Annotated in this window: 211 protein-coding genes, 7 tRNA genes, 2 pseudogenes and 1 riboswitch (1 of these 221 running past the window's edge); of the genes and pseudogenes, 151 read left to right on the forward strand and 69 right to left on the reverse strand. The window is 73.2% G+C overall.

What is annotated here, in order from left to right; genetic code table 11:
* The 3 genes from cobT to SLAV_RS29640 all read left to right on the forward strand — a co-directional run.
* Positions 1-2,707 carry the 3' portion of a nicotinate-nucleotide--dimethylbenzimidazole phosphoribosyltransferase gene (cobT, locus tag SLAV_RS29630; protein WP_100660990.1) on the forward strand. The gene continues 821 nt to the left of window position 1, outside the view, so the window shows 2,707 of its 3,528 coding nt (coding positions 822-3,528); its start codon lies off the left edge, out of view; it ends in the stop codon at positions 2,705-2,707.
* A gap of 321 nt (positions 2,708-3,028) precedes the next feature.
* Positions 3,029-4,273 carry a uroporphyrinogen-III C-methyltransferase gene (cobA, locus tag SLAV_RS29635; RefSeq protein WP_030233815.1) on the forward strand — a complete coding sequence of 415 codons (1,245 nt, stop codon included), beginning with the start codon at positions 3,029-3,031 and terminating at the stop codon, positions 4,271-4,273.
* Between the two features lie 42 nt (positions 4,274-4,315).
* Positions 4,316-5,131, forward strand: a complete 816-nt coding sequence (locus SLAV_RS29640; protein WP_030233817.1) for a TrmH family RNA methyltransferase — start codon at positions 4,316-4,318, stop codon at positions 5,129-5,131.
* Positions 5,132-5,186: 55 nt separating this feature from the next.
* Here the strand turns inward: SLAV_RS29640 and SLAV_RS29645 are convergent, their stop codons facing one another.
* Positions 5,187-6,368 carry a serine/threonine-protein kinase gene (locus SLAV_RS29645; RefSeq protein ID WP_078950468.1) on the reverse strand — a complete coding sequence of 394 codons (1,182 nt, stop codon included), beginning with the start codon at positions 6,366-6,368 and terminating at the stop codon, positions 5,187-5,189.
* 528 nt (positions 6,369-6,896) lie between these two features.
* On the opposite strand from SLAV_RS29645, the gene SLAV_RS29650 reads away from it, so the two are divergent.
* The 3 genes from SLAV_RS29650 to SLAV_RS29660 all read left to right on the forward strand — a co-directional run bounded on the left by SLAV_RS29650 (position 6,897) and on the right by SLAV_RS29660 (position 8,724).
* Positions 6,897-7,106, forward strand: coding sequence for a hypothetical protein (locus SLAV_RS29650; RefSeq protein WP_381341645.1), 210 nt, complete (start codon positions 6,897-6,899; stop codon positions 7,104-7,106).
* Between the two features lie 307 nt (positions 7,107-7,413).
* Entirely contained in the window at positions 7,414-8,334 is a 921-nt protein-coding gene (locus tag SLAV_RS29655) for a phosphotransferase family protein (RefSeq protein WP_030233825.1), read from the forward strand.
* A 75-nt stretch (positions 8,335-8,409) separates the two neighbouring features.
* On the forward strand, positions 8,410-8,724 hold the full coding sequence (locus SLAV_RS29660) for a TFIIB-type zinc ribbon-containing protein (RefSeq protein WP_030233827.1): 315 nt from the start codon (positions 8,410-8,412) through the stop codon (positions 8,722-8,724).
* A 63-nt stretch (positions 8,725-8,787) separates the two neighbouring features.
* Here SLAV_RS29660 and SLAV_RS29665 read toward each other — a convergent pair.
* The 5 genes from SLAV_RS29665 to SLAV_RS29685 form a co-directional block, all read right to left on the reverse strand.
* Positions 8,788-8,862: transfer RNA gene (locus SLAV_RS29665), tRNA-Val, on the reverse strand.
* A 40-nt stretch (positions 8,863-8,902) separates the two neighbouring features.
* Positions 8,903-8,974: transfer RNA gene (locus tag SLAV_RS29670), tRNA-Val, on the reverse strand.
* Positions 8,975-8,993: 19 nt separating this feature from the next.
* A tRNA-Val gene (locus tag SLAV_RS29675) sits at positions 8,994-9,065 on the reverse strand.
* Position 9,066: 1 nt separating this feature from the next.
* Positions 9,067-9,140: transfer RNA gene (locus SLAV_RS29680), tRNA-Cys, on the reverse strand.
* 41 nt (positions 9,141-9,181) lie between these two features.
* Positions 9,182-9,254: transfer RNA gene (locus SLAV_RS29685), tRNA-Gly, on the reverse strand.
* Positions 9,255-9,434: 180 nt separating this feature from the next.
* On the opposite strand from SLAV_RS29685, the gene SLAV_RS29690 reads away from it, so the two are divergent.
* From SLAV_RS29690 to SLAV_RS29700, 3 genes are read left to right on the forward strand one after another with little or no spacing between them, the layout of a single operon-like run.
* The gene (locus tag SLAV_RS29690) at positions 9,435-10,517 is read left to right on the forward strand and encodes a chorismate-binding protein (RefSeq protein WP_030233830.1); all 1,083 of its coding nucleotides are present in this window, start codon (positions 9,435-9,437) and stop codon (positions 10,515-10,517) included.
* On the forward strand, positions 10,514-11,335 hold the full coding sequence (locus SLAV_RS29695; protein WP_030233833.1) for an aminotransferase class IV: 822 nt from the start codon (positions 10,514-10,516) through the stop codon (positions 11,333-11,335). The genes SLAV_RS29690 and SLAV_RS29695 overlap by 4 nt, the downstream gene beginning before the upstream one ends.
* Before the next feature lie 59 nt (positions 11,336-11,394).
* Positions 11,395-12,219 carry a GNAT family N-acetyltransferase gene (locus SLAV_RS29700; RefSeq protein WP_030233835.1) on the forward strand — a complete coding sequence of 275 codons (825 nt, stop codon included), beginning with the start codon at positions 11,395-11,397 and terminating at the stop codon, positions 12,217-12,219.
* Here the strand turns inward: SLAV_RS29700 and SLAV_RS29705 are convergent.
* Entirely contained in the window at positions 12,216-12,713 is a 498-nt protein-coding gene (locus SLAV_RS29705; RefSeq protein WP_030233838.1) for a DsbA family protein, read from the reverse strand. The genes SLAV_RS29700 and SLAV_RS29705 overlap by 4 nt on opposite strands.
* A gap of 152 nt (positions 12,714-12,865) precedes the next feature.
* Between SLAV_RS29705 and SLAV_RS29710 the strand changes: the two genes are divergently transcribed.
* Both SLAV_RS29710 and SLAV_RS29715 read left to right on the forward strand, forming a co-directional pair.
* Entirely contained in the window at positions 12,866-13,312 is a 447-nt protein-coding gene (locus SLAV_RS29710) for a hypothetical protein (RefSeq protein ID WP_030233840.1), read from the forward strand.
* A gap of 155 nt (positions 13,313-13,467) precedes the next feature.
* Entirely contained in the window at positions 13,468-13,674 is a 207-nt protein-coding gene (locus tag SLAV_RS29715; RefSeq protein ID WP_030233843.1) for a hypothetical protein, read from the forward strand.
* Here SLAV_RS29715 and SLAV_RS29720 read toward each other — a convergent pair.
* Both SLAV_RS29720 and SLAV_RS29725 read right to left on the reverse strand, forming a co-directional pair.
* On the reverse strand, positions 13,615-14,241 hold the full coding sequence (locus tag SLAV_RS29720) for a CGNR zinc finger domain-containing protein (RefSeq protein WP_030233845.1): 627 nt from the start codon (positions 14,239-14,241) through the stop codon (positions 13,615-13,617). The genes SLAV_RS29715 and SLAV_RS29720 overlap by 60 nt on opposite strands.
* A gap of 213 nt (positions 14,242-14,454) precedes the next feature.
* Positions 14,455-14,868, reverse strand: a complete 414-nt coding sequence (locus SLAV_RS29725) for an SsgA family sporulation/cell division regulator (protein ID WP_030011909.1) — start codon at positions 14,866-14,868, stop codon at positions 14,455-14,457.
* A gap of 177 nt (positions 14,869-15,045) precedes the next feature.
* Here SLAV_RS29725 and SLAV_RS29730 point away from each other — a divergent pair, with 177 nt between their 5' ends.
* Together SLAV_RS29730 and SLAV_RS29735 are read left to right on the forward strand one after the other, a co-directional pair.
* On the forward strand, positions 15,046-15,483 hold the full coding sequence (locus tag SLAV_RS29730) for a TIGR02611 family protein (RefSeq protein WP_030233849.1): 438 nt from the start codon (positions 15,046-15,048) through the stop codon (positions 15,481-15,483).
* A 57-nt stretch (positions 15,484-15,540) separates the two neighbouring features.
* Positions 15,541-15,612: transfer RNA gene (locus SLAV_RS29735), tRNA-Val, on the forward strand.
* A 99-nt stretch (positions 15,613-15,711) separates the two neighbouring features.
* On the opposite strand, the gene SLAV_RS29740 is transcribed toward SLAV_RS29735, so the two are convergent.
* Positions 15,712-18,057, reverse strand: coding sequence for an SCO7613 C-terminal domain-containing membrane protein (locus SLAV_RS29740; RefSeq protein ID WP_030233851.1), 2,346 nt, complete (start codon positions 18,055-18,057; stop codon positions 15,712-15,714).
* A gap of 129 nt (positions 18,058-18,186) precedes the next feature.
* On the opposite strand from SLAV_RS29740, the gene SLAV_RS29745 reads away from it, so the two are divergent.
* Both SLAV_RS29745 and SLAV_RS29750 read left to right on the forward strand, forming a co-directional pair.
* The gene (locus SLAV_RS29745) at positions 18,187-18,657 is read left to right on the forward strand and encodes an SRPBCC family protein (RefSeq protein ID WP_030233853.1); all 471 of its coding nucleotides are present in this window, start codon (positions 18,187-18,189) and stop codon (positions 18,655-18,657) included.
* A 38-nt stretch (positions 18,658-18,695) separates the two neighbouring features.
* Positions 18,696-18,767, forward strand: a tRNA-Val gene (locus tag SLAV_RS29750).
* 61 nt (positions 18,768-18,828) lie between these two features.
* Here SLAV_RS29750 and SLAV_RS29755 read toward each other — a convergent pair.
* Complete coding sequence (locus SLAV_RS29755; protein WP_030233855.1) at positions 18,829-19,554, reverse strand: 3'-5' exonuclease; 726 nt, start codon at positions 19,552-19,554, stop codon at positions 18,829-18,831.
* A gap of 220 nt (positions 19,555-19,774) precedes the next feature.
* Here SLAV_RS29755 and SLAV_RS29760 point away from each other — a divergent pair, with 220 nt between their 5' ends.
* Complete coding sequence (locus SLAV_RS29760; RefSeq protein WP_030233857.1) at positions 19,775-20,341, forward strand: DUF4365 domain-containing protein; 567 nt, start codon at positions 19,775-19,777, stop codon at positions 20,339-20,341.
* Positions 20,341-21,564 (forward strand): hypothetical protein, encoded by a 1,224-nt coding sequence (locus SLAV_RS29765; RefSeq protein WP_051841146.1) that lies wholly within the window; start codon positions 20,341-20,343, stop codon positions 21,562-21,564. Before SLAV_RS29760 ends, SLAV_RS29765 begins: the two co-directional genes overlap by 1 nt.
* Here SLAV_RS29765 and SLAV_RS29770 read toward each other — a convergent pair.
* Entirely contained in the window at positions 21,561-22,043 is a 483-nt protein-coding gene (locus SLAV_RS29770) for a GNAT family N-acetyltransferase (RefSeq protein WP_030233863.1), read from the reverse strand. The genes SLAV_RS29765 and SLAV_RS29770 overlap by 4 nt on opposite strands.
* A 154-nt stretch (positions 22,044-22,197) precedes the next feature.
* Here SLAV_RS29770 and thrS point away from each other — a divergent pair, with 154 nt between their 5' ends.
* Both thrS and SLAV_RS29780 read left to right on the forward strand, forming a co-directional pair.
* Complete coding sequence (thrS, locus tag SLAV_RS29775) at positions 22,198-24,174, forward strand: threonine--tRNA ligase (protein ID WP_030233869.1); 1,977 nt, start codon at positions 22,198-22,200, stop codon at positions 24,172-24,174.
* Between the two features lie 82 nt (positions 24,175-24,256).
* A complete protein-coding gene (locus SLAV_RS29780; RefSeq protein WP_030233872.1) occupies positions 24,257-24,817 on the forward strand; it encodes an HIT family protein in 561 nt (186 codons plus the stop codon).
* Positions 24,818-24,845: 28 nt separating this feature from the next.
* Here the strand turns inward: SLAV_RS29780 and SLAV_RS29785 are convergent, their stop codons facing one another.
* The 3 genes from SLAV_RS29785 to SLAV_RS29795 form a co-directional block, all read right to left on the reverse strand.
* Positions 24,846-25,247 carry a DnaJ family domain-containing protein gene (locus tag SLAV_RS29785; RefSeq protein ID WP_030233874.1) on the reverse strand — a complete coding sequence of 134 codons (402 nt, stop codon included), beginning with the start codon at positions 25,245-25,247 and terminating at the stop codon, positions 24,846-24,848.
* 41 nt (positions 25,248-25,288) lie between these two features.
* Positions 25,289-26,980, reverse strand: a complete 1,692-nt coding sequence (locus SLAV_RS29790; RefSeq protein WP_037687759.1) for an AbeC-like domain-containing protein — start codon at positions 26,978-26,980, stop codon at positions 25,289-25,291.
* Between the two features lie 179 nt (positions 26,981-27,159).
* The gene (locus SLAV_RS29795) at positions 27,160-29,364 is read right to left on the reverse strand and encodes an elongation factor G-like protein EF-G2 (RefSeq protein WP_030233881.1); all 2,205 of its coding nucleotides are present in this window, start codon (positions 29,362-29,364) and stop codon (positions 27,160-27,162) included.
* Between the two features lie 242 nt (positions 29,365-29,606).
* On the opposite strand from SLAV_RS29795, the gene pgsA reads away from it, so the two are divergent.
* The 15 genes from pgsA (at position 29,607) to SLAV_RS29870 (ending at position 44,752) form a co-directional block, all read left to right on the forward strand.
* Positions 29,607-30,275 carry a phosphatidylinositol phosphate synthase gene (gene pgsA / locus SLAV_RS29800; RefSeq protein WP_030233883.1) on the forward strand — a complete coding sequence of 223 codons (669 nt, stop codon included), beginning with the start codon at positions 29,607-29,609 and terminating at the stop codon, positions 30,273-30,275.
* Positions 30,275-31,177, forward strand: coding sequence for a phosphatidylinositol mannoside acyltransferase (locus tag SLAV_RS29805; RefSeq protein WP_030233884.1), 903 nt, complete (start codon positions 30,275-30,277; stop codon positions 31,175-31,177). Before pgsA ends, SLAV_RS29805 begins: the two co-directional genes overlap by 1 nt.
* Entirely contained in the window at positions 31,177-32,340 is a 1,164-nt protein-coding gene (locus tag SLAV_RS29810; protein WP_030233886.1) for a glycosyltransferase family 4 protein, read from the forward strand. Before SLAV_RS29805 ends, SLAV_RS29810 begins: the two co-directional genes overlap by 1 nt.
* A gap of 24 nt (positions 32,341-32,364) precedes the next feature.
* Entirely contained in the window at positions 32,365-32,919 is a 555-nt protein-coding gene (locus SLAV_RS29815) for a membrane protein (protein WP_030233887.1), read from the forward strand.
* A gap of 136 nt (positions 32,920-33,055) precedes the next feature.
* Positions 33,056-33,973, forward strand: coding sequence for a pyridoxal 5'-phosphate synthase lyase subunit PdxS (gene pdxS / locus SLAV_RS29820; RefSeq protein WP_030233888.1), 918 nt, complete (start codon positions 33,056-33,058; stop codon positions 33,971-33,973).
* Between the two features lie 7 nt (positions 33,974-33,980).
* The gene (gene pdxT, locus SLAV_RS29825; RefSeq protein WP_030233892.1) at positions 33,981-34,574 is read left to right on the forward strand and encodes a pyridoxal 5'-phosphate synthase glutaminase subunit PdxT; all 594 of its coding nucleotides are present in this window, start codon (positions 33,981-33,983) and stop codon (positions 34,572-34,574) included.
* Positions 34,575-34,631: 57 nt separating this feature from the next.
* Positions 34,632-35,384, forward strand: coding sequence for a YebC/PmpR family DNA-binding transcriptional regulator (locus tag SLAV_RS29830; protein ID WP_030233895.1), 753 nt, complete (start codon positions 34,632-34,634; stop codon positions 35,382-35,384).
* A gap of 122 nt (positions 35,385-35,506) precedes the next feature.
* Positions 35,507-36,040, forward strand: a complete 534-nt coding sequence (gene ruvC, locus SLAV_RS29835) for a crossover junction endodeoxyribonuclease RuvC (protein ID WP_030233897.1) — start codon at positions 35,507-35,509, stop codon at positions 36,038-36,040.
* The gene (gene ruvA, locus SLAV_RS29840) at positions 36,037-36,669 is read left to right on the forward strand and encodes a Holliday junction branch migration protein RuvA (RefSeq protein WP_030233900.1); all 633 of its coding nucleotides are present in this window, start codon (positions 36,037-36,039) and stop codon (positions 36,667-36,669) included. Before ruvC ends, ruvA begins: the two co-directional genes overlap by 4 nt.
* A 97-nt stretch (positions 36,670-36,766) precedes the next feature.
* Entirely contained in the window at positions 36,767-37,840 is a 1,074-nt protein-coding gene (gene ruvB / locus SLAV_RS29845; RefSeq protein ID WP_030233903.1) for a Holliday junction branch migration DNA helicase RuvB, read from the forward strand.
* 164 nt (positions 37,841-38,004) lie between these two features.
* A complete protein-coding gene (yajC, locus tag SLAV_RS29850; protein WP_030233907.1) occupies positions 38,005-38,484 on the forward strand; it encodes a preprotein translocase subunit YajC in 480 nt (159 codons plus the stop codon).
* 149 nt (positions 38,485-38,633) lie between these two features.
* Positions 38,634-40,445: a protein translocase subunit SecD gene (gene secD, locus SLAV_RS29855; RefSeq protein ID WP_030233908.1), complete on the forward strand. Its 1,812-nt coding sequence runs from the start codon at positions 38,634-38,636 to the stop codon at positions 40,443-40,445.
* A gap of 3 nt (positions 40,446-40,448) precedes the next feature.
* Positions 40,449-41,513 (forward strand): protein translocase subunit SecF, encoded by a 1,065-nt coding sequence (gene secF / locus SLAV_RS29860; protein WP_030233911.1) that lies wholly within the window; start codon positions 40,449-40,451, stop codon positions 41,511-41,513.
* Positions 41,510-42,067, forward strand: a complete 558-nt coding sequence (locus tag SLAV_RS29865; RefSeq protein ID WP_030233913.1) for an adenine phosphoribosyltransferase — start codon at positions 41,510-41,512, stop codon at positions 42,065-42,067. Before secF ends, SLAV_RS29865 begins: the two co-directional genes overlap by 4 nt.
* A 246-nt stretch (positions 42,068-42,313) precedes the next feature.
* Entirely contained in the window at positions 42,314-44,752 is a 2,439-nt protein-coding gene (locus SLAV_RS29870; protein WP_030233916.1) for a RelA/SpoT family protein, read from the forward strand.
* Positions 44,753-44,843: 91 nt separating this feature from the next.
* On the opposite strand, the gene SLAV_RS29875 is transcribed toward SLAV_RS29870, so the two are convergent.
* The 3 genes from SLAV_RS29875 to SLAV_RS29885 all read right to left on the reverse strand — a co-directional run bounded on the left by SLAV_RS29875 (position 44,844) and on the right by SLAV_RS29885 (position 48,476).
* Complete coding sequence (locus SLAV_RS29875; protein ID WP_234333713.1) at positions 44,844-46,094, reverse strand: glycosyltransferase family protein; 1,251 nt, start codon at positions 46,092-46,094, stop codon at positions 44,844-44,846.
* A gap of 181 nt (positions 46,095-46,275) precedes the next feature.
* A complete protein-coding gene (locus SLAV_RS29880; RefSeq protein WP_030233921.1) occupies positions 46,276-47,505 on the reverse strand; it encodes a DUF349 domain-containing protein in 1,230 nt (409 codons plus the stop codon).
* Between the two features lie 188 nt (positions 47,506-47,693).
* The gene (locus tag SLAV_RS29885) at positions 47,694-48,476 is read right to left on the reverse strand and encodes a peptidylprolyl isomerase (RefSeq protein ID WP_030233923.1); all 783 of its coding nucleotides are present in this window, start codon (positions 48,474-48,476) and stop codon (positions 47,694-47,696) included.
* A 153-nt stretch (positions 48,477-48,629) separates the two neighbouring features.
* Here SLAV_RS29885 and SLAV_RS29890 point away from each other — a divergent pair, with 153 nt between their 5' ends.
* Positions 48,630-49,340, forward strand: coding sequence for an MBL fold metallo-hydrolase (locus tag SLAV_RS29890; protein ID WP_030233926.1), 711 nt, complete (start codon positions 48,630-48,632; stop codon positions 49,338-49,340).
* A 10-nt stretch (positions 49,341-49,350) separates the two neighbouring features.
* Positions 49,351-50,613, forward strand: a complete 1,263-nt coding sequence (gene hisS / locus SLAV_RS29895; RefSeq protein ID WP_030233928.1) for a histidine--tRNA ligase — start codon at positions 49,351-49,353, stop codon at positions 50,611-50,613.
* 72 nt (positions 50,614-50,685) lie between these two features.
* On the opposite strand, the gene SLAV_RS29900 is transcribed toward hisS, so the two are convergent.
* Complete coding sequence (locus SLAV_RS29900; protein ID WP_030233930.1) at positions 50,686-51,510, reverse strand: ABC transporter permease; 825 nt, start codon at positions 51,508-51,510, stop codon at positions 50,686-50,688.
* Positions 51,507-52,424: an ABC transporter ATP-binding protein gene (locus tag SLAV_RS29905; protein ID WP_078950457.1), complete on the reverse strand. Its 918-nt coding sequence runs from the start codon at positions 52,422-52,424 to the stop codon at positions 51,507-51,509. The genes SLAV_RS29900 and SLAV_RS29905 overlap by 4 nt, the downstream gene beginning before the upstream one ends.
* A gap of 138 nt (positions 52,425-52,562) precedes the next feature.
* Between SLAV_RS29905 and SLAV_RS29910 the strand changes: the two genes are divergently transcribed.
* The 3 genes from SLAV_RS29910 (at position 52,563) to SLAV_RS29920 (ending at position 55,355) form a co-directional block, all read left to right on the forward strand.
* Positions 52,563-53,180 carry a vitamin K epoxide reductase family protein gene (locus SLAV_RS29910; protein ID WP_030233933.1) on the forward strand — a complete coding sequence of 206 codons (618 nt, stop codon included), beginning with the start codon at positions 52,563-52,565 and terminating at the stop codon, positions 53,178-53,180.
* A 43-nt stretch (positions 53,181-53,223) separates the two neighbouring features.
* Positions 53,224-54,573 carry a replication-associated recombination protein A gene (locus SLAV_RS29915; protein ID WP_030233934.1) on the forward strand — a complete coding sequence of 450 codons (1,350 nt, stop codon included), beginning with the start codon at positions 53,224-53,226 and terminating at the stop codon, positions 54,571-54,573.
* Between the two features lie 68 nt (positions 54,574-54,641).
* A complete protein-coding gene (locus SLAV_RS29920; RefSeq protein ID WP_030233936.1) occupies positions 54,642-55,355 on the forward strand; it encodes an HNH endonuclease family protein in 714 nt (237 codons plus the stop codon).
* Here SLAV_RS29920 and SLAV_RS29925 read toward each other — a convergent pair.
* Entirely contained in the window at positions 55,349-56,278 is a 930-nt protein-coding gene (locus SLAV_RS29925) for a DUF2470 domain-containing protein (RefSeq protein WP_030233937.1), read from the reverse strand. The genes SLAV_RS29920 and SLAV_RS29925 overlap by 7 nt on opposite strands.
* Positions 56,279-56,333: 55 nt before the next feature.
* Between SLAV_RS29925 and rpsD the strand changes: the two genes are divergently transcribed.
* On the forward strand, positions 56,334-56,945 hold the full coding sequence (gene rpsD / locus SLAV_RS29930) for a 30S ribosomal protein S4 (RefSeq protein WP_030026606.1): 612 nt from the start codon (positions 56,334-56,336) through the stop codon (positions 56,943-56,945).
* A 27-nt stretch (positions 56,946-56,972) separates the two neighbouring features.
* On the opposite strand, the gene SLAV_RS29935 is transcribed toward rpsD, so the two are convergent.
* Positions 56,973-59,141 carry an ATP-binding protein gene (locus tag SLAV_RS29935; protein ID WP_030233939.1) on the reverse strand — a complete coding sequence of 723 codons (2,169 nt, stop codon included), beginning with the start codon at positions 59,139-59,141 and terminating at the stop codon, positions 56,973-56,975.
* Positions 59,142-59,289: 148 nt separating this feature from the next.
* Between SLAV_RS29935 and SLAV_RS29940 the strand changes: the two genes are divergently transcribed.
* The 15 genes from SLAV_RS29940 to nusB all read left to right on the forward strand — a co-directional run bounded on the left by SLAV_RS29940 (position 59,290) and on the right by nusB (position 72,600).
* Entirely contained in the window at positions 59,290-59,742 is a 453-nt protein-coding gene (locus SLAV_RS29940; protein WP_078950458.1) for a DUF948 domain-containing protein, read from the forward strand.
* 8 nt (positions 59,743-59,750) lie between these two features.
* Positions 59,751-60,104, forward strand: a complete 354-nt coding sequence (locus SLAV_RS29945) for a DUF6167 family protein (RefSeq protein ID WP_030233945.1) — start codon at positions 59,751-59,753, stop codon at positions 60,102-60,104.
* Positions 60,104-62,773 carry an alanine--tRNA ligase gene (gene alaS, locus SLAV_RS29950; protein ID WP_030233948.1) on the forward strand — a complete coding sequence of 890 codons (2,670 nt, stop codon included), beginning with the start codon at positions 60,104-60,106 and terminating at the stop codon, positions 62,771-62,773. The genes SLAV_RS29945 and alaS overlap by 1 nt, the downstream gene beginning before the upstream one ends.
* A 2-nt stretch (positions 62,774-62,775) precedes the next feature.
* Positions 62,776-63,246: a Holliday junction resolvase RuvX gene (ruvX, locus tag SLAV_RS29955; RefSeq protein WP_030233951.1), complete on the forward strand. Its 471-nt coding sequence runs from the start codon at positions 62,776-62,778 to the stop codon at positions 63,244-63,246.
* A 126-nt stretch (positions 63,247-63,372) separates the two neighbouring features.
* Entirely contained in the window at positions 63,373-65,118 is a 1,746-nt protein-coding gene (mltG, locus tag SLAV_RS29965) for an endolytic transglycosylase MltG (RefSeq protein ID WP_030233954.1), read from the forward strand.
* 6 nt (positions 65,119-65,124) lie between these two features.
* Complete coding sequence (locus SLAV_RS29970) at positions 65,125-65,949, forward strand: shikimate dehydrogenase (protein ID WP_030233956.1); 825 nt, start codon at positions 65,125-65,127, stop codon at positions 65,947-65,949.
* 40 nt (positions 65,950-65,989) lie between these two features.
* Positions 65,990-66,187, forward strand: a complete 198-nt coding sequence (locus tag SLAV_RS29975; protein WP_158740737.1) for a hypothetical protein — start codon at positions 65,990-65,992, stop codon at positions 66,185-66,187.
* Between the two features lie 155 nt (positions 66,188-66,342).
* The gene (aroC, locus tag SLAV_RS29980; protein ID WP_030233962.1) at positions 66,343-67,527 is read left to right on the forward strand and encodes a chorismate synthase; all 1,185 of its coding nucleotides are present in this window, start codon (positions 66,343-66,345) and stop codon (positions 67,525-67,527) included.
* Positions 67,528-67,562: 35 nt separating this feature from the next.
* Positions 67,563-68,045, forward strand: coding sequence for a shikimate kinase (locus SLAV_RS29985; protein ID WP_051841161.1), 483 nt, complete (start codon positions 67,563-67,565; stop codon positions 68,043-68,045).
* Positions 68,042-69,133, forward strand: coding sequence for a 3-dehydroquinate synthase (aroB, locus tag SLAV_RS29990; RefSeq protein WP_030233968.1), 1,092 nt, complete (start codon positions 68,042-68,044; stop codon positions 69,131-69,133). The genes SLAV_RS29985 and aroB overlap by 4 nt, the downstream gene beginning before the upstream one ends.
* Complete coding sequence (gene aroQ, locus SLAV_RS29995; protein WP_030233971.1) at positions 69,130-69,570, forward strand: type II 3-dehydroquinate dehydratase; 441 nt, start codon at positions 69,130-69,132, stop codon at positions 69,568-69,570. Before aroB ends, aroQ begins: the two co-directional genes overlap by 4 nt.
* Before the next feature lie 46 nt (positions 69,571-69,616).
* Positions 69,617-70,369: an AAA family ATPase gene (locus SLAV_RS30000; RefSeq protein WP_030233974.1), complete on the forward strand. Its 753-nt coding sequence runs from the start codon at positions 69,617-69,619 to the stop codon at positions 70,367-70,369.
* Between the two features lie 61 nt (positions 70,370-70,430).
* Positions 70,431-71,537, forward strand: a complete 1,107-nt coding sequence (locus SLAV_RS30005; protein ID WP_030233975.1) for an aminopeptidase P family protein — start codon at positions 70,431-70,433, stop codon at positions 71,535-71,537.
* Positions 71,538-71,596: 59 nt separating this feature from the next.
* Positions 71,597-72,163, forward strand: coding sequence for an elongation factor P (gene efp, locus SLAV_RS30010; protein WP_030233977.1), 567 nt, complete (start codon positions 71,597-71,599; stop codon positions 72,161-72,163).
* Positions 72,164-72,165: 2 nt separating this feature from the next.
* Complete coding sequence (gene nusB, locus SLAV_RS30015) at positions 72,166-72,600, forward strand: transcription antitermination factor NusB (protein WP_030233979.1); 435 nt, start codon at positions 72,166-72,168, stop codon at positions 72,598-72,600.
* A gap of 203 nt (positions 72,601-72,803) precedes the next feature.
* Here nusB and bldD read toward each other — a convergent pair whose 3' ends face one another.
* Positions 72,804-73,304: a transcriptional regulator BldD gene (gene bldD, locus SLAV_RS30020; protein WP_007263032.1), complete on the reverse strand. Its 501-nt coding sequence runs from the start codon at positions 73,302-73,304 to the stop codon at positions 72,804-72,806.
* Between the two features lie 265 nt (positions 73,305-73,569).
* Between bldD and pyrR the strand changes: the two genes are divergently transcribed.
* From pyrR to SLAV_RS30090, 14 genes are all read left to right on the forward strand, one after another.
* Positions 73,570-74,175, forward strand: coding sequence for a bifunctional pyr operon transcriptional regulator/uracil phosphoribosyltransferase PyrR (gene pyrR / locus SLAV_RS30025; protein WP_051841147.1), 606 nt, complete (start codon positions 73,570-73,572; stop codon positions 74,173-74,175).
* Between the two features lie 100 nt (positions 74,176-74,275).
* On the forward strand, positions 74,276-75,259 hold the full coding sequence (locus SLAV_RS30030; RefSeq protein WP_030233983.1) for an aspartate carbamoyltransferase catalytic subunit: 984 nt from the start codon (positions 74,276-74,278) through the stop codon (positions 75,257-75,259).
* A 2-nt stretch (positions 75,260-75,261) separates the two neighbouring features.
* A complete protein-coding gene (locus tag SLAV_RS30035; RefSeq protein WP_030233986.1) occupies positions 75,262-76,548 on the forward strand; it encodes a dihydroorotase in 1,287 nt (428 codons plus the stop codon).
* Positions 76,545-77,126, forward strand: coding sequence for a PH-like domain-containing protein (locus tag SLAV_RS30040; RefSeq protein ID WP_030233989.1), 582 nt, complete (start codon positions 76,545-76,547; stop codon positions 77,124-77,126). Before SLAV_RS30035 ends, SLAV_RS30040 begins: the two co-directional genes overlap by 4 nt.
* Positions 77,123-78,280, forward strand: a complete 1,158-nt coding sequence (gene carA, locus SLAV_RS30045) for a glutamine-hydrolyzing carbamoyl-phosphate synthase small subunit (RefSeq protein WP_030233993.1) — start codon at positions 77,123-77,125, stop codon at positions 78,278-78,280. The genes SLAV_RS30040 and carA overlap by 4 nt, the downstream gene beginning before the upstream one ends.
* Positions 78,273-81,581 (forward strand): carbamoyl-phosphate synthase large subunit, encoded by a 3,309-nt coding sequence (gene carB, locus SLAV_RS30050; RefSeq protein WP_030233994.1) that lies wholly within the window; start codon positions 78,273-78,275, stop codon positions 81,579-81,581. The genes carA and carB overlap by 8 nt, the downstream gene beginning before the upstream one ends.
* A gap of 92 nt (positions 81,582-81,673) precedes the next feature.
* Positions 81,674-82,783: a quinone-dependent dihydroorotate dehydrogenase gene (locus SLAV_RS30055; protein WP_030234004.1), complete on the forward strand. Its 1,110-nt coding sequence runs from the start codon at positions 81,674-81,676 to the stop codon at positions 82,781-82,783.
* Complete coding sequence (pyrF, locus tag SLAV_RS30060; RefSeq protein ID WP_030234007.1) at positions 82,780-83,622, forward strand: orotidine-5'-phosphate decarboxylase; 843 nt, start codon at positions 82,780-82,782, stop codon at positions 83,620-83,622. Before SLAV_RS30055 ends, pyrF begins: the two co-directional genes overlap by 4 nt.
* A gap of 301 nt (positions 83,623-83,923) precedes the next feature.
* Positions 83,924-84,247, forward strand: coding sequence for an integration host factor (locus SLAV_RS30065; protein WP_030234009.1), 324 nt, complete (start codon positions 83,924-83,926; stop codon positions 84,245-84,247).
* A 61-nt stretch (positions 84,248-84,308) separates the two neighbouring features.
* Positions 84,309-84,872, forward strand: a complete 564-nt coding sequence (gene gmk / locus SLAV_RS30070; RefSeq protein WP_030234013.1) for a guanylate kinase — start codon at positions 84,309-84,311, stop codon at positions 84,870-84,872.
* A gap of 61 nt (positions 84,873-84,933) precedes the next feature.
* On the forward strand, positions 84,934-85,206 hold the full coding sequence (gene rpoZ / locus SLAV_RS30075; RefSeq protein WP_004948662.1) for a DNA-directed RNA polymerase subunit omega: 273 nt from the start codon (positions 84,934-84,936) through the stop codon (positions 85,204-85,206).
* Between the two features lie 99 nt (positions 85,207-85,305).
* Positions 85,306-86,541, forward strand: a complete 1,236-nt coding sequence (coaBC, locus tag SLAV_RS30080; protein ID WP_030234017.1) for a bifunctional phosphopantothenoylcysteine decarboxylase/phosphopantothenate--cysteine ligase CoaBC — start codon at positions 85,306-85,308, stop codon at positions 86,539-86,541.
* Between the two features lie 195 nt (positions 86,542-86,736).
* Positions 86,737-87,945, forward strand: coding sequence for a methionine adenosyltransferase (metK, locus tag SLAV_RS30085; RefSeq protein ID WP_100660992.1), 1,209 nt, complete (start codon positions 86,737-86,739; stop codon positions 87,943-87,945).
* A gap of 82 nt (positions 87,946-88,027) precedes the next feature.
* Entirely contained in the window at positions 88,028-90,127 is a 2,100-nt protein-coding gene (locus tag SLAV_RS30090; protein ID WP_030234023.1) for a primosomal protein N', read from the forward strand.
* Between the two features lie 183 nt (positions 90,128-90,310).
* On the opposite strand, the gene SLAV_RS30095 is transcribed toward SLAV_RS30090, so the two are convergent.
* On the reverse strand, positions 90,311-90,835 hold the full coding sequence (locus tag SLAV_RS30095) for a hypothetical protein (RefSeq protein WP_030234026.1): 525 nt from the start codon (positions 90,833-90,835) through the stop codon (positions 90,311-90,313).
* 253 nt (positions 90,836-91,088) lie between these two features.
* Here SLAV_RS30095 and fmt point away from each other — a divergent pair, with 253 nt between their 5' ends.
* Complete coding sequence (gene fmt, locus SLAV_RS30100) at positions 91,089-92,033, forward strand: methionyl-tRNA formyltransferase (RefSeq protein ID WP_030234028.1); 945 nt, start codon at positions 91,089-91,091, stop codon at positions 92,031-92,033.
* A gap of 88 nt (positions 92,034-92,121) precedes the next feature.
* Positions 92,122-93,609, forward strand: a complete 1,488-nt coding sequence (locus SLAV_RS30105; protein ID WP_030234031.1) for an RsmB/NOP family class I SAM-dependent RNA methyltransferase — start codon at positions 92,122-92,124, stop codon at positions 93,607-93,609.
* Positions 93,610-93,663: 54 nt separating this feature from the next.
* On the opposite strand, the gene SLAV_RS30110 is transcribed toward SLAV_RS30105, so the two are convergent.
* Positions 93,664-96,474, reverse strand: a complete 2,811-nt coding sequence (locus tag SLAV_RS30110; protein WP_158740739.1) for a thioester reductase domain-containing protein — start codon at positions 96,472-96,474, stop codon at positions 93,664-93,666.
* A gap of 86 nt (positions 96,475-96,560) precedes the next feature.
* Between SLAV_RS30110 and rpe the strand changes: the two genes are divergently transcribed.
* The 5 genes from rpe to SLAV_RS30135 all read left to right on the forward strand — a co-directional run bounded on the left by rpe (position 96,561) and on the right by SLAV_RS30135 (position 99,643).
* The gene (gene rpe / locus SLAV_RS30115; RefSeq protein WP_030234037.1) at positions 96,561-97,247 is read left to right on the forward strand and encodes a ribulose-phosphate 3-epimerase; all 687 of its coding nucleotides are present in this window, start codon (positions 96,561-96,563) and stop codon (positions 97,245-97,247) included.
* Positions 97,248-97,384: 137 nt separating this feature from the next.
* A complete protein-coding gene (locus tag SLAV_RS30120) occupies positions 97,385-98,398 on the forward strand; it encodes a sugar-binding transcriptional regulator (RefSeq protein WP_030234040.1) in 1,014 nt (337 codons plus the stop codon).
* Between the two features lie 106 nt (positions 98,399-98,504).
* Positions 98,505-98,726 (forward strand): CarD family transcriptional regulator, encoded by a 222-nt coding sequence (locus SLAV_RS30125; RefSeq protein WP_030157491.1) that lies wholly within the window; start codon positions 98,505-98,507, stop codon positions 98,724-98,726.
* A gap of 66 nt (positions 98,727-98,792) precedes the next feature.
* A complete protein-coding gene (locus SLAV_RS30130) occupies positions 98,793-99,242 on the forward strand; it encodes a guanyl-specific ribonuclease (protein ID WP_030234045.1) in 450 nt (149 codons plus the stop codon).
* Complete coding sequence (locus tag SLAV_RS30135) at positions 99,239-99,643, forward strand: barstar family protein (protein WP_037687766.1); 405 nt, start codon at positions 99,239-99,241, stop codon at positions 99,641-99,643. The genes SLAV_RS30130 and SLAV_RS30135 overlap by 4 nt, the downstream gene beginning before the upstream one ends.
* Before the next feature lie 46 nt (positions 99,644-99,689).
* Here SLAV_RS30135 and SLAV_RS43390 read toward each other — a convergent pair whose 3' ends face one another.
* The 5 genes from SLAV_RS43390 to SLAV_RS30160 all read right to left on the reverse strand — a co-directional run bounded on the left by SLAV_RS43390 (position 99,690) and on the right by SLAV_RS30160 (position 103,165).
* Positions 99,690-100,169 (reverse strand): group II truncated hemoglobin, encoded by a 480-nt coding sequence (locus SLAV_RS43390; RefSeq protein WP_030234047.1) that lies wholly within the window; start codon positions 100,167-100,169, stop codon positions 99,690-99,692.
* Positions 100,166-100,495 carry a putative quinol monooxygenase gene (locus SLAV_RS43395; RefSeq protein ID WP_030234051.1) on the reverse strand — a complete coding sequence of 110 codons (330 nt, stop codon included), beginning with the start codon at positions 100,493-100,495 and terminating at the stop codon, positions 100,166-100,168. The genes SLAV_RS43390 and SLAV_RS43395 overlap by 4 nt, the downstream gene beginning before the upstream one ends.
* Before the next feature lie 78 nt (positions 100,496-100,573).
* Entirely contained in the window at positions 100,574-101,065 is a 492-nt protein-coding gene (locus SLAV_RS30150; protein ID WP_030234054.1) for an ATP-binding transcription factor AbmR, read from the reverse strand.
* A gap of 55 nt (positions 101,066-101,120) precedes the next feature.
* On the reverse strand, positions 101,121-102,758 hold the full coding sequence (locus SLAV_RS30155; RefSeq protein ID WP_234333721.1) for an FAD-dependent oxidoreductase: 1,638 nt from the start codon (positions 102,756-102,758) through the stop codon (positions 101,121-101,123).
* A gap of 140 nt (positions 102,759-102,898) precedes the next feature.
* Positions 102,899-103,165, reverse strand: coding sequence for a UBP-type zinc finger domain-containing protein (locus tag SLAV_RS30160; protein ID WP_030234058.1), 267 nt, complete (start codon positions 103,163-103,165; stop codon positions 102,899-102,901).
* A gap of 283 nt (positions 103,166-103,448) precedes the next feature.
* Between SLAV_RS30160 and SLAV_RS30165 the strand changes: the two genes are divergently transcribed.
* From SLAV_RS30165 to SLAV_RS30295, 28 genes are all read left to right on the forward strand, one after another.
* Positions 103,449-104,273 (forward strand): type 1 glutamine amidotransferase domain-containing protein, encoded by an 825-nt coding sequence (locus SLAV_RS30165; RefSeq protein WP_030234061.1) that lies wholly within the window; start codon positions 103,449-103,451, stop codon positions 104,271-104,273.
* 33 nt (positions 104,274-104,306) lie between these two features.
* Positions 104,307-105,950, forward strand: a complete 1,644-nt coding sequence (locus SLAV_RS30170; RefSeq protein WP_030234063.1) for a thiamine pyrophosphate-binding protein — start codon at positions 104,307-104,309, stop codon at positions 105,948-105,950.
* Positions 105,951-105,984: 34 nt separating this feature from the next.
* The gene (locus SLAV_RS40645) at positions 105,985-106,416 is read left to right on the forward strand and encodes a nuclear transport factor 2 family protein (protein WP_030234065.1); all 432 of its coding nucleotides are present in this window, start codon (positions 105,985-105,987) and stop codon (positions 106,414-106,416) included.
* A gap of 13 nt (positions 106,417-106,429) precedes the next feature.
* Positions 106,430-106,885, forward strand: coding sequence for a nuclear transport factor 2 family protein (locus SLAV_RS30175; protein WP_030234069.1), 456 nt, complete (start codon positions 106,430-106,432; stop codon positions 106,883-106,885).
* A 4-nt stretch (positions 106,886-106,889) separates the two neighbouring features.
* Positions 106,890-107,282: a nuclear transport factor 2 family protein gene (locus SLAV_RS30180; protein WP_030234071.1), complete on the forward strand. Its 393-nt coding sequence runs from the start codon at positions 106,890-106,892 to the stop codon at positions 107,280-107,282.
* A gap of 17 nt (positions 107,283-107,299) precedes the next feature.
* Positions 107,300-108,916: a GMC family oxidoreductase gene (locus tag SLAV_RS30185; RefSeq protein WP_030234073.1), complete on the forward strand. Its 1,617-nt coding sequence runs from the start codon at positions 107,300-107,302 to the stop codon at positions 108,914-108,916.
* Complete coding sequence (locus SLAV_RS30190) at positions 108,909-109,520, forward strand: DJ-1/PfpI family protein (RefSeq protein ID WP_030234076.1); 612 nt, start codon at positions 108,909-108,911, stop codon at positions 109,518-109,520. The genes SLAV_RS30185 and SLAV_RS30190 overlap by 8 nt, the downstream gene beginning before the upstream one ends.
* Positions 109,520-109,954, forward strand: a complete 435-nt coding sequence (locus tag SLAV_RS30195; protein WP_030234079.1) for a VOC family protein — start codon at positions 109,520-109,522, stop codon at positions 109,952-109,954. Before SLAV_RS30190 ends, SLAV_RS30195 begins: the two co-directional genes overlap by 1 nt.
* A 1-nt stretch (position 109,955) precedes the next feature.
* Complete coding sequence (locus SLAV_RS30200; protein ID WP_030234081.1) at positions 109,956-111,779, forward strand: AGE family epimerase/isomerase; 1,824 nt, start codon at positions 109,956-109,958, stop codon at positions 111,777-111,779.
* A 37-nt stretch (positions 111,780-111,816) separates the two neighbouring features.
* The gene (locus SLAV_RS30205; protein ID WP_030234084.1) at positions 111,817-112,161 is read left to right on the forward strand and encodes an STAS domain-containing protein; all 345 of its coding nucleotides are present in this window, start codon (positions 111,817-111,819) and stop codon (positions 112,159-112,161) included.
* Positions 112,158-114,302, forward strand: coding sequence for a glycogen debranching protein GlgX (glgX, locus tag SLAV_RS30210; RefSeq protein WP_234333714.1), 2,145 nt, complete (start codon positions 112,158-112,160; stop codon positions 114,300-114,302). Before SLAV_RS30205 ends, glgX begins: the two co-directional genes overlap by 4 nt.
* A gap of 26 nt (positions 114,303-114,328) precedes the next feature.
* Positions 114,329-114,640, forward strand: a complete 312-nt coding sequence (locus SLAV_RS30215; protein WP_030234089.1) for an STAS domain-containing protein — start codon at positions 114,329-114,331, stop codon at positions 114,638-114,640.
* 29 nt (positions 114,641-114,669) lie between these two features.
* The gene (locus SLAV_RS30220; RefSeq protein WP_030234092.1) at positions 114,670-115,125 is read left to right on the forward strand and encodes an ATP-binding protein; all 456 of its coding nucleotides are present in this window, start codon (positions 114,670-114,672) and stop codon (positions 115,123-115,125) included.
* Complete coding sequence (locus tag SLAV_RS30225) at positions 115,107-116,366, forward strand: PP2C family protein-serine/threonine phosphatase (RefSeq protein WP_051841149.1); 1,260 nt, start codon at positions 115,107-115,109, stop codon at positions 116,364-116,366. The genes SLAV_RS30220 and SLAV_RS30225 overlap by 19 nt, the downstream gene beginning before the upstream one ends.
* The gene (locus SLAV_RS30230; RefSeq protein WP_030234098.1) at positions 116,366-117,112 is read left to right on the forward strand and encodes a MinD/ParA family ATP-binding protein; all 747 of its coding nucleotides are present in this window, start codon (positions 116,366-116,368) and stop codon (positions 117,110-117,112) included. The genes SLAV_RS30225 and SLAV_RS30230 overlap by 1 nt, the downstream gene beginning before the upstream one ends.
* Before the next feature lie 69 nt (positions 117,113-117,181).
* Positions 117,182-117,922, forward strand: a complete 741-nt coding sequence (locus SLAV_RS30235) for a type 1 glutamine amidotransferase domain-containing protein (protein WP_051841150.1) — start codon at positions 117,182-117,184, stop codon at positions 117,920-117,922.
* Between the two features lie 26 nt (positions 117,923-117,948).
* Positions 117,949-119,433: an aldehyde dehydrogenase family protein gene (locus tag SLAV_RS30240; protein WP_030234103.1), complete on the forward strand. Its 1,485-nt coding sequence runs from the start codon at positions 117,949-117,951 to the stop codon at positions 119,431-119,433.
* Between the two features lie 36 nt (positions 119,434-119,469).
* Positions 119,470-120,090: an NADPH-dependent F420 reductase gene (locus tag SLAV_RS30245; RefSeq protein ID WP_030234106.1), complete on the forward strand. Its 621-nt coding sequence runs from the start codon at positions 119,470-119,472 to the stop codon at positions 120,088-120,090.
* Positions 120,081-120,593 (forward strand): (2Fe-2S)-binding protein, encoded by a 513-nt coding sequence (locus SLAV_RS30250; protein ID WP_037687769.1) that lies wholly within the window; start codon positions 120,081-120,083, stop codon positions 120,591-120,593. Before SLAV_RS30245 ends, SLAV_RS30250 begins: the two co-directional genes overlap by 10 nt.
* 5 nt (positions 120,594-120,598) lie before the next feature.
* Complete coding sequence (locus SLAV_RS30255; RefSeq protein ID WP_234333715.1) at positions 120,599-123,199, forward strand: xanthine dehydrogenase family protein molybdopterin-binding subunit; 2,601 nt, start codon at positions 120,599-120,601, stop codon at positions 123,197-123,199.
* Entirely contained in the window at positions 123,196-124,017 is an 822-nt protein-coding gene (locus tag SLAV_RS30260) for an FAD binding domain-containing protein (protein WP_051841151.1), read from the forward strand. The genes SLAV_RS30255 and SLAV_RS30260 overlap by 4 nt, the downstream gene beginning before the upstream one ends.
* Positions 124,018-124,054: 37 nt before the next feature.
* A complete protein-coding gene (locus SLAV_RS30265) occupies positions 124,055-125,308 on the forward strand; it encodes an MFS transporter (RefSeq protein WP_051841152.1) in 1,254 nt (417 codons plus the stop codon).
* Entirely contained in the window at positions 125,305-126,777 is a 1,473-nt protein-coding gene (locus tag SLAV_RS30270) for an ATP-binding protein (protein ID WP_158740741.1), read from the forward strand. Before SLAV_RS30265 ends, SLAV_RS30270 begins: the two co-directional genes overlap by 4 nt.
* Positions 126,778-126,871: 94 nt before the next feature.
* Positions 126,872-127,213, forward strand: a complete 342-nt coding sequence (locus tag SLAV_RS30275) for a nuclear transport factor 2 family protein (RefSeq protein ID WP_030234121.1) — start codon at positions 126,872-126,874, stop codon at positions 127,211-127,213.
* Positions 127,214-127,306: 93 nt separating this feature from the next.
* On the forward strand, positions 127,307-127,951 hold the full coding sequence (locus SLAV_RS30280) for a TMEM175 family protein (RefSeq protein WP_030234123.1): 645 nt from the start codon (positions 127,307-127,309) through the stop codon (positions 127,949-127,951).
* A gap of 73 nt (positions 127,952-128,024) precedes the next feature.
* Positions 128,025-129,317, forward strand: coding sequence for an IS701 family transposase (locus SLAV_RS30285; protein ID WP_078950462.1), 1,293 nt, complete (start codon positions 128,025-128,027; stop codon positions 129,315-129,317).
* Positions 129,317-130,474 (forward strand): XdhC family protein, encoded by a 1,158-nt coding sequence (locus SLAV_RS30290; protein WP_030234129.1) that lies wholly within the window; start codon positions 129,317-129,319, stop codon positions 130,472-130,474. Before SLAV_RS30285 ends, SLAV_RS30290 begins: the two co-directional genes overlap by 1 nt.
* Positions 130,475-130,589: 115 nt before the next feature.
* Entirely contained in the window at positions 130,590-132,053 is a 1,464-nt protein-coding gene (locus SLAV_RS30295) for a GuaB1 family IMP dehydrogenase-related protein (RefSeq protein WP_051841155.1), read from the forward strand.
* Between the two features lie 79 nt (positions 132,054-132,132).
* On the opposite strand, the gene SLAV_RS30300 is transcribed toward SLAV_RS30295, so the two are convergent.
* The 7 genes and pseudogenes from SLAV_RS30300 to SLAV_RS30330 form a co-directional block, all read right to left on the reverse strand.
* Entirely contained in the window at positions 132,133-133,401 is a 1,269-nt protein-coding gene (locus SLAV_RS30300; RefSeq protein WP_051841156.1) for a sensor histidine kinase, read from the reverse strand.
* Positions 133,398-135,125, reverse strand: coding sequence for a sodium/solute symporter (locus SLAV_RS30305; protein ID WP_030234137.1), 1,728 nt, complete (start codon positions 135,123-135,125; stop codon positions 133,398-133,400). The genes SLAV_RS30300 and SLAV_RS30305 overlap by 4 nt, the downstream gene beginning before the upstream one ends.
* 133 nt (positions 135,126-135,258) lie before the next feature.
* Positions 135,259-135,534: a hypothetical protein gene (locus SLAV_RS30310; protein ID WP_030234140.1), complete on the reverse strand. Its 276-nt coding sequence runs from the start codon at positions 135,532-135,534 to the stop codon at positions 135,259-135,261.
* Positions 135,535-135,692: 158 nt separating this feature from the next.
* A pseudogene (locus SLAV_RS30315) lies at positions 135,693-135,899 on the reverse strand (hypothetical protein); the annotation flags it as partial.
* An 11-nt stretch (positions 135,900-135,910) separates the two neighbouring features.
* Positions 135,911-136,750: a LytR/AlgR family response regulator transcription factor gene (locus SLAV_RS30320; protein ID WP_030234144.1), complete on the reverse strand. Its 840-nt coding sequence runs from the start codon at positions 136,748-136,750 to the stop codon at positions 135,911-135,913.
* Positions 136,751-136,876: 126 nt separating this feature from the next.
* Entirely contained in the window at positions 136,877-137,842 is a 966-nt protein-coding gene (locus SLAV_RS30325; protein ID WP_030234147.1) for an SCO0930 family lipoprotein, read from the reverse strand.
* A 117-nt stretch (positions 137,843-137,959) separates the two neighbouring features.
* The gene (locus SLAV_RS30330) at positions 137,960-138,979 is read right to left on the reverse strand and encodes a GDSL-type esterase/lipase family protein (protein WP_030234149.1); all 1,020 of its coding nucleotides are present in this window, start codon (positions 138,977-138,979) and stop codon (positions 137,960-137,962) included.
* 352 nt (positions 138,980-139,331) lie between these two features.
* Here SLAV_RS30330 and SLAV_RS30335 point away from each other — a divergent pair, with 352 nt between their 5' ends.
* The 3 genes from SLAV_RS30335 to SLAV_RS41165 all read left to right on the forward strand — a co-directional run bounded on the left by SLAV_RS30335 (position 139,332) and on the right by SLAV_RS41165 (position 146,110).
* Positions 139,332-140,801, forward strand: coding sequence for an amino acid permease (locus tag SLAV_RS30335; protein ID WP_030234151.1), 1,470 nt, complete (start codon positions 139,332-139,334; stop codon positions 140,799-140,801).
* A gap of 10 nt (positions 140,802-140,811) precedes the next feature.
* Positions 140,812-141,258, forward strand: a complete 447-nt coding sequence (locus tag SLAV_RS30340) for an Lrp/AsnC family transcriptional regulator (protein ID WP_030234152.1) — start codon at positions 140,812-140,814, stop codon at positions 141,256-141,258.
* A 223-nt stretch (positions 141,259-141,481) separates the two neighbouring features.
* Positions 141,482-146,110 carry a hypothetical protein gene (locus SLAV_RS41165; RefSeq protein WP_030234155.1) on the forward strand — a complete coding sequence of 1,543 codons (4,629 nt, stop codon included), beginning with the start codon at positions 141,482-141,484 and terminating at the stop codon, positions 146,108-146,110.
* A gap of 11 nt (positions 146,111-146,121) precedes the next feature.
* On the opposite strand, the gene SLAV_RS30350 is transcribed toward SLAV_RS41165, so the two are convergent.
* From SLAV_RS30350 to SLAV_RS30370, 6 genes are all read right to left on the reverse strand, one after another.
* The gene (locus SLAV_RS30350) at positions 146,122-146,418 is read right to left on the reverse strand and encodes a WhiB family transcriptional regulator (RefSeq protein WP_030234156.1); all 297 of its coding nucleotides are present in this window, start codon (positions 146,416-146,418) and stop codon (positions 146,122-146,124) included.
* Between the two features lie 97 nt (positions 146,419-146,515).
* Positions 146,516-147,640 carry an LLM class flavin-dependent oxidoreductase gene (locus SLAV_RS30355; protein WP_030234159.1) on the reverse strand — a complete coding sequence of 375 codons (1,125 nt, stop codon included), beginning with the start codon at positions 147,638-147,640 and terminating at the stop codon, positions 146,516-146,518.
* 11 nt (positions 147,641-147,651) lie between these two features.
* The gene (locus SLAV_RS30360) at positions 147,652-149,019 is read right to left on the reverse strand and encodes an NtaA/DmoA family FMN-dependent monooxygenase (protein ID WP_030234161.1); all 1,368 of its coding nucleotides are present in this window, start codon (positions 149,017-149,019) and stop codon (positions 147,652-147,654) included.
* Between the two features lie 53 nt (positions 149,020-149,072).
* A complete protein-coding gene (locus SLAV_RS30365; RefSeq protein WP_030234164.1) occupies positions 149,073-150,248 on the reverse strand; it encodes an LLM class flavin-dependent oxidoreductase in 1,176 nt (391 codons plus the stop codon).
* 72 nt (positions 150,249-150,320) lie between these two features.
* Positions 150,321-150,461, reverse strand: a complete 141-nt coding sequence (locus SLAV_RS41170; RefSeq protein WP_158740743.1) for a hypothetical protein — start codon at positions 150,459-150,461, stop codon at positions 150,321-150,323.
* Between the two features lie 86 nt (positions 150,462-150,547).
* On the reverse strand, positions 150,548-151,261 hold the full coding sequence (locus tag SLAV_RS30370) for a GNAT family N-acetyltransferase (protein ID WP_030234167.1): 714 nt from the start codon (positions 151,259-151,261) through the stop codon (positions 150,548-150,550).
* 148 nt (positions 151,262-151,409) lie between these two features.
* Here SLAV_RS30370 and SLAV_RS43400 point away from each other — a divergent pair, with 148 nt between their 5' ends.
* The 4 genes from SLAV_RS43400 (at position 151,410) to SLAV_RS30385 (ending at position 155,592) form a co-directional block, all read left to right on the forward strand.
* Positions 151,410-151,499, forward strand: a complete 90-nt coding sequence (locus SLAV_RS43400) for a putative leader peptide (protein WP_335341806.1) — start codon at positions 151,410-151,412, stop codon at positions 151,497-151,499.
* A gap of 763 nt (positions 151,500-152,262) precedes the next feature.
* Entirely contained in the window at positions 152,263-152,886 is a 624-nt protein-coding gene (locus tag SLAV_RS43245; protein WP_158740745.1) for a glutathione S-transferase C-terminal domain-containing protein, read from the forward strand.
* Between the two features lie 144 nt (positions 152,887-153,030).
* Positions 153,031-153,831, forward strand: coding sequence for a carbon-nitrogen hydrolase family protein (locus SLAV_RS30380; RefSeq protein WP_030234173.1), 801 nt, complete (start codon positions 153,031-153,033; stop codon positions 153,829-153,831).
* Positions 153,832-153,894: 63 nt separating this feature from the next.
* Positions 153,895-155,592 carry a flavin monoamine oxidase family protein gene (locus SLAV_RS30385; protein ID WP_030234174.1) on the forward strand — a complete coding sequence of 566 codons (1,698 nt, stop codon included), beginning with the start codon at positions 153,895-153,897 and terminating at the stop codon, positions 155,590-155,592.
* Between the two features lie 61 nt (positions 155,593-155,653).
* Here SLAV_RS30385 and SLAV_RS30390 read toward each other — a convergent pair whose 3' ends face one another.
* The 4 genes from SLAV_RS30390 to SLAV_RS30405 all read right to left on the reverse strand — a co-directional run bounded on the left by SLAV_RS30390 (position 155,654) and on the right by SLAV_RS30405 (position 159,752).
* Positions 155,654-156,289, reverse strand: coding sequence for a hypothetical protein (locus tag SLAV_RS30390; RefSeq protein ID WP_100660993.1), 636 nt, complete (start codon positions 156,287-156,289; stop codon positions 155,654-155,656).
* A 9-nt stretch (positions 156,290-156,298) separates the two neighbouring features.
* On the reverse strand, positions 156,299-156,976 hold the full coding sequence (locus SLAV_RS30395) for a DUF5995 family protein (RefSeq protein WP_051841158.1): 678 nt from the start codon (positions 156,974-156,976) through the stop codon (positions 156,299-156,301).
* Between the two features lie 76 nt (positions 156,977-157,052).
* Positions 157,053-158,447: a uracil-xanthine permease family protein gene (locus tag SLAV_RS30400; protein ID WP_030234182.1), complete on the reverse strand. Its 1,395-nt coding sequence runs from the start codon at positions 158,445-158,447 to the stop codon at positions 157,053-157,055.
* 78 nt (positions 158,448-158,525) lie between these two features.
* Positions 158,526-159,752: an MFS transporter gene (locus SLAV_RS30405; protein ID WP_051841159.1), complete on the reverse strand. Its 1,227-nt coding sequence runs from the start codon at positions 159,750-159,752 to the stop codon at positions 158,526-158,528.
* 55 nt (positions 159,753-159,807) lie between these two features.
* Between SLAV_RS30405 and SLAV_RS30410 the strand changes: the two genes are divergently transcribed.
* Positions 159,808-160,968, forward strand: a complete 1,161-nt coding sequence (locus SLAV_RS30410) for an ROK family transcriptional regulator (RefSeq protein WP_051841160.1) — start codon at positions 159,808-159,810, stop codon at positions 160,966-160,968.
* 379 nt (positions 160,969-161,347) lie between these two features.
* Here the strand turns inward: SLAV_RS30410 and SLAV_RS30420 are convergent, their stop codons facing one another.
* Entirely contained in the window at positions 161,348-163,729 is a 2,382-nt protein-coding gene (locus tag SLAV_RS30420; protein ID WP_030234188.1) for a chitinase C-terminal domain-containing protein, read from the reverse strand.
* 301 nt (positions 163,730-164,030) lie between these two features.
* Positions 164,031-164,160, forward strand: a riboswitch (FMN riboswitch).
* A 152-nt stretch (positions 164,161-164,312) separates the two neighbouring features.
* Between SLAV_RS30420 and ribD the strand changes: the two genes are divergently transcribed.
* The 11 genes and pseudogenes from ribD (at position 164,313) to SLAV_RS30475 (ending at position 174,017) form a co-directional block, all read left to right on the forward strand.
* A complete protein-coding gene (gene ribD / locus SLAV_RS30425) occupies positions 164,313-165,452 on the forward strand; it encodes a bifunctional diaminohydroxyphosphoribosylaminopyrimidine deaminase/5-amino-6-(5-phosphoribosylamino)uracil reductase RibD (RefSeq protein ID WP_078950465.1) in 1,140 nt (379 codons plus the stop codon).
* Entirely contained in the window at positions 165,453-166,091 is a 639-nt protein-coding gene (locus SLAV_RS30430; RefSeq protein ID WP_030234191.1) for a riboflavin synthase, read from the forward strand. It abuts the gene before it with no gap.
* Entirely contained in the window at positions 166,088-166,741 is a 654-nt protein-coding gene (locus SLAV_RS30435) for a nicotinamide mononucleotide transporter family protein (protein WP_030234193.1), read from the forward strand. Before SLAV_RS30430 ends, SLAV_RS30435 begins: the two co-directional genes overlap by 4 nt.
* The gene (locus tag SLAV_RS30440) at positions 166,738-168,039 is read left to right on the forward strand and encodes a bifunctional 3,4-dihydroxy-2-butanone-4-phosphate synthase/GTP cyclohydrolase II (RefSeq protein ID WP_030234195.1); all 1,302 of its coding nucleotides are present in this window, start codon (positions 166,738-166,740) and stop codon (positions 168,037-168,039) included. Before SLAV_RS30435 ends, SLAV_RS30440 begins: the two co-directional genes overlap by 4 nt.
* A gap of 66 nt (positions 168,040-168,105) precedes the next feature.
* The gene (ribH, locus tag SLAV_RS30445) at positions 168,106-168,591 is read left to right on the forward strand and encodes a 6,7-dimethyl-8-ribityllumazine synthase (RefSeq protein ID WP_007262951.1); all 486 of its coding nucleotides are present in this window, start codon (positions 168,106-168,108) and stop codon (positions 168,589-168,591) included.
* 35 nt (positions 168,592-168,626) lie between these two features.
* Positions 168,627-168,905 (forward strand): phosphoribosyl-ATP diphosphatase, encoded by a 279-nt coding sequence (locus SLAV_RS30450; RefSeq protein WP_030234197.1) that lies wholly within the window; start codon positions 168,627-168,629, stop codon positions 168,903-168,905.
* 82 nt (positions 168,906-168,987) lie between these two features.
* Positions 168,988-169,836 carry an ATP phosphoribosyltransferase gene (hisG, locus tag SLAV_RS30455; RefSeq protein WP_030234200.1) on the forward strand — a complete coding sequence of 283 codons (849 nt, stop codon included), beginning with the start codon at positions 168,988-168,990 and terminating at the stop codon, positions 169,834-169,836.
* Positions 169,837-169,888: 52 nt separating this feature from the next.
* Entirely contained in the window at positions 169,889-170,353 is a 465-nt protein-coding gene (locus SLAV_RS30460; RefSeq protein ID WP_030234203.1) for a PH domain-containing protein, read from the forward strand.
* Between the two features lie 200 nt (positions 170,354-170,553).
* Complete coding sequence (locus tag SLAV_RS30465) at positions 170,554-171,915, forward strand: hemolysin family protein (RefSeq protein WP_030234205.1); 1,362 nt, start codon at positions 170,554-170,556, stop codon at positions 171,913-171,915.
* Positions 171,912-172,954 (forward strand): annotated as a pseudogene (locus SLAV_RS30470) (hemolysin family protein). The gene SLAV_RS30465 and the pseudogene SLAV_RS30470 overlap by 4 nt, the downstream one beginning before the upstream one ends.
* A gap of 106 nt (positions 172,955-173,060) precedes the next feature.
* On the forward strand, positions 173,061-174,017 hold the full coding sequence (locus SLAV_RS30475) for an IS481 family transposase (protein ID WP_100660994.1): 957 nt from the start codon (positions 173,061-173,063) through the stop codon (positions 174,015-174,017).
* Positions 174,018-174,058: 41 nt separating this feature from the next.
* Here the strand turns inward: SLAV_RS30475 and SLAV_RS30480 are convergent, their stop codons facing one another.
* Together SLAV_RS30480 and SLAV_RS30485 are read right to left on the reverse strand one after the other, a co-directional pair.
* Positions 174,059-176,026, reverse strand: coding sequence for an AAA family ATPase (locus SLAV_RS30480; protein ID WP_030240727.1), 1,968 nt, complete (start codon positions 176,024-176,026; stop codon positions 174,059-174,061).
* Positions 176,027-176,403: 377 nt separating this feature from the next.
* Positions 176,404-177,048 carry a uridine kinase family protein gene (locus tag SLAV_RS30485; RefSeq protein ID WP_030240725.1) on the reverse strand — a complete coding sequence of 215 codons (645 nt, stop codon included), beginning with the start codon at positions 177,046-177,048 and terminating at the stop codon, positions 176,404-176,406.
* 125 nt (positions 177,049-177,173) lie between these two features.
* Here SLAV_RS30485 and SLAV_RS30490 point away from each other — a divergent pair, with 125 nt between their 5' ends.
* The 3 genes from SLAV_RS30490 to SLAV_RS40650 all read left to right on the forward strand — a co-directional run bounded on the left by SLAV_RS30490 (position 177,174) and on the right by SLAV_RS40650 (position 179,392).
* Positions 177,174-178,580 carry a C39 family peptidase gene (locus tag SLAV_RS30490; RefSeq protein WP_030240722.1) on the forward strand — a complete coding sequence of 469 codons (1,407 nt, stop codon included), beginning with the start codon at positions 177,174-177,176 and terminating at the stop codon, positions 178,578-178,580.
* Between the two features lie 82 nt (positions 178,581-178,662).
* On the forward strand, positions 178,663-179,094 hold the full coding sequence (locus tag SLAV_RS30495) for an SPW repeat protein (protein ID WP_030240719.1): 432 nt from the start codon (positions 178,663-178,665) through the stop codon (positions 179,092-179,094).
* A 139-nt stretch (positions 179,095-179,233) separates the two neighbouring features.
* Positions 179,234-179,392: an SCO1431 family membrane protein gene (locus SLAV_RS40650; protein WP_106979796.1), complete on the forward strand. Its 159-nt coding sequence runs from the start codon at positions 179,234-179,236 to the stop codon at positions 179,390-179,392.
* Between the two features lie 42 nt (positions 179,393-179,434).
* On the opposite strand, the gene SLAV_RS30500 is transcribed toward SLAV_RS40650, so the two are convergent.
* Both SLAV_RS30500 and SLAV_RS30505 read right to left on the reverse strand, forming a co-directional pair.
* Positions 179,435-180,370: a DUF6114 domain-containing protein gene (locus tag SLAV_RS30500; protein WP_030240717.1), complete on the reverse strand. Its 936-nt coding sequence runs from the start codon at positions 180,368-180,370 to the stop codon at positions 179,435-179,437.
* Entirely contained in the window at positions 180,361-181,152 is a 792-nt protein-coding gene (locus tag SLAV_RS30505) for a DUF6230 family protein (protein ID WP_272493865.1), read from the reverse strand. The genes SLAV_RS30500 and SLAV_RS30505 overlap by 10 nt, the downstream gene beginning before the upstream one ends.
* 40 nt (positions 181,153-181,192) lie before the next feature.
* On the opposite strand from SLAV_RS30505, the gene SLAV_RS30510 reads away from it, so the two are divergent.
* From SLAV_RS30510 to SLAV_RS30520, 3 genes are all read left to right on the forward strand, one after another.
* Positions 181,193-181,894 (forward strand): TetR/AcrR family transcriptional regulator, encoded by a 702-nt coding sequence (locus tag SLAV_RS30510; RefSeq protein WP_051841498.1) that lies wholly within the window; start codon positions 181,193-181,195, stop codon positions 181,892-181,894.
* A 145-nt stretch (positions 181,895-182,039) separates the two neighbouring features.
* Positions 182,040-183,212 carry an acyl-CoA dehydrogenase family protein gene (locus tag SLAV_RS30515; RefSeq protein ID WP_030240709.1) on the forward strand — a complete coding sequence of 391 codons (1,173 nt, stop codon included), beginning with the start codon at positions 182,040-182,042 and terminating at the stop codon, positions 183,210-183,212.
* Positions 183,213-183,223: 11 nt separating this feature from the next.
* Positions 183,224-183,604: a GNAT family N-acetyltransferase gene (locus SLAV_RS30520; RefSeq protein ID WP_037689064.1), complete on the forward strand. Its 381-nt coding sequence runs from the start codon at positions 183,224-183,226 to the stop codon at positions 183,602-183,604.
* A 6-nt stretch (positions 183,605-183,610) separates the two neighbouring features.
* Here SLAV_RS30520 and SLAV_RS30525 read toward each other — a convergent pair whose 3' ends face one another.
* Positions 183,611-183,928, reverse strand: coding sequence for a hypothetical protein (locus tag SLAV_RS30525; protein WP_030240703.1), 318 nt, complete (start codon positions 183,926-183,928; stop codon positions 183,611-183,613).
* Positions 183,929-184,156: 228 nt separating this feature from the next.
* Here SLAV_RS30525 and SLAV_RS30530 point away from each other — a divergent pair, with 228 nt between their 5' ends.
* Together SLAV_RS30530 and SLAV_RS30535 are read left to right on the forward strand one after the other, a co-directional pair.
* The gene (locus SLAV_RS30530; protein WP_030240700.1) at positions 184,157-185,293 is read left to right on the forward strand and encodes an Rv3169 family protein; all 1,137 of its coding nucleotides are present in this window, start codon (positions 184,157-184,159) and stop codon (positions 185,291-185,293) included.
* Positions 185,294-185,305: 12 nt separating this feature from the next.
* Positions 185,306-186,397 carry a phosphotransferase family protein gene (locus tag SLAV_RS30535; protein WP_030240698.1) on the forward strand — a complete coding sequence of 364 codons (1,092 nt, stop codon included), beginning with the start codon at positions 185,306-185,308 and terminating at the stop codon, positions 186,395-186,397.
* 8 nt (positions 186,398-186,405) lie between these two features.
* Here the strand turns inward: SLAV_RS30535 and SLAV_RS30540 are convergent, their stop codons facing one another.
* Complete coding sequence (locus tag SLAV_RS30540) at positions 186,406-186,846, reverse strand: hypothetical protein (RefSeq protein ID WP_030240695.1); 441 nt, start codon at positions 186,844-186,846, stop codon at positions 186,406-186,408.
* A gap of 229 nt (positions 186,847-187,075) precedes the next feature.
* Here SLAV_RS30540 and SLAV_RS30545 point away from each other — a divergent pair, with 229 nt between their 5' ends.
* The 4 genes from SLAV_RS30545 to fxsA all read left to right on the forward strand — a co-directional run bounded on the left by SLAV_RS30545 (position 187,076) and on the right by fxsA (position 191,070).
* Positions 187,076-187,516 (forward strand): Lrp/AsnC family transcriptional regulator, encoded by a 441-nt coding sequence (locus tag SLAV_RS30545; RefSeq protein WP_030240692.1) that lies wholly within the window; start codon positions 187,076-187,078, stop codon positions 187,514-187,516.
* A 93-nt stretch (positions 187,517-187,609) separates the two neighbouring features.
* Positions 187,610-189,250, forward strand: a complete 1,641-nt coding sequence (locus SLAV_RS30550; protein ID WP_051841497.1) for an amidohydrolase — start codon at positions 187,610-187,612, stop codon at positions 189,248-189,250.
* Positions 189,251-189,600: 350 nt separating this feature from the next.
* The gene (locus tag SLAV_RS30555) at positions 189,601-190,368 is read left to right on the forward strand and encodes a polyprenol monophosphomannose synthase (RefSeq protein ID WP_030240688.1); all 768 of its coding nucleotides are present in this window, start codon (positions 189,601-189,603) and stop codon (positions 190,366-190,368) included.
* A 99-nt stretch (positions 190,369-190,467) separates the two neighbouring features.
* Positions 190,468-191,070 (forward strand): FxsA family membrane protein, encoded by a 603-nt coding sequence (gene fxsA / locus SLAV_RS30560; protein WP_100660995.1) that lies wholly within the window; start codon positions 190,468-190,470, stop codon positions 191,068-191,070.
* Between the two features lie 71 nt (positions 191,071-191,141).
* Here the strand turns inward: fxsA and SLAV_RS30565 are convergent, their stop codons facing one another.
* The 3 genes from SLAV_RS30565 to SLAV_RS30575 all read right to left on the reverse strand — a co-directional run bounded on the left by SLAV_RS30565 (position 191,142) and on the right by SLAV_RS30575 (position 194,047).
* Positions 191,142-191,516: an RNA polymerase-binding protein RbpA gene (locus SLAV_RS30565; RefSeq protein ID WP_007262928.1), complete on the reverse strand. Its 375-nt coding sequence runs from the start codon at positions 191,514-191,516 to the stop codon at positions 191,142-191,144.
* A 323-nt stretch (positions 191,517-191,839) separates the two neighbouring features.
* Positions 191,840-193,210, reverse strand: a complete 1,371-nt coding sequence (locus SLAV_RS30570; protein WP_030240682.1) for an MFS transporter — start codon at positions 193,208-193,210, stop codon at positions 191,840-191,842.
* 66 nt (positions 193,211-193,276) lie between these two features.
* On the reverse strand, positions 193,277-194,047 hold the full coding sequence (locus SLAV_RS30575; RefSeq protein WP_030240678.1) for a glycerophosphodiester phosphodiesterase family protein: 771 nt from the start codon (positions 194,045-194,047) through the stop codon (positions 193,277-193,279).
* 205 nt (positions 194,048-194,252) lie between these two features.
* On the opposite strand from SLAV_RS30575, the gene SLAV_RS30580 reads away from it, so the two are divergent.
* Positions 194,253-195,755 (forward strand): SCO1417 family PLP biosynthesis transcription factor, encoded by a 1,503-nt coding sequence (locus tag SLAV_RS30580; RefSeq protein ID WP_030240676.1) that lies wholly within the window; start codon positions 194,253-194,255, stop codon positions 195,753-195,755.
* 33 nt (positions 195,756-195,788) lie between these two features.
* Here the strand turns inward: SLAV_RS30580 and SLAV_RS30585 are convergent, their stop codons facing one another.
* Positions 195,789-197,426: a membrane protein gene (locus SLAV_RS30585; protein WP_030240673.1), complete on the reverse strand. Its 1,638-nt coding sequence runs from the start codon at positions 197,424-197,426 to the stop codon at positions 195,789-195,791.
* Between the two features lie 51 nt (positions 197,427-197,477).
* Positions 197,478-197,672, reverse strand: a complete 195-nt coding sequence (locus tag SLAV_RS30590) for a hypothetical protein (RefSeq protein WP_007262923.1) — start codon at positions 197,670-197,672, stop codon at positions 197,478-197,480.
* Positions 197,673-198,000: 328 nt separating this feature from the next.
* Here SLAV_RS30590 and SLAV_RS30595 point away from each other — a divergent pair, with 328 nt between their 5' ends.
* The 3 genes from SLAV_RS30595 (at position 198,001) to SLAV_RS30605 (ending at position 200,956) form a co-directional block, all read left to right on the forward strand.
* Positions 198,001-198,450, forward strand: coding sequence for an ankyrin repeat domain-containing protein (locus SLAV_RS30595; RefSeq protein ID WP_234333938.1), 450 nt, complete (start codon positions 198,001-198,003; stop codon positions 198,448-198,450).
* A 342-nt stretch (positions 198,451-198,792) separates the two neighbouring features.
* Complete coding sequence (locus tag SLAV_RS30600) at positions 198,793-200,190, forward strand: hypothetical protein (protein WP_030240666.1); 1,398 nt, start codon at positions 198,793-198,795, stop codon at positions 200,188-200,190.
* Positions 200,191-200,485: 295 nt separating this feature from the next.
* Positions 200,486-200,956, forward strand: coding sequence for a DUF2867 domain-containing protein (locus SLAV_RS30605; RefSeq protein WP_051841496.1), 471 nt, complete (start codon positions 200,486-200,488; stop codon positions 200,954-200,956).
* Positions 200,957-201,480: 524 nt separating this feature from the next.
* On the opposite strand, the gene SLAV_RS30610 is transcribed toward SLAV_RS30605, so the two are convergent.
* The 3 genes from SLAV_RS30610 to SLAV_RS30620 are packed head-to-tail and all read right to left on the reverse strand — an operon-like array spanning position 201,481 to position 203,764.
* Positions 201,481-202,365, reverse strand: coding sequence for a 5-oxoprolinase subunit C family protein (locus tag SLAV_RS30610; RefSeq protein WP_030240660.1), 885 nt, complete (start codon positions 202,363-202,365; stop codon positions 201,481-201,483).
* Entirely contained in the window at positions 202,362-202,979 is a 618-nt protein-coding gene (locus SLAV_RS30615; protein ID WP_030240658.1) for a 5-oxoprolinase subunit B family protein, read from the reverse strand. Before SLAV_RS30615 ends, SLAV_RS30610 begins: the two co-directional genes overlap by 4 nt.
* Entirely contained in the window at positions 202,976-203,764 is a 789-nt protein-coding gene (locus tag SLAV_RS30620) for a LamB/YcsF family protein (RefSeq protein WP_100660996.1), read from the reverse strand. The genes SLAV_RS30615 and SLAV_RS30620 overlap by 4 nt, the downstream gene beginning before the upstream one ends.
* A gap of 63 nt (positions 203,765-203,827) precedes the next feature.
* On the opposite strand from SLAV_RS30620, the gene SLAV_RS30625 reads away from it, so the two are divergent.
* From SLAV_RS30625 to SLAV_RS30640, 4 genes are all read left to right on the forward strand, one after another.
* A complete protein-coding gene (locus SLAV_RS30625) occupies positions 203,828-205,378 on the forward strand; it encodes a hypothetical protein (protein WP_234333937.1) in 1,551 nt (516 codons plus the stop codon).
* Complete coding sequence (locus tag SLAV_RS30630) at positions 205,375-205,599, forward strand: hypothetical protein (RefSeq protein WP_030240648.1); 225 nt, start codon at positions 205,375-205,377, stop codon at positions 205,597-205,599. The genes SLAV_RS30625 and SLAV_RS30630 overlap by 4 nt, the downstream gene beginning before the upstream one ends.
* Complete coding sequence (locus SLAV_RS30635) at positions 205,596-206,516, forward strand: hypothetical protein (RefSeq protein WP_030240647.1); 921 nt, start codon at positions 205,596-205,598, stop codon at positions 206,514-206,516. Before SLAV_RS30630 ends, SLAV_RS30635 begins: the two co-directional genes overlap by 4 nt.
* 65 nt (positions 206,517-206,581) lie before the next feature.
* Complete coding sequence (locus SLAV_RS30640; RefSeq protein WP_030240646.1) at positions 206,582-211,318, forward strand: hypothetical protein; 4,737 nt, start codon at positions 206,582-206,584, stop codon at positions 211,316-211,318.
* Positions 211,319-211,381: 63 nt separating this feature from the next.
* On the opposite strand, the gene SLAV_RS30645 is transcribed toward SLAV_RS30640, so the two are convergent.
* A complete protein-coding gene (locus tag SLAV_RS30645) occupies positions 211,382-211,786 on the reverse strand; it encodes a hypothetical protein (RefSeq protein ID WP_335341819.1) in 405 nt (134 codons plus the stop codon).
* A gap of 387 nt (positions 211,787-212,173) precedes the next feature.
* On the opposite strand from SLAV_RS30645, the gene SLAV_RS30650 reads away from it, so the two are divergent.
* Genes SLAV_RS30650 through SLAV_RS30665 form a run of 4 tightly spaced genes read left to right on the forward strand, consistent with a single transcriptional unit; the run spans position 212,174 to position 216,608 of the window.
* Entirely contained in the window at positions 212,174-215,125 is a 2,952-nt protein-coding gene (locus SLAV_RS30650; protein ID WP_030240643.1) for a sensor histidine kinase, read from the forward strand.
* Positions 215,122-215,559: a roadblock/LC7 domain-containing protein gene (locus SLAV_RS30655; RefSeq protein WP_030240640.1), complete on the forward strand. Its 438-nt coding sequence runs from the start codon at positions 215,122-215,124 to the stop codon at positions 215,557-215,559. The genes SLAV_RS30650 and SLAV_RS30655 overlap by 4 nt, the downstream gene beginning before the upstream one ends.
* Positions 215,560-215,569: 10 nt before the next feature.
* Positions 215,570-216,004, forward strand: coding sequence for a DUF742 domain-containing protein (locus SLAV_RS30660; RefSeq protein WP_030240631.1), 435 nt, complete (start codon positions 215,570-215,572; stop codon positions 216,002-216,004).
* Positions 215,985-216,608 carry a GTP-binding protein gene (locus tag SLAV_RS30665; protein ID WP_030240623.1) on the forward strand — a complete coding sequence of 208 codons (624 nt, stop codon included), beginning with the start codon at positions 215,985-215,987 and terminating at the stop codon, positions 216,606-216,608. The genes SLAV_RS30660 and SLAV_RS30665 overlap by 20 nt, the downstream gene beginning before the upstream one ends.
* Before the next feature lie 235 nt (positions 216,609-216,843).
* On the opposite strand, the gene SLAV_RS30670 is transcribed toward SLAV_RS30665, so the two are convergent.
* From SLAV_RS30670 to SLAV_RS30685, 4 genes are all read right to left on the reverse strand, one after another.
* Positions 216,844-218,034, reverse strand: coding sequence for a lipid-transfer protein (locus SLAV_RS30670; protein ID WP_030240620.1), 1,191 nt, complete (start codon positions 218,032-218,034; stop codon positions 216,844-216,846).
* Positions 218,035-218,060: 26 nt separating this feature from the next.
* The gene (locus SLAV_RS30675; RefSeq protein ID WP_234333936.1) at positions 218,061-218,516 is read right to left on the reverse strand and encodes a Zn-ribbon domain-containing OB-fold protein; all 456 of its coding nucleotides are present in this window, start codon (positions 218,514-218,516) and stop codon (positions 218,061-218,063) included.
* Positions 218,517-218,579: 63 nt separating this feature from the next.
* Positions 218,580-218,918, reverse strand: coding sequence for an Mpo1-like protein (locus SLAV_RS30680; protein ID WP_030240617.1), 339 nt, complete (start codon positions 218,916-218,918; stop codon positions 218,580-218,582).
* A gap of 13 nt (positions 218,919-218,931) precedes the next feature.
* The gene (locus SLAV_RS30685; protein ID WP_234333935.1) at positions 218,932-219,615 is read right to left on the reverse strand and encodes a M15 family metallopeptidase; all 684 of its coding nucleotides are present in this window, start codon (positions 219,613-219,615) and stop codon (positions 218,932-218,934) included.
* 29 nt (positions 219,616-219,644) lie between these two features.
* Between SLAV_RS30685 and SLAV_RS30690 the strand changes: the two genes are divergently transcribed.
* Together SLAV_RS30690 and SLAV_RS30695 are read left to right on the forward strand one after the other, a co-directional pair.
* Positions 219,645-220,154 carry an NUDIX domain-containing protein gene (locus tag SLAV_RS30690; RefSeq protein WP_030240614.1) on the forward strand — a complete coding sequence of 170 codons (510 nt, stop codon included), beginning with the start codon at positions 219,645-219,647 and terminating at the stop codon, positions 220,152-220,154.
* Between the two features lie 117 nt (positions 220,155-220,271).
* Complete coding sequence (locus SLAV_RS30695; RefSeq protein WP_030240613.1) at positions 220,272-220,565, forward strand: DUF1330 domain-containing protein; 294 nt, start codon at positions 220,272-220,274, stop codon at positions 220,563-220,565.
* 158 nt (positions 220,566-220,723) lie between these two features.
* On the opposite strand, the gene SLAV_RS30700 is transcribed toward SLAV_RS30695, so the two are convergent.
* Positions 220,724-221,284, reverse strand: coding sequence for a hypothetical protein (locus SLAV_RS30700; RefSeq protein WP_030240612.1), 561 nt, complete (start codon positions 221,282-221,284; stop codon positions 220,724-220,726).
* A gap of 237 nt (positions 221,285-221,521) precedes the next feature.
* Positions 221,522-223,870, reverse strand: coding sequence for a glycoside hydrolase family 31 protein (locus tag SLAV_RS30705; protein WP_030240606.1), 2,349 nt, complete (start codon positions 223,868-223,870; stop codon positions 221,522-221,524).
* A 211-nt stretch (positions 223,871-224,081) separates the two neighbouring features.
* Between SLAV_RS30705 and SLAV_RS30710 the strand changes: the two genes are divergently transcribed.
* Both SLAV_RS30710 and SLAV_RS30715 read left to right on the forward strand, forming a co-directional pair.
* The gene (locus SLAV_RS30710; protein ID WP_030240602.1) at positions 224,082-226,058 is read left to right on the forward strand and encodes an acetoacetate--CoA ligase; all 1,977 of its coding nucleotides are present in this window, start codon (positions 224,082-224,084) and stop codon (positions 226,056-226,058) included.
* Between the two features lie 58 nt (positions 226,059-226,116).
* Positions 226,117-227,025 carry a DUF8829 domain-containing protein gene (locus SLAV_RS30715; RefSeq protein ID WP_030240599.1) on the forward strand — a complete coding sequence of 303 codons (909 nt, stop codon included), beginning with the start codon at positions 226,117-226,119 and terminating at the stop codon, positions 227,023-227,025.
* Positions 227,026-227,080: the final 55 nt, after the last annotated feature.

Raw genomic sequence — 227,080 nt, forward strand, 5'->3', positions numbered from 1 at the left:
GGCCGTGCCCGACGCCGCCGGTGTGCCGGTGGCGCAGGACCCGGCCGCCGTGGCCGCGCAGCAGCCCGGTGCGCCGGCCGCGGGCCCCGAGTACCTGGACGCCCCGCAGCAGGCCGAGCAGGCCGCCGAGATCCCGGCGCAGCCCGGGACTCCGTGGACGGCCGAGCCCGTACCGGCCGCCGCTCCCGCCGAGGCCGCCGCTGCCGCGACCGCTCCCGTCGAGCCTGCCGCGGAGCCCGTGGCGCAGCCTGAGGCCCAGCCCGCCGCCGAGGCCGCCGCCCAGGCCCCGGAGCCCGTCGCCCAGCCCGCCGCCGAGGCCGCCGCCCAGGCCCCGGAGCCCGTCGCCGTGCCCGTCGCCCAGGCCCCGGAGCCCGTCGCCGTGCCCGTCGCCCAGGCCCCGGAGCCCGTCGCCGTGCCCGTCGCCCAGGCCCCCGAGCCCGCCGCCGTGCCCGTCGCCCAGGCCCCCGAGGCCGCCGCCCAGGCCCCCGAGCCCACCGCCGTGCCCGTCGCCGCCGAGGCGGCCGCCGAAGCCGCCCCGGAGGCCCCGGAGGCCCCCGAGCCCGCCGCCGCCCCGCAGCAGCCGGCTCCCGAGGTTCCCGAGGCGCCGGCCGCCGTGGAGGTCCCCGCCGAGCCGGTGGCCGCCGAGCCCGCCCCCGAGGCGGCGCCGGCGCCCGCCGAGGCCGAGGCCGTGCTCCCGGAGGCCGCGCAGGTCCCGGCCGCCGAGCCGGTCGCGGAGACCCCCGCAGAAACGGTTCAGGCCCCCGTCGAGGCGGCCGCGCAGGCCGACCCGCAGGCCGACCCGCAGGCGGAGCCCGAGGCCGAGGCCGCCGCACCGGCCGAGGCGCAGCCCGCCCCGGCCGCAGCCGCCGAGCCGGTCGCCCAGGCCGCAGCCCCGGACGCCCCCGCCCCGGACGCCGCCGAGCCCGCCGACACCGCCGACGCCCCGCTGGCGGCCCCCGAAGCCGTCTCCGTGGGCGAGCCCGCCCCCGCGTACGACGACGCCGAGCGCGAGGCCGTCCTGCGCGTCATGCGCGAGCGCCGCGACATCCGCAACGGCTTCCGTACCGACCCCATCCCGCACGAGGTGCTGCTGCGCGTCCTGGAGGCGGCCCACCACGCGCCGAGCGTCGGCCACTCGCAGCCCTGGGACTTCGTCGTCATCCGCTCCGCCGAGACCCGGCGCACGATGCACGAGCTCGCCCAGCGCCAGCGCGAGGCCTACGCCAAGTCGCTGCCCAAGGGCCGGGCGAAGCAGTTCAAGGAACTCAAGATCGAGGCCATCCTCGACACCCCGGTGAACATCGTCGTCACCGCCGACCCCACCCGCGGCGGCCGCCACACCCTCGGCCGGCACACCCAGCCGCAGATGGCCCCGTACTCCTCCGCCCTCGCGGTCGAGAACCTCTGGCTCGCCGCGCGCGCCGAGGGCCTCGGCGTGGGCTGGGTCAGCTTCTTCGACGAGCGCGAGATGGTCCGCGAGCTCGGCCTGCCGGAGCACCTCGAAGTCGTCGCGTACCTGTGCGTCGGCTACGTCGACGAGTTCCCGGACGAGCCCGAGCTGGCGCAGGCCGGGTGGTCCCAGCGCCGTCCGCTCGCCTGGGTGGTCCACGAGGAGACGTACGGGCGCCGCGCGCTGCCCGGCGAGGAGCCGCACGACCTGCTCTCCGAGACCGTCGCCAGCATCCGCCCGCTCGACGCGAAGGCGCTCGGCGAGGCTTGGGAGCGGCAGAAGCGGATGACGAAGCCGGCCGGGGCGCTGGGCATGCTGGAGATCATCTCCGCCCAGCTGGCCGGCCTCTCCCGGGTCTGCCCGCCGCCCATCCCCGAACCGGCCGCCGTCGCGATCTTCGCGGGCGACCACGGCGTCCACGCCCAGGGCGTCACCCCCTGGCCGCAGGAGGTCACCACGCAGATGGTGGCGAACTTCCTCGGCGGCGGCGCGGTCTGCAACGCCTTCGCCAACCAGGTCGGCGCCGAGGTCTGCGTCATCGACGTCGGCGTGGCCGGGGACCTCCCCGCCACCCCCGGCCTGCTGCCGCGCAAGGTCCGTCCCGGCACGGCCGACCTCTCCACCGGCCCCGCCATGACCCGCGAGGAAGCGATCGCGGCCATCGAGGTCGGCATCGAGACGGCCCGCGACCTGGTCGCCGCGGGCAACAAGGCCCTGCTCACGGGCGAGATGGGCATCGCGAACACCACGGTCTCGGCGGCCCTCATCTCGGTCTTCACCGGTGTCGACCCCGCGGAGGTCACCGGCCGCGGCACCGGCATCAACGACGAGACCCACGCCCGCAAGGTCGAGGTCGTCCGCCGGGCCCTGGAACTCCACCAGCCCGACCCGGCCGACCCGATCGGCGTCCTGGCGGCCATCGGCGGCCTGGAGCACGCGGCGATCGTCGGCCTCCTGCTGGGCGGGGCCTCCCTGCGCACGCCGGTCATCCTGGACGGCGTGAGCGCCGGCGCGGCCGCCCTCGTGGCCCGCGCCATCGCACCGGAGTCCCTGTCGGCCTGCATCGCGGGCCACCGCAGCGCGGAGCCGGGCCATGTGGCGGCCCTGAACAAGCTGGGGCTGCGTCCGCTGGTCGACCTGGACCTCCGCCTCGGCGAGGGCACGGGTGCGCTCCTTGCGCTGCCGCTGGTCCAGAGTGCGGCCCGCGCCATGCACGAGGTCGCCACCTTCGACTCGGCGGGCGTCACCGAGAAGTAATCCCGCCCCGCCTTTCCTCCGTTCCCGCCTCAAACGCCGGCGGGGCTGAAATCCAGCCCCGTCGGCGTCTGAGGCGCGGGGGTCCGGGGGCGGAGCCCCCGAAGGGTCCGGGCGGAGCCCGGGGAACGGGCGAAGGGCGGGCAGGGGACCCAGCACCGCGCAGCGGCAGCACCCCCCAAGCCCGCGCAGCCCCCGCAGGGACCACCGCCCCGGATGGGTCGTATCGTGGTCCCGGACGGGCACCCGCATGCCGCCCGCCACGCCGCTCCAGCGCAGCAGCGGCCCCGCCGACCCCTCGCCGCATCAGGAGCCGCAACCGCCATGGCAAACCCGGCACACCCCGCCTACCCCGTAGGACTCCGCCTGGCCGGGCGCCGCGTCGTCGTCATCGGCGGCGGTCAGGTCGCCCAGCGCCGCCTGCCCGCCCTGATCGCGGCCGGCGCCGACGTCCTGCTGATCTCCCCCTCCGCGACCCCCTCCGTGGACGCGATGGCGGAGACCGGCGAGATCCGCTGGGAACGCCGCCGCTACCGCGAGGGCGACCTCGCCGACGCCTGGTACGCCCTGATCGCCACCCAGAACCGCGAGGACAACGAGCGGGCCTCCGCCGAGGCCGAGCGGGAGCGCGTCTGGTGCGTGCGCGCCGACGACGCCTCCGCCGCCACCGCCTGGACCCCCGCCACCGGCCGCATCGAGGGCGTCACCGTCGCCGTGCTGACCGGCAACGACCCCCGCCGTTCGGCCGCCGTCCGCGACGCCGTCGTCGAGGGGCTGCGCGACGGCACCCTCACCGCCCCCGCGCACCGCCACAAGGCCACCCCCGGCGTCGCCCTCGTCGGCGGAGGCCCCGGCGACCCGGACCTGATCACCGTGCGCGGCCGCCGCCTGCTCGCCGAGGCCGACGTGGTCATCGCCGACCGGCTCGGCCCCCGCGACCTCCTCGACGAACTCCCCCCGCACGTCGAGGTCATCGACGCGGCGAAGATCCCGTACGGCCGTTTCATGGCCCAGGAGGCCATCAACAACGCCCTGATCGAGCACGCCAAGGCGGGCAAGGCCGTCGTCCGCCTCAAGGGCGGGGACCCGTACGTCTTCGGCCGTGGCATGGAGGAGCTGCAGGCCCTCGCCGAGCACGGCATCCCCTGCACCGTCGTCCCCGGCATCTCCAGCTCCATCTCGGTGCCCGGCGCCGCCGGGATCCCGGTCACGCACCGCGGGGTGGCGCACGAGTTCACCGTGGTCAGCGGACACGTCGGCCCCGACGACCCGCGCTCCCTGGTGGACTGGGCCTCCCTCGCGAAGCTCACCGGCACCCTGGTGATCCTCATGGGCGTCGACAAGATCGGCCTGATCGCCGAGGCCCTGATCCGCCACGGCCGCTCCGCCGACACCCCGGTGGCGGTCGTCCAGGAGGGCACCACGGCCACCCAGCGCCGGGTGGACGCCACCCTCGCCACGGTCGGTGAGACCGTGCGCGCCGAGGAGGTCCGCCCGCCGGCCGTGATCGTCATCGGCGAGGTCGTCCGCGTGAACGCGCCCGACGCCCTCCCCGCCACCGACGCCTGACAGGCCGTTGGCACCACACCCACGACAAGGCAGTATCACCCTGTGGCTGATCTCATCACCGTCGAAGACCCCGACGACCCCCGCCTGCGCGACTACACGGGCCTGACCGACGTGGAGCTGCGGCGCCGCCGCGAGCCCGCCGAGGGCCTCTTCATCGCCGAGGGCGAGAAGGTCATCAGACGGGCCAAGGACGCCGGCTACGAGATGCGGTCCATGCTGCTCTCCGCCAAGTGGGTCGACGTCATGCGCGACGTCATCGACGAGCTCCCCGCCCCGGTCTACGCCGTCAGCCCGGAGCTCGCCGAACGCGTCACCGGCTACCACGTGCACCGCGGCGCCCTCGCCTCCATGCAGCGCAAGCCGCTGCCCACGGCGCGGGACCTGCTCGCGTCGGCCCGCCGGGTGGCCGTCATGGAGGCGGTCAACGACCACACCAACATCGGAGCCATCTTCCGCAGCGCCGCCGCCCTCGGCATGGACGCGGTGCTGCTGTCACCGGACTGCGCGGACCCGCTCTACCGCCGCTCGGTGAAGGTCTCCATGGGCGCGGTGTTCTCCGTCCCCTACGCCCGCCTCGACGCCTGGCCCAAGAGCCTGGACTCGGTGCGGGAGGCGGGCTTCAAGCTCCTCGCCCTCACCCCGCACGAGAAGGCCTCGCCGATCGACGAGGCCGCCCCGCAGTCCCTCGAACGGGTCGCGCTGATGCTCGGGGCGGAGGGCGACGGCCTGTCCACCCAGGCGCTGGTCGCCGCCGACGAATGGGTGCGCATCCCCATGGCGCACGGCGTGGACTCGCTCAACGTGGGCGCGGCCGCGGCCGTCGCCTTCTACGCGGTGGCCGGCGGCCACCGGGGCTGACCGTCCGGATCGCCGGGCCCCTCGGGGCCCGGCAACGGCGTCCGGGCCGGTGGTCCTAGAGCTTCTGCGCCAGGGCGATGCCCAGTGCCACCAGCAGCGTCACCACGACGAACACGATCAGCCGCTGCCGCATCAGCCTCGGGTCCGGCCGCGAGGGCCGGCGTCCCGTGCCGGTGGTCCGCGGAGCCGGCCGGCCGCCCGTACGCCCGGCGGTGGAACCGGGATTGCGCGGCGACGAGGGCCGTGAAGAAGGGCCGCCCTGCGGGGCCTGCGACCTGGGGGCGGGCGTGCCGCCGCCCGGGGTGCGCCGGTCCACGCTGCTCTGCTCGGTGTAGAGGGCGGTCTGGTCCGCGAGCCGTCCCGCCGGCCGGTCGGGCCGCGGCCGCTGCACCGGCGGCCGGCCGTCGCCCAGACCCTGCGCCTCGCGGGCCGCGATCTCCTTCAGCCGCATCGACAGCTGGAGGGTCGTCGGCCGCTCCTCGGGGTCCTTGGCCAGGCAGGCCCGCACCAGCGGCGCCAGCGCGTCGGGCACCCCCACCAGATGGGGCTCCTCGTGCACCACCCGGTACAGCATGACCTCGGAACTGCCGTGCCCGAAGGGCGAGTCGGCGGTCGCCGCGTACGCCAGGGTGGCGCCGAGCGCGAAGACATCCGTCGCCGGGGTGACGGCGGCGCCGCGCACCTGTTCGGGCGCGAGGAAGCCGGGGGAGCCGACGGCGGTCCCCACGTGGGTCAGGGTGCTCGCCCCGGTCGCCCAGGCGATGCCGAAGTCGATGATCCGCGGGCCCTTGGGGGACAGCAGGATGTTCGAGGGCTTGAGGTCGCGGTGGACCACCCCGGCCTCGTGCACGGCGACGAGGCCCTCGGAGAGCGCGGCGCCGATGGCGGCGATCTGCGCGGCCGTCAGGGGGCCTTCCTCGGCCACCTTGTCGTGCAGCGAGGGTCCGGGCACGTACTGCGTGGCGAACCAGGGGCGCTCGGCCTCCAGATCGGCGGCCACCAGCCGCGCCGTGCACCCGCCGCGGATCCGCCGCGCGGCGGACACCTCGCGCGCGAAGCGGGAGCGGAACTCCTGGTCCTCGGCCAGGTCGGGCCGGATCACCTTCAGGGCGACGCGCTGCCCCCGCCGGTCGGACCCCAGGTAGACCACGCCCATGCCGCCCGCACCGAGCCTGCGGTGCAGTCTGAACGAGCCGACGACACGCGGGTCCTCGCGCCGGAGCCGCATCATCGCCATGTCCACCCCGCTGACCGGTCGTCCTGTTGACCTGGCACAGCTTACGGACCATCCGGCACGAGCGCTCAGAGGCCGCGCCCTCGCCGAAGGATTCGATCGTCAGTACGGAGCAGGCCACTTGGGGGTGTGCCGCCCCCGGCCGCCGCCCCCGGACCCGCACCGGGCCGGCTCCCCAAACCGCCTTCGCGCCAAGGGGATTGGCGCAGACGGGGGCCCCGTACGAGGTGATCTCCGGGAGGGAGCGACGGGAGCGGCCGGGTGAAGCCGTCAACCGCCCGTACGCAGACACGCGTGTGCGGGGAGTGACGGAAGTGAGCGAAGTCACTACCCTCCGGTCATCCCCTCCGGGAAGTCCCCCATGCCGGGGGAGCGGTCTCCACCCAGGGGAGTACTCCGGGGAGGCTCTCGTCATCCTCCCGGAGGCCCGCCAAAGGGTACGAGGGCATGAGGCCAGGGGCCTTCCGCACACCTAGTGTTGAAGACAAGCGGCGGGTGGCGCACTCGTCCCCCGAGGTCACGAACCCGCCGCTGCCAGACGACAGGGAGAGGACCATGGCGGACATCGCCCGGCAGGGACGCAAGGCATTCGCGTTCAACAGCCATGAGTCCGGTACGCGCCACCCGCTGGTGGCCGCGGCGATGGTCCTCCCCCTGGCCGCCCTCCTGCTCTTCCTCTTCGGAGGTTTCGACCAGGTGGCGGCACAGGCGTCGTCCGTTGGCGTGATGCTGGGGCGCTGAGCGGCGCCCCGGGTCCGGGAGAGCGGCCCGGACCGGGACATCGGCCTGCCGAATCCCCGTGGGGACGGGGGATCGGCGACGGACGGCAGGTGAAGGGTGCTGCCCGTACGACTGGGGAGTCGGACGGGCAGCACCCTTTTTCTTTCGTCCCGCCCCCGCCCCCCGTAGCCTCGTCCCGAACGAAGGAGAGGCCCATGGCGGACGCGGACGACCTCACGAGCACGCAGGCCCACGACGGGGACCCGGCGCACCTCCCCGGCGGCGGAACGCCGCCCCGCGCCGCGGCCGCCGCGTGAACGCACTGGCGCTGCCGGCCCCGCTGCCCGCGGCCCTCGCCGCCTGGGCCCGCGGCGGCCCCGGACAGCCCTACGTCCTCCTCGCCGACCGGCCCGACGGGACCGTCGTGCGCTGCGGGGACGCCGTGGCCAAGGCGCACGCCCCCGGCAGCGACCCGGAGGCCCTCGCGGCCCGCATCCGCGTCGCCGGCTCCGGAGCCCTCGCCGGGGTGCTGCTGCCCCCGCTGCGCACCGGAGCCGTTCACGGCCGCCCCGTCTCGCTGTGGCCCTACGGAACCCCCGTGGATCCGGCGCGCCCCGAGGACGCCCCCTGGGAGGAGGCCGCCCGGCTGCTGGCGGCCCTGCACCGGACCGGGCCCCGCGACCTCCCCGGACCGGTCCCGCCGATGCGCGGCCCGGCCAAGGTGGCCCGCGCCCTGCGCCGCCTGGCCAGGGCCCCGCAGCCCGATCCGGACGGGGTCCGGGCGGTCCGCGCCGCCGCCGCGACCCTCCCGGACTGGGCCCGCGGCGAGGGCGTCCCCCCGGCCGGGGGAGCGGTGCTGTGCCACGGCGACCTCCACCTCGGGCAGCTCGTCCGCCACCCCGCCCCCGACGGCCCCTGGCGGCTGATCGACGTCGACGACCTCGGCCTCGGCGCCCCCGCCTGGGACCTGGCCCGCCCGGCCGCCTGGTACGCGGCCGGGATCCTCGCCCCGGAGGCCTGGCTGCGCTTCCTCGACGCCTACCGCGCCGCGGGCGGCCCGGCCGCGGGCCCGCCCGGCAGCGACCCCTGGCCGGAACTCGACCTGGCCGCGCGGGCGCTGACCGTACAGACCGCCGCCCTCGCCCTGGCCAAGGCGGCGCCCGCCCGGCGCCCGCTGGACGAGGGGGAGCGGCTGATGCTGGATTCCTGTGTCCGAATGGCTACATTCCGGGCCGAGTTGGAGCCCTGACTCCGTCGTAGGGTGTGCGGGAGGCGCCGGTCACGCATCCGGCGCCGACGCGAACGGCGAGGAGTTGATCCGGTCATGCAGTGTCCGAAGTGTCACGCGATGATGCACACCTACAACCGCAACGGCGTCCAGATCGAGCAGTGCAGCGGCTGCCGCGGCATCTTCCTCGACTACGGCGAGCTGGAGGCGCTGACCCGCCTGGAGTCCCAGTACACGGCACAGCAGTACGGCCAGGTCCCGCCGCCCGCCGCGCCGCCGGCCCCGTACCCGGCCCACGCGGCTCCGGCCCCCGCCTGGGGCGCCCCGCAGCACGGCGGCCACGGACACGGGCACGGCCACCACCACGGTCACCACAAGGGCGGATTCGGCCGGATGCTCTTCTCCTCCTGAGCGCGTCAGGCACCCGGGGAACGCGGAAGCCCCGGCCGTGGGAACGGCCGGGGCTTCCGGAGGTGGTGCGCGATACTGGGATTGAACCAGTGACCTCTTCCGTGTCAGGGAAGCGCTCTCCCGCTGAGCTAATCGCGCGGGACCGCGGTGCGAAACCGCAGGTGGTGCGTGTACTGCGTGCGCGATACTGGGATTGAACCAGTGACCTCTTCCGTGTCAGGGAAGCGCTCTCCCGCTGAGCTAATCGCGCGGGGATCCTTGCGGATCAGTGGACGATACTGGGATTGAACCAGTGACCTCTTCCGTGTCAGGGAAGCGCTCTCCCGCTGAGCTAATCGTCCTTGGAGGTGGAGACGGGATTTGAACCCGTGTAGACGGCTTTGCAGGCCGTTGCCTCGCCTCTCGGCCACTCCACCATGGAGCTGCAGGGGTTCTCGGGAAGAAATCCCCCACTTCGAGCGGACGACGAGACTCGAACTCGCGACATCCACCTTGGCAAGGTGGTGCTCTACCAACTGAGCTACGTCCGCAGGTCACCGTGTTCGCTCCGGGGTTTTTCCCCTTCGCTCCCTGGCGACGTGTTGAACTCTAGCGGATTCCCGGGCCAGCTCAAAAACGCGTTTCCGCAGCGTGCTGCGGCCCGATCACCGCCGGTCACCCGGCGGCCACCCCACCGGCGCCGAGGCGTCACCGGTCATAGACTCGCAGCCGTGCACGACCTGCCTCCCCTGGCCCGCTTCGGCGGCCTCCTCGCGACCGACCTCCGTGACGTCACCGGTGACCCCTCGGCCCTCGACTCCTCGGGCTTCTGGGCGGTGACCGCAGACTTCGAAGGCCGGCTGGTCTGCGCGCGCTTCGGGGACGTGCGTCCCGACCCCGTCCCGGCCCCCGTGCCCGGGGCCTGGTCCGGTCCGGCCGCCGACCGCTGGTCCTCCTCGCTCGACCGCGCCGCGTACGTCGCGGGCGTGCGCCGGATACGCGCGTACATCGAGGCGGGGGAGGTCTACCAGGCCAACCTCTGCCGCGTGATGTCCGCGCCGCTGCCGGACCCCGCGCGGGCCGACGTGGACGCCCTGACCGCCCTGCTCGCGCGCGGCAACCCCGCCCCCTACGCAGGAACGATTCGCCTCCCGGCCCACGGCGTGGAGATCGCCAGCGCCTCCCCCGAGCTCTACCTGAGCCGCCACGGCCGGCGCATCGAGTCCGGCCCGATCAAGGGCACCGGCCGCACCGCGGCCGACCTGCTGCCCAAGGACCACGCCGAGAACGTGATGATCGTGGACCTGGTCCGCAACGACCTCGGCCGGGTCTGCTCGACCGGCTCGGTCACCGTCCCGGAGCTGTGCGCCGTCGAGGAGCACCCCGGACTCGTCCACCTGGTCTCCACCGTCAGCGGGGAACTCGCCGAGGGCGCGGGCTGGCCGGAGCTGCTCGCCGCCACCTTCCCGCCCGGCTCCGTCACCGGCGCGCCCAAGTCCTCCGCCCTGCGGATCATCGACGAACTGGAGACCGCCCCACGCGGCCCCTACTGCGGCGGCATCGGCTGGGTGGACGCGGACCGGGGCACCGCCGCCCTCGCCGTCGGCATCCGCACCTTCTGGATCGACCGCACCGCCCCCGGCGGCCCCCGCCTGTGCTTCGGGACCGGAGCCGGCATCACCTGGGGCTCCGACCCCGAGCGGGAGTGGGCGGAGACCGAGCTCAAGGCGGCCCGGCTGGTCGCGCTAGCGTCGGGGGTGCGAGAGCCGGGCCCGCTCGGGGCCCGCGACCTGAGCGGAGGAACCGTACGGTGAGGATCTGGCTCGACGGAACACTGCGGGACGACCACGACGCGAAGGTGTCCGTACTCGACCACGGGCTCACCGTGGGCGACGGCGTCTTCGAGACGGTCAAGGCCCAGGACGGCACCCTCTTCGCGCTCACCCGCCACCTGGACCGGCTGACCCGCTCGGCCCGCGGACTCGGCCTGCCCGACCCCGACCTCGACGAGGTGCGCCGCGCCTGCGCCGCCGTGGTGGCGGAACACCCCGTGCCGCTCGGCCGGCTCCGGATCACCTACACCGGCGGCCCCTCCCCGCTCGGCTCCGAGCGGGGCGACGGCCGGCCCACCCTGACCGTCGCCCTCGGGGAGACCGCCCGCCGCCCGGACACCACCGCGGTGATCACCGTGCCCTGGGTGCGCAACGAGCGCTCCGCGGTCGCCGGCCTGAAGACCACCTCCTACGCCGAGAACGTGGTCGCCCTGGCCCGCGCGCACGGGGAGGGGGCCTCGGAGGCCCTCTTCGCCAACACCGTCGGCCGGCTCTGCGAGGGCACCGGCTCCAACGTCTTCGTCGTCCTCGACGGCGAACTGCACACCCCGCCCCTGAGCTCGGGCTGCCTCGCCGGCATCACCCGGGCGCTGGCCGTCGAATGGACCGGCGCCAAGGAGACCGACCTGCCCTTCGACGTACTGGAGCGCGCGGAGGAGGTCTTCCTGACCTCGACCCTGCGTGACGTGCAGGCCGTCCACCGCGTCGACGGCCGCACCCTGGCCGCGGCCCCGGGCCCGGTCACCGCCAAGGCGATGCGGATCTTCGAGGAGCGGGCCGCCTCCGACATCGACCCCTGAGCGCAGCCGGCGGGCACGGCCCGTAGCCACGGCGCCCCGGGGCGGGTAGAACTCGACGGATGACCACCACGCTGCGGCCCTCGGGGCCGCTCCGGCAGAGCGCGGACGGTGCCCGCTCGCGCCCCTACGAGGTCCGCGTCAACAGCAGGCGCGTGGGGGCGCTGCTGATCGCCGCCGACACCCCCTTCGGGCCGACCGTCGGGGAGATCCGCGACCTGGCCATCGACGAACGCGACCGCCTCCGGGGCCGCGCCACCGTCGCGGCGCTCGCCGCCGAGGAGGTGCTGCGCGGCTGGGGCTGCCGCCGGGTGCGGATCCGCGTACCGGCCGGCTCGCCGGGCGGGCTGCGGCTGGCCGCGGCCCTGGGCTACGTCGAACAGGGCCGCAACATGGCCAAGGACCTCCCGCCCGAGCCGCCCGCCCCCTCGGCCGGGGTGCGGGGCCGGCCGATGACGGCCGACGAGTACGCCGCCTGGGACGCGGTGGCCCGCGAGGCGTACGCGGCCAGCTGGACCGCGCGGGGCATGGACCCCGAGGCCGCCCGCAACAAGGCGCGGGCCGACCACGACGCGCAGCTCCCGCGGGGCCTGGACACCCCGGGGGCGACCTTCACCGTCCTGGAGGCGGACGGCGCCCCCGTGGGGCACGTCTGGGTCGCCGGGGACGGGGAGGGTGCGTACGTCTTCGACGTCGAGGTCGCCGCGGAACACCGGGGGCACGGCTACGGGCGCGACCTGATGCTCCTCGCGGAGCGCGCCGCCCTGGCCGCGGGGCACCACCGCCTCGCCCTGCACGTCTTCGCCGCCAACACCCCGGCACTGCGCCTGTACGAGTCCCTCGGCTACCGGACCACGCACGTCAACTACGCGAAGGAGCTGATCTAGGAGCCGGCGAGCAGCCGGTCCGCGATCTCCTCGATGCGGGCGCGCAGGCCCTCCTGGCTCTTGCCGCCGTCGAGACGCTCGCCGTCGATCACGTAGGTCGGGGTGCCGGTCACGCCGATGGCCTTGCCCTCGGCCTGGTCGGCGTCGACGATCAGGATGTGCCGGCCGTCGATCAGGGCGGTGTCGAACTCCTCGGCGTCCAGGCCGAGTTCGCGCGCCACGTCCAGCAGGACGGCCTCGCCGCGCTCACCGAGCTCCGCGGTGCGGGCCAGGACGGCCTCCGCGTACGGCCAGCCCTTGCCCTGCTCCGCGGCCTCCTCGGCGGCCTGCGCGGCGGCGAAGGCGTGCTTGTGCTTCTCCAGGGGGAAGTGGCGCAGCCGGATGTCCAGCCGGTCGCCGTAGCGGGCCCGCAGGGCGCGCACGTCGTCCAGAGCGCTGTTGCAGTCCGGGCACTGGAGTTCGCACCAGACGTCGAGGATCACGGAATCGGTCATGCGGACAGTCTCCCAGACCCCTCGGGGAGGAGACCGACCCCGAGATGTCCCGGAGATCCGCTCCGCGGGAGCCCGGGGCGTGGCCCCGACGGCACCCGCCGGTGCAGGATGGAAGGGACAGATCGCCCGTCCGCCCAGGGTCGGAGGACCGCATGCTCGCCGAAACCATCTGCTCCGCGGTGTCCGCCGCGGGACTGGGCATCGCCGCGGTGACCGCGTACCGCAGGCGCTTCCTGACCGCCACGCGCATCGCGGCCTACTCGCTGGTGCCGGTGGGCCTGGTGATGACCGGCGTGGTGCAGTGGCTGTCCGGGATCGTCTTCCAGCCGTCCGTCTGGATCGGCTTCGGGCTGCTGGGCCTGGCCTGGCTGCTCCTCGTGACCACCCGGGCCGTGGAGCGCCGCCGCTCCGGCGAGGAGCGCGGGTCCGCGAAGGCGGCCCGGGGCGGTGCGGCCCGGGAGGCCGTGGCCCCCGCCGCCTCCGCACCCTCCCTCGGCACCGGCCCCGGCACCCGTACCGGCTCCGCGCCGGCCGCCGCCGCACCCCCGGCCGAGGACTTCTCCGACATCGAGGCCATCCTCAAGAAGCACGGCATCTAGCAGCCGGAAGGGGGCGGGCCTTAGCGCACGCGCGGCCGGATGCGGGGGAGAAGCGGCGGGGAACCACCTGAACTGACGAGAGAGGGCGGGCTCCGGCCCCCCGAATGGCGTGTTGAGGGCCGATCGGGGACGCGCTGCGCGATCATCGCCCCGACATGCTCGACACATCGCAGGACGAGCCGCAGGCTCTCCCTTCCGTCGCCGAGGTCCCCCTCGCCCGGGCCGCCGTCCCGCCGGCCCCGCTCGCCCCCGAGGGGCGCGGCTGCCTCTTCGCCCTGTCCCAGCCCCCTTTGATGATCTTCCTAGGGGTGATCGGGGCCCTGCTGCTGTTCGCCGCCGTCCACGACCTGTACCTGCTCTGAGCCCTCCGGGTGGGAGTCGGCCTCCTTGCGGCGCGCCCGGTACGCGGCCACGTGCAGCCGGTTCCCGCAGGTCCGGCTGTCGCAGTAGCGGCGGGAGCGGTTGCGGGACAGGTCCACGAAGGCCCGTCGGCAGTCCGGCGCCTCGCACCGGCGCAGCCGCTCCTGCTCCCCGGAGACCACGATGAAGGCGAGCGCCATGCCGCCGTCCGCCGCCAGGTGGTCGCCCACCGAGGCACCCGGTGCGAAGTAGTGCACGTGCCAGTCGTAGCCGTCGTGGTCGGTGAGCTGCGGGGTGGTGCCCGCGGTGGCGACCAGTTCGTTGATCAGTGCCGCCGCCGCACGGGAGTTCGGTGCCGCGAAGACCTGGGCGAACTTGCCGCGCACGGTCCGCACGCCCGCGAGGTCGCGGGCGCCGAGCTCGCCGACGTCGCTGATCGCGTGCTCCTTGACGAAGCCGCGCAGCGCCGCGACGTCGGACAGTCCGTCCGGCTGGTCCGGTTCGGCCGCGGTGTTCACCAGCGCGACGACGACGTCGAGCGCGCGACGGGTGTCGTGGGGGATCTGCACGGGGTCGCTCCCTGGAGGCCGGCGTTGCGGCGACGGACCGCCGCCGCCGCTGGGGGGCCGACTCTAGCGGTTACCTTCCCGGGCGGGCCCAAGCACACCGGCGCCGTTCTCGCGGTCGGCTTCCGCGAGAACAGCGCCGGCACTGCCGTATGTGGTTGTCCGACCCGCACCGTCGCCCCGAGTCGGACGGTGTCGAGCGGCTGTAGGCCTGGCTCAGCTTTCGGCCAGGATGTGGGAGAGCTCCTTGTCGAGGTCGAAGTGCCGGTGTTCGGTCCCGGGTGGGACCGCGGCGTCCGTCCGCTTGAGGAACGATTCGAGGGCTCGGGCGGGTGCTTCGAGCAGCGCTTCTCCCTCCGGTGAGCTCAGGGCGATGCACACGACGCCCTGACCGTGGCTGCGGGACGGCCAGACGCGGACGTCGCCGGTTCCGGTGGGCCGGTGGAGGCCCTCTGCGAGGAGGTCGCGGGCGAATACCCATTCGACCGTCTCCTCGGCGCCGGTGTGGAAGGTGGCGTGCACGGCGTAGGGGTCGGCCGTGTCATACCGCAGGCCCGCGGGAACAGGCAGTGAGGACTCGCTCGACACAACGAGGCGCAGGTGCAGCTCGCAGCTGACCGTGGTGTTCATAAGCGCCAGGGCCTTTCGCTCAGTGTGCGCTCGGGGATTCGCACGTCGGCGAAATCGACATGCCACCTACGGTGCCGTTGTAAACCCCTCTGACCGTTTTGCGGACCTCTGGGTCCCTCGAACGGCGGATCCAAAGCGGCATTCACGTGTGCTTCCGGCTCCGGTAGATTCGGGGCCATGGATACGGGGAGTGACCGAGGGACCAATGAGTCCGCCACCACGGAACCGGCCGCCGAAGAGACGCCGCACGTCTCGAAGGCGCCCGCGTTCATCAAGGCCAACCGCAGCCTGCACCTGAGCTGGCAGGTCGGCGTCTTCATCGTCGGCCTGGCCGTCATCGGCGCGGGCATCGCCATGCTCGTCCTGCCCGGCCCGGGCTGGGTGGCGATCTTCGCCGGCCTGGCGATCTGGGCCACCGAGTTCGCCTGGGCCCACCTCGTCCTGCGCTGGACCAAGCGCAAGGTCAGCGAGGCCGCGCAGAAGGCGCTCGACCCGAAGGTGCGCCGCCGCAACATCATCCTCACCAGCGTCGGCCTGGCCGTCGCGGGCGCGCTGATCGGCTTCTACCTGTGGAAGTACGGCCTCACACTGCCGTGGGACCTGAAGGACCAGTGACCGTCCGGGGATGGTCACGGAGCACCGCTGACATGCGGTAATGTTTGCGGTGCGTCCGGGCGATTAGCTCAGTGGGAGAGCACTTCGTTCACACCGAAGGGGTCACTGGTTCGAACCCAGTATCGCCCACCCGGAGCACAGGCCCGGAGACTCGGAAGAGTCTCCGGGCCTCTGTCGTATCCGCCCGTATCCGCCCGTATCCGAACCGGCCCCGGCCCCGCCCCCCCGTCAGCGGAGCCGGCCGATGGCCTCCCGGAGCCTGCGGGCCTCGCGCAGCCGCTTCTCGTACGTGGCTCCCACCAGCAGCAGGAGCAGGCCCGCCAGCGCCGGGGGCAGCCAGCGCGGCAGCGCCCCGACCACCTGGACCACGTACGGGGCCAGCTCGTGCACCGCCACCGCCGCCAGCGTCGCGCCGCCCAGCAGCAGCGGCGCCCGCAGCCCGCGGTGCGCCCCGCCCAGGGTCAGGGCCAGCGCCGCCAGCCCCAGCAGGAGCGGGCGCGGCCAGTACGCGTCCCCCCAGACCGCCACCAGGCTCGGCAGCAGGGTCGCCGCCAGCCCCGGACCGTACGCCGCCCAGGACGAGGCCGCCGGGTCCCGGCGGCGCCGCACCAGTCCCACCGCCAGGGCCAGCGCCGACACCGGCAGCGTGTACGCCTCCGGCGCCGTCACCCCCGACGCGCCCAGCCGCACCCACGAGGCCGCCACGAACAGCGCCCCCGCGGCCCAGCCCAGCGCCCGCCGCTCCCGCCGCACCGCGGCGCCCGCGCACAGCACCCCGCCCAGCGCGAGGACCAAGGCCAGCACCGGCCGGTCGCCGGCCGCCAGGAGCACCGCGAGCCCCCCGGCCGTGGCCGCCGCCAGCTCGGCCGGAACCCGTACCGGACCCAGCCGCGGCGCGAGCCCCACGACCAGGGCCGGGACCAACAGCACGGCGACCGCCCGCCACGGGACGGCGAGCCCCGCCAGCGCGCCCAGCGCCACCGCCGTCGCCGTCGCGAACCCGACGGCGCACACCGCCCCGCCCGCCCGCACGGGCCGCAGGGCGGGCCCGTACGCCGCCCCCAGCGCGGCGCCCGCCCCCAGCAGCCCGAAGGCCGCGAAGGTGGCCAGGCGGCCGTCCAGGGCCGTCAGGGACACGTACAGGGCCCCGGCGGCCGCGCACCCCGCGGCCGTGAAGGCGGCGTCCCGGCCCGTGGCCCGCAGCGCCCCCGCCCCGGCCGCGGCCGTCACCGCCAGCTGCGCCGCGAGCACCGCCGCCACCGGCAGCCCCGCCACCACCGGCGCCACGAACAGGGCCGCCCCGGCGCACACCGCCGCCGCCGTCCGGGCCTCCCGGCGCGGCAGCACCCCGGCCGGCGACGCGAGCGCCCCGGCCGCCAGCAGCAGCGTCACCACGTACGGGATCCCCTGCCCGCCCCCGGCCGGCCGCGGGGTCGTCGCCGCCCACACCTCGCGCAGCGCCCCCAGCCCGGGGAGCAGCGCCCCCGCCACCACCGGGACCGCCACCAGCACACCGAGGGCGGACACCGCCGCCCCGGCGCACAGCAGCCCCCGGCGCACCGGCTGCGGCAGCCGGCCCGCCCGCGGGACCGCCACCAGCAGGGCCGGCGCCACCGCCACCCGCACCGCCACCGCCCACCCGGAGACCGGCCCGGCCGGGACCAGCGCCCCGACCGCCGCCACCCCCGCAAGGCCCCCCGCCACGGCCGCCGCCCAGGCCCGCGGCTCGCGCCAGGCCACCGCCACGCCCAGCAGCGCCCCCGCCGCCAGCAGCCCCGCCGGACCGGCCGCGCCGGGCGCGCCGAGGGAGAGCGCCAGCCCCGTCGACAGGGCCAGTGCGGCGAGCAGGGCCCCGGCCGCCCCCGCGGGCAGCCGTACCGCCCGTCGGGACACCGCCGTCGCCAGCGCCGCGTCCAGCGCGGCCGTCGCCAGCAGCGCCCAGCCGCCCGCCAGGGGCCCCGCCCCGGTGACGGCCGCCGCCAGCGGCAACGGCAGCTGCGCCGCCGCCACCGCGGCCGGCAGCGGCAGCCGCAGCCCGGGCAGCGCGAGCCCGTACCCGGCCCAGAGCCCCGCCAGTACGGCCGCCGCCCCTGCCGCGTACACACCGCCGTCGGTGCCGGGGAGCCCCACGGCGTGCAGGGCGTAGGCGTCCAGCACGGTCAGCAGCAGCGCCACCCCCGCCACCGACTCGGCCGTCGAGCGCAGCCCGCGCCGCAGCAGCGCGGCGGGCGCGGCGAGCGCCGCCGCCGTCAGCAGGGCCAGCACTGCGGAGCGCCCCCCGATGCCCAGCGAGCCCCAGCTGACCAGCGTGAAGGCGAGCGCGGCCACGGCGAGCAGCACCGCGCCCAGGGTCAGCAGCACGTTCTGCGCGCTCGGGCCGGTCGACGGCGGCCCCCCGGGGGTCACCGGAGGAAAGGCCGGCGCCACGGCCGGCGCCACGGCCGGTGCCTGCTGCCACAGCAGTCGCACCAGCCACTCCCGACGGGTCAACAAATACATGCGCCGGGCGTCGAGTCGGGCCAGCTCACGGTCGATCAGCGCCAGCTCCTCGGCGGGCGGCAGGGGCGTGTCCATAGCCGGAGTGTGGTGCCCGTCACTCCCTCAGGACATGGGCGTGCGTACTCAGATCGGCGCTGAGTACCCCCGGGCGCCAAAACCCGCGACGGCCGGACGCGGACCCCGCCGCCGGGCCAGACTGGGGCCATGCCGCGCTGGACGCACCACCGCTTCCGCGACGTGTGGGACCTCGACGCCCCGCCCGCCCTCGTGTTCGCGCGGCTGGAGGACCCCGCGCACTACCCCCGGTGGTGGCCCCAGGTCCGCCGGGTCCGGGCGGTCGACGAGCACACCGGCAGCGCCGTGATCCGCTCCGCCCTCCCGTACGGGATCCACATCACCCTCACCGGGCTGCTCCGCGACCCCGAGCGGGGCGTCCTGGAGGCGGCGGTGCGCGGGGACCTCGAAGGCTGGGCCCGGTGGACCGTGCGCCCGCGCGCCGCGGGCCCGCAGACCACGCGCGCCGTCTACGAGCAGGAGGTCGAGCTGCGTGCGGCCCCGCTGCGGCGGTTCGCGCTCCCCGGGCGTCCGGTCTTCCGGCTCAACCACGCCCTGATGATGCGGGCCGGGCGGCGCGGTCTCGCGGCCCTGCTGGAGGCCGAGCGGGAAGCGGTTTGAACAGACCCCGAGGCTCTTGTATTGTTCAGTCCGTTCCCGGGCGATTAGCTCAGCGGGAGAGCACTTCGTTCACACCGAAGGGGTCACTGGTTCGATCCCAGTATCGCCCACCGGGACAGGCCGGTCCGTCACTGACGGACCGGCCTTCCGCATGTACGGGACGTGCGGGCCCTACGCGGCCTGCGACACCTCCGGGCGCAGCGGCCAGTGCGGATCCACCGACTCCGGCGTGCCCTGCCGGGTGAACCACGCCTGGAGCCCGCGCGCCTGTGCCGCGTGCCACACGGCCTGCAGCGCGTGCAGTTCGGCCGGCGTCAGCCGCTCCAGCCGGCCCGCGAAGCGCCGCCCGACCGCCCGGACCAGCTCCAGCGAGGCCATCGCGTCCGCCGTCGCGTCGTGCGCGCCCTCCAGCTCTATCCCGTAGTGCGCGCACAGGTCCGTCAGCGTCCGGCGGCCCTTGCGGTAGCGGTCCAGGTGCTTGTCCAGCACCCGCGGGTCCAGCACCGTCAGCGGCCGGTCGTCCAGGTACCGGGCCAGCGTCGAGGCCCGGTGCCGGCGCAACTCCCGGTCCAGCAGCGTCAGGTCGAACGGCGCGTTCATCACCACCACCGGCCGCCCCGCCACCTGCTGCTCACCGAGCGCCCGGGCTATCTCCTCCACCACCGGCGCCGGCCAGCGGCCGTGGCGCTGCAGGTGCTCGTCGGTCAGCCCGTGCACTTCCGTGGCGCCCGGCGGCACCGGGATGCCGGGATTGACCAGCCAGCGGGTGGAGCGGACCCGGCCGCCCGCACACTCCTGCACGACGAGCGCGGCGGACACGATCCGGTCCTGCTCGACGTCCACCCCGGTGGTCTCCGTGTCGAATGCGGCCAGCGGGCCCTCGTACCAGCGTGTCATGGCGAACTCCTCGTCCCCGATCGACAGATGGGGCGCACCCGGGCACAACCGCCGCGGAACGTGCCACCTTGCCGAAGCGGTGATACCCGGGCCGTTTGCCCCGTACGCCGTTTGCGGGCAGCCGGGTGCGGAGACAACTTCCCTGGGGGGTCGTACGCATGACCGGTCGTCACCCCCGTTCCCGCTCACGGCAGAGCCCGGAAGGCATGGGGAGCCGGCCATGGCGCTCGCACAGCCCGAACCGGGCGGGCTGCCGCACGGACCGACCGGACCGCTGCGCGGCACGCTCGCCACCACCGCCTGCATGGAGACCCTCCAGGTGGGATACCTGCACGCCGTCGCGGCCGCGGCCGGCTGCTCGCTGTCCCAGCCCTTCCCGGACAACGGCATCGACTGGCACGTCAGCCACGGCGCCCCCGAGCACGTCGTCGACGACGAGGTGACCATCAAGGTGCAGCTCAAGGCGACCTACCAGATACCGCCCCGGCCGGCCGGGCCCACCTTCGGCTTCACCCTCGACAACGAGCACCTGGTGAAGCTGGCGCGGACGCCCGTCGCCGTCCACAAGATCCTCGTCGTGATGCTCGTACCGCGGGAGCGGGAGCAGTGGATCGGCGCCGGGCACGACCGGCTCGACCTGCGGCACTGCTGCTACTGGACCAACCTCGCCGGACACCCCGTGACCGGCCGGCGCCGGACCACCGTACGGATCCCGACCACGCGGATCTTCGACGACCGGGCGCTGTGCGAGATCATGACCCGGGTCGGGTCGGGAGGGACACCCTGATGCACTGGCACTCGCCCCACCTCGAACCGCTGCCGCCCCCGGAGCTCTCCCCTGGCACGCCCGATCCCGCCCAGGTCGACCCGCAGGTGCTCGGGGCACTGCTGCACCGGCACGGGTGGCTGCGGCGCGGCGGGGCGGCGGGCCGGTACGGGCGCTGGACGCCGCCCGGCCGCGCCGGGACCAGCCTGCTCGTCCCCGAGAGCCGCGGCTTCCCCGACTGCGCCGACCTGCTGGAGGAGGCGCTCACCGCGCTCTCGCGCAGCGGGCTGGCCTCGGCGCGGGAGGTGCTGTTCGGGCTGAGCGTGCCCAGCGACGAGATCCGCTGGGAGCGCGAGATACCCGTCGGGCCCTACGGGTACCAGGGCGAGGCCGCCTGGACCGTGCAGGAACAGCTGCGCTCGGCGGCCCGCCGGCTGCTGCTGGCCGGCGCCCTCGCCGACCGCGCCCGCGCCGGGTACTACGGCGCCCGCCACCGCGCCCAGGCCGAACGCGTCCTGGACGGGGTGCTGGTCGGGCCCTCGCCGGGCGGGCGCCGGCTCACCGCGTACGTGCCCGTCGACGGGGGCCGGGGCGTGGTGGCCCGGCTGCACCAGGCCCTGCACGCGGCCCGGGAGGCGGTGGACTACCAGCGGGCCACCGGCGGGATGGAGGCCTTCGACGCCGCCGTGGCCGCCGGGGTCAGCCGGGAACTCGCCGACGCGCTGATCGCCCTCGTACGGGGTTCCGAAGGGGCCCGGATCGTGCTGGCCTGGGCCCCGGCGGCCGGGGTCCCCGCCGGCTGCGCGGCGCGGCCCGAGCCGGTGGAGTTCTCGCCCGGTGACCTGCCGGTGCTGCGGGAGGCCGCCGCCCGCTACACCCGCGAGGAACCGGCGGTCCCGGTACGGCTCGCGGGGGCGGTGGTCCGGATGCGGAGGGCCGCGGCGGGCGGCGGGGGCACGGTCCGGCTGCGGGTGCTGGCGGGTGCGGAGGTCCCGTACGTACGGGCCGCGCTCGACGAGGAGGCGTACCGGACCGCGGGCCACGCCCACCTGGTGGGCCTGCCGGTCCGGATGAGCGGGCGGCTCCAGCGCCGGGGCGGCTTCCGCCGGCTGACGGATGCCACGGACGTGACGCCCGTCCCCCTGGACGAGGTCGAACGGGACCGCCTGATGAAGTCGCTGGACGACGGCTTCGAGCCCGCGGACGTCCTGCCCGCGGACGACGACCGCGACCGCGAGGACTAGGACGGGGCCGGGGCCGGGCGGGTGAAGGAGGCCATGGTCAGCCCCGGGACCGGGAAGAAGTCCGCGCCGCGGACGAAGCCCAGGCGTTCGTACAGGGTCACCGCGGGGGTGTTGGCCGCGCCCGTGGTGACCTCCACGGTCCGGTCCGCGAAGAGCTCCGTCAGGGCGTGCCCCAGCAGCAGCGAGGCGATGCCGCGGCGGAACCACGCCGGGTCCACGCACAGCCGGTCCAGCGAGACCGCCCCGCCGGGCGCCGCCTCCCAGGCCAGGAACCCGGCGAGCGCGCCGTCCCCGGACACGGCCCCCAGCCAGTGCAGCGGCCGCGCCCGCAGCTGCGCGAGGCTCTCGCCGAGCGCGGGGATGCCGTCGAAGCCGATCAGCCGCGCCTCCACGGCGTAGGCGGCGCGGCCGATCCGGTGCACGGCCCCGGCGGTGGCGTCGTCGGTCAGGTCCAGCGGGCGGACGAGCGGGTTCGGCACGGGGCGGATTCCTCCGGTCGGCGTTGGGCGGGCGCGGCCCAGGGTAGCCAGCGCGCGCGGGCGGGCCGTAACCGTTTAGCGGCGCGGCCTCTCGGCTCGGTACGATTCAGGCGCGCAGTGTTCGCTCGCGCATCCCTTGAGTCAGGAGTGACCGGTGTCAGACGTCCGTGTGATCATCCAACGCGATTCCGAGCGGGACGAGCGCGTGGTGGCCACGGGCACTACGGCGGCCGAGCTCTTCGCCGGCGAGCGCACCGTCGTCGCCGCGCGCATCGCGGGCGAACTGAAGGACCTCTCGTACGAGGTGGCGGACGGCGAGACCGTCGAGCCGGTGGAGATCTCCTCCGAGGACGGCCTGAACATCCTGCGCCACTCGACCGCGCACGTGATGGCGCAGGCCGTGCAGGAGCTGTTCCCCGAGGCCAAGCTGGGCATCGGCCCGCCGGTCCGCGACGGCTTCTACTACGACTTCGACGTGGCCAGGCCCTTCACCCCCGATGACCTCAAGGCCATCGAGAAGAAGATGCAGGAGATCCAGAAGCGCGGCCAGCGCTTCGCCCGCCGCGTGGTCACCGACGAGGCCGCCCGCGAGGAGCTCGCCGACGAGCCGTACAAGCTGGAGCTCATCGGGATCAAGGGTTCGGCGTCGACCGACGACGGCGCGAACGTCGAGGTGGGCGGCGGCGAGCTGACCATCTACGACAACCTCGACGCGAAGACCGGTGAGCTGTGCTGGAAGGACCTCTGCCGCGGTCCCCACCTGCCCACCACCCGCAACATCCCGGCCTTCAAGCTGATGCGCAACGCGGCCGCCTACTGGCGCGGCAGCGAGAAGAACCCGATGCTGCAGCGCATCTACGGCACCGCCTGGCCGTCGAAGGACGAGCTGAAGGCGCACCTCGACTTCCTCGCCGAGGCCGAGAAGCGCGACCACCGGCGCCTGGGCACCGAGCTCGACCTGTTCTCCGTACAGGACGAGATCGGCTCCGGCCTGGCCGTCTTCCACCCGCGCGGCGGCGTCATCCGCCGGACCATGGAGGACTACTCGCGCAAGCGCCACGAGGAAGAGGGCTACGAGTTCGTCTACACCCCGCACGCCACCAAGGGCGCCCTCTTCGAGAAGAGCGGCCACCTGGACTGGTACGCGGAGGGCATGTACCCCCCCATGCAGCTCGACGGTGGTACCGACTACTACCTCAAGCCCATGAACTGCCCGATGCACAACCTGATCTTCGACGCGCGCGGGCGCTCCTACCGCGAGCTGCCGCTGCGCCTCTTCGAGTTCGGCACCGTGTACCGGTACGAGAAGTCCGGCGTCGTGCACGGCCTGACCCGCTCGCGCGGCTTCACCCAGGACGACGCGCACATCTACTGCACCAAGGAGCAGATGGCGGAGGAGCTCGACCGCACGCTGACCTTCGTGCTGAACCTGCTCCGCGACTACGGTCTGACCGACTTCTACCTGGAGCTGTCGACCAAGGACCCGGAGAAGTTCGTCGGCTCCGACGAGGTCTGGGAGGAGGCCACCGCGGTCCTCCAGTCGGTCGCCGAGAAGCAGGGCCTTCCGCTGGTCCCGGACCCGGGCGGCGCCGCGTTCTACGGCCCGAAGATCTCGGTCCAGTGCCGTGACGCCATCGGCCGCACCTGGCAGATGTCGACCGTGCAGCTCGACTTCAACCTGCCGGAGCGCTTCAACCTGGAGTACACCGGCCCGGACGGATCGCGCCAGCGCCCGGTCATGATCCACCGCGCCCTGTTCGGCTCGATCGAGCGGTTCTTCGCGGTGCTGCTGGAGCACTACGCGGGCGCCATGCCGCCGTGGCTGGCCCCGGTCCAGGCCGTCGGCATCCCGATCGGCGACGGGCACGTGGAGTACCTCCAGGAGTTCGCCGCCGAGGCGAAGAAGCAGGGGCTGCGGGTCGAGGTGGACGCCTCCTCCGACCGCATGCAGAAGAAGATCCGCAACCACCAGAAGCTCAAGGTCCCCTTCATGATCATCGTCGGTGACGAGGACATGGCCGCGGGCACCGTCTCCTTCCGCTACCGCGACGGTTCGCAGGAGAACGGCATCGCGAAGGACGAGGCCCTGGCCAAGCTGGCGAAGGTGGTCGCCGACCGCGTGCAGGTCTGATTCACGGCGCTACGGCAGTCGGCGGGCCCCCGGGAAGCGATCACTTTCCGGGGGCCTTCCTTGTACGCCGGGACGAGGTCATATGCTGCGTCCTATGACGATTGAGCCGGAGCAGCAGATCGGTGTGGGTACGCAGGACGCGTTCCAGCGTCTGTGGACGCCCCACCGGATGGCCTACATCCAGGGGGAGAACAAGCCGACCGGCCCGGAGGCCGGGGACGGCTGTCCCTTCTGCGGGATTCCGGAGATGTCCGACCAGGACGGCCTGATCGTGGCCCGGGGCGAGCACGTCTACGCCGTGCTGAACCTCTACCCGTACAACGGCGGCCACCTGATGGTCGTGCCGTACCGGCACGTCGCCGACTACACCGAGCTCGACGGCCCCGAGACGGCCGAGCTCGCGGACCTCACCAAGCGGGCCATGGCCGCGCTGCGCAAGGCGTCCGGTGCGCACGGGTTCAACATCGGCATGAACCAGGGCGCGGCCGCCGGCGCCGGCATCGCCGCGCACCTGCACCAGCACATCGTGCCGCGCTGGGGCGGGGACACGAACTTCATGCCGGTGGTCGGCCACACCAAGGTCCTGCCGCAGCTCCTGGCCGACACCCGCCAGATGCTCGCGGACGCCTGGCCGGTCGACTAGCCGACCGGCCCCGGGCCCCCGGCGCGGCCTAGGCCCCGCGGGCCGCGCGCCAGTCGGCCACGGCGGCGTCCACGTCGAACTCGGTGAGGTTCAGGGGAGGTCCGGGCGGCGGCCTGAGCAGAGCCGCGCGGATCTTCTCGTTGACCTCCGTGAGGACGGCCCGTACCTGACGTTCGGTGCGGGCCTCCCGGACCTTCTCCAGGGCGTCCTCGGCCTCCTTGCGCAGCGCGAGCGACGGGGGCAGCGGGGAGAAGCCCTCGCGGTGCAGTTTCCCCTTGATCCACCAGAGCTCGTCGTAGGGCGCGTCCAGGGAAGCCATCGGCTTGCCCCAGCCCGGCAGCTTCTCGAACTCGCCGCGGTCGGCCGCTTCCCGAATCTGCCGGTCCACGAAGGACTCGAAGCTGACACCGGGCGGCTTGCGCTCGGTCATGGTGGCTCCTCCCCGGGTCGGATCCGTCTCCTCCAGCCTACCTAGGCGTCGTAGACGTCGGCCCTGCGCGGAGCGGGCTCCTGGATCAGGCCGCTCATGATCGAGGAGCGGTTCGTGAAGCGGTCCGTGTCGACGCCGTTCTCCTCCAGCACCTTGAACGCCGCCGCGTGCACGGCGCGCAGGACCGGGGCCACCGTGCGCAGCGCGTCGTCCGCCATGAAGCGGTGGCGCCACATGGTGCCGGCCCAGACGTGCCGCAGGCCGAAGGGCTCGGGCAGGACCAGCTTGCCGCCGAAGTACTCCAGGAGCGGCGGGTACCAGGTCAGCGGGGCCCGCACGGCCAGCCGTACGACCTCGCTCGCGTCCACCAGCGGCAGCGGGCGCTCCACCGTCTCCCAGAAGCGGACGGATTTGGGGACCTCTATGACCGGGGCCTTGGACTTGGTGGTGAACAGGCCGTGCACCGGGCCGAGGGCGTGGGCGGTGACGTCCACGCGCAGGGTCTTGTAGAGCACGGTCACGGTGACCAGCATCGTGATCACGAGCTGGCCGTCCCAGAGCGGGTACTGGATGCCGAGGTAGTGCCGGTTGCCCGCGCTGAACTGCTGCTCGTTGCAGATCCGGGTGATCTCGTGCGGCTTGACCAGGAAGGTGTCCACGTCCTCGCCGGTGGGCCGGGCGACCTCCCCCGCGCCCTCGCCGACGGGCGTGACGATCCAGTGCTGGATGGAGGCGGCCGGGAAGCCGCCGGTGTGCAGCGGGCCCCGCTCCAGCTTGCGCAGCTGGGCGTCCATCGCGCGTATGACGTCCCAGCTGCGGAAGGGGTGGATCTCCGCGCCCTCGTTCTTCGGGGTCAGCTCCTCGGCCATCTGCCAGCTGCCCCAGCGGGTGCCCATGCCGAGGATGCCCTTGGGGCCGGCGTAGAAGACGGAGTTGCTGCGGTCCTCGGCGGTCAGCTTCGCCAGCTGGTGGCGCAGGTCCTCGCGGGCCTTCTCGTCCGGGTTGCCGGGAACCGCGTCCGGGATCTTGGCGGCGACCCCGCCGCCCCCGAGCAGGCCGTCCCAGCGCGAGCGCAGGTCGGCGGCGGTGCTCTCGCAGATCCGGCGGGCCAGGAACCAGCCCAGCGCGGGGGCGACCAGCGAGCCGAACAGGTACAGCTCCAGCACGCCGCTGCCCGGCGCCCGGTAGACCACCCGGTAGAGCAGCACCGCGGCCACGAGGACGACGCCGACCAGCAGGGCGGTCCCGATCCAGGTGCTCTTCTTGCCCTCGCCCTTGGCCAGGGTCTTGCGCAGCTGGAAGAGGCCGAGCCACAGCAGCAGTCCGGGCAGGAACACCACGCCGCAGACCAGCATGATCAGGCGCAGCTTGCGGTCGCGTTCCTTGCGGATGCGGGAGGCCGCCAGGCAGTGCTCGACGACGGTCTGCGGGTCGGCGCCGAAGGACTGGATGAGCGGCTTGCGGCCGGGGGAGAGGGTGCGGGCCTCCACGGCCCGGCAGAAGGCCTCGCCGAGGTTGGGCTCGAACAGGGAGATCTTCGGGGGCTTCACCGAAGCCGGGTGGTTCTCGCTGTTGGCCCCGAGTATCGAGGACAGCGCGGTGTCCTTGCCGCCGTCGCGGTACGCGGCGGAGGCGAGCGCGTTGGTCGCGGCGGTCTGGCCGCCGCCCCCCTGGAGGGGAATCTGTGCCCCGGGCCTGAAGTCGAAACCGTCGTCCGCCACCGCTGCCCCCATCGCCGTGCCACTGTGCTCTTTGTCGTGCCGCTGTAGTCGTTGCCGTAGTCGTTGCAGTGGTCGTGCCCCGTCGTGCCGTCCGCCGCGCCGAAAAGCCTATCGGCGGACACCGCCCCATGGTCATGGGACAGGGAAATGCCGCCCACCGCAAGCGGGTCGGGTGGGCGGCGGAGGTGACGTTATGTCAACTGGTTTCCCTTCTCGGCCTGTTCGCGCACCTTGTCCGCGAGGTGGGGCGGCATCGGCTCGTGGCGGGCGTAGGCGCGGCTGAACCGGCCCGTGCCGTGCGACACGGAGCGCAGCTCGACGGCGTACCGGCCGATCTCGATCTCCGGGATCTCGGCCCGCACCCGGGTGCGGCCCGCCCCGGCCTGCTCGGTGCCCACCACGCGGCCCCGGCGGCCCGCGAGGTCGCTCATGACCGGGCCGACGTAGGCGTCGGGGACCTGTACGTCCAGTTCCGCGACGGGTTCCAGGAGGTGGATGGGGGTGTCGGCGGCGGCCTCCCGCAGGGCGAGGGCGCCGGCGGTCTGGAAGGCGGCGTCGGAGGAGTCCACCGAGTGCGCCTTGCCGTCGCGCAGGATGATCCGTACGTCGACCAGCGGATAGCCGGCCGCGATGCCCCGGGCGGCCTGGGCCCGTACGCCCTTCTCCACGGACGGGATGAACTGGCGGGGCACGGCGCCGCCGACCACCTTGTCGACGAACTCGATGCCGCTGCCCGGCGGGAGGGGCTCGACCTCGATCTCGCAGATGGCGAACTGGCCGTGGCCGCCGGACTGCTTGACGTGCCGGCCGCGGCCGGTGGCCTTCGCGCCGAAGGTCTCGCGCAGGCTGACCTTGTGCGGGACGGGGTCGACCTGGACCCCGTAGCGGGTCCGCAGCCGCTCCAGGGCGACGTCCTGGTGGGCCTCGCCCAGCGACCACAGGACCAGCTGGTGGGTGTGCGGGTTCTGCTCCAGCCGCATCGTGGGGTCCTCGGCGACGAGCCGGGCCAGGCCCTGGGAGAGCTTGTCGTCGTCGGCCTTGCTGTGGGCCTCGATGGCGAGGGGGAGCAGCGGGTCCGGCATCGCCCAGGGCTCCATCAGGAGGGGGGAGTCCTTGGCGGAGAGGGTGTCGCCGGTCTCGGCGCGGGTGAGTTTGGCCACGCAGGCGAGGTCGCCCGCGATGCAGGTGCCGAGGGTGCGCTGCTGTTTGCCGAAGGGGGAGGTGAGGGCGCCGACGCGTTCGTCGACGTCGTGGTCCTCGTGCCCCCGGTCGGCCAGCCCGTGACCGCTGACGTGCACGGTCTCCTCGGGGCGCAGGGTGCCGGAGAAGACGCGGACCAGGGAGACGCGGCCCACGTAGGGATCGGAGGAGGTCTTGACGACCTCGGCGAGGAGCGGGCCGGCCGGATCGCAGGTGACGGCGGGGCGCGGGGAGCCGTCCGGGGCGGTGACGGTGACGGGGGCGCGTTCCTCGGGGGTGGGGAAGCCGCCGGTGATCAGTTCGAGGAGTTCGACCGTGCCCAGGCCCTGACGGGCGCCGTCGGCGGCGGGGGCGGCCATCAGGACGGGGTGGAAGGTGCCCCGGGCGACGGCCCGCTCCAGGTCGTCGATCAGGGTCTTGACGTCGATGTCCTCGCCGCCGAGGTAGCGGTCCATGAGGCTCTCGTCCTCGCTCTCGGCGATGATCCCCTCGATCAGCCGGGAGCGGGCGCCGTCGATCAGCGCGAGCTCGGCGGGATCGGGGTCGCGCTCGGCGCGTTCGCCGGAGGAGTAGTCGTACACCCGCCGGGAGAGCAGGCCGATCAGGCCGGTGACCGGGGCGTGGCCGTCGGGTCCGCGGGCTCCGTACAGCGGCAGGTAGAGCGGGACGACGGCGTCTGGGTCCTCGGCTCCGAAGGCCTCGCCGCAGGCGGCGGCCGTCTCCGAGTAATCGGAGCGGGCTGCCTCCACATGGGTGACGACGATGGCGCGGGGCATGCCGACCGCCTCGCACTCCTCCCAGACCATGCGGGTGGCCCCGTCGATCCCGTCGGCGGCCGAGACGACGAAGAGGGCCGCGTCCGCCGCGCGCAGACCGGCCCTGAGTTCGCCGACGAAATCGGCGTATCCGGGGGTGTCCAGGATGTTGATCTTGATGCCGGCCCATTCGACGGGGACCAGGGAGAGCTGGACGGAGCGCTGGCGGCGGTGCTCGATCTCGTCGTAGTCCGAGACCGTGCCCCCGTCCTCGACCCGTCCGGCCCGGTTCACGGCCCCCGCGGTCAGGGCCAGGGCCTCGACGAGGGTGGTCTTCCCGGCGCCGCTGTGGCCGACCAGCACGACGTTGCGTACGGACGAGGGGCGGTCGGCCGTCAGTGCCCTGCCGGCGGCTCCGGCTTGGTGTGATGTGGCTCCCATGCTGCTCGTGCCTCCTGGTGTCGCGGTGAGGAGGGTGATCGGGGTCCTTCGAGCTTTGCACCGGTGTCACACTGCGTCCATACGTCGTACCGGCGGCCGTCCGGAGCGTGACGGTGGCACGGCGGCCGGATTGCGCGGCGCGAACCGGTGGGTGCGCGGCGTGACGGGCCCGGGGCGCTGGCTACGATGGGCCAGCCGGTGGCCGATGTGGCCGCGCGGCCCAGCGACCCTCCGGGAAGGCCATGCTGAACAAGTACGCGCGTGCATTCTTCACGCGTGTTCTCACGCCGTTCGCCGCGTTTCTCCTCCGTCGGGGGGTGAGCCCGGACGCGGTCACCCTCATCGGCACCGCCGGAGTGGTGGCCGGAGCGCTGGTCTTCTTCCCCCGGGGCGAGTTCTTCTGGGGCACGATCACCATCACCCTCTTCGTGTTCTCCGACCTGGTGGACGGGAACATGGCCCGCCAGGCCGGGGTCTCCAGCCGGTGGGGCGCCTTCCTCGACTCCACCCTCGACCGGGTGGCCGACGCGGCGATCTTCGGCGGCCTCGCGCTCTGGTACGCGGGCCACGGGAACGACAACGCGCTGTGCGCCGTGGCGATCTTCTGCCTGGCCAGCGGCCAGGTGGTCTCGTACACGAAGGCCCGGGGCGAGTCGATCGGGCTTCCGGTCGCCGTCAACGGGCTCATCGAACGCGCCGAGCGACTGGTGATCTCCCTGGTCGCGGCCGGCCTGTCCGGGCTCCAGACCTTCGGCGCCCCCTCCTGGATCGGCGTGCTGCTGCCGATCGCCCTGTGGGTCGTGGCGGCCGGCTCGCTCGTCACCCTGATCCAGCGGGTGGTCACCGTACGCCGAGAGGCCGCCGAGGCGGACGCCGCGGCGGCGGCCGGGTCCGAGGGCGGTACGGCCTGATGGGCAAGGCACAGGACAAGCTCGTCGACGGCCTCTACGGGCTCGGCTGGGCCGGCGTCAAGAAGCTCCCCGAACCGGCCGCGGTGGCCCTCGGCCGCAAGATCGCCGACGTGGCCTGGAAACGGCGCGGCAAGAGCGTGCTGCGCCTGGAGTCGAACCTGGCCCGGGTGGTGCCGGACGCGACCCCCGAGCGGCTGCGCGAGCTCTCGCACGCCGGCATGCGCTCGTACATGCGCTACTGGATGGAATCCTTCCGGCTGCCGACGATGGATCCGCGGCGGTTCAGCACGGACGTCCGCTTCCAGGACGAGAACCTCCTGCGCGAGGCCCTCGCCACCGGGCGCGGGGTGATCGTGGCCCTGCCGCACCTGGCCAACTGGGACCTCGCGGGGGCCTGGGCCATCGGCCACATCGGGACCCCGTTCACCACGGTCGCCGAGCGGCTCAAGCCCGAGTCGCTCTACGACCGCTTCGTGGCCTACCGCGAGAGCCTGGGCATGGAGGTCCTGCCGCACAGCGGCGGCGCCGCCTTCGGCACCCTGGCCCGGCGGCTGCGCTCCGGCGGCATGGTCTGCCTGGTCGCGGACCGGGACCTGTCGGCCTCGGGGGTCGAGGTGGACTTCTTCGGCGCCAAGGCCCGGATGCCTGCGGGGCCGGCCCTGCTGGCCCAGCAGACCGGCGCCGTCCTGCTCCCGGCGACCCTGCACTACGGCGACACCCCGGTGATGTACGGCCGGATCCACCCCGAGGTGGAGGTGCCCGGTACGGGTACGCGCACCGAGAAGACCGCGGCCATGACCCAGGCACTGGCGGACGCCTTCGCCTGGGGCATCGCCGCCCACCCGCAGGACTGGCACATGCTGCAGCGCTTGTGGCTCGACGACCTGGAGGAGCGCCCGTAGTGAAGATCGGCATCGTGTGCCCGTACTCGTGGGACGTGCCGGGCGGCGTCCAGTTCCACATCCGTGACCTGGCGGAGCACCTGATCCGCCTCGGCCACGAGGTGTCGGTCCTGGCGCCGGCCGACGACGAGACCCCGCTGCCCCCCTACGTGGTCTCGGCGGGACGGGCGGTGCCGGTGCCCTACAACGGGTCGGTCGCCCGGCTGAACTTCGGCTTTCTCTCGGCCGCCCGCGTGCGCCGCTGGCTGCACGACGGCGTCTTCGACGTGATCCACATCCACGAGCCCGCCTCGCCCTCCCTCGGGCTGCTGTCCTGCTGGGCCGCCCAGGGCCCGATCGTGGCCACCTTCCACACCTCCAACCCCCGCTCGCGGGCGATGATCGCCGCGTACCCGATCCTCCAGCCGGCGCTGGAGAAGATCAGCGCCCGGATCGCGGTGAGCGAGTACGCCCGGCGCACGCTGGTGGAACACCTCGGCGGGGACGCCGTGGTCATCCCCAACGGCGTCGACGTGGACTTCTTCGCCAAGGCCGACCCGAACCCCGACTGGTCCGGTCACACCCTCGGCTTCATCGGCCGCATCGACGAACCCCGCAAGGGCCTGCCGGTGCTGATGGCCGCCTTCCCGGCCATCGTCGAGCAGTGCCCGGACGTACGGCTGCTCGTCGCGGGCCGGGGCGACGAGGAGGAGGCCGTGGCCTCCCTCCCCGCGGAACTGCGCTCCCGGGTGGAGTTCCTCGGCATGGTCTCCGACGAGGACAAGGCGCGCCTGCTGCGCAGCGTGGACGTCTACGTGGCCCCCAACACCGGCGGCGAGAGCTTCGGGATCATCCTGGTCGAGGCCCTCTCCGCCGGGGCGGCCGTCCTGGCCTCGGACCTCGACGCCTTCGCCCAGGTACTGGACCAGGGCGCGGCGGGCGAGCTCTTCGCCAACGAGGACGCGGGCTCACTGGCGACGGCCGCCGTCGCCCTCCTGCGCGACCCGGCCCGGCGCGCGGAGCTGAGCGCCCGCGGCTCGGCCCACGTACGGCGTTTCGACTGGTCGACGGTGGGCGCGGACATCCTGGCCGTCTACGAGACGGTCACCGACGGCGCGGCCGCGGTCGCCGCCGACGAACGCATCCCCCTCCGCACCCGCCTCGGCTTCTCGCGGGACGGCTGAGCGCACGGCCCGCCGTAGCCGGTAATGTCGCGGCCCGTGATCGAAAACCTTGTCTGGATCGCGGTGGCGCTCGGCGTCGTCGGGGTCTACCTCAGCTGGACCGCCGGGCGGCTGGACCGGCTGCACACGCGTATGGACGCCGCCCGGGCCGCCCTCGACGCGCAGCTCGTGCGGCGCGCCTCCGTGGTGCTGGAGGTGGCCACCTCCGGGGCGCTGGACCCCGCCTCCTCGCTCGTGCTGTACGAGGCCGCCCACGCGGCCCGGCAGGCCGAGGAGGAGCAGCGGGAGGTCGCCGAGAGCGAGCTCAGCCAGGCGCTGCGCGCGGTGTTCGCCGACGCCGACCAGGTGGAGGTGCTCAAGGCGGCTCCCGGGGGAGAGGCGGCGGCCGAGGAGCTGGCGGCGGCCGTGCGCCGGGTGCCGATGGCGCGGCGGTTCCTCAACGACGCCGTACGGGCCGCCCGCGCGCTGCGCCGCCACCGCAAGGTGCGGTGGTTCAGACTGGCGGGACACGCCCCGTTCCCGCTCGCCTTCGAAATGGACGATGAGCCTCCGGTGGACCTGGCCGACCGCCCCGCATAGGCGCGGACGGGTCCGGCCAGTGCCGCGGGGGACAAGTCGAGGGGCCACCGGCTCCACATTGGCCCTTGCCGTGGACTGGTCCGTGGGGTTTTCTCAGCCCAGTAGTACCCGTCTTCCTTTCGAGTGAGGTCAACCCGTGAGCACGCTTCCCACCTCTTCCCAGTCCGCTGAGTCGGCCGTCGGCACCTCCCGCGTCAAGCGCGGCATGGCCGAGCAGCTCAAGGGCGGCGTGATCATGGACGTGGTCAACGCCGAGCAGGCGAAGATCGCCGAGGACGCCGGCGCCGTGGCCGTCATGGCCCTGGAGCGGGTCCCCGCCGACATCCGCAAGGACGGCGGCGTGGCCCGCATGTCCGACCCGAACATGATCGAAGAGATCATCGGGGCCGTCTCCATCCCGGTCATGGCCAAGTCCCGCATCGGCCACTTCGTCGAGGCCCAGGTGCTGCAGTCCCTCGGCGTCGACTACATCGACGAGTCCGAGGTCCTGACCCCGGCCGACGAGGTCAACCACTCCGACAAGTGGGCCTTCACCACCCCCTTCGTCTGTGGCGCCACCAACCTGGGCGAGGCCCTGCGCCGCATCGCCGAGGGCGCGGCCATGATCCGTTCCAAGGGTGAGGCCGGCACCGGCAACGTCGTCGAGGCCGTCCGCCACCTGCGCCAGATCAAGAACGAGATCGCCCGCCTGCGCGGCTACGACAACAACGAGCTGTTCGCCGCCGCCAAGGAGCTGCGCGCCCCGTACGAGCTCGTCAAGGAAGTTGCCGAGCTCGGCAAGCTCCCGGTCGTGCTGTTCTCCGCCGGTGGCGTCGCCACCCCGGCCGACGCCGCGCTGATGCGCCAGCTCGGTGCCGAGGGCGTCTTCGTCGGCTCCGGCATCTTCAAGTCGGGCGACCCGGCCAAGCGCGCCGCCGCCATCGTGAAGGCCACCACCTTCTACGACGACCCGAAGGTCATCGCGGACGCCTCCCGCAACCTGGGCGAGGCCATGGTCGGCATCAACTGCGACACCCTCCCCGAGGCCGAGCGCTACGCCAACCGCGGCTGGTAGTCCCGACATGACGAACACCCCCGTGATCGGTGTCCTGGCCCTCCAGGGCGACGTACGGGAGCACCTGATCGCCCTGGCCGCGGCGGACGCCGTGGCCAGGCCGGTCCGGCGTCCCGAGGAGCTCGCCGAGGTCGACGCCCTGGTGATCCCCGGCGGCGAGTCGACGACCATGTCGAAGCTCGCCGTGCTGTTCGGCATGCTGGAGCCGCTGCGCGAGCGCGTCCGGGCGGGCATGCCCGTCTACGGCACCTGCGCCGGCATGATCATGCTGGCCGACAAGCTGCTCGACGGCCGTGACGACCAGGAGACGCTCGGCGGCATCGACATGATCGTGCGCCGCAACGCCTTCGGCCGCCAGAACGAGTCCTTCGAAGCGAAGATCGACTTCGCCGGCATAGCCGGCGGCCCCGTCGAGGGCGTCTTCATCCGCGCCCCGTGGGTCGAGTCGGTAGGCGCCACCGCCGAGGTGCTCGCCACGTACGAGGGCCACACGGTCGCCGTGCGCCAGGGTAATGTCCTGGCGACCTCGTTCCACCCCGAACTGACCGGGGACGACCGGGTCCACGCGTACTTCGTCGACATGGTGCGCGCGGGGCTCTGACCGGCTCCCGGTAGGATCGGGGACGAACACTGTTGGTTACGCGAAGGAGACAGGCGGATGTCCGGCCACTCTAAATGGGCTACGACGAAGCACAAGAAGGCCGTGATCGATGCCAAGCGCGGCAAGCTCTTCGCGAAGCTGATCAAGAACATCGAGGTCGCGGCCCGTATGGGCGGTGCCGACATCGACGGCAACCCGACGCTCTACGACGCCGTCCAGAAGGCCAAGAAGAGCTCGGTCCCGAACAAGAACATCGACTCCGCGGTCAAGCGCGGCGGCGGCCTTGAGGCCGGCGGCGCCGACTACGAGACGATCATGTACGAAGGCTACGGCCCGAACGGTGTCGCGGTGCTCATCGAGTGCCTCACCGACAACCGCAACCGCGCCGCCTCCGACGTCCGCGTCGCCATGACCCGCAACGGCGGCTCCATGGCGGACCCGGGCTCGGTCTCGTACCTGTTCAACCGCAAGGGTGTCGTCCTGCTGCCCAAGGGCGAGCTCTCCGAGGACGACGTCCTGGAGACCGTCCTGGAGGCCGGCGCCGAGGAGGTCAACGACCTCGGCGACCAGTTCGAGATCATCAGCGAGGCCACCGACATGGTCGCGGTCCGCACGGCGCTCCAGGAGGCCGGCATCGACTACGACTCGGCCGACTCCAGCTTCGTCCCGACCATGCAGGTCGAACTCGACGAAGAGGGCGCCCGCAAGATCTTCAAGCTGATCGACGCGCTGGAGGACAGCGACGACGTGCAGAACGTCTTCGCCAACTTCGACGTCTCGGACGAGGTCATGGAGAAGGTCGACGCCTGAGTCGGTCGACGGTTGCTGTTTTCGGCGGGCCGGCAGGGACACACCCTGCCGGCCCGCCGCTCTGTCAGTACCACCCGATAGCCTGCGAGGACGGACGGGCCATCGAAGGACGGGGGGGCGCGGTGCGCGTACTGGGTGTGGACCCGGGCCTGACGCGGTGTGGTGTCGGGGTGGTCGAGGGTGTCGCCGGGCGGCCGCTGACCATGCTCGGCGTCGGCGTCGTGCGCACGCCCGCGGACGCCGAGCTGGGGGACCGGCTCGTCGCCGTCGAGCAGGGCATCGAGGAGTGGCTCGACACGTACCGGCCCGAGGTCGTCGCCGTGGAGCGGGTCTTCAGCCAGCACAACGTCAGCACCGTCATGGGCACCGCCCAGGCCAGCGCCGTCGCCATGCTCTGCGCGGCCCGCCGCGGGATACCGGTCGCCCTGCACACCCCCAGCGAGGTCAAGGCCGCCGTCACCGGTACCGGCCGGGCTGACAAGGCGCAGGTCGGGGCCATGGTGACCCGGCTGCTGCGGCTCGCCGCCCCGCCGAAACCGGCCGACGCCGCCGACGCCCTCGCCCTCGCCATCTGCCACATCTGGCGGGCCCCCGCCCAGAACCGACTCCAGCAGGCGGCCGCGCTGCACGCCGCCTCGAAAGGCCGTACCCGATGATCGCCTTCGTCAGCGGCCAGGTCGCCGCACTCGCCCCCACCCTCGCCGTGATCGAGGTCGGCGGGGTCGGCATGGCCGTGCAGTGCACGCCGAACACGATCGCGGGCCTGCGGATCGGTGATCCGGCGAGGCTCGCGACCTCGCTGGTCGTGCGCGAGGACTCGCTGACCCTCTACGGCTTCGCCGACGACGACGAACGCCAGGTCTTCGAGCTCCTCCAGACCGCCAGCGGCGTCGGCCCCCGGCTGGCCCAGGCCATGCTCGGCGTCCACAGCCCCGACGCGCTGCGCCTCGCCGTCTCCACGGGCGACGAGAAGGCCCTGACGGCGGTGCCCGGAATCGGCAAGAAGGGCGCCCAGAAGCTCCTCCTGGAGCTCAAGGACAAGCTCGGCGCCCCGCTCGGGACCAGCGGCCTCGTCGGCGCCCAGCGGGCCGTCGCCGCAGGTCCGGCGCCCTGGACCGAACAGCTCCAGGCCGCGCTGATCGGTCTCGGGTACGCCGCCCGGGACGCGGACGAGGCGGTCTCCGCCGTGACCCCGCAGGCCGAGGAGGCCATCGCCGCCGGCGGCTCCGCGCCCGTGCCGCAGCTGCTGCGCGCCGCCCTGCAGTCCCTCAACCGCGCCCGCTGACCGGACCCCGCCGCACCGCCCGCCGGCCGCCGCTCCGGGCCCCGTGGGGCCACGCACACCGCACCGACCGAGATGACCGAAAAGGCAGACTGACACCGTGAACGGGTACGACGAGACCGACATCCCCGAGCCGGACCGGCTCGTCGCGCCCGGCGCCGACGGCGAGGACACCGCCGTCGAGGCGGCCCTGCGCCCCAAGGACCTCGGTGAGTTCGTCGGCCAGGAGAAGGTCCGCCAGCAGCTCGACCTCGTCCTCAAGGCGGCCAAGCAGCGCGGCGCCACCGCCGACCACGTCCTGCTCTCCGGCGCGCCCGGCCTCGGCAAGACCACCCTCTCCATGATCATCGCCGCCGAGATGGGGGCGCCGATCCGGATCACCTCCGGCCCGGCCATCCAGCACGCCGGCGACCTCGCCGCCATCCTCTCCTCCCTCCAGGAGGGCGAGGTGCTCTTCCTCGACGAGATCCACCGCATGTCCCGGCCCGCCGAGGAGATGCTGTACATGGCCATGGAGGACTTCCGCGTCGACGTGATCGTCGGCAAGGGCCCCGGGGCGACCGCCATCCCGCTGGAGCTGCCGCCCTTCACCCTCGTCGGGGCGACGACCCGGGCCGGCCTGCTGCCCCCGCCGCTGCGGGACCGTTTCGGCTTCACCGGCCACATGGAGTTCTACGCCCCCGAGGAGCTGGAGCGGGTCGTCCACCGCTCCGCCCGCCTCCTCGACGTGGAGATCGACACCGCCGGCGCCGCCGAGATCGCCGGACGCTCCCGCGGCACGCCCCGCATCGCCAACCGCCTCCTGCGCCGCGTCCGCGACTACGCCCAGGTGAGGGCCGACGGGGTGATCACCCGCGAGGTGGCCGGAACCGCCCTCCAGGTCTACGAGGTGGACGCGCGCGGGCTCGACCGGCTGGACCGGGCGGTGCTGGAGGCCCTGCTCAAGCTGTTCGGCGGCGGCCCCGTCGGCCTCTCCACCCTCGCGGTGGCGGTCGGCGAGGAGCGGGAGACCGTCGAGGAAGTGGCCGAACCCTTCCTGGTCCGAGAAGGACTGCTGGCGCGTACCCCGCGCGGGCGGGTCGCCACCCCCGCCGCATGGGCTCACCTGGGGCTTGTCCCCCCGCAGCAGGCCGGCGGCGGACCAAGGGGACAACAGGGCTTGTTCGGGGCCTGACGGCGCGGGCGTTTCCCCGGTCAGGAACTGCGGTGCCATGCTGGGCGTTGTTCCATCGGTGCGGACTCGCCTAGACTCCGCCGATGCCGACCCTTCGGGTCGGCGTGCCCACCCCCGTAGAAAATGGCCGTCTCCCGTGCGGTCGTGCGAAGGATCTCCGTCCCGTGAATCTCGTGACACTCCTCCCGTTCATCGTGCTCATCGGGGCGATGTTCCTGATGACCCGCTCCGCGAAGAAGAAGCAGCAGGCGGCCGCGCAGATGCGCAACGAAATGTCGCCCGGCACCGGCGTCCGCACCATCGGCGGCATGTACGCCACGGTGAAGGAGATCGGTGAGGACACGGTCACCCTTGAGGTGGCCCCCGGCGTCCACGCCATCTACGCGAAGAACGCCATCGGCGCCGTGCTGGAGGACGAGGAGTACAACCGCATCGTCCACGGCACCACCGAGGACCTGACCCTCGACACGCCGGTCGTCCCGGACGACGCCTCCTCGCTGACCGAGGCCGACGCCCCGAAGACGGACCTGTCGAAGGACGGCGACGCGGACGAGGCGCCCAAGCTCGACCTGGGCAAGGGCGACGAGGCCAAGGGCGACGAGCCGAAGGACGGCAAGTCCGACGGCGAGGCCGGCACCAAGTAACGTCCGGCCGGTACCGCGGTGGCGTCCGACCGGCGACGCCGCGGTACCCGCAGTGAACTTCTGCGGGGGGCAGGGGTCCCCACCACACATTTCGTGGCCGTCCGCGCGCTGACCCGGCGCGGGACGGTTGGACAGGGAGAAACGACAAGGTGGCAGCACCGAAGAAGGGCCGGCGGCCCACGGGGGCTCAGGGGAGGCCGGGGCGCGCCCTGGCCATCATCCTGATCGCGATGGTGGCGCTCACCGCGGGGATGTTCCTCACGAAGCAGACGACCCCCCGCCTGGGCATCGACCTCGCGGGCGGTACGAGCATCACGCTCAAGGCCAAGAGCGAGCCCGGCAAGCCGGACGCGGTCAACGAGACCAACATGAACACGGCGGTCGGCATCATCGAGCGCCGCGTCAACGGTCTCGGCGTCTCGGAGGCCGAGGTCCAGACGCAGGGCCGCGACCACATCATCGTGAACATCCCCAAGGGGACCAACGAGCAGCAGGCGCGCGAGCAGGTCGGTACCACCGCCCAGCTCTACTTCCGCCCCGTGCTCGCTTTCGCCGACGGCGCCCCCGTCGCCCCGGAGACCAAGCCGAGCGGGTCCCCGACCCCCTCCGCGAGCGGATCCGGCGCCCCGAAGGCCGAAGGCAGCGGCAAGCCCTCCGCCCCGGCCACCCCGTCGTCCAGCGCCACTTCCCAGGGCCGTGTGCTCAGCGAGGCCCTCAAGGCCCCGGGCACCCCCACTCCCTCGCCCACGGCGAGCGAGTCGAAGAAGGCAGACGACAACAAGGCCGCGACCCCCTCGGCGACCCCGCCGGCGACCCCTGCCCCGAGCACCCCGGCCGTGGACCCCGCCGTCGCGGACCTGCAGGCGAAGTTCGCCGCGCTGGACTGCACCAAGGAGGACCAGCGCGCCGCCGCCGGCAAGGGCGCCAAGCCCGAGGACCCGATGCTCGCCTGTGGCAAGCGCGGCAACCTCTGGGGCAAGTGGGTCCTCGGTCCGGCCCAGGTCAACGGCCAGGACGTGAAGGACGCCAAGGGCGTCATCGACCAGCAGCGTGGCCAGTGGATCGTCACGATGCAGTTCACCGACAAGGGCGCCGACAAGTTCGCCAAGATCACCGGTGAGCTGGCCACCAAGCAGGCTCCGCAGAACCAGTTCGCGATCGTGCTCGACGGCGAGGTCATCTCCGACCCGTCCGTCAGCCAGGCCCTGACCGGCGGCAACGCCGAGATCTCGGGCGGCTTCACCCAGCAGTCCGCGCAGGACCTCGGCAACATGCTGTCGTACGGCGCCCTGCCGCTGTCCTTCCAGGAGGACAGCGTCACCACGGTCACCGCCGCGCTCGGCGGGGAGCAGCTGAAGGCCGGCCTGATCGCCGGTGCCATCGGCCTCGCCCTCGTGGTGATCTACCTGCTGATCTACTACCGCGGGCTGGCCTTCATCGCCATCGTCAGCCTCATGGTCTCCGCCGTCCTCACCTACACGATCATGGCGCTGCTGGGCAAGGGCATCGGCTTCGCCCTGAACCTGCCGGCCGTCTGCGGCGCGATCGTGGCCATCGGCATCACGGCGGACTCGTTCATCGTCTACTTCGAACGCATCCGGGACGAGATCCGCGAGGGCCGCACCCTGCGTCCGGCCGTCGAGCGTGCCTGGCCGCGTGCCCGGCGCACCATCCTGGTCTCCGACTTCGTGTCCTTCCTCGCCGCCGCGGTGCTCTTCATCGTCACCGTCGGCAAGGTCCAGGGCTTCGCCTTCACGCTGGGTCTGACCACCCTGCTCGACGTGGTCGTGGTGTTCCTCTTCACCAAGCCGATCATGACCCTGGTGGCGCGCACGAACTTCTTCTCCAGCGGCCACCCGTGGTCCGGGCTGGACCCCAAGCGCCTGGGCGCCAAGCCGCCGCTGCGCCGGTCCCGCCGCACGGGCCCCGTCCCCGCCCCCGTCGACGCAAAGGAGGCGTGAGAGATGTCGAAGCTGGGAGATCTCGGCGCCAAGCTGTACCGCGGTGAGGTCGGCTACGACTTCGTCGGCAAGCGCTTCGTCTGGTACGGCGTTTCCATCCTGATCACCATCACGGCGATCGTGGCCCTGGCCGTTCAGGGCCTCAACATGGGCATCGAGTTCAAGGGCGGTGCCGTCTTCACCACCCCGAAGACGGCCGTCTCGGTGGCCACGGCGACGGCGGACGCGGAGAAGGCCTCCGGCCACGACGCGATCGTCCAGCAGCTCGGCACCGGCGGTCTGCGCATCCAGATCTCCGGTCTGGACACCGATTCCGCCGCCTCGGTGAAGAAGCAGCTCGCCACCGACCTCAAGGTCACCGAGGCCCAGATCAACGCCGACCTCGTCGGCCCGAGCTGGGGCGAGCAGATCGCCAACAAGGCCTGGACCGGCCTGGCGATCTTCATGGTCCTCGTCGTGATCTACCTCGCCATCGCCTTCGAGTGGCGGATGGCGGTCGCGGCGCTGATCGCGCTGATCCACGACCTCACCATCACCGTCGGCGTCTACGCGCTGGTCGGCTTCGAGGTCACCCCGGGCACCGTGATCGGTCTGCTCACGATCCTCGGTTACTCCCTCTACGACACCGTCGTCGTCTTCGACGGTCTCAAGGAGGGCTCGAAGGACATCACCAAGCAGACCCGCTACACCTTCAGCGAGATCGCCAACCGCAGCATCAACGGCACGCTGGTCCGCTCGATCAACACCACCGTCGTGGCGCTGCTCCCGGTCGGCGCCCTGCTGTTCATCGGCGGCGGCTTCCTGGGCGCCGGCATGCTCAACGACATCTCCCTGTCGCTGTTCGTCGGCCTCGCGGCCGGTGCGTACTCCTCGATCTTCATCGCGACCCCGCTGGTCGTGGACCTGAAGGAGCGCGAGCCCGCGATGAAGGCCCTGAAGAAGCGGGTGCTCGCCAAGCGGGCGGCCGCCGCGGCGAAGGGCGAGAGCCCCGAGGGCGACGAGGGCTCCGGCTCCGAGGACGCCCCGCAGGTCGTCTCCCAGGGTGGCCAGGGGAGGCGTCGCCGGTGACCGCCGAGGCCTGTTCCCCCGAGGTCCGCGAGCTGCTGCTCAGCCGGATCAAGGACGTCCAGGACTACCCGAAGCCGGGCGTGGTGTTCAAGGACATCACCCCGCTGCTCGCCGACCCGAAGGCCTTCGCGGCGCTGACGGACGCGCTGGTGGAGCTGGCCGGCCGGTACGGCGCGACGAAGATCGTCGGGCTGGAGGCGCGGGGCTTCATCCTCGCCGCCCCGGTCGCCGTCCGGGCGGGCATCGGGTTCATCCCCGTACGCAAGGCCGGGAAGCTGCCGGGCGCCACGCTCGCGCAGTCCTACGAGCTGGAGTACGGCACGGCGGAGATCGAGGTCCACGCGGAGGACCTGTCGGCCGGTGACAAGGTCATGGTCATCGACGACGTCCTGGCCACCGGCGGCACCGCCGAGGCCTCGCTGGACCTGATCCGGCGGGCCGGGGCCGAGGTCGCCGGAGTGGCCGTCCTGATGGAGCTGTCGTTCCTGCCGGGGCGCGCCAAGCTCGTCCCCGCGCTCGACGGGGCTCCGCTGGACGCACTGATCCTGGTCTGAGTCCTTCCGTACGCCGAGCGGCGGGTGCCCGGGTCCTCCCGGGCACCCGCCGCTTTCGCGTGCGGCGCCGCGGCGGGGGACCGCGGACCCCGCCCGGGCTGGAAAACGCCTCGGGGCCGCGTCTCGCGGGACGACCACGGAGAACGGGGTGGCGGAACCCTCGCTACCATGGTTTATCCGGACCTGACCGGGGCCCCGGAACCTCCCCCAGACTCCGTCCGGGGGGACCCCCGTGAGGAGCGCTCTTTGCCAGACGAGGTCCAGCCACTCTCCGCCGCGCAGCCCGACCCGCAGTCCGACCCGGCCGCGGCGGCCGCGGCCACGCCCCCGCCGGCCCCGCCGGTGAAGCCCGCTCCGGCCAAGCCCGCTCCGGCCAGGCCGGCCGGGTCCTCCAACCGGGTGCGGGCCCGGCTGGCACGCCTGGGCGTGCAGCGTTCCAACCCGTACAACCCGGTGCTGGAACCCCTCCTGCGCATAGTCCGCAGCAACGACCCGAAGATCGAGACGGCGACGCTGCGCCAGATCGAGCAGGCCTACCAGGTGGCCGAGCGCTGGCACCGCGGTCAGAAGCGCAAGAGCGGCGACCCGTACATCACCCACCCGCTCGCGGTGACCACGATCCTCGCCGAGCTCGGGATGGACCCCGCCACCCTGATGGCGGGCCTGCTGCACGACACCGTCGAGGACACCGAGTACGGCCTCGAACAGCTTCGCCGGGACTTCGGCGACGCCGTGGCCCTGCTCGTCGACGGAGTCACCAAGCTCGACCGGGTCAAGTTCGGCGAGGCCGCGCAGGCCGAGACCGTGCGCAAGATGGTCGTCGCCATGGCCAAGGACCCCCGGGTCCTGGTGATCAAGCTCGCCGACCGCCTGCACAACATGCGCACCATGCGCTACCTCAAGCGGGAGAAGCAGGAGAAGAAGGCCCGCGAGACGCTGGAGATCTACGCTCCGCTGGCGCACCGCCTGGGCATGAACACCATCAAGTGGGAGCTGGAGGACCTCGCCTTCGCGATCCTCTACCCCAAGATGTACGACGAGATCGTGCGCCTGGTGGCCGAGCGCGCCCCCAAGCGCGACGAGTACCTGGCCGTCGTCACCGACGAGGTGATGGTCGACCTCAGAGCCGCCCGGATCAAGGCCACGGTCACCGGCCGCCCCAAGCACTACTACAGCGTCTACCAGAAGATGATCGTCCGCGGCCGTGACTTCGCGGAGATCTACGACCTGGTGGGCATCCGCGTCCTCGTGGACACCGTCCGGGACTGCTACGCGGCCCTCGGCACGGTGCACGCGCGCTGGAACCCGGTCCCCGGCCGGTTCAAGGACTACATCGCGATGCCCAAGTTCAACATGTACCAGTCGCTGCACACGACGGTCATCGGACCCAGCGGCAAGCCCGTCGAACTGCAGATCCGCACCTTCGACATGCACCGCCGCGCCGAGTACGGCATCGCCGCGCACTGGAAGTACAAGCAGCAGACCGTCGCCGGAGCCTCCAAGGTCCGCACCGACGTCCCGCAGGCCGCCAAGGGCAGCGCCGGCCAGGACACCGTCAACGACATGGCCTGGCTGCGGCAGTTGCTCGACTGGCAGAAGGAGACGGAGGACCCGGGCGAGTTCCTGGACTCGCTGCGCTTCGACCTCTCCCGCAACGAGGTCTTCGTCTTCACCCCCAAGGGCGACGTCATCGCGCTGCCCGCGGGCGCCACCTCCGTGGACTTCGCCTACGCGGTCCACACCGAGGTCGGCCACCGCACGATAGGGGCGCGGGTCAACGGGCGGCTGGTGCCGCTCGAATCGACCCTCGACAACGGGGACCTGGTGGAGGTCTTCACCTCCAAGGCCGAGGGCGCGGGTCCGTCCCGCGACTGGCTCGGCTTCGTCAAGTCCCCCCGTGCCCGCAACAAGATCCGCGGCTGGTTCTCCAAGGAGCGCCGCGACGAGGCCATCGAGCACGGCAAGGACGCCATCGCGCGGGCGATGCGCAAGCAGAACCTGCCGATCCAGCGGATCCTGACCGGCGACTCCCTCGTCACCCTCGCGCACGAGATGCGCTACCCCGACATCTCCTCGCTCTACGCGGCGATCGGCGAGGGCCACGTGGCCGCGCAGGGCGTCGTGCAGAAGCTGGTGCAGGCCCTCGGCGGCGAGGAGGCCGCCAACGAGGACATCGAGGAGAGCATCCCGCCGGCGCGCGGCCGGGCCAAGCGCCGCGGCAGCGCCGACCCGGGCGTGGTGGTCAAGGGCGTCGACGACGTCTGGGTCAAGCTGGCCCGCTGCTGCACCCCGGTGCCCGGCGACCCGATCATCGGCTTCGTGACGCGCGGCAGTGGCGTATCGGTTCACCGCGCCGACTGCGTGAACGTGGACTCCCTCTCCCAGCAGCCCGAGCGGATGCTGGAGGTCGAGTGGGCGCCCACCCAGTCCTCCGTCTTCCTCGTCGCCATCCAGGTGGAGGCGCTGGACCGGTCCCGGCTGCTGTCGGACGTCACCCGGGTCCTGTCGGACCAGCACGTGAACATCCTCTCGGCGGCCGTGCAGACCTCCCGGGACCGGGTGGCCACCTCGCGGTTCACCTTCGAGATGGGCGACCCGAAGCACCTGGGCCACGTCCTGAAGGCCGTACGGGGCGTCGAGGGCGTCTACGACGTCTACCGCGTCACCTCCGCCCGCAGGCCCTGAGCGGCGGCCGCAGGGCCGTACACATGACGGTGGGCGCCACCCCCTCGGGGTGGCGCCCACCGTCATGTGTACGGGCGGCAGCGGGGCCGGATCAGGGGCAGCCCCACCAGACGAAGTTGAGGTTGCCGCCGAAGAGCGCCGACACCACGGTCGCGGACCCGATGATCCACATCACCGTGCTCCGGCGGGCCCTGGCCAGGGCCAGCGCGAAGGGGAACAGCAGCGGGAAGGCCGGCATGATGAAGCGCATCTTCGAGAAGTAGAAGCCCGCCCCGCCCAGCGCCATCAGCATGATCATCGCGGCGAAGATCCAGACGACCATCGGGGGCCGGCGCCGACGGGTCATCAGCACGAACAGCACCACGGCCACCACCACGGTCAGGCTGACCACCACGTGGTTGAGGGTGGTGTGCACCTCGGTGAAGGTCTTCTTCAGCTCGTTGAGCGTGTCGAAGCCGCCGTCGTAGACCGAACCCCAGCGGCGCTGGAGCTCGAAGTAGCCGTCCCAGCGCCCGAAGTGCCAGCCGACGTAGCCCACGTACCCGAACCACCCCAGCGGGGCGATCAGCGAGGCCGTGACGATCCGGCCCACCGGAGGCCGCTGCGCACGCCGCTTGCGGCGCCACTGGACGTACTCCCACACGCCCGCCAGCACCACGGCCGCGACGATGGCCGAACCGGAGGGCCGGGTCGCGCCGGCGAAGAAGGCCAGCACTCCCGCGGTCAGCCAGGACTTGGTCATCACCGCGTACATCGCCCACACCGACAGGGCGAGGAACAGCGGCTCGGTGTACGCCATCGACTGGACCATCGCGGCCGGCACGATCGCGAACAGGGCACAGGTGAACAGCGCGACCCGACGGCCGTAGATCTTGTCCGTGACGGCGAAGATGCCCCACGCCGCGATCACCGAGGCGAAGAGCGCCAGGCCCATCGCCACCCAGTTCATGGGCAGACCCGTGACGTACGAGGTCCAGCGGATCATCATCGGGTAGACGGGGAAGAACGCCATCTGGCAGCTCGGCCCCGCGAACGCACAGGGGGACGGCGTCGCCAGCGGGGTCGTCAGCCCGTTCTCGGCGATGTGCAGGTAGTAGATGGCGTCCCAGCGCCCGCCCAGGATCTCCAGCGGCTGCACACCCTTGCGCTCCGCCCAGATCGCCATGACGGCGAGACCGGTGGCACGCAGTGCGATGTGGATCAGCAGCGCCTTCCGCGCACGCTGCAGGTTGGAGAGTACGCGCCGTCCGACGCCTCGGAGCCCGGAGTCCTTCTTGCTGGTGAGCGGCTCGGCAACGAGTAGTGAGTCTGGGACATCTGCGCGTATCTGGGTATGCGTCACATTCAATCCTGGTCGTCGCCCGGCAGAAGGCCGCCGAGGCGGCACCGTACAACGGTACACAGGTGTCAGGTGCTCCCCACGCGCACCCTGTGTTGAAACCGCGTAACGAATCGGACGCGCATATGCCGGACGGGCACCACCGGAGGAACCGGTGGTGCCCGTCCGAAGCGGTCGGAGGCCGTCAGCCGCCGAACTCCTCCAGGCCCTTCAGCGCCTGGTCCAGCAGGGCCTGCCGGCCCTCCAGTTCCCGCGCCAGCTTGTCGGCCTTGGCGTTGTTGCCCGCCGCGCGCGCGGCGTCGATCTGCTCACGCAGCTTGTCCACGGCCGCCTGGAGCTGCCCCGTCAGACCGGCCGCACGGGCCCGCGCCTCCGGGTTCGTACGGCGCCACTCGCCCTCCTCGGCCTCCTGGATGGCCCGCTCCACGGCGTGCATCCGGCCCTCGACCTTGGGACGGGCGTCCCGCGGTACGTGGCCGATGGCCTCCCAGCGCTCGTTGAGGGAACGGAACGCGGCACGCGCCGCCTTCAGGTCCGTCACCGGGACGAGCTTCTCCGCCTCGACGGCCAGCTCCTCCTTCAGCTTCAGGTTCTCGGTCTGCTCGGCGTCCCGCTCGGCGAAGACCTCGCCGCGCGCCGCGAAGAAGACGTCCTGCGCACCGCGGAAACGGTTCCACAGGTCGTCCTCGGCCTCGCGCTGCGCCCGGCCCGCGGCCTTCCAGCTGTCCATCAGCTCGCGGTAGCGGGCGGCGGTCGGACCCCAGTCGGTCGACTTCGACAGCGACTCGGCCTCCGCGACCAACTTCTCCTTGGCCTTGCGGGCGTCCTCGCGCTGCGCGTCCAACGCGGCGAAGTGCGCCTTGCGGCGCTTGGAGAACGCGGAACGGGCGTGCGAGAAGCGGTGCCACAGCTCGTCGTCCGACTTGCGGTCCAGCCGGGGCAGGCCCTTCCAGATGTCCACCAGGGCCCGCAGCCGCTCACCGGCACTGCGCCACTGGTCGCTCTGCGCCAGCTGCTCCGCCTCGGCCACCAGCGCGTCCTTGGCCGCACGGGCCTCGTCCGCCTGCTTGGCCTTCTGGACCTTGCGCTCCTCGCGCCGCGAGTCCACCGTCGCCACCAGCTTGTCGAGCCGGACGCGCAGTGCCGCGAGGTCCCCCACGGCATGGTGCTCGTCCACCTGGGTCCGCAGGTGCTCGATGGCCGTCTGGGCGTCCTTGGCGGACAGATCGGTGGTCCGCACCCGCCGTTCGAGGAGGCCGATCTCGACCACCAGGCCCTCGTACTTGCGCTCGAAGTAGGCCAGGGCCTCCTCAGGGGTGCCCGCCTGCCACGAGCCGACGACCTGCTCGCCCTCGGAAGTACGCACGTACACGGTGCCGGTCTCGTCGACTCGGCCCCACGGGTCGCTGCTCACAGCGCCTCCTCCACCTGATGCCCGCGAGGGGGTTCACCCCCGGGCATCGTCCACAGTTTCCTGGGGCGGGCAGCGCCCGCCCTGCACAACGCCAACATAGGCGACCGCCGGGCCGGCTGTCCGCATCCCGCACGACGCAATATCGCCGTACGGGCGACGGACCGGCCGGACCGGGCCGCTCCGCCCCGTCAGTTCTTGGTGACGGAGCCCTTCTGGATGACCACGGCGGTCTTCGGGGCGCCGTCCTGGCCGCCGTCGGCCGTCCCGGCCTTGGCCACGTCCTCCAGGACCTTCAGCCCGGCCGCGTCGATCTTGCCGAAGGGGGTGTAGCTCGGGGCCAGCGGGCTGTCCTTGTACACGAGGAAGAACTGGCTGCCGCCGCTGCCCGGCTGCCCGGTGTTGGCCATCGCCACCGTGCCGGCCGGGTAGATCACCTGGCCCTGCTCGTTCGGCTTGCCCAGGGAGTCCAGGTTCTCGTCCGGGATGGTGTAGCCGGGGCCGCCCATGCCGGTGCCCTCCGGGTCGCCGCACTGCAGGACGTAGATCCCGCCGGTGGTCAGCCGGTGGCACTTGGTCTTGTCGAAGAAGCCCTTGTCGGCGAGCGACTTGAACGAGTTCACGGTCTGCGGGGTCTTCGCCGCGTCCATCTCGAACTTGATCGGGCCCGCGCTGGTCTGCAGGTCGAAGGTGTACTTCGCCTTGTCGTCGATCGCCATCGCCGGGGACGGCGACTTCTTCGGCGTCGGCGCCGACGGGGACGCCGAGGGCTCGGCCGCCGCGTCCTTCGTGTCCTTGCCGTCGAAGACGCCCCCCACGACCAGCCCGACCAGCGTGGCGACCACCACGGCCGCGGCCGCGCCGATCACCGCCCAGCGCTGCCGGGACTTGCGGCGGGCCTCCTCCCGGCGCTTCTGCTGGCGCTCGTACTTCTCCCTGGCGAGCTGTCGCCGACGCTGATCGCTCGTGACCACCGGGTCGTCTCCTTGTACGTCTCTGGTACCGCTGTCCGGGCTCGGTTAGGCCGTACCGTATATGGGTTCGCTGTGTAATGAGGGGCGCCGGTAGGCTCTGAGCAGCAGATTCCGAACCACTGCCTCCCACCGGACGACGATTGAGGGACGAACGTGCTGATTGCCGGATTCCCCGCCGGGGCCTGGGGGACCAACTGCTACCTGGTCGCCCCCGCCGCAGGTGAGGAGTGCGTCATCATCGACCCGGGCCACCAGGCCACCCAGGGTGTCGAGGAGACGCTGAGGAAGCACCGGCTCAAGCCCGTCGCGGTCGTCCTCACCCACGGCCACATCGACCACGTGGCCTCCGTGGTCCCGGTGTGCGGAGCCCACGACGTACCGGCCTGGATCCACCCCGAGGACCGCTTCATGATGAGCGACCCGGAGAAGGCCCTCGGCCGTTCGATCGGGATGCCGCTCATGGGGGAGCTGACCGTCGGCGAGCCGGACGACGTCCGCGAGCTGAGCGACGGCAGCACCCTGAAGCTGGCCGGGATGGAGTTCTCGGTGGCGCACGCGCCCGGTCATACCAAGGGGTCGGTGACCTTCCGGATGCCCGAGGCGGCAGACGTCCCGTCGGTCTTCTTCTCGGGCGACCTGCTGTTCGCCGGCTCCATCGGACGCACCGACCTGCCCGGCGGCTCCCACGCCGAGATGCTCCAGTCGCTGGCCCGGGTGTGCCTGCCGCTGGACGACTCGACGGTGGTGCTGTCCGGCCACGGTTCCCAGACCACCATCGGCCGCGAGCGCGCGACCAACCCGTACCTGCGGGAAGTCGCCGCCGGCCTGGGGGACGGCACCGCCGCCCCACGACGAGGAATGTGACGAGAGTTTCGTGAGCACCTTCAAGGCCCCCAAGGGCACGTACGACCTGATCCCGCCGGTCTCCGTGAAGTACCTGGCGGTGCGCGAGGCCATCTCCGGGCCCCTGCGCAACTCCGGCTACGGCTACATCGAGACCCCCGGCTTCGAGGACGTCGGCCTCTTCGCCCGCGGCGTCGGCGAGTCCACCGACATCGTCTCCAAGGAGATGTACGCCTTCGAGACCAAGGGCGGCGACCAGCTGGCCCTGCGCCCCGAGGGCACCGCCTCCGTCCTGCGCGCCGCCCTGGAGGCCAGCCTCCACAAGCAGGGCAACCTGCCGGTCAAGCTCTGGTACTCCGGTTCGTACTACCGCTACGAGCGTCCGCAGAAGGGCCGCTACCGCCACTTCTCGCAGGTCGGCGCCGAGGCGATCGGTGCCGAGGACCCCGCGCTGGACGCCGAGCTGATCATCCTCGCCGACCAGGCGTACCGCTCGCTGGGCCTGCGCAACTTCCGGATCCTGCTGAACTCGCTCGGCGACAAGGAGTGCCGCCCGGTGTACCGGGAGGCGCTGCAGGGCTTCCTGCGCGGGCTGGACCTGGACGCCGAGACCATCCGCCGGGCCGAGATCAACCCGCTGCGCGTCCTCGACGACAAGCGGGCCGACGTACAGAAGCAGCTGGTCGGCGCCCCGATGCTGCGCGACTACCTGTGCGACGCCTGCAAGGCGTACCACGAGGAGGTCCGTGCGCTGATCACGGCCGCCGGGGTGGCCTTCGAGGACGACGAGAAGCTGGTGCGCGGCCTCGACTACTACACCCGCACCACCTTCGAGTTCGTCCACGACGGCCTCGGCTCCCAGTCCGCGGTCGGCGGCGGCGGCCGCTACGACGGCCTGTCCGAGATGATCGGCGGCCCGGCGCTGCCGTCGGTCGGCTGGGCGCTCGGCGTGGACCGCACCGTCCTGGCCCTGGAGGCCGAAGGCGTCGAGCTGGACATCCCCGCGGCCACCTCCGTCTTCGCGGTGGCCCTGGGCGAGGAGGCCCGGCGGGTGCTCTTCGGCAAGGTGACCGAGCTGCGCCGGGCCGGGATCGCGGCGGACTTCTCCTACGGTGGAAAGGGCCTCAAGGGCGCCATGAAGGACGCCAACCGCTCGGGCGCCCGCTTCGCCGTGGTCGCCGGTGAGCGCGACCTCGCCGAGGGCGTCGTCCAGCTGAAGGACATGGAGGCCGGCGAGCAGTCCCCGGTGGCCCTGGCCGACCTGGTCGACGAGGTCCGGGCCCGCCTGGCCTGATCCGGAGCCGTTGCGCGGAGGGCGGGGCGGGGGACACGGTCCCCCGCCCCGCCCTCCGCCGTTCCCGGCCGGTCAGCCGTCGCGCCGCCCCTTCCAGCGGAAGGTCAGCAGGCACAGCGCCAGCCCGCCCAGCACCCAGGCCCCCAGGACCAGGGCCACCTTCCCGTACTCCCAGTCGCCCGCCTGCTCCAGCACGGCCGCCGACTCCGGCAGGAAGACCCCGCGCAGCCCCTGGCACATCCACTTCAGCGGGAACAGCGCCCCCACGTCCAGCAGCCAGCCGGGGATCTGGCCGACCGGGATGAAGACCCCGGAGATGAACTGGAGGATCAGGAAGGGCAGCACCACCACCGAGCTCGCGCTCTTGCCGGAGCGGGGCAGGCTGCTGACGGCGATGCCCAGCAGGGCGCAGCCGGTCAGCCCGAGGGCGAAGATCCAGGCGAAGGCGAACCACTTCGCGGCGGACGCGGGCAGGTCCAGATCGAACACCACGGTGCCGACCAGCAGCAGGACCGCCGTCTCGGCCAGGCCGGTGACCAGCACCAGCCACACCTTGCCGAAGAAGTACGAGGCCGGGGGCATCGGGGTGCCGCGCAGCCGCCTCAGGACCTTCTCGTCGCGCTCGACGGCGATGGAGATGCCGAGCGACTGGAAGCTCGTGGACATGATCCCGGCGGCCACCATGCCCGCCGCGTAGAGCTGCGAGGCGGTCACCCCGCTGCCTTCGACCGTGTCGTGGAAGATCGAGGCGAAGAGGGCGAGGAAGACGACCGGGAAGGCGAAGGTGAACACCACCGCGTCCCGCTGGCGGACGAACTGCCTGATCTCCAGAGCGCCGCGGCGAAGGCCCAGGGACCAGGCCCCGGGCAGGGCCGCGGGGGTGGCGCCGCCGCTCATCGGGACTCCTCCGTCCGCGGGGCGCCCCCCGCGCCGCCGCCGTCGTCTCCGCCCCCGTCGTCGGCATCCGTGACCTGGCCCGTCAGGCGCAGGTAGACGTCCTCCAGGGTGGGCCGGGTCACCCTCAGCCCGGGGACCTCGCCGCCGGTGCGGGCCGCGAGCTCGGTGACCGTACGGGTGGGGGTCGCGGTGCGCACCCGGCGCGGGGCGCCGTCGGGGCCGGTCCACTCGACGGTGGCACCGGTACCGAAGCGGGCCCGCAGCTCGCCCGGCTCGCCCTCGGCGACGACCCGGCCGCGCTTGATCACGGCCAGCCGGTCCGCGAGGGCCTCGGCCTCCTCCAGGTAGTGGGTGGTGAGCACGATGGTGGTGCCCTCGGCGGCCAGCAGCCGGATCAGCTCCCAGAACTGCCGGCGCGCCGCCGGGTCGAAGCCGGTGGTCGGCTCGTCCAGGAGCAGCAGCTCGGGGCCGCCGATCACCCCGAGCGCCACGTCGAGGCGCCTACGCTGGCCGCCGGAGAGGGCCTTGACCCGTTGGTCCCGCTTCGCCTCCAGGCCGACCAGGGAGATCACCGCCTCCGGATCGCGCGGGGCCGGGTAGTAACGGGCGAAGTGCGCGACCGTCTCCCGTACCGTCAGTTCGGCCGGGGCCGACTCGTCCTGCCAGACGATTCCGACGCGCGAGCGCCAGGCCCGTCCGGCCGTGGCCGGATCCGCTCCCAGGACGGACACCTCGCCCCCGTCCCGTGCCCGGTGGCCCTGGAGTATCTCCACCGTGGTGCTCTTCCCGGCCCCGTTGGGCCCCAGCAGGCCGAAGACCTCCCCCCGGCGGATCGTCAGGTCCAGCCCGTCCACCGCGGTGACCTCGCCGTACCGCTTGCGAAGCCCCCGTACCTCCACCGCGTTGTGTGTCATGTCTCAGATCCTGCGGCGGAATCCGGCCCACCGGACCCCCTCGTACGGTCTTCTTATCTCCATCGAACGGTGGACCCACAGCCCCGTACGGCACAATGGCCGGTGCTTGTTGACCTTGCGGATGTGGAGCGGGCGGGTATGACGACGACTACGGCGGCCGGTGCGGATACCGCTCCGCGGACCTACGGCGGGAGCCGGGCGCTCGCCCTGCTGCTGGTGATCACCGGGGCCGCGGGGCTGCTCGCGGCGTGGGTGATCACGATCGACAAGTTCAAGCTGCTGGAGGACCCGAACTTCACACCGGGCTGCAGCCTGAACCCGATCGTCTCCTGCGGCAACATCATGAAGAGCGACCAGGCGTCGGCGTTCGGCTTCCCGAACCCCATGCTCGGGCTGGTCGCCTACGGGATCGTGATCTGCGTCGGCATGAGCATCCTGGCCGGGGCCCGGTTCCGCGGCTGGTACTGGCTCACCCTGAACGCCGGCACCCTCTTCGGCGTCGGGTTCTGCGCCTGGCTGATGTACCAGTCGCTGTACAACATCAACTCCCTGTGCCTGTGGTGCTGCCTGGCCTGGGTCGCCACCATCGTCATGTTCTGGTACGTGACCTCGCACAACGTGCGCGAGGGTCTGCTGCCCGCCCCCGCCTGGCTGCGGGGCTTCTTCGACGAGTTCACCTGGGTGCTGCCGGTCCTGCACGTCGGGATCATCGGGATGCTGATCCTGACCCGCTGGTGGGACTTCTGGACCTCCTGAGCGGCCGGACCGTCCTGTCGGTGGCCTCGCATAGGCTTCCGGTGTGGAACCAGACCTCTTCACCGCAGCCGCCGAGGACCGTCAGGAGAAGGACCCCTCGGCCTCGCCGCTCGCCGTCCGGATGCGCCCGCGCAACCTGGACGAGGTGGTCGGCCAGCAGCACCTGCTGAAGCCGGGCTCGCCGCTGCGGCGGCTGGTGGGGGAGGGCGCCGGGGGACCGGCCGGGGCCTCGTCGGTGATCCTCTGGGGACCCCCGGGCATCGGCAAGACCACCCTCGCCTACGTGGTCAGCCAGGCGACGCAGAAGCGGTTCGTCGAGCTCTCGGCGATCACGGCGGGCGTCAAGGAGGTCCGGGCCGTCATCGAGGGCGCCAAGCGGGCCGCCGGCGGGTACGGCAAGGAGACGGTCCTCTTCCTCGACGAGATCCACCGCTTCAGCAAGGCGCAGCAGGACTCGCTGCTCCCGGCCGTGGAGAACCGCTGGGTCACCCTGATCGCGGCCACCACGGAGAACCCGTACTTCTCGATCATCTCCCCGCTGCTGTCGCGCTCCCTGCTCCTGACGCTGGAACCGCTGACGGACGAGGACCTCACGGCCCTGCTGCGGCGCGCGCTCACCGAGGAGCGGGGCCTGGGCGGTGCGGTCACCCTGCCGGCCGACGCCGAGGCGCACCTGCTGCGGATCGCCGGGGGCGACGCCCGCCGGGCGCTGACCGCGCTGGAGGCCGGGGCCGGATCGGCGATCGCCAAGGGCGAGGAGGAGATCACCCTCCGGACGCTGGAGGAGACCGTCGACCGGGCGGCGCTCAAGTACGACCGGGACGGCGACCAGCACTACGACGTGGCGAGCGCGCTGATCAAGTCGATCCGGGGCTCGGACGTGGACGCCGCGCTGCACTACCTGGCCCGGATGATCGAGGCGGGGGAGGACCCCCGGTTCATCGCGCGGCGCCTGATGATCTCGGCGAGCGAGGACATCGGCCTCGCGGACCCGACGGCCCTGCCGCTGGCGGTGGCCGCCGCCCAGGCGGTGGCGATGATCGGCTTCCCCGAGGCCGCGCTGACCCTCTCCCACGCCACCATCGCCCTCGCCCTGGCCCCGAAGTCGAACACCGCGACGACCGCGATCGGCGCCGCGCTGGCCGACGTACGGGCGGGCCTCGCCGGGACCGTGCCGGCCCATCTGCGCGACGGGCACTACAAGGGCGCGGCGAAGCTGGGGCACGCCGTGGGGTACGTCTACCCGCACGACGTGCCGGGCGCGATCGCCGCGCAGCAGTACGCGCCGGACGAGATCCACGGCAAGCGGTACTACGAGCCCACGCGGTACGGGGCCGAGGCCCGCTACGCGGACGTGGTGGAGATGGTGCGCAAGCGCCTCCGCGGAGCCTGACGCGCCTCCGCGGAACCCGACCGGGTGTCGGCGGGGCCCGGGGGAGGGGGGCGGCCTAGGCTCCGGGCATGGGAAGCCGGGGTCCGCTCGTCGTCGCCGTGGCCGCGGTACTGCTGGCCGGCGCGTGCCACCGGGGGAACCCCGGGCCGGCCCCGGCCAGTGCCGCCCCGCGGGTGAAGAGGCTGCCGCTCGTGAGCCCCGGGTTCCCGCCGGACGCGGCGACGGCGCGGGCGGACCTGGCCGGGCTCAAGGTCGAGTGGGGCCGGAACTGGCAGACGTACCGGCGGGAGGAGTTCGGCCGGTACTGGTCGGACGCGACCGACGGGGTCGGCGGGCGCAACGGCTGCGACACCCGGGACGACGTGCTGCGCCGGGACCTGAGCGAGCTGCGCGTGGGCGACCGCAACCCCTGTGTGGTGGTGTCCGGGGTGCTGCACGATCCGTACACCGGCAAGGAGCTGCCCTACTCCTACCGGCGCGCCTCGCAGATCCAGACGGACCACGTCGTGGCGCTCGGCGCCGCCTGGCGGGGCGGCGCGTACGCGTGGACTGCGCAGCGCAGGCTGGAGTACGCCAACGACCTCGACGTCCTGCTCGCCGTGGACAAGCAGACGAACCAGGACAAGGGCAGCAGGACGGCCGACAAGTGGCGACCGCCGCGGCGGGCCTACTGGTGCGAGTACGGCCGCCGCTACACCGGCATCAAGGCCAAGTACGGGCTCTCGGTCACCCCACCGGAGAAGCGGGCCCTCCAGGAGCTGCTCGCGGCCTGCCCTCAGTGAGCGGCGGCCGCGAAGAGGTGGTGCACGGCCCGGCGCAGGCCGCAGACGTCCGCCACCGGCTCCGGGAAGTCGAAGCGGGCGTCGAAGGAGGAGCGGGCGGCCCCGTCGCCCGCGTCGGTGAAGCGCACGCGCAGGCCGAGACGGTCCAGGGCCAGCGGTACGGCCTTCAGGCCCGCCGTCGCCCGGGGGCCCAGCAGCCCGCAGAGGTCGGCCACCCGGTCGGCATGCGCGGCGTGCAGGTGCTGGAGCAGCTCCGCCTCGTGGGCGGTCATCGGGTCGGGCTCGGCGCCGGCGAGCTCCTCAGGGTCCACGCGCTCGGCGCCCCAGAGGTCGTCCACCGAGATCTCGCCGACCTCCAGGCGGAGCATCATCCAGGCGGGGCGGGTGGAGCGGGCGTCCCCGGGCGGGTCCGGGAAGTCGGACATGCCCAGCAGCTCGCCCACCGGCTGCCGCTCGGCGAGCAGCGCGGCGCAGGCCGCCCGGTCGTCCCCGCGGACCGGCGTCAGCCACCCGGCCAGCCAGGCGCGGCCGCGTATACGATGGGGCACGGACACCGGCGCCACATCCGTGATCTCGATCACGGCGGTGAGGTCGTCGTCCTGGGCGTGAGCGGCCGCCCTGGCAGCCGCGGATTCCCCGGAAACAAGGAGAATCACGTCCCCGTCCGGGGTGACGGTCCGTGCGACCGGCGCCCCTTTCCCGATCTCGTCGTGATCGTGCGTGTCACGAGCACCCGGCAGGGTGAGGGATACTGAGGCGTTGGACTCTACGAGGGTTCGTACGCGTTCGGCTCCGGTGAGCTGCCGAACGCCTTCCCTGGGACGCGGCTGACCTTGCTTATCGTCGGCGCAAGCGGATTCTGTTTCGTCTGAATCCGAACTGCGCTGCGCACTGGGCAGGGGGATCCCATGTGGTCGAGACATTACGTCCTCCTCGATAAGGTAAGCCTCACCTAACTTACATGGAGGTAGGTTCCCCGTGAACCAGAAGCGACCCAAGGTCAAGAAGTCGCGTGCCCTCGGCATCGCCCTGACGCCGAAGGCTGTCAAGTACTTCGAGGCCCGCCCCTACCCGCCGGGCGAGCACGGCCGTGGCCGCAAGCAGAACTCGGACTACAAGGTCCGTCTGCTGGAGAAGCAGCGTCTGCGCGCGCAGTACGACATCTCCGAGCGCCAGATGGCCCGCGCGTACGACCGCGCCAAGAAGGCCGAGGGCAAGACGGGCGAGGCGCTGGTCGTCGAGCTTGAGCGTCGTCTCGACGCCCTGGTGCTGCGTTCGGGCATCGCCCGCACGATCTACCAGGCCCGCCAGATGGTCGTTCACGGCCACATCGAGGTCAACGGCGCCAAGGTCGACAAGCCGTCGTTCCGTGTCCGCCCGGACGACGTCATCACCGTGCGCGAGCGCAGCCGCGAGAAGGTTCCGTTCCAGGTTGCCCGTGAGGGTGGCTACGCAGGCGAGGGCGAGACCCCGCGCTACCTGCAGGTCAACCTGAAGGCCCTGGCCTTCCGCCTGGACCGTGACCCGAACCGCAAGGAAATCCCGGTCATCTGCGACGAGCAGCTCGTCGTCGAGTACTACGCCCGCTGATCCGGCGGCCGTAGCCTCACAGGCTGGTCAGCCCGTCGGTTCCCTTTCGGGGGAGCCGACGGGCTTCCTGTTTTCCGGGCGGGGCCTCGGCAGTTCCGGTACGGACGGCAGCGGCTCCGGCGCCCGCAGCGCCCGCTCGACGAGCTCCTCCCGCGACAGGCTCCGGCCGTGCCGCGCGCACGCCGCGTACCGCTCCGCACCCAGCAGCTCGCCCGCCCGCTCCCGGCACGTCAGCCTCGGGGCGTTGAAGTACCCCGAGCCGAACAGCCGCAGGCCGACCCCCTCCCACAGCGGCTCCGCCGCGCCCTGGAGCAGCGCCGCCTCCGCCGCGTACCCCTCGACCGCCGTCACCAGGGCCAGCAGCTCCACCGCCAGCACCAGGCCGACCGGGTCGCGGAAGGCGTGGTTGATGGTCACGCACTCGGTCAGCCGCCGCCGCGCCTCGGCCGTGGCCCCCGCGTCCAGGGCCGCGTACGCGAGCACGTAGAGGGCGTACGCCTTCGTCCAGCGCTCCCCGCGCTCCTGGCAGATGTCCTGGACCTCCTCGCACAGCGCGACCGCCCCCGCCAGGTCCCCCCGGAAGGCCAGCGTCATCGCCAGCTCCACCTGGCACATCAGCACGTTGCTGTTGAGCTCGCCCGTCTCCCGGTACTGCTCCAGGGCCTCGCCCAGCAGCTCCCCCGCGCGGAGCATGTCGTCCGAGACCAGGGCCAGGCAGCCCATCCGGTGCACCGCGTAGGCCGCCGCCACCCGGTTGCCCGACCGCTCGGCGCCGTCCCGGCACGCGTGCAGCGCGGCCAGGGAGGGCACCGCGTCCCCCTGGAGCGCGGCGACGTAGCCCAGTACCCACAGCGCCTTGAGCCGCGAGCCCTCGTACTCCTCGTCCGCCGGGCCGCCCTCCAGGGACCGGTCCAGCCAGTGCCGGCCCTCGGTGAGCCGCCCGCAGCCCGCCCAGTAGAACCACAGGGTGCCCGCCAGGTACTGGCCCAGGTGCCGCTCCTGCGGCTCGTCCAGGCAGCACTCCAGCGCGAGCCGCAGGTTCGCCAGCTCGGTCTCCACCAGTGCGGCCACCTCCCGCTGGCGCGGGCCGAACCAGTCCAGCTCGCACCAGGTGGCCAGCCCCAGGTACCAGTCCCGGTGCCGGCGGCGCAGCCGTCCGCAGTCCCCGAGCGACTCCAGCCAGCCCGCCCCGTAGAGACGTACGGTCTCCAGCATCCGGTAGCGCACCCCGGCCGGCGTCTCCTCCCGGGCGAGCAGGGACTGGGCGAGCAGCTCCCCGATCAGGTCCAGCACCTCGTCCACCGGCAGATCGGGGCCCCCGCACACGTACTCGACGGCGTCCAGGTCGAACCGCCCGGCGAACACCGACAGCCGGGCCCACAGCAGCCGCTCCGCCGGGGTGCACAGTTCGTGGCTCCAGCCGATCGCCGTCCGCAGCGCCCGGTGCCGGGGCAGCGCCCCGCGCGTCCCGCCGGTCAGCAGGGCGAAGCGGTCCTCCAGCCGGGCCAGCACCTGCTCCGGGGACAGCGTCCGCAGCCGGCCGGCCGCCAGCTCCAGGGCCAGCGGGATCCCGTCGAGCCGCGCGCACAGCTCCGTCAGCACCGGCCGGACCTCCGCCGTCACCGCGAACCCCGGGTCCGCGGCCGTCGCCCGGGCGGTCAGCAGGGCCAGCGCCTGCGGGGGCTCCAGCGGAGCCAGCGGGAAGCCCGCCTCGCCGTCCAGGCCGAGCGGACGCCGGCCCGCCGCGAGCACCCGCAGACCGGGGGAGCCGCGCAGCAGCTCCCGCACCAGCCCGGCGGTCTCCTCCACCAGCTGCTCGAACCCGTCCACGACCAGCAGCAGCTCCCGGCCGGCCAGGTGCCCGGCCAGTACGGACCGCGGCGGGCGGGTGGTGTGGTCGGTCAGCCCGAGCGCCTCGGCCAGCGTGAACTCCAGCAGCGCGGGGTCGCGCACCGGGGACAGCTCGGCCAGCCACACCCCGTCGGGCCAGCGGTCCCCCGCGTCCTCGGCGGCGGCCCGGGCGGCGGCGAGGGCCAGCCGGGACTTCCCCACCCCGCCGACCCCGGTGACCGTCACCAGCCGCGAGGACTCCAGCAGGCGCCCCACCGCGGCGAGTTCCTCACCCCGCCCGACGAAGGTGCTCAGCTCCGAGGGAAGATTGCCGGGCGTCCCGCGCCCCGGAGGTCTCTGTCGCATGGGACACGGAGGGTACTGCTCCGGCTGCGCTGCGTACAAGACGGGCCCGGCGGGCCCCGAATTCCGGTACTGCGGCCGATCTCCGGCGCGATAGGGTCGGAGGACGACTTTTCTCCGTAGGTTTCGCAGATTCAGGGAGCGGTGCAACGTGTCCGGTGGAGAGGTGGCCGGGATCCTCGTGGCCGTCTTCTGGGCCATCCTGGTCTCCTTCCTCGCCGTGGTGCTGGTGAGGCTCGCCCAGGTGCTCAAGGCGACGACCAAACTGGTCGCCGACGTGACCGAGCAGGCGGTCCCGCTGCTGGCGGACGCCTCGACCACCGTCCGCTCCGCGCGCACCCAGCTCGACCGCGTCGACGCCATCGCGAGCGACGTCCAGGAGGTCACCTCCAACGCCTCCGCCCTGTCCTCCACCGTGGCCTCCACCTTCGGCGGGCCGCTCGTCAAGGTCGCGGCCTTCGGCTACGGGGTCCGCAAGGCCCTGGGCAGGACGGAGGACGCGCCGCAGAAGACATCCCGGCGCACCCGGAGTGACGGCGGCAGCCGTTCCGTGATCGTCGGCCGCACGGTGCCGTCGGCCCGGGGCCGGAAGCAGAAGGGCTGAGACCACCGATGTTCCGCCGAGCCTTCTGGTTCACCGCAGGCGCCGCCGCCGGCGTGTGGGCCACCACCAAGGTCAACCGCCGGCTCAAGCAGCTGACGCCGGAGAGCCTCGCCGCCCAGGCCGCCGACAAGGCGGTGGAGGCGGGTCACCGCCTCAAGGACTTCGCCCTCGACGTCAAGGCGGGAATGACGCAGCGCGAGGACGAGCTGAACGACGTACTGGGTCTGACCCAGGATCCCGATCGCCCCGACAACGTCACCGCCCTCCCCGGGCCGCGGCGGCTGAGGGCCATCGCGCACGACCCGCACGACCAGACCACCCACCGATCGAAATTCTCGTACAACCGGAATGAGGACCACTGATGGAGTCGGCTGAAATCCGCCGCCGCTGGCTGAGCTTCTTCGAGGAGCGCGGTCACACCGTTGTCCCTTCGGCGTCGCTCATCGCGGACGACCCGACTCTGCTGCTGGTCAACGCGGGCATGGTCCCCTTCAAGCCGTACTTCCTCGGCGAGACCAAGCCCCCGGCCCCCCGCGCCACCAGCGTGCAGAAGTGCGTCCGCACCCCGGACATCGAAGAGGTCGGCAAGACCACCCGCCACGGCACGTTCTTCCAGATGTGCGGCAACTTCTCCTTCGGGGACTACTTCAAGGAAGGCGCCATCAAGTACGCCTGGGAGCTGCTCACCAGCTCCGTGGCGGACGGCGGCTACGGCCTGGAGCCCGAGAAGCTCTGGATCACCGTCTACCTCGACGACGACGAGGCCGAGACGATCTGGCGCGAGGTCATCGGCGTCCCCGCCGAGCGCATCCAGCGCCTGGGCAAGAAGGACAACTTCTGGTCCATGGGCGTCCCCGGCCCCTGCGGCCCGTGCTCGGAGATCAACTACGACCGCGGCCCCGACTTCGGCGTCGAGGGCGGCCCGGCCGTCAACGACGAGCGCTACGTGGAGATCTGGAACCTGGTCTTCATGCAGTACGAGCGCGGCGCGGGCGACGGGAAGGAAGACTTCCCGATCCTCGGCGACCTGCCCTCGAAGAACATCGACACCGGTCTCGGCCTCGAACGCCTCGCGATGATCCTGCAGGGCGTGCAGAACATGTACGAGACCGACACCCTGCGCGTGGTCATGGACAAGGCCACCGAGCTGACCGGCGTGCGGTACGGCGCCGCCCAGAACACCGACGTCTCCATGCGCGTGGTCGCCGACCACATCCGCACCTCCGTCATGCTCATCGGCGACGGCGTCACCCCCGGCAACGAGGGCCGCGGCTACGTGCTGCGCCGCATCATGCGCCGTGCCATCCGCAACATGCGCCTCATGGGCGCCACCGGCCCGGTCGTCCAGGACCTCGTCGACGTCGTGATCGACACGATGGGGCAGCAGTACCCGGAGCTGGTCACCGACCGCAAGCGCATCGAGACCGTCGCGCTCGCCGAAGAGGCCGCCTTCCTCAAGGCCGTCAAGGGCGGCACGAACATCCTCGACACCGCTGTGAGCGAGACCAAGGCCGCCGGTGGCACGGTCCTCTCCGGCGACAAGGCGTTCCTGCTCCACGACACCTGGGGCTTCCCGATCGACCTGACCCTGGAGATGGCCGCCGAACAGGGCCTCTCCGTGGACGAGCCCGGCTTCCGCCGCCTCATGCAGGAGCAGCGCGACCGCGCCAAGGCCGACGCCAAGGCCAAGAAGACCGGCCACGCGGACATGTCCGCCTACCGGGAGATCGCCGACGGCTCCGGCGCCACCGAGTTCACCGGCTACGCCACCACCCAGGGCGAGTCCACCGTCGTCGGCCTGCTGGTCAACGGCGTCTCGGCGCCCGCCGCCTCCGAGGGCGACGAGGTCGAGGTCGTCCTCGACCGCACCCCCTTCTACGCCGAGGGCGGCGGCCAGCTCGCCGACCAGGGCCGCATCAAGCTCGACTCCGGCGCCGTCATCGTCGTACGCGACGTCCAGCAGCCGGTGCCCGGCGTCTCCGTGCACAAGGGCTCCGTCCAGGTCGGCGAGGTGACGGTGGGCGCCTCCGCGTACGCCGCCATCGACGTGAACCGCCGCCGGGCCATCGCCCGCGCCCACTCGGCCACCCACCTGACCCACCAGGCGCTGCGCGACGCCCTCGGCCCCACGGCCGCCCAGGCCGGTTCCGAGAACAGCCCCGGCCGCTTCCGCTTCGACTTCGGCTCCCCGAACGCCGTCCCGGGCTCGGTCCTCACCGACGTCGAGCAGAAGATCAACGACGTGCTCTCCCGCGAGCTCGACGTCACCGCCGAGATCATGAGCATCGACGAGGCGAAGAAGCAGGGCGCCATCGCCGAGTTCGGCGAGAAGTACGGCGAGCGCGTGCGCGTCGTCACCATCGGCGACTTCTCCAAGGAGCTGTGCGGCGGCACGCACGTCGGCAACACCGCCCAGCTGGGCCTGGTGAAGCTGCTCGGCGAGTCCTCCATCGGTTCCGGCGTGCGCCGCGTCGAGGCCCTGGTGGGCGTGGACGCGTACAACTTCCTCGCCAAGGAGCACACGGTCGTCGCCCAGCTCCAGGAGCTGGTCAAGGGCCGTCCGGAGGAGCTGCCGGAGAAGATCGCCTCCATGCTCGGCAAGCTGAAGGACGCCGAGAAGGAGATCGAGAAGTTCCGCGCGGAGAAGGTCCTCCAGGCCGCCGCCGGTCTCGCCGCGGGCGCCCAGGACATCCGCGGCGTGGCCCTCGTGGTCGGCCAGGTGCCGGACGGCACCGGCGCCGACGACCTGCGCAAGCTCGTTCTCGACGTGCGTGGCCGCATCCAGGGCGACCGCCCGGCCGTCGTCGCCCTCTTCACCACGGCGAACGACCGCCCGCTGACCGTCATCGCCACCAACGAGGCGGCCCGCGAGCGCGGCCTCAAGGCCGGTGACCTGGTCCGTACCGCCGCCAAGACCCTCGGCGGCGGCGGTGGCGGCAAGCCGGACGTGGCCCAGGGCGGCGGCCAGAACCCGGCCGCCATCCCCGAGGCCATCAGCGCCGTCGAGCGCCTCGTCGTCGAGACGGTCTGACGATGACGCTGCGCCGCGGCCGCAGGCTGGCCATCGACGTCGGAGACGCCCGGATCGGGGTCGCCTCGTGCGACCCCGACGGGGTGCTCGCCACGCCGGTGGAAACCGTCCCGGGCCGGGACATCCCGTTCGCCCACCGGCGGCTGCGGCAGCTCGTCGCGGAGTACGAGCCCCTCGAAGTCGTGGTCGGCCTCCCCCGCTCGCTCAGCGGGCGGGAGGGGCCCGCCGCGGCCAAGGTGCGTGCCTTCGCGAACGAACTTGCGAAGGGCATCAAGCCGGTGACGGTCCGTCTGGTGGACGAGCGGATGACCACGGTCACCGCCGCCCAGGGCCTGCGGGCCTCCGGGAGGAACGCGAAGAAAGGCCGTTCGGTCATCGACCAGGCAGCCGCAGTGGTCATCCTGCAGAACGCTCTTGAGACCGAACGGGTATCAGGTAATCCGCCCGGCGAGTGCGTCGAAGTGGTTGTCTGATCGCGATACGGTAACGTTCCGCGCGATGTGGCGGCATTCGAACAGCCGTCGCCCACCACTTCAGAGGCGGAACCGGGTGCCGCGGCAAAGACGCCGCTGCCTCCGTCTCGCGGCTCTAGGGGACCGATGACTGAGTATGGCCGGGGCCGCGCCCCCGAACCCTGGCACCCGGAGGACCCGCTCTACGGGGACCAGGGTTGGACCGGACAGGCGACCCAGCAGGGTCAGGTGCCCTACGCAGGCGGCCAGCAGCAGTATCCGCAGGAGCCGCAGTACCAGGAGCCGCAGTACCAGCAGTACCCGGAGCAGTACCAGGAACAGCAGTACCCGCAGCAGCAGTACGTGCCGCAGGACCAGCAGCTCCAGCACCAGCTCCACCCGCAGCACCAGCAGCTCCACCCGCAGCACCAGCAGCTCCACCCGCAGCCCCAGCCCCAGCCGGTCTACGACGGCCAGGGCTGGGACACCGGGCAGGGGCAGCAGCTCCAGGAGCAGGCGCAGTACCAGGCCGCGCCCGTGGACCCGTACGCGGGCGCGGAGCCCTACGCCCAGCAGGTCGCCGCGGGCTACCAGGGCGAGGCGCCGGACCTGTACACCACCCCCGAGGCCTTCCCGCCGCCCCAGCCCCCCGGCCGGCGGCGCGCGGAGCCGGAGACGGTCGACGAGCCGGAGACGGAGGAGGGGGAGGAGTCCCTCCTCGCCGCCGACGCCGACGAGGAGCCCCCGGGCCGCGGCGGCCGCCGCGCGGGCCGGGGCAAGGGCGGCAAGGGCAAGGGCGGCAAACCCAAGCGCAGCGGCGCGGCCTGCCTGGTCGCGGCCCTCGTCGTGGTCGCCGTCGTCGGCGGTGGCGGCTACTACGGCTACTCGTACATCAAGGAGCGCTTCGGCGCCACGGAGGACTTCGCGGGCTCCGGCTCGGAGGAGTCGGTCGACATCGAGATCCCCAAGGGCGCGGGCCTCGGCCAGATGGGCCGCATCCTCAAGGAGGCCGGTGTCGTCGCGAGCGCGCAGGCCTTCGTGGACGCCGCCAACGCCAACCCCAAGGGCAAGTCCATCCAGCCCGGCGTCTACACGCTGAAGAAGAAGATGTCCGGCGCGGCCGCCGTCGCCGTGATGATCGACCCCACCAAGCTCAACGTCATCACCGTCACCGAGGGCATGCGCAACTCCAAGGTGTACGACGCGATCGACAAGAAGCTGGGCAAGCCGGCCGGTACCACCAAGGACATCGCCCAGCGCGAGGCCAAGAACCTCGGCCTGCCGGCCTGGGCCGGCACCGACCCGAAGCTGATCGACCCGCTGGAGGGCTTCCTCTACCCGACGCGTTACGACCTCGGCAAGGACAGCACCCCCGAGTCCCTGCTCAAGCAAATGGTCAAGAACGCCACGGCCAAGTACAACGAGCTGGGCATCGAGGGCAAGGCCAAGGAACTGGGCCTGGAGAACCCGCTCCAGGCGGTCACCGTCGCCAGCCTCGTCAACGCCGAGGGCAAGAACCACGACGACTTCAAGAAGATGGCCGAGGTGGTCTACAACCGCCTCAAGAAGACCAACGACGTCACGAACCAGAAGCTCCAGTTCGACTCGACGTACAACTACGTCAAGAACCAGAGCGAGATCAACTTCAACCTGAAGGAAGCCCAGGCCTTCGACAACCCGTACAACACGCACTTCGTCAAGGGACTGCCCCCCGGTCCCATCGGGAACCCCGGCCTGGAGGCGCTGACCGCTACGCTCAGCCCGGACCACGGTGGCTGGATGTTCTTCGTGTCGGTCGACGGTCACACGACGACCTTCACCAAGACCTACGACGAGCACCTCAAGCTCGTCAACGAGTTCCAGGAACGGCAGAAGCAGAAGAACGGCGGGTAGCAGGACATGTCACGGATACGGGCCGCGGTGCTGGGTTCGCCCATCGAGCACTCCCTCTCACCGGTGCTGCACCGCGCCGCCTACCGGGAGCTCGGCCTCGACGACTGGTCCTACGACCGGTTCGAGATCGACGAGGCCGCGCTCCCCGGGTTCGTGGCGGGCCTCGGCCCCGAGTGGGCGGGGCTGTCGCTGACCATGCCGCTCAAGCGGGCCGTCATCCCGCTGCTGGACGGCATCAGCGACACCGCGGCCTCCGTCGAGGCGGTCAACACGGTGGTCCTCACCGAGGACGGCCGCAGGCTCGGCGACAACACCGACATCCCCGGGATCGTCGCGGCCCTGCACGAGCGCGGCGTCGAGAAGGTGCCCGCCGCCGCGATCCTCGGGGCGGGGGCCACCGCCTCCTCGGCGCTGGCCGCCCTCGCGCGGATCTGCACCGGCGAGGTCACCGCGTACGTACGCTCCACCGCGCGCGCCGCCGAGATGCGCGAGTGGGGCGAGCGGCTCGGCGTCGCCGTCCGCACGGCCGACTGGTCGCGCGCGGCCGAGGCCCTGACCGCCCCCCTGGTCATCGCCACCACCCCGGCCGGAGCCACCGACGCCCTCGCGGACGCCGTGCCGGACGCCCCGGGGACCCTCTTCGACGTGCTCTACGACCCCTGGCCGACGGCGCTGGCCGCCGCCTGGACGGGCCGCGGCGGCACCCTGCTCGGCGGCCTGGACCTGCTCGTCCACCAGGCGGTCCTGCAGGTGGAGCAGATGACCGGTCGCCCCGCGGCGCCGCTGGCCGCCATGCGTGCGGCCGGCGAGGTGGCGCTCCGCGCCCGATAGGCTCCCCGCCTGCGCGTTCGGATCGTGGGGGAGGGGCTTCGTGGAGACAGCGGACCCCGGCCAGTCGCTGGCCGGGAAGACGGATATCGCGCGCGGGGCGGTCCGCTTCGCCGCGGCCCTGCTCGGCGACGCCCTGCCCGGCTGGGCGAAGTGGACCCTCTGCGCACTGGTGGCCGCCGGAACGCTCTGGCAGGGCGGCAGGTGGCTGCTGCGGCGCCGGCGCGTAGGGATCCGATAGCTCCACCGGCCAGAGTGCGGCGCGTACCCGTCGTCCGACTGTTGGACCGGGACCGGCGCACCCGCCCGGACGTGGGAGGATCGGGGGTACGGCGGGTCAGGGCCGCGCACCCGACCGCGCCGTCGCAGTGCCAGGCGCGAGCATGAGGAGCATCGTTGAGCAGGTTGCGTTGGCTGACCGCGGGAGAGTCGCACGGACCGGCACTGGTCGCGACGCTGGAGGGCCTTCCCGCCGGCGTCCCGGTCACCACCGAGCTAGTGGCGGACCACCTGGCCCGGCGCCGGCTCGGCTATGGCCGCGGTGCCCGGATGAAGTTCGAGCAGGACGAGATCACCTTCCTCGGCGGCGTCCGCCACGGACTGTCGCAGGGCTCGCCGGTCGCGGTCATGATCGGCAACACCGAATGGCCCAAGTGGGAAACCGTCATGTCGGCCGACCCGGTCGACCCCTCCCTGCTCAAGGAGACCGGCCGCAACGCGGCGCTGACCCGTCCCCGCCCCGGCCACGCCGACCTTGCGGGCATGCAGAAGTACGGCTTCTCCGAGGCCCGTCCGATCCTGGAGCGCGCCAGCGCCCGTGAGACGGCCGCCCGCGTCGCCCTCGGCGCCGTCGCCCGGTCCTTCATCAAGGAGGCCGCCGGCATCGAGATCGTCTCCCACGTGGTGGAGCTGGCCTCGGCCAAGGCCCCCCGCGGCGTCTACCCGACCCCCGCCGACGTCGAGAAGCTCGACGCCGACCCGGTGCGCTGCCTCGACGCCGACGCGTCGAAGGCGATGGTCGCGGAGATCGACCAGGCCCACAAGGACGGCGACACCCTCGGCGGCGTCGTCGAGGTCCTCGCGTACGGCGTGCCCGTCGGCCTCGGTTCCCACGTCCACTGGGACCGCCGCCTCGACGCCCGCCTCGCGGCCGCGCTCATGGGCATCCAGGCCATCAAGGGCGTCGAGGTCGGCGACGGCTTCGAGCTCGCCCGGGTGCCCGGCTCCCAGGCCCACGACGAGATCGTCTCCACCCCCGAGGGCCTCAAGCGGACCTCCGGCCGCTCCGGCGGCACCGAGGGCGGCCTGACCACCGGCGAGCTGCTGCGCGTCCGGGCCGCGATGAAGCCCATCGCGACCGTCCCGCGCGCCCTGGCCACCGTCGACGTCGCCACCGGCGAGGCGACCGTGGCGCACCACCAGCGCTCCGACGTGTGCGCGGTGCCCGCCGCGGGCATCGTCGCCGAGGCGATGGTCGCGCTGGTCCTGGCCGACGCCGTCGTCGAGAAGTTCGGCGGCGACTCCGTCCCCGAGACCCGCCGCAACGTGCAGTCCTACCTCGACAACCTGCAGATCCGGTGACGGCCACCGGACCACTGGTCGTCCTCGTCGGCCCCATGGGGTCCGGCAAGTCCACGGTGGGGGGTCTGCTGGCCGAACGGCTCGGCGTCCCCTACCGGGACACCGACGCCGACATCGTCGCCGCCACGGGCCGGGAGATCTCCGACCTGTTCGTCGACGAGGGCGAGCCGTACTTCCGCGAGCTGGAACGGCGGGCCGTCGCGGACGCCGTCGCCGGGCACACCGGGGTCCTCGCCCTCGGCGGCGGCGCCGTCCTCGACGAAGGCACCCGCGCCCTGCTCGCGGGGCTGCCCGTCGCCTACCTGTCGATGGACGTCGAGGAGGCCGTGCGCCGCGTCGGCCTCGGCGCCGCGCGCCCGCTGCTCGCCGTCAACCCGCGCCGCCAGTGGCGCGAGCTGATGGATGCCCGGCGCCACCTGTACACCGAAGTCGCGCGCGTCGTGGTGGCCACCGACGACCGCACCCCCGAAGAGGTCGCCCAGGCGGTCCTCGACGCTCTGGAGTTGAAGGACGTATGACAGACCAGGTGACGCGGATCAACGTCGGCGCCAGCGCCGGACACGACGCGTACGACGTGCTGGTCGGCCGGCAGCTGCTCGGCGAGCTGGGCGGCCTGATCGGTACGAAGGCCCAGCGGGTCGCGGTGATCCACCCCGAGGCGCTCGCCTCGACCGGTGAGGCGCTGCGGGACGACCTGGCGGCGCAGGGCTTCGAGGCCGTCGCCATCCAGGTGCCCAACGCCGAGGAGGCCAAGACCGTCGAGGTGGCGGCGTACTGCTGGAAGGCCCTCGGCCAGTCCGGCTTCACCCGCACCGACGTGATCGTCGGCGTCGGCGGCGGCGCCACCACCGACCTCGCGGGCTTCGTCGCGGCCAGCTGGCTGCGCGGGGTGCGCTGGATCGCCGTCCCCACCACGGTCCTCGCCATGGTGGACGCGGCCGTCGGCGGCAAGACCGGCATCAACACCGCCGAGGGCAAGAACCTCGTCGGCGCCTTCCACCCGCCCGCCGGGGTGCTCTGCGACCTCGCGGCCCTGGACTCGCTGCCGGTCCACGACTACGTCAGCGGACTGGCCGAGGTCATCAAGGCCGGATTCATCTCCGACCCGGTGATCCTCGACCTGGTCGAGTCCGACCCGGAGGCCGCCCGCACGCCCGCAGGCCCGCACACGGCCGAGCTGATCACGCGCTCCATCCAGGTCAAGGCCGACGTGGTCTCCAGCGACCTCAAGGAAGCCGGACTGCGCGAGATCCTCAACTACGGCCACACCCTCGCGCACGCCATCGAGAAGAACGAGCGCTACAAGTGGCGCCACGGCGCGGCCGTGTCCGTCGGCATGGTCTTCGCGGCCGAACTCGGCCGGCTCGCGGGCCGCCTCGACGACGCGACGGCCGACCGGCACAAGGCCGTCCTCGCCTCCGTGGGCCTGCCCCTGACCTACCGCGGCGACCAGTGGCCCAAGCTGCTGGAGACCATGAAGCTCGACAAGAAGTCCCGCGGGGACCTGCTGCGCTTCATCGTCCTGGACGGACTGGGCAAGCCCACCGTCCTGGAGGGCCCCGACCCGGCCGTCCTGTTCGCCGCCTTCGGCGAGGTCGCGGCGTGACCCGGCGGGTGCTCGTGCTCAACGGCCCGAACCTGGGCCGCCTCGGCTCCCGCGAGCCCGACGTCTACGGGGCCACCTCGTACGCCGGCCTCGTCGAGAGCTGCCGCACCCTGGGCGCGGAGCTCGGCTTCGACGTGGAGGTCCGCGAGACCAACGACGAGGGCGAGCTCGTGCGCTGGCTGCACGAGGCCGCCGACGGCAGGATCCCGGTCGTGATCAACCCGGGTGCCTTCACGCACTACTCGTACGCCATGCGGGACGCGGCGGCGCAGCGCACCGCGCCGCTGATCGAGGTGCACATCTCCAACCCGTACGCCCGCGAGGAGTTCCGGCACACGTCCGTCATCGCGGCCGTGGCGACCGGTACCGTGGCGGGCTTCGGGCTGGGCTCCTACCGGCTGGCGCTGCGCGCGCTGGCGGAAGAGGTCACGGGCTGAGATAACGTTCTCGCATCAGTCGCCTGAACGAGACGGAGTGGCGCGGATGCAGCACGGAGTGGGGGACTGGGGTCCGCCGCAGGGTCAGCACCCGGCGGCGCCCCCGCCGCCGCCGATACCCCCCGCGCGGGGCTGGCCGGTGCCCCCCGTCGGCGGGGTGGCGCCGGTGCCCGACGCCACGGGGCACATCCCGCTGCCCCCCGCCGTCGCGGCCCCGCCCGTGCCCCCCGCGCCCGGCACCGGCGGTGCCACCCTCGCCGTGCTGCTCATCGGCCCGGCGGGGGCCGGCAAGACCACCGTGGCCCGGCACTGGGCGGCGACCCGCCCGGTGCCGACCGCGCACATCAGCCTGGACGACGTCCGCGAGTGGGTCTGCTCGGGCTTCGCGGACCCGCAGGCCGGCTGGAACGAACATTCCGAGGCCCAGTACCGCCTCGCCCGCCGCACCTGCGGCTTCGCCGCCCGCAACTTCCTGGCCAACGGGATCTCCTGCATCCTCGACGACGCCGTCTTCCCCGACCGGCCCGTGGTGGGCCTGGGCGGGTGGAAGCGGCACGTGGGACCCGCGCTGTTGCCGGTCGTGCTGCTGCCCGGCCTGGAGATCGTCCTGGACCGCAACGCCGCCCGTTCCGGGAACCGGCGCCTGTCCGACGAGGAAGTGGCCCGGATCCACGGCCGGATGGCCGGCTGGTACGGCTCCGGGCTGCCGATCATCGACAACTCCCACCTGGACGTGGAAGGCACGGCCCGGGCCCTGGACGAGGCCCTGGCGCGGGCTTCGGCGAGCCCGCAGGGCTGATGAGCCCCGTCCGGACGCGCTCGCCGGGCCGGATGCGCGGTGCGCTCGTACGCTCGAATACATGTCAGACGTGTACGCGGCCCGCAGGGCCCTGCTCCGCGACCGCTGTGGCGCCGCGGGCAACTCCGCCGCACTGATCACGCGTCCGGCGAACGTCCGCTACCTCACCGGGGCGTCCCCGCCGGGGGCCGTCCTGCTGGTCGGGCCCGCCGAAGACGTGCTGTTCTGCGCCGCCGCACCCACCGGTGAGGCGGACGAGGGGCGGCTCGACGAGGAGCTGCGGTTCTCGGTCCTGCCCAATCCCGGCGCGGACCCGGCGGTCGCCGCGGCGGACCTGGCGGCCGCCGCACGGGCCGAGTCCCTCGCCGTCGAGGAACACCACCTCACCGTCGGCCGCCACCGCGCCCTGCGCTCGGTCGCGCCCCGGCTGCGGCTGGCCGACCTGGGGGCCGCCGTGGAGCAGCAGCGGCTCGTCAAGGACGAGGAGGAGATCGCCTGCCTGCGGATCGCCGCCGAGATCGCCGACCAGGCCCTCGGAGAGCTGCTGGAGTCGATCCTCGTCGGCCGTACCGAACGCCACCTCGCCCTGGAGCTGGAACGCCGGCTCGTGGACCACGGCGCCGACGGTCCGGCCTTCCCCACCTCCGTCGGCACCGGCCCGCACTCCGGGCGTTCCCGGCACCGGCCCTCCGACCGGCGGGTGGAGGAGGCCGACTTCCTGACCGTCTGCCTCGGCGCGAACTACCGGGGCTACCGCTGCGAGATCGGCCGGACCTTCGTGATCGGCACCACTCCCGCCGACTGGCAGATCGAGCTGTACGACCTGGTCTTCGCCGCCCAGCGGGCCGGCCGGGAGGCGCTCGTCCCCGGCGCCGCGTACCGCGACGTCGACCACGCGGCACGGTCCGTACTGGACTCCGCGGGGCACGGCGAAGCCCTCGCGGCATCGATGGGACACGGGGTGGGCCTCGAAATCGACGAGGACCCGCAGCTTGCACCTACGGCAATGGGTAAACTGGACGCTTGCGTGCCGGTCACCGTCGAACCGGGGGTTCACCTCCCGGGCCGGGGAGGTGTCCGGATCGATGACACGCTCGTCGTACGCCCCGAGGCGGACGGCGGTCCAGAGCTACTCACCATTACGACCAAGGAGCTGCTCGCGCTCTAGCCCGCGTGGCCGGGCCGTGCGCGCACCCAAGGTCTTCCAGTGCAGGAGATTCCGCAACCGTGGCTTCCACGAACGACCTCAAGAACGGCATGGTGCTGAAGCTCGACGGGGGCCAGCTCTGGTCCGTCGTCGAGTTCCAGCACGTCAAGCCCGGCAAGGGCCCGGCCTTCGTGCGTACCAAGCTCAAGAACGTGCTCTCGGGCAAGGTCGTCGACAAGACCTTCAACGCCGGTGTGAAGGTCGAGACGGCCACCATCGACCGCCGTGACATGCAGTTCTCGTACATGGACGGCGAGTACTTCGTCTTCATGGACATGAGCACCTACGACCAGCTGATGGTCGACCGCAAGGCTGTCGGCGACGCCGCCAACTTCCTCATCGAGGGCTTCACCGCCTCCGTGGCCCAGCACGAGGGCGAGGTGCTCTACGTCGAGCTCCCCGCCGCCGTCGAGCTGACCATCGAGCACACCGACCCGGGCGTCCAGGGCGACCGCTCCACCGGCGGCACCAAGCCGGCGCGCCTGGAGACCGGCCACGAGATCCAGGTCCCGCTCTTCGTCACCACCGGCGAGAAGATCAAGGTCGACACCCGCACCAGCGACTACCTCGGCCGGGTGAACAGCTAACCGTGGCCGCCCGGAGCAACGCGCGCAAGCGCGCCTTCCAGATCCTGTTCGAGGCCGACCAGCGCGGGGTCCCCGTGCGCGAGGTCCTCGCGGACTGGATCCGCCACGCGAGGTCGGACGACCGGCAGCCGCCGGTCAACGCCTTCACGATGGACCTCGTCGAGGGCTACGCCGACAAGGTGAAGCGCATCGACGACCTGATCGTCACCTACGCCGTGGACTGGGAGCTCGACCGCATGCCGGTCGCCGACCGGAACATCCTGCGGCTGGGTGCCTACGAGCTGATCTGGGTCGACGAGACCCCGGACGCCGTGGCGATCGACGAGGCCGTCCAGCTGGCCAAGGAGTTCTCCACGGATGACTCGCCGGCGTTCGTGAACGGCCTCCTGGGCCGGTTCAAGGACCTGAAGCCGAACCTGCGTCGCAGCGAGAGCTGATACGAGGCACACGCCATACGGAAGGGCCCGCAGCGTACGCGTTGCGGGCCCTTCCGTATGCGCGGCGGGCGGCCGCGACCTCGGCCGGGACCGCACCGGACGCCGCCCGGGGAAACGAAAACCGGCGGGTGCCGGAACCCGTGGGGGTCCCGGCACCCGCCGGTAAACGTTTCTGCTGGAGGGCCCGATTCCGGGCCCCTGGACTAGATGTCCTCGTGGGCCACCGCGCGGCGCGCGTCGGCGTCGAGGACGCCCCAGCTGATCAGCTGCTCGGTCAGGACCGAGGGGGACTGGTCGTAGATGACGGCCAGGGTGCGCAGGTCGTCCTGGCGGATCGACAGCACCTTGCCGTTGTAGTCGCCGCGCTGGCTCTGGATGGTCGCCGCGTAGCGCTGGAGGGGGCCGGCCTTCTCGGCGGGGACGCCCGCCAGGCGCTCCAGGTCGAGGCGCAGCTTCGGCGGCGGCTCGGCCGCTCCGCCGGGAGTCGTGCCCGGCAGCAGTTCCTGCACCGGAACCCCGTAGAAGTCCGCCAGCTCGGCGAGGCGCTGGACGGTCACGGCGCGGTCCCCGCGCTCGTAGGAGCCCACCACCACGGCCTTCCACCGGCCCTGGGACTTCTCCTCGACACCGTGGAGGGAGAGGCCCTGCTGGGTGCGGATGGCGCGGAGCTTGGCCCCGAGCTGTTTGGCGTATTCGCTGGACATAACGCTCCCGGACGCTGTGACGCTGAGACGACATGGACGACGGTCCGCATGGATGACACGCGGGGCCGTCGCGCGGCTGGTAACTCACTGTGAGGTTACGCAGCGTTACGTGGATGCGTCAAGCCGAATGGTCATCGACGCCCACTTACGAGGGCCCCGGGCGACCCCCGGTGCGGAGCCGGGGGCCCGGTCCTGGTACCGTGGTCGGCGTACATCAGACGTCCTTTAAGGTCCGTCCCGTGAGGCGGAGAAGGAGGTCCTTTTCATGGACAGCCAGATTTCTCAGATTTCTGAAGACGGCGGTCGGAACGCCGGCGAAGCCGCGCGCCCCGTGCTGGAGGCGCAGGACATCGCCCGGGTCCTCACCCGCATCGCCCACGAGATCGTCGAACGCGCCAAGGGCGCCGACGACGTGGTGCTCCTCGGCATTCCCACCCGCGGCGTGTTCCTCGCCGACCGGCTGGCCGCCAAGCTCGAAGAGATCACCGGCTCGAAGATCCCGGTGGGCTCCCTCGACATCACCATGTACCGCGACGACCTGCGCCTGAAGCCCGCCCGGGCGATCGGCCGCACGGAGATCCCCGGCGACGGCATCGACGGCCGCCTCGTGATCCTCGTCGACGACGTGCTCTTCTCCGGCCGCACCATCCGCGCCGCCCTCGACGCCCTCGGCGACATCGGCCGGCCCCGCGCCGTACAGCTCGCGGTCCTCGTCGACCGCGGCCACCGGGAACTCCCGATCCGCGCCGACTACGTCGGCAAGAACCTCCCCACGTCGTTGCGGGAGACCGTCAAGGTCCAGCTCCAGGAGGAGGACGGCCGCGACGCCGTGCTGCTCGGCCAGCGGACCGACCAGGCCTCCGGGCAGTAGCCCCTCCGGGTGCCGGACCCCTTGGCGGGGTCCGGGCCGCAGCCTGCCCTGCCCGCATTCCAGTCCTCCTGCCTGCCCTCCCGACTTACGGAGTAACCGGATGAAGCGCCACCTCATCTCGGCCGCCGACCTCACGCGCGACGACGCCGTCCTCATCCTCGACACCGCCGAGGAGATGGCCCGCGTCGCGGACCGGCCGATAAAGAAGCTGCCCACCCTCCGCGGCCGCACCATCTGCAACCTCTTCTTCGAGGACTCCACCCGCACCCGGATCTCCTTCGAAGCCGCCGAGAAGCGCCTGTCCGCCGACGTGATCAACTTCGCGGCCAAGGGCTCCAGCGTCTCCAAGGGCGAGTCCCTCAAGGACACGGCCCAGACCCTGGAGGCCATGGGCGTCGACGCGGTCGTCATCCGCCACCACGCCTCCGGCGCGCCCTACCGGCTCGCCAACTCCGGCTGGATCGACGCCCCCGTCATCAACGCGGGCGACGGCACCCACCAGCACCCCACCCAGGCCCTGCTCGACGCCTTCACCATGCGCCGCCGCCTGGTCGGCCGGGACGCCGGACTCGGCAAGGGCCTCGACGGCCGCCGGATCACCCTCGTCGGCGACGTCCTGCACAGCCGCGTGGCCCGTTCCAACGTGGACCTGCTGCACACCCTCGGCGCCGAGGTCACCCTGGTGGCCCCGCCGACCCTGGTGCCCGTCGGCGTCGAGACCTGGCCCTGCGAGATCTCGTACAGCCTCGACGAGGTGCTGCCGAAGTCCGACGCGGTCATGATGCTGCGTGTGCAGCGCGAGCGGATGAACGCCGCCTTCTTCCCCACCGAGCGCGAGTACTCGCGCCGCTACGGCCTGGACGCCGCCCGGATGGCGCGGATGCCCGAGGACGCCATCGTGATGCACCCCGGCCCGATGGTCCGCGGCATGGAGATCACCGCCGAGGTCGCCGACTCCGACCGCTGCACGGTCGTCGAGCAGGTCGCCAACGGCGTCTCCATCCGCATGGCCGTCCTGTACCTGCTGCTCGGCGGATCCGAGCCCGCCGTCACCACCGCCCCGCGCACCGAGGAGACCAAGTAAAGATGAGCAAGATCCTTATTCGTGGCGCGAAGGTGCTCGGCGGCGAGACGCAGGACGTCCTGATCGACGGCGAGACCATCGCCGAGGTCGGGCAGGACCTGTCCGCCGAGGGCGCGACGGTCGTCGAGGCCGCGGGGCAGATCCTCCTCCCGGGCCTGGTCGACCTCCACACCCACCTGCGCGAGCCCGGCCGCGAGGACTCCGAGACCGTCCTGACCGGCACCCGCGCCGCCGCCTCCGGCGGCTACACCGCGGTCTTCGCCATGGCCAACACCTTCCCGGTCGCCGACACCGCCGGCGTCGTCGAGCAGGTCTGGCGCCTGGGCAAGGAGTCCGGCTACTGCGACGTGCAGCCCATCGGTGCCGTCACGGTCGGCCTGGAGGGCAAGAAGCTCTCGGAGCTGGGTGCCATGCACGAGTCCGCCGCCCGCGTCACCGTCTTCTCCGACGACGGCAAGTGCGTGGACGACGCCGTGATCATGCGCCGCGCCCTGGAGTACGTGAAGGCCTTCGGCGGCGTCGTCGCCCAGCACGCCCAGGAGCCCCGCCTCACCGAGGGCGCCCAGATGAACGAGGGCATCGTCTCCGCGGAGCTCGGCCTCGGCGGCTGGCCCGCCGTCGCCGAGGAGTCGATCATCGCCCGCGACGTCCTGCTCGCCGAGCACGTCGGTTCCCGGGTGCACATCTGCCACCTCTCCACCGCCGGCTCCGTCGAGATCGTCCGCTGGGCCAAGTCCCGCGGCATCGACGTCACCGCCGAGGTCACCCCGCACCACCTGCTCCTCACCGACGAGCTCGTCCGCTCGTACAACCCGGTCTACAAGGTCAACCCGCCGCTGCGCACCGAGCGCGACGTGATGGCCCTGCGCGAGGCGCTCGCCGACGGCACGATCGACATCGTCGCCACCGACCACGCCCCGCACCCGCACGAGGACAAGGACTGCGAGTGGGCCGCCGCCGCCATGGGCATGGTGGGCCTGGAGACCGCGCTCTCCGTCGTCCAGGAGACGATGGTGGAGACGGGCCTGCTCGACTGGGCGGGCGTCGCCGAGCGGATGTCCGCCGCCCCGGCGCGCATCGGCGGGCTCTCCGGCCACGGCCGTCCCGTCTCGGCAGGTGAACCCGCCAACCTGACGCTGGTCGATACCTCGTACCGTGGTCCTGTGGACCCCGCACACTTCGCCTCCCGCAGCCGCAACACGCCTTACGAGGGCCGTGAGCTGCCGGGGCGCGTCACTCACACCTTCCTGCGGGGCCGGGCAACGGTCGTGGACGGGAAACTGGCGTGACACCTGCAGTAATCCAACTGGCCGCCGAGGCCGCCGAACGACAGTCGGCGGAGGTGACGGACTGGGGCGCCCGCATCGCGTGGGTGGTCGGTCTGCTCGTCTTCATCGCGTTCGTGTACTGGCTGATGCGGCAGGGCTGGAAATGGCGAGGGACCCTGCAGAGCGATCTTCCGGAGCTCCCCGCCGCCCCCGGCGGTCTCCCCGAGCACCGGCTGGCCCTGGCCGGCCGGTACCACGGGTCCACCACCGCCGGGCAGTGGCTCGACCGGATCGTCGCCCACGGTCTGGGGGTGCGCAGCCGGGTCGAGCTCACGCTCACCGACGCGGGCCTCGACGTGGTCCGTCCGGGTGCCACCGACTTCTTCGTACCGGCCGCGCAGCTGCGCGGCGCCCGCCTCGACAAGGGAATCGCGGGCAAGGTACTCACCGAGGGCGGTCTCCTCGTCGTCACCTGGGCGCACGGCGACAAGCTGATCGACTCCGGATTCCGCTCCGACCGCGCGGCCGAACACGCCGCCTGGGTCGAAGCCATCAACCTCATGAACCCATCCATCACGACGGAAGGCGCCGAACGATGACGACCTCCACCAGGGGAGCAGCCAAAGCTCCCGCCGTACTCGTCCTGGAGGACGGTCGGATCTTCCGCGGCCGCGCCTACGGCGCTGTGGGGGAGACCTTCGGCGAGGCCGTGTTCTCCACCGGCATGACCGGCTACCAGGAGACCCTCACCGACCCGTCGTACCACCGGCAGGTCGTCGTGATGACCGCCCCGCACGTGGGCAACACCGGCGTCAACGACGAGGACCCCGAGTCCTCCCGCATCTGGGTGTCCGGCTACGTGGTCCGCGACCCCGCCCGCGTCCCCTCCAACTGGCGCTCGCGGCGCTCGCTGGACGAGGAACTGGTCAAGCAGGGCGTCGTCGGGATCTCCGGCGTCGACACCCGCGCCCTGACCCGCCACCTGCGCGAGCGCGGCGCCATGCGCGTCGGCATCTTCTCCGGCGACGCGGTCGCCGACGACGCCGCGCTGCTGGCGCGCGTCCTGGAATCCCCCCAGATGAAGGGCGCGAACCTCTCCGCGGAGGTCGCCACCAAGGAGGCCTACGTCGTCCCCGCCATCGGTGAGAAGAAGTTCACCGTGGCCGCCGTCGACCTGGGCATCAAGGGCATGACCCCGCACCGGATGGCCGAGCGCGGCATCGAGGTGCACGTGCTGCCCGCCACCTCCACCGTCGAGGACGTCTACGCGGTCAACCCGGACGGCGTGTTCTTCTCCAACGGCCCTGGCGACCCGGCCACCGCCGACCACGCGGTCTCCGTCATGCAGGGCGTCCTCGCCCGCAAGACCCCGCTCTTCGGCATCTGCTTCGGCAACCAGATCCTCGGCCGCGCGCTCGGCTTCGGCACCTACAAGCTGAAGTACGGCCACCGCGGCATCAACCAGCCGGTCCAGGACCGCACCACCGGCAAGGTCGAGATCACCGCGCACAACCACGGCTTCGCCGTCGACGCGCCCCTCGACAAGGTCTCCGAGACCCCCTACGGCCGCGCCGAGGTCTCGCACGTCTGCCTGAACGACAACGTCGTGGAAGGCCTCCAGCTGCTCGACCAGCCGGCCTTCTCCGTCCAGTACCACCCCGAAGCGGCAGCCGGCCCGCACGACGCCGCCTACCTCTTCGACCGCTTCACGTCTTTGATGGAAACCGCCCTGATGGAGGCCGAGCGTGCCTAAGCGCACCGATATCCAGTCCGTCCTGGTCATCGGCTCCGGCCCGATCGTCATCGGCCAGGCCGCGGAGTTCGACTACTCCGGCACCCAGGCCTGCCGCATCCTCAAGGCCGAGGGCCTGCGGGTCATCCTGGTGAACTCCAACCCGGCGACGATCATGACCGACCCGGAGATCGCCGACGCCACGTACGTCGAGCCGATCACCCCCGAGTTCGTCGAGAAGATCATCGCCAAGGAGCGCCCCGACGCGCTCCTGCCCACCCTCGGCGGCCAGACCGCGCTCAACACCGCGATCTCCATGCACGAGCAGGGTGTGCTGGAGAAGTACGGCGTCGAGCTCATCGGCGCCAACGTCGAGGCCATCAACAAGGGCGAGGACCGCGACCTCTTCAAGGGCGTCGTCGAGGCCGTCAAGGCCAAGATCGGCTACGGCGAGTCCGCCCGCTCGGTCATCTGCCACTCGATGGACGACGTCATCGCCGGCGTCGAGACCCTCGGCGGCTACCCCGTCGTCGTCCGCCCGTCCTTCACCATGGGCGGCGCCGGCTCCGGCTTCGCCCACGACGAGGACGAGCTGCGCCGCATCGCCGGCCAGGGCCTCACGCTCTCCCCGACCACCGAGGTGCTCCTGGAGGAGTCCATCCTCGGCTGGAAGGAGTACGAGCTGGAGCTGATGCGCGACACCAAGGACAACGTGGTCGTCGTCTGCTCCATCGAGAACTTCGACCCGATGGGCGTCCACACCGGCGACTCCATCACCGTCGCCCCGGCGATGACCCTGACCGACCGCGAGTACCAGCGGCTGCGCGACATCGGCATCGCGATCATCCGCGAGGTCGGCGTCGACACCGGCGGCTGCAACATCCAGTTCGCGATCGACCCGGTCGACGGCCGCGTCATCGTCATCGAGATGAACCCGCGCGTCTCGCGCTCCTCGGCGCTCGCGTCGAAGGCCACCGGCTTCCCGATCGCCAAGATCGCCGCCAAGCTGGCCATCGGCTACACGCTCGACGAGGTCCCCAACGACATCACCGAGAAGACCCCGGCCTCCTTCGAGCCGACTCTCGACTACGTCGTCGTCAAGGCCCCGCGCTTCGCCTTCGAGAAGTTCCCGGCCGCCGACGCCACCCTCACCACCACCATGAAGTCGGTGGGCGAGGCCATGGCCATCGGCCGCAACTTCACCGAGGCCCTCCAGAAGGCCCTGCGCTCCCTGGAGAAGAAGGGCTCGCAGTTCACCTTCGTCGGTCCCGTCGGCGACAAGGACGAGCTCCTCGCCACCGCCGTGCGCCCCACCGACGGCCGCATCAACACCGTCATGCAGGCCATCCGCGCCGGCGCCACCCAGGAAGAGGTCTTCGAGTCCACGAAGATCGACCCCTGGTTCGTCGACCAGCTCTTCCTGATCAAGGAGATCGCCGACGAGCTGGCCGCCGCCGAGAAGCTCCACCCCGAGCTGCTCGCCGAGGCCAAGCGCCACGGCTTCTCCGACGCCCAGATCGCCGAGATCCGCGGCCTGCGCGAGGACGTCGTCCGCGAGGTCCGCCACGCCCTCGGCGTCCGTCCGGTCTACAAGACGGTCGACACCTGCGCCGCCGAGTTCGCCGCGAAGACCCCGTACTTCTACTCGTCCTACGACGAGGAGTCCGAGGTCGCCCCGCGCACCAAGCCCGCGGTGATCATCCTGGGCTCGGGCCCGAACCGCATCGGCCAGGGCATCGAGTTCGACTACTCCTGCGTCCACGCCTCCTTCGCCCTCAGCGACGCCGGCTACGAGACCGTGATGGTCAACTGCAACCCCGAGACCGTCTCGACGGACTACGACACCTCCGACCGCCTGTACTTCGAGCCGCTGACGCTCGAAGACGTGCTGGAGATCGTCCACGCCGAGTCGCTCGCCGGCCCCATCGCCGGTGTCGTCGTCCAGCTCGGCGGCCAGACCCCCCTCGGCCTGGCGCAGGCGCTCAAGGACAACGGCGTCCCGGTCGTCGGCACCCCGCCGGAGGCCATCCACGCCGCCGAGGACCGCGGCGCCTTCGGCCAGGTCCTGGCCGAGGCGGGCCTGCCCGCCCCCAAGCACGGCACCGCCACCACCTTCGCGGGTGCGAAGGCGATCGCGGACGAGATCGGCTACCCGGTCCTCGTGCGCCCGTCCTACGTGCTCGGTGGCCGCGGCATGGAGATCGTCTACGACGAGACCCGCCTGGAGTCGTACATCGCGGAGTCCACGGAGATCTCCCCGACCCGCCCCGTGCTGGTCGACCGCTTCCTCGACGACGCGATCGAGATCGACGTGGACGCCCTCTACGACGGCCACGAGCTCTACCTCGGCGGCGTCATGGAGCACATCGAGGAAGCCGGCATCCACTCCGGCGACTCCGCCTGCGCCCTGCCCCCGATCACCCTCGGCGGCTACGACATCAAGCGGCTGCGCGCCTCCACCGAGGCCATCGCCAAGGGCGTCGGCGTCCGCGGCCTGATCAACATCCAGTTCGCGATGGCGGGTGACATCCTCTACGTCCTGGAGGCCAACCCGCGCGCCTCCCGGACCGTCCCCTTCACCTCGAAGGCGACCGCCGTCCCGCTCGCGAAGGCCGCCGCCCGCCTCTCCCTCGGCGCCACCATCGCCGAGCTGCGCGAGGAGGGCATGCTCCCGAAGACCGGCGACGGCGGCACCCTGCCGCTCGACGCGCCGATCTCCGTCAAGGAGGCCGTCATGCCGTGGTCGCGCTTCCGCGACATCCACGGCCGCGGCGTGGACACCGTCCTCGGCCCGGAGATGCGCTCCACCGGCGAGGTCATGGGCATCGACTCCGTCTTCGGCACGGCCTACGCCAAGTCGCAGGCGGGCGCGTACGGCCCGCTGCCCACCAAGGGCCGCGCGTTCATCTCCGTCGCCAACCGCGACAAGCGTTCGATGATCTTCCCGGCGCGCGAGCTCGTCGCCCACGGCTTCGAACTGCTCGCCACCTCGGGCACCGCCGAGGTGCTGCGCCGCAACGGCATCAACGCCACCGTGGTCCGCAAGCTCAGCGAGGGCGAGGGCCCCGACGGCGAGAAGACCATCGTCCAGCTCATCCACGACGGCCAGGTCGACCTGATCGTCAACACCCCGTACGGGACCGGCGGCCGCCTCGACGGCTACGAGATCCGCACGGCGGCCGTGGCGCGCAGCGTCCCGTGCCTGACCACGGTCCAGGCGCTCGCCGCCGCCGTCCAGGGCATCGACGCGCTCAACCGCGGCGACGTGGGCGTCCGCTCCCTCCAGGAGCACGCGGAGCACCTGACCGCCGCCCGCGACTGACGACAGGCCCGTACGAAGGAGGGGGACCCCGGCGCGCCGACCGCGCGCCGGGTGTCCCCTTCCTCATGAGCGCAGAGGGATCCTCAGGCACCGTGTACAAACTCTTCTTCAACCTCGTCTTCAAGCGGATGGACCCGGAGCAGGCCCACTACATGGCCTTCCGCTGGATCCGCCTCGCCGCCCGCACGCCCGTGCTGCGCACCTTCGTCGCGGCCGCGCTCGCCCCCCGCCACGAGGAGCTGCGCACCGAGGCCCTGGGCCTGCGCATGCACGGCCCCTTCGGGCTCGCGGCCGGCTTCGACAAGAACGCCATCGCCATCGACGGCATGTCCATGCTCGGCTTCGACCACGTCGAGATCGGCACGGTCACCGGGCAGGCGCAGCCCGGAAACCCCAAGAAGCGGCTCTTCCGCCTCGTCCCCGACCGCGCCCTGATCAACCGCATGGGCTTCAACAACGAGGGCTCCGCGGCCGTCGCGGCCCGCCTCGCCGCCCGCAACCCCGTCTTCCGGACGGTCGTCGGCGTCAACATCGGCAAGACCAAGGTGGTGCCCGAGGAGGAGGCCGCCGCCGACTACGTGCTCTCCACCGAGCGCCTGGCCCGCCACGCCGACTACCTCGTGGTCAACGTCTCCTCGCCGAACACCCCCGGCCTGCGCAACCTCCAGGCCACCGAGTCGCTGCGGCCGCTGCTGACCGCCGTGCGCGAGGCCGCCGACCGCGCGGTGACCGGCCGCCGGGTGCCGCTGCTCGTCAAGATCGCCCCCGACCTCGCCGACGAGGACGTCGACGCCGTCGCCGACCTCGCCCTGGAGCTGGGCCTGGACGGCATCATCGCCACCAACACCACCATCGCGCGCGAGGGCCTCGGCCTGAAGTCCGCGCCCTCGCTGGTCAAGGAGACCGGCGGGCTGTCCGGGGCGCCCGTCAAGGAACGCTCCCTGGAGGTCCTGCGCCGCCTGTACGCGCGCGTGGGGGACCGGATCGTCCTGGTGGGCGTCGGCGGCATCGAGAACGCCGAGGACGCCTGGCAGCGCATCCTCGCGGGCGCCACCCTGATCCAGGGCTACAGCGCCTTCATCTACGAGGGCCCGTTCTACGCCCGTGCCATCCACAAGGGCCTGGCCGCGCGCCTGGCCGCCAGCCCCTACGCGACCCTCGCCGAAGCGGTGGGCGCCGAGACCCGAAAGGCCGCGCTGTGAGCCCTGTGACCCCCTTCGGTACCCGTCTGCGCGCCGCCATGGACGCGCGGGGCCCGCTGTGCGTCGGCATCGACCCGCACGCCGCCCTGCTGGCCTCCTGGGGCCTGGACGACGACATCGCGGGCCTGGAGCGGTTCTCGCGCACCGTCGTGGAGGCCCTGGCCGACCAGGTGGCGGTCTTCAAGCCGCAGGCGGCCTTCTTCGAGCGCTTCGGCTCGCGCGGCGTCGCGGTGCTGGAGCGCACGGTCGCCGACGCGCGGGCGGCGGGCACGCTGGTGCTGATGGACGCCAAGCGGGGCGACATCGGCTCCACCATGGCCGCGTACGCCTCGGCCTTCCTGGACCCGGCGTCCCCGCTGTTCTCGGACGCGCTGACGGTGTCCCCGTACCTCGGCTACGGCTCGCTGAAGCCGGCCGTGGAGCTGGCGCGGGAGTCCGGTGCGGGCCTGTTCGTGCTGGCGCTCACCTCCAACCCGGAGGGCGCGGAGGTCCAGCGGGCCGTCCGTGAGGACGGCCGCACCATCGGGGCGACGATGCTGGCGCACCTGGCCGAGGAGAACGCGGGAGCCGCGCCGATGGGCTCCTTCGGAGCCGTGGTCGGGGCGACGCTGGGCGACCTGTCCTCCTTCGACCTGGACATCAACGGGCCGCTGCTGGCTCCCGGCATCGGCGCACAGGGCGCGACGGCGGCGGACCTCCCGGCGGTCTTCGGCAAGGCGGTCGGCAACGTCGTCCCGAACGTCTCGCGGGGCGTCCTGAAGCACGGCCCCGACGTGAGCGCCCTGCGCGACGCCTCCCGCCGGTTCGCGGACGAGATCCGCGCGGCCGTCGGCGCGTAACCCGCTCCGCGGCCACGCCCGCGCACACCTCGGCACGGACGCATGGCACGGCTTGACGAAATTCGAACGTCTTTCCCCGGACAAAACCGGGGTACTTTGTCCGTGATGTACGGTTCAGTGGAGGCTGACCAGGACTTTTCGTCCGTTCTCGCTGACTGGAGCGGCCATGGCCGCTAGTCTCCGACCAGAGTGAACGAGCAGCGAACGATTTCCGACGCTGTTCGGGGGCTCGCCCGGCGTGGTGCCCTGGGGCTCCCCGCCGGTCCGTATCCGACAGTTCGACATCCGAGGTGACGTAGGCGTGGCTCTTCCGCCCCTTACCCCTGAACAGCGCGCAGCAGCGCTCGAAAAGGCCGCCGCGGCTCGCCGGGAGCGGGCCGAGGTGAAGAATCGACTCAAGCATTCCGGCGCCTCCCTCCACGACGTCATCAAGACGGGCCAGGAGAACGACGTCATCGGCAAGATGAAGGTGTCCGCCCTTCTGGAGTCGCTGCCCGGCGTGGGCAAGGTCCGCGCCAAGCAGATCATGGAGCGCCTCGGCATCTCCGAGTCCCGGCGTGTCCGAGGTCTCGGTTCCAACCAGATCGCCTCTCTGGAGCGTGAGTTCGGCGGTAGCGGCGCCTGAGGCGTCGCCCGAAGTTCTCCCGGCGTTCTCAGGCAGTCCCGAGAACCTGGATAATCGCTCTATGGCAGCAGAGGTTCGTCCGCGGCTGACCGTGCTCTCCGGCCCCTCGGGGGTCGGCAAGAGCACGGTCGTCGCGCATATGCGCAAGGTCCACCCCGAGGTATGGCTCTCGGTGTCGGCCACCACCCGCAAGCCGCGGCCCGGTGAGCGACACGGAGTCCACTACTTCTTCGTCAACGACGACGAGTTCGACAAGCTGATCGCCAACGGCGAGCTGCTGGAGTGGGCCGAATTCGCGGGCAACCGCTACGGCACACCCCGCGGCGCGGTGCTGGAACGCCTGGACAACGGCGAACCGGTGCTGCTGGAGATCGACCTCCAGGGCGCCCGGCTCGTCCGCGAGTCCAAGCCCGACGCCCAGTTGGTCTTCCTGGCCCCGCCCAGCTGGGACGAACTGGTCCGCCGGCTCACCGGCCGCGGTACCGAATCCCCCGAGGTGATCGAGCGCCGGCTCGACTCCGCCAAGATCGAACTGGCTGCCGAGTCCGAGTTCGACACCACCCTGGTCAACACCTCCGTCGAGGACGTGGCGCGTGAGCTGCTAGCCTTGATGAAAGTTGTTTGATCGTTGATCGATGTCATGTCGATTGATGTTTGATCTTTCACCCATCTTCGGAAGGTAGAGCGTGTCCTCTTCCATCACTGCGCCCGAGGGCATCATCAACCCGCCGATCGACGAGCTGCTCGAGGCCACGGACTCGAAGTACAGCCTCGTGATCTACGCGGCCAAGCGCGCGCGTCAGATCAACGCGTACTACTCGCAGCTCGGTGAGGGCCTGCTTGAGTACGTCGGCCCGCTGGTGGACACCCACGTCCACGAGAAGCCGCTTTCGATCGCGCTGCGCGAGATCAACGCGGGCCTGCTGACCTCCGAGGCCATCGAGGCCCCGGCCCAGTAAGGCGCGGAACATTCCTTTCACCACAGGCCCGGCAGAACATCTGCCGGGCCTGTGGTGTGTCATAGGTGGCGTAGACCGATTCCGAACGGGGAGCGAGTGGTGGACAAGCCGGGTAAGCCGAAGGTCGTGCTGGGGGTCAGCGGCGGGATCGCCGCGTACAAGGCCTGCGAGCTGCTGCGCCGGCTGACGGAGTCGGGGCACGACGTCCGGGTGGTGCCCACGGCCGCCTCCCTGAACTTCGTCGGCGAGGCCACCTGGTCCGCGCTCTCCGGGAACCCGGCCTCCACGGAGGTCTGGGAGTCCGTCCACGAGGTGCCCCACGTGCGCATCGGGCAGGGCGCCGACCTCGTCGTCGTCGCCCCCGCCACCGCCGACATGCTGGCCAAGGCCGCCCACGGGCTGGCCGACGACCTGCTCACGAACACCCTGCTCACCGCCCGCTGCCCGGTGGTCTTCGCCCCGGCGATGCACACCGAGATGTGGGAGCACCCCGCCACGCAGGAGAACGTCGCCACGCTGCGCCGCCGCGGCGCCGTCGTGATCGAGCCCGCCGTGGGCCGGCTCACCGGCAAGGACACCGGCAAGGGCCGGCTGCCCGACCCCGAGGAGATCTACGAGGTCTGCCGCCGGGTCCTGGCCCGCGGTACGGCCGGGCCCGACCTGGCCGGTCGCCACGTGGTGATCAGCGCCGGCGGCACCCGGGAGCCGCTCGACCCCGTCCGCTTCCTCGGCAACCGCTCCTCCGGCAAGCAGGGGTACGCCCTCGCCCGCACCGCCGCCGCGCGCGGGGCCCGGGTCACCCTCGTCGCGGCCAACACGGCGCTCGCGGACCCGGCCGGAGTGGACCTGGTCCGCGTGGGCACCGCCCTCCAGCTGCGCGAGGCGGTGCTGAAGGCGGCCGCCGACGCCGACGCCGTCGTGATGGCGGCGGCGGTGGCCGACTTCCGGCCGGCCCGGTACGCCGACGGCAAGATCAAGAAGAAGGACGGGCAGGACCCCGAGCCCGTCGCCCTCGTGCGCAACCCCGACGTGCTCGCGGAGATCTCCGCCGACCGGGCCCGGGAGGGCCAGGTCGTCGTCGGTTTCGCCGCCGAGACCGACGAGGTGCTCGCCAACGGCCGGGCAAAGCTCCGCCGCAAGGGATGTGACCTTCTCGTGGTCAACGAGGTCGGCGAGAGCAAGACCTTCGGTTCTGAGGAGAACGAGGCTGTCGTCCTGGCCTCCGATGGTTCGGAGACTCCCGTGCCCCATGGTCCGAAGGAGGTTCTGGCGGACGTGATTTGGGACCAGGTGGTGGCGCGCCTCGCGCCGCGGGACGGCTCCAGAAGCGCCTGAGCGTCGCTCTTCCCGGAGGCAAATCCGTGCGTCAGAATGGAGTGCCGCAGGTCACATGGCTCCCATAAGGCGAGACGGGTGGTCCGGCGAACGGTGGCGACCGATAAACTGCAACCTGGAACGTGATCGGGCGCAGCCCCCGGTGTGGTTCCGCCAAATGATCAGCCAGCAGCCGCTGCAACCCCAGGGAGCGTTGTGTCCCGTCGCTTGTTCACCTCGGAGTCCGTCACCGAGGGTCACCCCGACAAGATCGCTGACCAGATCAGCGACACGATCCTCGACGCGCTCCTCACCGAGGACCCGACCTCGCGTGTGGCCGTGGAGACTCTCATCACCACCGGTCTCGTCCACATCGCGGGCGAGGTGACCACCAAGGCGTACGCGCCGATCGCCCAGCTCGTCCGCGACAAGATCCTCGAAATCGGCTACGACTCGTCCAAGAAGGGCTTCGACGGCGCCTCCTGCGGCGTGTCGGTGTCCATCGGGGCGCAGTCGCCCGACATCGCGCAGGGCGTGGACACGGCGTACGAGCAGCGCGTCGAGGGTGACGAGGACGAGCTCGACAAGCAGGGCGCCGGCGACCAGGGCCTGATGTTCGGCTACGCCTGCGACGAGACGCCCGAGCTGATGCCGCTCCCGATCCACATCGCGCACCGGCTCTCGCGCCGCCTGTCCGAGGTCCGCAAGAACGGGACCATCCCGTACCTGCGTCCCGACGGCAAGACCCAGGTCACCATCGAGTACGACGGCGACAAGGCCGTGCGCCTGGACACGGTCGTCGTGTCCTCGCAGCACGCCGCCGACATCGACCTGGACTCGCTGCTCGCCCCGGACATCCGCGAGTTCGTCGTCGAGCACGTGCTGGCGCAGCTCGTCGAGGACGGCATCAAGCTGGACACCGAGGGCTACCGGCTGCTGGTGAACCCGACCGGGCGCTTCGAGATCGGCGGTCCGATGGGCGACGCCGGCCTCACCGGCCGCAAGATCATCATCGACACCTACGGCGGCATGGCCCGCCACGGCGGCGGCGCCTTCTCCGGCAAGGACCCGTCGAAGGTCGACCGCTCGGCCGCCTACGCCATGCGCTGGGTCGCCAAGAACGTGGTCGCCGCCGGTCTGGCCGCGCGCTGCGAGGTCCAGGTCGCGTACGCGATCGGGAAGGCCGAGCCCGTCGGTCTGTTCGTCGAGACCTTCGGCACCGCCAAGGTCGACGTCCAGAAGATCGAGGACGCCATCGGCGAGGTCTTCGACCTGCGCCCGGCCGCGATCATCCGCGACCTCGACCTGCTGCGCCCGATCTACGCCCAGACCGCCGCCTACGGCCACTTCGGCCGCGAGCTGCCGGACTTCACCTGGGAGCGCACCGACCGCGTCGACGCCCTGCGCGCCGCCGCCGGTCTGTAACCGCAGCCGCACGTGACGAACGGCCCCGGACCTCCAGGTCCGGGGCCGTTCGCTGTCAGTGGTCTTTGGTAAGAATGCCTGTGTGAGCAGCGCGAACGAATCCCCGCCGGAGCAGCTCGCACTGATCCGGGAGATGGTCGCCGAGGCGAAGGCCAAGGCGCCCAAGGCCAAACCGCGCACCTGGCGCGGGGCCGCGGTCGCCGAGGAGCTGCCCGTCGCCCGCGTCCTGGTGAACAAGGGCGTCCTCCACCTCGACCGGCTCTTCGACTACGCGGTGCCCGCCGAGCTCGCGGAGACCGCCCGGCCCGGCGTCCGCGTCCGGGTCCGCTTCGGCGCGGGCTCCCACCGCGTGCACGGCGGCCGCCGCGAGGGCGGCGGGCTCATCGACGGCTTCATCGTGGAGCGGTGCGCCGAGTCCGACTACAACGGGGCGCTGGCCGCCCTGGCCCAGGTGGTCTCGCCCGAGGTGGTCCTCTCCCCGCCCGTGCTGGCCCTCGCCCGCGCCGTCGCCGACCGGTACGCCGGCAGCCTCGCCGACGTCCTCCAGCTCGCCCTGCCCGCGCGCAGCGCCCGCGCCGAGGCCAGGCCCTCGCCCGAACCGCTGCCCCCGCCGCCCGTGCCCGAGCCCGGCGGCTGGACCCGCTACGGCGCCGGGCCCGCGTTCCTGCGGGCCCTCGCCACCGGGGGAGCCCCCCGCGCCGTGTGGACCGCCCTGCCCGGCCCCGGCTGGGCCGACGAGCTGGCCCGGGCCATGGCGGCGACCCTCGCCTCCGGCCGGGGCGCCCTGGCCGTGGTCCCGGACGGGCGCACCGCCGCCCGGGTCGACACCGCCCTGACCGAACTGCTCGGCGAGGGGCGGCACGCCCTGCTGACGGCCGAGTCGGGCCCCGAGAAGCGCTACCGGCAGTGGCTCGCGGTGAGCCGGGGCTCGGTGCGCGCGGTCGTCGGCACCCGGGCCGCGATGTTCGCCCCCGTGCGCGACCTCGGGCTGGTGGCGATCTGGGACGACGGGGACTCCAGCCACAGCGACGACCACGCCCCCTTCCCGCACGTCCGCGAGGTCCTGGAACTGCGCGCCGTCACCGACGGCTGCGCCTTCCTGGCCGGCGGCACCAGCTGCACGGTGGAGGCGGCCCAGCTCGTCGAGACGGGCTGGGCCCGCCCCCTCGTGGCCGACCGGGAGACGGTGCGGTCCGCCGCCCCGCGCATCCGCACCGTCGGCGACGAACTGCTGGCGCGCGACGGGGCGGCCCGCGCGGCCCGGCTCCCGAGCCTCGCCTGGGAGACCGTCCGCGAGGGCCTCAAGAGCGGTCCGGTCCTCGTCCAGGTGCCCCGGCGCGGGTACGCGCCCCGGCTCGCCTGCGAGCGCTGCCGGGCCCCCGCCCGCTGCACCGCCTGTGCCGGGCCGCTGGAGGCCCCCGACGAGCGGGACCTGCACTGCGGCTGGTGCGGGCGGACCGAGAGCGCCTGGCACTGCGGGGAGTGCGGTTCCTTCCGGCTGCGCGCCCAGGTGGTGGGCGCGCGGCGCACCGCCGAGGAGCTGGGCCGGGCCTTCCCGGCCGTGCCGGTGCGGACCTCGGGGCGCGACCACGTGCTGGACGAGGTGCCGGACCGCCCGGCGCTGGTGGTCTCCACACCCGGTGCCGAACCGGTCGCGGCGGGCGCCGGGTACGCGGCGGCCCTGCTGCTGGACGGCTGGGCCATGCTGGGCCGGCCCGACCTGCGGGCGGGGGAGGAGGCGCTGCGGCGCTGGATCGCCGCCGCGTCGCTGGTGCGCGCGGAGGGGCAGGTCGTGGTGGTGGCAGAGCCGACGCTGCGCCCCGTGCAGGCGCTGGTGCGCTGGGACCCGGTCGGGCACGCCGTACGGGAACTGGCCGAGCGGGCCCAGCTGGGTTTCCCGCCGGTGTCGCGGATGGCCGCGGTAGCGGGCCCGGGGGAGGCGCTGGAGGCCTTCCTCGGGGCCGTCGAGCTGCCGCCGGACGCGGAGGTCCTGGGGCCCGTACCGCTGCCCGGACGGCGGGGGGAGCCCTCACCGGGGGAGCGGGCCCTGGTCCGGGTCCCGCCGGGGAGCGGGGCGGCGCTGGCCGCCGCGCTGAAGTCGGCGCAGGCCGCGCGGATGGCACGGGGCGTCGCGGCGGCGGACGCGGTGCGGATCCGGATCGACCCGCCGGACATCGGCTGAGGGGTGCGCGTGCCCCTCGGCCGCGGGCCCGGTGCGCTCGAACGCCGGCGGGCCGGAGTTCCGCTGCGCGGAGTCCGGCCCGCCGGCGTGCGGAGCCGCTGGGAGCGGGCGGAGGGCGGGTGCAGCACACGCCCCGCGGGGTCGGTGCCGTCGGGGGTCGGCGTCCCGGCGGCGCGGCCCCGGTCAGCCGTTGCGGGGTCCCGGGAACGCCGACTGGCGGGCGGCCGGGGCGGCGGCGGCCTGGGTGTCCTCGCGCACGGGCTGCGGGGGCACCGAGCGGGCCGCCGGGATGGTGGGCAGCGGGCCCAGGGTCCGCGTCGTGGTGCCCTCGGCCAGCGGCTCCGCGGACTCGGCGGCCTGCGCGCGGCGGGCCCCGTAGCGGCGGTGCACGGCCTGCTTGGTGACGCCGAGCGCGGAGCCCACGGCGTCCCACGAGAAGCCGAGGGAGCGGTCGAAGTCCACCGCCGCGGTGACCAGCGTCTCGACGCTGTCCCGCAGCTCCTGGGCGAGCCGCACGGTGGGCGCGGGGGCCCTGCCGTAGACGACGAAGCCCGTGGACGGCCCGGAGCGGCGCGGGCGGTACACGTTGCCCAGCTGGGCGGTGAGGGTGCGCAGAGCGTCCACCTGTCGGCGAACCCGCTCGATGTCCCGCACCAGGAGGTGCAGGCTGGCCCGTGCTTGGGCGTCATGAGTGGCGTGGTCGGCCATGAAGAAGCCTCTCGAACCGGTGCTGGAGAGCGGATCGGGCCGCAGACACCGTTCTCATTCGCGGCCCGTTTCGGTCAATCTGCCTTGACCAACGCGCCATACCGCGAGGAAGTCACGCTCCGGGGGCGTGTCGGCATATGCGAGAGGCGCGCGTGTGTGCGTACGCCCCCCGCGGCACCGCAGGTGGGCGGGCGGGGGCGGGCCCCATAGACTGGTGTGCTGCTGACAGCCGAGATAGCGAGGTAGGACCCCAGTGAAGCTCGTCTTCGCAGGCACCCCCGAGGTCGCCGTGCCCGCCCTGGACGCCCTGATCGCCTCCGGGCGGCACGAGGTAGCCGCCGTCGTCACCCGGCCCGACGCCCCGGCCGGCCGCGGCCGCCGGCTCGTCGCCAGCCCGGTCGCCGAGCGCGCCGAGGAGGCCGGGATCGAGGTCCTCAAGCCCGCGCGGCCGCGCGACGAGGACTTCCAGGCCCGGCTGCGCGAGATCGCCCCCGACTGCTGCCCGGTCGTCGCCTACGGGGCGCTGCTCCCCAAGAGCGCCCTGGACATCCCCCGCGAGGGATGGGTCAACCTGCACTTCTCCCTGCTGCCCGCCTGGCGCGGCGCGGCCCCCGTCCAGCAGTCGATCATGGCGGGGGACGAGGTCACCGGCGCCTCCACCTTCCGCATCGAGGAGGGGCTGGACACCGGCCCCGTCTTCGGGGTCCTCACCGAGGGGATCCGTCCGACCGACACCAGCGGCGACCTGCTGACCCGGCTCGCCTTCGCCGGCGCCGGACTGCTGGCCGCGACCATGGACGGCATCGAGGACGGCACCCTGCGCGCCGTCCCGCAGTCCGCCGAGGGGATCTCGCTCGCGCCGAAGATCACGGTCGAGGACGCGCGCGTCGACTGGAACGCCCCCGCGCTGCGCGCCGACCGCGTGGTGCGCGGCTGCACGCCCGCCCCGGGCGCGTGGACCGTCTTCCGCGGCGAGCGGCTCAAGCTGATCTCCGTCGGGCTGGTCGCCGACCGCACCGACCTCGCGCCGGGCGTGCTGGCCCCGGCCAAGAACAACGTGTACGTCGGCACCGGCTCGCACGCCGTCGAGCTGCTGTGGGTGCAGCCGCAGGGCAAGAAGCCGATGAAGGGCGCCGACTGGGCCCGCGGGGTGCGGATCGCTCCCGGCGAGCGCCTGGGCGCGGCCGACGTAGGCTGATTGCGCGACCGGTCCGCCACCCGCGCGGGCCCCGCAGTACCCCGTGATCCACCACCGCAGTACCTCGTAACCCCGGAGCACCTTTCACGTGAGCGAACAGCCCCGTCGTCGTCCCGCCGCCGCAGGCGCCGGCAAGCCGTCCGGCAAGCAGGGCGGCCGTCCGGCCAAGCCGTACCGCCGGCCCCAGAAGGACCCCGTCCGGATGCTGGCCTTCGAGGTGCTGCGGGCGGTGGACGAGCGCGACGCCTACGCCAACCTCGTGCTGCCCCCGCTGCTGAAGAAGGCCCGCCAGGACGAGAGCTTCCAGGCGCGCGACGCGGCCCTGGCCACCGAGCTGGTCTACGGCACCCTGCGCCGCCAGGGCACCTACGACGCGGTGATCAAGGCCTGCATCGACCGGCCGCTGCGCGAGGTCGACCCGCCGGTGCTGGACGTGCTCTCGCTCGGCGCCCACCAGCTGCTCGGCACCCGCATCCCCACGCACGCCGCGGTCTCGGCCAGCGTCGAACTGGCCCGCGTGGTGCTCGGCGACGGCCGCGCCAAGTTCGTGAACGCCGTGCTCCGCAAGATCTCCGCGCACGACCTGGACGACTGGCTGGAGCGGGTCGCGCCGCCGTACGAGGACGACGCCGAGGAACACCTCGCGATCTACCACTCGCACCCCCGCTGGGTCGTCAGCGCCCTGTGGGACGCCCTGGGCGGGGGCCGCGCCGGGATCGAGGACCTGCTCGAAGCCGACAACGAGCGGCCCGAGGTCACCCTGGTGGCCCGTCCGGGCCGGTCCACGTCCCAGGAGCTGCTGGAGGCCGTCGGCGAGGACTCGGCGCTGCCGGGGCGCTGGTCCCCGTACGCGGTACGGATGGCCGAGGGCGGCGAGCCGGGCGCGCTGGAGGCCGTCCGTGAGGGCCGCGCCGGCGTGCAGGACGAGGGCAGCCAGCTGGTGGCGATGGCCCTGGCCGCCGTGCCCGTCGAGGGGCGCGACGCGCGCTGGCTCGACGGCTGCGCGGGTCCCGGCGGCAAGGCGGCGCTGCTGGGTGCGCTGGCCGCGCAGCGCGGAGCCTTCCTGCTGGCTTCGGAGAAGCAGCCCCACCGGGCCCGGCTCGTGGAGCGCGCGCTCGCCGGGAACCCGGGCCCCTACCAGGTCATCGCGGCCGACGGCACCCGGCCCCCGTGGCTGCCCGGCTCCTTCGACCGCGTGCTCGTGGACGTGCCCTGCTCCGGTCTGGGCGCGCTGCGGCGCCGCCCCGAGGCCCGCTGGCGGCGTCGCCCCGAGGACCTGGAGGGCTTCGCGCCGCTCCAGCGCGGCCTGCTGCGCGAGGCCCTCGCCGCGGTGCGCGTCGGCGGCGTCGTGGGCTACGCGACCTGCTCCCCGCACCTGGCGGAGACCCGGGTGGTCGTGGACGACGTCCTCAAGGGCCGGGGCGCCGGCGCCCGGGCGGTGTCGGCCGAACTGATCGACGCCCGCCCGTACATGGCGGGCGTCCCCGCCCTCGGCGACGGCCCCGACGTCCAGCTGTGGCCGCACCTGCACGGCACGGACGCGATGTACCTCGCCCTGCTGCGCCGCACGGCATAGCCGCGCCCCGTGCCGAAGGGCCGCACCGGGGATCCGGTGCGGCCCTTCGGCGCCCTACGCGAGGTCGCCGGTGGCGGCCAGGCGGTGCCAGAACGCGGTGATCATCGCCTCGTCGATCTCCGGGAACGTCACCCCGAGGGCTTCCAGCCTCTCTGCGGTCCGCCGGCTGCGGAAGGTGTCGACGGCCGGGGCGGGTTTCGTCACCAGGGTGCGCGCGTACTCCTCGAACGCGTCCAGGTACGGCAGGAAGGGCAGCTCGCGGCCCGCCTCGCCGGCGTCCCGGAGCGCGCCCAGCCACTCCCCGAGCGGGACCTCCCGGGTGTGCGTCCCGTGCAAGGAGTCGTACACGCGGAGGAAGTCCAGGGCGTGTACCGGACGGACGTGGTGGAGGTGCCGGACGCCGGCCGTGCCGGTGGGCTCCCGGTCGAGGACCAGGGCGGCCAGGGCGCGCGCCGCGACGTCCGCCGGCAGCAGGTCCGCCCAGGCCACCGCGTCGCGCGGGACGCTGCCGAGCGCGGCGCAGGTGGTCAGCAGGCGGCAGTACATGTCGTCCGGGTTGACCGCCCCGTGGCGGGAATCGGCCCAGACGCGGCCGAGCCGGTAGACACGGGCGTCGGCGCCCCGGGCGACGGCGTGCCCCACCATCCGGTCGGCGACCCATTTGCCGGCGGCGTAGCCGTCCGCGAGCGGGTGCGTCTCGTCCGCCGTGTCGGAGTCCTCGGTGATCAGCCGGGGCTCCGCTCCGGCGCGGAAGAGGCCCAGGGAGGAGAGGTGGTGCACGCGCGTGGCGCCGCCCTCCGCCGCGAGCCGCAGCAGCTCCCGGGTCCCGTCGACGTTCGCCGCCTTCAGCCGCTCGTACGGGGAGAGGTGGTGGACGTGGGCGCCCGAGTGGACGATCGCGTCCACCGCCCCCTCGCCGTGCGCCAGTTCCCGCCAGGTCCGCGCGTCGAGGCCGACCGACGGACGGGCCAGGTCGCCGGGCAGGACCCGCACGCGCGGGTCGTCCGCGAGGGGTCCCAGGCCGTAGGAGACGGCGACCCCGTTCACCCGGGCGCGGGCCGCCTCCGGTGATTCCGCCCGGACCAGGCAGAGCAGCTCGGCGCCGGTCCGCGCGGTCCGCGTCAGCAGCTCCCGCAGCAGGAAGGCGCCGACGAACCCGGTGGCCCCGGTGAGGAGGATCCGGCGCGGTTCCCGGCCGGCCCCGTCGGGGGTCGGCGCGGGGAAGCGCAGCCCCGGGTCGAGCCAGGCGTCGGCGTCGCCGGCCACGGCGACCGGGCCGGGGGTGCGGCCCGCCCGGCGGTCCTCGACCAGGGCGGCCAGGTCGCCTGCGGTGGGTGCCGCGAGGAACTCGCGCACCCCTACGCGTACGCCCAGTTCCGCCGACACCCTCGCCAGCAGCCGGACCACCAGCAGGGAATGCCCGCCCAGTGCGAAGAAGTCCTCGTCCGCCGCGACCCCGGACACCGCGAGGACCTCGGCGAACACCGCGCACAGCCGGGTCTCCAGCCCGGTGATGGGCGCGCGGCCCGTGGCGGCGGGGGTGTGGTCGGGCACCGGGAGTGCCTTGTGGTCGAGCTTCCCGTTGAAGGTCACCGGCAGTCCGTCCAGGAACACGAAGGCGGACGGGACCATGTGGGCCGGCAGGAAGCCCTCCAGGAAGCGGCGGGCGTGGGCGGTGGTGGCCTCCGGCGCGTAGCGGGCGGGGTTGGCGTCGAAGGCGACCTCCACGCTGCCGTCGTGCGCGCGGTCGTAGACGTTGACGCTCAGGTCGTCGACGGGCCCGGTGGCCAAGCCGCGGGGGACCACGGGGCAGTCGCCGAAACGCACCCCGTGGTCGTACGAGACCACGTTCACCACCGGCCCGAACAGGGCCCCGGTGCCGGCGGTACGGAGGTCCCGCGCGAGGTCCTCGTAGCGGTGGCGCTGGTGGCGCACGGCGCCCCGCACGGTGTCGGCGACCTGCCGGAACAGGTCGCCGAGGGAGGTGTCGGAATCCACCCGGAGGCGGATCGGCAGGATGTTGGACGTCATGCCCGGGACGGCCTTCGCGGGCGCGCCGGTCCGGCCCGGGGCGGGCATGCCGAGCACGAGGTCCCCGGCTCCCGTCATCCGGTGCAGGCAGACGGCCGTGGCGGCGATGACCAGGCCCGACAGGCTCGTGCGGAAGCCGCGGGCGGCCCCCTTCAGGGCCGTGACCTCCCGCGCCCCGATCCCTTCGAGGTGCCGCAGGGGCGGTTGGAGGTCGCGCAGCGGGCGGCGCCCGCTCAGGGTGACCGCCTCCGGGCGTCCGGCGAGGACTCCGTGCCAGTACTCCGCGTCGACGCGGTGGTCCTCGCCGGCCCGGTAGGCGGCGTCGGCGGCCACCAGGACCTCGTGGTGCGCGAGGGCGCCCTCCTCTGCGGAGCCGCCGGCGAGGAGGGCGTTGTAGACCCCGGCGACCCGCTTCGCGATGACCGCGCCGCTGAGCCCGTCGACGGCGATGTGGTGGATGCGGTGGTACCACAGGTGCCGGTCGTCGGACTCCCGGAAGAGAGCCTCGGTGAACAGCGGGCGCGCGAGGCCGCCGGGTCCGGCCAGGTCCTCGCGCATCCACCGTACGGCGGCGGCGCGCGGGTCCGTCTCGCCGCTCACGTCCACGAAGTGCAGCGGCCAGTCCTCGGTGACCTCCACGCGCTGGGTCACGCCGCCGTCGGTCTCCCGGTCGAAGACCAGGTGCATGCACTCGGACTCGGCCACCGCGCGACGCAGCGCGCGGGCGAAGAGTTCCGGGTCGAACGCACCGGTGATCTCCAGGTACTCGCCCGTCTGGTAAGCGGCGCTCTCCGGCTCCAGTTGCTGGCCGTACCAGACGTATCGCGGATCCACCGCGCGGTCGGGCCGCCCCGCGGGAGGGTCGCCCGAGTTCCGGGGCCGTGGCCGGAAGTGGCCGGGGGGCATGGCAGGCTTGGGGCATGGCCGTTCAGATCAATCCCAGCATCCTGTCCGCCGACTTCGCCCGTCTCGCCGACGAGGCGCGGGCCGTCGAGGGGGCCGACTGGCTGCACGTCGACGTCATGGACAACCATTTCGTCCCGAACCTCACCCTCGGCGTCCCGATCGTGGAGTCCCTGAGCCGCGCCACGGACATCCCGCTGGACCTGCACCTGATGATCGAGGACCCGGACCGCTGGGCGCCGCAGTACGTGGAGGCCGGCGCCGGTTCCGTTACCTTCCACGCCGAGGCCGCGGCGGCCCCGGTGCGGCTCGCGCGGGAGATCCGGGCCAAGGGGGCCCGCGCGGCGATGGCGCTCAAGCCCGGCACCCCGATCGAGCAGTACGAGGACATCCTCCCCGAGCTCGACATGGTGCTGATCATGACGGTCGAGCCGGGCTTCGGCGGCCAGTCCTTCCTCGACATCATGCTCCCCAAGGTCCGCCGGACCCGGGAGCTGATCGCCAAGCACGGGCTGGACCTGTGGCTCCAGGTCGACGGCGGGGTCTCGGCCTCCACCATCGAGCGGGTCGCGGAGGCCGGCGCGGACGTGTTCGTCGCGGGCAGCGCGGTCTACGGGGCGGTCGACCCGGCCGCCGCGGTGCGGACCCTGCGCGAGCAGGCGGGTGCGGCGATCGCCGCCGCCCCCTGGGCGTGCGACCACTGAGCGAGGCTTGATGAACAGCTCGGTGAACGGAAGCCGTCCAGGCTGATCAACGGCCGTCGGATCTGACAGGATGAACGGCGAGTCGAGAGTGTGAACACGACAGTGTGAACAGCAGTGAGGAGAACGCGGTGTCTGCAATGTCGGCGGGACGGTCAGCCCTGCGGATGGGACCCGCGGAGCTGGTGCAGGCGGCGGCCATGGCACGCCGCTTCTACCTGGAGGGCAAGTCCAAGATCCAGATCGCCGAGGAGTTCGGCGTGAGCCGCTTCAAGGTGGCCCGGGTCCTGGAGACCGCCCTCGAACGCGATCTCGTACGCATCGAGATCCGGGTGCCGGCCGAACTGGACGCGGAGCGTTCCGACGCGCTCCGCGCCAGGTACGGGCTGCGGCACGCCGTCGTGGTGGAGTCGCCGGCCGACGCCACCGAGGACGCTCCGGACCCGGAGAACCTCGGCGCGGTCGCCGCCGACCTGCTCGGCGAGCTCGTCAACGAGGGCGACGTGCTCGGGCTGGCGTGGGGGCGCTCCACCATCCACATGGCCGCCTCCCTGCACCGGCTGCCCCCCTGCACCGTGGTCCAGCTGACGGGCGTGTACGACGCCGGGACGGCCGAGCGCGGTTCCGTGGAGGCCGTACGCCGGGCCGCGCAGGTCTCCGGCGGGGACGCGCACCCGATCTACGCCCCGATGCTGCTGCCCGATCCGGCGACCGCGGCCGCCCTGCGCAGCCAGACGGGCATCGCGCGGGCCTTCGAGTACTTCGACAAGGTGACGGTCGCCGCCGTCTCGATCGGCTCCTGGGAGCCCGGCATCTCCACCGTCCACGACATGCTGACCGACGAGGAGCGGGCGCACTACGCCTCCCTCGGCGTCGCCGCGGAGATGTCCGCGCACCTTTTCGACTCGGAAGGCCGAAGGGTCGGCCGCGACCTCGGCGAGCGGTGCATCACCGTCGAGGCGGACCGGCTGCGCCGGATCCCCGAGGTCGTGGCGATCGCGGGCGGCCTGCGCAAGGCCTCGGCGATCGGGGCGGTGCTCCGCTCCGGGCTGGTGACCAGCCTCGTCACGGACACGGCGGTCGCGGACTACCTGCTCACCGAGTCCGCTCCCGGGCTGCGTCCGGCGCTCGACCGGGCCGACCCGGACGACTGACGGGCGGCCGCGCCGGCCGGTGATCGGGCCGGTGATCCGGATGGTGGTGCAATCGAGACCCGAACAGCGGACCGCGGGGCGGCCCCGGGGGCGCATACTGGCTTTGATGACTAAGTCAGCAGTACCTCGCCGCCATTTGCCGTCCAGCCCGTTCAAGGCCCCCGTGGAACCGCCGCTCCGGCAGTTCAGCGTCGGCGACCGGGTGAGTCACGACGAGCACGGCCTCGGCCGTGTCGTCGGGATCGAGGAGGGGATCGCCGTCCTCGTCGACTTCGGGTCGGTCCAGAAACGAATCCTGAGTCCCTACACCAAGATGTCCGCGCTCTGAGCCCGTCGGGGCTCTGACGCCATCAGGCGATTCGCGAGCGAATCGGATATTTGGCACGATCGGTGCATGATCTTTCGGAACGTGCCCCGGTCGTTGCTGCGCGTGCTCGGGGCGCTGTTCCTGTGCGCCGTACTGGCCGGTGCGGCGGGCTGCGGCGGGAAGCCCGCACGGCCGCCCGCCGCCAGCGCGGGTACGGGTGCCACCGCGGGTGCCCGTGACGTCCCGGGGTGGGCCAGGGGGATGGCCGTCGTACGGGCCGACGCGCTCCCGCAGCAGGCGCGCGAGGTGCTGGCCCTGATCGACAAGGGCGGCCCGTACGCGTACCGGCAGGACGGGACCGTCTTCGGGAACTTCGAGAAGGTCCTGCCGAAGCAGAAGCGCGGCTACTACCACGAGTTCACCGTGCGGACCCCGGGCGAACGCGACCGCGGGGCCCGGCGGATCGTGACCGGCGGTGGCGGCGAGTTCTACTACACGGACGACCACTACCAGACCTTCAGGGCGGTTCTCCGATGAGCCTGGACCCGCAGCCCCTCGCCCCCGCACTGGCCGCCGCCGAGGAGGCGGGCTGGGCCGTCGTACGGCTGGACCTGGACGGCGTACGGAGCAAGGCCGCGCTGATGCGCCGCTGCGCCGCCGCCCTGCACGCGCCGGACTGGTTCGGCGGGAACTGGGACGCGCTGGCCGACGTACTGGTCGATCTGTCCTGGCTGCCGCCGGCGCCCGGGAGGCTGCTCGTGGTGAGTTCCTGGCGCGGGTACGCGGCCGAGCGTCCGGAGGACTGGGAGACGCTGCGGGAGGTCCTGGAGGAGGCCGTCGACTTCTGGCGCGAGGCGGACGAGGGGGCCGTACCGCTGACGGTGCTGCTGGCCGGGTCCGCCCCGGACGGGGCGCCGTCCCGTCCCCGCCGGGACTGAGGGCCGGAAAAGCGCGTGGGGGCGGCCGCGGCCGCCCCCACGGTGCCTACCCGTCCGCCCCGGCCTTGGGGACCCACGGCGGGGTCTGGCCCCAGGACCAGACCGGGATCTTCGCCGCGTCCACCGGCGGCGGGTTGGGGCCCGAGTAGATCAGGGCCATCCGGGTGCCCCACTCGATGTAGTAGACGAACACCGCCCGGAACTCCGGGTCCGTCGGGAGGCCGACCTCGTCGGCCGTGTCCAGCAGCAGGTCCACCCAACGGCGGCGCTGCTTCTCGGTGATGCCGCGCCCCAGGTGCTTGGTGGCCATGTGCTGGTGGCCGCCGTGGTGCGCCGAGTACTCCGCCGGACCGCCGAAGACCTCCGACAGCCAGACGGCGACGTGCTGGGGGTGCTCCGAGTCCATGCCCGCGAAGACCGGGGCCAGGATCTCGTCCTGCAGGGCGTGCGCGTAGAAGACGTCGGTGAGGCGGCGCAAGGCCTCCGCACCGCCCATCCACTCGTAGATCGTGGGCGTGGTGCTCATGACTGACCGGCGGCCTTCCCCGGACCCACCACACCGGTCACGAGGTAGTGCTGCATCTCCTCGATGGCCGTCACGTACGGGCGGATCGCGCTGAAGAACGCCGGGAAGTGCTCACCCTTGCGGAAGCCGTTCAGGTGGGCGTCGATCGAGGTCCAGCGGATGCGGAGGATGTAGCGCTCCTTCTCCTCCTCGCAGCGGGCCAGCTCGTAGTCGATGCACTCGGGCGAGGCGGCCAGGGCCTCGGCGGCCCTCGCGTACGCCTCCTCGAACGCCTTCTGGTCCTGCGAGGCGATGCGGTAGCGGATGTACTCGACGGTCGTGGTCATGGTGTGCGTGCCTCTCCCTGGGATCAAGGTGGTCCCGGCTACCCTTCCGGGATCATGCGTGCCCGGCGAGGGGTTCCTCTACTCGGGCTGCGACTTCTGGATGTCCGGGCCCTGGGAGCGGACCTCCCGCACCTTGTCGAGGGACTCGCGCAGCTCGGCGAGCCAGGTGTCGGTGTTGCTCCCGACGAGGCGGACGCACCAGGCCAGGGCGTCCGCCCGGCTGCGCGCCACGCCCCCGGCGACGAGGGTGTCGAGCACCTGGCGCTCGGACTGGCGCAGCCGGGTCATGACGGGGACGGCGAGGTGGGTGAAGAGGGTGGTCTCCTCACCCGAACGGACGCCCCAGGCGACCTTGCGGCGGTAGAGCTCCTCCGCCTCCCGGGCGACCTCGATGCGCTGCTCGCGGGTGCGTTCGCGGAACTCCTTGACCGACTCGGCCGCCGGGACGGTGCCGACGACCGTGATCTCCTCCCGGTCGACGGTGACCGAGACGAGGGACTCGTAGACGTCCACCGGCAGGCGCTCGGCGAACCACGCGCGGAGCTTCTCGCTCTGTTCGGCTGTAATCATGTAATCAACGTTGCATCCGCTCTCCTCTTGATCGCAAGGGCCGGGGCGTTCGCTCTCAGCCCATCGAGCGGTAGCGGTGGATCAGCGACACCGCCATGGCGCCCTCGCCGACGCCCGAGGCGACCCGCTTGACCGAGTGGGCCCGTACGTCGCCCGCCGCGAAGACCCCGGGGACGCTGGTCTCCAGCGGGTAGGGGGCGCGCTCCAGGCTCCACTCCGCCGGGAGTTCGCCGCCGTTGGCGATCAGGTCGGAGCCGGTGAGGACGAAGCCGTACTCGTCGCGCTCCACCACCCCGGCCAGCCAGTCGGTGTGCGGGCGGGCGCCGATGAAGGTGAACATGAACCGGGCCGGGGTCACCGTGTCCGCGCCGGTGTCGCCGTCGTGCAGGGTGATCCGCTCCAGGTGCTCGCCGCCGTCCAGCGCGACCACCGTCGTGCGCACCCGGACCTCGATGTTCGGGGTCCGCTCGATCTCGTCGATCAGGTAGCGGGACATGCTCGCGTCCAGGGAGGCGGCGCGCACCAGGATGGTCACGCGGGCCGCGTACTTGGCGAAGTGGACGGCGGCCTGCCCGGCCGAGTTGGCGCCGCCCACGATGAACACGTGCTGCGAGATGCAGGCCGAGCTCTCCGTGGTGGCCGCGCCGTAGTACAGCCCCGCGCCCTCGAACCGGTCCGCGCCGGGGGCGTCGAGCCGGTTGTACGAGACCCCGGTCGCCAGCAGCACCGTCTCGGCGCTGATCTCCGTACCGTCCGCCAGGGTGAGGATCTTCGCCGGGTCGTCCCGGGTCAGGGAGACCACCTCGACCGGGTGCAGGATCTCGGCGCCGAACCGGGAGGCCTGGATGGTGGCCCGGCGGGTGAGGTCCCCGCCGGAGAGGCCCGAGGGGAAGCCGAGGTAGTTCTCGATCAGGCTGGAGGTGCCGGCCTGGCCGCCCGGGGCGCGGGAGTCCAGCATCAGCGTGGACAGCCCCTCGGAGGCCGCGTACACCCCGGCGGCGAGCCCGGCGGGCCCGGCTCCGACGATGACGCACTCGTAGTGCGGGCGGGAGGCGGTGGTGGCCAGGCCGAGGCGCCGGGCCAGCTCGGTGTCGCTCGGCGCGGAGAGCACCGATCCGTCCGGGAAGCGAACCAGGGGGAGCGCGGCGTCCGCCTGCGCGGCGGCGATCACCGTCAGGGCCTCGGGGTCGCGCTCCACGTTCAGGAAGCGGAACGGCTGTCCGTTGCGGGTGAAGAAGTCCCGCACGGCATGCGTGCCCGGGGAGACCAGGTGCCCGGCGACGATGATCCCGTCGTACGCCGGCCGGTAGGTGGCCAGCCAGTCGGACAGCAGGTCGTCCAGGACCGGGAAGAGCCGCTCGTGGGGCGGGTCCCAGGGCTTGAGCAGGTAGTAGTCCAGCCGCACCCGGTTGATGGCGGTGATCGCGGCATCGGTCTCCGCGTACGCCGTGAGCAGGACCCGGCGGGCGTCCGGGAAGCGGCTGACGGCCTCCAGCAGGAACTCCACGCCGGTCACGTCGGGCATCCGCTGGTCGACGAGGAACAGGGCCGGGTCGTGACCGCGCTCGTCGAGGGAGTCCAGGATCTTCAGGGCGTCGGCCGCGGAGGAGGCGCCGAGGACCCGGTAGCGGTCGCCGTAGGCGCTGCGCAGGTCCCTGCGGACGGCGCGCAGCACCTGCGGGTCGTCGTCCACGGCCAGGATGACCGGCTTGCGGCTCTCCGCGCGCTCGGTGGCCGCCCCGGCCGGGGCGTCGGAGGCGGAGGCGGAGGCGGAAACGGAGGCGGAGGCGGGGGCGGCGGGGGCGGGGGCGGTGGCGCCCTCCCGGGCCGCGCTCACGCCGGGTCCAGCATCAGCTTGTCGGCGTAGCACCAGGCCCAGTCCTCACCGGGCTCGTGCGAGGCCGCGATCGGGTGCTCGGTGGTCCGGTAGTGCCGTGTGGCGTGACGGTTCTTCGACGAGTCGCAGCAGCCGACGTGCCCGCAGCTCAGGCACATCCTCAGGTGCACCCAGCTGTCACCGGACCGCAGGCACTCCTCGCAGCCCTCGGCACTGGCCTTCACCGGACGTATTTGGTCGATGTGTGTGCACAACAGGTCCATCGTCATCGTCCCCGTCCCTCTCCTCGCGCACTCGTGCTCTCCGGCCCGCCCGGGGTCCACGGCGCGTCCAGACCATAAGTCGGGGATCCGGGAAAGGTTCATCGATCCGGCCGATGTCAGGAAGTCCGGCGGGTACTTCATGACCTCGCGGGACGACTAGGTGAGGTGCCCGGACCACCTTGCCCGCTACCTCACGAAGTCGCATTCAGGCCCTTTGACGCGGGCCCCGGGCGCACGCAGTGTGGGGGACGCCAACGACAACAGGCGGCGCCTGGAGGAATCTGTGAGCAGAAAGATTCTGGTCATTGTCTCCGAACACGGTTACTGGGCCGAGGAACTGATCGGTCCCGTATCGAAGTTCGACGAGCGGGGCTATGAGACCGTATTCGCGACGCCGACCGGAAAGCGTGCCCACGCACTTCCGCCGAGCCTCGACGCGAACTACGTCGACCCCCCGCTGGGCCGCTCGGTGACCACCGAGGAGAACGCCCGGCTGGGCCGCGAGTTCGAGCAGTCGAGCCGGCTCGACTCGCCGCTCGACATCGAGGCCTGGGTGCCCGAGCGCCCGTACACGAGCGACGAGGGCTATCTGCGCAAGCTGGAGCAGTACCACCGCGACCTGGACAAGCTCGACGCCGACATCGCGGACTTCGACGCGATCCTCATCGTCGGCGGCAGCGGCCCCATCGCCGACCTCGCCAACAACGAGCGCGTGCACGCCCTGATCCTGGCCTTCCACAAGGCCGGCAAGGTCGTGGCCGCCGAGTGCTACGGGGTCGCCTGCCTGGCCTTCGCCCGGGACTGGGACGACCGCAAGAGCATCATCCGGGGCAAGCACGTGACCGGCCACTGCAAGGAGTACGACTACAAGGACGGCACCGGATTCCTCGGTACCGACTTCAACATGGGCCCGCCCCCGTATCCGCTGGAGTACATCCTGCGCGATGCCACGGGCCCGCGCGGCGCCTATCACGGGAATTTCGGCAAGCCGGTCTCCGTGATCGTCGACTTCCCCTTCGTGACGGGACGTTCGACCCCCGACTCCTACCTCACCGGACAGAAGATCGTGGAAGTCCTGGAAGACGGCCTCACCCGCTACGGCTGGTAATTCTGCGATCCGCGGGAGAAAAGGGGGAATACCGTGAACGCCGAAGCAACTCCCGGCCGGGAAAGGCTGATCGAGCAGTTCAAGGCCGACGGCCTGAAGGTGATGTTCGGAAATCCGGGAACGGTGGAACAGGGATTCCTCGACGCGGTGGACGCGGCGGCGGACTTCCGATACGTCCTCGCGCTCCAGGAGACCGTCGCCGCGGGAATCGCGGACGGCTACGCCCGCGCCACGGGCGGCGCGGCCCTGCTCCAGCTGCACTCCGGCGTGGGTCTGGGCAACGGCATAGGCATGCTCTACCAGTCGCTGCGCGGCCACACCCCGCTCGTCGTGGTCGCCGGTGACGCCGGGGTGCGCTACGACGCCATGGACGCGCAGATGGCCTCCGACCTGGTGGCCATGGCCAGGCCCGTCACCAAGTACGCGACCCGGGTCACCGATCCGCGCTCGGTGCTGCGCACGGTCCGGCGGGCCGTGAAGATCGCCCTCACCCCGCCGCGCGGACCCGTCTTCGTGGCACTGCCCATGGACGTGCTGGACGAGCTCAACTCCGAGCCCGTGCTGCCCGCCACGGTGCCGCTCACCGACGTGGCCCCCTCGCCGGCCTCGGTGGGCCGGGCGGCCGCACTGCTGGCCGGCGCCACCCGGCCGGTGGTCCTGGTCGGGGACGGGGTGGCGCTCTCCGGGGCGCAGGCCGAACTCGTGGCCGTCGCCGAACTGCTGGGCGCCGACGTCTTCGAGGTCGACTCCTCCGAGGTGAACATCGCCGCCTCGCACCCGCTGAGGCGCGGCCAGACGGGCCACATGTTCGGCCCGCACAGCAAGGAGCTGGTGGGGAACGCGGACGCGGTGCTGATCGTGGGCACCTACGTCTTCCCTGAGGTGTTCCCCGAGCTGGAGAACCCCTTCCGACCGGGCGCGAAGGTCGTGCACATCGACCTCAACGCCTACGAGATCGCCAAGAACCACCCCGTGGACCTGGGGCTGGCCGCCGACCCGCGCCACGCGCTGCGCGCGCTGGCCGGCGTACTGGAGCAGCGGCTGACCCCGGCGCAGCGGGCCGCAGCGGCCGCCCGGCTGGACGTACGGACCCGGGAGCGGGCCCGCGCGGAGCTCGCGGCGGACGACGACGGCACGCCGATGGCCGTCTTCCTGCGGACGCTGGCCGAGCGCACCGGCCGGGACCTGATCGTCTTCGACGAGGCGCTGACCACCTCGCCGCTGGTGACCCGGTACCTGCCGCCGGAGCGGCCCGGCGACTACCACCTGACCCGCGGCGGATCGCTGGGCGTGGGCTTCCCGGGGGCGGTCGGCGCCAAGCTCGCCCACCCGGACCGGCTCGTCGTCGGCTTCGCGGGCGACGGCGGCACGATGTACACCCACCAGGCCCTGTGGACGGCGGCCCGGTACGGGATCGACGCCAAGTTCGTGGTCTGCAACAACCGCAAGTACCGCCTCCTCGACGACAACATCGCCCAGTACTGGCGCGAGCGGGACATCGCCGAGCACCCCTACCCGGGTTCCTTCGACCTCGCGCACCCCGAGATCGACTTCGCGGGCCTGGCCAGGGCGCTGGGCGCCGACGGAACCCGCGTGGAGAAGCCGGACGAGGCGGTGGCCGCCGTCGCGCGGATGCTGGCGCACCCCGGCCCGTACCTCGTCGACATCCAGATCTGACCCGAGCGACACCCCACGGACAGGAGGAGACCGCATGCCCGCCGAGCGGCTGACCGAGGACGCGATCCGCACCTTCGCCGAGAACTGGTACGTGGCGCTGGACCGCCACCTCCCGCTGGAGCAGGTCCTCGCCCTCATCACCGAGGACCTGGAACTCAAGGTCCCCGAGGACACCTTCCTCGGCCACCAGGGCTTCGGCCGCTGGTACGAGGCCGTCACGAACCGGTTCTTCGACGAGGTGCACACGGTCACCAAGGTGGAGCCGGTCATCGAGGGCGACCGGGCGATCGTCCGGGTCATCGTCAACTGGCAGTTCAAGATCTGGGACGCGCCGGCCGCCCGCAGCGAGTGGGGTGGCTTCGACGCCGACCAGACCTGGACCGTGGTGGCCGGCCCGGACGGGCCGCTGATCAAGCAGTACACCGTCAACGACCTGGCGCCGATGCCCGGTTCGGTCTCGCTCTGAGAGGACGGCCACGATGAGCGAAGTGACCCGCGAGCGGGTCGAGGCCGCCTACCGCGCCCTCGGCTCCGGAGACCGCGCGCGCATCCTGGAGTACTACTCCGAGGACCTGCGCTGGCTGGTGCCGGGCAACCACCCCCTCGCCGGCTGGTACGAGAGCCTCGACGCCTTCCTGGAGCTGATGGGCCAGACCCACAAGCTCACGGGCGGCACCTTCCGGATGGACCTGGAGGCGGTCCTGGTCGGCGAGGACTGCAGCGCCGACGTGTGCCGCAACGTCGCCCTGAGGGACGGCGCGGACCCGGCGAGCACCACCCCGTACGAGCGGATGGACTACCCGGTCTTCCACTTCATGCGCTGGCGGGACGGCCGGATCGTCGAGGGCCGCGACGGCCTCTTCGGCGACACCGCCTCCGCCTTCAGCCAGTTCTGGGCGCCCTTCGCGCCGGACGGAACCCGCAGGGACCGATAGGGGGATGACTGCAGTGAGCGCGACGGACGAGGCCCGAACGATCCTCACGAAGTACTACGAGTACGCCAACGCCGGGGACTGGGACCGCTGGTGCGACCTGTTCGCCGAGGACCAGGTCATGGACGAACAGCTGGCCGGACACATCGAGGGCCTGGAGACCCTGCGCTCGATGATGAAGGGCATGGGGACCATGTACCGGGTCTTCCGCAACGAGCCCGTGCACTTCCTCGTCGACGGGGAGAAGGCCGCCGCCGTCTCCCACCTCACCGCCGTCAGTGCCTCCGGCGAGGCGATCGAGGCCGAGGTCATGAACTTCTTCCGGATCGTGGACGGACGCATCGCCTACATGGCGAACTACCACGACACCGTCCCCTTCCAGGTGCTGGGCCAGGACTGAGGGGCAGGAGCGCACCCGTGGCCACAGAGCAGTACGACTACGTGATCGTCGGCTCCGGCACCGCCGGCAGCGTCCTCGCGAACCGCCTCTCCGAGGACCCGGACGTCTCGGTCCTGGTCCTGGAGGCGGGCGGTTCCCGGATCCCGCCCGAGGTGGACGACCCGTCCTCCTGGTACAAGCTGCTGGGCGGGCCCGTCGACTGGGGCTACACCAGCGTCCCGCAGCCGGGCCTGGCCGGGCGCCGTACGTACGAACCGCGCGGCAAGGCCCCCGGCGGCAGCAGCAACCTCTACATCATGATGCACATCCGGGGCCACGCCTCGGACTTCGACAACTGGGCCTACCAGGGCGCGGCCGGCTGGGCGTACGAGGACGTGCTCCCGTACTTCGCCCTCCTGGAGGGCCAGGAGGACCCCACCGCGCCCACCACCGGCACCGGCGGCCCGCAACGGGTCACCAACGCCGGCCTGCACGGCCCCAACCCGGTCTCCCGCGCCTTCATCGACGCGGCCGTCGAGCTGGGCCACCAGGAGATCGCCGACTTCAACACCGACGGCCCCCGGCGCGGTCTCTTCGGCACCGGCTGGCACCACATCGACGTGGCCGACGGCCGCCGCCAGGGCACCCTGGCCGCCTACCTGGAACCGGCGCTGGAGCGGTCCAACCTGACCCTGCGCACCAGCGCCCAGACCACCCGGCTGCTCTTCGACGGGGACACCTGCTCCGGCGTCGAGTACGAACAGCTCCGGGCCCCGGCACAGATCCCCGGCCGCACCGTGCGCGACGGCCACAGCCGGGCGGCGGCGCCCGGACGGCACACCGTACGGGCCCGGCGCGAGGTGATCGTGGCCGCCGGGGCGATCGAGTCCCCGAAGCTGCTGCTGCTCTCCGGGATCGGGCACCCGGACCAGCTGGGCGAACACGGCATCGAGGTCACCGCGGACCTGCCCGGGGTCGGGGAGAACTTCCACAACCACGTGCTGACCGGGCTCATGGCCGAGGTCACCCAGGAACTGCCGCCGCCCGCGCAGAACCTCTCCGAGAGCGCTCTGTTCCTGTCCTCGCGGCCCGGTCTGCCGGCCCCGGACCTGCAGATCGCCTTCGTCCACGTCCCGTTCGACGTGATCGTCGGCCAGGACCACCCGAACACCGTGTCCATCCTGCCCGGCGTCGTCCGCCCGGTCTCCCGGGGCTGGATCAGGCTCGCGAGCGCCGATCCGCTGGCCCACCCGCTGATCCACCCGAACTACCTGGGGGACCGGTGGGACCTGGAGCGGATGGTGCAGGGCGTCAGGACCGCCCGGGAGCTCTTCGCGACCTCGGCCTTCTCGCCCTGGTACAAGCAGGAGCTCCAGCCGGGGCCGGGACACGTCTCGGACGAGGAGCTGCGGACCTTCGTGCGGCAGAAGGCGGAGAGCTACCACCATCAGGCCGGCTCCTGCCGCATGGGCATCGACGACCTCTCCGTCGTCGACCCGGAACTGCGGGTGCACGGCGTGCGCAACCTGCGCGTCGTCGACGCGAGCGTGATGCCCGCCGTCCCGTCGGGCAACTGCCACACCGCCATCGCGATGATCGCCGAACGCGCGGCGGACTTCATCGGAGGCCGGAACAGGGGGGAATCCCGTGCCTGACGTGGTCCTGCGCGAGGGCGCGCTGTCCGGGACCCGGATCGCGGTCCTGGTCGAGAGCGACTTCTACGAGCCCGAGATCTTCTACTACCAGCGCCGGTTCGCGGAGGAGGGCGCCCAGGTCGACTTCCTGACCCGGCTGTGGGGGAACGACTCCATCACCTTCACCGGGCACGAGTACCGGGCGCCCTTCACCGCCGACCGCTCCCTGGAGGGGCTGGCCGACGAGGAGCTGCGCGGTTACTCCGCGCTCATCGTGCCCTCGGGCATGGTCGCCGACCGGCTGCGCTACACCGAGGACGTGGACGTGCTGGCCCCGGCGACGGAGCTGCTGCGCCGGGCGTTCGAGGAGCCGACCGTGCTCAAGGGGATCATCTGCCACGGCATGTGGCTGGCGTCCTCGATCCCGGGCAAGGTGCGCGGCCGCAAGGTCGTCTGCCACAACAACCTCATCGGCGACGTCCGCAACATGGGCGCCGAGTACGTGGACGAGGACGTGGTGGTGGACGGCGACCTGGTGACCGGCCGCACCGGAGCCCACCACCACCTCTTCGCCCGCCGGATCATCGAGCTGGTCGCCGCCGGGCGGGGCCGGAGGGCCGGCTGATGCCGGGCGCGATGGTCTGGTCGCACGTGGGCCTCAACTGCGCCGACCAGAAGACCACCGAGGAGTTCTACACCCGCCACTTCGGCTTCACCCGGGCCCGGGTGGTCGACCTGGGAGAAGCCCGGATCGTGTTCCTGCGCAAGGGGGACGCGTACCTGGAGCTCTTCGCGGCCGGAGCCGAGCCGGCCCGTACGGCGCACGAGGACGGCCCGCCGGCCCCGGGCCGGATACGGCACCTGGCCTTCCAGACCGACAGCGTCGACGCCTTCCTCGCGGAGCTGGGCGACGCGGCCGAAGTGACCCTGGGGCCGCTGGACTTCGACGACTTCATCTGCGGATGGCGGACCGTGTGGGTCCGCGATCCCGACGGGGTGATCGTCGAGGTCAGCCAGGGATTCGAGGACGACCGCTCACACGAAAAGGACGGTGCATGACATGGCGGGCACGACCGGCTTCTCCTTCTCCGACACGATCGCGGGCTACGTCGTCCGCTTCGACTCCGGGGCGCGGCTGCTGCGCCTGAAGACCGCGGACGGGCGCGAGTTCGAGGTCTCGCTCGCCGGTGACCCGAGCGCCGAGCTGGTGCGCAACCTGGACGAGCCGTACATCGACGCCTCCGGGCACATCGACGAGATGCTCTCCCCGGGCCGTTTCCTCTTCGTCTACGGGGTCCACTACCCGGAGCGGGACGGAAGGTTCGAGGCCAAGCGGCTGGTGTTCCTGGGCCGCGGGGCCGAGGACTACCGGTTCGAGGAGACCGGCTGGTGGATCAAGCAGATCGAGTCGCTGGCCGACTTCTACAAGCGGGCCCAGTTCGGCGACGGGCCGGTGGACTTCACCGAGTACCGCACCGAGATCCGCCTCGGCGGGGACAAGACCGCCAGCCACGTCCAGGAGACCGACACGATCTCCCGGCTGGTCTACGGCATGGCCTCGGCCTACCTGCTGACCGGCAAGGACGAGTACCTGGAGATCGCCGAGCGCGGCACCGAGTACCTGCGCAAGCACATGCGGGTCGTCGACACCGAGGAGGACGTGGTCTTCTGGTACCACGGCATCAGCGTCGACGGGGACAGCGAGCGCAAGCTGTTCACCTCGGAGTTCTCCGACGACTACGACGCGATCCCGATGTACGAGCAGATCTACGCGCTGGCCGGCCCGATCCAGACCTACCGGGTCACCGGTGACGTCCGGATCAAGAACGACGCGGACGCCACCATCCGGCTCTTCGACAAGTTCTTCAAGGACGAGGAGCAGGGCGGCTACTACTCGCACATCGACCCGATCCTCTTCAGCCCCGACCACGAGTCGCTGGGCGAGAACGCCGAGCGCAAGAACTGGAACTCGGTCGGCGACCACGCGCCCGCGTACCTGATCAACCTGTACCTGGCGACCGGCGAACAGCGGTACGCCGATTTCCTGGAGTACACCTTCGACACCATCGCGGACCGGTTCCCGGACTACAAGAACAGCCCGTTCGTCCAGGAGCGCTTCTTCCGCGACTGGTCGCACGACACCGCGCACAGCTGGCAGCAGAACCGCGCGGTCGTCGGGCACAACCTCAAGATCGCCTGGAACCTGATGCGGATGAACTCCCTGAAGGCCAAGCCGGCGTACGAGGAGCTCGCCCGGAAGATCGGCCAGATCATGCCGGCCGTCGGCAGCGACGTCCAGCGGGGCGGCTGGTACGACGTGGTGGAGCGGGTGAAGCAGGGGGACGAGGAGACGTATCGTTTCGCCTGGCACGACCGCAAGGCCTGGTGGCAGCAGGAACAGGCGATCCTCGCCTACCTCATCCTGAACGGCACGGTCGGCGGCGACGAGAACCTGCGCGAGGCCCGGCAGGCGCAGGCCTTCTACAACACCTTCTTCCTCGACCACGACGAGGGAGCCGTGTACTTCAACGTGCTCGCCAGCGGCACGCCGTACCTGCTCGGCACCGAGCGCCTCAAGGGCAGCCACTCGATGTCCATGTACCACTCGGCGGAACTCTGCTACCTCGCCGCCGTCTACAACAACCTGCTCATCAACGGCCGGGAGATGGACTTCCACTTCCAGCCCGACCCGACCGACCTGCCCGGACGGACCCTGCGCGTCTCGCCCGACCTGCTGCCCGCGGGCTCGGTGCGGATCGCGTCCGTGGAGATCGACGAGAAGCCGTACGAGGAATTCGACGCGGACGAGCTGACCGTCCACCTCCCCGACGTCCAGGGGCGGGTCAAGGTCAAGGTCCGGCTCCGGCCGGTGAACCGGAAGTAGCGCTCAACGGGGGGCGCCCCAACATGAGGGGAATGCAATGACTCTGACCGTGAAGGAACGCCGGAACAAGTCGGGCACCGTGCTCGTCGCCACCGGCGAGATCAACAGCGAGACCTCCGGTGCCCTGCTCCAGGCACTCCTGCCGCTGGTCCGCGAGGGCCGGCCGCTGCGCATCGACCTGACCGCCGTCACCTACGTCTCCAGCGCCGGCCTGCGCACCCTGCTCGTCGTCTACCGCGAGGCGCAGCACGCCGGCGTCGCGGTCACCCTGTACGGGGTGAGCGAGGAAGTCCGGTTCGTCATGTCGGCCACCGGATTCCTCGACTTCTTCGAGACCGGCGAGGCCGCGGCCGCCGCGGCCAGGGCCAAGGTCGCGCGATGAGCGAGGCCTCCTCCGACCAGGTGCTGCGGGTGGACGCGTACCCGACCCACGAGGTGGGCGGGTACCGCGTCCGCGCCGGCAAGCCGTTCCCGTTCGGGGCCAACGTGGTCCCGGGCGGGGTGAGCTTCTCCGTCTTCTCCGACCAGGCCACCTCCATGACCCTGGTCATCTTCAAGCGCGGAGAGCCCGAGCCGATGGCCGAGCTGGAATTCCCCGAGGAGTTCCGCACCGGCAGCGTCTTCGCCATGACGGTCTTCGGCCTCGACCACGAGAACATCGAATACGGCTACCGGGCCGACGGACCCTTCGACCCGGCCACCGGCCACCGCTTCGACGCCCGGCAGGTCCTCTCCGACCCCTACGCCCGGCTGATCGCCGGCCGCGACGTGTGGGGCGTGGAACCGGACCGCAGCCGCGGCTACCAGTACCGCTCGCGGGTCTGCCTCCAGGACTTCGACTGGGCCGACGACACCCCGCTGCGGATCCCCGCCGAGGACCTCGTCGTCTACGAGGCCCACGTGCGCGGCTTCACCCGCCACCCCTCCTCGGGGGTCACCGCCCCCGGCACTTTCGCGGGGCTGCGCGAGAAGATCCCGTACCTGAAGGAACTCGGGGTCAACTGCATCGAGCTGCTGCCCGTCTTCGAGTTCGACGAGAGCGACAACCCGCGCAGCAACCCGGAGACCGGCGAGAAGCTCTACGACTACTGGGGCTACAACACCGTCTCCTTCTTCGCGCCGAAGGCCGGCTACGCGGCCACCGGACGCTACGGGATGCAGGGCGACGAGTTCCGCACCCTGATCAAGGACCTGCACGCGGCGGGCATCGAGGTCATCCTCGACGTCGTCTTCAACCACACCGCCGAGGGCAATGAGATGGGCCCGACCATTTCCTTCAAGGGCCTCGACAACGCCACGTACTACATGCTCACGCCGGAGGGGTACTACTTCAACTTCAGCGGCACGGGCAACACGGTCAACTGCAACCACCCCGTCGTGCGCAACTTCGTGCTCGACTGCCTGCGCCACTGGGTCGCCGACTACCACATCGACGGCTTCCGCTTCGACCTCGCCGCGATCCTCGGCCGGTCCGCGGACGGCACCCCGCTGCCCAACCCGCCCCTGCTGGAACTGCTCGCCTTCGACCCGGTCCTGCGGCACACCAAGCTCATCGCCGAGGCCTGGGACGCGGGCGGCCTCTACGAGGTCGGCAACTTCCCGGCCTACGGCCGCTGGGCGGAGTGGAACGGCAAGTACCGCGACACCGTGCGCAGCTTCCTCAAGGGCGACCCCGGGGTCACCGGAGAGCTGGCGACCCGGATCGCGGGCTCGCCCGACCTCTACTCCACCCGCGGCACCTCCGCCTCCGTCAACTTCCTGACGGCGCACGACGGCTTCACCCTGGCCGACCTGGTCTCGTACAACGACAAGCACAACGAGGCCAACGGCGAGGGCAACAACGACGGCGGCAACGACAACGCCAGCTGGAACTGCGGCGCCGAAGGGCCCACCGACGACCCCGAGGTGTCCGCGCTGCGGCTGCGCCAGATGAAGAACGCCCTCGCGATCCTCTTCACCAGCCAGGGCATCCCGATGCTGCTGGCCGGGGACGAGGTCGCGCGGACCCAGCAGGGCAACAACAACACGTACTGCCAGGACAACGAGCTCTCCTGGTTCGACTGGGACCAGGTCGACGAGAACGCCGAACTGCTCCGGTTCACCCGGGAGATGATCGCCTTCCGCAAGCACCACCGCGAGCTGCGCTCCACCTCGCACCCCACCGGCCGGCTGCGCGACAGCCTGGGCCTGCCGGACATCAGCTGGCACGGGGAGCGGGCCTGGCAGCCCGACTGGTCGGCGGAGAGCCGGCTGCTGGCGGTGGCCCGCTGCGGCGTCGGTGACGAGGACGTGGTCTACGTGGCCATGAACTCCCACTGGGAGCCGCACGACCTGGAACTGCCCGCGCTGCCCGGCGGCCGCAGCTGGCACCTGTTCGCGGACACCGGCGCCGAGGCGCCGTACGACATCCGCACCCCGGGGACCGAACAGGAGCTGGACAACGCCGGCAAGTACCTGATCGGTCCGCGCTCGGTCGTGATCCTCGTCGGCCGTGCGAACGACCCCGACCCCCGGGACGACTGAGCCGCCCTGACCGAAGGAGACCTGACATGCCGCTTTCCGTGTCCCTGAGCATCGAGGGCGACACCACCGTGATCGAACTGACGGGCGAGCTGGACGCCAAGACCGCACCGGAATTCCACCAGACGATCGAGAAGGCAGCCGGTCACGGCACCGGCACCGTCGAGATCCGGATGGCCGGCGTCGGCTACATGGCCAGCGCCGGGCTGCGCTCCCTGGTGTTCGCCCAGCAGAAGGTGGGCTCCGGCGTCACCATCAAGGTGGTCGGCGCCATCGAGCCCGTCTCCCGGACCATCCGCACGGCGGGCCTCGACCGAAGCATCCAGCTGTCCGATGGCTGAGCAGCACGGCCGCCCGCGCGGTGAGTGACATGGTCGGACTGGCGAGGAAGCCCGCCGTACTGGAGGTGCCCGCCACCGTGGGGGCACTGGGCGAGATCGCCGCGTTCGTCCTGCTGCTGGCCGGCCGGGCGGGCCTCGGCAAAGGGGCCACGTACCGGATCCGGCTGGCGGTGGACGAGCTGGCCACGAACATCGTGATGCACGGGTACCGGGGCGGCGACGGACGGATCACCGTCCGCGGCCGCTCCGGTCCCGACGGGGTGCGGATCGTCATCGAGGACACCGCCCCCGCGTTCGACCCGGTCGAAGGCCGCCTGCCCCCCGCCCCCGGGGTCCCCCCGGAACGGCGGCGGGTCGGCGGTCTCGGCATCCACCTGGCCCTGACCAGCGTGGACACGTACGCCTACGCCCGCAGGGACGGCCGCAACATCAGCACGCTGACCGTCAAGGCCGAGGGGACGGACGCATGCCCTCCACGAACGTGATCATCCTCGACGCGTACCCGCCGCCACCAGCCGAACTGCTCGAAGCGCTCCGGCTGATGGACGCGGCACTCGTCACGCGCACGCTGTCCGAACTGCTGCTCGGCCGACTGGAGGCACTGCCCGTCGCCGACGTGCTGCTCGCCCCCGCCGAGGCCGACGGCGAAGCGGTGCGCAGCGCCGTACGCCGGCTGCGCCGCCGGGCCGGTGCCCCCATCGTGGTCGTCTGGACCGTCACGGCCTTCGCCGCCCTGGAGCGGCACGTCAGACTCGGCCACGACTACCTCGTCCCGCCCTTCCTGCCCGCCCTCGTCGGCGCCCGCCTGCACAGCTGCTCCGAGCGCGCCGGCCTGGGCCGCACCCTGCGCGAGGCCGACGCCCGCGCCGAACTCATGGGCTACGAGAAGGAACTGGAGATCGGCCGCGAGATCCAGGCCGGCTTCCTGCCCGAATCGCTGCCCGTTCCCGAGGGCTGGGAGATCGACGTGCGCTTCCGCCCCGCCCGCCAGGTCGCCGGGGACTTCTACGACGTCTTCGAACTCTCCCGGGGCAGGCGCCTCGCGGTCGTCGTCGCCGACGTCTGCGACAAGGGCGTCGGCGCCGCCCTCTTCATGGCCCTGATCCGCTCCCTGCTGCGCCACACCGCCGAGAACAGCGGACTCCAGCACCTGATGGCGGCCGGCCGCACCGGCGGCAGCCGCCGCACCCCGGTCGTCGGCGCCACCCCGCTGCTCAACGCGGTCACCGCCACCAACGGCTACCTCACCCGCAACCACCTGCGCCAGGGCTACTTCGCCACCCTCTTCTTCGGCGTCCTGGACCCGCTCACCGGCAGCCTCGTCTACATCAACGGCGGCCACAACCCGCCGCTGCTGCTCTCCGGTGACGGCGCCCTGCCACGGCCGCTCGACGTGACGGGACCGGCCGTCGGCGTGCTGCCCGACTGCGTCTACACGCTGGGCTACGCCCAGCTGAACCCCGGTGACACCCTGTTCGTGTTCACGGACGGGGTACCCGAGGCCCGCTGCCCCGAAGGCAGCTTCCTCGGAGACGAACGGATGCTGGAACTGCTCACCGGCCCCCCGGCGAGCGGCCGGGACCTGGTGGACCGGATGGACCTGGCCGTGCGCCGGCACACCGGCACCGCCGAACAGCACGACGACGTGACCATGCTGGCCCTGCACCGGCCACGTGCGGCGCGGGGGCCGCACGCGGACGGCGACGGCTACCGGGTGGTGGCGTGATGACCCGGACCATCGTGGTGCACTCGCACCGCGGCGGCACCGGGAAGTCCTCGGTGCTGGCGAACCTCGCGGTCCTGCTGGCCGCCGGGGGACTGCGGGTGGGGGTGGTCGACACCGACCTCCAGTCGCCCACCCTCGACCTGCTGTTCGGGCTCGCACCGGGTCCGGGCTCGCTGGCCGACTACCTCCTCGGCCGCTGCGAGATCGAGGCCGCGGCCCGCCGCACCGTCCTCCCCGGCCTGTACGTCGTACCGGCCCGGTCCGGGACGGCGGACCTGCGGGAGCTGATGACCACCGGATACGACGTGGGGCTGCTCCCGGAGGGCTTCGACCGGCTGGCGCAGCGGTTCGCCCTCGACGTGCTGCTCCTCGACACGCACGCCGGACTGAACAACGAGTCGGTCACCGCCATGGGCAGCGCCGACATCGTCCTGATCATGGCGCGGGCGGACCGCGTCGACCTCTCCGGGGTCGAGGAGACCATCGCCCTCGCCGGGCGGCTGGCCTGCCGGCGGGCCCTCGTGCTGAGCATGGCCCCCGAGGGCATCGACCGGGAGGACGTCCGCCGGCGGGCCGAGGAGGTCTACGGGGCCCCCTTGGCCGGAATTCTCCCGTACGTGCCGCAAATGGCCGCCCTGTACGGGGAGCGCATATTTGCGGAAGCCCTTCCCGACCACCCCCTGGTCGGTGAATTCCGCGCGATCCTCTCGGCGTTGGACGCACGTGACGAAGTATCACGGGCCTGAGGTCCACCCCTTACGCCCCTGGAAGGGGGCGTGTTGAATCGGCAGCGAATCCAGAACAAGGAGAGAATCATGAAGATTCTCGTCGTCATGACGGCAAAGGCCACCCTTCATCTCCTGGACGGGGAACAGCACCCCTCGGGATTCTGGGCCGAGGAATTCGTCGTTCCCTATACCCTCTTCCGGGCCGCCGGCCACACCGTGGACGTGGCGACGATCGGGGGCGCGGCGCCCACGGTCGACCAGACCAGCATCGACCCCGGCTTCCTGCGATGGGTACGGCCCGAGGGCTCCCCGGACGAGGACACGGCCAACGCCGCCGAGTACGTCCGCGTCATCGAAGAGACCCCCCAGCTCCAGCACCCCATCGCCCTGGAGTCCCTCGGCGAGAAGGACATCGCCGACTACGACGGCATCTACATCAGCGGCGGCCACGGGGCCATCGGCGACCTGCCCAAGTCCGACGAACTCGCCCAGCTGCTGCGCTGGGCCATCGACCGGGACAAGCCGATCGCCACCGTCTGCCACGGCCACACCGCGCTCCTGTCCCTGCGCGACGGCGAGGGCCGCTGGCCGTTCGAGGGCTACCGGATGACCGCCTTCTCGCACGCCGAGGAACTGGTCACCAACATGGCCGGCCGGCTCCCGCTGATCCTGGAGGCCGAACTCACCCGGCTCGGCGCCCGCTACGAGAAGGCCGAGGCGATCTGGGACTCGCACGTGGTGGTGGACCGCAGGCTCACCACCGGCCAGAACCCGTACTCCTCCAAGGCCCTCGCCGAGACGTTCCTGAAGCAGCTCGACCAGGGCTAGCCCCCGCGACACCGGAAGGTGCAGCCATGACCCAGCGCGTGCTCAGCGACCGACCTCTGGCCAACCCCGGGAAGCTGTTCATCGGCGGCAGATGGATCCCCGCCCGGGACGGCCGTACCGAACCGGACGTCAGCCCGATCGACGGGCAGGAGATCGTACCGGTGGCCCAGGCCTCCGCGGCCGACGCGGACGCCGCCGTCACCGCGGCCCGCACGGCCTACGAGGAAGGTCCCTGGAGCCGGCTCTCCGCCCAGGAGCGCGCGCTGCGGCTCAACCGCGTCGGCGAACTGATCGAGCGGGACCTGGAGGAGATCGCGCTGCTGGAGACGGTGGACATGGGCAAGCCGTTCGCCTTCTCCAGCACCGTCGACGCCCCCATGGCCGCCCAGCTGATGCACTACTACGCCGGCGCGGTCACCCGCGTCGACGGCTCCTCCCGGGCCCCGGCGGGCGGACAGCTCGCGTACACGCTGCGCGAACCGCTGGGCGTGGTCTGCGCCATCACCCCCTTCAACTTCCCGCTCCTGCTGTCGATGACGAAGATCGCCCCGGCCCTCGCGGCCGGGAACACCGTCGTCCACAAGCCCTCCCCGGCCACTCCGCTCACCGCCCTGAAGATCGCCGAGCTCTTCCAGGAGGCGGAGATCCCCGACGGGGTGCTGAACGTCATCACCGGTCCCGGCGTGGAACTGGGGGAGACCCTCACGGACCACCCCGGCATCGACAAGATCGCCTTCACCGGCTCCACCGCGGTCGGCCAGTCGATCATCCGCAAGTCGGCCGGCACCCTGAAGAAGGTGACGATGGAACTCGGCGGCAAGTCCGCCAACATCGTCTTCGCCGACGCCGACCTCGACGCCGCCGAGGAACTCGCCTTCTTCGGCATCTACTACAACAAGGGCGAGATCTGCACCGCCGGCTCCCGGCTGCTGCTCCAGCGGCCCATCCACGACGAGCTGGTCGAACGCCTGGTGCGCCGGGCCGCCGCCCTCAGGCCGGGGGACCCGCGCGATCCCGGCACCCTCTTCGGACCCCTGGCCCACCAGGGCCAGTTCGACAAGGTCAGCTCCTACATCGAGGTCGGCGAGAAGGAAGGCGCGGTACTGCGCGCCGGAGGCGCCGGCTGGACCCCCGAGGGCGCCTCCAGCAGGGGCCTGTACTTCCTGCCGACCGTCTTCACCGGGGTCGACAACTCCATGCGGATCGCCCAGGAGGAGATCTTCGGGCCCGTCCTGTCGATCATCCCCTTCGACACCGAGGAGGACGCCGTACGCATCGCCAACGACAGCGCGTACGGCCTCGCCGCCGGGGTCCACACCAAGGACCTGCGGCGGGCCCACCGGGTCGCCTCGCAGATCAAGGCGGGCACGGTCTGGGTGAATTGCTACAACCAGTACGACCCCTCCGTGCCCTACGGCGGCTACAAGGCCTCCGGCTACGGACGCGAGTGCGGCCCCGAATCCCTGGAGAGCTACACGCAGACCAAGTCGGTCTGGATCGGGATGGACTGAGCTCCACCCGACCGGACCCCCGATCGAGGAGTCCTCATGCGGACAGGCATCATCGGCACCGGGCGGATCGGTTCGACCCTCGCCAGGATCCTGGTGGCGGCGGGCCACCAGGTCGTCCTCGCCAACGCGCGCGGGCCGAGGTCGCTCGCCCCGCTGCTGGCCGAGCTCGGACCCGGCGCCGCGGCGGGACGCCCCGTCGAGGCGGCCGGGCAGGCCGACCTCCTGGTGCTGATGGTGCCCTTCGCCACCGTGCGGGGGCTGCTGCCCCCGCACGTCGTGCAGGACAAGGTGCTGGTGGACGCCACCAACGCCTTCAACGGCCCCGGGGCCGCCGCCGACCCCTCCGGCCGCGGCTCCAGCGAACTGGTCGCCGAGTGGTATCCCGGCGCCCGGGTCGTGAAATCCCTGAACACCATGTACTTCGAGACCCTCGCCGTCGCCGGGACCGTCCCCGGACGACAGCCGTCCGAGCGCCTGGCCCATTTCACGGCGGGCGACGACGCGAAGGCGAAGGAAATCGTCGCCGGAATCATCACGGACCTCGGATTCGTGCCCGTCGACACCGGCCCGCTGCACTCCGGAGGAATTCTCCAGCAGCCCGGCGGTCCCCTCTACAACCGGCCGCTCACGGAAGCGCAGGCGCTCGCATGGATCTGAACCTGAACCTGAACCTGAACGTGAACGGAAGACCGGAGCGGTTCGCGGCGCAGCCCAACGAACTCCTCGTGGAGCGGCTCCGCGACGGACTCGGGCTCACCGGGACCAAGGTCGGCTGCGACACCGGCCAGTGCGGGACCTGCGTGGTCCGGCTCGACGGCAGGTCCGTCAAGAGCTGCCTGGTCCTCACCGCCTCGGCCGCCGGCTCCGAGGTCACCACCATCGAGGGCGTGGCCGAGCGCGGCGGCGAGCTGACCGGCCTCCAGGAGGCCCTGCGCCAGGAGCACGGCACCCAGTGCGGCTTCTGCACCCCCGGCATGGTCATGGCCCTCGGCGAGCTCGTCGAGAACACCGCCGGCGGCGGGGCGCCCACCGAGCCCGAGATCCGCGAGTGGCTCACCGGCAACCTGTGCCGCTGCACCGGCTACCACAGCGTGGTCCGCGGGGTACAGCGTGCCTGCGCCCCCGCCGTCGAGGCCGGCGCGGCCGGACGGGAGGGCTGAGGGAGATGACCGCAGTGACGGGGGAGACCGCCGTGACCGGCGGGACCACAGCCGTCGACGGCGCCACGGCCGCGGACACCGCCGCCGTGCCGGACACCGTCGCCGTGCCGGACGCGACCGCCGGGCCGGATGCCGCGCCGTTGCGGGACGCCATCGCCGTGGAAGACGCGACCGCCGTGGAAGACGCGACCGCCGTGCAGGACGCCCCGCCCGCGGCCGCCGACGTGCCCGATGAGCACGCCGTGCTCGGGCGGCCCATGGACGCCCGCGAGGACCCGCAGCTGCTGCGCGGCGAGGCCACGTACGTCGCGGACATCGACCTGCCGGGCACCGCGCACATGGCGATCCTCGGCAGCCCGGTGGCCCACGCGAAGCTCCTCTCCATCGACACCAAGGCCGCCGAACAGATGCCCGGCGTCCTCAAGGTCGCCACCGCCGCCGACTTCACCGACGTGATGCCGCTGCCCTGCATCTGGATCCCCGGCGGGGTCGAGAGCCACTTCCCGCCCCACCCCTACGGACTGCCCGGCGCCCGGCCCGTCCTCACCGGCGACGCCGTCCGCCACGTCGGCGACCCCATCGCCGTGGTCGTCGCCGAGACCCCGCGCCAGGCCGCCGCCGCGCTCGCCGCGATCTCCGTCGAGTACGAGCCGCTGCCCGTGGTCACCCGCGCCGACGCGGCCCTCGCCGAGGGCGCGCCGCAGCTGCACGAGGCCGTCCCCGGGAACCTGAACGCCTACTGGACCTGCGGCGACAAGGACCGCACCGACGCGGCCATCGCCGCGGCCGAGGTCACGGTGGAGCTCGATCTGGTCAACCAGCGCACCATCAACAGCCCCATCGAGCCGCGCGGCGCGGTCGGCTCCTACGACGCCTCCACCGGCGAGTACACCCTCTACGCCTCCACCCAGGGCCCGCACAACCACCGGTTCCTGCTCTCCGCCCTGGTCCTCGGCATCCCCTTCAACAAGCTCCGGGTGATCGCCCCCACCGTCGGCGGCAGCTTCGGCACCAAGGGCTACCTCTACCCCGACATGGCACTCGTCCTGCTCCTGTCGAAGGCGCTCGGCCGGCCCGTGAAATGGGTGGACACCCGCACCGGGCTGATGAACTCCACCGTCCAGGGCCGTGACCACCGCCAGCACGTCACCCTCGCCGGCACCCGCGACGGCCGCATCACCGCCGTGCGCTGCACCAGCTACGCCAACCTCGGCGCCTACCCCTCCACCATCGGCCCCGGCGTCGCCACCGCCCTGATGGGCCGCTCCATCACCGGCATGTACGCCATCGACGCCGCCTTCTGCGAGGTCTACGCCGCCTTCACCAACACCGTCTCGCTCGGTGCCCAGCGCGGCAGCGGGCGCGCGGAGGCCGCCTTCCTGATGGAACGCCTCGTCGACCGCTACGCCGGGGAGATCGGCATGGACCCGGCGGAGGTGCGGCGCAGGAACCTGGTGCCGAAGGAGGCGTTCCCGTACGACAACGGTCTGGGCTGGACCTACGACTCCGGGAACTACCGGCCGAACTTCGACCGGGCCATCGAGCTGTCCGGCTACGCCGACATGTCCGCCCGCAAGGCAGAGGCCCGCACCCGGGGCAAGCGGCTCGGCGTCGGCATCGCCACCTACGTCGCGATCTGCGGGGTCGGCCCCTCCACCCGGATGTCCAAGGAGGGCATGCTCGGCGGCACCTGGGAGAGCGCGAACATCCGCGTCCACCCCACCGGCGAGGTCACCGTCACCGTCGGCTCCGCCTCCACCGGGCAGAGCCACCACACCGTCTTCGCGATGGTCGCCGCCGACGAACTGGGCATCGACCCCGACCGGGTCCAGGTGTACGAGGGGGACACCCTCAAGGCCCCCTACGGGCAGGGCACCTACGGTTCCCGCTCCTACAGCATGGCCGCCCCCGCCGTCGCCCTCACCGCCCGCAAGATCAAGGCCAAACTGATCAAGGCCGGAGCCGTGTTCCTCGGCGTCCCCGAGGACAAGGTCGTCTACCGGGGCGGAGCCGTCCACGAGGACGGCAACCCCGAGAACACCAAGAGCTTCGCCGACCTGGCCATGGCCATGTGGTACGGCTGGGGACTGCCCCCGGAGATCGAGCCGGCCCTCGACGAGACCACGCACTTCGACCCGCCGGACTTCAACTACCCCTTCGGTACCCACGTCGCCGTCGTCGAGGTCGACGAACTCACCGGCGAGACCGAGGTGGTGGCGTACACCGCCGTCGACGACGCGGGCAACGTCGGCAACCCGAAGATCGTCCACGGCCAGATCGAGGGCAGCATCGTGCACGGCCTCGGCCAGGCGCTGATGGAGGCCGCCGAGTACGACGAGAACGGCATCCTGATCAGCTCCGACCTGAACCACTACGCCCTGCCGCGCGCCGCCGACGTGCCCTTCTTCTCCCTCGACCGCACCGTCACGCCCTCCCCGCACAACCCGCTCGGCGCCAAGGGGGCCGGCGAGATCGCCACCGTGCCGCCCGCCGCCGCCGTGGTCAACGCGGTCGTCGACGCCCTGTCGGACCTGGGCGTCCGGCACATCGACATGCCGCTCACCCCCGAGAAGGTGTGGCGCCGCCTGCAGGGAGAGACACAGTGATCCTCACCGAATTCGACTACGTCCGGCCCCTCGGCCTCGACCGGGCCCTGGACCTGCTCGCCGGACCCGGAGCCCGGGTGCTGGCCGGCGGCCAGAGCCTGCTGCCCGGCCTGCGCGCCGGCACCGAACGGGCCGGCCTGCTGGTCGACGTACGCCACCTGGACGAGCTGCGGGGGATCTCCGCCGCCGACGGGACCCTGCGCATCGGGGCCCTGACCACCCTCGCCGAACTCGCCGCGCACCCCCTGGTACGGGAGCGGGCACCGGAGCTGGCCGCCGCGGCCCGCGCCAACGGCGACCCCCAGGTCCGCAACCTCGGCACCGCCGGCGGCAACCTGGCCGACCGGGGCCGGCCGACCGACCTGCCCGTCGCCGCCCTCGCCGCGGGCGCCGAGGTGGAACTGGCCGGCCCCGGCGGGCGCACCCGGACGGGCGTCGAGGAGTTCACCGCCGGCGGGGTGCCCGCCGGATCGGTCCTCACCGCACTGCTGGTGCCCGCCGCGGGCCCGGCCGCCGCCTTCGAGAAGGCCGCCGACCGGGCCACCCGGTACCCGCTGTGCGCGGCCGCCGTACGGATCACCGCCGACGGGCCGCGGATCGCCGTCACCGGAGCCACCCCCCGCGCCCTGCGCCTGCGCGGGGTCGAGGACCGGCTGCGCGGCGGCCCGTACACCACGGAGGCGGTGCTCGCGGCCTTCCGCGCCGAGCCCCGGGAGCTGTTCGTCCCCGGGCGCGGCACCTCGGCCGAATACCTGGGCCACCTCGCGGGCGTGCTCACCGCCCGCGCGCTGGCGAGGGCGGCCCGGATCACCGCCTGACCGCCCGCCGGGCACCAGGAGGAGGGGAGTAGACGCCATGGCCGAACCGGCCGAGACGACGACCACAGGAGGCACCGCGCACCACCGGACAGCCCGCGCGGCCAGACCATCGGGCTTCTGGGTGGTGGGGACGGTCCTCGTCCTGCTGATGCTCTCCTCCTCCGTGCCCTCCGCCCTCTACGTGCTCTACCAGGAGAGGTGGGGCCTGTCCTCGGGGACCGTCACGGTGGTCTTCGCCGCCTACGCCGTCACCGTGCTCGCCGGACTGCTGCTGTTCGGCTCCCTCTCGGACACCGTGGGCCGCCGGCCCGTCCTCGGGGCCGCGCTGGTCCTGGCGATCGTCTCCATGGGCCTGTTCGCCGGGGCCGGAGGACTCGGCCTGCTGCTCGCCGCCCGCGCCGTCCAGGGGCTGGCGGTGGGCCTGGCCACCGGGGCGATGGGCGCGGCCCTGCTGGAACTGAGCCCGCGCTCGCGGCCCGCGCTCGGCGCCCAGGTCAACAGCGCGGGACCGACCGTCGGCATCGGCCTCGGCGGGCTCGGGGCGGGACTCCTCGTCCAGTACGCGCCCGCCCCCACCGTGCTCAGCTACCTGCTCCTCGTGGGGGCCTTCGCGATCACCCTGATCGGGGTGGCGCGCATGTCCGAGAGCGCTCCCGGGGCGGGCGGCCGGCTCCGCGTGGTGCCGCACCGGATCCGGGTGCCGTCCGCCGCGCGAGGGCGGTTCGCGGTGCTGGTGCTGACCGTGGTCGCCGTCTGGACCGTCGGCGGCTTCTACCTCTCCCTGGGCCCACACCTGGCCCTCTCCCTGCTCCACAGCACCAACTACCTGGCCGGAGGCGCCACGGTGGCCCTGCTCGCGGGTGCGGCCACCGCCGCCCAGCTGCTGCTGGGCCGCACCGAGGCGCTCCGCACCGCCGTGCTCGGCCTGATCGGGCTGCTCCTCGGTCTCGCCCTGGTGCTGCTCGCGCTGGGCCTGGGCTCGGCCGCCGTGTTCCTCGTCGCCACCGCCGTCCTCGGCAGCGGCTGGGGAGCCGCCTTCCTCGGTTCCTTCCGCGCGCTCAGCGCCCTCGCCGACCCCGCGCACCGCGGCGAACTGACCGCCGCCGTCTACGTGTTCGCGTACCTCGCCATGAGCGTCCCGGCGGTCCTCGCCGGACTGCTGACCAACATCCACGGCCTGCAGCGCACCTCGGTCGGCTTCATGGCCGCCGTCGCCGGAGTGTGCGCGCTGGCCCTGTTCACGACCCTGCGGCTGGTCTCCCGCACCAGGGCAGAGGGGAGCACGGTGTGACCGGAGCGGCGATGGACGCCACGGAGCTGAGGTCCGCCCTGTACGGGCTGGAGATCTTCGCGGGGCTCACCGGGGAACAGCTGGACTGGCTCGTCTCGGTTTCCGAACCGCGGGTCCTCGGGGACGGGGACGTCCTCTTCCGCGACGGGGAGGAGGCGACCGGCTTCCACGTCCTGCTCTCCGGGGGCCTCGTGGTCACCAAGGTGGTCGACGGCCGGGAGGAGGTCCTGACCCGGCACTCCACGCAGGAGGGCGGGGCCGTCGCCGAGGAGCACGACGGCAAACCCTCCGCCGCCCACCGCTTCACCGGGGAGCTGCCCCTGCTCACGGAGGGCTCCTACGTGGCCACCGCGGCCGCCAGCGGGCCCGCGACCACCGTCGTGGCCTACCCGAAGCCGGTGTTCTTCGAGATGCTGACCCGCTGCCACGGAGTGGCGGCCGTGCTGCTGCCCGTCCTGGCCTGGCGGATCAAGTCCTCCGAGGTCCAGGCGCGCAAGAGGGCCACCGTGGAGGCGCTGGGCACCCTCGCCGCGGGGCTCGCGCACGAGCTGAACAACCCGGCCGCCGCCGTGGCGCGGGCCGCGCAGGAACTGGAGCCGGCCCTGGAGCGGCTGACCGGGACCGCGTACGCCTGGGGCGCGGCCGCCACGGGCGCGGAGCGCTCCGTACTGGACCGCCTCGCCGGGGAACTCGACAAGCTCCCGCCGCCCGGGACCACCGATCCGCTCGCCCAGGCGGACGCCGAGGAGGAGATCGCCGAGTGGGCCGGGGCGGCGGGCGCCGAACACCCCGGGCTGCTCGGTTCGGGCGCCGCCGACCTGGGGCTGGACCCGGACTGGCTGCCGGCCCGGCTGGAGGAGGTCGGCGACACCGCCCTGCCCGCCGCCCTGGACCACCTGGCGGCGCTGCTGGAGGCCCGCTCGCTGGCCGCCGAACTGCGCGCCGCGGGCCCCCGGATCTCCCAGCTGGTGGCCGCCACCCGGGACTACGCCAACCTCGACCGGGCCCCCGAGCAGCGGTTCGCGGTCACCGACGGCCTGGAGAACACCCTGGTCGTGCTGCGGTCCAAGCTGGCGGGCATCACCATCGTGCGCGCCTACGACCCGGACCTGCCCGATCTCACCGGCTACCCGGGCGAGTTGAACCAGGTGTGGACCAACCTGGTGGACAACGCCGCCGAGGCGATGGAGGGCGCGGGCGTGCTCACCCTGCGGGCGCGCGCCGAGGGGGTCTGCATGGTCGTGGAGATCGCCGACACCGGGCGGGGGATCCCCGAGGACGTCCTGCCGCGGATCTTCGAACCCTTCTACACCACCAAGGACGTGGGGAAGGGCACGGGCCTGGGGCTGCACCTCAGCTACCGGATCGTGACCCAGCGCCACCACGGGTCGATCGCGGCCCGTTCCCGTCCGGGCGAGACCCGGATGGTCGTCCGCCTGCCGCTCGCGCCGGCGGCCGCCGAACACTGACCGCCACCAGTCCATCCGTCACCAGTCCATCCGTCACCACGTACCCGTGCCGGCCGACCCGCTGTCAGCCGGATGTCAGGAAAGGGAGTCGAACATGGCCAAGTACGACATCGCCACGCTGCACCCCGTCTTCGTCCGCCAGATGGAGGCGCTGGCCGCGCTGGACATCGAGGCGGTGATGAAGAACTACACCGAGGACGCCGTCCTGCTCCGCTTCGAGGGCGCCTCGGTCGGCATCGAGGCCGTTCGCGAGACGTTCACCGGCTATCTCACGGTGAAGCCCACGCTGGTCGAACTGCAGGAGTACATCGAGACGGAGGACACCATCTTCTATCGGGCGATCATGAACCTGAACGGCGAGCCTGAGCACGCGTTCGGGACACTGGTGGTCCGCGATGGCCGGATCTGGCGCCAGACCGCCGGATTCGGCGGCTGACGGCCCTTTCCTGGGTAGCGTGTGCGGGGAGGGTGCAGGGCGTGGGCCCTCCCCGCACACGTGAATGATTCGGTGAAGGGGAGGCCGCGGGCCATGGAGCAGGAAACCAACCGGGTGGAGGCGTTCAGCGACGGCGTATTCGCCATCGTGATCACCATTCTGGTGCTGGAGTTAAAGGTTCCGGAAGAGCAGGGCTCGGCCCTGTGGCACGGACTCTGGGAGCAATGGCCGCACTACGCCGCATATCTCGTGAGTTTCCTCATCATCGGTGTGATGTGGGTGAATCACCACACGATCTTCAGCCACCTCAAGCGGGTCGACCGGCCGCTGTTGTTCCTGAATCTCCTGGTGTTGATGGTGGTGTCGGTGATTCCGTACACGACCAACGTCCTCGCCGAGCACCTCACGGACGGGGAATCGGCCAACGTGGCCGCGATCCTCTACAGTTCGTGGACCGTCGTGTACGCTCTCGCCTTCCTGGGCTTCTGGTGGTACGTCACCCAGGTCGGTCATCTCTTCCACGAAAAGGTCGACAAAGAGGGTGCCCGGGCCACCCGGGTGCGATTCGGACTGGGTGCGGTCGCCTACCCCTTGACCGTGCTTCTGTCCTTCTTCTCGGCACCTCTCACTCTCGTCGCACACTTTCTGATCGCGCTCTACTATGCGGCGAACCAGATCCCGATCCCGCTCGTGGTAGAGGAAGAGCGGCTCGAATCTGCCGGCGACCTCAGGAAGTAGCCGCCCGGACCTACGGCCGTTCTGTGCGGTCAAGTAGGGTAAAGGATCTAGCTGGTCGCGGGGGAGGCACCAGATGGCGCGCGTAGTCCTTCCGGAGGATTCCATCAAGGAAATCTCCGATTTGATCGACGTACTGATCTCGCTTTTCTTCGAATCCTTACCCCGGCGGGACCAGCGAAACTGGGCCCGCGTTTATCTGAACGGTCTGGTGCGGACCACCGGGAAGAAAACAATCCGTAACATCGCCGGAACAGGGGCCAGTTCCGTCGAACAGAGCCTCCAGCAGTTCATCAGCAAGTCCCCCTGGGACTGGACCCCCGTGCGCCGCTCCCTCGCCCAGCACCTGGAACGCACCGCCCAGCGCCCGCTGGCCTGGGTCGTACAGCCCATGGTCATAGAGAAGGCCGGCGACCGCTCCGTCGGAGTCGGCCGCCAGTTCGTCCCCCAGCTCGGCCGCACCGCCAACTGTCAGCAGGCGGGCGGGATCTGGCTCGCCTCCAGCGAGGCCAGCTTCCCCGTCGAATGGACCCTCACCCTCCCCGGGCCCTGGACCAGCGAACTGCTGCGCCGCCGCCGGGCCGGCATCCCCGACACGGCACGCTCCCTCACCCCCGCGCAGGACGCCGTCCACGCCGTCCAGCGCATGGCCGCGACCTGGCAGCTCCAGCGCCGCCCGGTCGTCATGGAGGTCTCCAACACCGACCTGCCCCAGACCATCGAGGCCTTCGCGCTCCAGGACATCCCCTTCGTCCTCAAGGTCGACGGCTCCCTGCCCGTCTCCTTCGGCGGCGCGGGCCGCCACAAGCCCGGGCCGCACACAGCGCCCGCCCGCGAGCTCATCGACTCGCTGCGCTCCCAGCGCCGGGTCGTCGAATGGACCCGGCACGGCCGCGCCGAGGGAGCGGTGACCCTGCTCACCTCGGCCCCCATCCTCGCGACCCCCGGCGAGGACCGGCCCGCCCCCGCACCGCCCACCCCGCTGCTGCTCGTGGGAGCCTGGACCGAAGCCGCCCTGCTGCCCTCCGAGTTCTGGATCACCAACATCGGGGACCGGCCCCTCGCCCAGCTCTTCCTGCTCGCCAAGCTCACCGACCGGGTGGCCCTGGACTTCACCGAGACCTGCGAACCCGTCGGCATCCGGGACTTCGAGGGCCGCTCCTTCCGCGGCTGGCACCACCACGCCACCCTCGCGAGCGTCGCCCACGCCGCCCGGCTGCTCAGCACCGGCGGACGGCACCCCGACCCCGTGCCCCTGACGGCCGCCCCCGCCCGCTACCCGGGCGCACCGGCCGCCAGACCGCCCGCCGTACTCCCCCCGCGACCGCTGATCCCCGGGCAGTCGCCGCGCAGAGCCGTCATCCGCTGATGCTCGACATCGCCCCGGCCCTGCGGACCTGGTGCGCCGAGCGGCGGGAGTTCGCGCTGGCCACCGTGGTCTCCGTCAGCGGCAGCGCACCGCGCGGACCCGGCGCCTCCCTCGCCGTGGACGCCGCCGGCACCGCCCTCGGCTCCCTCTCCGGTGGCTGTGTGGAGTCGGCCGTGCACGAGCTGTGCCTGGAGGCCATAGCCTCCGGCAAGGGCGGCGTGCACCGCTTCGGCTACAGCGACGACGACGCCTTCGCGGTCGGGCTGACCTGCGGCGGGATCCTGGACGTGCTGGTCACCCCGGTGCGCGGGCAGGACCCCGTACGACCCGTGCTCGGCTCCGTGCTCGACGCCGCCGCCGACGGGACGCGGGTCGCCCTCGCCCGCGTGGTCAGCGGCCCGCCCGGACAGTTCGGGCAGGCCCTGGCCGTCCACGCCGACGGCACCTGCGTGGGCGGTCTCAGCGGCGGCGCGGCCCTGGACCGGGCCGCCGCCGAACGGGTACGGGCCCTGCTGCTCGCCGGCCGCACCGGCACCGCCGAGCTGGGCACCGCCGGCGGGCTGTGCGGGGAGCCGCTGACCCTGCTGGTCGAATCCGCCGCGGAACCGCCCCGGCTGATCGTCTACGGGGCCGTTGACTTCGCCTCCGCCCTGGCCCGGATGGGCGCCTTCCTCGGACACCGGGTCACGGTGTGTGACGCCCGGCCCGTCTTCGCCACCCCGCAGCGCTTCCCCGGCGCCGACGAGGTGATCGTGGACTGGCCGCACCGGCACCTGGCCGCGGAACACGACGCCGGGCGCCTGGACACCCGTACGGCCGTGTGCGTACTGACCCACGACGCCAAGTTCGACGTACCGGTCCTCGCGCTGGCCCTGCGGCTGCCCCTGGCCTACGTCGGCGCCATGGGCTCGCGCCGCACCCACGCCGAACGCGCCGCCCGGCTGCGCGCCGAGGGGGTGACCGAGGCCGAACTGGCCCGGCTCAGATCGCCGATCGGCCTGGACCTGGGCGGGCGCACCCCCGAGGAGACGGCCCTGTCCATCGCCGCCGAGTTCACCGCCCTGCGCCACGGGGCCCCCGCCACGCCCCTCACCGGAGGCCGCCGGCCCCTGCACCGGACGGCCCCTTTCCGGGCCCCCGGGACCAAGGTCCCGTAGGAAGCGACCAAGCGGCCCGGTATGTCCTGGACGATCGGCCCGGGCGGCATGAACCCCCGGACATGGGAGAATGAAGTACGTGCGTTTCCTCGGCTGACCCGTCGAGGTACCTCCGATCGACTGGGAAGTTCAGCACGTGCGTTTCCTCAATGACCTGAAGCCGCCGTACGACCTGACGTACGACGATGTGTTCATGGTGCCGAGTCGCTCCGCGGTCGGCTCCCGCCAGGGCGTCGACCTCTCCTCGCCCGACGGCACCGGCACGACCATTCCGCTCGTCGTGGCGAACATGACCGCCATCGCGGGCCGCCGCATGGCGGAGACCGTCGCGCGCCGCGGTGGAATCGTCGTCATCCCCCAGGACATCCCGATCGAGGTCGTCACCGACGTCATCTCCTGGGTCAAGACCCGCCACCTCGTGCTCGACACCCCGATCACCCTGGCGCCCACGCAGACCGTCGCCGACGCGCTGTCCCTGCTGCCCAAGCGGGCGCACGGCGCGGGCGTCGTCGTCGACGACGAGGGCCGCCCGGTCGGCGTCGTCACCGACCACGACCTGAGCGGCGTCGACCGCTTCACCCAGCTCTCCGAGGTCATGTCGAAGGAGCTGCTGCTCATCGACGCCGACATGGACCCGCGCGACGCCTTCAACCAGCTCGACGCCGGCCACCGCAAGCTGGCCCCCGCCGTGGACAAGGACGGCCGGCTCGTCGGCATCCTCACCCGCAAGGGCGCCCTGCGCGCCACCCTGTACACCCCGGCCACCGACGCCGACGGCAAGCTGCGCATCGCCGCCGCCGTCGGCATCAACGGCGACTTCGTGGGCAAGGCCAAGCAGCTGCTCGACGCCGGCGTGGACACGCTCGTCATCGACACCGCGCACGGCCACCAGGAATCGATGATCAACGCGATCAAGGCCGTCCGCGCGCTGGACCCCGAGGTCCCGATCGTGGCCGGCAACATCGTCGCCGCCGAGGGCGTCAAGGACCTCATCGACGCCGGCGCCGACATCATCAAGGTCGGTGTGGGCCCCGGCGCCATGTGCACCACCCGCATGATGACCGGCGTGGGCCGCCCGCAGTTCTCCGCGGTCCTGGAGTGCGCGGCCGAGGCGAAGAAGTACGGCAAGCACGTGTGGGCCGACGGCGGCGTCCGTCACCCGCGCGACGTGGCCATGGCGCTCGCCGCCGGTGCCTCCAACGTCATGATCGGCTCCTGGTTCGCCGGTACGTACGAGTCCCCGGGCGACCTCCAGCAGTCGGCCGACGGCCGCCTGTACAAGGAGTCCTTCGGCATGGCCTCGGCGCGCGCCGTGCGCAACCGGACCTCCGAGGAGTCGGCCTACGACCGCGCCCGCAAGGCGCTGTTCGAGGAGGGCATCTCCACCTCGCGCATGTTCCTCGACCCGGCGCGGCCGGGCGTGGAGGACCTGATCGACTCGATCATCGCGGGCGTCCGCTCCTCCTGCACCTACGCCGGTGCCGGCTCCCTCGCGGAGTTCGAGGAGAAGGCGGTCGTCGGCATCCAGTCCGCGGCGGGCTACGCCGAGGGCAAGCCGCTGCACGCCAGCTGGAGCTAGTCCCCGTCCGGTGGCCCCGGCCCGCCCCACACGGGCGGCCCGGGGCCACCGGCGTACCCGCCCGCTTCCCGCCCTCCGGTCAGGCGTCCGCGGGCGGCCACGGCCCGGCGCCCCCGGCCGCCCTGCCACCGCCTCCCGGCTCCGAGCTGTGCACGCCCGCGCGGTATTTGGGGATGCGGACCGTGATCTTCATGCCCGCGCCGACGCCCGTCTCGATGACGAGGCCGTGCGCGTCCCCGTAGACCTGCCGCATCCGCTCGTCGACGTTGGTCAGCCCGATCCCCGACGAGGCCCCCGGGCGCTCCCCGGCCAGGATCCGCCGCAGCAGCGCCGGATCCATCCCGACCCCGTTGTCCTCGATGGTCAGCACCGCCTCCGCGCCCGCGTCCCGGGCCGCGATGGTGATCCGGCACTCCCCGGCGGAGTCCTCCACCCCGTGCTTGACGGCGTTCTCCACCAGCGGCTGCAGACACAGGAACGGCAGCGCCACCGGCAGCACCTCGGGCGCCACCTGCAAGGTCACCTTCAGCCGGTCCCCGAACCGGGCACCGGCCAGCGCCAGGTACCGCTCGATCGAACGCAACTCCTCCGCCAGGGTGGTGAACTCGCCGTGCCGCCGGAAGGAGTAACGGGTGAAGTCGGCGAACTCCAGCAGCAGTTCCCGCGCCCGCTCCGGATCGGTCCGCACGAACGAGGCGATCGCGGCGAGGGAGTTGAAGATGAAGTGCGGGGAGATCTGGGCCCGCAGCGCCTTGATCTCCGCCTCCATCAGCCGCGTCCGCGCCCGGTCCAGCTCCGACAGCTCCAGTTGTACGGAGACCCAGCGCGCCACCTCCGTCGCGGCCCGCACCAGCACCGCCGACTCCCGCGACCCGTAGGCGACCAGCGCCCCCAGCAGCCCCTCCTCGCCCGTCAGCGGGGCGAACACCGCCCACTTGAGCGGACAGCCGGGCCGCTGGCACTCGGTGCGCACGCTCTGGCTGCGCCCCGACTCCAGCATCACCGCCACCCGCGCCATCGCCCTGCGCTGGTGGTGGTCGGCGCCCGGCCCGTCCCAGGCCAGTACGGCCTCGCGGTCCGTCAGGCACAGCGCCTCGGTGCCCAGCAGCGAGCGCAGCCGTCGCGCGGCCTTGCGGGCGGCGTCCTCGGTGAGCCCAGCCCGCAGCGGGGGAGCGGCCAGCGAAGCGGTGTGCAGGGTGTGGAAGGTGGCCCGCTCCACCGGGGTGCCCAGGTCCAGCCCGGCGGCCCGCTCCCCGCGCCCGGTGTGCCACCGGCCCGCGGACCAGCCCAGCCCCAGCAGCAGGGCCGCTGCCGTCAGCGCGAGCACCGCGAGCGCCGCCCCGGTCACCGGGCGCCCCCCGCGGCCCGCCGGGGGGCCACGTCCTCGGGCAGGTGCAGCCGGGCCAGCGCGGCGGCCGTCCCCGCCGGGATCCGGGACCGGGTCGCCAGCGACACCGTCACCATCGTCAGGAAGCCCAGCGGCACCGACCACACCGCGGGCCAGGCCAGCAGCGCGTGCGCCCAGCCCGCCGGGACCAGCCCGGTGCGGGTGGCCACCACCGCGCCCAGCGCCGCACCGCCGCCGGTCAGCAGCCCGGCCACCGCCCCGGGCGGGGTCAGCCCGCGCCACCAGATGCCGAGGACCAGCAGCGGGCAGAAGGAGGACGCCGAGACCGCGAAGGCCAGACCCACGGCGTCGGCGACCGGCACCTCGGTGGCCACCGTCCCGCCCGCGAGCGGCACCGCCATCGCCACCACCACGGCCAGCCGGAACGTCCCCACCCCGCGCCGGGGCAGCACGTCCTGGTGCAGCACCCCGGCCACCGCCATGGTCAGCCCCGAGGCCGTCGACAGGAACGCGGCGAACGCGCCCCCGGCCAGCAGCGCCCCCAGCAGGTCCCCGAGCTGCCCGCCCAGCATCCGTTCCGGCAGCACCAGCACCGCGGCGTCCGCGTCCCCGGTCAGCGCCAGCTCCGGCGCGTAGATCCGGCCCAGCGCCCCGTACACCTGGGGCAGCAGGTAGAACACCCCGAGCAGGCCCAGCACCACCAGCGTGGTGCGGCGGGCGGCCCGGCCGTGGGGGCTGGTGTAGAAGCGCACGGCCACGTGCGGCAGGCCCATGGTGCCGAGGAACGTGGCCAGGATCAGCCCGTAGGTGGCGTACAGCCGGTGCTCCCCGCCGGACAGCGCCGTCGACCAGCCGGGAGCGTCCGGGCCCGGGCCCGCGTGGGCGTCCGGGACCACGCTGCCGGGGGTGAACTCCAGCCGGGTGCGGGCCGCGACGGAGTGCCGGCCGCTCTCCAGGGTCAGCGGCACCCCGGCGTGCTCGGCGCCGTCCACCCGGCCCGTCACCGTCACGGTGAGCGGCTCGTCCACCGAGAGCCGTACGTCCTCGCCCAGGGTGACGGCGGTGTGCTCGCGGAAGACGGCCGGGGCGTCGAAGGAGGCCCGGGGGGCACCGTCCCCGGACCAGGCGGCGATCAGGAAGAAGGCCGGCACCAGCAGCGCGGTGAGTTTGAGCCAGTACTGGAACGCCTGCACGAAGGTGATGCTGCGCATGCCGCCCGCCGCGACGGCCGCCGTCACCACGAAGGCCACGACCACCCCGCCCACCCAGTGCGGGGCCCCGGTCAGCACCTCCAGCGTCAGACCGGCCCCCTGCAACTGCGGCAGCAGGTACAGCCAGCCCACGCCCAGCACGAACAGCACCGCGATCCGCCGCACCGCCCGCGACTGGAGCCGCGCCTCGGCGAAGTCGGGCAGCGTGTACGCGCCCGAGCGCCGCAGCGGCGCCGCGACCAGCACCAGCAGCACCAGGTAGCCGGCGGTGTAGCCGACCGGGTACCAGAGCATCTCCGGCCCCTGGAGCAGCACCAGCCCGGCCACCCCGAGGAAGGAGGCGGCGGAGAGGTACTCCCCGCTGATGGCGGCCGCGTTGAGGCGGGGGCCGACGGTGCGGGAGGCGACGTAGAAGTCGGAGGTGGTCCGGGATATCCGCAGGCCGAGCGCCCCGACGAGGACGGTGACCAGGACGACGACGGTGACCGCGGTCAGCGCGTACGTCTGGTTCACCGGAGGTCCTTCGACGGGGGAGGGGAGGGAAGTCTCCGGAGTCTACGCAGCCCCCCGTCCCCGGCAACAGGCGCGAACCGGGCACCGGCGCGGGGCGTTCCGGCGGGCCGCCGACGGGGCCGCGGCGCCCGGGTCAGAGCGCCGGATCGTGGTGACGCTCGCAGTCGCGCAGGGCGATCTCCAGCTCCACGTACGACTCCTCCGCGCGGCGGAAGGCCAGGGTCAGGGCAGCCTCCACCCGGGGCGGCAACTGCCCGCGGGTGCCCTCCTGGGCCTCGTACAGGACCTCCGCCCAGCGGGCGGCCGCACTGCGCAGCCGGGCGAGCAGCGCCTCGGCCTCGGCCGGCCCGGCGGCACGGGTCCGGGGCAGTCCGGTCAGCGCGTCCAACAGCGCCTGGATCTCGGACATATCGCTCCTCCCGGGCCGGAAGATCCACGATACGCGCGGGCCGCACCGCGGACAGGCGGACCGCTCACCGCTGCGGCCGACGGGCCCGGCGGATCGCCGTACGCCCACCGTGGCGCGACGAACGGCACGTTGGTACGCCGGACGGTCGGGCTCGGGCATCAGGGGGAGGGCCACCCCGCGCCGCCCGCGTGGCCGGGAACGTACGAGTCCCGTTCCTGCGCGGTGAGGTCACGGTCGACGGCGAAGCAGATCTTCCGGATCGCCGCCGAGGGCTCGAAGAGGACGTTCCACAGCCGTACCGTCATGTCGATGCCGCCGGTGGCGAGGGTGCGCCCGTCGGGGCTGAACGCGACCGCCTCCACCGGTGCGGTGTGCGCTAGCCCGTCGCCCGGCGCATGAGGAGGTCGCGGAGGTCGCGGGCGTGCCGACGGCTGACCTGGAGTTCCGCCGGGCCCACCCGCACGCTCGTGGTCCCCGCCTCCATGCGCAACTCGTCGATCCGGCCCAGCGCCACCAGGTGGCGGCGGTGGATCCGGACGAACCCGCGGGCCGCCCAGCGTTCCTCCAGGGTGGACAGCGGGATCCGCACCAGGTGGCTGCCCCCGTCGGTGTGCAGCCGGGCGTAGTCGCCCTGGGCCTCCACGTACGCGATGTCCGCGATCGCCACGAACCGTGTGACGCCGCCCAGTTCGACCGCGATCTGCTCCGGGACGCGCTCGACGGCACCGGCACCGGCACCGACACCGGCCTCCGCGCCCGCCGGGGGCACGGGGGTGCGCAGGTCCGGGACGGCCGGTTCGGGGGCCGGCTGCGCCCCGTCCGGCCGGCCCAGGAGGGCGCGGGCCCGCCGGACCGCCTCCGCCAGCCGCTCCGGCCGGACCGGCTTGAGGACGTAGTCCACGGCCTTGAGGTCGAAGGCCTGGACGGCGAAGCCCTCGTGCGCGGTGACGAACACGATCAGCGGGGGACGGGCGAACCCGCTGAGCAGCCGGGCGATGTCCAGCCCCGTCAGGCCGGCCATCTGGATGTCCAGGAACACCACGTCGATGCCGTCGGGGCCGTCCGGCCCGCCCTCCAGCGCCCGGGTGATACGGCGCAGCGCTCCGGTGGCGTCGGAGGCGCCCTCGGCACTGCGGACCCGGGGATCGGAGCGCAGCAGGTAGAGGAGTTCCTCCAGGAGCGGCTTCTCGTCGTCTACGGCCAGTACGCGCAGCATGGGGCTCACTCTAGGCAACGGCGCCCTGCCGGGAAACGGCGCGCGGCCCCCGCCCGGGGGGAGGGGGGCGGGGACCGCGCGGATCGGGAGTGGGGGAGTGGGGCCCGGGGAGGGCGGGGGCGGGGGTTACTGGACGGTGATGAGCTTGCCGTCGGGGGCGACGGCGTACCAGGTGCCGCCCACGCCCTGGCCGTTGGTGTCGCCGGCCTTCTTGTCACCGGTGAAGGTGTAGACGGGCCAGCAGTTGACGGTCTGCTGCTTCTTGCCGTCGGGCCGGTCGAGGACCAGGTAGTTCTTCTCGATGATGCCCTTGGCGTTGACCTTGTCCACCGGCGGGACGACGGGCCACTTGGCGACGCAGTCGCCCTCGCACTTGGAGACCATCGGCCAGGCGGTGTCCGGCTTGAAGCGGTAGACGGTCATGCCGTTGCCGTCGACGATGTGCTCGCCGAGCTTGGCGTCCTTGGCCACGGTCAGGGCGCCCGAGGCCTGTCCGGCGCCCGCTCCCGTCCCCGCTCCGGTCCCGGCGCCCGCGGCGGGCTTCGCGGCCTTCTTGCCGTCGGGGGCCAGGGCGAACCAGGTGCCGCCGACGCCCTGCCCGTTCAGGTCGCCCGCCTTGGTGTCCTTGGCGAAGCGGTACGCGGGCCAGCCGGCCACCGTCAGCTGCTTGCTGCCGTCCTTGCGGACCACCTCGCCCAGCATGGCCGGGTCCATGCCCGCCGCGGCGGTCGCGTCGCCCGCCGGGACCGGGGGCCAGGCCTTGGCGCAGTCGCCGTCGCAGTTCGAGGCCGGCGGCTTGGCGGTGTCCTTGTCGAAGCGGTAGAGGGTGAAGCCCGCGCTGTCGGTGAGGACGGAGCCGAGCTGGTCGGTGGAGGCGATCGCCAGCTGCCCGCCGGCCTTGGCGCCGGTGGCCGCCGCGTCCTGGGCGGGCTTCTCGTTGCCGTAGGGGTCGGCGGCGGGGGCCTGGGCGTCGGCGACCGCACCGGCCGGCTTGGTCGCGTCGGCGGCCTTGTCGTACCCGCCGCAGGCCGTCGCCGCGAGGGTGACGACGACCGCGACCGCCGCCAGGGAAGTTCCGCGCTTGATGCCCATGTCGATCTCTCCCACGTGTGGTGTCTGCCGATTCCGTCGCCGGAGGATCGGCAACTTGTGCAGGACACGGGCCGGCGGGAGCGTTCTGTTCAGCGGGACCGGTATGAGCTGTTTCACTCACACTCCGTCGAACCCGGCCCGCCGTGCGGCCGTGACCACAGCGAGGCCGAGAATCCGGTGCCCCTCGTCGTCGGGGTGCAGTCCGTCCGCGAGGTGCTCGGGTCCCAGCAGGTCACGGCCCGGCAGCAGGGCGAGCCGGCCGTCCCCGGCGGCGATCCGGTCACGGGTGGCCCGCTCCATGGCGTCGCGCAGGGCGCCCAGGGTCGCGCCGAGGCGGTTGGGGGTCCGTTCGGCGTCGGGGCGCAGCACGGGGGAGAGCAGCAGCAGGGGGGTGCGGGGGTGGCCCTGGCGGATCAGGTCGAGGAACGTGCGGGTGGTCTCGTAGAGGAGGGGCGCGGTGAAGGGCACCCGGGACCAGCAGTTCGTGCCGAAGGCGAGGGTGAGGACGTCGGCGGGGAGGGTGGCGAGCTGCTCGGCGGTGGCGAGTTCTCCGCGGGCCGCGCCCGCGTAGCCGAGGTTGACCGTGTCCCAGCCCAGCGCCCGGCCCGCGACGGCGGGCCAGCCGTGGGCGGGCCGGGTGGACCACCAGCCTTCGGTGATGGAGTCGCCGTGCACCACCCAGCGCGGGCCCCGGGGGGCGGGCGCGAGGGGGCCGCCGATCCCGCGCAGGCCCAGGACCGCGGGGGACTGGGCCTCGGGCGGGTGCAGGGTGAAGGGGCCGCCGCCGCGGGGCAGCGGGAGGCGTACGACGGACTCGGTGGCGGGCTCGGTGAACACCTCGGTGATCCGGCCGTGGCGGTTCCACAGGGCGAAGCCGTGCGCGAGGTCGCGCAGCGCGTCGGTGGGGCCCGGCACGGTGGCCCGGTAGCGGATCTCCACGGCGTGCGCGGACCCGGCGGTGAACTCCAGCCGCACCCCTATGGGAAGGGTGGCGCGCTCGCCGGTGTCCCAGGGCAGCCGCATCGTGTCGGCCGGGTCGGCGCGCACGGGGCGCCCCTCGTGCAGCCAGGCGACCCCGCGCAGGAACGGTCCGGGATCCAGCCACCGCTCGTCGGACTCCGTCTGCGTCGGCCTCACTCTTCGCCTCCGATCGTCGGACAGGGGAACCACGGGGCACGCTGCGGCATGTCTGACGCCGTGTCAAGAAAGGGGGTCGAGGGAGGGCTGCGCAGTGATCGATCATCTGTGCGCAACAAACGTCCATCTCGGACAGATCCGCGCAATGATCGTTCGCCAATGTGCAAGGATGGTGCATTACGGGCGGTATCACTCAGCTCGTAGGCTCACTCGCTGTACGTGGAGTGGCGCGGACCGCCTGCTCGGCGGTCCCCCCATGCCCAGACAGGGTTCACCCCTGCCTCGGAACTGCTCCGGACCGCTGCGGTCGACGCCTGACAGTCCCCATCCGCAGTGTCAAAGGAGTCCCTTCGTGCTCGATCACGGCCAGGCGCCACCGCTCACGTCCGAGGCCCGCAAGCCCGCCAACCCCCTGCTCCGCCGCAAGCCGGTGGAGCGACTGGTCGCCGAGGGCGGTCAGGGCGAGGGCGGCTCGCTGCGCCGCTCGCTCACCATGTGGCAGCTGACGATGATCAGCATCGGCGCCACCCTGGGCACCGGCATCTTCGTCGTCCTCGGCACCGCCGCCCCCAAGGCCGGCCCGGCCGTCACGATCTCCTTCATCCTCGCGGGCCTGACCGCGCTGTTCTCGGCCCTGTCCTACGCCGAGCTGGCCGGTTCCGTCCCGGTCTCCGGCTCCTCGTACTCCTACGCGTACGCCACCATGGGCGAGCTCATCGCCTGGATCTGCGGCTGGTGCCTGGTCCTGGAGTACGCCGTCTCCGTCGCGGCCGTGGCCGTCGGCTGGGGCCAGTACCTCAACGAGCTCCTCGACGGGACCATCGGGGTCACCATCCCCTCGGCGGTCTCCGCACCGCTGGGCGAGGGCGGGTTCATCAACCTGCCGGCGCTGGTCGTCGTCCTGCTCTCCATGGTCTTCCTGATGCGCGGCGCCAAGGAGAGCGCCACGGTCAACTCGATCATGGTCGGGGTGAAGATCGTCACCCTGCTGCTCTTCATCGGCATCGGCGTCATGGGCATCAAGGCCGGCAACTACACCCCGCTCGCCCCGCTGGGCGTCACCGGCATCAGCGCCGCCGCCTCCACCCTCTTCTTCTCGTACATCGGCTTCGACGCCGCCTCCACCGCCGGTGAGGAAGCCAAGAACCCGAAGAAGGACCTGCCGCGCGCGATCATGCTCTCGCTGGGCATCGTCACCGTCCTCTACGTCCTGGTCGCCTTCGTCGCCGTCGGCGCCATGCCGTGGCAGGACTTCGAGGGCACCGAGGCCGCGCTCGCCCAGATCATGACCGACGTCACCGGCCACAGCTTCTGGGGCGTCGTCCTCGCCGCCGGCGCCGTGATCGCGATCTTCTCCGTCGTCTTCGCCGTCCTCTACGGCCAGACCCGCATCCTCTTCGCGATGTCCCGCGACGGTCTCGTCCCCAAGGTCTTCGCCAAGGTCGACGAGAAGACCGGCGCCCCCCGCGCCAACGTCATCCTCGTCTCCGTCTTCTGCGGCCTCCTCGCGGCCTTCATCCCGCTGGGCAAGCTCGCCGACGCCACCAGCATCGGCACCCTCTTCGCCTTCGGCCTGGTCAACGTCGCCGTGATCATCCTGCGCCGCACCAAGCCCGACATGCCGCGCACCTTCAAGGTGGCGCTCTTCCCCGTCACGCCGATCCTGGGCTTCCTCGCCTGCGGCTACATGATGTTCAGTCTCGATATGGCCACGTGGATCGTCTTCGGTGGCTGGATGGCAGTCGGCCTCGTGGTGTACTTCACCTACGGCATCCGCCGCTCCCGCCTGGCCACCGAAGAAGTGGCCACAGCAGAAATGTGATCCACCCGCAGTGCGACTGAACGATCTCGACGAACGCATCGTGCACGCCCTCGCCGAGGACGCCCGCCGTTCCTACGCGGACATCGGCTCCGAGGTCGGCCTCTCGGCCCCCGCCGTCAAGCGGCGCGTCGACCGGCTGCGCGCCGAAGGCGCCATCACCGGGTTCACCGTCCGCGTGGACCCGGCGGCCATGGGCTGGGAGACCGAGGGCTTCATCGAGATCTACTGCCGCCACAACACCTCGCCGGACGACATCCGGCGAGGGCTGGAGCGGTACCCCGAGGTGGTGTCCGCGTCGACCGTCACCGGCGACGCGGACGCCCTGGTCCAGGTCTTCGCCTCCGACATGCGCCACTTCGAGCGGGTGCTGGAGCGCATCGCGGGCGAGCCCTTCGTGGAACGCACCAAGTCGGTCCTGGTCCTCTCCCCCCTGCTGCGCCGCTTCACCTCTGTTTGAGGGGAGGCTTCGCCTCCGGGGCGCCGGTGCCGTGCTCTCAGGGGCGTACGTCCTCAGAAACCGCTCGTTCCTCGCGGTTTCCTCCGGGCGTGCGCCCCTGAGAGCACGGCGCGCCCCTTCGGCTCAGCCTCCCCGTGCGGGCTGCGAGGCGGGGGACGGGGCTCTTTCCCGCGGCGGGATCGAGGGCCGGGGGCTGTCACAGGGGCGTGTCAGGATCGGCGACATGAAGATCCAGATCCTGCCGCCGGCCGAACCGCACCGCTCGACCGTCTACCCGGACTGGGCCGCGGCCCACGATCCCGCCCGCGCCGCGGACGCCGCCGCGCTCTTCGCCGAGGCCCTCTCCACCCTCCACACCGCCTACGAGAAGCCCGGCCGGTACGTGGACGGCCTGGAGCGGCTCGTCAGGACCCTGGAACCCGCCCACCTGCCCTGGTTCTGGGACACCCTCGGGCACCGGCTGATCCCCTGGCACCTGCGCTCCGCGGCCCGCGCCCACGCCCTCGCCCGCAAGGCCGAGCAGGCCCACCGGCTCCCCGTCGACCCCGACTGGCACCGGGCCAACCTGCTGCTCTTCGCCCGCGCCGGAGCCCTCCCCGCCACCGCCATCGGGACCCACCAGACCTGGCTCACCGCCACCCTGGACCCCCGGGCCGCGCACGAGGAGTTCGTACGCTTCCTGGAGGCCTGGGCCGCCTCGCCCGGCGAGCCCCCCGCCGACCTGGCCCGCCGCCTGCGGATCTCCGCCCGCGCGGCCGGAGCCGGCACCGCCGAGGAAGCCCGGGTACTGGGCGCCCTGCTCGGCGCCGCCCACGGCAAGGACGTCCCCGACCGGCTGCTCGACGCCGCCACGGCCCTGCTGACCGAGCACCCCCCGGCCGACGACACCGCCGCCCTGCTCCTCGACCTGTTCCCCGAGAGCCGCGGCGACGCCGGTGCCTGGCTGCGGCTGCTCCTGGCCTGCGGGGCCGCCGACGCCGCCGCGGCCGGGCGGATCGTCCCCGAAGGCGGCCTCGACGGCTGGTTCGCGCGCTACACCCACCGCTTCGGCCACGGCCGCTCCGGCAGCGGCATCATGCGCCAGCCCATGCCCGCCGAACTCTTCGAGCTGCTGACCCGCTGGGCCCCCCGGCTGCGCGCCGCCGCCCCGCTGCGCCTGCACGAGGACCGCTACCGCCACCCCGGGCTCGACGCCGACCTGCTCGACGCCTGCCTCGCCGAGGGCATCGCCGTCGAGGACCCCGGACCCGCCGTGCGGCTGGAGTTCCGGGACGGCCGCTCCCGGCGCGACCTCAAGGCCCTGGCCGCGGACCCCGTCTTCGGCCCCCGCCTGGAGGGCACCGTCCACGAGGCCCTGCGCACCGCGGGCAGCGCCATCACCCGCCTCCCGCACAACGCGGGCATCGCCGCCGGCGTGCACGGCCGGGTCGAAGCCCTCCTCGACGCCCTGCGCGGCGGCGGACTCGCCGCCGCCGACGAAGCCGTCGACGAGCTCCACGGACTGCTGGACCGCCCCACCGCCCGCGCCCTGGACGGCATCGAGGAAGCACTGGCCGGCCTGGACCTCACCGGCCCCCTCGGCCGCGCCCTGCGCGCCGGGCTCCCCGAGGAGTTCGGCTGGCCCGCCCTGGACGAGGCCGTCGCCGAGCTCGGCGGCCCCGACCGCGTCGTCGGCGTGACCAGCACCTGGCCCGTCCTCACCGTCTACGGCCCGGACCGCGCCTTCGCCGTCGACCACGCCGGCCGGCGCGACGCCTGCGCCTTCCGGATCCCCGGAACCGCACCCCGGCCCGCCGCAACCCCCGACGAGCCGGCCGCCGCGGCGCCCTCGCTCACCGTGCACCACATCGGCGGACAGTTCCTCGTCGCCTGGAGCGACGCCGGCAACAACGTTCCCGACCGCGCCTTCTGGACCGACCACCCCGAAGACGTCTTCGAGCCCGAGCAGACGTACGGCCTGCGCCGCTACGGCGGCATGGTCCAGAACGGCCTCGGCTACCAGTTCGCCACCCCCGACGGCACCGGCCGCCACGACGGCCGCGTCGTCCTGCGCCCCGGCGGGCGCGGGGGCATCGGCCACCACGACGTCCAGATGAGCGACGGCACCCGCTTCTGGAGCGCCCGGACCTTCTGCTCCTGGGGCAGTTGGACCCGCGTCGACCCCGACACCGGGGAACGCGGCACCGACCGCACCCCGCCCGCCTTCCACACCGCCACCGAACCCCCGCCCGGCACCCGGCTCTTCGGGGACGTGCAGTCCCTCGCCGTGCTGCCCCCCGGCGCCCCCGCCTCCCCGCTCGGACAGGACGGCCGCCTCGTCGGATTCCGCGTCCTCCACCGCACCCCCTACGCCGGCCCCTCGCCCCGCGAGTTCCTCCTCCAGGGCACCGACGGCCGCAGCGCCTCCTACCGCAGCCGGCGCCCGGGCCGCCGTCCCTGGGCGGTCCTGCGCATGCCCGCGGGCGGCGAGGACGCGGTCCTCGCGGGCGAGGAGACCGTCCGCTGCCACTCCGCCGAGGACAACTCCCTCCTGTGGCAGGTCCACGGCTTCCCCGGCTCCGACCGCCGCCGCGCCCCCGGCTTCGGCGACGGCGCCGGACCCGTACCGCCGCCCGCGTTCTGGCACTTCCTGACCCCCCGCGACGAGACCTCCTCACACGCCCTGCGGACCGTCGCCGAGCCCCTCGTACGGGACCTCCTCGACGCCGCCGTGCGCGCAGACCCGGCCCCCGCGCTCCCCGGGGCGCTCGAACCGCGGATCGCCGAAGGCGTCGCCCGCGCCGCCCACCGCGCCGCCGACATCCTGCGCCGCCGCCGGGCCCTGTCCCGCCGCGTCGCCCTCCTGCGCGCCGAACCGGCCGTGTCGCTGCGCACCGAAGTACCCGACACCGAACTCACCCCCGCCCTGCTCGGGCTGCTGCCCGACCGGCGCCGCCACCACGGCTGCCCCGAGCCCCAGCCGCAGCCCGCCCTGCTCACCGCCGTCGCCGCCGACGGCCGCCACCTGCGCGGGGAGATCGACGAGGAGACCCGGCTGCTCGCCCTGCCCGCCGACCCCGCGCCCTGGCAGCCGCTCGTGGGCCGGATCGGCGCCGTCGCCTGGCGGGCCTGCGCCGCCACCACCTCCGACGCGGACCGGGCCGCGCTCGCCGCCCTGCTGGAGACCTGGAGCGGGCAGCCCTTCGCCGAACCGGGCAGCACCTGGCGCACCGGCCGCGCGGCCCCGGAGGCCCTGGCCGCCGTCCGCTCCGCCGGACACCCCCTCGCCTCGACCGCCGACGGCGGCGACGGTGAATGGTTCCTCCAGCGGGCCGCCGACCCCGAGCCCGACGGCGCCGAGGACCGCGAGACCCTCACCGTCGACACGGACGACACCGCGCGCCTGCCCCGGCTGCTGGAACTGCTCGCCGAGCGGGGACCGCTGACGGCGTCCCCCGCCGCCCGGGAGGCCTTCGCCCGGCTCACCGGCGTACGCGGCCCCGTCGCGGCCCTGGTCCTCGCCGGGTTCCCCCGCCGCGAGGACCACGGCGAGCACCAGCGCCTGCTGGGCGGGCCCCCGTACAAGGCGACCAAGGCCATGGTCTCCGCCTACGACGAGCTCTGCCGGGCCCTGGGCGCGGCCGGACGCCGGGCGGTCCTCGCCGCGGGCCTCCCGCAGGACCCCGCCGACCTGTGGGAGCCCGCCGGGACGACCGCGGCGGCCGAGCGCATGGCCGCCGCCTGGAACGGGCTCCTCGGCGCCGAGGAGCCCGCCGACGAGGAGCTGGCCGCCGCCCTGGAGGCCGAGCTGGGCCTGCACGAGAGCTGGGCCAGGAGCCTGCCCGCCGGACGCGCCCCGCAGGCCGAGCCCTTCGGCGAGGACGGCTTCCTCCTCACCCGGGACCGCCGCGGCGCCCTGGAACTGCGGTACGCCGAACCGGACGGCACCGCCGGACGCTGGGTGGCCCCCTCGGCGCCCGCCCACCGGACGGCCGCCACCGTCATCGCCTGGGCGCTGACCGAACGCCCCGTCGGGGACCCCGCCCGCAGCGGGGCCCTGCTCCTGCACCGGCGGCTGCGGGAGCAGCTCGCGGGCCCCGGAGCGCTGATCCCCCTCGGAAAGCTGCCCGGCCTGGGACGGTCGGTGCCCACCGACCCGGCCTTCAGCCCCTACCGGGGGACCGTCCTGCCCGGTACGGTCCCGATGGCCGAAGGCGCCGAACCCGACACGGTCCACGCCGACGGGACCCTCCTGGTCGGCGCCCCCTCCGGCGAGACCTTCCTGTGGGCCGCCGCCTTCACCGCCCCCGGCGGAGCGGATCGGGCCGCCGCCACGTGCGGGGCCCGGGGACCGGCCTGGATCCTCGACGACCTGCCGCGCACCGCCCGGCTCCTGGACGGGCTCGACCGGCTCGCCGCCCGCGCCGCCGACACCCCCGTGCCCCCGGGCGGCTACGAGACCGATCCCTCGCTCAGCGCCCCCGACCTGGTGGCCGAGGTCGCCCGGACCCTCGGGGTCGGCGCGGACGCCGCCGCCCTCCACCTCCAGCTGCTCGCGCTCGCCCGGCCCACCGACCGGGCCGTGCGGCGCTGGAACGGCTGGACGGCGGCCCGGCACAAGGCGGCCCAGGCCGAACTGGTCGCGTCCGGGGCGGTGGAGAGCGGCAAGCGGGCCCGCGCGGGCCGCACCGCGTTCCTCCCCGGGGAGTGGGCGGACCTGAAGGCCCCGCACCTTCCGCTGGAGAAGGCCAAACTGGAGGGCCACCTGGCGTGGGCCGCGGGCAAGAGCCTGTACGCGATGACGCTGCGGCTGCTCGCCCCGCTGCCCCCGCACGAACTGTTCGCCCGCGCCTGGCGGCAGGCACGCCCGTAACGGGCCCGGGGCTACACCGACACGGGCCGGGCGGCGGCGCCGGACAGCAGCCGCCGCCGCTCCTCCTCCGTCAGTCCGCCCCACACCCCGAAGGGCTCGCGGGTGCGCAGCGCGTGCTCCAGGCAGGCCGCCCGCACCGGGCAGCCCTGGCACACCCGCTTCGCGGCCTCGTCCCGGTCCTCGCGCTCCTCGCCCCGCTCGCCGGCGGGGTGGAAGAACCTGCCGGGGCCCAGGCCCCGGCAGGCGGCCCGGGCCTGCCACTGCCAGTGGTGGTGCGCGGCGCCGGGCAGACGGGAGACGTCTTTCACGGCAGTTCCCTTCCGTAGGTTCCGTGACTCCTCCCGCGTCTGACCGCGAGCGGCACTCCGAAACCCGGCGGAGCGGACCGCCTTCGTCCGCCACCGGTCAGGGGCGCCGGGCCCACTCCTCGGCCAGCAGCCGGTACGAGCGCACCCGGTCGGCGGGCGAGTGCGTGATCGTCGTGATCAGCAGCTCGTCCGCGCCGGTGGCCTCCCGCAGCCGCTCCAGGTGGTCCGCGACCGTCGCCGCCGACCCCACGAACCGGGTCTCCACCCGGTCGGCGACCAGCGCGTGATCGGCCGCCGACCAGCCGGCCACCAGCTCCCGCGCCTCCCCCGGCGAGGGGAAGGGGATCGCGCCCTCGGCGGTACGGATGCTGTGCACCCAGGGGGCGTACCCGGCGGCCAGCTCGCGGGCCTCCGCGTCGTCCGGGGCCACCACCACGTCCGCCGACACCGTCAGGTACGGCCGGTCCAGTGCGGCGGACGGCTTGAAGGCGGCCCGGTAGCCCTCGGCGGCCTCCAGCACGCTCGCCGGGCTCACGTGGTAGTTCGCGGCGAAGCGCAGCCCGTTCGCGCCGGCCGTCTCCGCGCTCTGCCCGCCGCTGCTGCCCAGGATCCACACCTGGACGTCGGCCCCCTCGCCGGGGACGGGGTGCGCCTCCACCCCCTCCGGGGAGCGGTACTCGCCGCGCAGCAGGGCCAGTACGTCGCCCACCTGCTCGGCGTAGTCCTGCGGGCGGGCCCCCGGCAGGTTCAGCAACCGCTGCTGGAGGGCCACGCGGGGGTGGCCGAGGAGGTGGGCGAAGGAGAACCGGGGCGGTATCCGCAGCCCGCCCGGCGTCCACCCCTCGAAGGGCGGGGCCGCGTCCGGCGCGGGCTGCGGCGGCCGGCCGGCCGAGCGGCCCAGGCCCAGGTCGAGGCGGCCCGGGTGCAGGGCGTCGATCAGCCCGAACTCCTCCACCGTGGACAGCGCGGTGCGGTGGCCCAGCTGCACGGCCCCCGACCCGAGCCGGATCGTGGAGGTGGCCCCGGCCGTCAGCGCCAGCAGCACGGCGGGCGAGGTCCCGGCGACCCCCGGGTTCAGGTGGTGCTCGGCGAACCAGTAGCGGGCGTAGCCGAGCCGCTCGGCCTGCCGGGCGAGGGCGACGGTGTGGTGCAGCGCCTCGGCGGCGGTGGAGCCGGACGGGACGGGGACGAGGTCGAGGACCCCGAGGGGGGTACGGGACACGGTGCTCCTCCTCAGGGGCCGGTGGGGGCCGGGATCCGCGGTGCGGCCAGGCCCAGGTGGTCGCGCAGGGTGGGTCCGGAGTACTCGCGCCGGAACACCCCCCGTTCCTGGAGCAGCGGGACGACGGTGTCGGCGAAGCCGTCCAGGCCGCCGGGCGTCAGGTGCGGGACGAGGATGAAACCGTCGGCCGCGTCCTGCTGGACCAGGTCGTCGATCGCGGCGGCGACGGTGGCGGGCGAGCCGATGAAGGTCTGCCGTCCGGTGGTCTCGATCACCAGCTCCCGGATCGACAGCTTCCGGGCGGCGGCCAGCTCCCGCCACTCCCGGGCGGTGGCCAGCGGATCGCGGAACATGCGCACGCTGGCCCGGCCCCGCGCGACGGTGTTCTCCCCGGGGACCGGGTCGACCTCCGGGAGCGGGCCGTCCGGGTCGTACGCGGACAGGTCCCGGTTCCAGACGTGCTCCAGGTACGAGATCGCCGTGGCCCCGCTGACCTGCGCGAGGCGTACCTCGCGGGCCAGTTCCCGGGCCTCGGCGTCGGTGTCACCGAGGACGAAGGTGGCCGCGGGCAGGATCTTCAGCTGGTCCGGGGTGCGGCCGTACCGGGCGAGCCGGCCCTTGACGTCCGCGTAGAAGGCCCGGCCCTCCTCCAGGGTGGCGTACCGGCCGAAGATGGCGTCGGCGTCGGCCGCGGCGAACTCCCGGCCCTCGTCCGAATCGCCCGCCTGGAAGACCACCGGCCGGCCCTGGGGGCTGCGCGGCACGTTGAACCGCCCCGAGATGTCGAACTGTTCGCCCCGGTGGACGAAGGCGCCCGCGCCCGCGTCCCGCAGGAAGACCCCCGACGCCGGGTCGGCGAGGACCTCGCCCCCGTCCCAGGAGTCGAACAGTTCGTTGGCGGTGGCCAGGAACTCGCGGGCCCGCCCGTAGCGTTCCTCGCGCGGCAGGAAGCCGCCGCGCCGGAAGTTCTCGCCGGTGAAGGCGTCCCAGGAGGTCACCACGTTCCAGGCGGCCCGGCCGCCCGACAGGTGGTCGAGGGTGGCGAACTGGCGGGCCACCTCGTAGGGCTCGTTGAAGGTGGAGTTGATGGTGCCGGTCAGGCCCAGGTGCTCGGTCACGGCGGCGAGGGCGGAGAGGACCGTGAAGGTGTCGGGCCGGCCGACCACGTCCAGGTCGTGGATCCGGCCGCCCTGTTCGCGCAGCCGCAGTCCCTCGGCGAGGAAGAGGAAGTCGAAGCGGGCGCGCTCGGCGGTCTGCGCGAAGTGGACGAAGGAGTCGAAGTCGATGTGGCTGCCGGCCTCCGGGTGGCTCCACACGGTGGTGTTGTTGACCCCGGGGAAGTGCGCGGCCAGATGGATCTGCTTGAGGGGTTTGCCCATGGTGGTACGTGTCCTCCGGGTCGTGGCCGGTGCGTCGTGTGGTCGGGCCGCGCTCAGGCGGCGGGCCGCGCGTAGCGGTTCGCGGGGCGGGGGAGCCCGAGCAGGCCGCGCAGCGAGGAGGCCCCGTAGGAACGCCGGAAGGCGCCGCGCCGCTGGAGCTCCGGCACCAGGCCGCGGGTGATCGCCGGGAGGTCGTGCGCCAGCACGCCGGGCCGCAGCCGGAAGCCGCCCAGCCCGGCCCGCCGCCAGTCCAGCAGCAGGTCCGCGAGCTGCGCGGGTGTCCCCGCGAACAGCAGGGCGTCGCTCGTGTACGCCGACCCGTGGACGGAGTCCAGCCGCTGGAGCCGCCGGGTCGCCGCCGCGGGGCTCGCGTCGAGGAAGACGGTCAGTTCGCCGAACACGTGCAGGGGCCGCCCGGCCCGGCCCGCCGCCTCCTGGGCGGCCCGGATCCCGGCCACGGCGGCGCGGGCCTGACCGGCGTCCCGGGCGGTCACGTATCCGAGGTCGGCGGAGCGGGCGAGCAGCGGGTACGCCGAGGCGTCGGCCGCAAGGGCGCTGACCGGCGGCTGCCCCTGCGGGGGACGCGGGGTGATCGAGGGGCCGCGGACGCTGAAGTGGGGTCCCTCGAAGTCGATGTGGTGCAGCCGCTCCCGGTCCACGAAGCGGCCCGTGGCCACGTCCCGGATCTCGGCGTCGTCCTCCCAGCTGTCCCACAGCCGCCGCGTCACCTCGACGTGGTCGGCCGCCTCGGCCAGCAGGACGGAGGCCGGTTCCGAGGCGGTGCGGCGGCCGAAGTGGCGTGCCTCGTCCGGGCGTTCGGAGATCTGCACGCGCAGTCCGGCCCGGCCGCGGCTGACGTGGTCCAGGGTGGCCACGGCCTTCGAGACGTGGAAGGGCTCGGTGTGCGTGGCGGTCACGCTCGGCACCAGGCCGATGTGCCGGGTCAGCGGCGCGACCCGGGCGGCGACCAGGACCGCGTCGAGCCGGCCGCGGACCAGGTCCGTACGGCCGTCGGCCTCGGCCGGATCGGTGGACTGCAGGCCGAGCGCGTCCTCGAAGGTGACGAAGTCGAGCAGGCCGGCCTCGGCCTCGGCGACCAGGTCCGCCCAGTAGCGCGCGGTGGTCAACTCACCGGGCCGGGCGCCCGGTTCGCGCCAGGCGGCCGGATGCCAGCCGGCCCCTTCGAGGGCCACGGCCAGGTGGAGCGGGGCGGGGTCGGATGGGGGCACGGCGGAACTGCCTTCCTGATCGGACGTGCGGTGGCCGGCGCGGCGGGGTGCCGCGGGCGGCTCGGGACGCGATCAGGGGCGACAGAGGGAGGCGCAGACCCGCTGGAGGTCGACGTGGGTGCGCGCGTGCAGGCGCACCAGCCGGCGCGGGGCGAGCACGGGAGCCGGACGGAGTGCGGGACGACCGCTGATCTGCCACGTGTTCACCGCCACGGCCTTCCTCCCTCCGTCCGTGCTCCCGTTCCACCGACGCTACGGGAGACTCCGGCGGCACTCAATGAACCCCGTGTTAAGCCGCGTTACGGCCGGATCCCGTCGGCCCCGGGGGTGCGCAGGCCGATGAAGACCGGCTTCCGGCGCAGGGTGAACCCCATCGACTCGTACAGCCCGATCGCGTGGGTGTTCTCGGCGGCCGCGTGCAGGAACGGCGCGTCCCCGCGCTCCAGGATCTCCCCGACGAGGGCCCGCACCAGCCGGCCCGCGAGGCCCCTGCCCCGGTGGTCGGGGTGGGTGCAGACGGCGCTGATCTCCGTCCAGCCCGGCGGCTGCATGCGTTCCCCGGCCATCGCGACGAGCCGGCCCTCCTGCCGGAACCCGAGGTACGTGCCGAGCTCGACGGTGCGGGGCAGGAAGGGGCCCGGCTGGGCCAGCTCGACCAGCTCGGTCATCTCCGCCACGTCGTCCCGCCCGAGGCGTACGGCCTCCGGCGCGGCCTCGCCCCGGACGGCCCGGCCGTCCAACTGGACGCCGGGGATCTCCAGCACCGTGGCCCAGCCGGCCGGCGGGGTCGGCAGGCCGGTCAGCCAGACCGTCTCGCCGGGCCCGATCAGCGCGGCGAGGTCGGCCCAGGCGGCGGGGTCGGCGGGGTCGGCCAGCGCGGCGAACGGGTTCGCGGCCGGCAGGTAGCGGGCGGCCAGACCGCCGGGGGCGGTCTCGGCGAAGGCCCGGTGCGGGCCGGTCAGGGACGCCCACACCGGGTTGTCCAGGGGGGCGGCGGGATGTTCGGTGCGCATCGGGTGCGGGGATCCTTCCGTGGGGGCGGTCAACAGCCGCCCCTGACCGCCTTCTTGACGGCCCCGCGCGGCGCCACGAGACTGCGGGGGACAGCGACGGCCAGGGGCAGGGTAAGCCCCGTGGGCAGCGGGGGGCAGGTCGATTTCCGTGACACCGGTACGGACGCCGCGCCGCTGGTGGCTGACCCGACGCCTGCACATCGACCTCCTCCGCGTCAGCAGCGCCACCCGCCCCTGACCCCGGCCCCGGCCCCTGGAGCCCGCCGCACCCGGCCCTGCCGGGCCGGCGAGCCGCCCGGCCCGGCCGGACCGACCGTCCTGCCCCCGCCAGGGCCGGACGGCCCGAGTCCGGCCGGCGAGGCCGACGGCTGCGCGGGCCTGTCCGGCACCACCGGTTCGCGGCGCCCGCCTTCCCGGCCCTCGCCGGCGCGGACCGTCCGGCCCGGTGCCGGGCAGGTCGCGGCCGCCCACCAGCCGCCCTGCCGGGCTTCCGGGCGGGGGCCCGGACCGGCTGACCCGCCCCTGCCGGGGGCGGCGGTCCGGGCCGGCGAGCCGGTGGCCGCCCTGCCGGCGTCGCCGCGCGGGCCCGTCATCCGGCACCACCCGCCTCACGGTGCCCCCCCAGGGCGCCCCCGCCCCTGCCGGGCTTCCGCCCGGGGGCCGGGCCGGCTGTTCCGCCCCTGCCGGGGGCGGCGGTCCGGTCCGGTGAGGCCGGTGGCTGCCCCGCCGGGGTCGCTGCGCGGGCCCGTGGTCCGGTACCACCGGGTCGCGGCGCACGCCTCCCGGGCAGGGCGAGGCCGCCCACCGCCCGCCCCTGCCGGGATTCCGGCCGGGGGCCCGGGCCCGCTGTCCCGCCCCCGCCAGGGGTGGGCCCGCTCGTCGTTCATGAGGGGTTCCCGCCGGGCCGGGCGGGGGCGTCGCCCCTGTTCGTCCTCCCCCGGCCAGGGGGGGAGCGTCCGTCATCGTCCACACCCCGGAGGATCAGAATGGTTCCCACCGTCATGCCCCGCACCGCCCCCGTCCCCGCTCCGCGCGGCCGGATCGGGGCCGGGTTCCTCCCGGTGCCGCACCGGTACCACCTCTACCTCGCCGAAGCCTGTCCGCGGTCCCGGCGCGTCCGCGCCGCCGTCGCCCTGCTCGGCCTCACCGGGTCCGTCGGGACCACCCTGCTCGCCGCGCCCGCCTCGTACGCCGCCCTGCGCCGCGCCTACGAGGCGGCCGGGCACCACTACGACGGCACCCTCGCCGTTCCCGCCCTCTGTGACACCTGGAGCGGCCGGGTCGTCAGCAACCACACCCCCGACATCCTCGACGACCTCGCCGTCCGCCTCGCCGGCCGCCCCGACCTGGCCCCGCCCGCCCCCGCCGCCTTCACCTCCGCCGTCCGCGCCCTCCTCGACCCGGCCGACCCGGTCGCCCCGGCCGCCGAGCGGACCGCCGCCCTGGAGCTGCTGGAGCGCCGGCTCGCCGTTCGCCCGTACGCTCTGGGGGACCGCCCGACCGTCGCCGACGCCGACCTGTGGGTGGCCCTGCTGGACCCCGCCGTGCTGCCCGCGGCGGGTCCGCACCTGCGGGCCTACGTCCGCCGCCTGTGCGCCCATCCGGCCTTCGGGGCGGCCTCGTAACGCAGCGGCGCAACGAATCGCCGCACACCCCGCAGAACGCGCAACGAATCGATGCGCCCAGCGCAACGCTCACTACTTGTACCGATCGAACGCCCGAACGTACCGTTTTACGACCCCCACCCCACCTGTCACAGAGGTACGCCCATGCCCCCGCTGCGCACCGCACTCCTCCAGAGCTCCGGACGGCTCGGCGACACCGCCGAGAACCTGAAGCGGCTCGACGAGGCCGCCGCGCGCGCCGCACAGGGCGGGGCCGGGCTCCTCGTGACCTCGGAGATGTTCCTGACCGGCTACGCGCTGGACCTCCAGGACGTCCCCGGCCTCGCCGAAGCGGCCGACGGCCCGTCCGCCGTCGCCATCGGCGAGATCGCCCGCCGCCACGGGATCGCCGTCCTGTACGGCTACCCCGAGAAGGCGGGCGACGCGGTCTTCAACTCGGCGCAGCTGATCGGCCCCGACGGGACCGCGCTCGCCAACTACCGCAAGACCCACCTCTTCGGCTGCTTCGAGCAGGACGCCTTCACCCCCGGCGACACCCCCGTCGTCCAGGCGGACCTGAACGGCCTGCGCATCGGCATCATGATCTGCTACGACGTGGAGTTCCCCGAGAACGTACGGGCCCACGGGCTGGCCGGGACCGACCTCCTCCTGGTCCCGACCGCCCAGATGCACCCGTTCCAGTTCGTGGCCGAGCAGCTGGTGCCCGTCCGCGCCTTCGAGAACCAGATGTACATCGCGTACGTCAACCGGACCGGCCCCGAGGGCGAGTTCGAGTTCGTCGGCCTCAGCTGCCTCGCCAGTCCCGACGGGGTCACCCGCACCCGGGCCGGGCGCGGCGAGGAGATGGTGTTCGGCGAGGCCGACCCCGAGCTCCTGCAGGCCTCGCGCGAGACCAATCCGTACCTGCGCGACCGCCGCCCCGGGCTCTACGCCTCCCTCGTCTGAGCCCGCCCCGCCCGCCGCCCGCCCCGCCGCCACCTGCCCGACCCCGCAAGGAGACGTACCCCCATGACGTCCACGGTGCCCACCACCGCCGTCCCGCACAGCGACGGTCAGCCCCCGATCACCATGTTCGGGCCGGACTTCCCGTACGCGTACGACGACTTCCTCGCCCACCCGGCGGGCCTCGGTCAGATACCGGCGACCGAGCACGGCACCGAGGTCGCCGTCATCGGCGGCGGTCTGTCCGGCATCATCTCCGCCTACGAGCTGATGAAGATGGGCCTCAAGCCCGTCGTCTACGAGGCCGACCAGATCGGCGGCCGGCTGCGCACCGTCGGCTTCGAGGGCGCGGGCACCGAGGGCCTGACCGCGGAGATGGGCGCCATGCGCTTCCCGCCGTCCTCCACCGCCCTCCAGCACTACATCGACCTGGTCGGCCTGGTCACGGAGCCCTTCCCGAACCCGCTCGCCGAGTCCACCCCCTCGACGGTCGTCGACCTCAAGGGCGAGACGCACTACGCCGAGACCATCGCCGACCTGCCGCAGATCTACCGCGACGTGTCGGCCGCGTGGAACGCCTGCCTGGACGAGGGCGCCGACTTCTCCGACATGAACACCGCGATGCGCGAGCGGGACGTCCCGCGCATCCGCGAGATCTGGGCCAAGCTCGTCGAGAAGCTCGACGACGAGACCTTCTACGGCTTCCTGTGCAAGTCGGAGGCCTTCAAGTCCTTCCGCAAGCGCGAGATCTTCGGCCAGGTCGGCTTCGGTACCGGCGGCTGGGACACCGACTTCCCGAACTCCATCCTGGAGATCCTGCGCGTCGTCTACACCGAGGCGGACGACCACCACCGCGGCATCGTCGGCGGCTCGCAGCAGCTGCCGCTGCGCCTGTGGGAGCGCGAGCCCGAGAAGATCCTGCACTGGGCCCAGGGCACCTCCCTGTCCTCCCTGCACGAGGGCGCCCCGCGCCCGGCCGTGACCCGCCTGCACCGCACCGCCGGCAACCGCATCACGGTCACCGACGCCTCCGGCGACATCCGCACGTACCGCGCCGCGATCTTCACGGCCCAGTCGTGGATGCTCCTGTCGAAGATCGAGTGCGACGACACGCTGTTCCCGATCGACCACTGGACGGCGATCGAGCGCACCCACTACATGGAGTCGTCCAAGCTGTTCGTCCCCGTCGACCGGCCGTTCTGGCTGGACAAGGACGAGGAGACGGGCCGCGACGTCATGTCGATGACGCTGACCGACCGCATGACCCGCGGCACCTACCTGCTGGACAACGGCCCCGACCAGCCGGCCGTCATCTGCCTCTCGTACACCTGGTGCGACGACAGCCTCAAGTGGCTGCCGCTGTCCGCGAACGAGCGGATGGAGGTCATGCTGAAGTCCCTCGGCGAGATCTACCCCAAGGTCGACATCCGCCGTCACATCATCGGCAACCCGGTGACCGTGTCCTGGGAGGACGAGCCCTACTTCATGGGCGCGTTCAAGGCCAACCTGCCGGGCCACTACCGCTACCAGCGGCGCCTGTTCACCCACTTCATGCAGGACCGCCTCCCCGAGGACAAGCGCGGCATCTTCCTCGCGGGCGACGACATCTCCTGGACGGCCGGCTGGGCCGAGGGTGCCGTCCAGACCGCCCTGAACGCGGTCTGGGGCGTCATGCACCACCTGGGCGGCTCCACCGACGCGAGCAACCCCGGCCCCGGCGACGTCTACGACGAGATCGCCCCGGTCGAGCTCCCCGAGGACTGATCCCCCCGGGAACCCATGGCCACGGGCCGCCCCCGCGCACGAGCGCGGCGGCGGCCCGTTCTCATGCCCGCCGCCCGTCCTCCAGGGCGCGCGTCCAGATCTGGTGCCTGCGCAGACGGTGGGCGAAGCGCACCTCGACGCGCTCCCGCACGTCCGGCAGCCCGGGCGGCCTGCGGCCCAGCCCGAGGCCGCACCCCGCGCACAGGGTGTACCTCCCGTACCCGTCCCCGCCCCACTCCACCGTCCCCCGGCCGGTCCCGCACACGGGGCACGCGCCGTCCCGGCCCTGGTGGCCTTCGAGGTCCCACCGCCCGCGCATCACCGAGGGCATCACCTCGACGAGCCGCCCGGCCGGATGGAACTCCGGGTCCGGCCAGAACAGCCACTGCGACGGCTGCGGCGGGTCCGCCCGCCGCACCCCCGCCCGCTTCTGCGCCCGCCGCCCGACCTGCCAGGCGGCGAGCTCCGCAAGCCACAGCCGCCGCGCCTCGTCGAGCTCCTCCACCGCCCGCACCAGCGACCCGGGGTCCTCGTCCAGGTCGCGCGGGATCCCCGCACTGCGGCACAGGTGGTGGTAGGTGGCGTAGAAGCCGTACGGGGCGAATTCCGTCAGGCAGGTGCGCAGTGCCGACAGCCTCCGGTACGGCGGGCGGGCGGAGTCGTGCACCCGGAGCCGGTGCGTCGCGAAACTGGCCATCCGCCGAGGCTAGAGGGCGTACGCCCCGGTCGCACGGGGTTTCAGGGGCGAGGGGGTGAGCAGGCAGCGGCCGACCAGGCCGACGCCCGCGTCGAGGGACTCGGCGAACTCCTCGGCCAGGTCGGGGGAGTGCCGCAGCGCCCACAGCAGGCGGGCCGCGGCCCAGGCCCCGGCCCGCGCCCGCTCCAGGCTCCAGGAGCCGATCAGGTGCGTCAGCGGGTCGGCGACCTCCAGCAGGTCCGGGCCCGGCATCAGGTCCTCCCGGATGCGCTCCTCCAGCGAGACCAGGGTGTCCCCGACCCGGTGGAAGTCGGCTTCGAGGGCCGCGGGCGGGCATTCCAGGGCGCGGCAGGAGGAGACCACCGCCAGGGCCAGGTCGTGCCCGATGTGGGCGTTGATCCCGGCCAGCGCGTGCTGGAGCGGCCGTACGCCCGGGTGGCGGCGGTACTGCAGGAGCGGGCGCCAGCAGGCCGGCGCCCGCCCGTCCGTCTCCACCGCCGCCAGGTACCGTTCCGCGAACCGCACGCCGAGCGTCTCGGCCCGGCGGGGCGCGGGGAGGCCGCCGTGGCCGATCCGGTGGTGCAGGGCCTGCGTGACCGTCAGGTACACCCGGTTGAAGACGGCCACGCCGTCCTGCGCGGGGAGCCGCTCGTCGAGGGCGCGCATCCGCGCGAGTACCGCTTCCATGCCGGCAGCGTCCCAGCCCGCGCGGCCCGCGCGGGGGACTTGGCCGCCCGCTTCGCCGGTTCGGGCGAAGCGGGCGTCAACGCGGCGTGTCCGGACCGCCCCGGTCGTCGTCGTAGCCGGAGGTGCCCGCGTCGAGGAGGGGCTCCTGCTTGAGGTGCGGCGGGGCGAAGTGGCGCAGCGCGTGGTAGCCGGTGATCACCACGATCGTGCCGAGCGCGATGCCGCCGAGCTCGAAGGTGTCGGTGAACTGCAGCTTGACGCCGCCGATGCCGATGATGATGCCCGCCGCGGCCGGCACCAGGTTCAGCGGGTTGCGCAGGTCCACCCCGCCGTTGATCCAGATCTGCGCGCCGAGCAGGCCGATCATGCCGTACAGGATGACGGTGATGCCGCCGAGCACCCCGCCCGGGATCGCGGCGACGACCGCGCCGAACTTGGGGCACAGGCCGAAGAGCAGGGCGAAGCCGGCCGCGGCCCAGTAGGCCGCCGTGGAGTACACGCGGGTGGCGGCCATGACGCCGATGTTCTCGGAGTACGTGGTGTTCGGGGGGCCGCCGACGGCCGTGGAGAGCATGGAGGCGGCGCCGTCGGCGGCGATGGCGGTGCCCAGCTTGTCGTCGAGCGGGTCGCCGGTCATCTCGCCGACGGCCTTGATGTGACCGGCGTTCTCCGCGATCAGTGCGATCACCACCGGCAGCGCGATGAGGATCGCCGACCACTCGAACTGCGGGGCGTGGAAGGACGGGAGGCCGATCCAGGGGGCCTGGGAGACGCCGGAGAGGTCGAGGCGCCAGTGGTCCACCGCCTCGGGGCCGCCCGTCGTCGAGTGGATCATGCCGAAGACCAGGTCGAAGATCCAGGAGATCGTGTAGCCGAAGACCAGGCCCAGGAAGATGGCGATCCGCGACCAGAACCCGCGCAGGCAGACCACGGCCATGCCCGTGAACAGCATGGTCAGCAGCGCCGTCCACTGGTCCTGCGGCCAGTACGTCGAGGCCGTCACCGGCGCCAGGTTGAAGCCGATCAGCATCACGACCGCGCCCGTCACCACCGGCGGCATCGCCGCGTGGATGATCCGCGCGCCGAACCGCTGGACGGCCAGCCCCGCCAGGAACAGCGCCACGCCGACCACGAACACCGCACCCGTGACGACCGCGCTGTCGCCGCCGCCCGCCCGGATCGCCGCGGCGACACCGACGAAGGAGAGCGAGCAGCCCAGGTAGGAGGGCACCCGGCCGCGGGTGGCGAGCAGGAAGATGACGGTCGCGATGCCCGACATCATGATCGCCAGGTTCGGGTCCAGGCCCATGAGGACCGGAGCGACGAAACTGGCGCCGAACATCGCCACGACGTGCTGGGCGCCGAGCCCGGCGGTCCGCGGCCACGACAGCCGCTCGTCCGGCCGCACCACCGCGCCGGGGGCGGGGGTCCGCCCGTCTCCGTGCAGGGTCCAGCGCACGCCGAAGCCCATGTCCCACCACTTCCGTTCCACCGGGTCGTCAAACAACGTGGCCGGCACGCCGGTACGACGTGACGACCAGCCGTTATATTACGGCTGGATAGAGGCGGGTTCGTCCCGATTCGCTGTGCCGGACGCCCCCGGTGCCCCCCTGCCGCGCAGTACGGCCGCGCCCGCGATCAGGGCGAACGCGAGCAGCGTGACCAGTGCGAAGGAGACCACGAGCGAGGTCGCGTCCGCTACCGCGCCGATCGCCGACGGTGCGATCAGCCCCGAGGTGTACGTGATCGTCGCGACCCCCGCGATCGCCTGCGCCGGGGCCGGTCCGCTGCGCGCCGCCGCCGCGAACGCCAGCGGCACCACCACCGCGATACCGAGCCCGATCAGCCCGAAGCCGCCCACGGCCGCGGCCGGATGGCGGACCGTCACCACCAGCAGCCCGCCCGCGGTGGCCAGGACGCCGCCCGCCCGGACCGTGCGCACCGCTCCGAAGCGGTCCACCACCCGGTCCCCGGCCAGCCGGGCCAGGGCCATGGTCAGCGCGAACGCGGTGGTCGAGGCGGCGGCCAGGCCCGCGTCGGTGTGCAGCACGTCCCGCAGGTACACGCCCGACCAGTCCAGGCTCGCGCCCTCGGCGAAGACCGCGCAGAACCCGACGAGCCCGATCAGCAGGGCGGACCGCGGCGGCAGCGCGAAGTGCGCGGGTGCCTCGGCGTCCCGGTCGCCGCGCACGTCGAGCACGCCCCGCGCGGCCACCAGCCCGGCCGCCGTCAGGGCGAGCGCGGCGATCAGGTGGTGCAGCCGGGCGTCGGCCCCCGCGTGCGCCGCGACCGTCCCGGCCGCCGAACCGAGCAGGGCGCCCACGCTCCACATGCCGTGCAGCGAGGACATGATGGAGCGGCCGAGACGGTTCTCGGTCTCCACGCCCAGCGCGTTCATCGCGACGTCGGCCATGCCCGCGGTGGCTCCGTAGACGAACAGCACGCAGCACAGCACCGCAAAGTCCGGGGCCAGGCTCGGCAGGACCAGGGAGAGGGTCCACAGCGCGAGCAGGCCGCGCAGGGCGTTGCGGGCCCCGAACCGGTGGTTGATCCGGCCGGCCAGCGGCATCGCGAGGGCCGCGCCGAGCGCCGGGAAGGCGAGGGCCAGGCCCAGGGTGCCCGCGCTGAGCCCGGCGTGTTCCTGGATCCAGGGGATGCGGGTGGCGAAGGACCCGGTGACGGCGCCGTGGGCGCAGAAGACCGCGGCGATGGCGAAGCGGGCGTGGCGCAGGCGCGCCGGGCTGGGGTCGGGTTCCCCGGTCGTGGACCGTGTCATGGGCGTAAACTATCAGGGACCCTTCCTGATGGTTAATGATTTCCCCCTCCTTAAGATGGGCGCCGTGACCCCTGCCAAGGTGCTGACCCCCGCCGCCAAGTCCCCCGCCTCCCCGAGCACGGCCCGGGCCATCAACGACCGCCTCGCCCTCGAACTCCTCCAGGAGGAGGGGCCGCTGACGGCGAGCCGGCTCAAGCAGCTCACCGGACTGTCCCGGCCCTCCGTGGCCGACCTGGTCGAACGGCTCGCCGAGGCCGGGCTGATCGAGGTCGTGGGGGAGTCCGGCGAACAGCGCCGCGGCCCCAACGCCCGCGTCTACGGGATCGTCGCCCGCCGGGCCCACCTCGCCGCCCTGGACGTACGGACCGACAGCGCGACCGCCGTGGTCACCGACCTGCTCGGCCGTCCGCTCGGCCGGACCGCGCTGCCCGTCGACGCCGTGGAGGAGGCAGTCGACCGGCTGGAGGCCCTGACCGCGCGGACGGGCGCCGGCGCCCTGCACACCGTCGTCGTGGGCGCCCCCGGCCTGGTCGCCCCGGGCGGCGGCGAGCTGCGCGGCACCGGCGCCCTGCCCGTCTGGCACCGGGACCTGGTCGCCGCCCTCCAGCGGCGGCTGCCCGCCACCGTGGTGGTGGAGAACGAGACCAACCTGGCGGCCCTGGCCGAGCAGCGCGCCGGAGCCGCCCGGGACGTGGACTCCTTCGTCCTGCTGTGGCTCGGCGACGGCGTGGGCGCCGCCGTGGTCCTCGACGGGCGGCTGCGCCGGGGGGCCTCCGGCGGGGCCGGGGAGATCGGCTTCCTCCCGGTCCCCGGGACGGCCGGGCTGCCCTCCGCCACCGCGTGCGACGGCGGCTTCCACGCCCTGGCGGGCAGGTCGGCGGTCGGGGCGCTCGCGCGGGAGCACGGCTTCCGGGGGCCGGTCGAGGAGGCCGTCGCCGGGGCCGCCGGGGAGGCCTTCCTGGACGCGCTCGCGGAGCGGCTCGCGCTCGGGGCGGCGGCCGTCGCGGCGATCCTCGACCCCGGCTGCGTGGTCCTGGGCGGCGGACTCGGCCACGCGGGCGGCGAGGCCCTGGCCGCCCGGGTGGAGCGCCGCCTCGCCGCCCTGAGCCCCGTACCGACCGAGGTCCGCGCCACCGCCCTCGGGGACCCGGCCGTCCTGGAGGGCGCCCGGCTGGCCGCCCGCGAAGCGGCCCAGTCGGTCCTCTTCGGCCCCTGACGGCCACGGCCCGACCGGCCGCCTCCCGGGGTCCTCAGCCCCGGGCCGCCGTGCGCCCTGCCAGGAACTGCGCGAACGTGCCCCGCCCCACCGCGTGGGCCGGGGCCAGGTGCCCGCCGCGCAGGAAGGCGGCGTACGTCCGGCCCGCCAGCGGCCCTCCTCCCGCAGCCGGGCGGCGAGCGGGGTGCCCAGGGTGCCGGTGCCGCCGGTGACGACGATGGTGCTCATGGTGTGCGGGTCCTTCCCGTCGGGGGTGCTCTCCCCCAGGGGACAGTCCGGCCCGCCGGAACGTGACACCCCGCGCCGGGGAGAACGGCGGCAACGTGCGAGGACCCGGTGGCCGCCGGGCCACCGGGTCCTCACGCCTCACCCGGGGGGATCAGCAGGCGCCCTGGTCCTTCCAGACGCCCCACTCGCCGGTGGTGCCGGGCTCCTCGTTCTGGGTCCACCACTGGGCCTTCCAGGTGTGGCCCTTGTGGGAGACGAGGCTGCCGCTGTTGTAGACCGTGCCCGCCACGTACGCCGGGCTCGTGCACGTCCCGCCCGGAGGCGTGGTGGGGGGCGTGGTGGGCGGCGTGGTCGGAGGGGTCGTCGGGGGAGTGGTCGGCGGGGTGGTGGGAGGCGTGGTCGGGGGCGTGGTGGTGCCCGGCTCCACGACCGTCGTGCCGCGCGCCAGGTCCCCGGCCAGGGCGTACGTGGTGCCGGAGATGTTCACCGTCCAGTTGGAGGGGGTGGACACCGGCAGGTAGTAGTTGAACGCCAGGTCGACGGAGGCGCCCGGGGCCAGCGTCTGCCAGGCCGGCAGCTTCAGCGAGACCCGCTGGAAGTCGCCCTTCAGGCCGCCGACGTTGCTGCCGCTGTGGCCGGTGGAGATCACCTTGGTGCCGAAGCCGGACTGGTCCGAGGCGTTGGCCGGGGCCGAGGTCCCGTAGTCGAACTGGAACTCCGTGCCGCCGGGCAGCGTGCTCTTCGTGTTGTTGGTGATCTTCAGCTTCGGGGTGATCGGGTAGTTGGAGTCGCCCAGCTTGAACTCGGTGAACTCCGTCTTGATGTCGACGGCCTGCGCGGGCAGCGCCGCGCCCGCCTTCTTCGCGCCGTACGGGGTGGCCGCCTTGAACTTGTCGTACATCAGGGAGGTGAGCGTGTCGCCCATCTCGTACTGGCCCTTGGCCGCGTTGTAGGAGTAGTCGCCGGCCAGCTCCCAGACCATCGTGCCGCCGATGCCCTTGTTCACCACGTAGTCGGCCTTGGCGGCGACGGACTGCTCGTCCTCCGTCGACAGGAAGACCTTCTTCTGCGCGTTCCACAGCCACGGCGCCACCAGGGTGGAGTCGTACTTGCGGGCGTAGGTGCCGGTCAGCGTGGTGTTCGCGGGGAAGCCGTACTTCGTGACGTAGTCGCCGACGACGCCCTTCTCCAGGTTCTTCGCGTGCCACATCGGGTTGGATCCCGCCGGGGACTCGATCCCGTTGGTGTCCAGGTCGTGCCAGAGGTTGTCGATGCCGACCGCGCCGTCACCGCACTTGGTCAGGCCCGCGCCGGCCGGGCAGGTGGTGGCCGGCGCCCGGCCCCACAGGCCGTCCGTGCCGCCCTGCACGTTCTTGAAGCCGCGGGTGTAGTACGGCAGGCCGATGTTGATCCGGCCGGACGGCATCGACCCGCGGAAGTAGTGGTAGGCCCAGTCGGTGTTCAGGTAGCCGGTGCCGCCGTACTGGGAGGTGGAGTAGACGCTCGCGGCGGCCAGCTCACCGTCCTTGCCGTCGTCGAAGAGCGAGGCGTTGGGGCCGACATACTCGTTCCAGGCGCCGTGCAGGTCGTAGGACATGATGTTGACGTAGTCCAGGTACTGCTGCATCTGGAAGGTCTCCATGCCCCGCAGCAGGTAGCCGGAGGAGGGGGCGGCGACGGAGAGCAGGTAGTGCTTGCCGTCGGCGGCGCCCGCGCGGTCGAGCCGCTCGCGCAGCGACTTCATCAGGGCCGCGTAGCCCTTGACCAGGCCGGCCCGGCGGGCGTTGGACAGCTGCCAGTCCAGCGGGTTGCCCGCGTCCTTCATGGTGGTCGGGTACTCGTAGTCGATGTCGACGCCGTTGAACCCGTACTTGCGGATGAACTCCACCGAGGAGTCCGCGAAGGTGTCGATGCCCGCCTGGTTGACGGAGCCGTCGGCGTTGGTGGCCATCGAGTAGAAGCCGCCCGACGCGACGCGGTTGCCGTCGTCGCCGAAGTAGCCGCCGGTCTCGGCCCAGCCGCCCACCGAGATCAGCGTCTTCACGTTCGGGTACTGCTTCTTGAATTTGTTCAGGAGGTTGAAGTGGCCCTTGTACGGGAGGGCCGGGTCCATCTCCGCGCCGGCGACGCCGGGCCAGGTCATCCCGGTGGCGGCGTTGTCCGCGTTGTCCGCGCCGACCGAGATCCTGTTGTCGGCCCCGACGTGGGCGAAGGCGTAGTTCAGGTGGGTGACCTTGGACCACGGTACGTTGTTGGCGAGGTAGGCGGGGGTGCCGTCCTTGCCCGTGCGCCAGCCGGTGAAGTATCCGATGACGCGGCGCTGGTGGTCGGCGCCCATCTTCTCGCGGCCTTCGGAGTCGTAGACCGAGCAGTACGGGACGTCCACGCCCGCGGTCTTGTAGAGACCGTCGGGGCGACAGCCCTCGTTGTCGGCGGCGTGCGAGACGCCCGTCGAGAGCCCGCCGGCCAGCAGTCCGGCGATCGCGGCGCCGGATGCCAGGAGCAGGGCTCTCGTACGTGTGGGGGACGGCATGGTGCCTCCTGGGGAGGGGAGGATGGCAGGACACAACTGCGGCAACAAGCAGGAACGTGGCGCTGGTTGGCCCGTGACGTGCGCACGTCGGCAGGCCGGCTCCCCGGGGAAGATGAAGGGAACGTTAAGAGGACTAGACCAACCCGTCAATAGGTCTGGACCAAAGCCGGATGCGGGGGTGTCCGACGGTGCGGGTGGCGCGAGTGCGGCGCTCAAGAACGGCTGGTTTGTGACCCAGGCCACAGCGCTTCACCCGCATGGCCCCCGATCCCCCGTGGCACACTGGCCGTAGTACCAGTAGCAGCGCACTCCGGGGTCGGTGTAATTCCGAACCGGCGGTATAGTCCGCGACCCGTCCGCATCCAGCGGCCGGTTGACCAGGTGAAATTCCTGGACCGACGGTTAAAGTCCGGATGGGAGGCAGTGCGCGGCGGGCCAGTCACCGGTACGCCGCCGTCGGCGGTCCATCGGCGTTTCCCCAGCGGAGACGTGTCGGACGGACCGGGTTTCCGGCCTCGGCGTCCCCGCGTGTGCTCACCCGCTTCATCTGTCGTATCCCGACAGGCCCCGGAGTCCGTGCCCGATGAGGCAGGAGGACCCGGTGGCGCACCACGCCGACGCGAACGCAAGTCCCGGCACCGACGTGCCCGCCATGCGGCGTGCCATCGAGCTCGCCGCCCGCGGCCTCGGCTCCACCAGCCCCAACCCCGTCGTCGGCTGCGTGATCACCGACCCCTCCGGCGCCGTCGTCGGCGAGGGCTGGCACGAACGCGCCGGCGGCCCGCACGCCGAGGTCCACGCCCTGCGCCGGGCGGGTGCGGCGGCCCGCGGCGGCACCGCGTACGTCACCCTCGAACCCTGCAACCACACCGGCCGCACCGGCCCCTGCGCCCAGGCCCTGATCGAGGCCGGCGTCACCCGCGTGCTCTACGCCGTGGCCGACCCGAACCCGCAGGCCAGCGGCGGTGGCGCCACCCTCCGCGCGGCGGGCATCAGCGCCGAGGGCGGACTGCTGCGGGCCGAGGCCGAGGCGGGCAACGCCGCCTGGCTGACCTCCGTACGGCTCGGCCGCCCCCACGTCACCTGGAAGTACGCCGCCACCCTCGACGGCCGCAGCGCCGCCGCGGACGGCACCAGCCGGTGGATCACCTCCGCCGAGTCCCGGGCCGACGTCCACCGGCTGCGCGCCGAGTGCGACGCCGTCCTCGTCGGCGGCGGCACCCTGCGGGAGGACGACCCGCACCTCGCCGTCCGCGGCGTCGAGGGCGCGACCCAGCCCCTGCGGATCGCTCTCGACACCCACGCCGGCCTGCTGCCCACCGCCCGCATCCTCGACGACGCCGCACCCACCCTGATCGTCGTCGGCGAGGACGCCGACACCCGGCACCTGCCCGGTGTCGAGGTGCTGCGCATGCCCCTGCACGACGGCCACATCGGCGTCCACGACCTGCTCGGCCGGCTGTACGCCCGCGGCGTGCGCTCCCTGTTCCTGGAAGGCGGACCCACCCTCGCGGGCACCTTCCTCCGGGCCGGGGCCGTCGACCGGGTCATCGGCTACCTCGCCCCCGCCCTCCTCGGCGCGGGCCCCGCCGCCCTCGCCGGCGCCGGCGTGGACACCATCTCCGACGCGGTGCGCCTCGACCTCACCGAGGCCGTCCGCGTCGGCCCCGATCTCCGCATCACCGCAGTCCCCACCGTCCGCACGCCCCTCAAGGAGCACTGAGTGTTCACCGGAATCGTCGAAGAACTGGGCGAGGTCACCGCCGTCGAGCAACTCGCCGAAGCCTCCCGCTTCCGCCTGCGCGGCCCCGTCGTGACCGAGGACGCCAAGCACGGCGACTCGATCGCCGTCAACGGCGTCTGCCTGACCGTCGTGGAGACCGCCGACGGCGAGTTCACCGCCGACGTCATGCAGGAGACCCTCAACCGGTCCAGCCTCGGCGCGCTGACCGCCGGCTCCCGCGTCAACCTGGAGCGCCCCATGGCCCTCGGCGGACGCCTCGGCGGCCACCTCGTCCAGGGCCACGTGGACGGCACCGGCGAGATCCTCTCCCGCACCCCTTCGGAGCACTGGGAGCTCGTCCGGATCGCGCTCCCGGAGAACCTTTCAAGGTACGTCGTAGAGAAGGGCTCTATCACTGTGGACGGCGTCAGCCTCACCGTGGTCGAGGCCGCCGCCGACTCCTTCACCATCAGCCTCATCCCCACCACCCTCGCGCTGACCACCCTGGGCATCAAGCAGCCCGGTGAGCCTGTCAACCTCGAAGTCGACGTCCTCGCCAAGTACGTCGAGCGCCTCCTCGCGGCCGGCGTGGACCCCCTGGCAGCGACCCCGAACGACACGGAGGGAACGGACCGGTGAGCGCCCTGACCTGGCTGAACTCCGAAGCCTTCACCGCCTTCGGCCAGAAGATCATCTGGTCGGACGCGATCGGCAACACCATGGGTCTGGCCGCCCTGGCCCTCGGCTGGCGGCGTTCCATATGGACCTGGCCGACCCAGTTCCTCTCCGGCGTCATCCTCTTCATCGCGTTCGCCGCCGGGCACCTCTCCGGCAACGCCGGCAAGCAGGTCGTCGTCATGGTGGTCGCCCTGTGGGGCTGGACGATGTGGAGCCGCGGCAAGCGGCAGGCCCAGGACGCCTCCCTGGCCGTCCGCTTCGCCACCTGGCGCGAGCGCGGCCTGCTCCTCGGCGCCGCCGCGGTCGGCACGCTGGCCGTCACCGGACTGTTCACCCTCTACCCGTGGATGTCCTGGAACCCGCTGCCGGACGCCTACATCTTCGTCGGCACCATCGTCGCCATGTACGCCCAGGCCAAGGGACTCGTCGAGTTCTGGTTCGCCTGGCTGCTGGTCGACGCGGTCGGCGTCCCCCTCGCCTTCACCAGCGGCTACGCCTTCTCCGCCTTCGTCTACGTGATCTACGGAGCCCTCGTGCTCTGGGGCGCCTACGACTGGTACCAGCGCTCGCGCACCACCCCCGCCCCGGCCCTCGAAGGAGCAACGGCATGACCCCCCTCAAGCCCGTGCCCGACGTCCCCGAATCCGGCCCGCAGGAGACCTTCCTCCTCGACCCCGTCGAGCAGGCCATCCGCGACATCGCCGCCGGCCGCCCCGTGGTCGTCGTCGACGACGAGGACCGCGAGAACGAGGGCGACCTCGTCATCGCCGCCGAGAAGGCCACCCCCGAGATCATCGCCTTCATGATGAGCGAGTGCCGCGGCCTGATCTGCGCCCCCATGGAGGGCCCGGAGCTGGACCGCCTGGAACTCCCGCAGATGGTCCGGCACAACACCGAGTCGATGCAGACGGCCTTCACCGTCTCCGTCGACGCGAGCGGCGCCCACGGCGTCACCACCGGCATCTCCGCCGCCGACCGCGCCACCACCCTGCGCCTGCTGGCGAACGGGACCTCCGAGGCCGGCGACTTCGTCCGCCCCGGCCACATCTTCCCGCTGCGCGCCAAGCCCGGCGGCGTGCTGGTCCGCAACGGCCACACCGAGGCCGCCGTCGACCTCGCCCGCCTCGCGGGCCTGCGCCCGGCCGGCGCCATCGTGGAGATCGCCGGCGAGGACGGCGTCATGCTGCGCCTGCCCGAGCTGATCCCCTTCGCCCGCAAGCACGGCCTGACGATCATCTCCATCGAGGACCTGATCGCCTACCGCCGCTCCGCCGAGCCGACCGTGCGCCGCGAGGCCGAGGTCAGCCTGCCGACCGCCGCCGGCGAGTTCACCGCGTACGGGTTCCGCTCCACCGTCGACGGCGTCGAGCACGTCGCCCTCGTCCACGGCGAGGTCGGCGACGGCGAGGACGTCCTGGTCCGGATGCACTCCGAATGCCTGACCGGCGACATCTTCCAGTCCCAGCGCTGCGACTGCGGCCCCCAGCTCCAGGCCGCCATGGCCCGCATCCAGGCCGAGGGCCGCGGCGTGGTCGTCTACCTGCGCGGCCACGAGGGCCGGGGCATCGGCCTGCTGTCCAAGCTGCGCGCCTACGAGCTCCAGGAGCGCGGCCGCGACACCCTGGACGCCAACCTGGAACTCGGCCTGCCCGCCGACGCCCGCGACTACGGGGCCGGCGCCCAGATCCTCGCCGACCTCGGCGTGCGCAGCGTCCGGCTGCTGACCAACAACCCCGACAAGTCCGACGCGCTCGTCCGCCACGGCATCGCCGTCAGCGGCCGGGAGCAGATGCCCATCGAGGCGGGCGAGCACAACCTGCGCTACCTGCGCACCAAGCGCGACCGGATGGGCCACGACCTGCCCTGGCTGGAGGGGGCCGTCCCCACCTCCGCCTGCGGCAACCAGTAACCACGTCCCGCACACCACGTCCCACACACCCCGTACCACCACCACGAAGAACCGAGGAGCAGAGCTGTGAGCGGCAAGGGCGCACCCGAACTGAGCGTGAAGAACTGCGGAGACCTCCGGGTGGCCGTGATCGCGGCCCAGTGGCACGAGAAGGTCATGGACGGCCTCGTCGACGGCGCCCTGCGCGCCCTGCACGAGCTGGGCATCGACGAGCCCACCCTGCTGCGCGTCCCCGGCAGCTTCGAGCTGCCGGTCGTGGCGAAGGTACTCGCCGGTCGCGGTTACGATGCCATCGTCGCCCTCGGAGTGGTCATCCGCGGCGGCACCCCGCACTTCGACTACGTCTGCCAGGGCGTCACCCAAGGCCTGGTACAGGTGTCGATCGACACCGGAGTCCCCGTCGGCTTCGGCGTCCTGACCTGCGACAACGATGAGCAGGCGCTGGACCGCGCCGGACTCGAAGGGTCGAACGAGGACAAGGGGCACGAAGCGGTCACCGCCGCCGTCTCCACCGCCATGACCCTGCGTACCGTCAGCGAACCCTGGCGCTGAGCGTCGGCGCGGGACCCCTTATTCTGAGGACCATCATGGCGAACACTCCCAAGACCTTCGAGGAGCTCTTCACCGAGCTCCAGCTCAAGGCCGCCAACGGCGACCCCAGCACCTCGCGCACCGCCGAGCTCGTCGGCAAGGGCGTCCATGCCATCGGCAAGAAGGTCGTCGAGGAGGCCGCCGAGGTCTGGATGGCCGCCGAGTACGAGGGCAAGGAAGCCGCCGCCGAGGAGATTTCCCAGCTGCTGTACCACGTTCAGGTGATGATGGTGGCGCGCGGGATCTCCCTCGACGACGTCTACGCGCACCTCTAGGCCGCAGCTCCTCGCCGCGGGTCCCGCGCCCGCACGCCCACGCACACCTTTCGCATCCACGCCACGCACCAAAGGAAGCCCCATGCTGCGCATCGCCGTCCCCAACAAGGGTTCACTCTCCGGACCGGCGTCGGCGATGCTCCATGAGGCCGGCTACCGCCAGCGCAAGGAGTCCAAGGAACTCGTCACGGTCGACCCCGACAACGAGGTCGAGTTCTTCTACCTCCGCCCGAAGGACATCGCGATCTACGTCGCGTCGGGCAAGCTCGACATCGGCATCACCGGCCGCGACCTGCTGCTGGACTCCGGGGCCAACGCCGAGGAGATCCTGCCGCTGAACTTCGGCCGGTCCACCTTCCGCTACGCCACCAAGCCCGGCACCGCGAAGGGCCCCGAGGACTTCGGCGGCATGACGATCGCCACCTCCTACGAGGGCATCGTCGCCAAGCACCTCGCCGACCAGGGCATCGACGCCTCCGTCGTCCACCTGGACGGCGCCGTCGAGACCGCCATCGAACTCGGCGTCGCGCAGATCATCGCCGACGTCGTCGAGACCGGCACCAGCCTGCGCAACGCCGGCCTGGAGGTCATCGGCGAGCCGATCCTCAAGTCCGAGGCCACCGTCATCCGCCGCACCGGCGCCGGCACCGACGACCCCAAGGTCGCGCAGTTCCTGCGCCGCCTCCAGGGCGTCCTCGTCGCCCGCAGCTACGTGATGATGGACTACGACTGCCGCGCCGAGCACCTGGAGCGCGCCGTCGCCCTCACCCCGGGCCTGGAGTCGCCGACGATCTCCCCGCTCCACAACGAGGGCTGGGTCGCCGTCCGCGCCATGGTCCCCGCCAAGGAAGCCCAGCGGATCATGGACGACCTGTACGAGCTCGGCGCCCGTGCGATCCTCACCACCTCGATCCACGCCTGCCGGCTCTGACCCGTACGCCGTTCCGATCCGTACGCCCCCTGCAGAAGGCATCACCAGCACCATGAGCGAGTCCGCCGCCCCGTCCGCCCCGCCCGCCCTGCCGGTCACCTTCCGGCCGACCCGCACCCGGGCGGTGCTGCTGGGCGTCGGGCTCGCCATGTTCGCCACGATCACCGCGATCGCGCTGCTCCTGGAGAGCCTCAGCCCCGGCGAGCGGGTCAGCTTCGTCGTCACCGCCGCCCTGATGGCCTCCGTCCTCGTCCTGCTCAGCCGCCCCAAGGTGGTCGCGGACGAGACGGGTGTCACCGTGGTCAACCTGACCACCACCCGCCGCCTCGAATGGCCGCAGATCCTGCGGGTCAACCTCCGCCCCGGCGACCCGTGGGTGTTCCTGGACCTCAGCGACGGCACCAGCCTGCCCGTCCTCGGTATCCAGCCCGGCATCGCCCGGGCCCGCGCGATCGAGGACGCCCGCGCCCTGCGCGCCCTCGCCGAGAGCAGGGGAACCGGCGCCACCGACCACTGAGCCCGCCCGGTCTCGTCGCTGCGTCCCATTGCGGCCGCGATCTCAATGACTACCCTGGTGGCGGGGCGCCCACGTGCGCCCTCCCACACGCCCCGGGACCCCGTGGCCCGTGGGCACCTTCGACCAGAGGAGTGACTCCCTCCAGCAATGGACGGATCGTCCGGTAGTATCCGCGCCGCCCTCCCCGCGGAGGCGGCGGCATGACCATCCCGCTACTCCTGCTCGTGGCGGCCTTCGCCCTGATCCTCGCCAACGGTTTCTTCGTGGCGGCCGAGTTCGGCCTCGTCACGGTCGAGAGACCCGAGGCCGAACGGGCCGCGGCCGAAGGCGACCGCCGTGCCCGCACGGTCGTCGAAGCCCTCCGGGAGCTGTCCTTCCAGCTCTCCGGCACCCAGCTCGGCATCACCATCACCTCGCTCGTCGTCGGCATGCTCGCCGAACCGGCCCTCGCCGCACTCCTGTCGGGGCCCCTCGCCGCGACCGGCCTGCCCCGCGGAGCCGTCCCCGGCGTGGCCGTCGTCCTCGGCATGCTGCTCGCCTCCGCCGTCCAGATGGTCGTCGGCGAGCTCGTCCCGAAGAACTGGGCGGTCTCCCGGCCGCTCCAGGTGGCCCGCTTCGTGGCCGGCCCCCAGCAGGTCTTCTCCCGGGCCTTCCGGCCCGTCATCGCCGCCCTCAACGCCGTCGCGAACCGCCTCGTACGGGCGCTCGGCGTCGAACCCGCCGAGGAGATGGCCTCCGCCCGCACCCCCGGCGAACTGGTCTCCCTGGTCCGCCATTCGGCCCAGGCCGGCGCCCTCGAACAGGACACCGCCGACCTCTTCGTGCGGACCCTCTCGCTGGGCGAGCTCACCGCCCAGCACGTCATGACCCCCCGGGTGAAGGTCAGCGCCCTCCAGCACACGGCCACCGCGGCCGACGTGCTGAACCTGACCCGCGCCACCGGCCTGTCCCGCTTCCCGGTCTACCGCGAGCGGATCGACGAGATCACCGGCGTGGTCCACCTCAAGGACGCCCTCGCCGTACCCGAGCCGGAACGCTCCCGCACCACCGTCAACCGCATCTGCGTCACCCCGCTGCTGGTGCCCGGCTCCCTGCCGGTGCAGCCCCTGCTGGAACGGTTGCGCAGCGAACAGCCCATGGCCGTGGTCGTCGACGAGTACGGCGGCACGGCCGGGGTCGTCACCCTGGAGGACATCGTGGAGGAACTCGTCGGCGAGGTCCGCGACGAGCACGACCTCGCCGAGGACGGCAGCCCCGAACTGGCCGCCGTGCCCGCCGAGGACGGCCGCCCCTCCTGGGAGGCCGACGGCAGCTGCCGCGTCCACACCCTGCGCCGCATAGGCCTGGAGGTTCCCGAGGGCCCCTACGAGACCGTCGCCGGCCTCGTCGCCGACCTGCTGGGCCGGATCCCCGCCCCCGGGGACCGCGCGGAGCTCCCCGGCTGGAAGCTGTCCGTCCGCCAGGTCCGCCGCTACCGGGCCGAACGCGTCCGGCTGGTGCGCACCGCACCGCTCGGCGCCGTCCCGGCCCCGGCCGAACCCGAACCGGCGGGCCGCCGGTGAACGCCCTCCAGCTCCTCTTCGCCCTGCTCCTCGTCCTGGCCAACGGCTTCTTCGTCGGCGCCGAGTTCGCGCTCGTCTCCGTGCGCCGCAGCCAGATCGAGCCCCTGGCGGCCGGCTCCAAGCGGGCCCGCCAGGTGCTCCACGGCTTGGAGAACCTGCCGCGCATGATGGCCGCCGCCCAGTTCGGCATCACCATGTGCTCGCTCACCCTCGGCGCGGTCGCCGAGCCCACCGTGGCCCGGCTCCTGGAACCCCTCTTCGAGACCGCCCACGTACCGGAGGGCCTGGTCCACCCCCTCGGGTACGCCGTCGCCCTCGCCGCCGTGGTCTTCCTGCACCTGGTCATCGGCGAGATGGTCCCGAAGAACCTCGCCATGGCCGCCCCCGAGCGGACCGCCCTGTGGTTCAGCCCCGGCCTGGTCGCCTTCGCCCGCGTCTGCGGGCCGGTGACCAGCGCCCTGGGTGCCTGCGCCGCGCTCGTCCTGCGCCTGTTCAAGGTCGAACCCAAGGACGAGGTCGAGGCCGTCTACACCAGCGCCCAGCTCGGCCGGCTCGTCGAGGACTCCCGGCAGGCCGGACTCCTCGAACCCGTCGAACAGGAACGCCTGGAGGACGCCCTCGAACTGGGCAGCCGCCCGGTCACCGACGTCCTGCTGGCCCCCGGCCGGCTCGTCACCGTCGGCCCGGCCGTCACCCCGCGCCAGATCGAACAGCTGACCGTGCGCACCGGCTACTCGCGCTTCCGGTCCGCTCCGGCACCGGCGCCTTCATGGGCTACCTCCACGTCAAGGACGTCCTCGACCTGGAGGACCGCGAGCGGGCCGTCCCGCAGCGGGTGTGGCGCCGGATGACCACCCTGTGCTCCACCCTCCCGCTGGACGACGCCCTCAGCGTCATGCGCCGCGACGCCACCCACCTGGCCCAGGTCGCCGACCCGGCCGGCCGGGTCCTGGGCCTGGTCGCCCTGGAGGACGTCCTGGAGAAGCTGGTGGGCGAGGTCCGCGACCCCGCCCACCGCACCTACGCGCGCAGCGCCTAGCTGTATTGATCACGAGCGTTGTTGACACTCGGTGGGTCTTGAACATGACGAAGACCTCCGGTGTGGTGGGAGCTGTCTAGGAACCCATTGCACAACGGAGGTCTTCGTGTCCCACCGTAATGCCCGGCTGACCGTCTTCGGTAGGCGCCTGCTGGTCGAGCGGGTCGCTTCGGGCCGCCCGGTCGCGCACGTGGCCGCCGAGATGGGCATATCTCGGGCCACCGCACACAAGTGGGTGCGCCGGTGGCGGGACGACGGCCCGGCCGGGTTGCACGACCGCTCCAGCCGACCTCGCACGACCCCGCACCGGACCTCGGCCGAGGTCGAAGCGAGGGTCTGCGACCTGCGGCGGGCCCGCAAGCTGGGCCCCGCCCGGATCGGCCCGGTCCTTGGCCTGCCCGCCTCGACCGTCCACCGAATCCTGACCCGGCACGGTCTGAACCGGCTCTCGTTCATGGACCGTCCCACCGGCACCCTGATCCGCCGCTACGAACGCGAGAAGCCCGGCGAGCTGATCCATGTCGATGTGAAGAAGCTCGGCCGGATCCCCGACGGCGGCGGCCACAAGGCCCTGGGCCGGCAGGCCGGCCGTGCCACCCGCAACGGGATGGGCTTCGACTACGTCCATTCCGCGGTCGACGACCACTCCCGCCTGGCCTACAGCGAGATCCACCCCGACGAGAAGGTCGCGACCTGCGCGGGGTTCCTCACCCGCGCGGCCGCGTTCTTCCACCACCACGGCATCACCCGCATCGAACGGGTCCTGACCGACAACGCCTGGGCCTACCGCAAGGGCCTGGCCTGGAAGACCGTCCTGGCCCACCTCGGCGCAAGCGGCAAACTCACCCGCGCCTACCGGCCCCAGACCAACGGCAAAGTCGAACGCTTCAACCGCACCCTGCTCGACGAATGGGCCTACCTGCGGCCCTACACCTCAAACGACGAGCGGACAGCAGCCCTGGCAGACTTCCTCCACACCTACAACCACCACCGCTGCCACACCGCCCTGGGCGGACACCCGCCCATCAGCCGCGTAAACAACCCTGCGGGTCAATACACCTAGCGCCCGCGCACGGCCACCGTCCGGAGCGCGGTCCGGGCCCCCTACACCGTCGGGGGCTCGGACCGTCCCGGGCCGTCGGGGCCGCGCCCCGACAGGACCTCCCCGTACGCCTGCATCAGATCGGCCAGCCGCAGCGTCGCCAGGTCGTCCCGCGAGGGCTCCCCGGCGAACCCCGCCAGCCGCAGGTCCCGGTACGCGCAGCTCTTCTCGTACAGCGTCCGCAGGAACCGCCCGTTGCCGAGCTCGTCGATCCAGCCCTGCTCCACCACGTGCCCGCTGACGCTGCGCAGCTCCTCCAGGGCCTCCTCGTCCCACCGGTCCCCGTTCGCGTCGGCCAGCACCCCGCCGATCGCCGTCAGCTCCGCGGGACGGTAGCTCGGGAAGTCCACCCGGGTGGTGAACCGGGAGGACAGCCCCGGATTGGCGGCCAGCAGCCGGTCCATCCCCGCGGGGTAGCCGGCCAGGATCACCACCAGGTGGTCCCGGTTGTCCTCGGCCCGCTTGAGCAGCACCTGGAGGGCCTCGTCCCCGTACGCGTCACCCTTGCTGTAACCGGAGTTGGAGAGGCTGTACGCCTCGTCCACGAACAGCACCCCGCCGATCGCCGAGTCGATCAGCTCGTTCGCCTTGACCGCGGTCTGCCCCAGGAACTCCCCGACCAGATCGGCCCGTTGCGCCTCCACCAGGTGGTCGCCGCCCAGCAGGCCGAGCGCGTAGAACACCCGGCCCAGGATCCGGGCCACCGTGGTCTTGCCGGTGCCCGAGGGCCCCGAGAAGACGAAGTGCCGTTTCGGCGGCTGCACCGGAAGCCCCTGGGCCGCCCGCAGCCGGGCCATGTGCAGCTGCGCCGACAGGGCCTTCACCTGCCGCTTCACCGGCTCCAGGCCCACCATCCGCTCCAGCTCGGCCAGCGCCTCCGCCAGCGCCTGCGGGTCGGCGGGCCCGGTCGGCAGCCCCGGCGGGGCGCCCTGCGCGGGCAGGGACACCTTGTGCCGTACGCCGTCCGCCCGTCCCGAGCCCCCGCCGGGCGGCCCGAACCGCTGGTCCACCGGCTCCCCGGGCGTCGGGGGATCCGGGTCCACCTGCCCGTCCGCGGCGATGTCCTGCACGGGCCCGCCGCCCCCGCCGCCCCCGCCCAGTGCCACCGCCGTGTAGTCCCCGCCGAGGGAGGACAGCCCGTGTCCGGCGAAGCCCTCCGCGCTGTGCCCGCCGTAGCCGGCGAACCCGGCCATGTCGTCCGGGTCGCTGCTGTCCGCGATGGCCGTCAGCCGGGCCGCGGTGTCCATGAACGCCGGGTCGACCCGGTGCACCGCCCGGTACAGCGGCAGGGCCGCCGCGCTGCGCCCCGTCCCCTCGTGCGCCCGCGCCAGCCAGTACCGCAGTTCCTTGCGCTGCGGCTGCTCGCTGCGGCAGCGCATCAGCGCCGCCGAGAGCATCGGCTCCGCCTGCCCGTACATCTCCAGCCGGACCCGGGCCATCCCGCCGAAGAGCCCCGCCTCGATCCCCAGCAGCGGATCGTCCACCAGCGGCTCGGTCTGCCGTACGAGCTGGTCCCAGTCCTTGACCAGGTAGGCCCGGCAGGCGTGCAGGAAGCGGACCTGCGGGTCGGTGTCCACCGGCGGCAGGGCGGCGAGCGCCTGGTCCAGCTCCGGGACGTGCCGCCCGTCCAGCCAGTGCGAGGCGTGGGCCAGCAGCAGGTCCCGCCGGCTCTCCAGCACCGGCTGCACCCACCAGCCCAGCCAGTACCAGGAGTTGAGGGTCCGTCGGTGCCGGGCCCGCTGCTCGCCGAAGCGGTCGCGGTGGGCGTACATCCGCAATAAGGCGTTGGTCGTGTCCACCCGCAGCGCGTGCAGGCCCAGCCAGGCGTCGGCCATGGCGGGATCGAGCCTGACGGCCGCCCTGAACTCCTCCTCGGCCTGCGGGTACGCGCCCATCGTGCAGGCGTCCACCCCGCGCAGCCAGGCGAGTTCGGCCGGGGCGTGTGCGCTGCCCGGCATGCCGAAGTCCATCACATCCCCCACAAGCCAGCCCCGTGGTGCGCGGAACACTCCGTGCCGCGCACATGAGTTGTCCACCCCGCCGATGAAATCAGGGCTGCATCGTACCCGCGGTGACGCACCTTACCCAGGGTGCGGTGGGTACGGGTCGTAGGCGGGCTCCCGGGGCGCCGGGTGACTCAGGGTGAAGGGGGGCGGCCGGAACGGCGTGCGCCGGGCCCCCGCGGAGCCGGACCGGGGCAGAGCGAAGCCCCCGATCACGGGGGAACAATCGGGGGCTTCGCGTCCGCGGCGGCCTTCGCAGACCGCGCATTCAGAACGTAAGGCCGTTCGCGGGGCCCGGTCAAGCGGCTCGGAGCAGGCCCGCGAGGGCCGCCGCGCGAGGGCGCTCAGGCCTGGGGGAGTTCGTCACGTTCGGTGACGGACGCGCCGGTTCCGGAGGTCGCAGAGGCCCCGGAAGTCCACTCGTATCCCGTACCACTCTGGTGTACCAGAGTGTCCGCGAAGGGGCGCGAAGGGTCGTCGGAGAAGTGCGCGAGCTCCGCGCGCTCCCACCCGTCCCAGAAATCGGAGAGTTCGCGCCCGTCCCGCGCCCTGCCCCTGCCCCAGGACTGCTCCCGGGGGGTCTCCATCCACAGCAGCCGCGCCAGGTGCGGCCGCAGCGCCCGCCGTCCGGCCCCGACGCCCTCGACGAGCAGCACGGGCGCCGGCTCCAGGACGCGCGGGGGCCCGAAGCGGCGCTCCACCCAGTCGTACGGGTCCCAGTGCGCGGCCCGGCCCGCGGCGAGCGGCTCCAGCACCTGGGAGCGCAGCCGGCCGGGCCAGCCGAAGGGTTCCTCGTGGGTGGCCACGTCGTCCAGCCGCAGCACCGGCGCCCCGCCCAGGGCCGCGGCCAGCCGCCCGGCGAAGGTGCTCTTGCCGGAGCCGGCGTGTCCGTCGATCCCGACCAGCCGGACCGGTCCGAGGGAGGGGGGCAGGGCGGCGAGCTCCCGCGCGAGCGATTCGAGCGATTGGTGTGACTGGTGTGGCTCCACCCGGCCAGGGTACGGCCCGCCCCGCGGCACCCCGCGACACGGCCCCGGGGCTTCGCCGCCGCACGGCCGGGAACTGGAAGGGTGGACGAGCCGACCCACCGCTCCGACCCCTGGGGGCCACGCAGATGACCGCACCCACCCCGCGCCGGGCCCTCCTGGCCGTCGCCCTCGCCGCCGCCACCGCGGCCACCCTGCCCACGGGCCGCGCCGCCGCCACTCCGGACCCGGGCCCCGACCCGGGCCCCGACCCGGTCCCCGGCCCCGGAGCGGACGCCCCGGCCGCGGGAGGAGCGCCGGTCCGGCCGGTCGACAACCGGTTCTGGTACGCGTACGGCCACTGGCAGGCGGGCACCCACGGCGGCACCACGGCCGTCCCGGGCGCCCGCCCCGGCCTGGAGATGGCCGCCGCGGCGGGCCGCACCGAGTACACCGACCCCCACACCGGGCGCCGGGCCGCCTGGGAGCACGCCACCTGGACCTCTCCGCTGCACCGCTCCGCCGTCCCCGCCACCGAGGTGATCGCCTCCTGGAACGCCCGCACCCCGGCCGGCACCTGGATCCAGACCGAACTGCGCGGCACCTACACCGACGGCACCACCACCCCCTGGTACGTGATGGGCCGCTGGGCCTCCGGCGACGGCGACGTCCGCCGGACCTCCGTCGACGGCCAGAGCGACGGCCGCAGCACCGTGTGGACCGACACCCTGGCCGTGGACCACCCCGCGACCGGAGTGCGCATCTGCGCCTGGCAGCTGCGCGTCACCCTGTACCGCAGGCCCGGAGCGAGCCGGGGCCCCACGCTCTGGCTGGCCGGCGCGATGGCCTCGGACGTCCCCGACCGGTTCACGGTCCCCGCCTCCACCCCCTCGGGCACCGCCCGCGAACTGGAGGTGCCGCGCTACTCGCAGGAGGTCCACGCGGGCCAGTACCCGGAGTACGACAACGGCGGCGAGGCCTGGTGCAGTCCCACGTCCTCGCAGATGATCGTGGAGTTCTGGGGCGGCAGGCCCGGTGCGGAGTCCCTGTCCTGGGTCGATCCCGCGTACGCCGATCCCCAGGTCTGCCACGCTGCCCGCGCCACCTACGACGCCGCCTACAAGGGGTGCGGCAACTGGCCCTTCAACGCCGCCTACGCGGCCACCTACCCGGGCCTCGCCGGGGTGGTGACCCGGCTCGGCTCCCTGGCCGACCTGGAGACCCTGGTCCGGGCCGGCATCCCGGTGATCACGTCGCAGTCCTTCCGCGCGGAGGAACTGACCGGCGCGGGCTACGGCACGGCCGGCCACCTCATGACGGTGATCGGCTTCACCGCCGACGGGGACGTGATCGCCAACGACCCCAACTCGCCCGACAACGCCTCCGTCCGCCGGGTCTACCGGCGCCGCGAGTTCGAGAACATCTGGCTCCGCACCAAGCGCCACGACGCCGCGGGCAAGACCCGCTCCGGCAGCGGCGGCATCTGCTACCTCTACGGTCCGGCGGCGCCGGGCCGCGACCGGACCGCCGCTCTGAAGGCGGTCGGCGTGCTGTGAAAATCCGGCCCCTCCGCAGGGCTTAACGGGTCGAATCTGGGCATAAAGGCCGTGTAAGGCTTCTCATAGGAGGCAGCCCACCATGACCACCCATTCGAGCATCGAACATCACCCGGACCTTGCCGAGATGCGCACTCGGTTCGAGCGGGTGACGAGCACCCCCGCCGCGCAGGCCGTGGAGGCGCTGGCCCTGATCACGGGCCTGTACCTGGCGGCCTCGCCGTGGATCGCCGGGTTCAGCATCCTGGGCCCGCTGGCCGTCAACAACCTGATCGCCGGCCTCGCCTTCTGCCTGTGCATGGGCGGGCTGGGATCGGCGTACGAGCGCACGCACGCGATGGCCTGGACGGCCGTGGCGATCGGCGCCTGGACGATCGTGGCGCCCTGGGTCATCGCCGGACCGATGGACGTCACCCGCAGCATCGTCAGCAACGTGATCACCGGCGCGGTGGCCCTGTGCCTCGGCCTGGCCATGATGGCCATGGGCGGCGTCCGGCGCACCCGCTCCACCTGACCGCAGGCACCCGGTACGCCGCCGGGCCCCGGAACCCCTCCGCGGGAAGGAGGGTTCCGGGGCCCGGCGCTGTGACGCGTGCCACCGGTGACCCACGTCATCTACCGCGAATGCCGCGAACGCTGGCACATTGGACGGCATGACCGCACACACCGCCGCCCTGTCGGCCCGCGCCCGCGCCCGCAGCCTCGTCGGCACCGGGGGCCCCAAGGAAGACTCCTCCTGGCTGGAGCACGTGCTCGGCTGGACGCTCGTGGTCGTCGTGGCCATGCTCGTCACCCAGCTCGGCTGGCTCTGACCTCCGCCGCCGCCCGCACCGCCCGCACCGGCGTTCCCGCCGCTACGAGGCCTCCAGCCGCAGCCCGTCCGTGACGATCTCGTCCGAGGTGACCAGCGCCTGCTCGGCGCTGACCCCGGTCATGAAGACGAACGGCGGGATCACCGGGGGAGCGGGCAGCCCCTCGGGGCTGAAGGTGACGCACAACAGCCCCTCGATGCACCCGCTGAACCGCGTCAGGTACAGGGTCACGTCGCCGCGCAGCTCAAGGGAGGCGGCGGCCAGACCGTACTCGCCGCCGTTCCCGTCACGGGTGCGCAGCCGGTAGTCGCGCAGCGAGGCCGCCGCCATCTTCAGCACCAGCACCCTGCGCGGCCCGTCCGCCGTGGGAACCTCGGAGACCCCGGCGAGTGCGAAGCCCCGCGGGGCGAAGAGCGAGGTGGTGACGGTCGGCGGAATCCGGGCCGCCGTCGGCACGGCGGTGACCGCGGGCCGCTCCACCCCCTGTGCCCGCGCCGGTGGCGCGCCCGTGGCCAGCGCCGCCAGCAGCACCACCGGCAGGGCTGCTGCCAGCGCCCGCGGCCCGCGGCCCTCCCGAGCGGGACCGCCCGTCTCCTCTCCCGCCGCCTCCCGCGCCGTCACCGGGGTCCAGCCGAAGGCCAGCGCGCTGCCCGCGATCCCGAGCAGCATCCCGACGAGGAAGCCGCCCAGGTTGGTCGCCACGAAGGACAGCACCGACAGCAGCAGCGCGTGGACCGATACGTACGCACGGGCCTGCGGCACGCACCACAGGAAGAGCCCCGCCACGATCAGCGCGGCCCCGATGCCGATGGCCGCGATCCCGCCCGGACCCAGGCTGACCAGTACGGTCACCGGGCAGAGCGGGACCAGCAGCAGTTCGGCCCCGCCCAGCACCAGCAGCAGCCCGCCCCAGAAGGGCCGGGTGCGCCGCCAGGCGCGCAGCCGCCGCAGCGGCGGAGCCGGACGCCCTAGAAGCACTTCTCGCCGTCCAGACCGACGTGCAGCCGCATCCCCTTGAGCCGGAAGTTCCCGCCGGTCGCGGACCAGGCGTGCGACCGTACGCCCGCCACCTCGATGTTCCCTGCCTGGAGCCCGAACGCGCCCGGCGCGCCCTTCACCCCGTCCACCTCGTCGAGGGTGGAGGCGTCCCGGCCGATCTGGGCCGTGCCGAAGGTGGCGTCGCCGCTCAGGTCCTCGCCGTCGATGACCAGGTTGCTGGCGGTCACCTCGCCCGCCGGGCCGCCCGCGGTCAGCTTGAACACCACCTTCCCGACCGGGGTGTCCACCTCCGCCGCCTGGCAGATGTCGCTGAGGGTGGCCTGCCCGATGCCCAGCAGGGCGACGGGATGCCCCTTGCCGTCGGCGGAGCGGTCCGTCTGCACGTAGGAGGCGAGCCCCTTGCTGGTCAGCTTCGAGGAGGAGACCTGGAAGGCGGTCCCCGAGACGGCGAAGGACGCGGCCAGCGCGCCCTGGGCCGTCACCACGGCCAGCGCGCCGACCGCGACGAGCGCCGGCAGCGCGACGGCCGCCGACCTCCTCCAGTCCACCCGCCCCTCGGCGGCCGCCCTCCGGCCCGTGTCCGGGGCCCTGCCCGTGCCCCTGTCCGTGCCCGTGCCCTTGTCCGTACCCATGGCGTGTGCCTCCCGTACGTCGTCCGGTGCGCGGGGGAACCGCGCGGGAAATTGCGGGGGAGTTGCGGGGGATGTGCGCAGGATCTGCGGAGCGGAGGTGTGCGCGGGCCCGCCGGACATCTCTGCCATACTGCGGGCGTCCTGTGGCAGTTCGAGGCTAGGGCCGAATTTGAATATTAGTCAACAGCGGGGTACGACCGGCCGTTCGCAGGTCCGCAGGGCCGAACTGATAGCGATCGGGCGGAAGTTGTTCGCCGACACCTCGTACGACGCCCTCTCCGTCGACGACATCGCCCAGCACGCGGGCGTCGCCAAGGGGCTCATCTACTACTACTTCAAGAGCAAGCGCGGTTATTACCTCGCGATCGTCGAGGACTCGGTCGCCGAACTCGTCGCCCGCGCCACCGGCGAGCCGGACCTGCCGGGCGCCGAGCGGGTCCGCCGCACGATCGACGGCTACCTCCACTACGCCGAGCACCACCACGCCGCCTACCGCACCATCGTCACCGGCGGGGTCGGTTCCGACGCCGAGGTGCTGGCCATCCGGGACGGGGTCCGCGAGGAGCTCGTGGCCGCGATCGCCGAGGGCGCGTACGGGCGCCGCACGGTCCCGCCACTGGCCCGCCTCGCCCTGGTCGGCTGGCTCTCCGGGGTGGAGGGCGCCACCCTCGACTGGATCGGCTCCGCCGGCGCCGAGGGGCAGCCCGGGCGGCCGGAGCTGGCCGCGCTGCTGGTGCGCCAGCTGCGCGCGACACTCACCGTGATCGAGGAGTTCGTCCCGGAGTGCCCCGCGCCTCCAGCGGCCTCCGACGGGCCCGCGAGCCCGCCGGACGATCATCGCGATCGGGTAGCGGTGACGGAAAGCGCCTGATCGGGCATACTCAACCCGCCGCAGCCTCTGAGCGGGCCGTTCCGTGATCCGGGAGGGCAGCATCGGCTGTGAGTACCGAGACCCGGCGGCGCGTCCCACACCTCACGCGTCGTCGCCGTGCCCGACGAGGGAGGAGAGCGCCGCCATGACCGACCGCGCCCCGCAGCCGGTGGACCGTCAGCTGCCCACCGAGGAGTCCCGGGACCTCCTCGTGCTCGTACGCGAGATCGCCCAGCGCGAGATCCGCCCCCGGGCCGCCGAGGAGGAGGAGACCGGCCGGTTCCCCCGCGAGGTCTTCACCCTGCTGTCCGAGTCCGGACTTCTGGGACTTCCCTACGCGGGCGAGTCCGGCGGCGGTGACCAGCCCTACGAGGTCTACCTCCAGGTCCTGGAGGAGCTCGCGGCCGCCCGCCTGACCGTCGGCCTCGGCGTCAGCGTGCACTCGCTGGCCTGCCACGGCCTGGCCGCGTACGGCACCAAGGAGCAGCAGGCCGCCCACCTGCCCGACATGCTCGGCGGCGGGCTGCTCGGCGCGTACTGCCTCTCCGAGCCCGCGGCCGGCTCCGACGCCGCCTCGCTGACCACCAAGGCGGTCCGCGACGGCGACGACTGGCTGATCACCGGCACCAAGGCCTGGATCACCCACGGCGGGGTCGCCGACTTCTACACCGTCCTCGCGCGCACCGGCGCCCCCGGCGCCAAGGGCATCACGGCCTTCCTCGTCCCGGGCGACGCCCCGGGCCTGACGGCCGCGGTCCCCGAGAAGAAGATGGGCATGAAGGGCTCGCCCACCGCCCAGCTGCACTTCGACGGCGTGCGCGTCCCCGACAGCCGGCGCATCGGCGAGGAGGGTCAGGGCTTCACCATCGCCCTCGCCGCCCTCGACGCCGGCCGGCTCGGGATCGCGGCCTGCGCGATAGGAGTGGCCCAGGCGGCACTCGACGAGGCCCTCGCCTACGCGCTCGGCCGCAAGCAGTTCGGGCACCCGATCGCGGACTTCCAGGGGCTGCGCTTCATGCTGGCCGACATGGCCACCAAGATCGAGGCGGGCCGGGCGCTGTACCTCGCGGCGGCGCGGCTGCGGGACGCGGGCAAGCCGTTCTCCCGGCAGGCGGCGATGGCCAAGCTGTTCTGCACGGACGCGGCCATGGCCGTCACCACGGACGCGGTGCAGGTGCTCGGCGGCTACGGCTACACGGCGGACTTCCCGGTGGAGCGCCTGATGCGCGAGGCGAAGGTGCTCCAGATCGTGGAGGGCACCAACCAGATCCAGCGCATGGTCATCGCCCGCCACCTGGCCGGCCCCGAGACCCGCTGAACGGGACGGGCGTGGAGCTCCTCGTCCGCCCGGACCTGACCGAAGCCGAGCTGAACGCCCTGTTCGCCGCGGCCTGGCCCGGACACCGGACCGCGTCCTTCGCCCCGGTGCTGGAACGCAGCCTGGCCTGGATCGCCGCCCGTGAGGGCGGCCGGCTGGTCGGGTACGTCAACGTCGCCTGGGACGGAGGGGCGCACGCCTTCGTCCTCGACACCACGGTCCACCCGGACCTGCGGCGGTCCGGGCTCGGGGTCCGCCTGGTGCGGGCGGCCGCCGACGCGGCGCGGGCGCGCGGCGCGCAGTGGCTGCACGTCGACTACGAGCCGCACCTCGAACCCTTCTACGCGGCCTGCGGCTTCCGCCCGACAGCGGCGGGGCTGCTGGCGCTCTGAGCCCGCTCAGGGGCTGCCGTAGAGGGGGCCGTTCGGCCAGATGGGGGAGGAGGCGATCCGGGACCACTCCGGATCGCGCCGCCCCGGCAGGGTCCGGCCGTCGGCGGCCCAGCGCGCGAGCAGGGCGCCGTAGATCGGCGGATCGGGATGCCGCTGCCGGGGGGCCTGCTGCCGCCCGTCCGCCCGCCCGTCCGCCCGCTCCGCAGTCCGGTCCGCCGTCCGCTCGGAGGGCCGGTCGAACTGCTGAACCGATTCTTCGGAGCCGGGGGGAGCCGGGCGCCGCCGGCGGCCCGCTCTCGGCGCGGGCGTCTCCACAGTCGTCATGTACGGCCAACGCCGGACCCGATCCGGGGGTAACCGCCACCCGCCCGCGCCCATCCGTTCGAGGCGTCCCTCGCGGAACCGGCGCGCTTCCGGGGCCGTCGCGGCCCACCCCGTGGCCGGGTGTGCCGAGCTGTCAGGATGTGCCACGACTCTGGCCGCGCACCCCGTTTCTGACGTACCGTCATATCCGCTCAGCCGCCGACCACCCCTGCGCCCAGGAGGTTTGCCGTGCCCGCGGACCGCCCCGTTCCCCTCGACGAATACCCCGTCCACCAGGCCCCCCTGTCGATGAAGCACCTGGTCACCGGCGACCGCAACGCCTACGACCGCTGCATCTTCCACGTCTTCGACCACACCGGCCGCGCCGTCCTCATCCTCGGCCTCGGCGTCTACCCCAACGCCGGCGTCATAGACGCCTACGCCACCCTCCGCCTCGGCGGCGAACTCCTCGCCGTCCGCGCCTCCGACGCCCTCACCGACGACCGGATGAACCTCTGCGTCGGGCCGCTGTCGATCACCGTCGACGCCCCCCTGCGCCGGCTCACCCTGCGCTGCGACCCCGACCCCGACGACCCGCACGGGCTCTCGTACGACATCACCTGGACCGCGGCCTTCCCCGCCGTCTGGGAACCCCACCACGTCCAGCGCCGCGGCGACCGCCTCATGCTGGAGGGCCGCCGCTTCGTCCAGGCCGGCCAGGTCACCGGCACCCTCCGCGCCAAGGGGGAGGAGTTCACCCTCACCCCCGGCGAATGGACCGGAACCCGCGACCGCAGCTGGGGCGTGCGCCCCATCCCCGGCGAGGACGGCGGCCGGGCCGCCGAGGAGCACCGCCCCGAGGGCTTCCACTGGCTCTGGATCCCCGTCCGGTTCGAGGACCGCTTCCTCATGGTCATCGCCCAGGAGGACGCCGACGGCCACCGCACCCTGAACGAGGCCGTCCAGGTCTTCCCCGAGGACAGCGGCCGCCACGACGTCCAGCTCGGCTGGCCCCAGACGGAGATCCGCTACCGCCCCGGCACCCGCCACCCCGAGAGCGCCGTCGTCCACCTCACCGACCCCTCCCGCAAGCCCCTCGAACTCGGCGTGCAGATCCTCGCCTCCTCCCCGCTCGCCGTCGGCGCCGGCTACCCGCCCGCCACCGACTGGCAGCACGGCAGCTGGCAGGGCCGCGGCTGGACCGACCGCCGCGTCTACGACCTCACCGACCCCGCCGCCCACCCCATGGCCGCCTTCGGCGTCACCGACCACGCCGCCCGCTTCACCCTGGAGGGCCGCACCGGCTTCGGCATCTTCGAACACGGCAGCTTCGGCCGCCACGACCCCAGCGGCTTCGCCGACTACTCCTCCGTCGCCCCGCACTGAAGGAGCCCGTCCATGGCCACGGCACCACGCCCGCGCACCTCCACCCGCGAACCGGCGGACCTCGGCCGCCGCCTCGCCTCCTGGCTCGACCGCCACCTGCCCGGGGCGCGGGTGACCCACCCCACCGTCCCCGCCTCCAACGGCATGTCCAGCGAGACCCTGCTCTTCGACATCGAACACCCGGACGCGCCCGTCCGCGCCTGCGCCCTGCGCCTGGCCGCCGACCCGGCCGCCTACACCGTCTTCCCCTCCTACGACATGACCCGCCAGCACCGCGTCATGAGCCTGGTCGCCGCCCACACCGACCTGCCCGTACCGCGCGTGCTGTGGCTGGAGGAGGACCCCGCCCCGCTCGGGGCGCCGTTCTTCGTCATGGCCCGCGCCGAGGGACGCGTACCGCCCGACGTCATGCCCTACACCTACGAGGGCAACTGGCTGCACGCCGCCACCGACGCCGAACGCGCCGCCCTCCAGGACGCCAGCATCTCCCTGCTGGCCCGGCTCCACGACCAGTTCCCCGCCAAGGAGGCCGAGTTCCTCCTCCCGGCCGGCGCGGGCAGCCCGCTGCGCCGCCACGTCGACGTCCAGCGCGCCTACTACTCCTGGGTCGTCTCCGGCCTGTCCCGCTCACCCCTGCTGGAACGCGCCTTCGACCGGCTGGAGGAACTCTGGCCGGCCGACGAGGGCGAGCCCGTCCTGAACTGGGGCGACGCCCGCATCGGCAACGTCGTCTACGACGGCTTCGAGCCGGTCGCGGTCCTCGACTGGGAAATGGCCGGCTACGCGCCCCGCGAGGTGGACCTCGGCTGGACCGTCTACCTGCACCGCTTCTTCCAGGACCTGACCGTCGGCTTCGGCCAGAGCGGCCTGCCGGACTTCCTGCGCCGCGAGGACCTGGAACGCCGGTACGCCGAACTCACCGGGCACACCCCGCGGGACATGGAGTTCCACACCCTCTACGCCGCCCTGCGGCACGGGATCGTCATGCTGCGCATCGCCTACCGGCAGGCGCACTTCGGGGAGGTCGAGGTCCCCGCCGATCCGGACGGCCTGATCCTGCACCACGGCAGCCTCGCCGCCATGGTGCAGGGCACCTACTGGTAGCCGTGGCCTCAGGCGGCCTGCGCGTGCTGGCGCATCTGCGGCAGCGGGGCCGCCACCGCCCGGACCGGACGCGAGCCCGGACCGCCGACGTGCGAGAAGGGCTGCGTCCGCCAGTCGAGACCCTGCGGCAGGTCGAAGTGGACCACTTCGAGCTCCTGCCCCTCGGGCTGGAGCGCGCCCACCGTCGGCAGCGCGTCCGCGACCGGCCGGCCGGTGCCCGCGCACACCGTGAGCCCGAACGGGTTCCACGGGCTCAGGCACAGCGCGTGCTGCGGCAGCCGCTCCTCGTCCGCGACGAGGGCGATCGACTGACCGCAGTCGGGGCAGACCGCGTGGTGGATCTCGAACCCCTCCGCTTCGTCGAGGTACTCCTCGTCGTCCGCGTACGCGGTCTCGATCAGTTCCAGGGGCTCCGGTTCGATGCGACCGGAGCGCTTGGTGTTCAGCATGGATGTACTCCCCCTTGGGTGGGCCGGGCGGGCAGGTTCTTCGGCCACGGCCACACCAAGCACTTCCCGCCGCGCGGCACGAGTAACCGCGACGGCCCGCCGTACGCCCGCCCACCCCTGTGGCTTTGGTCACATGCCCGGTGCAGGTGCCGGTTCTGCGGGCACTTCGGCGTGGACACCGCTGTGCCTGGAGCGGCTCTGGGCAATAGGTTGAGCGGCTATGAGCGCAATGGAGGAGCTGGACCGCCAGATCGTGGACCTGCTGGTGCGGGACGGGCGGATGAGCTACACGGACCTGGGCAAGGCCACAGGGCTGTCCACATCGGCCGTCCACCAGCGGGTACGCCGGCTGGAGCAGCGCGGAGTGATCCGCGGCTACGCGGCCGTGGTCGACCCCGAGGCCGTCGGGCTGCCCCTGACCGCCTTCATCTCGGTCAAGCCGTTCGACCCCAGCGCACCCGACGACATCGCCGAGCGGCTGGCCGGGGTCCCCGAGATCGAGGCCTGCCACAGCGTCGCCGGAGACGAGAACTACATCCTGAAGGTACGGGTGGCCACGCCCCTCGAACTGGAGGACCTGCTGGGCCGCCTGCGCGCCCTGGCCCACGTCTCGACCCGCACGACCGTGGTCCTCTCCACCCCCTACGAGGCGCGCCCCCCGCGCGTCTGATCCCGGCCCGTGCCGCCCGCGCCGCCCGGCCGCGAGCGACGCGGCGCCCACCCCGGTCCCGGCGCGCCCCGCGGAGGGGCGAGACTAGGGCCCATGACTGACCGCACCGCCCGCTCCGCCGACGCCGCCGGAGCCCCCGAGGCCGCCCCCTCCCGTACCGTCCTGCTGCGCGGGGGCGAGGTGCACAGCCCTGCCGACCCCTTCGCCACCGCCATGGTCGTCGAACGCGGGCACGTCGCCTGGGTCGGCTCCGAGGGCGCCGCCGACGCCTTCGCGCGCGGCGTGGACGAGGTCGTCGACCTCGACGGGGCGCTCGTCACCCCCGCCTTCACCGACGCCCACGTCCACACCACCTCCGCCGGCCTCGCCCTCACCGGCCTGGACCTCACCGGGGCCCGCTCCCTGCCCGAGGCGCTGGGGCTGGTCCGCGCGTACGCCGCGCGCCGCCCGTCCGACCGGGTGCTCCTGGGCCACGGCTGGGACGCCGCCCGCTGGCCCGAGCGCCGGGCCCCGCGCCGGGCCGAACTGGACGAGGCCGCCCGGGGCCGGCCGCTCTACCTCAGCCGCGTCGACGTGCACTCCGCCGTGGTCACCACCGCCCTGCTCGACCTGGTCCCCGCCGTCCGCGCCCGCGGCGACGAGCCGCTGACCCGGGACGACCACCACGCCGTGCGGCGGGCCGCCCTCGGCGCCGTCACCCCCGCCCAGCGCGCCGAGGCCCAGCGCGCCGCACTGGACCGGGCCGCCTCCCTCGGCATCGGCTCGGTGCACGAGTGCGGCGGGCCGGACATCTCCTCCGCCGAGGACTTCACCGCCCTGCTCGACCTGGCCGGGCAGCGGCCCGGACCGCGCGTCTTCGGCTACTGGGCCGACCGGGACCTCGACCGCGCCCGGGAGCTCGGCGCGGTCGGCGCCGCCGGCGACCTCTTCGTGGACGGCGCGCTCGGGTCGCACACCGCCTGCCTGCACGCCCCGTACGCCGACGCGCCCCACACCGGGACCGGGTACCTGGACGCGGGCGCCGTCGCCGAGCACGTGGCCGGCTGCACCGAGGCGGGGCTCCAGGCCGGTTTCCACGCCATCGGGGACGCCGCCGTCGGCGCCGTCGTCGAAGGGGTCCGGGCCGCCGCCGAGAAGGTCGGCCTCGAACGGGTCCGGGCCGCCCGGCACCGCGTCGAGCACGCCGAGATGATGACCCCGGCCACCATCGCCGCCTTCGCGGAGCTGGGCCTGACCGCCTCCGTGCAGCCCGCCTTCGACGCCGCCTGGGGCGGGGACGAGGGCATGTACGCGGACCGCCTCGGCGTCGAGCGGGCCCGTACCCTCAACCCGTACGCCGCCATGCTCAAGGCCGGGGTCGCGCTGGCCTTCGGCTCCGACGCGCCCGTCACCCCGCTCGACCCCTGGGGCACCGTCCGCGCGGCCGCCTTCCACCGCACCCCCGCGCACCGGATCTCCGTACGGGCCGCGTTCGCCGCCCACACCCGGGGCGGCTGGCGGGCCCTGGGCCGGGACGACGCGGGCACCCTGGTCCCCGGCGCCCCCGCCGACTACGCCGTCTGGCGGACCGGGGAACTCGTGGTCCAGGCCCCCGACGACCGGGTCGCCCGCTGGTCCACCGACCCGCGCTCGGGCACGCCCGGACTGCCCGATCTGAGCCCCGGCCGCGAGCTGCCGGTGTGCCTGGCGACGGTGGTCGGCGGCCGGGAGGTATTCGTACGGCCACAGGGGTGATCCCCCCGGCCTCGGTTCGGTCCGGGCGGCCGGACCCGGATAGGTTCGGCCGGGTCCACCACGGGACGTCCGGGCCGGCCGGATCCGGCTCGCCGCACCCGCGCCTCGGGGGCGAGGGGAGGTTTCGCCGGGCGGGGGCCGGACGGCGGTCCCCGAACTCCGAGGGAGCTCGGGACGGGGTGGCCCCGGACCGGGGCCCGGCGGTCCAGTAGACAACGGTCACGGCGGCCCGCAGCCAGCGGGAGCCGGTCCGGCCCGAAGGACCGCCGGCCCCGGTCGCTGTTCTAAAATCGTCCTGCTGTGACGGGACGGACGAGGCCGCCCGGTCGAGGAGAACGCAAGGGGAACCGGTGAGCGACGGCGGACAGCGGACCTACGGACCGCTCGGCACCACGCTGGTGATCATTCCGACGTACAACGAGGCCGAGAACATCGGCCTGATCGTCGGCCGGGTGCGTGCCGCGGTGCCCGAGGCGCACGTCCTCGTCGCCGACGACAACAGCCCCGACGGCACGGGCAAGCTCGCCGACGAGCTGGCCTCCGGCGACGACCAGGTCCACGTCCTGCACCGCAAGGGCAAGGAAGGCCTCGGCGCCGCCTACCTCGCGGGCTTCGCCTGGGGATTGGAGAAGGGCTACGGGGTCCTCGTCGAGATGGACGCCGACGGCTCCCACCAGCCCGAGGAACTGCCCCGCCTGCTCACCGCCCTGACCGGCGCCGACCTCGTGCTCGGCTCCCGCTGGGTGCCCGGCGGCCGGGTCGTGAACTGGCCCAAGAGCCGCGAGTTCCTCTCCCGCGGCGGCTCCACCTACTCCCGCCTGATGCTGAACGTCCCGATCCGCGACGTCACCGGCGGCTACCGCGCCTTCCGCCGCGAGACCCTGGAGGGCCTGGGCCTGGACGAGGTGGCCTCGGCCGGGTACTGCTTCCAGGTCGACCTGGCCCGCCGGGCCGTCCGCAAGGGCTTCCGCGTGGTGGAGGTGCCCATCACCTTCGTGGAGCGCGAGCTCGGCGACAGCAAGATGAGCAAGGACATCGTGGTCGAGGCCCTGTGGCGGGTCACCCAGTGGGGCCTGCGCGAACGCGCCGCCAAGCTGGCCGGCAAGCGCCCCGCCTGAGGCCCCGCCCGGACCGCCGGAGCCCCCGGACACCCCTAGGGGATGTCCGGTACCTCCGACTGAGGCCGCTTTTAACCCGGACGGGGCACACTGGATGTCATGACGACCGGCACTGGTTCTTTGAGGACCGGCACTCCTGCGGCCCCTCGACGGCGCTCGCCCGCCCGTACCTTCGTTCCCCTGGCGTTCGCCGCCTGGCTCATCCTGGAGATCTGGCTGCTCGGCCTGGTCGCGGGAGCGGCCGGCGGCGTCACCGTCGCCGCGTTGCTCGCGGGCGGGCTGGTGCTCGGCGTGGTGGTCATCAAGCGCGCCGGGCGGCGGGCCTTCCAGAACCTCACCCAGACCTTCCAGCAGGCCCAGGCGCAGGCGATGGCCGGCGAGGTGCCGACCCCGCAGGCGGCCAAGGGCTCGGGCAACGGCCTGATGATGCTGGCCGGACTGCTCCTGATCGTGCCCGGCCTGCTCTCCGACGTGGCGGGCCTGCTCCTGCTGCTGCCGCCCGTGCGCACCTTCGTGGCCCGCAGGGCCGGGCGCAGCCTGGAGCGCAGGATGACCTCGGCCGCCCCCGGCGGCCTCGGCGACGCCTTCACGCAGGCCCGGATCCACTACCCCGACGGCAAGGTCGTCCAGGGCGAGGTCATCCGCGAGGACCGGCCCGCGGGCGGCCCGGAGACCGACCGGCGACCGCCGCTCACCCCCTGACGGAGCAAGCCGAGGGGCCCCGCCACAGATGTGGCGGGGCCCCTCGGCTTATTGCGTGTTCCCGTCCCCGGCTAGGCGGACTTGCGGCTGTCCCGCGGATGCACGGCAATGTTCATGGCGCCGGAACGCAGGACCGCCAGCCTCTCGGCCAGCACTTCCTCCAGCTCCTCGCGGGTGCGTCGCTCCATGAGCATGTCCCAGTGCGTTCGCGCAGGCTTGCCCTTCTTCTCTTCGGGCCCGTCCCCGTCCACCAGGAGTGCCATGGCGCCGCACGCCTTGCACTCCCACTCCGGCGGAATTTCTGCCTCAACCGAGAACGGCATCTCAAATCGATGTCCGTTCTGGCATGCGTACTCCACCGCCTGGCGCGGGGCCAGATCGATGCCGCGGTCCGTCTCGTAGCTGGTAACCACGAGCCGCGTACCGCGGAGAGCTCGCTCACTCATGAATCGTGCCTCCCGGGCTTGTCGCCCACAGGACAGGTGTCGCTGTCGTCGTCATCCGGTCAACGTCCGGTCGGCGGTATAGATTCCCGCTCCGGGTCATGCGTCGCCCGTCGTGCCGCCCCTTGTTGTACCCACCAATGCCCGTTTTGTCACATCTGGCAGCAGATGTCACCCAACGTCCACGCTTTGCGCGTGCGCAGTAACGGTCCGCCTGGCAGGCCAAAGGCGTACACTACCGGCCCTTTGCTTCAACGTCGAAATTCGTTCGGAATTCGTTCGTGGGTCCGGGGCCCTCCGGGGTCGGATCCGGCCCCGGAGCGCGCTCAGACGCGCAGGGGAACAGGATTCCCCGCCGCCTCCACCGCACGCCGCACCGGCACCCGCGCGAGCAGCACGAAACCCAGTGCGAAGAACACCACCAACGAGATGATCGCGTCCCGGTAGCTGCCGGTGAGCTGGTACGTCAGGCCGAAGACCAGGGGTCCCACCCAGCTCAGCCCGCGGTCGCTCATCTCGTAGGCGGAGAAGTACTCGGCCTCCTTGCCCGCCGGCACCAGGTGCGAGAACAGCGAGCGCGACAGCGCCTGGCTGCCGCCCAGCACCAGCCCGATCATGGCGGCGAGGGCGAAGAACCACACCGGCGTCCGGGCGGGGAGGAAGTATCCCGCCGCGAGCGTGAGGGCCCACGCGGCCAGCGAGCCCAGGATCGTCCGCTTCGCCCCGTACGACACGGCCAGCCGGCCCATCGCCAGCGCGCCGGCCACCGCCAGCACCTGCACCAGCAGCACCGCCACGATCAGCGTGGACTGCTCCAGCTCCAGCTCCTCCGAGCCGTACACCGACGCCTGGGAGATCACGGTCTGCACGCCGTCGTTGTAGATCAGGTACGCCAGCAGGAAGGACAGCGTCAGCGGATAGCGCCGCATGTCCTTCAAGGTCGTCACCAGCTGCCGCCACCCGCTGACGGCCGGACCCGCGCCCGCCTCCCGCACCACCGTCCGGTCGCGCAGCCGGCGCAGCGGGATCACCGCGAAGGCGCCCCACCACAGCCCGGCGGACGCCAGGCAGATCCGCACCGCCGCGCCCTCGGAGAGCCCGAAGGAGTCGTGGCCCTGGAACAGCACCAGGTTCAGCACCAGCACCAGCGCGCCCGAGGTGTAGCCGAAGGCCCAGCCGCGCGAGGAGACGGTGTCCCGCTCGTCCGGGGTGGAGATCTGCGGCAGGTAGGCGTTGTAGAGCACCATCGACAGCGAGAGCGAGGCGTTCGCCACGACCAGCAGCAGCCCGCCCAGCAGGTAGCGGTCGCCGCCGAGGAAGAACATCCCCGCCGTCGCCGTGGCCCCCGTGTACGCGGCCGCCGCCAGCAGCGGCTTCTTGCGGCCCGTCCGGTCCGCCATCGCCCCGACCAGCGGCATGATCAGCACCGCCACGATCACCGAGGCCGACACGGCGTAGGCGAAGTAGGCCCCGGCCCGGACCGGGATCCCCAGCGGGTGGACGTAGCCCTCGGCGTCCGCCGCGGCCTTGGCCACGGCGGTCAGGTACGGACCGAGGAACACCGTGAGCACGCTCGTGGAGTACACCGAGCAGGCGAAGTCGTAGAAGTACCAGCCGTGCTGTTCCCGCCGGCGCGCGGCGGCGGCTCTGCCGTCGTCCGCACCGGATTCCGCTTCTGTTTCCGTCCGCTCGGTCATGAGCGCCCCCTCGCAGGTCCCCGTACGCGTCGGCCGCCGCACCGGGCGCGGCGGCCCGCGGGCTCGTCAGGCCCAGGCCCCGCGCCGGTCCAGCACCGTCCGCAAGATGTCGATCCGGTCGGTCATGATGCCATCGACACCCAGGTCCAGGAGAGACTCCATGCGTTCCGGTTCGTTCACGGTCCAGACGTGCACCTGGAGTCCGCGCTCGTGCGCCGTCCGTACGAAGCGCCGGTCGACCACCCGGATGCCCGCCTGCGTCTCCGGCACCTGCGCCGCCACCGCGCCCACGCGCAGCGCCGCCGGGATCGCGAAGGAGCGCAGCCGCAGTCCCACCACCCCGCGCACCCCGTACGAGGTCGCCAGCCGCGGACCGGCGATCTTCTGCGCCCGGGCCACCCGGCTCTCCGAGAAGGAGCCCACGCACACCCGGTCCCAGACGCCGGCCCGCGCGATCAGGTTCACCAGCGGGTGCAGGGCCGACTCGTCCTTGATGTCCACGTTCCAGCGGGCCTCGGGGAACTCCTCCAGCAGTTCCTCGAACAGCGGCAGCGGCTCGGTCCCCCCGACCCGCACCTCGCGCACCCGGCTCCAGGGCAGCTCGCGGATCCGGCCCTGCCCGTCGGTGACCCGGTCCAGGGTCGCGTCGTGGAAGGCCACGAGCTTCCCGTCCGCCGTCGCGTGCACGTCCGTCTCGAAGTACCGGTACCCGGCGGCGGCCGCCCGGCGGAAGGCGGCGGCGGTGTTCTCCAGCCCGTCCGCCGCCCCGCCCCGGTGGGCGAAGGGAATCGGAGCGGGGTGGTCCAGATACGGATGGCGCAGGCGTACGTGAGTCACGGGCGCAGTATGCCCGCTGTCCTCCCCGGGACGGGAGCGGACGCGTGGCCGCAGGGTGAACGGGCCCGCCCCGGCGCACCGGTCACCCCACCCCCATCTGGCCCGGACGGACCCCGCCGTGGCAGTCTGGGGCCGCGGAACCAATCCAATACCGGCCCCGGACCCCGCCCCCCGAGGCCAATTCGATGAAGGTGGACCGGACTCCATGGCTCAGTGGACCTCAGCGGTCGGTGCCGCACAGCTCGCCCGTCTCATCACCTCGCAGCAGGACCGCCCCGGCGCGCCCGGCGCCCGCAAGTCACCCGCCTACCGCACCCTGGCCGACGGCATCCGGCTGCTCGTCCTCGAAGGCCGCGTCCCCGTGGCCGCCCGGCTGCCCGCCGAGCGCGAACTGGCCGTCGCCCTCTCCGTCAGCCGGACCACCGTCGCCGCCGCCTACGAGGCCCTGCGCGGGGAGGGCTTCCTGGAATCCCGCCGGGGCGCCGGCAGCTGGACCTCCGTACCGGCCGGGAACCCGCTCCCCGCCAGGGGCCTGGAGCCACTGCCGCCGGAATCCCTCGGCTCGATGATCGACCTCGGCTGCGCGGCCCTCCCGGCGCCCGAACCCTGGCTCACCAAGGCCGTCCAGGGCGCCCTGGAGGAGCTCCCGCCCTACGCGCACACCCACGGCGACTACCCGGCCGGACTGCCCGCACTGCGCCGGATGCTCGCCGACCGCTACACCGAACGCGGCATCCCGACCATGCCCGAGCAGATCATGGTCACCACCGGCGCGATGGGCGCCATCGACGCCATCTGCAGCCTCTTCGCCGGCCGGGGCGAGCGGATCGCCGTCGAATCCCCCTCCTACGCCAACATCCTCCAGCTGATGCGCGCCGCCGGGGTGCGCCTGGTGCCGGTGGCCATGGGCGACGGCCTGAGCGGCTGGGACATGGACGTCTGGCGGCAGGTGCTGCGCGACGCCGCCCCGCGCCTGGCCTACGTCGTCGCCGACTTCCACAACCCCACCGGCGCGCTGGCCTCCGAGGAGCAGCGCCGGGCCATGGTCGAGGCCGCCCGCTCCGCCGGCACCGTGCTCATCGCCGACGAGACGATGGCGGAACTCCGGCTGGACCCGGACCTGGAGATGCCGCGCCCGGTCTGCTCCTTCGACCCCGCCGGCTCCACCGTGGTCACCGTCGGCTCCGCCAGCAAGGCCTTCTGGGCCGGGATGCGGATCGGCTGGGTCCGCGCGGCCCCGGACGTGATCCGCAGCCTCGTCGCCGCGCGCGCCTACGCCGACCTCGGCACGCCGGTGCTGGAGCAGCTCGCCGTGAACTGGCTGATGCGGACCGGCGGCTGGGAGGAGGCCGTCGGGATCCGCCGGGAGCAGGCCCGCGACAACCGGGACGCGCTCGTCACTGCGGTCCGCCGGGAGCTGCCGGAATGGGAGTTCGAGGTACCGCGCGGCGGGCTCACCCTGTGGGCCCGCGCGGGCGGCCTGTCCGGCTCCCGGCTGGCCGAGGTGGGGGAGCGGGTCGGGGTGCGCGTCCCCTCGGGCCCCCGGTTCGGGGTGGACGGGGCCTTCGAGGGGTACGTACGGCTGCCGTTCACCGTGGGCGGCCCCGTGGCCGAGGAGGCCGCCGCCCGGCTCGCCGCGGCGGCCCGCCTGGTCGGCACCGGAGCGGGCGGCAGCGGCGCGGAGCCGCCGCGCACGTTCGTCGCGTAACGGGGCCTGCGGGGCCTGCGGGACCTACAGGCCTTACGGGGCCTCTGCCGGGACCTCCGGGATCTCCGAGGCGTCGATCGACGGACCCGGCGCCTGCGCCGGGGGCTGGACCCGGAGCGTCTTGGACAGGGTCACCCGGTCCTCCCCGCCGCCCGGACCCGGCGCCTGCCGCTCGGGGAGCAGCTCCAGGACCGCCTGGCGGTGGCCCGGGTGCGTGCCGTCCTCGTACGGGTCCGGCGTCGCGGGCACCTGGAGCCGGTGCACCGGCCCCGTACCGAGCCGGGCGTACCCGCGGCCCGGCGGCGGCTGCGCCGGCGGGGTGGTGTGCGGGGGCAGCCCGAGGGCGTCGGTGATCTGCTGGACCGACGCCGGCCCGAGGACCACGCGGGCCCGGGTGTGCTGCCAGACGGCGTCGTGCAGCAGCTCCAGATGGTCGAACTGCTCGGCCACCACCACCGTGACGTGCGCGGCGCGCCCGTGGCGCAGCGGCACCTGGAGCTGCGCCAGGGGGTCCGGGCGGCCCTCGGCGGCCGCGAGGTGACCGAGAACGCTGGGCCGGTCCAGCAGGATCCACAGCGGGCGCCGGGTGTCCTCGGGGGCGGGCCGGCCCGCCTCGTGGGCCCGGTGGGTGGCGATCAGGCGGCGTTCGGTCTCGTGGGCGGCCCACTCGACGGTGGACAGCGCCCCGCCGGGCCCGCACTCGACGGCCAGTACGCCCGCGCGGCCGGACAGGCAGGAGTACTCGCCGCTGCCGCCGCCCTCGACGATCATGACGTCGCCACCGTGGCGCAGGGCCTGGAGGGCGATCGAGCGCAGCAGGGTGGAGGTGCCGCTGCCGGGCTGGCCGACGGCCAGCAGGTGCGGCTCGGTGGAGCGGGGGCCGGTGCGCCAGACCACGGCGGGCTCGTCACGGGGGTCGTCGCCCTCGACCACGGGCAGGGTGCGCCGGACCCCCGCCGGGTCGGTGAAGCCGAGGACGGTCTCGCCCGGCGAGGTCACGAAGGGCTGGGCGGCGATCCCGGTGGGCAGCGGGGCCAGCACGCGCAGGTCGAGCTGGTTGCCCTCCTCGTCCCAGTCGAAGCGGTACTCCCGCCCGCGACCGGACTTGGCGTGCAGCAGCGCCTCGACGCGGGCCCGGGAGGCGGCCTCGCCGTCGGGGAAGTAGGCGGGGTAGCGGATGCGGAGCCGGGTGACCCGGCCGGCCTCGTCGAAGGCGTAGTCGTCGAAGGCCCCGTCCCAGTCGCCGCCGTGCGTGAAGAGCGGACTCGGGTCCTCGGGGACGGAGAAGTACGGCACGAGGGCCTCGTAGAGGGATCCGAGGCGTTCGGTCTCGGCGTCACTGGGCCCGGTCTTCACCGGGGTGCGGTCGCGTCCCTGCCAGGCCGCCGCCGCCATGAGGGAGATCAGGGCGGCGAGGGGGCCGTAGGGGAGGAGCGCGACCACGAGGACGCAGGCGGCTCCCAGGAACAGCGCGGGACCGCGCTTGTCCTTGGGGGTCGCGGTCCACTTCCGCCGCCCGGCCGCGGCCAGGATGCGCAGACCGCGCCCGATGACGAGGAGCGGATGGAGGACGTCCGTGGCGCTGTCGGCGGCCGTGCGAGCGAAGTCGCGGCCCCGGGCGAGCGACGCGGTGCCGCTGCTGAGGATTCGGGGGAGTGGGCGCCGTGCCACGGTCGTCTCCTGGAGTTGTGGTGGTGCGGGGACGGAGCGGGACGGGGCGGTCTAGAGCTTGATCCCGCCGAGCAGGCTCGCGAGGCTCGCCGTGCTCGCCGTGATGCTGGGGGCGATGGCGGAGCCGGCGAGGAAGAAGCCGAAGAGCGCGCAGACGAAGGCGTGGGTCAGCTTCATCCCGTCCTTCTTGAAGAAGAGGAAGCAGATGATGCCGAGCAGGACGACACCTGAGATGGACAGGACCATGAGACGTTCTCCTGGTGGGTGGGGACGGTCACCATCAGTACTTCCAGGCTCACAGGAAGTATCAATGCGACAAAAGGTGCATACGGGTGAATCCTTAGCTTTTTCACCGTCCCGGCCCCTCCCGACTGGCGCGCCCGCCGCACACGGTGTGCGCACGCCGCCGACCGGCATCCTTGCCGCGGACCGGCCCCCTCATGTCCCCCACCGGGCGCTACCCTGACGATTCACCCGCACGGACGCAGCGCCGTGCCCCCACGGCCCGCCCGGCCTGGGGAAACTCTTGCCGAAGCGGCGAGCGACAAGCAGTGAGTGAAAGGCGGCACGACTGATGAGCAGCACCGACGAAAACCCGGCCGGCGCGGCCGAAGCGGCACAGGCGGACGACGCGGCCGGCGCTCCCGACGCGGACGTCATCGAGCTGGCCACCAAGATCTTCGACCTCGCCCGCCAGGGCGAGACCGGGACGCTGGCCGCCTACCTCGACGCCGGGGTGCCCGCGAACCTCACCAACGACCGCGGCGACACCCTCGTGATGCTCGCCGCCTACCACGGCCACGCCGACGCCGTCACGGCCCTCCTGGAGCGCGGCGCCGAGGCCGACCGGGCGAACGACCGCGGCCAGACCCCGCTCGCCGGCGCGGTCTTCAAGGGCGAGGAGGCGGTCATCCGCGCGCTCCTCGCCGGCGGGGCCGACCCGAACGCCGGAACCCCCTCCGCCGTGGACACCGCCCGCATGTTCGCCAAGGCCGACCTGCTGGAACTCTTCGGAGCCCGGTAATCCGGTTTTTTCCCGGGCCCCGCCCGCCCAGGAGCGGGCCGAGACCTCACGGCTTGGTCACGGCGGCCTTAAATGTGGTCGCGGCACACAAACCGCCTGGGTCATCATGGCGTCGGATTCGATTCGCGGACATGACGGACGGGCAGGAGCGGGCTGGACACGACGGGTGTCCATACCCACCCCTGCCACACCGGCCGCCAGGGTCGCGAAGCACCGACGAGAGTGAGAAGGCAATGGTCTACATCGAGCGGAACATGACGGCGGACGTCCTCACATGCTGTTACGCGGCCCTGTGAATCCCGATTCCCGGTTGCGTCCCCAGCTTGATTTGAGGCCATTCCCATGTTCGAACCAGTCATAGCGCCAAGCGGCACCCTGCTCGGGCTCCTCCAGCGGGGCCGCGGCGACGGCACGCTGCACGCGCTCGCGGCGCCCCGGTCCGAGGCCCTCGCGGCCCTGGACCAGTGCGTGCTCCGCGACCCGCGCCAGGACTGGCAGGTCGAGAACCGCTCCCTGTACTACGCCCGCCTGTACCTGGACCTCGACGGCCCGCTCGGCGCGATCGAGGCGCACCTCTTCAGCCTCGACGACCTCGTCGACGAAGAGGACCACCGCACGGGCCTCGCCCTGTCCGTCCTCGGCCACCTGGCCTCGTACGGCCGCGACGACGCGACCGCGCTGCTGCGCCGCTACGCCGCCTCCGGCGCCAACTGGGCGTGGGCCCTGGACGAGCTCGCCCTGCGCGACGACGACGAGGGGCTGCGCTCCCTCGCCGACCCCGTCCTCGCCCGGTTCCCCGGCACCCCCGAGGGCGACGCCCGGCTCGCCAGCGCGGTCCGCGACGCCTACGAGCCCCGCCCGTGGTGCCTGTGGGAGGAGTCCCCGCTGTACGGGGAGCGGCTGCGCGCCGCCCGCCAGCAGGGCTCCTTCGACCGCTGGCAGCGCCAGCTGACCCCCAGCGGCCCCCGGCCCGGCTGGGGCGTCCAGGCCGTCTTCGACTGGGCCGCCGACGGTCTGCGCCGCGGCACGCCGTTGCACGTGCCCGCCGCGCGCTGTCTCGCCGCCGTGGCCACGCCCGAGGACCGCTCCGCCATCCTCGCGGCCGCCGCCGGAGCCGACGGCGAGGCCGCCCGCGCCACCGCCCTGCACCACCTGGTCCTCGCCGAACCGGACAACCCGGCCGTCCTGGACCTCATCGAAGCCGCCGGGGACGAGCCCGCCGTGGCCGCCTACGAGCGCATGTGCGGCCCCGCCGCCCTCGACCGGGCCCGGCTCTGGGTGCACCGCCCCGACGCCCTGGGAGCGGCCGCCGCGGCCCTCCTGGCCGCCCGCGGCGGGGCCGACGACGCCGGCCTCGTCCTCGGAGCCCTGCGCTCCACCGTCCGGGGCTCGGGCCCCGACACCGTCCGGCTCTTCGCCCTCGTCGACGGCGCGGGCCGGCTCTCCATCGGCTGCGCGGCCCCGGTGCTGCGGCACGTCTACCGCGAGACGGCCTCCTCCCACCTGCGCGGGCGCGCCGCCCGCGCCCTGGCGAGCACGGACCCGACCTTCGCGGCCGGCTTCGCCGTCGAATGCCTCTGGGACTGCGAGGAGACCACCCGCGAGGTCGCGGCCCGCCACGCGGAGACGGCCGACGCCCGCGTCGCCCCCCGCCTGCGCCGCCTGGCGGCGGACCCGGCGGAGGAAGAGGACGTCCAGTCGGCGGTCCGCAGCCGCATCGCGCCGGAGTCGCCGGTGTAGGGGCTGGTGGGCGGTCGGGGTCGGGGGGCGCCCCGCCCGGGTGGACCCGAGATGCGGCTCCCGTCCCTCAGATTCCGGGCCGGGGGCAGCCAGACCACCCGACACGGCGGCCAGAACGACCAACGGACCCCACAGGCGCGTCAGATCGCTACGCGCTTCGCCCGGCATAGCGTCCGCTGCCCGTCCGGGGCTGGACATAGACAGCATGGCTGCGAAGAGCCCCGGGGCGAGCGGGTCGGTGGACGTGTGAGCTAATGGCCTCATGGCCAAGGCAGTTCGCAGGAATGTGCTACCCGTGGTGCAAGCGGCAGGTGCGAGCCTGGTCTCGTACGACCACGTCGACGCGGTAGCCGTCGACCTTCCGCCGGGGACGAACGCCGAAGGCTTCACCCGGTTGCTCCTGTCGAGCCCTCCACGGTGGACGGGCCGGCTGATGGCCGTACGCGACAGGCTGGTCGCTCCCTTCGGTCTGCGGGTGCGGGAGCGTACGGCGGCACAGGACATCCGCATCGAACCGGGCGTCAGGAAGGGACCTTTCACGGTCCTGGAGGTCCGCGAGGACGAGATCCTCTGCGGCGACGACGACAAGCACCTGTCCTTCCGTGCCTCGTTCGCGGTGCGGCCCGGGCCCGATGGATCGGGCCCGGAAGGCGTCTGCACCACGGTCGTCCGTTTCAACAGGCCGGTCGGCCGCCTCTACTTCAGGCTCATCGAGCCCTTCCACCACCTCGTCATCGCCTCCCTGCTCGCCCGGGCCGCTTCCTAGCGCCCCCCGCCCATCCCACCGTCCCTCCGTGCGGGTACCAGCCCCAGACGGCCAGCAGCCGCTATGCCGGGCGAAGCGCGTAGCGATCTGACGCGCCCGTGGGGTCCTCGTGGGGTCCGTTGGTCGCTGTGGTCGTCGTGTCGGGTGGTCTGGGCCGGCCCGGGCCTCGGGCCGATGGCTGTTCGGGGCCGGAATGCGGGACTGGGCGGAGATGGCTCGCACGTCACTGAGCCACCCGCCCCTCCCTCTCATCCCCCGTGACCGTTCTTTTGGGGGTTTCCCGGCAGTCTTTGGCATTCCGTGGCGGGACGGGCTGTCAAGGGTGGCCGAAGGCCATCGCGAAGCGACGGCCGAAGGCCATCGCGAAGCGACGCGACGAAGGAGCGCCCTTGACAGCCCGGCCCGACGCGGAAGGACGATGAGACTGACGGGAAACCCCCAAACCCTCCCTGACACGGACCAAATCGAGTCCCGCCGCACCCGACCCCGCCCCGACGAGGGCATGCCCCGGTAGCCCCCGCCCCTCACCCCGCCCCCACGAACCGAACCCCCACCCCCGGGCGGGCCTGGGCGGCGGCGTTCAGGGCCGGGCCTTCGGGGACCACGCCGACGACCGGGTAGCCGCCGGTCACCGGGTGGTCGGCCAGGAACACCACCGGCAGGCCGTCCGGGGGCACCTGGACCGCGCCCAGCACCATCCCCTCGCTCGGCAGCTCCCCGCCCCGGGTGCGGGCCAGCGGCGGGCCCCCCTCGGTGCGCAGGCCGATGCGGTTGGACGCCGCCGACACCCGGTAGCGCGCGGACAGCAGCCGGGCCAGCGAAGCCCCCGTGAACCAGTCGGCGCGCGGCCCCACCCGCAGCGGGAGCACCAGTTCGGCCGGGACCCCCGGGGCCCCGGGCGCGGCCGGCACCCGCAGGGCGTCCGCCCCGGACACCGGGTCCGGCCCCGGGGGGCCCACCGGGAGCACCGTCCCGGCCGACAGGACCGGCGGGCCCATCCCCGAGAGCAGGTCCGTCGCGCGGCTGCCCAGCACCGGCTGGACGGCGAACCCGCCCCGCACCGCGACGTAGCCGCGCAGCCCGGACTCCGCCCGGCCCACGTCCAGCTCCGCCCCCGCCCGCAGCCGGACCGGCGCACCCCAGGCCGCCGGGCGCCCGCAGACCCGTACCGCGCAGGGAGCCCCGGTCACGGCCACCGTGACCGGGGACAGGGCGCGCAGCGTGACCCCGTCGAAGGTGGTCTCCAGCGTCGCGGCGCCGGCGGGGTTGCCCACCAGCCGGTTGGCCAGGGCGTGGGCGGCGGTGTCCAGGGCGCCCGAGCGGGGTACGCCCAGGTGGGCGTAGCCGGGGCGGCCCAGGTCCTGGAGGGTGGTCAGGGCGCCCGCCCGCAGCACCAGCAGCTCCGTCATGTCCCCGCCTCCGTGAACCGCACCCGTACCCCGGGCGCGAACAGCGCCGCGGGCTCCCGCGCCGGGTCCCACAGCACCGCGTCGGTGGACCCGATCAGCTGCCAGCCGCCGGGGGAGGAGCGCGGGTAGACCCCCGCGTACTCCCCGGCCAGCGCCAGCGAACCCGCCGGGACGGCCGTGCGGGGCGTGGCCCGCCGGGGCAGCCACAGCCGTTCCGGCAGCCCCGTCAGGTAGCCGAAGCCGGGGGCGAACCCGCAGAAGGCCACCCGGAAGACCGTGGCGCCGACCAGCCCCGCGACCTCCTCCCGGGCGACGCCCCAGGCCGCGGCCACCTCCGCGAGGTCCGGGCCGTCGTACCGTACGGGGACGGTGACCAGCGGCCCCTCGGTCCCCGCCAGCGGCGGCACCTCCCAGTCCGCGATCCGGGCCGCCAGTGCCGCCGGCCGCCGTACGCCGTCCAGGAGCACGGTCCGGGCGGCCGGCACCACCTCCCGTACGCCGTCCAGCTCGCCCGCGTCCCGGCGGCGCAGCAGTTCGGCGTGGAGCGCGGCGACCTCGTCCGCCGAGTCCACCTCGACCAGCAGGGCCCGCGCCCCCACCACCAGGGCCCTCACGCGAAGGCCTCCACCCGCACCCCGGCCGCGCCCAGCGCGTCCCGGACCCGGCGGGCCAGCTCCGCCGCCCCCGGGGTGTCCCCGTGCACGCACAGCGAGCGGGCGGCCACGGCGATCCGGCTTCCGTCGGCGGCGGTCACGGAGCCCTCGGCGGCCATCCCCACCGCCCGCGCGACCACCGCGTCCGGGTCGTGGACCACCGCCCCCGGCTCGCCGCGCGGGACCAGCGTCCCGCCGGGCGCGTACGCCCGGTCGGCGAAGGCCTCCGGCACGGGCTCCAGTCCGGCCTCCCCGGCGGCGGCGAGGAGCAGCGACCCGGGCAGCCCCAGGACCGGCAGCCCGGCCTCCCCGGCGGCGAGCCGGATCCCGGCGACGACCGCGCCCGCCTGGGCCGCGTCGTGCACGGTGCGGTTGTAGAGGGCGCCGTGCGGCTTCACGTAGGACACCCGGGACCCGGCGGCGCGGGCGAACACCTCCAGGGCCCCGATCTGGTAGGCGATCTCGTCGGCCAGCTCCCCGGGCGGCACGTCCATCGAGCGCCGTCCGAAGCCCGCCAGGTCGCGGTACGAGACCTGGGCGCCGATGCGTACGCCGCGTTCGGCGGCCCGCTCGCAGACCCGGCGCATGATCGAGGGATCGCCCGCGTGGAAGCCGCAGGCCACGTTGGCGCTGGTGACCACGGACAGCAGGGCCGCGTCGTCGGTCAGCGTCCACCGTCCGAAACCCTCGCCCAGGTCGGCGTTGAGGTCGATCGGGCCCGCGGGAGATGTGATCATGGAAGCCATGCGGCGAGCGTAGAACAGGGCACGCGCGTCCCTCCACGACGGCGGGGACGATCCGGCCGAACCATGCCGTTTGGGATGTTGTCCGTGACACCGCCTAGTCTTTCCGTCGTGACTCTCCCTGCCCCGGCGAAGACCCTCCCGTCCCCGGCGCCGGGCCCCGCCGCCGACGAGGGCCTGGCCCGTCGGCTGCGCGCCCTCGCCTGTACCGCCCCGCTGCACGACCTCGACGTCCGCAAGGCCAATCTGGCCGGCGAGTACGGGGTCTACGCCATGGCCGAGGTGGCGCTGTCGGCGATCGACCTGGTCACGCTCAACATGGACTTCGACACCGGGGCCGACCACGAGCAGATAGTGGCCCGCCTGCTGCCGCGCGTCGCCGCCCAGGCCCCCGCGCGCCCGGCGGCCGAGCACGAGCGCGTCGCGCGCTGGGTGCTGGAGAACCTGATCAACGTGGGCAGCGTGGACCGCGGCTTCCGCGCGATCTACGGCACCTTCGGCCCGGACGGCGTGTACGTCCGGCGCGACTACGACTTCAAGCTGATCGAGGAGGTCCCGGGCTACGGCGGCGCGGTGTACCTGCGCACCACCGACGAGGCGGTCAACGTCCTGGTCGGCGCGCTCGACACGGACGTCACCAGCGCGCAGATCGCCGCCGAGGTCAAGCTGGAGGTGCTGATCAGCCGCGGCCGGCTCGCGGACGCGCAGCTCGCCGCCGAGCAGGCCCGGTACCGCACCGTCCAGTACGCCGAGACGCTGCGCCGCACCCTCGACGCGACCCGGCGCAACGTCCGCGCCGTGGACTGGCTCCGGGCCGTCCCGGACATGATCGCCGAGGCCCTGGACCACGTCGCCGACCGCTACCGGCACGAGAACGCGATCCTCACCAACATCCGCAAGGCGCGCGACGAGGCGGAGGACCCCGACAACAAGCGGCGCGCGGCCGAGCTCGTCGACATCGTCAAGGACTGCATCCGCCGGCACACCCAGCTCCAGTCCCGGCTGCTCGACGCGGGCCCGCTCTTCCGCGCCGAACAGGACCGCCAGGCCTTCGCCGCGCCCGCCCCGCGGTCCGGCATCGACCTCTACGGGCAGCTCGTGGCCCCCCTGCTGCCGCTGCCGCTGGAGCACGCCACCCGGGTCACCGACGCCTTCTTCGCCGCGGGCACCGGGCTGCGCACCCCCGTCTCGGTCCGGGTCGCCGACCTGGTGGAGATCCTGCTGACCCCGCCCGTGGAGCGGGAGCACCTCGGCGTGGAGATGCCGGAGCCCGACCTGATCGCCACCCCCGACGACAGCCGTTTCAGCGAGGAGCAGCTCGCCCGCGCCACGCGGCTCCTGGACCTCCCGCACGACGCCCCGCGCCGGCTGTCCGGGCTGCTCGCCGAGGCCCGGCGCGACGACCCGGACCTGCCCTACCTGGTGGCCCTGCTGGCCGTCCACGCCGCGAGCCCGGCGGTGGGCACGGCGTACCGCCAGGGCGAGGAGCGGATGCTCTTCGCGGTGGACGACGGCACCGAGCTCGACGACCCGGAGTTCGGCGGTGCGGACCTCATCGTCGGCACGGCCCTCCTGGACGCCGCCGGCATGGCCGCCGACCGCGCGGAGGCATCGTGACCCGGCCCCGCCCGCGCCCCGCCGGCGCGGGAACCGGGACGCGCCGGCCCGCGCCGGAGCCCGGCCCCCGTACCGCCCCGACGGCGTCCGCCCCCGGGCCCGGCCGCTCCGGAGCCGTCCCGCCCCGCGGCCGCGCGCTGCCGCAGACAGGCCGCCGCCCCCGGGCCGCCACCCCCACCGCACCGACCCCGCACCGCACCGCCGAGGAGACGTACCAGTGAGCGACCACCACGCCGAGCGCCCCGCGTGGAGCGAGCCGCACCCCGCGTGGAGCGAGTCCGACGCGCCGCCGTCCCCCGTCGCGCCCGCCGCCGGATCCGTCACGCCCGCCGACGCCGCCGACGCGGCCCGCCTCGTCGCCTTCGGACTCCAGCCCCGGCTGCTGCCCGCCCGCGACGCGGAGTACTCCGAGCTGCTGCGCCGCTACCGCGAGGAGCCCGGCTTCGGGCGGCTCGCCGACGCCGTCGCCACCGGCCTCGGCCTCGTCGTCCTGGAGGTGTCCCCCCGCGCGGGGATGGCCGTCGCCGCCGACGAGGACTCCGTCTTCGCCGTCCGCATGGGCGACTACGCCCGCCGCACCGCCGCCGACGGCGGCGACCGCTTCCTGCACGGCCTGGCCCACCTCGCCGTCGCCGCCCTGGCCTTCCCCCGTCCCGAGGACCTCGCCGACAACGGGTACATCGGCCGCGTCACCGTCAACGGCGTCGACGCCTTCGTCCGCCAGACCTGCCGCCGTCTGGAGGAGCGCGCCGAGGAACTCGGCGAGAACACCGACCCCGCCTCCGACGCCCCCGGCCTGGAGGCCGCCTGGCGGGTCTACGCCCGCCGCAGCGCCACCGGAGCCACCAAGGACGCCCGCCGCCTCGCCGGCTCCACCACCGGCATCGTCGGCAAGGCCGCCGCCTTCCTCACCGAGTCCGGGTTCCTCCAGCGCACCGGCGACGAGGCCGGCGGCACCTACCGCACCACCCCCCGCTACCAGCTCCAGGTCCGCGACATGGCGGGCAGCGCCGCCATGGCCGAACTCCTGGAACTCGGCGTGGTCCCCGTCAGTGACGGCTCCGCCACCCTGCTGCCGCCGCCCGAGGGCGACGACCTGGACCTGGCCGCCGACGCGGGCCTGCCCTTCCACGCCTGAGCCGCACCCGATCCCGTACGCCCCCCACGCACACGACCCACGACAGAGCACGAGAGTCCGCCGCCATGTACGAGCTGTCCCGGATCCGCCTCTACTCCATCGGGCCCGCCGGCGCACGCTACGCCGACACCGTGCTCGACCTGCGGGGAGTCGGTGAGCCGGTGCCCCACCCGGCGCCCACCCAGGCGGAGTTCTTCGAGGACGAGCCCACCGGGCCGCCCCGGCGCCCCGCGCCCGCGGGCGTGCTCTTCCTGGAGAACGGCGGCGGCAAGTCCGTCCTGCTCAAGCTGATCTTCTCGGTGATGCTCCCCGGCCACCGCAACACCCTCGGCGGCGCCAGCTCCGGCGTGCTGCGCAAGTTCCTGCTCGCCGACGACTGCGGCCACGTCGCCCTGGAGTGGCAGCACACCCAGACCGGCGAGTGCGTGGTCGTCGGCAAGGTCAGCGAATGGCGCGGCCGCCAGGTCTCCAACGACCCCCGCAAGTTCGCCGAGGCCTGGTACTCCTTCCGCCCCGGTCCGGGCCTGAGCCTGGACAACCTCCCCGTCGCCGAGGCCACCGCCGTGCGCCCGCCCGTCGAGGGGGCCTCCGGCGCCCAGGGCCGACGCCGCACCATGAAGGGCTTCCGCGACGCCCTCACCGAGGCCGGGAAGGCGTACCCGCACCTGGAGGTGTACTTCGAGGAGATCCACGACCGCTGGAACGAGCACCTCACCGAACTCGGCCTCGACCCCGAACTCTTCCGCTACCAGCGCGAGATGAACGCCGACGAGGGCGAGGCCGCGGGCCTGTTCGCGGTCAAGAAGGACTCCGACTTCACCGACCTGCTGCTGCGCGCCGTCACCGACACCCGCGACACCGACGGCCTCGCCGACCTGGTCCACGGCTTCGGCAACAAGCTGGGCCGCCGCGCCGAGCTGATGGCCGAACGCGACTTCACCGCGGGCTCGGTGGACCTCCTCACCCGCATCGTCGAGGCCGCCGAGACCCGCTCCCGGCTGCGCGACGTCCACGCCGGCGCCGAACGCCGCACGCGCACCCTCGCCCGGCGGCTGTCCGCCCGCGCCACCGAGGAGCGCGGCCGCGCGGCCGACCTCGCCCAGCGGGTCACCGGCGCCGCCCACGAGGTCACCGCCGCCGAGGCGCAGCGCACCCGCAGCGCCGCGGTCTCCGCCGAACTCGCCTACCGGCACGCCTCGCTGGCCCTGACCGTGGCCGACAAGGCCGCCGCCGCCCAGCGCCGCGAGCTCCTCGAAGCCCGCACCCTGCACTCCGCCTGGCAGGCCGCCGAGACCGTGCTGCGCCACCGCGCCGCCGCCGACCGCTCCGCCCGGGTCGCCGCCGCGATCCTGGAGGCCGAGCGGGACGCGGCCCCGGCACTGGCCGCGCGCGCCACGGCCGCCGGCGAGCTGGTACGGGCCCTGCACACCGCCGCCGAACAGGGCGAGCGGGCCGCCAACGAGGAGGAGGAGCGCTCCGCCGGGCTCCAGGAGATCGGCGAGACCGCCCACCGCGACGCCACCTCCGCCGCCACCACCGCCCAGCGCGCCCGCAGCGAGGCCGAACACCTGCGCACCCGCCTCGCCGAGGTCGAGCAGGAGACCGCCGAGGCCGTGAAGGCCGGCTGGCTCGACGACACCGCGCCCGACGCCGACCCGGCCCGCGCGGCGCTCGCCGCCAGCGACGCCGAGAAGGCCGCCGTCGCCGCCTGGGAGGAGTCCCGCGAGGCCGCCCGCGCCGCCGCCGACGCCGCCCGCGAGGCCACCGCCGCCGAATCCCGCGCCGAGCTCACCGCAGCCCGCGCCGCCGATGCCGCCGACGCCGCCGAAGCCGCCCACGCGGCCGAGGAACGCGCCGCCGCCTCCCTGGCCGCGTCCCCGCGCCTCGCGGACCTCCTGGGCCTGCCGTCGGCCCCCGACACCTTCCTGCCGCGCCCGCGCGCCGGTGTGCAGCCCGCCTCCGCCCCGGCGGGCGCGGCCGGGCCGGGCCCGTCCAGGGCCGCGGACGCCGGTGGCGCCGCCGGGCAGCCGGGCGCCCAGGGCTCCGCCGCCGCGGTCCCCGCGTCCGCCGCGGCCCCCGGCGGCCTGACCGTGGCCGACCTCGACCGGGGCTCCGACGAGCTGGTCCGGCTGCTGGCCGACACCGTCGGCTCCGCCGAACGCCAGCTGTTCGAGCTGCGCACCGCCGCCGCCGACGACGCCCGCATCCTCGGCGCCCTCGGCGACGGCGGCCTGCTGCCGCCCGGCCCCGATGTCCTCGCCACCGTCGAGTACCTCGGCGAACACGGCATCCCGGCCCTGCCCGGCTGGCGCTACCTCGCCCAGTCCGTGGACCCGGCCGACCACGCCGCCGTCCTCGCCGCCCGCCCCGAACTCGTCGACGGCGTCGTGATCACCGACCCCGACACCCACAGCCGTGCCCGCGAGGTCCTCTCCGCCGCCGCGCTGCTGCCCCGCTCCACGGTCGCCGTCGGCACCGCCGCGGCCCTGCTGGCGCCCGTACCGCCGGCCGGGGACACCGACGGCGTCTTTCTCGTCCCGCCGAACCCGGCCATGCACGACGAGCACGCCGCCGACGAGGAGCGCCAGGCGCTGCGCGCCCGCGCCACGGCCCGCGACACGGAGATCCGCGACCTCGCCGCCCGTCTCTCCGGCGACCGCGAGCTCGCCGCCCGGCTCGCCTCCTGGCGCACCGGCTGCCCGCCCGGCCGCCTCGCCCAGCTCGCCGAACACGCCGCCGCCGCCCGGACCTTCGCCGAGGAGGCCGACGCCGAGCTCGCGGAGGCCCGTACCGTACGCGCCGAGGCCGACGAGGCCGCCGCCGACGCGGCCCGGGTCCGCGACGAGCGCCAGGAGACCGCCCAGCGCGCCCGCCGCGCCGCCGACGCCCTCTCCGGGCTCGCCCACCGCCTGCGCGAGCGCTCCGGCTGGCAGACGAAGGCCCGCGAACTCGCCGAGGAGGCCGCCGAGTCCGAGGCCCGCGCCGAGGCCTGCCTGGACCGGGCCCGCGCCGCCGACGAGGACCGCCGGGCCGCCCAGCGCGCCGCCGACGACGCCCGCCGCACCGCCCGCGCCCTGCGCGCCGAGCGCGCCGAGATCGCCGGCGCCCCCGACCAGCTGCCCGACGAGGACGCCCCGCGCGCCCCGCTCCCCGACCTGCGCGAGGCCTACCGGGCCGCCTCCCGGCTCTACGAGAAGGTCGGCGTCGGCGCCGACCTGCGCGCCGAACAGGCCCGCGCCGAGAGCGACGAGAGCGCCGCCCTCGCCGAACTCGACCGCCTCACCAACAAGGTCCGCACCCGCGCCGCCCAGCTCCTCGAAGGCACCGACGGCGCCGACGGCCCCTCCCGGCAGGCCGCCGCCGCCCGCGCCGAGGCCCTCGTACAGATGCTGGAATCCCGGGCGTCCACCGCGAGCGAGCAGCTCGGCCGGCTGCGCGGCGAGGCCGAACGGCACGCCCCGGCCGACGGCGAGGCCCACACCGAACTGCCCGAAGAGCTGGTCCCGGCCGACGTGGAACAGGCCCAGGGCCTGCTGCGCACGGCCACCGCCCAGCTCGCCGCGCACTCCGCCGCCGTCGAGAGCGCCCGCGCCGCCCACGCCGACCTGCTGCGCGCCCACCGCGCGGCCGAGGACGGCGCCGGGGGCTTCGACGAGACCGCGGCCCTCCTGCGGGACCTGCTGCGCGACCACAGCCACCCGGAGGACGAGCAGGAGCCGGTCGCGCACCAGGGCAGCCTGGAGGAGGCCCGGCAGTCCGCCACCGAGGCCCGCCGCTCCCTGCGCGGCTGCGCGGCCGACCTCTCGGCCGCCGAGTCCGCGGTGCGCGAGGCGAGCGACGTCCTGGTCCGGCACGCCAACGCCACCCGCTACGAGCAGGTGCGCACCCCCGCCCGCCAGCAGATCCGCGAACTGCCCGCCTCCGCACTGCCCGAACACGCCGCCGCATGGGCCGCGGCCTTCGCGCCCCGGCTGCGCGTCCTGACCGACGAGCTCGCCCAGCTGGAGCGCAACCGCGACAGCATCGTCGACCGGCTCCGCGGCCTCGTCGAATCCGCCCTGGCCACCCTGCGGTCCGCGCAGCGGCTCTCCCAGCTGCCGGAGGGCCTGGGGGAGTGGTCGGGACAGGAGTTCCTGCGCATCCGCTTCGAGGAGCCCGACCAGGCCACGCTCACCGAGCGGCTGGGCGAGGTCATCGACGAGGCCACCCGCTCCGCCGTCAAGAAGAACAGCAGCGCCTCCTTCGGCGAGGGCGGCCGCCGCGACGGCATGTCCCTGCTGCTGCGCGGCGTCCAGGCGGCCCTCGAACCCAAGGGCATCGCCGTGGAGATCCTCAAGCCGGACGCCGTGCTGCGCGCCGAGCGCGTCCCGGTCGGCCAGATGGGCGACGTCTTCTCCGGCGGCCAGCTGCTGACCGCCGCCATCGCGCTGTACTGCACCATGGCGGCGCTGCGCAGCAACGACCGCGGCCGCGACAAGCACCGCCACGCGGGCACGCTGTTCCTGGACAACCCGATCGGGCGCGCGAACGCGACCTACCTCCTGGAACTCCAGCGGGCCGTCTCCGACGCGCTCGGGGTCCAGCTGCTCTACACGACGGGCCTCTTCGACACCACGGCCCTCGCCGAGTTCCCGCTGGTCATCCGGCTGCGCAACGATGCCGACCTGCGGGCGGGCCTGAAGTACATCAGCGTCGAGGAGCACCTGCGGCCCGGTCTGCCGCAGCAGTCCCCGGACGGGGAGACCATCCACGGAGAGATCACGGCGACCCGCATGTTCCGCCGCTCGGCCGCCACTTCCTGACCGCCCGCCGGCCCCGCGGTCCCCGCAGGCCCCGGTAGCCGCGGGGCCTGCGGGGACCGCGGGCTACCGGGGCCGGGGGGTCGCCCCGCGCGGGTCGCCCACGCCCCGGCCCGGGAGCCCGGGGGAGCGCGCCGCCCGGGCCTCGCGGGCCGCGCTGCTCGGCTGGGACACCACGCCGCCGCGCTGGTTCCACATCTGCCGGGTGATCCACACGTCCAGCACCGCCCAGGTGGCCACGACCGTCCCGGCTATCCCGCAGATCACCATCGGAAAGGCCAGCCAGGAGCCCGTCACCGCGAGGAAGAAGGTGATCGTGGCCTCGGTCAGGGTCACCGCCACGATCAGCAGCGCCCGCACCGCGGACGCACGTACCGGGTCCGGCATGCGGCGCCGGCGGGCCGGTTCCTCCACCCACAGGCCCCGTCCCGGCATCCGCGTCGCCGCGCCGTCCTCTTCGTACATCCTCATGGTCCGCTCACTTCCCGCCCCGGGGCCGGCCATGCCCGCCGTGCCCGTTCGCGCCCTCGTCCTGTCAGACGTGCGGGGCCGCCCGGAGATTCCCGCACCGCGCGGGCGTCCCGGACGTCCGCTCCGCCGACAATGATCGCGGAAGGAAGAATTCCAGCCATCCATCCGATTGCGGGGACCGAGGCCCCAGCGAGTGTCATCTGCCACATATCGGGCCGGACTTGACCGGAAGTATCGGACAACTCGTGATCTACGCCCAGGGGTCAGGCCGAAAACGTCCGGACACGCCTTCGAAGCCGCAGCCCGGCAGTAGTAGGCTCACGCCGTTTAAATGACGGAACACCAACCTCCGGCACGGGGGTTGAGCTGGGGGAGGCTGGGGAGGCCATGCGCTTTCGCGGGAAGTCCATCCGCCGGAAGATCGTGGCGTTGCTCTTGGTGCCGCTCGTCTCCCTGACCGCCCTGTGGGGCTTCTCCACGGTCATCACCGGCCGCGAGGCGATCCAGCTGCTCGACGTCGCGTACGTCATCGACAAGGTCGGCTACCCCATCGAGGACGTCGTCCGCGTCATCCAGAAGGAACGCCGCCAGACCCTGGTCGTGATCGGCGACCCCACCGCCGCCGCCGCGGCCGCCGAACTCACCAAGAGCCGTACCGCCACCGACGCCATGGTCCGCGAGATCACCGTGCGCGCCGGCGATCCCAAGGTCTCCGACGAGCTCAGCCCGCAGGCCCGCGCCCGGCTGCGCTCCATCCTCGACGCCCTCCACGGCATCGCCGCGCTGCGCAGCTCCGTCGACCGCAGCTCCCTCGCCCCCGGCCAGGCCCTGGAGCTCTACAGCCGGCTGGTCGACCCCTGCTACGAGTTCCTGATGAACCTCCACGCCCTGGAGAACGTGGAGATGGACAAGCAGGGCCGCGCCCTCGTCGGCATCACCCGCGCCCGCGAGACCCTCGCGCGCGAGGACGCGGTCATCGCCGCGACCCTCGCCGCCCGCAACGTCAGCGCGCCCGACGTGCGGCACGTCTCCGACCTCGCCGCCAACCGCGGCCTGCTGTACGAGTTCAACCTCGCGATCCTCCCGGCCGAGGACCGCGTGCTCTTCGAGCGGTACTGGAAGGGCCCGGAGACCAAGGCCCTGCGTGACGCGGAGGAACGGTTCATCGCCGCCGGCCCCGGCAAGAACCCCCGTGCCGTCACCGCCGCCCAGTGGGACGAGGCCGCGGGCAAGGTCCTCGACGACCTCGCCGCCATGGGCACCGCCGCGGGCGACCGCTACCAGAAGCGCGTCAAGCCGGTCGCGATGGGAGTGCTCGTCCAGGCCGCCGTCGCGGGCGTCCTCGGCTTCATCGCCCTCGCGTTCTCCGTCGTCCTGTCCGTCCGCATCGGCCGCGACCTCATCCGCGACCTCTCGCAGCTGCGCAAGGACGCCCACGAGGCCTCCGGCGTCCGGCTGCCCAGCGTGATGCGCCGCCTCGCCGCGGGCGAGACCGTCGACGTGGAGACCGAGGCGCCCCGCCTCGAATTCGAGAAGGACGAGGTCGGCCAGGTCGGCCTGGCCCTCAACAGCCTCCAGCGCGCCGCCGTCGAGGCGGCCGTCAAGCAGGCAGAGCTGCGCCGCGGCGTCTCCGAGGTGTTCGTGAACCTCGCGCGCCGCAACCAGGTGCTCCTGCACCGCCAGCTGACCCTCCTCGACACCATGGAACGGCGCACCGAGGACGCCGAGGAACTCGCCGACCTCTTCCGCCTCGACCACATGACCACCCGCATGCGCCGCCACGCCGAGGGCCTGGTGATCCTCTCCGGCGCCGCCCCCTCCCGCCAGTGGCGCAAGCCCGTCCAGCTGATGGACGTCGTACGGGCCGCGGTCGCCGAGGTCGAGGACTACGAACGCATCGAGGTCCGCCGGCTGGCGCGCCTGGGCATCGAGGGCCCCGCCGTCGCGGACGTCACCCACCTGATCGCCGAACTCCTGGAGAACGCCACGGTGTTCTCGCCCCCGCACACGGCGGTCCAGGTCCACGGCGAACGCGTGGCGAACGGTTTCACCCTGGAGATCCACGACCGCGGCCTCGGCATGAACCCCGAGGCGCTCCTGGACGCGAACCTGCGGCTCGCGGAGACCCCCGAGTTCGAGCTCTCCGACACCGACCGCCTCGGCCTCTTCGTCGTCAGCCGCCTCGCGCGCCGCCACGGCGTCAAGGTGGTCCTCCAGACCAGCCCCTACGGAGGCACCACCGCGGTGGTGTTCCTGCCCGCCGAGCTCCTCACCGAGGCCCCCGACACCAACGGCACCGGCATCCGCCTGGGCGGCATCAAGGGCGCCAGGGCGACCCCGGGCCTCATCGGCGGCCAGGGCGCCAAGGGGGTCAAGGCCGCCCCCGTCCCCAAGCCGTCCGGCCGCCCGGTGCACGCCGCCGTCGACCGCGCGTCCTCGCCGCCCCGCCCGCTGGCCGCCGGCGTGCTGAACGGACCCGTCGAGCTGGAGGCGCCCGTCGGGGCGCTCGGCCTCGACGGACCGGACGGCCTCGACGACCTCACCCCGGGCATCCCCGGCCTCACCGGAGTCGGCGGCCGCCCGCCCATGGCCTCCCTCGACGACGAGACCCCGCCCGGCGGCATCTCGCGCACCGCCCTGCTGGGGCTGCGCGCCGCGGACCGCCCCCACAGCGACCGGCACCCCGAGCGCGGCGCCTGGAAGGGCGACCGGATCGGTGAGCGGATCGGCGACCGCGGCCCGGACCGCCACCGGGAGCGGAGCCGGGACACCGACCCCGAGTCCGGCCGCACCCGTACCCGCGCCACCGGCCGCGAACGGGAGCCGCTGCCCCCCACGGGCCCGGTCCGCCTGGAGCGCCCCCACCAGGACCCGGTGCACCCGGACGCCCCCCGTACGGGCGCGGCCGTCCCGCTGCCCCGGCGCCACCCCACCCCGACCCTGGTCGCGGAACACGGCCGCCGCGTCGAGCCCCGCCCGGCGACCGCGGGGTCCCGGCCCCCGGCCACGGCCGGCCCGCGGTCCGCGGAGACCGACGGGGGCGCGCAGCCCCGTACGTCCCCGGCGGCGCCCGCGTCCGGCCCCGGCGGGCTGCCCCGCCGGGTGCGCCAGGCGAACCTCGCGCCCCAGCTCAAGAACGCCCCGGCCGCCGCCGGGGCCGGGACCGACTCCGATCCGGTGACCGACCGCGACGCGGAGGCCGTGCGCGCGCGCATGTCCGCCCTCCAGCGCGGCTGGACGGCGGGCCGTGACCAGTACGCACAGCAGCAGTCCGAGGCCGAGGCCGGCACCCCCGCCGCCAGCGGTCCCGCGCACGAGAACGAAGGGGACGGTCGATGACCGCACCGCAGACCGGAAACGACACCCGGGGCCGCGGCTCCGGCCCGCTCAACTGGCTCCTCGACGAACTCGTCGACAAGGTCGGCAGCATCCGCAAGGCGGTCGTCCTCTCCGGAGACGGCCTGCCCACCGGAAGTTCCAAGGACCTCACCCGCGAGGACAGCGAGCACCTGGCCGCCGTGGCCTCCGGCTTCCACAGCCTGGCCAAGGGCGTGGGCCGGCACTTCGAGTCCGGCCGGGTCCGCCAGACCGTGGTGGAGCTGGACGAGGCCTTCCTGTTCGTGATGGCGGCGGGCGACGGCAGCTGCCTGGCCGTCCTGTCCGACGCCGAATCCGACGTCGGCCAGGTCGCGTACGAGATGACGCTGATGGTCAAGCGCGTCGGCGACCACCTGGCGACCGCCCCGCGCACCGGGCTGCCAGCCGGAGGGTGAGTCGGACGGCATGAGCGACCCAGGCCAGGACCGACCCGCCGACCCCCGGGGAACCCCGCCCGACACCGGCCACCCGCACTGGTTCGACGACGACGCGGGTCCCGTCGTACGCCCCTACGCCATGACGCGTGGCCGGACCAGCCACGCCGGGCAGCACCGCCTGGACCTGATCGCCCTCGTCGTCGCGGAAGCGGCGGCCGACGATCCGGTCTGGGACCTGACCCTGTCCCCGGAGCACGCCCACATCCTCGGGCTGTGCCGGGAACGCCCCCAGTCGGTCGCGGAACTCGCCGCGGACCTGGACCTCGCCATCGGCGTGGTGCGGGTCCTGATCGGGGACCTCGTCCAGGACGAACTGGTCCACGTGACCCGGCCGGTACCTCCGGCCGAACTGCCCGATGAATCCATTCTGCGTGAGGTGATCGATGGCCTTCGGGCGCTCTAGCCGCACCGGCGCGATGCATGCCGTGTCGCCGGTCGAGCCGCTGACCCTGAAGATCCTGGTCGCGGGCGGTTTCGGGGTGGGCAAGACCACCCTGGTCAGTGCGGTGAGCGAGATCCGTCCGCTGCGGACGGAGGAACGCCTGTCGGAACCGGGCGCCGCCGTCGACGACACCGACGGGGTGGAGGGCAAGAGCACCACCACCGTGGCCATGGACTTCGGCCGCATCACCCTGCGCGAGGACCTGGTGCTCTACCTGTTCGGCACGCCCGGCCAGGACCGCTTCTGGTTCCTGTGGGACGAGCTGGCGCAGGGTTCCCTCGGCTCGGTGGTGCTGGCCGACACCCGCCGCCTCGCCGACTGCTTCGCCGCCATCGACTACTTCGAGCGGCGGGGGATTCCCTTCGTCGTCGCGGTCAACTGCTTCGACGGCGCCGAACGCCATCCCGTGGTCACCGTCCGCGAGGCGCTCGACCTCGATCCGGAGGTGCCGGTCCTGCTCTGCGACGCCAGGGACCGGGAGTCGGTCAAGGACGTCCTGGTGGGCGTCGTCGAGCACGCCATGTCCCTGGCCCGGGCCCGCCGCGCGATGAGCGCCGGGGCCTGAGCAGCGGAGCCCGAGCGCCGTCCGTACGCGTCCGGGGAGAGCCGGCTCATGGAGGCGGCCCGTACCCCCGCCGACTGGGGTACGGGCCGCAGCTCTCATGGGGGGATCAGGGGGACCCGCTCGCGGCGCGGGACCGTGGACAGAGTGTGAACCCGTCGCCGGGGGCCGTCAAGCACCCCGGCAACAGCTCCTGTTCACGGCCCCCGCCCCCTCCCGGCGCTCCCGTGCCGGGCCCTCAGCGCACCGCCACGACGGCCGAACCGTGGCCGAACAGCCCCTGGTTCGCGGTGATCCCGGCCCGCGCCCCCGGCACCTGGCGCGCCCCGGCCGTACCCCGCAGCTGCCACGTCAGCTCGCACACCTGGGCGATGGCCTGCGCCGGCACCGCCTCCCCGAACGAGGACAGCCCCCCGCTGGGGTTGACCGGCACCCGCCCGCCGAGCGCGGTCGCCCCCTCCCGCAGGAGCTTGACCGCCTCCCCCTCGCCGCAGAGCCCGATGTCCTCGTACCAGTCCAGTTCGAGCGCGGTCGACAGGTCGTACACCTCGGCCAGCGACAGGTCGCCCGGCCCCAGCCCCGCCTCCTCGTAGGCGGCGCGCGCGATCGAGGACCGGAAGGAGCCGGCGGCGGGCGCCACCGCCACCGCCGAGTCGGTCGCGATGTCCGGCAGGTCCAGCACGGTACGCGGATACGTGGGCGTCACCGTCGACACCGCCCGGATCCGCACCGGGTCCGCCGCCCCCCGCGCCCGCGCGAACTCCATGCTGCTCAGCACCAGGGCCGCGCCCCCGTCGGAGGTGGCGCAGATGTCCAGCAGCCGCAGCGGATCGGCCACCACCGCCGAGGCCGCCACCTCCTCGGCGGTCACCGCCTTGCGGTAGCGGGCGTTCGGGTTCAGCGCCCCCGCGGCCGCGTTCTTCACCTTGACCTGCGCGAAGTCCTCACCGGAGTCCCCGTACAGGGCCATGCGGCGGCGGGCGTACAGCGCGAAGTACGCCGGGTTCACGGCCCCCAGGATCCGGAACCGCAGCCAGTCCGGGTCGTCGGGCCGCTCGCCGCCCGCCGGGGCGAAGAAGCCCTTCGGGGCCGCGTCGGCGCCCACCACCAGCACCACGTCCGCCAGCCCCGCCAGGATCTGCGCGCGCGCCGCCCCGATGGCCTGCGCCCCCGAGGCGCAGGCCGCGTACACGCTGGTCACCCGGGCGCCCTGCCAGCCGAGCGCCCGCGCGAACGTGGCCCCGGCGACGTAGCCCGGATACCCGGAGCGTACGGTGTCGGCCCCGACGACGGAATCGACGTCGGTCCACTCCAGCCCGGCGTCGGCGAGCGCGGCCCGGGCGGCGGCCCGCCCGTACTCCACGAAGCCGCGCCCCCACTTGCCCCACGGATGCATGCCGGCGCCCAGGACGGCCACCTCGCCCCGCACCTCGGCCCCGCCCGCCCGGTCCCCGCTCACGCGACCCCTCCCACCGGCTTGAACTGCCAGGTCAGCCAGGTGGTCGTGGCGTCCTCGTGCAGGACGCCGCCGACCACCTCGACCTCCATGCCGACCGCGAGGTCCGCCACCGTCACCCCGGGAGCCCCTTGCCCGAGCACGACCATCCCCTCGGCCTCCAGCTCCACCGCGACGAGGGTGTACGGATCCCAGGGCACGGCCGGATCGGACACGTACGGTGCCGGCGGCCGGTAGCGGCCGTCGGTGTAGGACCAGACCCGGCCGCGCGGGGACAGCGGGACCTCGGCGAGTTCACCCCCGCCGGGGCAGTGCGGATTGCGGCAGTGGGCGTCCTCGCGCGGGAAGAACACCGCCGTGCAGGCGGAGCACCGGGTGCCGAGCAGGCGGAAGCCGCCCTCCGCGTCCGCCTCCGTGAACCACCCCTGCACCACGGGTGTGCGTGTGCGTTCCAAGACCCCTCCCGGACAGCGTCATCTGACGAAGCGTCAGAAGTCTGCCACGGCGGGCGCCGGGGGTCACCGGTTCTCGGCGAGCCACTTCCGCGCGATCACGTCCAGTTCCGCGTCCCGCCCGGCCAGCATCATCCGGATCATCTGTGCGTCCCCCCGCAGTGACCAGGCCGGATGCCCGAAGGTGGCCGGGTTGTTCCCCTCGATCAGGAAGTGCGCGGGCCACGCGGCCCCGTACCCGAGCACGGGCAGAGCGGCCAGGTACCGCCGCCGCCCGCGCGCCACCCCGTACACGGTCAGCGCCAGCCCGGACAGCGTCCCGCAGAGGTGTACCCACCGCGTGGCGGCCCGGGAGTGCATGGCGACGTAGTACGGCCAGAACTCCTCGTACGAACCGAAAGTCATACGTGCACGCTACTCACGGCCGCCCGGCGGCGACAGACACCGGAACGTCGAAAGCCGTCTCCGGGAAGGCCTCCGGCCGCAGCGTGAAGTGCCACCACTCCTCGGGCAGGTTCACGAACCCCTGCGCCCCCAGCACCCGCTCCAGCAACCGCCGGTTCGCCCGCGCAGCCGCCCCGGCCTCCGGGGAGTCCGTGTGTGAGGCCGGACCGAAGAAGTCGAAGGGCGTCCCCATGTCCACCTCCCTGCGCGCGGGCAGCGCGACCAGCGTCACGTCGACCGTGCTCCCGCGGCTGTGCGCCGACCTCGCCGCGATGTAGCCCTCCGGGATCAGACGGCTCTTGTCCACCTCCGGGTAGTACTCCGCCTTCGCCGCCGGGTCGTCCGGCTCCCCGGCCCAGCGCACGAACCGGTCCACCGCCCGCTGCGGCCGGTAGCAGTCGTACACCTTCAACGCGTACCCGCCGCGCAGCAGTTCCCGCTGCGCCCGGCGCAGGGCCTCGGCGGCCGGCCGGGCCAGCAGGCACACCGGCTCCGCGTAGCCGTCCACGACCGCACCCGTGAAGTTCCGCGGGCCCGCGTACCGCATGTCCTCACCGATGCTCGGATCCACGTCCCGCAACGCCACGAACCCCGCGAGCCGGCCCTCCGCGCCCCCGGGCACCGCCAGCCCGGCCAGCACCGCCGCAACCACCAGCATCCTCATACCCCTTGGCTTACCATCGCCGCATGCCGGCACAGCTGAAGGACTCGCACTGCTCCACCTGCGGAGCCCCGTTCGACACCGAGCTCTGGCCCCGGAGGTGCGCCGCCTGCGGCGCCGTCGCCTACCGCAACCCGCTCCCGGTCGCGATCGCCCTGCTCCCGGTCGAGGACGCCTCCGGCACCGGCCTCGTGGTCATCACCCGCACCATCGAACCGGCCCTCGGCGGCGTCGCCCTGCCCGGGGGGTTCGTGGACTTCGGCGAGGACTGGCGGGAGGCGGTCGTCCGCGAACTGCGCGAGGAGACCGGTATCGAGGGCCCGGCCGACGAGGTCGCCCTGGCCGACGTCCTCAGCTCCCCGGCCGGCCACCTGCTGGTCTTCGGCCTCCTCCCGACCCGCCCGGCGTCCGCCCTCCCGCCCTCGGCCGCCACCGACGAGACGACGGGCTGGCACGTCCTGCGAACCCCGGCCGAACTGGCCTTCCCGCTCCACACCCGGGCGGCGTCCGCCTGGTTCGCGGGCCGCTACGCCTAGGAGGCGTCCGGGGTCCGGGGTCCGGGGTGCGCCGACAGCCCCGATGCCGGTCATCGGGTGCGACGATATGATTTTGCTTTCGAAGCCGGACGTACTCTTCCGAACACTGGAGGTTCGGTGGCCAAGGGCTACTGGGTCAGCGCCTATCGCACCATTTTGGACCCCGAGAAGCTGGCTGCCTATGACCGGCTGGCCCGTCCGGCCGTCCAGGCCGGAGGTGGGCGGGTCCTCTCCCGTGGCGAGCAGGTCGTCGTACACGGCGCCGGAATCGCCGAGCGCACCATCCTGATCGAGTTCGACAGCTTCGAACGCGCCCTCGCGGCCTACGAGAGCGAGGCCTACCAGAAGGCGTTGGCCGCTCTCTCCGACGGCGTCGAGCGCGACTTCCGCATCATCGAAGGCACCGACTGACCGGCGGCTGAGTCGGCAACCTGCCCGGCGGCCGGATACTGCATCAGCTCGGTGTGGGGGTGCTCCGGCGCCGCCGGGCAGACGTGGATCTGCTGCCGGTCGCCGCCGCCGATCTGGACCCCGGCCGGGGTTGCCGCAGGTCCCGGAGCGGCGCCGCCCTACACGGGCAGCTCCACCACCAGCGAGGCCAGCGTCACGACGCCCACCACCGTGCCGGCGGCGACCGCACCCCGCGCCCACAGCGTCCGCACCGCAACGGGCCGCGTGCGCAGGTACGCCCCGGCCAGCAGCGGAAGCACCGCACTCAGTGCCGTCCAGGCCCAGACGTGCCCGAAGCCAGGCAGGGCCTCCGGCCGGGTCCCGAGCCACCGGTGGACGAGCAGGGCGGGCGGCACCGACAGCGCGGCCACCAGGACCGCGACCGCGACCGGCTCCGGCCACGCGCTCAGCCGGGCCGTCCAACGGCCCAGCGCCGCGAGGGGTTTGACGAACAGCAGCCCGTGCAGGAACCCCGCCGCGACCGCGGCCACCGCCGTCAGCCCGAGCTCCGCGAAGGACCCGCCCGGGGACTGACGGGTGACCAGCAGCAGCGCCCACACCGTGAGCAGCTGCCAGGCACCGACCACCTCCGCACCCGGCGCCAGGTCCCGTCTGCGCACCCCGCCCGGCAGGCGTCGGTTCGCTGCGTGGGGCCGCGTCGCGGTGCCGGCCAAGACCATCACTGACTCCCTGTCCGATCGGAGCGGCACACCCGCCGCCGCCCCACAGGCTGTACGGCCCCCCTATAGCGCCGCTATACGCTTCCCGAGGCCCCACCACCCACACAAAACCCCAACCGCAGAACCCACCCACCCGCACACCCCGCCCCACCCCGAGCCCCGCCCGTGGCCCCCCGCCCCGCCGCCCCGCCGCCGTACGGCCGCCCGCCGGGGGAGAGGACTGAGCGGGCCGCCCCCTTACAGCCCGCGCAGTTCGACGCCGCGTACCGTCCCGCCCGCCTCGTCCTCCACCAGCACCGTGTCCCCGGCCCACCGCACGGTGTACCGCTCGACCTCGCCCGCCTCGAAGCCCGGCCCCGGGTCGCGGATGACCACGCCGCCGCCCGTGCGGCCCCGGGCCGGGGCCCATGCCTCCAGGCCCACCGTTCCGTCCGGGCGCCGCACCGGCAGCACCGCCCCCGCCCGCGCCAGCACCGGCGTCCGCCCCGGCGGGGCGTCCAGCAGGACCTGCCCGGGCCCCTCGTGCGCCGCCCCCGTGGCGGTGTCGTACCACCGCCCGCGCGGCAACCGCACCGCCCGCCGGTCCGCCCCGCACTCCAGCACCGGCGCCACCAGCAGCGCGTCCCCCAGCAGGAACGCGTCCTCGCAGTCCCGCAGCACCCGGTCCTCCGGCGACCCCCACCACAGCGGCCGCACGTACGGGGCCCCGGTCCGCCGGGCCAGGTGCGCCAGCGTCACGAAGTACGGCCGCAGCCGCTCCCGCTCCGCCAGCACCTCCGCGGCCCGCTCCGCCACCTCCGGCCCGAACTCCCACGGCTCGCGCCGGCCCGCCCAGATCGCCGAGTGCGTCCGGAACAGCGGCAGGTACGCCCCCAGCTGCAGCCACCTCAGGTACAGCTCCGGCGACGGAGACCCCCCGAAGCCGCCCACGTCGGGCCCCGAGTACGGCACCCCGCACAGCCCGAGGCCCAGGACCAGCGCCAGCGAGGCCCGCAGCCCCTCCCACCCGGACTCCACGTCCCCGGACCAGGTGCCCCCGTACCGCTGCATCCCCGCCCACCCCGACCGGGAGAACAGGAACGGCCGCTCGGCCGGCCGCAGCCGCACCAGCCCCTCCCACCCGGCCCGCGCCATCGACAGCCCGTACACGTTGTGCCCGGCCCGGTGGTCCCCGCCGGCCCCCTCCAGCACGTGCCGCGCCGACCGCGGCAGCGTCGCGTCCCCCCACGGTGCGAACGACACCGGCTCGTTCATGTCGTGCCAGAACCCGGCGAAGCCCTGACCGAGCCGCTCCTCGTACAGCCCGCCCCACCACTCCCGCACCGCCGGATCCGTGAAGTCCGGATAGGCGCACTCGCCCGGCCAGACCTCCCCCCGCACCTCCCGCCCCCGCGCGTCCCGCACGAAGGCCCCGTGCTCACCGACCGCCAGCCCCGCGGCGTGCACCGCGTCCCCCGCCTTCACCGCCGGGTCCACGATCGACACCAGCCGCACCCCCCGCTCCGCCAGCTCCGCAGCCAGCCCCGGCAGGTCCGGGAACGCCTCCCGGTCCACCGTGAACACCCGGTGCCCGTCGTAGTGGTCGATGTCCAGGTGCACGGCCGACAGCGCGAGCCCCCGCTCCGCGTACCCGTCCACCACCCGCCGGACCTCCGCCGCGCTCCCGAACCCCCAGCGCGCGTGCTGGTACCCCAGCGCCCACTCCGGCGGCACCGCGGCCGCCCCCGTCAGGCCCGCCCACCCCTGGAGCACCCGCGACGGCGTCCCCACCAGCACCCAGCACCGCGCCGGGCCGCCCTCCAGGCGCAGCTCGCTCGCCCCCGGCCGGTCCGGACCCGAACCGGCCCCCTCCTCACCGCCGCGCAGCGCCACCCGCCCGTCCCAGGTGTTGTCGTAGAACGCCAGGTGCGTCCCCGCGTCCGCGACCACCACCTGCACCGGCATCGTGATGTACAGCGGATCGGTGTCCGGCCCGAACCCGCCCTTCGGGTCCGTGTTCCACAGCCGGTACTCCCCGTCCCGCAGCCGCGGCCCCCGCGCCCGCCCGCCCAGTCCGAAGAACCGCGCGTCCGCCGGCACCTCCGCCCGCTGCAGCCACCGGGACCCGCCCTCGGCGGGCCCCGCCACCGGGTCCCACCAGCGCGGCGGCAGCTCCCGCCGCAGCACCGCCCCGCCCGGGGTCCGCACCTCCACCGCCCCGTGCCGGGACACCGCCACCGTGACCCGCTCCGACACCACCCGCCAGCCGCCGCCCGTGTCCGGCTCCAGCACCGCCCGCGGATCGGGCTCCGGGCCGCCGCCCACCACCGCGTACGAGGGCGTGGGCCCGGCCCCGTCCCAGCCCCAGAACACCGCACCGCCCACGGTCACCCGTACCAGCAGCTCGGACCGCGCGAACCGCAGCACGCCCCCGCCCGGCCGTGCCTGCGTCCCCGTCAGCAGCCCCGGCACCCGGGCCCGTTCCGCACCCCGGCGCGGGAGCCCCTCCGCATCCGCCCGCCGGTGGCTCCAGGCCGAGCGCCAGGCCCGCCGCCCGCGCGCCGTACCGATCTCTTTCACCGCACGCACCAGATCACGACCGTCCATGCCGCTCACCCTGCCACCGGCCTCCCGGCCCGCGGGGTGCGTTCAACTGCTGTTTACCCGGAAAACGATCACATCCGACCGCCCGGGACACCTCTGGTGCGGATGTCGATCACATGGCATGGTCCCTGTGAGCCGCCGCGCACACACCCGCGCACCGGTGGCACCGTACGCACACGAAGCGCGATCCACAGACTTGACCGGGAGCCGACCCATGACCTCAGCCACCCAGCCGGAACCCCTCTGGTCCCCGAGCCCCGACCGGATCGCCGCGGCCCGCGTCACCGCCTTCCAGGCCTGGGCCGCGACCCGCTTCGGAGCCCCCGCCGACGGCGGCTACCCGGCCCTGCAGCGCTGGTCCGTCGACGAGCTCGACACCTTCTGGCAGGCCGTCGCCGAGTGGTTCGACGTCCGCTTCACCACCCCCTACGAGTCCGTCCTCGAAGACCGCGCCATGCCCGGCGCCCGCTGGTTCACGGGATCCACCCTCAACTACGCCGAGCACGCCCTGCGCGCCGCCGAGGACCCGGCCCGCGCCGCGGACCCCGCCCTGCTCCACGTCGACGAGACCCACGAACCCACCCCCGTCACCTGGGCGGACCTCCGCCGCCAGGTCGGCTCCCTCGCCGCCGAACTGCGCGCCCTCGGCGTCCGCCCCGGCGACCGGGTCAGCGGCTACCTCCCCAACATCCCCGAAGCCGTCGTCGCCCTCCTCGCCACCGCCGCCGTCGGCGGCGTCTGGACCTCCTGCGCCCCCGACTTCGGCGCCCGCAGCGTCCTCGACCGCTTCGAGCAGGTCGAGCCGGTCGTCCTGTTCACCGTCGACGGCTACCGCTACGGCGGCAAGGAGCACGACCGCCGCGAGACCGTCGCCGAACTGCGCGACGGCCTCCCCTCGCTGCGCGCCGTCGTCCACATCCCGCTGCTCGGCACCCCCGCCCCCGAGGGCACCCGCCCCTGGTCGGAGCTGACCTCCGCCGACACCGAGCCCGTCTTCGAGCCGGTCCCCTTCGACCACCCGCTGTGGATCCTCTACTCCTCCGGCACCACCGGCGCCCCCAAGGCGATCGTGCAGTCCCAGGGCGGCATCCTCCTGGAGCACCTCAAGCAGCTCGGTCTGCACTGCGACCTCGGCCCCGAGGACCGCTTCTTCTGGTTCACCTCCACCGGCTGGATGATGTGGAACTTCCTCGTCTCCGGCCTGCTCACCGGTACCACCGTCGTCCTCTACGACGGCAGCCCCGGCTTCCCCGACACCGGTGCCCAGTGGCGGATCGCCGAGCGGACCGGAGCCACCCTCTACGGCACCTCCGCCGCCTACGTCATGGCCTGCCGCAAGGCCGAGGTCCACCCCTCCCGGGACTTCGACCTCTCCGCCGTCAAGTGCGTCGCCACCACCGGCTCCCCGCTCCCGCCCGACGGCTTCCGCTGGCTCCACGACGAGGTGGCCGAGGACCTCTGGATCGCCTCCGTCAGCGGCGGCACCGACGTCTGCAGCTGCTTCGCCGGCGCCGTCCCCACGCTCCCCGTCCACATCGGCGAACTCCAGGCGGCCTGCCTCGGTACGGACCTCCAGGCGTGGGACCCCGCGGGCAAGCCGCTCACCGGCGAGGTAGGCGAGCTCGTGGTCACGGCCCCCATGCCGTCCATGCCGATCCACTTCTGGAACGACCCCGACGGCAGCCGCTACCGCGACAGCTACTTCGAGATGTTCCCCGGCGTCTGGCGCCACGGGGACTGGATCACGATCACCGACCACGGCTCGGTCGTCATCCACGGCCGCTCCGACTCCACCCTCAACCGCCAGGGCGTCCGGATGGGCTCCGCCGACATCTACGAGGCCGTCGAACGACTCCCCGAGATCAAGGAGTCCCTGGTCATCGGCCTGGAGGAGCCGAACGGCGGCTACTGGATGCCGCTCTTCGTCCACCTCGCCCCCGGCGCCGTCCTCGACGACGCGCTGCGCAAGAAGATCGCCGCCACCATCCGGGAGCAGCTCTCCCCGCGCCACGTCCCCGACGAGGTCATCGAGGTCCCGGCCGTCCCGCACACCCTGACCGGCAAGCGCATCGAGGTCCCCGTCAAGCGGCTCCTCCAGGGCACCCCCCTGGCCAAGGCCGTCAACCCCGGCTCGGTCGACAACCCGGACCTGCTCGCCTTCTACGAGGAGCTGGCCCGCACCCGGAAGTGACTGTCAGTGCCCGTCATTACTCTGAGTGAGCAAGTCATCGCACCACTCAGGGGGAACCATGAACGGCACACCGGACACCTCACGCACCACCCGTGACATCAGCGGCACGCTCCGCCGCGAGGTCCCCAGCACCGTCGGCCTCCTCGCCGACCCCGGGGACTTCGCGGCCATGCGCGACTACCGCAGCTTCTGCTTCGACCACCACGACGCCTACGCCGACTACCTCCGCCACGTCGACGCCCTGCTGCGCACCCTCGCCGCCGAGGGCGTCCCCACCACCGTCGCCCTCTTCGACCCGGACGAGTACGCCGACTACTGCACCGAACACGGCCTCGACCCGGACACCGCCGCGGCCCGCACCCGCTTCACCGCCGGACTCGGCGGCCCCGGAGGCCTGCCCTACACCGGCCAGCCCGTGGAGGAACTGCTCCCCCTCCTCGTCGACGCCTCCCTCCGGCAGGCGACCAGGGAGTACGCGAGCATGCTCCTCGCCCGCGCCCGAGAATGCGCGGACTGCGGCACCGACATCGGCCGCGCCTCCTTCGAGCGGGCCACCGACATCCTCCGGCGCCTCCTCGCCGTGGCCGGCCCCGGCCACCACCACCTCGTCTGCAGCGTCCCGGCCCCGGACGAACAGCTCCTCGCCGTCCTCCACGCCGAAACACCCGACGACCCCAGCGGCCCACCCCGGATCGAGGGCCCCGAAGGCCTTGAGTTCGTGACCGTGCTTGCCGCAGGCCTCGCCCTCGGCGCCGCCGGGGGACTGGTGCTCCGCAGCACCACCGAGGGCTTCCAGGACCGCGTCCACGGCTGGCGCCTCGACCGGGGCCGCCTGATCGCCCTCAACGCCGCCTCGGTCTTCGACGCCTACTGCACCGACGCCGAGACCGGCGAACCCGTGGCACCCGAACCGGGCGTCGAATACTGCCCGGGCTACGAGGTGGACCTCCCCGACCCCCACCACTGACCGGCCCCGCACACGACCGAGGGGCCCCCGCCACCGGCGAAGGCCCCTCGATCGA

This window comes from Streptomyces lavendulae subsp. lavendulae, assembly GCF_002803845.1.
Lineage (GTDB): Bacteria > Actinomycetota > Actinomycetes > Streptomycetales > Streptomycetaceae > Streptomyces > Streptomyces lavendulae.

Excerpts from the sequence above, each read along its gene's own strand:
- SLAV_RS30625 (WP_234333937.1), top strand. The coding sequence starts at position 203,828 with ATGCCGTTTGGGATGTTGTCCGTGACACCGCCTAGTCTTTCCGTCGTG.
- hisG (WP_030234200.1), top strand. The coding sequence starts at position 168,988 with ATGCTGCGCATCGCCGTCCCCAACAAGGGTTCACTCTCCGGACCGGCG.
- alaS (WP_030233948.1), top strand. The coding sequence starts at position 60,104 with ATGGAGTCGGCTGAAATCCGCCGCCGCTGGCTGAGCTTCTTCGAGGAG.
- SLAV_RS30240 (WP_030234103.1), top strand. The coding sequence starts at position 117,949 with ATGACCCAGCGCGTGCTCAGCGACCGACCTCTGGCCAACCCCGGGAAG.
- SLAV_RS30320 (WP_030234144.1), bottom strand. The coding sequence starts at position 136,750 with ATGCTGCGCGTACTGGCCGTAGACGACGAGAAGCCGCTCCTGGAGGAA.
- SLAV_RS30665 (WP_030240623.1), top strand. The coding sequence starts at position 215,985 with ATGGCCTTCGGGCGCTCTAGCCGCACCGGCGCGATGCATGCCGTGTCG.
- SLAV_RS30225 (WP_051841149.1), top strand. The coding sequence starts at position 115,107 with ATGCCCTCCACGAACGTGATCATCCTCGACGCGTACCCGCCGCCACCA.
- SLAV_RS30235 (WP_051841150.1), top strand. The coding sequence starts at position 117,182 with ATGAAGATTCTCGTCGTCATGACGGCAAAGGCCACCCTTCATCTCCTG.
- SLAV_RS29755 (WP_030233855.1), bottom strand. The coding sequence starts at position 19,554 with ATGACACGCTGGTACGAGGGCCCGCTGGCCGCATTCGACACGGAGACC.
- SLAV_RS30660 (WP_030240631.1), top strand. The coding sequence starts at position 215,570 with ATGAGCGACCCAGGCCAGGACCGACCCGCCGACCCCCGGGGAACCCCG.
- SLAV_RS30620 (WP_100660996.1), bottom strand. The coding sequence starts at position 203,764 with ATGGCTTCCATGATCACATCTCCCGCGGGCCCGATCGACCTCAACGCC.
- SLAV_RS30600 (WP_030240666.1), top strand. The coding sequence starts at position 198,793 with ATGTTCGAACCAGTCATAGCGCCAAGCGGCACCCTGCTCGGGCTCCTC.
- gmk (WP_030234013.1), top strand. The coding sequence starts at position 84,309 with ATGGCAGCAGAGGTTCGTCCGCGGCTGACCGTGCTCTCCGGCCCCTCG.
- SLAV_RS29645 (WP_078950468.1), bottom strand. The coding sequence starts at position 6,368 with ATGGCGATGATGCGGCTCCGGCGCGAGGACCCGCGTGTCGTCGGCTCG.
- SLAV_RS30250 (WP_037687769.1), top strand. The coding sequence starts at position 120,081 with ATGGATCTGAACCTGAACCTGAACCTGAACGTGAACGGAAGACCGGAG.
- SLAV_RS30285 (WP_078950462.1), top strand. The coding sequence starts at position 128,025 with ATGGCGCGCGTAGTCCTTCCGGAGGATTCCATCAAGGAAATCTCCGAT.
- SLAV_RS30685 (WP_234333935.1), bottom strand. The coding sequence starts at position 219,615 with ATGCTGGTGGTTGCGGCGGTGCTGGCCGGGCTGGCGGTGCCCGGGGGC.
- SLAV_RS29705 (WP_030233838.1), bottom strand. The coding sequence starts at position 12,713 with ATGACCGATTCCGTGATCCTCGACGTCTGGTGCGAACTCCAGTGCCCG.
- SLAV_RS30230 (WP_030234098.1), top strand. The coding sequence starts at position 116,366 with ATGACCCGGACCATCGTGGTGCACTCGCACCGCGGCGGCACCGGGAAG.
- SLAV_RS30705 (WP_030240606.1), bottom strand. The coding sequence starts at position 223,870 with ATGGACGGTCGTGATCTGGTGCGTGCGGTGAAAGAGATCGGTACGGCG.
- SLAV_RS29815 (WP_030233887.1), top strand. The coding sequence starts at position 32,365 with ATGTCGCGGCCCGTGATCGAAAACCTTGTCTGGATCGCGGTGGCGCTC.
- SLAV_RS30700 (WP_030240612.1), bottom strand. The coding sequence starts at position 221,284 with ATGGTCTTGGCCGGCACCGCGACGCGGCCCCACGCAGCGAACCGACGC.
- pgsA (WP_030233883.1), top strand. The coding sequence starts at position 29,607 with ATGCTGAACAAGTACGCGCGTGCATTCTTCACGCGTGTTCTCACGCCG.
- ruvX (WP_030233951.1), top strand. The coding sequence starts at position 62,776 with ATGACGCTGCGCCGCGGCCGCAGGCTGGCCATCGACGTCGGAGACGCC.
- SLAV_RS30180 (WP_030234071.1), top strand. The coding sequence starts at position 106,890 with ATGACTGCAGTGAGCGCGACGGACGAGGCCCGAACGATCCTCACGAAG.
- SLAV_RS30150 (WP_030234054.1), bottom strand. The coding sequence starts at position 101,065 with ATGATTACAGCCGAACAGAGCGAGAAGCTCCGCGCGTGGTTCGCCGAG.
- ruvA (WP_030233900.1), top strand. The coding sequence starts at position 36,037 with ATGATCGCCTTCGTCAGCGGCCAGGTCGCCGCACTCGCCCCCACCCTC.
- SLAV_RS29935 (WP_030233939.1), bottom strand. The coding sequence starts at position 59,141 with ATGCGACAGAGACCTCCGGGGCGCGGGACGCCCGGCAATCTTCCCTCG.
- SLAV_RS30480 (WP_030240727.1), bottom strand. The coding sequence starts at position 176,026 with ATGGACTTCGGCATGCCGGGCAGCGCACACGCCCCGGCCGAACTCGCC.
- SLAV_RS30595 (WP_234333938.1), top strand. The coding sequence starts at position 198,001 with ATGAGCAGCACCGACGAAAACCCGGCCGGCGCGGCCGAAGCGGCACAG.
- SLAV_RS29710 (WP_030233840.1), top strand. The coding sequence starts at position 12,866 with ATGCTCGCCGAAACCATCTGCTCCGCGGTGTCCGCCGCGGGACTGGGC.
- SLAV_RS30380 (WP_030234173.1), top strand. The coding sequence starts at position 153,031 with ATGCCCCCGCTGCGCACCGCACTCCTCCAGAGCTCCGGACGGCTCGGC.
- SLAV_RS30535 (WP_030240698.1), top strand. The coding sequence starts at position 185,306 with ATGGCCACGGCACCACGCCCGCGCACCTCCACCCGCGAACCGGCGGAC.
- SLAV_RS30005 (WP_030233975.1), top strand. The coding sequence starts at position 70,431 with ATGTCAGACGTGTACGCGGCCCGCAGGGCCCTGCTCCGCGACCGCTGT.
- SLAV_RS29745 (WP_030233853.1), top strand. The coding sequence starts at position 18,187 with ATGCCGCGCTGGACGCACCACCGCTTCCGCGACGTGTGGGACCTCGAC.
- SLAV_RS30095 (WP_030234026.1), bottom strand. The coding sequence starts at position 90,835 with ATGGCCGACCACGCCACTCATGACGCCCAAGCACGGGCCAGCCTGCAC.
- ribD (WP_078950465.1), top strand. The coding sequence starts at position 164,313 with ATGAGGCAGGAGGACCCGGTGGCGCACCACGCCGACGCGAACGCAAGT.
- SLAV_RS30280 (WP_030234123.1), top strand. The coding sequence starts at position 127,307 with ATGGAGCAGGAAACCAACCGGGTGGAGGCGTTCAGCGACGGCGTATTC.
- SLAV_RS30550 (WP_051841497.1), top strand. The coding sequence starts at position 187,610 with ATGACTGACCGCACCGCCCGCTCCGCCGACGCCGCCGGAGCCCCCGAG.
- SLAV_RS29730 (WP_030233849.1), top strand. The coding sequence starts at position 15,046 with ATGGATACGGGGAGTGACCGAGGGACCAATGAGTCCGCCACCACGGAA.
- SLAV_RS30390 (WP_100660993.1), bottom strand. The coding sequence starts at position 156,289 with ATGGCCAGTTTCGCGACGCACCGGCTCCGGGTGCACGACTCCGCCCGC.
- SLAV_RS29920 (WP_030233936.1), top strand. The coding sequence starts at position 54,642 with ATGGGAAGCCGGGGTCCGCTCGTCGTCGCCGTGGCCGCGGTACTGCTG.
- SLAV_RS30000 (WP_030233974.1), top strand. The coding sequence starts at position 69,617 with ATGCAGCACGGAGTGGGGGACTGGGGTCCGCCGCAGGGTCAGCACCCG.
- SLAV_RS30215 (WP_030234089.1), top strand. The coding sequence starts at position 114,329 with ATGCCGCTTTCCGTGTCCCTGAGCATCGAGGGCGACACCACCGTGATC.
- SLAV_RS29985 (WP_051841161.1), top strand. The coding sequence starts at position 67,563 with ATGGGGTCCGGCAAGTCCACGGTGGGGGGTCTGCTGGCCGAACGGCTC.
- SLAV_RS29905 (WP_078950457.1), bottom strand. The coding sequence starts at position 52,424 with ATGACACACAACGCGGTGGAGGTACGGGGGCTTCGCAAGCGGTACGGC.
- SLAV_RS30200 (WP_030234081.1), top strand. The coding sequence starts at position 109,956 with ATGGCGGGCACGACCGGCTTCTCCTTCTCCGACACGATCGCGGGCTAC.
- SLAV_RS30640 (WP_030240646.1), top strand. The coding sequence starts at position 206,582 with ATGTACGAGCTGTCCCGGATCCGCCTCTACTCCATCGGGCCCGCCGGC.
- SLAV_RS43390 (WP_030234047.1), bottom strand. The coding sequence starts at position 100,169 with ATGAGCACCACGCCCACGATCTACGAGTGGATGGGCGGTGCGGAGGCC.
- SLAV_RS30135 (WP_037687766.1), top strand. The coding sequence starts at position 99,239 with ATGAGCCTGGACCCGCAGCCCCTCGCCCCCGCACTGGCCGCCGCCGAG.
- SLAV_RS30120 (WP_030234040.1), top strand. The coding sequence starts at position 97,385 with ATGTCGGCGGGACGGTCAGCCCTGCGGATGGGACCCGCGGAGCTGGTG.
- SLAV_RS30565 (WP_007262928.1), bottom strand. The coding sequence starts at position 191,516 with ATGAGTGAGCGAGCTCTCCGCGGTACGCGGCTCGTGGTTACCAGCTAC.
- glgX (WP_234333714.1), top strand. The coding sequence starts at position 112,158 with ATGAGCGAGGCCTCCTCCGACCAGGTGCTGCGGGTGGACGCGTACCCG.
- SLAV_RS29945 (WP_030233945.1), top strand. The coding sequence starts at position 59,751 with ATGTTCCGCCGAGCCTTCTGGTTCACCGCAGGCGCCGCCGCCGGCGTG.
- SLAV_RS30570 (WP_030240682.1), bottom strand. The coding sequence starts at position 193,210 with ATGACCGAGCGGACGGAAACAGAAGCGGAATCCGGTGCGGACGACGGC.
- SLAV_RS29970 (WP_030233956.1), top strand. The coding sequence starts at position 65,125 with ATGTCACGGATACGGGCCGCGGTGCTGGGTTCGCCCATCGAGCACTCC.
- SLAV_RS30395 (WP_051841158.1), bottom strand. The coding sequence starts at position 156,976 with ATGGAAGCGGTACTCGCGCGGATGCGCGCCCTCGACGAGCGGCTCCCC.
- mltG (WP_030233954.1), top strand. The coding sequence starts at position 63,373 with ATGACTGAGTATGGCCGGGGCCGCGCCCCCGAACCCTGGCACCCGGAG.
- SLAV_RS30370 (WP_030234167.1), bottom strand. The coding sequence starts at position 151,261 with ATGCGCACCGAACATCCCGCCGCCCCCCTGGACAACCCGGTGTGGGCG.
- SLAV_RS29805 (WP_030233884.1), top strand. The coding sequence starts at position 30,275 with ATGGGCAAGGCACAGGACAAGCTCGTCGACGGCCTCTACGGGCTCGGC.
- SLAV_RS30160 (WP_030234058.1), bottom strand. The coding sequence starts at position 103,165 with ATGGACCTGTTGTGCACACACATCGACCAAATACGTCCGGTGAAGGCC.
- SLAV_RS30275 (WP_030234121.1), top strand. The coding sequence starts at position 126,872 with ATGGCCAAGTACGACATCGCCACGCTGCACCCCGTCTTCGTCCGCCAG.
- SLAV_RS29760 (WP_030233857.1), top strand. The coding sequence starts at position 19,775 with ATGGCGCTCGCACAGCCCGAACCGGGCGGGCTGCCGCACGGACCGACC.
- SLAV_RS30220 (WP_030234092.1), top strand. The coding sequence starts at position 114,670 with ATGGTCGGACTGGCGAGGAAGCCCGCCGTACTGGAGGTGCCCGCCACC.
- SLAV_RS30130 (WP_030234045.1), top strand. The coding sequence starts at position 98,793 with ATGATCTTTCGGAACGTGCCCCGGTCGTTGCTGCGCGTGCTCGGGGCG.
- SLAV_RS29725 (WP_030011909.1), bottom strand. The coding sequence starts at position 14,868 with ATGAACACCACGGTCAGCTGCGAGCTGCACCTGCGCCTCGTTGTGTCG.
- SLAV_RS30495 (WP_030240719.1), top strand. The coding sequence starts at position 178,663 with ATGACCACCCATTCGAGCATCGAACATCACCCGGACCTTGCCGAGATG.
- SLAV_RS30450 (WP_030234197.1), top strand. The coding sequence starts at position 168,627 with ATGGCGAACACTCCCAAGACCTTCGAGGAGCTCTTCACCGAGCTCCAG.
- SLAV_RS30410 (WP_051841160.1), top strand. The coding sequence starts at position 159,808 with ATGGGCGCCGTGACCCCTGCCAAGGTGCTGACCCCCGCCGCCAAGTCC.
- SLAV_RS30035 (WP_030233986.1), top strand. The coding sequence starts at position 75,262 with ATGAGCAAGATCCTTATTCGTGGCGCGAAGGTGCTCGGCGGCGAGACG.
- SLAV_RS30405 (WP_051841159.1), bottom strand. The coding sequence starts at position 159,752 with ATGACACGGTCCACGACCGGGGAACCCGACCCCAGCCCGGCGCGCCTG.
- SLAV_RS30265 (WP_051841152.1), top strand. The coding sequence starts at position 124,055 with ATGGCCGAACCGGCCGAGACGACGACCACAGGAGGCACCGCGCACCAC.
- pdxT (WP_030233892.1), top strand. The coding sequence starts at position 33,981 with ATGACGAACACCCCCGTGATCGGTGTCCTGGCCCTCCAGGGCGACGTA.
- SLAV_RS30505 (WP_272493865.1), bottom strand. The coding sequence starts at position 181,152 with ATGGCAGAGATGTCCGGCGGGCCCGCGCACACCTCCGCTCCGCAGATC.
- SLAV_RS30590 (WP_007262923.1), bottom strand. The coding sequence starts at position 197,672 with ATGGTCCTGTCCATCTCAGGTGTCGTCCTGCTCGGCATCATCTGCTTC.
- SLAV_RS30690 (WP_030240614.1), top strand. The coding sequence starts at position 219,645 with ATGCCGGCACAGCTGAAGGACTCGCACTGCTCCACCTGCGGAGCCCCG.
- SLAV_RS30385 (WP_030234174.1), top strand. The coding sequence starts at position 153,895 with ATGACGTCCACGGTGCCCACCACCGCCGTCCCGCACAGCGACGGTCAG.
- fxsA (WP_100660995.1), top strand. The coding sequence starts at position 190,468 with ATGACGACCGGCACTGGTTCTTTGAGGACCGGCACTCCTGCGGCCCCT.
- aroB (WP_030233968.1), top strand. The coding sequence starts at position 68,042 with ATGACAGACCAGGTGACGCGGATCAACGTCGGCGCCAGCGCCGGACAC.
- SLAV_RS30515 (WP_030240709.1), top strand. The coding sequence starts at position 182,040 with ATGACCGACCGCGCCCCGCAGCCGGTGGACCGTCAGCTGCCCACCGAG.
- SLAV_RS30460 (WP_030234203.1), top strand. The coding sequence starts at position 169,889 with ATGAGCGAGTCCGCCGCCCCGTCCGCCCCGCCCGCCCTGCCGGTCACC.
- SLAV_RS40650 (WP_106979796.1), top strand. The coding sequence starts at position 179,234 with ATGACCGCACACACCGCCGCCCTGTCGGCCCGCGCCCGCGCCCGCAGC.
- SLAV_RS40645 (WP_030234065.1), top strand. The coding sequence starts at position 105,985 with ATGCCCGCCGAGCGGCTGACCGAGGACGCGATCCGCACCTTCGCCGAG.
- SLAV_RS30205 (WP_030234084.1), top strand. The coding sequence starts at position 111,817 with ATGACTCTGACCGTGAAGGAACGCCGGAACAAGTCGGGCACCGTGCTC.
- carA (WP_030233993.1), top strand. The coding sequence starts at position 77,123 with ATGACGACCTCCACCAGGGGAGCAGCCAAAGCTCCCGCCGTACTCGTC.
- SLAV_RS29795 (WP_030233881.1), bottom strand. The coding sequence starts at position 29,364 with ATGGGAGCCACATCACACCAAGCCGGAGCCGCCGGCAGGGCACTGACG.
- SLAV_RS30310 (WP_030234140.1), bottom strand. The coding sequence starts at position 135,534 with ATGTCCGAGATCCAGGCGCTGTTGGACGCGCTGACCGGACTGCCCCGG.
- SLAV_RS30360 (WP_030234161.1), bottom strand. The coding sequence starts at position 149,019 with ATGGGCAAACCCCTCAAGCAGATCCATCTGGCCGCGCACTTCCCCGGG.
- SLAV_RS30490 (WP_030240722.1), top strand. The coding sequence starts at position 177,174 with ATGACCGCACCCACCCCGCGCCGGGCCCTCCTGGCCGTCGCCCTCGCC.
- SLAV_RS30030 (WP_030233983.1), top strand. The coding sequence starts at position 74,276 with ATGAAGCGCCACCTCATCTCGGCCGCCGACCTCACGCGCGACGACGCC.
- SLAV_RS29715 (WP_030233843.1), top strand. The coding sequence starts at position 13,468 with ATGCTCGACACATCGCAGGACGAGCCGCAGGCTCTCCCTTCCGTCGCC.
- secF (WP_030233911.1), top strand. The coding sequence starts at position 40,449 with ATGTCGAAGCTGGGAGATCTCGGCGCCAAGCTGTACCGCGGTGAGGTC.
- SLAV_RS29765 (WP_051841146.1), top strand. The coding sequence starts at position 20,341 with ATGCACTGGCACTCGCCCCACCTCGAACCGCTGCCGCCCCCGGAGCTC.
- SLAV_RS29900 (WP_030233930.1), bottom strand. The coding sequence starts at position 51,510 with ATGAGCGGCGGCGCCACCCCCGCGGCCCTGCCCGGGGCCTGGTCCCTG.
- SLAV_RS30325 (WP_030234147.1), bottom strand. The coding sequence starts at position 137,842 with ATGGGCATCAAGCGCGGAACTTCCCTGGCGGCGGTCGCGGTCGTCGTC.
- SLAV_RS30525 (WP_030240703.1), bottom strand. The coding sequence starts at position 183,928 with ATGACGACTGTGGAGACGCCCGCGCCGAGAGCGGGCCGCCGGCGGCGC.
- SLAV_RS30420 (WP_030234188.1), bottom strand. The coding sequence starts at position 163,729 with ATGCCGTCCCCCACACGTACGAGAGCCCTGCTCCTGGCATCCGGCGCC.
- SLAV_RS29910 (WP_030233933.1), top strand. The coding sequence starts at position 52,563 with ATGACGACGACTACGGCGGCCGGTGCGGATACCGCTCCGCGGACCTAC.
- SLAV_RS30680 (WP_030240617.1), bottom strand. The coding sequence starts at position 218,918 with ATGACTTTCGGTTCGTACGAGGAGTTCTGGCCGTACTACGTCGCCATG.
- SLAV_RS30255 (WP_234333715.1), top strand. The coding sequence starts at position 120,599 with ATGACCGCAGTGACGGGGGAGACCGCCGTGACCGGCGGGACCACAGCC.
- SLAV_RS29830 (WP_030233895.1), top strand. The coding sequence starts at position 34,632 with ATGTCCGGCCACTCTAAATGGGCTACGACGAAGCACAAGAAGGCCGTG.
- SLAV_RS30400 (WP_030234182.1), bottom strand. The coding sequence starts at position 158,447 with ATGGGCTTCGGCGTGCGCTGGACCCTGCACGGAGACGGGCGGACCCCC.
- SLAV_RS30290 (WP_030234129.1), top strand. The coding sequence starts at position 129,317 with ATGCTCGACATCGCCCCGGCCCTGCGGACCTGGTGCGCCGAGCGGCGG.
- SLAV_RS30175 (WP_030234069.1), top strand. The coding sequence starts at position 106,430 with ATGAGCGAAGTGACCCGCGAGCGGGTCGAGGCCGCCTACCGCGCCCTC.
- SLAV_RS41165 (WP_030234155.1), top strand. The coding sequence starts at position 141,482 with ATGAAGATCCAGATCCTGCCGCCGGCCGAACCGCACCGCTCGACCGTC.
- SLAV_RS29660 (WP_030233827.1), top strand. The coding sequence starts at position 8,410 with ATGCAGTGTCCGAAGTGTCACGCGATGATGCACACCTACAACCGCAAC.
- SLAV_RS30645 (WP_335341819.1), bottom strand. The coding sequence starts at position 211,786 with ATGAGGATGTACGAAGAGGACGGCGCGGCGACGCGGATGCCGGGACGG.
- rpe (WP_030234037.1), top strand. The coding sequence starts at position 96,561 with ATGGCCGTTCAGATCAATCCCAGCATCCTGTCCGCCGACTTCGCCCGT.
- SLAV_RS30650 (WP_030240643.1), top strand. The coding sequence starts at position 212,174 with ATGCGCTTTCGCGGGAAGTCCATCCGCCGGAAGATCGTGGCGTTGCTC.
- SLAV_RS30545 (WP_030240692.1), top strand. The coding sequence starts at position 187,076 with ATGGAGGAGCTGGACCGCCAGATCGTGGACCTGCTGGTGCGGGACGGG.
- SLAV_RS29925 (WP_030233937.1), bottom strand. The coding sequence starts at position 56,278 with ATGTCTCGACCACATGGGATCCCCCTGCCCAGTGCGCAGCGCAGTTCG.
- SLAV_RS30610 (WP_030240660.1), bottom strand. The coding sequence starts at position 202,365 with ATGACGGAGCTGCTGGTGCTGCGGGCGGGCGCCCTGACCACCCTCCAG.
- SLAV_RS30710 (WP_030240602.1), top strand. The coding sequence starts at position 224,082 with ATGACCTCAGCCACCCAGCCGGAACCCCTCTGGTCCCCGAGCCCCGAC.
- SLAV_RS30540 (WP_030240695.1), bottom strand. The coding sequence starts at position 186,846 with ATGCTGAACACCAAGCGCTCCGGTCGCATCGAACCGGAGCCCCTGGAA.
- cobA (WP_030233815.1), top strand. The coding sequence starts at position 3,029 with ATGGCAAACCCGGCACACCCCGCCTACCCCGTAGGACTCCGCCTGGCC.
- SLAV_RS30440 (WP_030234195.1), top strand. The coding sequence starts at position 166,738 with ATGACCCCCCTCAAGCCCGTGCCCGACGTCCCCGAATCCGGCCCGCAG.
- bldD (WP_007263032.1), bottom strand. The coding sequence starts at position 73,304 with ATGTCCAGCGAATACGCCAAACAGCTCGGGGCCAAGCTCCGCGCCATC.
- SLAV_RS30715 (WP_030240599.1), top strand. The coding sequence starts at position 226,117 with ATGAACGGCACACCGGACACCTCACGCACCACCCGTGACATCAGCGGC.
- SLAV_RS43395 (WP_030234051.1), bottom strand. The coding sequence starts at position 100,495 with ATGACCACGACCGTCGAGTACATCCGCTACCGCATCGCCTCGCAGGAC.
- SLAV_RS30655 (WP_030240640.1), top strand. The coding sequence starts at position 215,122 with ATGACCGCACCGCAGACCGGAAACGACACCCGGGGCCGCGGCTCCGGC.
- SLAV_RS29700 (WP_030233835.1), top strand. The coding sequence starts at position 11,395 with ATGACCACCACGCTGCGGCCCTCGGGGCCGCTCCGGCAGAGCGCGGAC.
- SLAV_RS30125 (WP_030157491.1), top strand. The coding sequence starts at position 98,505 with ATGACTAAGTCAGCAGTACCTCGCCGCCATTTGCCGTCCAGCCCGTTC.
- SLAV_RS29790 (WP_037687759.1), bottom strand. The coding sequence starts at position 26,980 with ATGGGGGCAGCGGTGGCGGACGACGGTTTCGACTTCAGGCCCGGGGCA.
- SLAV_RS29780 (WP_030233872.1), top strand. The coding sequence starts at position 24,257 with ATGCTGCGTCCTATGACGATTGAGCCGGAGCAGCAGATCGGTGTGGGT.
- SLAV_RS30195 (WP_030234079.1), top strand. The coding sequence starts at position 109,520 with ATGCCGGGCGCGATGGTCTGGTCGCACGTGGGCCTCAACTGCGCCGAC.
- SLAV_RS30465 (WP_030234205.1), top strand. The coding sequence starts at position 170,554 with ATGACCATCCCGCTACTCCTGCTCGTGGCGGCCTTCGCCCTGATCCTC.
- SLAV_RS43245 (WP_158740745.1), top strand. The coding sequence starts at position 152,263 with ATGCCCCGCACCGCCCCCGTCCCCGCTCCGCGCGGCCGGATCGGGGCC.
- SLAV_RS29785 (WP_030233874.1), bottom strand. The coding sequence starts at position 25,247 with ATGACCGAGCGCAAGCCGCCCGGTGTCAGCTTCGAGTCCTTCGTGGAC.
- SLAV_RS30245 (WP_030234106.1), top strand. The coding sequence starts at position 119,470 with ATGCGGACAGGCATCATCGGCACCGGGCGGATCGGTTCGACCCTCGCC.
- pyrR (WP_051841147.1), top strand. The coding sequence starts at position 73,570 with ATGGACAGCCAGATTTCTCAGATTTCTGAAGACGGCGGTCGGAACGCC.
- SLAV_RS30580 (WP_030240676.1), top strand. The coding sequence starts at position 194,253 with ATGGCTCAGTGGACCTCAGCGGTCGGTGCCGCACAGCTCGCCCGTCTC.
- SLAV_RS29740 (WP_030233851.1), bottom strand. The coding sequence starts at position 18,057 with ATGGACACGCCCCTGCCGCCCGCCGAGGAGCTGGCGCTGATCGACCGT.